227 protein-coding genes, 4 pseudogenes and 3 riboswitches (2 of these 234 only partly in view) are annotated in these 230,686 nt (G+C 35.9%); of the genes and pseudogenes, 132 read left to right on the top strand and 99 right to left on the bottom strand.

Annotated features, from left to right (window positions below; genetic code table 11):
- A protein-coding gene (locus tag FSZ17_RS11740; RefSeq protein ID WP_057770576.1) for a cupredoxin domain-containing protein crosses the window boundary here: on the bottom strand, nucleotides 1-194 show its beginning. Its footprint begins 259 nt before the window's first position; only the first 194 of its 453 coding nucleotides appear in the window; the start codon lies at nucleotides 192-194; its stop codon lies off the left edge, out of view.
- A gap of 206 nt (nucleotides 195-400) precedes the next feature.
- On the opposite strand from FSZ17_RS11740, the gene FSZ17_RS11735 reads away from it, so the two are divergent.
- Nucleotides 401-1,330, top strand: coding sequence for a glycine-rich domain-containing protein (locus FSZ17_RS11735; RefSeq protein ID WP_057770574.1), 930 nt, complete (start codon nucleotides 401-403; stop codon nucleotides 1,328-1,330).
- Nucleotides 1,331-1,557: 227 nt separating this feature from the next.
- On the top strand, nucleotides 1,558-2,703 hold the full coding sequence (locus tag FSZ17_RS11730; protein ID WP_057770571.1) for a D-alanyl-D-alanine carboxypeptidase family protein: 1,146 nt from the start codon (nucleotides 1,558-1,560) through the stop codon (nucleotides 2,701-2,703).
- A gap of 24 nt (nucleotides 2,704-2,727) precedes the next feature.
- Here FSZ17_RS11730 and modB read toward each other — a convergent pair whose 3' ends face one another.
- A complete protein-coding gene (modB, locus tag FSZ17_RS11725; RefSeq protein WP_057770569.1) occupies nucleotides 2,728-3,387 on the bottom strand; it encodes a molybdate ABC transporter permease subunit in 660 nt (219 codons plus the stop codon).
- 5 nt (nucleotides 3,388-3,392) lie between these two features.
- Complete coding sequence (gene modA / locus FSZ17_RS11720) at nucleotides 3,393-4,223, bottom strand: molybdate ABC transporter substrate-binding protein (protein ID WP_057770567.1); 831 nt, start codon at nucleotides 4,221-4,223, stop codon at nucleotides 3,393-3,395.
- Between the two features lie 118 nt (nucleotides 4,224-4,341).
- On the opposite strand from modA, the gene FSZ17_RS11715 reads away from it, so the two are divergent.
- Complete coding sequence (locus FSZ17_RS11715) at nucleotides 4,342-5,268, top strand: substrate-binding domain-containing protein (RefSeq protein WP_146846448.1); 927 nt, start codon at nucleotides 4,342-4,344, stop codon at nucleotides 5,266-5,268.
- A gap of 687 nt (nucleotides 5,269-5,955) precedes the next feature.
- Here the strand turns inward: FSZ17_RS11715 and FSZ17_RS11710 are convergent.
- Entirely contained in the window at nucleotides 5,956-6,201 is a 246-nt protein-coding gene (locus FSZ17_RS11710; protein ID WP_057770563.1) for a YkuS family protein, read from the bottom strand.
- Nucleotides 6,202-6,314: 113 nt separating this feature from the next.
- Here FSZ17_RS11710 and FSZ17_RS11705 point away from each other — a divergent pair, with 113 nt between their 5' ends.
- Entirely contained in the window at nucleotides 6,315-6,452 is a 138-nt protein-coding gene (locus FSZ17_RS11705; RefSeq protein WP_082625204.1) for a YuzL family protein, read from the top strand.
- Nucleotides 6,453-6,521: 69 nt separating this feature from the next.
- Here the strand turns inward: FSZ17_RS11705 and FSZ17_RS11700 are convergent, their stop codons facing one another.
- Nucleotides 6,522-8,141 (bottom strand): ABC-F family ATP-binding cassette domain-containing protein, encoded by a 1,620-nt coding sequence (locus tag FSZ17_RS11700; protein ID WP_057770561.1) that lies wholly within the window; start codon nucleotides 8,139-8,141, stop codon nucleotides 6,522-6,524.
- 300 nt (nucleotides 8,142-8,441) lie between these two features.
- Between FSZ17_RS11700 and FSZ17_RS23920 the strand changes: the two genes are divergently transcribed.
- Complete coding sequence (locus FSZ17_RS23920; RefSeq protein WP_267128879.1) at nucleotides 8,442-8,576, top strand: hypothetical protein; 135 nt, start codon at nucleotides 8,442-8,444, stop codon at nucleotides 8,574-8,576.
- 91 nt (nucleotides 8,577-8,667) lie between these two features.
- Here the strand turns inward: FSZ17_RS23920 and FSZ17_RS11695 are convergent, their stop codons facing one another.
- Nucleotides 8,668-9,267 (bottom strand): SCO family protein, encoded by a 600-nt coding sequence (locus FSZ17_RS11695; protein WP_057770559.1) that lies wholly within the window; start codon nucleotides 9,265-9,267, stop codon nucleotides 8,668-8,670.
- Between the two features lie 163 nt (nucleotides 9,268-9,430).
- Complete coding sequence (locus FSZ17_RS11690) at nucleotides 9,431-10,915, bottom strand: aldehyde dehydrogenase family protein (RefSeq protein ID WP_057770557.1); 1,485 nt, start codon at nucleotides 10,913-10,915, stop codon at nucleotides 9,431-9,433.
- Between the two features lie 400 nt (nucleotides 10,916-11,315).
- Between FSZ17_RS11690 and FSZ17_RS11685 the strand changes: the two genes are divergently transcribed.
- From FSZ17_RS11685 to FSZ17_RS11640, 11 genes are all read left to right on the top strand, one after another.
- On the top strand, nucleotides 11,316-11,912 hold the full coding sequence (locus FSZ17_RS11685; RefSeq protein ID WP_057770555.1) for a 4Fe-4S dicluster domain-containing protein: 597 nt from the start codon (nucleotides 11,316-11,318) through the stop codon (nucleotides 11,910-11,912).
- Nucleotides 11,913-12,020: 108 nt separating this feature from the next.
- Nucleotides 12,021-14,561: a nitrate reductase catalytic subunit NapA gene (gene napA / locus FSZ17_RS11680; protein WP_057770553.1), complete on the top strand. Its 2,541-nt coding sequence runs from the start codon at nucleotides 12,021-12,023 to the stop codon at nucleotides 14,559-14,561.
- A 16-nt stretch (nucleotides 14,562-14,577) separates the two neighbouring features.
- Nucleotides 14,578-14,991 carry a nitrate reductase cytochrome c-type subunit gene (locus tag FSZ17_RS11675; RefSeq protein WP_057770550.1) on the top strand — a complete coding sequence of 138 codons (414 nt, stop codon included), beginning with the start codon at nucleotides 14,578-14,580 and terminating at the stop codon, nucleotides 14,989-14,991.
- 55 nt (nucleotides 14,992-15,046) lie between these two features.
- A complete protein-coding gene (locus FSZ17_RS11670; protein ID WP_057770548.1) occupies nucleotides 15,047-15,310 on the top strand; it encodes a chaperone NapD in 264 nt (87 codons plus the stop codon).
- Nucleotides 15,307-15,861: a 4Fe-4S dicluster domain-containing protein gene (locus FSZ17_RS11665; RefSeq protein ID WP_057770546.1), complete on the top strand. Its 555-nt coding sequence runs from the start codon at nucleotides 15,307-15,309 to the stop codon at nucleotides 15,859-15,861. The genes FSZ17_RS11670 and FSZ17_RS11665 overlap by 4 nt, the downstream gene beginning before the upstream one ends.
- A gap of 22 nt (nucleotides 15,862-15,883) precedes the next feature.
- A complete protein-coding gene (tatA, locus tag FSZ17_RS11660) occupies nucleotides 15,884-16,102 on the top strand; it encodes a twin-arginine translocase TatA/TatE family subunit (protein WP_057770544.1) in 219 nt (72 codons plus the stop codon).
- Nucleotides 16,103-16,150: 48 nt separating this feature from the next.
- A complete protein-coding gene (locus FSZ17_RS11655; protein WP_228460179.1) occupies nucleotides 16,151-16,774 on the top strand; it encodes a 4Fe-4S binding protein in 624 nt (207 codons plus the stop codon).
- The gene (locus FSZ17_RS23715; protein ID WP_057770540.1) at nucleotides 16,762-17,028 is read left to right on the top strand and encodes a 4Fe-4S binding protein; all 267 of its coding nucleotides are present in this window, start codon (nucleotides 16,762-16,764) and stop codon (nucleotides 17,026-17,028) included. Before FSZ17_RS11655 ends, FSZ17_RS23715 begins: the two co-directional genes overlap by 13 nt.
- A 172-nt stretch (nucleotides 17,029-17,200) precedes the next feature.
- Nucleotides 17,201-17,986: an ABC transporter ATP-binding protein gene (locus tag FSZ17_RS11650; RefSeq protein WP_057770538.1), complete on the top strand. Its 786-nt coding sequence runs from the start codon at nucleotides 17,201-17,203 to the stop codon at nucleotides 17,984-17,986.
- Complete coding sequence (locus FSZ17_RS11645; RefSeq protein ID WP_057770537.1) at nucleotides 17,983-19,683, top strand: putative ABC transporter permease subunit; 1,701 nt, start codon at nucleotides 17,983-17,985, stop codon at nucleotides 19,681-19,683. Before FSZ17_RS11650 ends, FSZ17_RS11645 begins: the two co-directional genes overlap by 4 nt.
- 127 nt (nucleotides 19,684-19,810) lie before the next feature.
- Nucleotides 19,811-20,992 (top strand): MFS transporter, encoded by a 1,182-nt coding sequence (locus FSZ17_RS11640; protein ID WP_057770535.1) that lies wholly within the window; start codon nucleotides 19,811-19,813, stop codon nucleotides 20,990-20,992.
- A gap of 253 nt (nucleotides 20,993-21,245) precedes the next feature.
- On the opposite strand, the gene FSZ17_RS23380 is transcribed toward FSZ17_RS11640, so the two are convergent.
- On the bottom strand, nucleotides 21,246-21,389 hold the full coding sequence (locus FSZ17_RS23380; RefSeq protein ID WP_156416229.1) for a hypothetical protein: 144 nt from the start codon (nucleotides 21,387-21,389) through the stop codon (nucleotides 21,246-21,248).
- A 68-nt stretch (nucleotides 21,390-21,457) separates the two neighbouring features.
- On the opposite strand from FSZ17_RS23380, the gene FSZ17_RS11635 reads away from it, so the two are divergent.
- Nucleotides 21,458-21,679: a cold-inducible protein YdjO-related protein gene (locus tag FSZ17_RS11635; protein WP_228460325.1), complete on the top strand. Its 222-nt coding sequence runs from the start codon at nucleotides 21,458-21,460 to the stop codon at nucleotides 21,677-21,679.
- A 96-nt stretch (nucleotides 21,680-21,775) separates the two neighbouring features.
- On the opposite strand, the gene FSZ17_RS23375 is transcribed toward FSZ17_RS11635, so the two are convergent.
- From FSZ17_RS23375 to yhfH, 3 genes are all read right to left on the bottom strand, one after another.
- Nucleotides 21,776-21,949 carry a hypothetical protein gene (locus FSZ17_RS23375; protein WP_156416228.1) on the bottom strand — a complete coding sequence of 58 codons (174 nt, stop codon included), beginning with the start codon at nucleotides 21,947-21,949 and terminating at the stop codon, nucleotides 21,776-21,778.
- A gap of 133 nt (nucleotides 21,950-22,082) precedes the next feature.
- Entirely contained in the window at nucleotides 22,083-23,897 is a 1,815-nt protein-coding gene (gene pepF / locus FSZ17_RS11630; RefSeq protein ID WP_057770533.1) for an oligoendopeptidase F, read from the bottom strand.
- 299 nt (nucleotides 23,898-24,196) lie between these two features.
- Entirely contained in the window at nucleotides 24,197-24,331 is a 135-nt protein-coding gene (gene yhfH, locus FSZ17_RS11625) for a protein YhfH (RefSeq protein ID WP_082625202.1), read from the bottom strand.
- Nucleotides 24,332-24,610: 279 nt separating this feature from the next.
- Between yhfH and FSZ17_RS11620 the strand changes: the two genes are divergently transcribed.
- The 5 genes from FSZ17_RS11620 to FSZ17_RS11600 all read left to right on the top strand — a co-directional run bounded on the left by FSZ17_RS11620 (nucleotide 24,611) and on the right by FSZ17_RS11600 (nucleotide 32,365).
- Nucleotides 24,611-26,740, top strand: a complete 2,130-nt coding sequence (locus FSZ17_RS11620; protein WP_228460324.1) for a PAS domain-containing protein — start codon at nucleotides 24,611-24,613, stop codon at nucleotides 26,738-26,740.
- A 594-nt stretch (nucleotides 26,741-27,334) separates the two neighbouring features.
- Nucleotides 27,335-27,916 (top strand): TerD family protein, encoded by a 582-nt coding sequence (locus FSZ17_RS11615; RefSeq protein ID WP_057770529.1) that lies wholly within the window; start codon nucleotides 27,335-27,337, stop codon nucleotides 27,914-27,916.
- Nucleotides 27,917-27,990: 74 nt separating this feature from the next.
- Entirely contained in the window at nucleotides 27,991-28,569 is a 579-nt protein-coding gene (locus FSZ17_RS11610; protein ID WP_057770527.1) for a TerD family protein, read from the top strand.
- A gap of 186 nt (nucleotides 28,570-28,755) precedes the next feature.
- Nucleotides 28,756-30,024: a glycosyl hydrolase family 18 protein gene (locus tag FSZ17_RS11605; protein WP_057770525.1), complete on the top strand. Its 1,269-nt coding sequence runs from the start codon at nucleotides 28,756-28,758 to the stop codon at nucleotides 30,022-30,024.
- Nucleotides 30,025-30,295: 271 nt separating this feature from the next.
- Nucleotides 30,296-32,365 carry a transglycosylase domain-containing protein gene (locus tag FSZ17_RS11600; RefSeq protein ID WP_057770523.1) on the top strand — a complete coding sequence of 690 codons (2,070 nt, stop codon included), beginning with the start codon at nucleotides 30,296-30,298 and terminating at the stop codon, nucleotides 32,363-32,365.
- Nucleotides 32,366-32,650: 285 nt separating this feature from the next.
- Here the strand turns inward: FSZ17_RS11600 and FSZ17_RS11595 are convergent, their stop codons facing one another.
- A complete protein-coding gene (locus tag FSZ17_RS11595; RefSeq protein ID WP_057770521.1) occupies nucleotides 32,651-33,127 on the bottom strand; it encodes a DUF2512 family protein in 477 nt (158 codons plus the stop codon).
- A gap of 228 nt (nucleotides 33,128-33,355) precedes the next feature.
- Between FSZ17_RS11595 and FSZ17_RS11590 the strand changes: the two genes are divergently transcribed.
- From FSZ17_RS11590 to dacB, 8 genes are all read left to right on the top strand, one after another.
- Entirely contained in the window at nucleotides 33,356-33,553 is a 198-nt protein-coding gene (locus tag FSZ17_RS11590) for a hypothetical protein (protein ID WP_146846648.1), read from the top strand.
- Between the two features lie 100 nt (nucleotides 33,554-33,653).
- Nucleotides 33,654-33,788 carry a hypothetical protein gene (locus FSZ17_RS23915; RefSeq protein WP_267128903.1) on the top strand — a complete coding sequence of 45 codons (135 nt, stop codon included), beginning with the start codon at nucleotides 33,654-33,656 and terminating at the stop codon, nucleotides 33,786-33,788.
- 73 nt (nucleotides 33,789-33,861) lie between these two features.
- Nucleotides 33,862-34,299, top strand: a complete 438-nt coding sequence (locus FSZ17_RS11585; RefSeq protein ID WP_057770517.1) for a peptidylprolyl isomerase — start codon at nucleotides 33,862-33,864, stop codon at nucleotides 34,297-34,299.
- 370 nt (nucleotides 34,300-34,669) lie between these two features.
- A complete protein-coding gene (locus tag FSZ17_RS11580; RefSeq protein WP_057770515.1) occupies nucleotides 34,670-34,861 on the top strand; it encodes a YbxH family protein in 192 nt (63 codons plus the stop codon).
- A gap of 83 nt (nucleotides 34,862-34,944) precedes the next feature.
- Nucleotides 34,945-35,466 carry a G/U mismatch-specific DNA glycosylase gene (gene mug / locus FSZ17_RS11575; RefSeq protein WP_146846444.1) on the top strand — a complete coding sequence of 174 codons (522 nt, stop codon included), beginning with the start codon at nucleotides 34,945-34,947 and terminating at the stop codon, nucleotides 35,464-35,466.
- A gap of 128 nt (nucleotides 35,467-35,594) precedes the next feature.
- Nucleotides 35,595-36,560, top strand: coding sequence for a S8 family peptidase (locus FSZ17_RS11570; RefSeq protein WP_057770514.1), 966 nt, complete (start codon nucleotides 35,595-35,597; stop codon nucleotides 36,558-36,560).
- Nucleotides 36,561-36,878: 318 nt separating this feature from the next.
- Complete coding sequence (locus tag FSZ17_RS11565) at nucleotides 36,879-37,196, top strand: MGMT family protein (protein WP_082625201.1); 318 nt, start codon at nucleotides 36,879-36,881, stop codon at nucleotides 37,194-37,196.
- 168 nt (nucleotides 37,197-37,364) lie between these two features.
- Entirely contained in the window at nucleotides 37,365-38,849 is a 1,485-nt protein-coding gene (dacB, locus tag FSZ17_RS11560; RefSeq protein ID WP_057770512.1) for a D-alanyl-D-alanine carboxypeptidase/D-alanyl-D-alanine endopeptidase, read from the top strand.
- Between the two features lie 103 nt (nucleotides 38,850-38,952).
- Here dacB and FSZ17_RS11555 read toward each other — a convergent pair whose 3' ends face one another.
- Nucleotides 38,953-39,486: a YceI family protein gene (locus tag FSZ17_RS11555; RefSeq protein WP_057770510.1), complete on the bottom strand. Its 534-nt coding sequence runs from the start codon at nucleotides 39,484-39,486 to the stop codon at nucleotides 38,953-38,955.
- 241 nt (nucleotides 39,487-39,727) lie between these two features.
- Here FSZ17_RS11555 and FSZ17_RS11550 point away from each other — a divergent pair, with 241 nt between their 5' ends.
- From FSZ17_RS11550 to FSZ17_RS11515, 9 genes are all read left to right on the top strand, one after another.
- Entirely contained in the window at nucleotides 39,728-42,295 is a 2,568-nt protein-coding gene (locus FSZ17_RS11550; RefSeq protein WP_057770508.1) for a DEAD/DEAH box helicase, read from the top strand.
- A gap of 82 nt (nucleotides 42,296-42,377) precedes the next feature.
- Nucleotides 42,378-43,016, top strand: coding sequence for a spore coat protein (locus tag FSZ17_RS11545; RefSeq protein ID WP_057770506.1), 639 nt, complete (start codon nucleotides 42,378-42,380; stop codon nucleotides 43,014-43,016).
- A gap of 427 nt (nucleotides 43,017-43,443) precedes the next feature.
- Nucleotides 43,444-43,629, top strand: a complete 186-nt coding sequence (locus tag FSZ17_RS23370; protein ID WP_057770504.1) for a hypothetical protein — start codon at nucleotides 43,444-43,446, stop codon at nucleotides 43,627-43,629.
- A 56-nt stretch (nucleotides 43,630-43,685) separates the two neighbouring features.
- A complete protein-coding gene (locus FSZ17_RS11540; protein ID WP_057770502.1) occupies nucleotides 43,686-44,519 on the top strand; it encodes an FAD binding domain-containing protein in 834 nt (277 codons plus the stop codon).
- A 24-nt stretch (nucleotides 44,520-44,543) separates the two neighbouring features.
- Entirely contained in the window at nucleotides 44,544-45,008 is a 465-nt protein-coding gene (locus tag FSZ17_RS11535) for a (2Fe-2S)-binding protein (RefSeq protein ID WP_057770721.1), read from the top strand.
- A 92-nt stretch (nucleotides 45,009-45,100) separates the two neighbouring features.
- On the top strand, nucleotides 45,101-45,610 hold the full coding sequence (locus tag FSZ17_RS11530; protein ID WP_082625200.1) for a DUF3189 family protein: 510 nt from the start codon (nucleotides 45,101-45,103) through the stop codon (nucleotides 45,608-45,610).
- A 434-nt stretch (nucleotides 45,611-46,044) separates the two neighbouring features.
- On the top strand, nucleotides 46,045-46,713 hold the full coding sequence (locus tag FSZ17_RS11525; protein ID WP_057770498.1) for an inositol monophosphatase family protein: 669 nt from the start codon (nucleotides 46,045-46,047) through the stop codon (nucleotides 46,711-46,713).
- Between the two features lie 433 nt (nucleotides 46,714-47,146).
- Nucleotides 47,147-47,743: a hypothetical protein gene (locus FSZ17_RS11520; RefSeq protein WP_057770496.1), complete on the top strand. Its 597-nt coding sequence runs from the start codon at nucleotides 47,147-47,149 to the stop codon at nucleotides 47,741-47,743.
- Nucleotides 47,744-48,028: 285 nt separating this feature from the next.
- Nucleotides 48,029-48,934, top strand: coding sequence for a DUF1002 domain-containing protein (locus tag FSZ17_RS11515; protein ID WP_057770719.1), 906 nt, complete (start codon nucleotides 48,029-48,031; stop codon nucleotides 48,932-48,934).
- A 285-nt stretch (nucleotides 48,935-49,219) separates the two neighbouring features.
- On the opposite strand, the gene FSZ17_RS11510 is transcribed toward FSZ17_RS11515, so the two are convergent.
- Nucleotides 49,220-49,576 (bottom strand): hypothetical protein, encoded by a 357-nt coding sequence (locus FSZ17_RS11510; protein ID WP_057770494.1) that lies wholly within the window; start codon nucleotides 49,574-49,576, stop codon nucleotides 49,220-49,222.
- A 145-nt stretch (nucleotides 49,577-49,721) separates the two neighbouring features.
- Between FSZ17_RS11510 and FSZ17_RS11505 the strand changes: the two genes are divergently transcribed.
- From FSZ17_RS11505 to FSZ17_RS11425, 17 genes are all read left to right on the top strand, one after another.
- A complete protein-coding gene (locus FSZ17_RS11505) occupies nucleotides 49,722-50,756 on the top strand; it encodes a Delta(5) desaturase DesA (protein ID WP_057770491.1) in 1,035 nt (344 codons plus the stop codon).
- 307 nt (nucleotides 50,757-51,063) lie between these two features.
- The gene (locus tag FSZ17_RS11500) at nucleotides 51,064-52,200 is read left to right on the top strand and encodes a sensor histidine kinase (RefSeq protein WP_057770488.1); all 1,137 of its coding nucleotides are present in this window, start codon (nucleotides 51,064-51,066) and stop codon (nucleotides 52,198-52,200) included.
- Nucleotides 52,197-52,796: a response regulator transcription factor gene (locus FSZ17_RS11495; RefSeq protein WP_057770485.1), complete on the top strand. Its 600-nt coding sequence runs from the start codon at nucleotides 52,197-52,199 to the stop codon at nucleotides 52,794-52,796. Before FSZ17_RS11500 ends, FSZ17_RS11495 begins: the two co-directional genes overlap by 4 nt.
- A gap of 250 nt (nucleotides 52,797-53,046) precedes the next feature.
- Nucleotides 53,047-54,114 (top strand): branched-chain amino acid aminotransferase, encoded by a 1,068-nt coding sequence (locus FSZ17_RS11490; protein ID WP_057770482.1) that lies wholly within the window; start codon nucleotides 53,047-53,049, stop codon nucleotides 54,112-54,114.
- A 113-nt stretch (nucleotides 54,115-54,227) separates the two neighbouring features.
- Nucleotides 54,228-54,333, top strand: a riboswitch (TPP riboswitch).
- A gap of 75 nt (nucleotides 54,334-54,408) precedes the next feature.
- A riboswitch (TPP riboswitch) is annotated at nucleotides 54,409-54,500 on the top strand.
- Between the two features lie 289 nt (nucleotides 54,501-54,789).
- A complete protein-coding gene (gene tenA, locus FSZ17_RS11485) occupies nucleotides 54,790-55,479 on the top strand; it encodes a thiaminase II (RefSeq protein WP_082625199.1) in 690 nt (229 codons plus the stop codon).
- 18 nt (nucleotides 55,480-55,497) lie between these two features.
- Nucleotides 55,498-56,244 (top strand): ABC transporter ATP-binding protein, encoded by a 747-nt coding sequence (locus FSZ17_RS11480; RefSeq protein ID WP_057770475.1) that lies wholly within the window; start codon nucleotides 55,498-55,500, stop codon nucleotides 56,242-56,244.
- Nucleotides 56,231-56,998, top strand: a complete 768-nt coding sequence (locus FSZ17_RS11475; protein WP_057770473.1) for an ABC transporter permease — start codon at nucleotides 56,231-56,233, stop codon at nucleotides 56,996-56,998. Before FSZ17_RS11480 ends, FSZ17_RS11475 begins: the two co-directional genes overlap by 14 nt.
- A 24-nt stretch (nucleotides 56,999-57,022) precedes the next feature.
- The gene (locus FSZ17_RS11470) at nucleotides 57,023-58,033 is read left to right on the top strand and encodes an ABC transporter substrate-binding protein (RefSeq protein ID WP_057770470.1); all 1,011 of its coding nucleotides are present in this window, start codon (nucleotides 57,023-57,025) and stop codon (nucleotides 58,031-58,033) included.
- Between the two features lie 30 nt (nucleotides 58,034-58,063).
- Nucleotides 58,064-58,585: an energy coupling factor transporter S component ThiW gene (gene thiW / locus FSZ17_RS11465; RefSeq protein WP_057770468.1), complete on the top strand. Its 522-nt coding sequence runs from the start codon at nucleotides 58,064-58,066 to the stop codon at nucleotides 58,583-58,585.
- A complete protein-coding gene (gene thiD, locus FSZ17_RS11460) occupies nucleotides 58,554-59,360 on the top strand; it encodes a bifunctional hydroxymethylpyrimidine kinase/phosphomethylpyrimidine kinase (RefSeq protein ID WP_057770465.1) in 807 nt (268 codons plus the stop codon). Before thiW ends, thiD begins: the two co-directional genes overlap by 32 nt.
- A 21-nt stretch (nucleotides 59,361-59,381) precedes the next feature.
- Entirely contained in the window at nucleotides 59,382-60,185 is an 804-nt protein-coding gene (gene thiM / locus FSZ17_RS11455; RefSeq protein WP_057770462.1) for a hydroxyethylthiazole kinase, read from the top strand.
- Entirely contained in the window at nucleotides 60,182-60,796 is a 615-nt protein-coding gene (gene thiE / locus FSZ17_RS11450; protein ID WP_057770459.1) for a thiamine phosphate synthase, read from the top strand. Before thiM ends, thiE begins: the two co-directional genes overlap by 4 nt.
- A 224-nt stretch (nucleotides 60,797-61,020) precedes the next feature.
- Entirely contained in the window at nucleotides 61,021-61,866 is an 846-nt protein-coding gene (locus tag FSZ17_RS11445; protein WP_057770456.1) for a 2OG-Fe(II) oxygenase, read from the top strand.
- Between the two features lie 134 nt (nucleotides 61,867-62,000).
- A complete protein-coding gene (locus FSZ17_RS11440; protein ID WP_057770453.1) occupies nucleotides 62,001-63,254 on the top strand; it encodes an ATP-binding protein in 1,254 nt (417 codons plus the stop codon).
- Between the two features lie 152 nt (nucleotides 63,255-63,406).
- Complete coding sequence (locus FSZ17_RS11435; RefSeq protein WP_057770448.1) at nucleotides 63,407-63,865, top strand: RidA family protein; 459 nt, start codon at nucleotides 63,407-63,409, stop codon at nucleotides 63,863-63,865.
- A gap of 15 nt (nucleotides 63,866-63,880) precedes the next feature.
- Nucleotides 63,881-64,840: a threonine ammonia-lyase gene (locus FSZ17_RS11430; protein WP_057770445.1), complete on the top strand. Its 960-nt coding sequence runs from the start codon at nucleotides 63,881-63,883 to the stop codon at nucleotides 64,838-64,840.
- 51 nt (nucleotides 64,841-64,891) lie between these two features.
- The gene (locus tag FSZ17_RS11425; RefSeq protein WP_057770443.1) at nucleotides 64,892-65,227 is read left to right on the top strand and encodes a rhodanese-like domain-containing protein; all 336 of its coding nucleotides are present in this window, start codon (nucleotides 64,892-64,894) and stop codon (nucleotides 65,225-65,227) included.
- 65 nt (nucleotides 65,228-65,292) lie between these two features.
- On the opposite strand, the gene FSZ17_RS11420 is transcribed toward FSZ17_RS11425, so the two are convergent.
- Both FSZ17_RS11420 and FSZ17_RS11415 read right to left on the bottom strand, forming a co-directional pair.
- Nucleotides 65,293-65,739: a CBO0543 family protein gene (locus tag FSZ17_RS11420; protein WP_057770440.1), complete on the bottom strand. Its 447-nt coding sequence runs from the start codon at nucleotides 65,737-65,739 to the stop codon at nucleotides 65,293-65,295.
- Nucleotides 65,666-66,811 (bottom strand): DUF2515 domain-containing protein, encoded by a 1,146-nt coding sequence (locus FSZ17_RS11415; protein WP_057770717.1) that lies wholly within the window; start codon nucleotides 66,809-66,811, stop codon nucleotides 65,666-65,668. Before FSZ17_RS11415 ends, FSZ17_RS11420 begins: the two co-directional genes overlap by 74 nt.
- A gap of 84 nt (nucleotides 66,812-66,895) precedes the next feature.
- On the opposite strand from FSZ17_RS11415, the gene shc reads away from it, so the two are divergent.
- The 7 genes from shc (at nucleotide 66,896) to FSZ17_RS11380 (ending at nucleotide 76,247) form a co-directional block, all read left to right on the top strand.
- Complete coding sequence (gene shc / locus FSZ17_RS11410; protein ID WP_407643435.1) at nucleotides 66,896-68,770, top strand: squalene--hopene cyclase; 1,875 nt, start codon at nucleotides 66,896-66,898, stop codon at nucleotides 68,768-68,770.
- Nucleotides 68,771-68,879: 109 nt separating this feature from the next.
- On the top strand, nucleotides 68,880-69,218 hold the full coding sequence (locus FSZ17_RS11405) for a YmaF family protein (protein WP_057770434.1): 339 nt from the start codon (nucleotides 68,880-68,882) through the stop codon (nucleotides 69,216-69,218).
- A gap of 272 nt (nucleotides 69,219-69,490) precedes the next feature.
- The gene (locus tag FSZ17_RS11400) at nucleotides 69,491-70,678 is read left to right on the top strand and encodes a CaiB/BaiF CoA transferase family protein (protein ID WP_057770431.1); all 1,188 of its coding nucleotides are present in this window, start codon (nucleotides 69,491-69,493) and stop codon (nucleotides 70,676-70,678) included.
- A gap of 48 nt (nucleotides 70,679-70,726) precedes the next feature.
- Nucleotides 70,727-71,941, top strand: coding sequence for an acyl-CoA dehydrogenase family protein (locus tag FSZ17_RS11395; RefSeq protein WP_057770429.1), 1,215 nt, complete (start codon nucleotides 70,727-70,729; stop codon nucleotides 71,939-71,941).
- 118 nt (nucleotides 71,942-72,059) lie between these two features.
- On the top strand, nucleotides 72,060-73,457 hold the full coding sequence (locus FSZ17_RS11390; RefSeq protein WP_057770426.1) for an APC family permease: 1,398 nt from the start codon (nucleotides 72,060-72,062) through the stop codon (nucleotides 73,455-73,457).
- 6 nt (nucleotides 73,458-73,463) lie between these two features.
- Nucleotides 73,464-74,783 (top strand): aminotransferase family protein, encoded by a 1,320-nt coding sequence (locus tag FSZ17_RS11385; protein WP_057770423.1) that lies wholly within the window; start codon nucleotides 73,464-73,466, stop codon nucleotides 74,781-74,783.
- Between the two features lie 12 nt (nucleotides 74,784-74,795).
- Nucleotides 74,796-76,247, top strand: coding sequence for an NAD-dependent succinate-semialdehyde dehydrogenase (locus FSZ17_RS11380; protein ID WP_146846442.1), 1,452 nt, complete (start codon nucleotides 74,796-74,798; stop codon nucleotides 76,245-76,247).
- 115 nt (nucleotides 76,248-76,362) lie between these two features.
- Here the strand turns inward: FSZ17_RS11380 and FSZ17_RS11375 are convergent, their stop codons facing one another.
- Nucleotides 76,363-76,671, bottom strand: a complete 309-nt coding sequence (locus tag FSZ17_RS11375) for a DUF3870 domain-containing protein (RefSeq protein WP_057770420.1) — start codon at nucleotides 76,669-76,671, stop codon at nucleotides 76,363-76,365.
- A gap of 171 nt (nucleotides 76,672-76,842) precedes the next feature.
- On the opposite strand from FSZ17_RS11375, the gene FSZ17_RS11370 reads away from it, so the two are divergent.
- The 8 genes from FSZ17_RS11370 to FSZ17_RS11335 all read left to right on the top strand — a co-directional run bounded on the left by FSZ17_RS11370 (nucleotide 76,843) and on the right by FSZ17_RS11335 (nucleotide 87,518).
- Nucleotides 76,843-78,870, top strand: a complete 2,028-nt coding sequence (locus FSZ17_RS11370; RefSeq protein ID WP_057770416.1) for a hydantoinase/oxoprolinase family protein — start codon at nucleotides 76,843-76,845, stop codon at nucleotides 78,868-78,870.
- Between the two features lie 17 nt (nucleotides 78,871-78,887).
- The gene (locus tag FSZ17_RS11365; RefSeq protein ID WP_057770413.1) at nucleotides 78,888-80,867 is read left to right on the top strand and encodes a hydantoinase B/oxoprolinase family protein; all 1,980 of its coding nucleotides are present in this window, start codon (nucleotides 78,888-78,890) and stop codon (nucleotides 80,865-80,867) included.
- A gap of 61 nt (nucleotides 80,868-80,928) precedes the next feature.
- A complete protein-coding gene (locus FSZ17_RS11360) occupies nucleotides 80,929-82,344 on the top strand; it encodes a purine-cytosine permease family protein (RefSeq protein ID WP_057770412.1) in 1,416 nt (471 codons plus the stop codon).
- 222 nt (nucleotides 82,345-82,566) lie between these two features.
- Nucleotides 82,567-83,475, top strand: coding sequence for a hypothetical protein (locus tag FSZ17_RS11355; RefSeq protein ID WP_057770409.1), 909 nt, complete (start codon nucleotides 82,567-82,569; stop codon nucleotides 83,473-83,475).
- Between the two features lie 15 nt (nucleotides 83,476-83,490).
- The gene (locus FSZ17_RS11350) at nucleotides 83,491-84,132 is read left to right on the top strand and encodes a hypothetical protein (RefSeq protein ID WP_057770406.1); all 642 of its coding nucleotides are present in this window, start codon (nucleotides 83,491-83,493) and stop codon (nucleotides 84,130-84,132) included.
- Between the two features lie 11 nt (nucleotides 84,133-84,143).
- Nucleotides 84,144-85,283 carry a DUF4350 domain-containing protein gene (locus tag FSZ17_RS11345; RefSeq protein WP_057770404.1) on the top strand — a complete coding sequence of 380 codons (1,140 nt, stop codon included), beginning with the start codon at nucleotides 84,144-84,146 and terminating at the stop codon, nucleotides 85,281-85,283.
- Nucleotides 85,280-86,209 carry an AAA family ATPase gene (locus tag FSZ17_RS11340; RefSeq protein WP_057770401.1) on the top strand — a complete coding sequence of 310 codons (930 nt, stop codon included), beginning with the start codon at nucleotides 85,280-85,282 and terminating at the stop codon, nucleotides 86,207-86,209. Before FSZ17_RS11345 ends, FSZ17_RS11340 begins: the two co-directional genes overlap by 4 nt.
- Before the next feature lie 7 nt (nucleotides 86,210-86,216).
- Nucleotides 86,217-87,518, top strand: a complete 1,302-nt coding sequence (locus FSZ17_RS11335; protein ID WP_057770398.1) for a DUF58 domain-containing protein — start codon at nucleotides 86,217-86,219, stop codon at nucleotides 87,516-87,518.
- Here the strand turns inward: FSZ17_RS11335 and FSZ17_RS11330 are convergent.
- Nucleotides 87,496-88,476, bottom strand: coding sequence for a stage II sporulation protein M (locus FSZ17_RS11330; protein WP_057770395.1), 981 nt, complete (start codon nucleotides 88,474-88,476; stop codon nucleotides 87,496-87,498). The genes FSZ17_RS11335 and FSZ17_RS11330 overlap by 23 nt on opposite strands.
- A 100-nt stretch (nucleotides 88,477-88,576) precedes the next feature.
- On the opposite strand from FSZ17_RS11330, the gene FSZ17_RS11325 reads away from it, so the two are divergent.
- Together FSZ17_RS11325 and FSZ17_RS11320 are read left to right on the top strand one after the other, a co-directional pair.
- A complete protein-coding gene (locus FSZ17_RS11325; RefSeq protein WP_057770392.1) occupies nucleotides 88,577-89,383 on the top strand; it encodes an RDD family protein in 807 nt (268 codons plus the stop codon).
- Nucleotides 89,384-89,854: 471 nt separating this feature from the next.
- Nucleotides 89,855-90,178 (top strand): DUF2834 domain-containing protein, encoded by a 324-nt coding sequence (locus FSZ17_RS11320; protein WP_057770390.1) that lies wholly within the window; start codon nucleotides 89,855-89,857, stop codon nucleotides 90,176-90,178.
- 209 nt (nucleotides 90,179-90,387) lie between these two features.
- Here FSZ17_RS11320 and FSZ17_RS11315 read toward each other — a convergent pair whose 3' ends face one another.
- Nucleotides 90,388-91,146 (bottom strand): hypothetical protein, encoded by a 759-nt coding sequence (locus FSZ17_RS11315; RefSeq protein ID WP_057770387.1) that lies wholly within the window; start codon nucleotides 91,144-91,146, stop codon nucleotides 90,388-90,390.
- Nucleotides 91,147-91,298: 152 nt separating this feature from the next.
- Between FSZ17_RS11315 and pepF (FSZ17_RS11310) the strand changes: the two genes are divergently transcribed.
- Nucleotides 91,299-93,086, top strand: coding sequence for an oligoendopeptidase F (gene pepF / locus FSZ17_RS11310; protein WP_057770384.1), 1,788 nt, complete (start codon nucleotides 91,299-91,301; stop codon nucleotides 93,084-93,086).
- Nucleotides 93,087-93,191: 105 nt separating this feature from the next.
- Here the strand turns inward: pepF (FSZ17_RS11310) and FSZ17_RS11305 are convergent, their stop codons facing one another.
- Complete coding sequence (locus tag FSZ17_RS11305; RefSeq protein WP_057770383.1) at nucleotides 93,192-93,989, bottom strand: alpha/beta fold hydrolase; 798 nt, start codon at nucleotides 93,987-93,989, stop codon at nucleotides 93,192-93,194.
- Between the two features lie 220 nt (nucleotides 93,990-94,209).
- Between FSZ17_RS11305 and FSZ17_RS11300 the strand changes: the two genes are divergently transcribed.
- Nucleotides 94,210-95,004 (top strand): HAD family hydrolase, encoded by a 795-nt coding sequence (locus tag FSZ17_RS11300; RefSeq protein ID WP_057770380.1) that lies wholly within the window; start codon nucleotides 94,210-94,212, stop codon nucleotides 95,002-95,004.
- 89 nt (nucleotides 95,005-95,093) lie between these two features.
- On the top strand, nucleotides 95,094-96,209 hold the full coding sequence (locus FSZ17_RS11295) for an NAD(P)/FAD-dependent oxidoreductase (protein WP_057770377.1): 1,116 nt from the start codon (nucleotides 95,094-95,096) through the stop codon (nucleotides 96,207-96,209).
- Nucleotides 96,210-96,312: 103 nt separating this feature from the next.
- Here FSZ17_RS11295 and FSZ17_RS11290 read toward each other — a convergent pair whose 3' ends face one another.
- Nucleotides 96,313-96,795 (bottom strand): SRPBCC family protein, encoded by a 483-nt coding sequence (locus tag FSZ17_RS11290; RefSeq protein WP_057770374.1) that lies wholly within the window; start codon nucleotides 96,793-96,795, stop codon nucleotides 96,313-96,315.
- A gap of 81 nt (nucleotides 96,796-96,876) precedes the next feature.
- Complete coding sequence (locus tag FSZ17_RS11285) at nucleotides 96,877-97,416, bottom strand: helix-turn-helix domain-containing protein (RefSeq protein ID WP_057770714.1); 540 nt, start codon at nucleotides 97,414-97,416, stop codon at nucleotides 96,877-96,879.
- 244 nt (nucleotides 97,417-97,660) lie between these two features.
- Here FSZ17_RS11285 and FSZ17_RS11280 point away from each other — a divergent pair, with 244 nt between their 5' ends.
- From FSZ17_RS11280 to FSZ17_RS11250, 6 genes are all read left to right on the top strand, one after another.
- Nucleotides 97,661-98,305: an alpha/beta hydrolase gene (locus FSZ17_RS11280; RefSeq protein WP_057770371.1), complete on the top strand. Its 645-nt coding sequence runs from the start codon at nucleotides 97,661-97,663 to the stop codon at nucleotides 98,303-98,305.
- Nucleotides 98,306-98,343: 38 nt separating this feature from the next.
- The gene (locus FSZ17_RS11275) at nucleotides 98,344-99,126 is read left to right on the top strand and encodes a dioxygenase family protein (RefSeq protein ID WP_057770368.1); all 783 of its coding nucleotides are present in this window, start codon (nucleotides 98,344-98,346) and stop codon (nucleotides 99,124-99,126) included.
- 339 nt (nucleotides 99,127-99,465) lie between these two features.
- Complete coding sequence (locus FSZ17_RS11265) at nucleotides 99,466-99,885, top strand: DoxX family protein (protein ID WP_057770366.1); 420 nt, start codon at nucleotides 99,466-99,468, stop codon at nucleotides 99,883-99,885.
- 95 nt (nucleotides 99,886-99,980) lie between these two features.
- Entirely contained in the window at nucleotides 99,981-100,190 is a 210-nt protein-coding gene (locus FSZ17_RS11260) for a tautomerase family protein (protein ID WP_057770362.1), read from the top strand.
- Nucleotides 100,177-100,956 carry a 2-keto-4-pentenoate hydratase gene (locus FSZ17_RS11255; protein ID WP_057770360.1) on the top strand — a complete coding sequence of 260 codons (780 nt, stop codon included), beginning with the start codon at nucleotides 100,177-100,179 and terminating at the stop codon, nucleotides 100,954-100,956. Before FSZ17_RS11260 ends, FSZ17_RS11255 begins: the two co-directional genes overlap by 14 nt.
- A gap of 117 nt (nucleotides 100,957-101,073) precedes the next feature.
- On the top strand, nucleotides 101,074-101,928 hold the full coding sequence (locus FSZ17_RS11250; RefSeq protein WP_057770357.1) for a hypothetical protein: 855 nt from the start codon (nucleotides 101,074-101,076) through the stop codon (nucleotides 101,926-101,928).
- Between the two features lie 32 nt (nucleotides 101,929-101,960).
- Here FSZ17_RS11250 and FSZ17_RS11245 read toward each other — a convergent pair whose 3' ends face one another.
- The 3 genes from FSZ17_RS11245 to FSZ17_RS11235 all read right to left on the bottom strand — a co-directional run bounded on the left by FSZ17_RS11245 (nucleotide 101,961) and on the right by FSZ17_RS11235 (nucleotide 104,677).
- Nucleotides 101,961-103,190, bottom strand: coding sequence for an amidohydrolase family protein (locus FSZ17_RS11245; protein ID WP_057770354.1), 1,230 nt, complete (start codon nucleotides 103,188-103,190; stop codon nucleotides 101,961-101,963).
- Between the two features lie 3 nt (nucleotides 103,191-103,193).
- Entirely contained in the window at nucleotides 103,194-104,291 is a 1,098-nt protein-coding gene (locus tag FSZ17_RS24175; protein WP_057770352.1) for a hypothetical protein, read from the bottom strand.
- 206 nt (nucleotides 104,292-104,497) lie between these two features.
- The gene (locus FSZ17_RS11235; protein ID WP_057770347.1) at nucleotides 104,498-104,677 is read right to left on the bottom strand and encodes a small acid-soluble spore protein H; all 180 of its coding nucleotides are present in this window, start codon (nucleotides 104,675-104,677) and stop codon (nucleotides 104,498-104,500) included.
- A 232-nt stretch (nucleotides 104,678-104,909) separates the two neighbouring features.
- On the opposite strand from FSZ17_RS11235, the gene FSZ17_RS23710 reads away from it, so the two are divergent.
- A complete protein-coding gene (locus FSZ17_RS23710) occupies nucleotides 104,910-105,362 on the top strand; it encodes a hypothetical protein (RefSeq protein WP_228460322.1) in 453 nt (150 codons plus the stop codon).
- A gap of 56 nt (nucleotides 105,363-105,418) precedes the next feature.
- On the opposite strand, the gene FSZ17_RS11225 is transcribed toward FSZ17_RS23710, so the two are convergent.
- Nucleotides 105,419-105,931 (bottom strand): undecaprenyl-diphosphatase, encoded by a 513-nt coding sequence (locus FSZ17_RS11225; RefSeq protein ID WP_057770345.1) that lies wholly within the window; start codon nucleotides 105,929-105,931, stop codon nucleotides 105,419-105,421.
- 248 nt (nucleotides 105,932-106,179) lie between these two features.
- Between FSZ17_RS11225 and FSZ17_RS11220 the strand changes: the two genes are divergently transcribed.
- The 4 genes from FSZ17_RS11220 to FSZ17_RS11205 all read left to right on the top strand — a co-directional run bounded on the left by FSZ17_RS11220 (nucleotide 106,180) and on the right by FSZ17_RS11205 (nucleotide 109,135).
- The gene (locus FSZ17_RS11220) at nucleotides 106,180-106,818 is read left to right on the top strand and encodes a class I SAM-dependent methyltransferase (protein ID WP_057770342.1); all 639 of its coding nucleotides are present in this window, start codon (nucleotides 106,180-106,182) and stop codon (nucleotides 106,816-106,818) included.
- Nucleotides 106,819-107,341: 523 nt separating this feature from the next.
- Nucleotides 107,342-107,656 (top strand): thioredoxin family protein, encoded by a 315-nt coding sequence (locus FSZ17_RS11215; RefSeq protein ID WP_057770339.1) that lies wholly within the window; start codon nucleotides 107,342-107,344, stop codon nucleotides 107,654-107,656.
- A gap of 305 nt (nucleotides 107,657-107,961) precedes the next feature.
- Nucleotides 107,962-108,573, top strand: coding sequence for a GNAT family N-acetyltransferase (locus FSZ17_RS11210; protein ID WP_322107605.1), 612 nt, complete (start codon nucleotides 107,962-107,964; stop codon nucleotides 108,571-108,573).
- Between the two features lie 115 nt (nucleotides 108,574-108,688).
- Nucleotides 108,689-109,135 (top strand): NUDIX hydrolase, encoded by a 447-nt coding sequence (locus tag FSZ17_RS11205; RefSeq protein WP_057770336.1) that lies wholly within the window; start codon nucleotides 108,689-108,691, stop codon nucleotides 109,133-109,135.
- A gap of 119 nt (nucleotides 109,136-109,254) precedes the next feature.
- On the opposite strand, the gene FSZ17_RS11200 is transcribed toward FSZ17_RS11205, so the two are convergent.
- Nucleotides 109,255-110,445, bottom strand: a complete 1,191-nt coding sequence (locus FSZ17_RS11200; RefSeq protein WP_057770332.1) for a coenzyme F420-0:L-glutamate ligase — start codon at nucleotides 110,443-110,445, stop codon at nucleotides 109,255-109,257.
- 112 nt (nucleotides 110,446-110,557) lie between these two features.
- Between FSZ17_RS11200 and FSZ17_RS11195 the strand changes: the two genes are divergently transcribed.
- The 9 genes from FSZ17_RS11195 (at nucleotide 110,558) to mprF (ending at nucleotide 121,141) form a co-directional block, all read left to right on the top strand.
- A complete protein-coding gene (locus FSZ17_RS11195; protein WP_057770328.1) occupies nucleotides 110,558-111,445 on the top strand; it encodes a LysR family transcriptional regulator in 888 nt (295 codons plus the stop codon).
- A gap of 124 nt (nucleotides 111,446-111,569) precedes the next feature.
- Complete coding sequence (locus tag FSZ17_RS11190; protein ID WP_146846440.1) at nucleotides 111,570-112,742, top strand: MFS transporter; 1,173 nt, start codon at nucleotides 111,570-111,572, stop codon at nucleotides 112,740-112,742.
- A gap of 285 nt (nucleotides 112,743-113,027) precedes the next feature.
- Nucleotides 113,028-113,861: a MerR family transcriptional regulator gene (locus FSZ17_RS11185; RefSeq protein WP_057770326.1), complete on the top strand. Its 834-nt coding sequence runs from the start codon at nucleotides 113,028-113,030 to the stop codon at nucleotides 113,859-113,861.
- Nucleotides 113,862-113,873: 12 nt separating this feature from the next.
- Nucleotides 113,874-114,263 (top strand): iron chaperone, encoded by a 390-nt coding sequence (locus FSZ17_RS11180; protein WP_057770323.1) that lies wholly within the window; start codon nucleotides 113,874-113,876, stop codon nucleotides 114,261-114,263.
- 199 nt (nucleotides 114,264-114,462) lie between these two features.
- Complete coding sequence (locus FSZ17_RS11175) at nucleotides 114,463-115,032, top strand: DinB family protein (RefSeq protein WP_057770320.1); 570 nt, start codon at nucleotides 114,463-114,465, stop codon at nucleotides 115,030-115,032.
- Between the two features lie 213 nt (nucleotides 115,033-115,245).
- Nucleotides 115,246-115,821 carry a YkoP family protein gene (locus FSZ17_RS11170; protein WP_057770313.1) on the top strand — a complete coding sequence of 192 codons (576 nt, stop codon included), beginning with the start codon at nucleotides 115,246-115,248 and terminating at the stop codon, nucleotides 115,819-115,821.
- Between the two features lie 56 nt (nucleotides 115,822-115,877).
- Nucleotides 115,878-116,042: a hypothetical protein gene (locus FSZ17_RS23365; protein ID WP_185150690.1), complete on the top strand. Its 165-nt coding sequence runs from the start codon at nucleotides 115,878-115,880 to the stop codon at nucleotides 116,040-116,042.
- Nucleotides 116,043-116,491: 449 nt separating this feature from the next.
- Nucleotides 116,492-118,300, top strand: coding sequence for a S9 family peptidase (locus FSZ17_RS11165; protein WP_057770310.1), 1,809 nt, complete (start codon nucleotides 116,492-116,494; stop codon nucleotides 118,298-118,300).
- Nucleotides 118,301-118,603: 303 nt separating this feature from the next.
- The gene (gene mprF, locus FSZ17_RS11160) at nucleotides 118,604-121,141 is read left to right on the top strand and encodes a bifunctional lysylphosphatidylglycerol flippase/synthetase MprF (protein WP_228460321.1); all 2,538 of its coding nucleotides are present in this window, start codon (nucleotides 118,604-118,606) and stop codon (nucleotides 121,139-121,141) included.
- 252 nt (nucleotides 121,142-121,393) lie between these two features.
- Here the strand turns inward: mprF and FSZ17_RS11155 are convergent, their stop codons facing one another.
- Together FSZ17_RS11155 and FSZ17_RS11150 are read right to left on the bottom strand one after the other, a co-directional pair.
- Nucleotides 121,394-122,701, bottom strand: coding sequence for a VTT domain-containing protein (locus tag FSZ17_RS11155; protein ID WP_057770307.1), 1,308 nt, complete (start codon nucleotides 122,699-122,701; stop codon nucleotides 121,394-121,396).
- Nucleotides 122,702-122,977: 276 nt separating this feature from the next.
- Nucleotides 122,978-123,934 carry a DUF1259 domain-containing protein gene (locus tag FSZ17_RS11150; protein ID WP_228460320.1) on the bottom strand — a complete coding sequence of 319 codons (957 nt, stop codon included), beginning with the start codon at nucleotides 123,932-123,934 and terminating at the stop codon, nucleotides 122,978-122,980.
- Between the two features lie 90 nt (nucleotides 123,935-124,024).
- Here FSZ17_RS11150 and FSZ17_RS11145 point away from each other — a divergent pair.
- The 14 genes and pseudogenes from FSZ17_RS11145 to FSZ17_RS11080 form a co-directional block, all read left to right on the top strand.
- Nucleotides 124,025-124,192: pseudogene (locus FSZ17_RS11145) on the top strand (ArsB/NhaD family transporter); the annotation flags it as partial.
- A gap of 22 nt (nucleotides 124,193-124,214) precedes the next feature.
- A pseudogene (locus FSZ17_RS11140) lies at nucleotides 124,215-124,404 on the top strand (arsenate reductase/protein-tyrosine-phosphatase family protein); the annotation flags it as partial.
- A 570-nt stretch (nucleotides 124,405-124,974) separates the two neighbouring features.
- Nucleotides 124,975-125,760, top strand: coding sequence for a TIGR00266 family protein (locus FSZ17_RS11135; RefSeq protein WP_057770304.1), 786 nt, complete (start codon nucleotides 124,975-124,977; stop codon nucleotides 125,758-125,760).
- 102 nt (nucleotides 125,761-125,862) lie between these two features.
- Nucleotides 125,863-126,072, top strand: a pseudogene (locus FSZ17_RS11130) (superoxide dismutase); the annotation flags it as partial.
- A 570-nt stretch (nucleotides 126,073-126,642) separates the two neighbouring features.
- Complete coding sequence (locus FSZ17_RS11125; protein ID WP_057770301.1) at nucleotides 126,643-129,039, top strand: DMSO/selenate family reductase complex A subunit; 2,397 nt, start codon at nucleotides 126,643-126,645, stop codon at nucleotides 129,037-129,039.
- 20 nt (nucleotides 129,040-129,059) lie between these two features.
- A complete protein-coding gene (locus tag FSZ17_RS11120) occupies nucleotides 129,060-129,629 on the top strand; it encodes a DMSO/selenate family reductase complex B subunit (protein WP_057770298.1) in 570 nt (189 codons plus the stop codon).
- A 14-nt stretch (nucleotides 129,630-129,643) separates the two neighbouring features.
- Nucleotides 129,644-130,429 (top strand): dimethyl sulfoxide reductase anchor subunit family protein, encoded by a 786-nt coding sequence (locus FSZ17_RS11115; protein WP_057770295.1) that lies wholly within the window; start codon nucleotides 129,644-129,646, stop codon nucleotides 130,427-130,429.
- Between the two features lie 152 nt (nucleotides 130,430-130,581).
- Entirely contained in the window at nucleotides 130,582-131,247 is a 666-nt protein-coding gene (locus FSZ17_RS11110; RefSeq protein WP_057770292.1) for a TorD/DmsD family molecular chaperone, read from the top strand.
- A 291-nt stretch (nucleotides 131,248-131,538) separates the two neighbouring features.
- Nucleotides 131,539-132,669 (top strand): hypothetical protein, encoded by a 1,131-nt coding sequence (locus tag FSZ17_RS11105; RefSeq protein WP_057770289.1) that lies wholly within the window; start codon nucleotides 131,539-131,541, stop codon nucleotides 132,667-132,669.
- A gap of 479 nt (nucleotides 132,670-133,148) precedes the next feature.
- Nucleotides 133,149-134,078: an ABC transporter ATP-binding protein gene (locus FSZ17_RS11100; protein WP_057770286.1), complete on the top strand. Its 930-nt coding sequence runs from the start codon at nucleotides 133,149-133,151 to the stop codon at nucleotides 134,076-134,078.
- Nucleotides 134,078-135,178: an ABC transporter permease gene (locus FSZ17_RS11095; RefSeq protein ID WP_057770704.1), complete on the top strand. Its 1,101-nt coding sequence runs from the start codon at nucleotides 134,078-134,080 to the stop codon at nucleotides 135,176-135,178. Before FSZ17_RS11100 ends, FSZ17_RS11095 begins: the two co-directional genes overlap by 1 nt.
- Nucleotides 135,179-135,231: 53 nt before the next feature.
- Nucleotides 135,232-135,666, top strand: coding sequence for a DUF6526 family protein (locus FSZ17_RS11090; RefSeq protein ID WP_057770283.1), 435 nt, complete (start codon nucleotides 135,232-135,234; stop codon nucleotides 135,664-135,666).
- Between the two features lie 217 nt (nucleotides 135,667-135,883).
- Complete coding sequence (locus FSZ17_RS11085; protein WP_057770281.1) at nucleotides 135,884-136,180, top strand: hypothetical protein; 297 nt, start codon at nucleotides 135,884-135,886, stop codon at nucleotides 136,178-136,180.
- 152 nt (nucleotides 136,181-136,332) lie between these two features.
- Nucleotides 136,333-136,932: a hypothetical protein gene (locus FSZ17_RS11080; RefSeq protein WP_057770279.1), complete on the top strand. Its 600-nt coding sequence runs from the start codon at nucleotides 136,333-136,335 to the stop codon at nucleotides 136,930-136,932.
- Between the two features lie 482 nt (nucleotides 136,933-137,414).
- On the opposite strand, the gene FSZ17_RS11075 is transcribed toward FSZ17_RS11080, so the two are convergent.
- Together FSZ17_RS11075 and FSZ17_RS11070 are read right to left on the bottom strand one after the other, a co-directional pair.
- Nucleotides 137,415-137,750, bottom strand: coding sequence for a tyrosine-type recombinase/integrase (locus FSZ17_RS11075; RefSeq protein WP_407643446.1), 336 nt, complete (start codon nucleotides 137,748-137,750; stop codon nucleotides 137,415-137,417).
- Between the two features lie 164 nt (nucleotides 137,751-137,914).
- Nucleotides 137,915-138,322: a site-specific integrase gene (locus tag FSZ17_RS11070; RefSeq protein WP_057770272.1), complete on the bottom strand. Its 408-nt coding sequence runs from the start codon at nucleotides 138,320-138,322 to the stop codon at nucleotides 137,915-137,917.
- Nucleotides 138,323-138,663: 341 nt separating this feature from the next.
- Between FSZ17_RS11070 and FSZ17_RS11065 the strand changes: the two genes are divergently transcribed.
- The gene (locus tag FSZ17_RS11065) at nucleotides 138,664-139,881 is read left to right on the top strand and encodes a tyrosine-type recombinase/integrase (RefSeq protein ID WP_057770269.1); all 1,218 of its coding nucleotides are present in this window, start codon (nucleotides 138,664-138,666) and stop codon (nucleotides 139,879-139,881) included.
- Between the two features lie 29 nt (nucleotides 139,882-139,910).
- Here FSZ17_RS11065 and FSZ17_RS23705 read toward each other — a convergent pair whose 3' ends face one another.
- The 26 genes from FSZ17_RS23705 to FSZ17_RS10945 form a co-directional block, all read right to left on the bottom strand.
- Nucleotides 139,911-140,513 carry a tyrosine-type recombinase/integrase gene (locus FSZ17_RS23705; RefSeq protein WP_228460319.1) on the bottom strand — a complete coding sequence of 201 codons (603 nt, stop codon included), beginning with the start codon at nucleotides 140,511-140,513 and terminating at the stop codon, nucleotides 139,911-139,913.
- A gap of 2 nt (nucleotides 140,514-140,515) precedes the next feature.
- The gene (locus tag FSZ17_RS23700) at nucleotides 140,516-140,860 is read right to left on the bottom strand and encodes a site-specific integrase (protein ID WP_228460318.1); all 345 of its coding nucleotides are present in this window, start codon (nucleotides 140,858-140,860) and stop codon (nucleotides 140,516-140,518) included.
- 542 nt (nucleotides 140,861-141,402) lie between these two features.
- Nucleotides 141,403-141,537 (bottom strand): hypothetical protein, encoded by a 135-nt coding sequence (locus FSZ17_RS23910; RefSeq protein ID WP_267128902.1) that lies wholly within the window; start codon nucleotides 141,535-141,537, stop codon nucleotides 141,403-141,405.
- 171 nt (nucleotides 141,538-141,708) lie between these two features.
- A complete protein-coding gene (locus tag FSZ17_RS11055; protein ID WP_057770266.1) occupies nucleotides 141,709-142,188 on the bottom strand; it encodes a staygreen family protein in 480 nt (159 codons plus the stop codon).
- 94 nt (nucleotides 142,189-142,282) lie between these two features.
- On the bottom strand, nucleotides 142,283-143,041 hold the full coding sequence (locus FSZ17_RS11050; RefSeq protein WP_057770264.1) for a YybI family spore inner coat protein: 759 nt from the start codon (nucleotides 143,039-143,041) through the stop codon (nucleotides 142,283-142,285).
- 158 nt (nucleotides 143,042-143,199) lie between these two features.
- A complete protein-coding gene (locus FSZ17_RS11045; protein WP_057770261.1) occupies nucleotides 143,200-144,642 on the bottom strand; it encodes an alanine/glycine:cation symporter family protein in 1,443 nt (480 codons plus the stop codon).
- A 256-nt stretch (nucleotides 144,643-144,898) separates the two neighbouring features.
- Nucleotides 144,899-147,346 carry a DNA topoisomerase IV subunit A gene (gene parC, locus FSZ17_RS11040; RefSeq protein WP_057770258.1) on the bottom strand — a complete coding sequence of 816 codons (2,448 nt, stop codon included), beginning with the start codon at nucleotides 147,344-147,346 and terminating at the stop codon, nucleotides 144,899-144,901.
- Nucleotides 147,346-149,322 (bottom strand): DNA topoisomerase IV subunit B, encoded by a 1,977-nt coding sequence (gene parE / locus FSZ17_RS11035; RefSeq protein ID WP_057770255.1) that lies wholly within the window; start codon nucleotides 149,320-149,322, stop codon nucleotides 147,346-147,348. Before parE ends, parC begins: the two co-directional genes overlap by 1 nt.
- A gap of 285 nt (nucleotides 149,323-149,607) precedes the next feature.
- Nucleotides 149,608-150,021 (bottom strand): CoA-binding protein, encoded by a 414-nt coding sequence (locus FSZ17_RS11030; RefSeq protein WP_057770250.1) that lies wholly within the window; start codon nucleotides 150,019-150,021, stop codon nucleotides 149,608-149,610.
- Nucleotides 150,022-150,133: 112 nt separating this feature from the next.
- On the bottom strand, nucleotides 150,134-151,471 hold the full coding sequence (locus FSZ17_RS11025; protein WP_057770247.1) for a 5'-deoxyadenosine deaminase: 1,338 nt from the start codon (nucleotides 151,469-151,471) through the stop codon (nucleotides 150,134-150,136).
- Entirely contained in the window at nucleotides 151,468-152,637 is a 1,170-nt protein-coding gene (locus FSZ17_RS11020) for a M20 family metallopeptidase (RefSeq protein WP_057770244.1), read from the bottom strand. Before FSZ17_RS11020 ends, FSZ17_RS11025 begins: the two co-directional genes overlap by 4 nt.
- The gene (locus FSZ17_RS11015; RefSeq protein ID WP_057770239.1) at nucleotides 152,638-153,261 is read right to left on the bottom strand and encodes a DUF1989 domain-containing protein; all 624 of its coding nucleotides are present in this window, start codon (nucleotides 153,259-153,261) and stop codon (nucleotides 152,638-152,640) included.
- 17 nt (nucleotides 153,262-153,278) lie between these two features.
- Nucleotides 153,279-153,962 (bottom strand): cyclase family protein, encoded by a 684-nt coding sequence (locus FSZ17_RS11010; RefSeq protein ID WP_057770236.1) that lies wholly within the window; start codon nucleotides 153,960-153,962, stop codon nucleotides 153,279-153,281.
- A 40-nt stretch (nucleotides 153,963-154,002) separates the two neighbouring features.
- Complete coding sequence (gene ade / locus FSZ17_RS11005) at nucleotides 154,003-155,826, bottom strand: adenine deaminase (protein WP_057770233.1); 1,824 nt, start codon at nucleotides 155,824-155,826, stop codon at nucleotides 154,003-154,005.
- 2 nt (nucleotides 155,827-155,828) lie between these two features.
- Entirely contained in the window at nucleotides 155,829-156,107 is a 279-nt protein-coding gene (locus FSZ17_RS11000; protein ID WP_057770230.1) for a EutN/CcmL family microcompartment protein, read from the bottom strand.
- Nucleotides 156,108-156,121: 14 nt separating this feature from the next.
- Entirely contained in the window at nucleotides 156,122-156,865 is a 744-nt protein-coding gene (locus FSZ17_RS10995) for a hypothetical protein (RefSeq protein WP_057770228.1), read from the bottom strand.
- A 2-nt stretch (nucleotides 156,866-156,867) separates the two neighbouring features.
- The gene (locus tag FSZ17_RS10990; protein WP_228460348.1) at nucleotides 156,868-157,155 is read right to left on the bottom strand and encodes a BMC domain-containing protein; all 288 of its coding nucleotides are present in this window, start codon (nucleotides 157,153-157,155) and stop codon (nucleotides 156,868-156,870) included.
- Nucleotides 157,156-157,171: 16 nt separating this feature from the next.
- Nucleotides 157,172-157,540 carry a BMC domain-containing protein gene (locus tag FSZ17_RS10985; protein ID WP_057770222.1) on the bottom strand — a complete coding sequence of 123 codons (369 nt, stop codon included), beginning with the start codon at nucleotides 157,538-157,540 and terminating at the stop codon, nucleotides 157,172-157,174.
- A 34-nt stretch (nucleotides 157,541-157,574) separates the two neighbouring features.
- Nucleotides 157,575-158,564: a hypothetical protein gene (locus tag FSZ17_RS10980; protein WP_082625197.1), complete on the bottom strand. Its 990-nt coding sequence runs from the start codon at nucleotides 158,562-158,564 to the stop codon at nucleotides 157,575-157,577.
- A gap of 16 nt (nucleotides 158,565-158,580) precedes the next feature.
- Nucleotides 158,581-158,844 (bottom strand): BMC domain-containing protein, encoded by a 264-nt coding sequence (locus tag FSZ17_RS10975; RefSeq protein ID WP_057770220.1) that lies wholly within the window; start codon nucleotides 158,842-158,844, stop codon nucleotides 158,581-158,583.
- Nucleotides 158,845-158,971: 127 nt separating this feature from the next.
- A complete protein-coding gene (locus tag FSZ17_RS10970) occupies nucleotides 158,972-160,309 on the bottom strand; it encodes a UbiD family decarboxylase (RefSeq protein WP_057770217.1) in 1,338 nt (445 codons plus the stop codon).
- Nucleotides 160,306-160,893: a UbiX family flavin prenyltransferase gene (locus tag FSZ17_RS10965; RefSeq protein ID WP_228460317.1), complete on the bottom strand. Its 588-nt coding sequence runs from the start codon at nucleotides 160,891-160,893 to the stop codon at nucleotides 160,306-160,308. The genes FSZ17_RS10970 and FSZ17_RS10965 overlap by 4 nt, the downstream gene beginning before the upstream one ends.
- Nucleotides 160,886-161,476, bottom strand: a complete 591-nt coding sequence (locus tag FSZ17_RS10960; protein WP_057770215.1) for a cysteine hydrolase family protein — start codon at nucleotides 161,474-161,476, stop codon at nucleotides 160,886-160,888. Before FSZ17_RS10960 ends, FSZ17_RS10965 begins: the two co-directional genes overlap by 8 nt.
- A gap of 32 nt (nucleotides 161,477-161,508) precedes the next feature.
- A complete protein-coding gene (allB, locus tag FSZ17_RS10955) occupies nucleotides 161,509-162,975 on the bottom strand; it encodes an allantoinase AllB (protein ID WP_057770212.1) in 1,467 nt (488 codons plus the stop codon).
- A 56-nt stretch (nucleotides 162,976-163,031) separates the two neighbouring features.
- Nucleotides 163,032-164,360 (bottom strand): nucleobase:cation symporter-2 family protein, encoded by a 1,329-nt coding sequence (locus tag FSZ17_RS10950; RefSeq protein ID WP_082625196.1) that lies wholly within the window; start codon nucleotides 164,358-164,360, stop codon nucleotides 163,032-163,034.
- A 246-nt stretch (nucleotides 164,361-164,606) separates the two neighbouring features.
- Nucleotides 164,607-164,957 carry a Na-translocating system protein MpsC family protein gene (locus FSZ17_RS10945; protein WP_057770209.1) on the bottom strand — a complete coding sequence of 117 codons (351 nt, stop codon included), beginning with the start codon at nucleotides 164,955-164,957 and terminating at the stop codon, nucleotides 164,607-164,609.
- A 135-nt stretch (nucleotides 164,958-165,092) separates the two neighbouring features.
- A riboswitch (purine riboswitch) is annotated at nucleotides 165,093-165,191 on the top strand.
- Nucleotides 165,192-165,509: 318 nt separating this feature from the next.
- On the opposite strand from FSZ17_RS10945, the gene FSZ17_RS10940 reads away from it, so the two are divergent.
- The 8 genes from FSZ17_RS10940 to ade (FSZ17_RS10905) all read left to right on the top strand — a co-directional run bounded on the left by FSZ17_RS10940 (nucleotide 165,510) and on the right by ade (FSZ17_RS10905) (nucleotide 174,168).
- Nucleotides 165,510-166,001 (top strand): (2Fe-2S)-binding protein, encoded by a 492-nt coding sequence (locus FSZ17_RS10940; protein ID WP_057770206.1) that lies wholly within the window; start codon nucleotides 165,510-165,512, stop codon nucleotides 165,999-166,001.
- Nucleotides 166,001-166,606 carry a nucleotidyltransferase family protein gene (locus FSZ17_RS10935; RefSeq protein ID WP_057770203.1) on the top strand — a complete coding sequence of 202 codons (606 nt, stop codon included), beginning with the start codon at nucleotides 166,001-166,003 and terminating at the stop codon, nucleotides 166,604-166,606. Before FSZ17_RS10940 ends, FSZ17_RS10935 begins: the two co-directional genes overlap by 1 nt.
- 42 nt (nucleotides 166,607-166,648) lie before the next feature.
- Complete coding sequence (locus FSZ17_RS10930) at nucleotides 166,649-167,524, top strand: FAD binding domain-containing protein (RefSeq protein ID WP_057770200.1); 876 nt, start codon at nucleotides 166,649-166,651, stop codon at nucleotides 167,522-167,524.
- A complete protein-coding gene (locus tag FSZ17_RS10925; RefSeq protein WP_057770197.1) occupies nucleotides 167,521-169,842 on the top strand; it encodes a xanthine dehydrogenase family protein molybdopterin-binding subunit in 2,322 nt (773 codons plus the stop codon). The genes FSZ17_RS10930 and FSZ17_RS10925 overlap by 4 nt, the downstream gene beginning before the upstream one ends.
- A 5-nt stretch (nucleotides 169,843-169,847) precedes the next feature.
- Entirely contained in the window at nucleotides 169,848-170,663 is an 816-nt protein-coding gene (locus tag FSZ17_RS10920) for an XdhC family protein (protein ID WP_228460316.1), read from the top strand.
- On the top strand, nucleotides 170,660-170,974 hold the full coding sequence (locus FSZ17_RS10915) for an XdhC family protein (protein WP_057770195.1): 315 nt from the start codon (nucleotides 170,660-170,662) through the stop codon (nucleotides 170,972-170,974). Before FSZ17_RS10920 ends, FSZ17_RS10915 begins: the two co-directional genes overlap by 4 nt.
- A gap of 62 nt (nucleotides 170,975-171,036) precedes the next feature.
- The gene (locus tag FSZ17_RS10910; protein ID WP_057770192.1) at nucleotides 171,037-172,404 is read left to right on the top strand and encodes an NCS2 family permease; all 1,368 of its coding nucleotides are present in this window, start codon (nucleotides 171,037-171,039) and stop codon (nucleotides 172,402-172,404) included.
- 24 nt (nucleotides 172,405-172,428) lie between these two features.
- Complete coding sequence (gene ade / locus FSZ17_RS10905; protein ID WP_057770189.1) at nucleotides 172,429-174,168, top strand: adenine deaminase; 1,740 nt, start codon at nucleotides 172,429-172,431, stop codon at nucleotides 174,166-174,168.
- Between the two features lie 118 nt (nucleotides 174,169-174,286).
- On the opposite strand, the gene FSZ17_RS10900 is transcribed toward ade (FSZ17_RS10905), so the two are convergent.
- Entirely contained in the window at nucleotides 174,287-176,008 is a 1,722-nt protein-coding gene (locus tag FSZ17_RS10900; protein ID WP_057770187.1) for a glycosyl hydrolase family 18 protein, read from the bottom strand.
- Between the two features lie 260 nt (nucleotides 176,009-176,268).
- Here FSZ17_RS10900 and plsY point away from each other — a divergent pair, with 260 nt between their 5' ends.
- From plsY to FSZ17_RS10870, 6 genes are all read left to right on the top strand, one after another.
- Complete coding sequence (plsY, locus tag FSZ17_RS10895; protein ID WP_057770185.1) at nucleotides 176,269-176,853, top strand: glycerol-3-phosphate 1-O-acyltransferase PlsY; 585 nt, start codon at nucleotides 176,269-176,271, stop codon at nucleotides 176,851-176,853.
- A 332-nt stretch (nucleotides 176,854-177,185) separates the two neighbouring features.
- Nucleotides 177,186-178,268 carry an ATP-binding protein gene (locus FSZ17_RS10890; protein ID WP_057770183.1) on the top strand — a complete coding sequence of 361 codons (1,083 nt, stop codon included), beginning with the start codon at nucleotides 177,186-177,188 and terminating at the stop codon, nucleotides 178,266-178,268.
- Between the two features lie 663 nt (nucleotides 178,269-178,931).
- On the top strand, nucleotides 178,932-180,083 hold the full coding sequence (locus FSZ17_RS10885; RefSeq protein ID WP_057770181.1) for a CapA family protein: 1,152 nt from the start codon (nucleotides 178,932-178,934) through the stop codon (nucleotides 180,081-180,083).
- A gap of 114 nt (nucleotides 180,084-180,197) precedes the next feature.
- Nucleotides 180,198-182,288, top strand: a complete 2,091-nt coding sequence (locus FSZ17_RS10880; protein WP_057770179.1) for a methyl-accepting chemotaxis protein — start codon at nucleotides 180,198-180,200, stop codon at nucleotides 182,286-182,288.
- Between the two features lie 140 nt (nucleotides 182,289-182,428).
- A complete protein-coding gene (locus FSZ17_RS10875; protein ID WP_057770178.1) occupies nucleotides 182,429-183,247 on the top strand; it encodes a CPBP family intramembrane glutamic endopeptidase in 819 nt (272 codons plus the stop codon).
- A 33-nt stretch (nucleotides 183,248-183,280) separates the two neighbouring features.
- Entirely contained in the window at nucleotides 183,281-183,574 is a 294-nt protein-coding gene (locus tag FSZ17_RS10870) for a HesB/YadR/YfhF family protein (protein WP_057770176.1), read from the top strand.
- Nucleotides 183,575-183,931: 357 nt separating this feature from the next.
- Here the strand turns inward: FSZ17_RS10870 and FSZ17_RS10865 are convergent, their stop codons facing one another.
- From FSZ17_RS10865 to acnA, 8 genes are all read right to left on the bottom strand, one after another.
- Nucleotides 183,932-184,366: an acyl-CoA thioesterase gene (locus FSZ17_RS10865; protein WP_057770174.1), complete on the bottom strand. Its 435-nt coding sequence runs from the start codon at nucleotides 184,364-184,366 to the stop codon at nucleotides 183,932-183,934.
- Complete coding sequence (locus FSZ17_RS10860; protein WP_057770172.1) at nucleotides 184,341-186,695, bottom strand: AAA family ATPase; 2,355 nt, start codon at nucleotides 186,693-186,695, stop codon at nucleotides 184,341-184,343. Before FSZ17_RS10860 ends, FSZ17_RS10865 begins: the two co-directional genes overlap by 26 nt.
- Before the next feature lie 133 nt (nucleotides 186,696-186,828).
- The gene (tlp, locus tag FSZ17_RS10855) at nucleotides 186,829-187,080 is read right to left on the bottom strand and encodes a small acid-soluble spore protein Tlp (RefSeq protein ID WP_057770170.1); all 252 of its coding nucleotides are present in this window, start codon (nucleotides 187,078-187,080) and stop codon (nucleotides 186,829-186,831) included.
- 156 nt (nucleotides 187,081-187,236) lie between these two features.
- Complete coding sequence (locus FSZ17_RS10850) at nucleotides 187,237-187,380, bottom strand: acid-soluble spore protein N (protein ID WP_057770168.1); 144 nt, start codon at nucleotides 187,378-187,380, stop codon at nucleotides 187,237-187,239.
- A gap of 63 nt (nucleotides 187,381-187,443) precedes the next feature.
- Nucleotides 187,444-187,575: an FbpB family small basic protein gene (locus FSZ17_RS10845; protein WP_057770166.1), complete on the bottom strand. Its 132-nt coding sequence runs from the start codon at nucleotides 187,573-187,575 to the stop codon at nucleotides 187,444-187,446.
- Nucleotides 187,576-187,760: 185 nt separating this feature from the next.
- Nucleotides 187,761-188,279 (bottom strand): peroxiredoxin family protein, encoded by a 519-nt coding sequence (locus tag FSZ17_RS10840; protein WP_057770164.1) that lies wholly within the window; start codon nucleotides 188,277-188,279, stop codon nucleotides 187,761-187,763.
- 107 nt (nucleotides 188,280-188,386) lie between these two features.
- A complete protein-coding gene (locus FSZ17_RS10835) occupies nucleotides 188,387-188,800 on the bottom strand; it encodes a hypothetical protein (RefSeq protein ID WP_057770162.1) in 414 nt (137 codons plus the stop codon).
- A gap of 136 nt (nucleotides 188,801-188,936) precedes the next feature.
- On the bottom strand, nucleotides 188,937-191,645 hold the full coding sequence (acnA, locus tag FSZ17_RS10830; RefSeq protein ID WP_057770159.1) for an aconitate hydratase AcnA: 2,709 nt from the start codon (nucleotides 191,643-191,645) through the stop codon (nucleotides 188,937-188,939).
- A gap of 364 nt (nucleotides 191,646-192,009) precedes the next feature.
- Between acnA and sspO the strand changes: the two genes are divergently transcribed.
- On the top strand, nucleotides 192,010-192,159 hold the full coding sequence (gene sspO / locus FSZ17_RS10825; RefSeq protein ID WP_057770157.1) for a small acid-soluble spore protein SspO: 150 nt from the start codon (nucleotides 192,010-192,012) through the stop codon (nucleotides 192,157-192,159).
- A gap of 273 nt (nucleotides 192,160-192,432) precedes the next feature.
- Here the strand turns inward: sspO and FSZ17_RS10820 are convergent, their stop codons facing one another.
- A complete protein-coding gene (locus tag FSZ17_RS10820) occupies nucleotides 192,433-192,693 on the bottom strand; it encodes a hypothetical protein (RefSeq protein WP_057770155.1) in 261 nt (86 codons plus the stop codon).
- A gap of 114 nt (nucleotides 192,694-192,807) precedes the next feature.
- Here FSZ17_RS10820 and FSZ17_RS10815 point away from each other — a divergent pair, with 114 nt between their 5' ends.
- Complete coding sequence (locus FSZ17_RS10815) at nucleotides 192,808-192,951, top strand: small acid-soluble spore protein P (RefSeq protein WP_082625194.1); 144 nt, start codon at nucleotides 192,808-192,810, stop codon at nucleotides 192,949-192,951.
- Nucleotides 192,952-193,030: 79 nt separating this feature from the next.
- Here FSZ17_RS10815 and selA read toward each other — a convergent pair whose 3' ends face one another.
- Both selA and FSZ17_RS24105 read right to left on the bottom strand, forming a co-directional pair.
- Complete coding sequence (gene selA, locus FSZ17_RS10810) at nucleotides 193,031-194,434, bottom strand: L-seryl-tRNA(Sec) selenium transferase (protein WP_057770152.1); 1,404 nt, start codon at nucleotides 194,432-194,434, stop codon at nucleotides 193,031-193,033.
- Between the two features lie 198 nt (nucleotides 194,435-194,632).
- Nucleotides 194,633-194,815, bottom strand: a pseudogene (locus FSZ17_RS24105) (Rdx family protein); the annotation flags it as partial.
- A 202-nt stretch (nucleotides 194,816-195,017) separates the two neighbouring features.
- Here FSZ17_RS24105 and selD point away from each other — a divergent pair.
- Together selD and FSZ17_RS10795 are read left to right on the top strand one after the other, a co-directional pair.
- Nucleotides 195,018-196,067 carry a selenide, water dikinase SelD gene (gene selD, locus FSZ17_RS10800; RefSeq protein WP_082625193.1) on the top strand — a complete coding sequence of 350 codons (1,050 nt, stop codon included), beginning with the start codon at nucleotides 195,018-195,020 and terminating at the stop codon, nucleotides 196,065-196,067.
- A gap of 26 nt (nucleotides 196,068-196,093) precedes the next feature.
- Nucleotides 196,094-196,843: an arylamine N-acetyltransferase family protein gene (locus FSZ17_RS10795; RefSeq protein ID WP_057770149.1), complete on the top strand. Its 750-nt coding sequence runs from the start codon at nucleotides 196,094-196,096 to the stop codon at nucleotides 196,841-196,843.
- Nucleotides 196,844-196,864: 21 nt separating this feature from the next.
- On the opposite strand, the gene FSZ17_RS10790 is transcribed toward FSZ17_RS10795, so the two are convergent.
- Nucleotides 196,865-197,803 (bottom strand): L-threonine 3-dehydrogenase, encoded by a 939-nt coding sequence (locus FSZ17_RS10790; protein WP_057770147.1) that lies wholly within the window; start codon nucleotides 197,801-197,803, stop codon nucleotides 196,865-196,867.
- Between the two features lie 25 nt (nucleotides 197,804-197,828).
- Entirely contained in the window at nucleotides 197,829-199,034 is a 1,206-nt protein-coding gene (locus FSZ17_RS10785) for a glycine C-acetyltransferase (protein ID WP_185150718.1), read from the bottom strand.
- Between the two features lie 420 nt (nucleotides 199,035-199,454).
- Here FSZ17_RS10785 and katA point away from each other — a divergent pair, with 420 nt between their 5' ends.
- From katA to FSZ17_RS10770, 3 genes are all read left to right on the top strand, one after another.
- Nucleotides 199,455-200,912 carry a catalase KatA gene (katA, locus tag FSZ17_RS10780; RefSeq protein ID WP_057770144.1) on the top strand — a complete coding sequence of 486 codons (1,458 nt, stop codon included), beginning with the start codon at nucleotides 199,455-199,457 and terminating at the stop codon, nucleotides 200,910-200,912.
- Nucleotides 200,913-201,113: 201 nt separating this feature from the next.
- A complete protein-coding gene (locus FSZ17_RS10775) occupies nucleotides 201,114-202,664 on the top strand; it encodes an ABC-F family ATP-binding cassette domain-containing protein (RefSeq protein WP_057770143.1) in 1,551 nt (516 codons plus the stop codon).
- Nucleotides 202,665-202,912: 248 nt separating this feature from the next.
- Nucleotides 202,913-203,764, top strand: a complete 852-nt coding sequence (locus FSZ17_RS10770) for a DegV family protein (RefSeq protein WP_057770141.1) — start codon at nucleotides 202,913-202,915, stop codon at nucleotides 203,762-203,764.
- 161 nt (nucleotides 203,765-203,925) lie between these two features.
- On the opposite strand, the gene FSZ17_RS10765 is transcribed toward FSZ17_RS10770, so the two are convergent.
- From FSZ17_RS10765 to sdaAA, 28 genes are all read right to left on the bottom strand, one after another.
- Entirely contained in the window at nucleotides 203,926-205,077 is a 1,152-nt protein-coding gene (locus tag FSZ17_RS10765) for a homogentisate 1,2-dioxygenase (RefSeq protein ID WP_057770139.1), read from the bottom strand.
- 9 nt (nucleotides 205,078-205,086) lie between these two features.
- Entirely contained in the window at nucleotides 205,087-206,001 is a 915-nt protein-coding gene (locus FSZ17_RS10760; RefSeq protein ID WP_057770137.1) for a fumarylacetoacetate hydrolase family protein, read from the bottom strand.
- A gap of 13 nt (nucleotides 206,002-206,014) precedes the next feature.
- The gene (locus FSZ17_RS10755; protein WP_057770135.1) at nucleotides 206,015-206,626 is read right to left on the bottom strand and encodes a flavin reductase family protein; all 612 of its coding nucleotides are present in this window, start codon (nucleotides 206,624-206,626) and stop codon (nucleotides 206,015-206,017) included.
- A complete protein-coding gene (hisC, locus tag FSZ17_RS10750) occupies nucleotides 206,601-207,722 on the bottom strand; it encodes a histidinol-phosphate transaminase (protein ID WP_057770133.1) in 1,122 nt (373 codons plus the stop codon). The genes FSZ17_RS10755 and hisC overlap by 26 nt, the downstream gene beginning before the upstream one ends.
- A gap of 92 nt (nucleotides 207,723-207,814) precedes the next feature.
- The gene (hppD, locus tag FSZ17_RS10745; RefSeq protein WP_057770131.1) at nucleotides 207,815-208,933 is read right to left on the bottom strand and encodes a 4-hydroxyphenylpyruvate dioxygenase; all 1,119 of its coding nucleotides are present in this window, start codon (nucleotides 208,931-208,933) and stop codon (nucleotides 207,815-207,817) included.
- Between the two features lie 136 nt (nucleotides 208,934-209,069).
- Complete coding sequence (gene lpdA, locus FSZ17_RS10740) at nucleotides 209,070-210,500, bottom strand: dihydrolipoyl dehydrogenase (protein WP_057770129.1); 1,431 nt, start codon at nucleotides 210,498-210,500, stop codon at nucleotides 209,070-209,072.
- The gene (locus FSZ17_RS10735) at nucleotides 210,501-211,667 is read right to left on the bottom strand and encodes a dihydrolipoamide acetyltransferase family protein (protein WP_057770127.1); all 1,167 of its coding nucleotides are present in this window, start codon (nucleotides 211,665-211,667) and stop codon (nucleotides 210,501-210,503) included. It abuts the gene before it with no gap.
- A gap of 10 nt (nucleotides 211,668-211,677) precedes the next feature.
- Nucleotides 211,678-212,673 (bottom strand): alpha-ketoacid dehydrogenase subunit beta, encoded by a 996-nt coding sequence (locus tag FSZ17_RS10730; RefSeq protein ID WP_057770124.1) that lies wholly within the window; start codon nucleotides 212,671-212,673, stop codon nucleotides 211,678-211,680.
- Entirely contained in the window at nucleotides 212,670-213,740 is a 1,071-nt protein-coding gene (pdhA, locus tag FSZ17_RS10725; protein WP_057770122.1) for a pyruvate dehydrogenase (acetyl-transferring) E1 component subunit alpha, read from the bottom strand. Before pdhA ends, FSZ17_RS10730 begins: the two co-directional genes overlap by 4 nt.
- 106 nt (nucleotides 213,741-213,846) lie before the next feature.
- On the bottom strand, nucleotides 213,847-214,953 hold the full coding sequence (locus tag FSZ17_RS10720; protein WP_057770120.1) for a Leu/Phe/Val dehydrogenase: 1,107 nt from the start codon (nucleotides 214,951-214,953) through the stop codon (nucleotides 213,847-213,849).
- A gap of 87 nt (nucleotides 214,954-215,040) precedes the next feature.
- On the bottom strand, nucleotides 215,041-215,427 hold the full coding sequence (locus FSZ17_RS10715) for a thioesterase family protein (RefSeq protein WP_057770118.1): 387 nt from the start codon (nucleotides 215,425-215,427) through the stop codon (nucleotides 215,041-215,043).
- A gap of 285 nt (nucleotides 215,428-215,712) precedes the next feature.
- Nucleotides 215,713-216,507, bottom strand: coding sequence for an ABC transporter ATP-binding protein (locus FSZ17_RS10710; protein ID WP_057770116.1), 795 nt, complete (start codon nucleotides 216,505-216,507; stop codon nucleotides 215,713-215,715).
- Nucleotides 216,482-217,513 carry an ABC transporter permease gene (locus FSZ17_RS10705; protein WP_057770114.1) on the bottom strand — a complete coding sequence of 344 codons (1,032 nt, stop codon included), beginning with the start codon at nucleotides 217,511-217,513 and terminating at the stop codon, nucleotides 216,482-216,484. Before FSZ17_RS10705 ends, FSZ17_RS10710 begins: the two co-directional genes overlap by 26 nt.
- Before the next feature lie 18 nt (nucleotides 217,514-217,531).
- Nucleotides 217,532-218,545 (bottom strand): ABC transporter substrate-binding protein, encoded by a 1,014-nt coding sequence (locus tag FSZ17_RS10700; protein ID WP_057770108.1) that lies wholly within the window; start codon nucleotides 218,543-218,545, stop codon nucleotides 217,532-217,534.
- A gap of 282 nt (nucleotides 218,546-218,827) precedes the next feature.
- Entirely contained in the window at nucleotides 218,828-219,775 is a 948-nt protein-coding gene (locus tag FSZ17_RS10695; RefSeq protein ID WP_057770103.1) for an NAD(P)H-dependent flavin oxidoreductase, read from the bottom strand.
- 47 nt (nucleotides 219,776-219,822) lie between these two features.
- On the bottom strand, nucleotides 219,823-220,698 hold the full coding sequence (gene paaX, locus FSZ17_RS10690; protein WP_057770101.1) for a phenylacetic acid degradation operon negative regulatory protein PaaX: 876 nt from the start codon (nucleotides 220,696-220,698) through the stop codon (nucleotides 219,823-219,825).
- 115 nt (nucleotides 220,699-220,813) lie between these two features.
- A complete protein-coding gene (locus FSZ17_RS10685; RefSeq protein WP_057770686.1) occupies nucleotides 220,814-222,013 on the bottom strand; it encodes an acetyl-CoA C-acyltransferase in 1,200 nt (399 codons plus the stop codon).
- Nucleotides 222,014-222,017: 4 nt separating this feature from the next.
- Nucleotides 222,018-222,842, bottom strand: a complete 825-nt coding sequence (locus tag FSZ17_RS10680) for a 3-hydroxyacyl-CoA dehydrogenase (protein ID WP_057770684.1) — start codon at nucleotides 222,840-222,842, stop codon at nucleotides 222,018-222,020.
- 131 nt (nucleotides 222,843-222,973) lie between these two features.
- On the bottom strand, nucleotides 222,974-223,747 hold the full coding sequence (locus tag FSZ17_RS10675; protein ID WP_057770099.1) for an enoyl-CoA hydratase-related protein: 774 nt from the start codon (nucleotides 223,745-223,747) through the stop codon (nucleotides 222,974-222,976).
- 17 nt (nucleotides 223,748-223,764) lie between these two features.
- Complete coding sequence (locus tag FSZ17_RS10670) at nucleotides 223,765-224,541, bottom strand: enoyl-CoA hydratase-related protein (RefSeq protein ID WP_057770097.1); 777 nt, start codon at nucleotides 224,539-224,541, stop codon at nucleotides 223,765-223,767.
- Nucleotides 224,534-224,842, bottom strand: coding sequence for an EthD family reductase (locus tag FSZ17_RS10665; RefSeq protein ID WP_057770095.1), 309 nt, complete (start codon nucleotides 224,840-224,842; stop codon nucleotides 224,534-224,536). Before FSZ17_RS10665 ends, FSZ17_RS10670 begins: the two co-directional genes overlap by 8 nt.
- Nucleotides 224,843-224,888: 46 nt before the next feature.
- Nucleotides 224,889-225,383 carry a 1,2-phenylacetyl-CoA epoxidase subunit PaaD gene (gene paaD, locus FSZ17_RS10660; RefSeq protein WP_057770093.1) on the bottom strand — a complete coding sequence of 165 codons (495 nt, stop codon included), beginning with the start codon at nucleotides 225,381-225,383 and terminating at the stop codon, nucleotides 224,889-224,891.
- 18 nt (nucleotides 225,384-225,401) lie between these two features.
- Nucleotides 225,402-226,217, bottom strand: a complete 816-nt coding sequence (paaC, locus tag FSZ17_RS10655) for a 1,2-phenylacetyl-CoA epoxidase subunit PaaC (RefSeq protein ID WP_057770087.1) — start codon at nucleotides 226,215-226,217, stop codon at nucleotides 225,402-225,404.
- Nucleotides 226,204-226,560 carry a 1,2-phenylacetyl-CoA epoxidase subunit PaaB gene (paaB, locus tag FSZ17_RS10650; RefSeq protein WP_057770084.1) on the bottom strand — a complete coding sequence of 119 codons (357 nt, stop codon included), beginning with the start codon at nucleotides 226,558-226,560 and terminating at the stop codon, nucleotides 226,204-226,206. The genes paaC and paaB overlap by 14 nt, the downstream gene beginning before the upstream one ends.
- 18 nt (nucleotides 226,561-226,578) lie before the next feature.
- Complete coding sequence (gene paaA, locus FSZ17_RS10645; protein WP_057770082.1) at nucleotides 226,579-227,538, bottom strand: 1,2-phenylacetyl-CoA epoxidase subunit PaaA; 960 nt, start codon at nucleotides 227,536-227,538, stop codon at nucleotides 226,579-226,581.
- Nucleotides 227,539-228,076: 538 nt separating this feature from the next.
- Nucleotides 228,077-229,309: an MFS transporter gene (locus tag FSZ17_RS10640; RefSeq protein WP_057770078.1), complete on the bottom strand. Its 1,233-nt coding sequence runs from the start codon at nucleotides 229,307-229,309 to the stop codon at nucleotides 228,077-228,079.
- A 330-nt stretch (nucleotides 229,310-229,639) separates the two neighbouring features.
- Nucleotides 229,640-230,008: a hypothetical protein gene (locus FSZ17_RS10635; RefSeq protein ID WP_057770076.1), complete on the bottom strand. Its 369-nt coding sequence runs from the start codon at nucleotides 230,006-230,008 to the stop codon at nucleotides 229,640-229,642.
- A gap of 209 nt (nucleotides 230,009-230,217) precedes the next feature.
- A protein-coding gene (sdaAA, locus tag FSZ17_RS10630; protein WP_057770683.1) for an L-serine ammonia-lyase, iron-sulfur-dependent, subunit alpha crosses the window boundary here: on the bottom strand, nucleotides 230,218-230,686 show its 3' portion. 407 nt of this gene lie beyond the right edge of the window; the window shows 469 of its 876 coding nt (coding positions 408-876); its start codon lies off the right edge, out of view; it ends in the stop codon at nucleotides 230,218-230,220.

Here is a 230,686-nt window from a genome sequence, read left to right as displayed (position 1 = left end):
TCTCTTCCATTCGGCAGTTTTGCTTTAAATTCTCCTGTAACCATATGAATCTCTCGAACTTCATCGTTAGACTCTTGGCTAAAAACTGTTACTGAATTATTTTTTGCTAATAACCAAATAGATGCTGATGCAATAGCTAAAAAGAGAACTAAGAACATGATGATGGCTCTTTTTTTCACTACAAGAAATGGCATTTATTTCTCTCCTTCCCTTGATATGTTTGTCCATTATTATAGATATGCCGATAGGGGGCGGGAACTTGTCTAAAATATTTACTTTTTTCTAGAAATGTTCATTCAATAATAATTGTTAGGAGTTTAGACTCAATTCATTTTGAATTACTGTAAAAATTATACATCATTTATATAATTAGGATAATGAATAGGGAGGGGGCTGGAAAATGGTAGGTTTAATCATATTTTTGATCATAATATTTTTTATTTTTTTACTAATAAAAAAGAGAAAGAAAAAAAATCTGAATTTAAGAGCAGAGGCTGTCCCATCATATCTTGGTATATTAATAGAAGAGGGGAAACCAATCGTTAAGCATTTGCATTCTTCTTTACATCGATCTTACAAGAAAAATGTAAAGGAACGAATGCTTCAAAACCATCCAAATTGGAAAGATCATGATTTTGAATGGAGATACTTAGAGTTAAAAAAATATTTTGTATTAAATAGTTTAATAAAATCGGTTCCTATGTTTAGTGAGGCTGTCGATGAGGTTTGGCATGAAATGCTAATGTTTACAAAGGATTATGAAAAATTCTCACAGAATTTTTATAAAGATTTTTTGCATCATACACCTAACTTGAATGTAACACCTATTCCTGGAGAAAGAGCATATTTTGACTGGGTTTATCTAAGCTTATTTCAGCCCAAGAAAAATAGTCAAATACTCTGGGGAGGATTCTTGAAATATCCTATCAAACAAGATATTCTTCAAAATTTTAAAAACCAGACAGAAGATGAACTGCTTAAAATGTATTTTCGAGATTCAGATGACTGGATAGATGTGAAAAAATACCTAATACAAAAAATGAAAACAGAAATTAATCAATCTGAAAATATGATTTATAATAAAAGACAATTTCCATTTACTAGATTAACTTCAGAGAGTGACTTACATCTTTTACTTCCTGCAGCAGTATTTTTCTCTATGTACGAAACAAACCAATTTGAACAACATATGAGTGAGCTAATTCCACAGCAGCTTACAAAATCTGCTGGTGGAAGCTCTTCATGTTCTGGGTTTGGTTGCATTGGCTCTGACAGCAATTCAGACGGTGGTTCCAGCTGCTCTAGCTGTGGAGGGGGATGCAGCAGTTAACAATGAAATAAGCAGAATTTGTTCACAATCGAAAAAAATACTGATATTATTCAATGAAAAAAGTATCTCAAAAGCTGATGATCAGGCTATATGAGATACTTTTTTTACTTTTACTATCCTGAAAATTTTTCATTTTTGTAACAATTTTAAGTCAATTATTTTTTTTTGCATTTTTTTTGGTACAATCATTATTGGACAAAATCTATAGGAAATTGGATGGATTTTTTATGAAAAAAATAATTTTATGTATACTAATTTTAAATCTTTTTACACTTACAATAAATGAAGTCCATGCCGAAGAAGTTTCAATTCCAGAGATTAAGAGTGAAGCTGCTATTCTTATGGACTCTAAAACTGGAGCCATTCTATACGAAAAAAATGCGAGAAATAAAATGTTTCCTGCAAGCTTAACAAAAATTGCTACAGCTATTTATGCCATTGAAACTGGTAATTTAGATGATGTTGTAACTGTTAGTAAGGAAGCAGTTAGTACAGACGGTACAAGTGTGTTTTTAGAAGAGGGAGAACAGGTTCCTTTAAAGAAGTTAATTCAAGGAATGCTCATTAATTCAGGAAATGACGCAGCGATGGCTATTGCAGAACACCTAGATGGTAGTTTAGATCGTTATGAAGAACAAATAAATCAGTATTTACAAGAGAAAGTAAACGTAGAAAATACACATTTTACAAATCCCCACGGATTATTTGATGAAGATCATTATACGACAGCTGAAGATCTAGCATTAATAACGAATTACGCACTCAAGAATGAAACGTTTAGAAACATTTATGGAACGAAAGAATTGAAATGGACCGGACAATCATGGGATACAACACTATTAACTCATCATCTCATGCTGAAAGGCGAGATTCCTTACGAGGCAGTAATCGGAGGAAAAACCGGCTATGTTCCAGAATCCAAATTTACCCTTGCAACAACAGCTAAGAAAGATGATCTAGAGCTGACTGCAATTGTTTTAAAAGGGGAAAATGATAAAGATATTTATGATGACACTAAGAATCTATTTGACTATGGTTTTAATCAGTTTAAGCATTCTCTCATAAGTAAATCTGATGAATTTATTACTAAAGGTAAAACATTTACAACAGGTTTGAAAGACGTAATGGTAACGGTGCCAAAAAGTTCATATGAGAAAAAAATAACTGCAGATGGAAAGTTGAATTTTACTAATGCTGAAGGTGAAATGGTTCAATCTATTCAACTAGTAGAAAATAACAAAATGCAGACTGTCTCTAATCATCAATTAATAAAAAATGATGAAAATAAGACGATGGGCATTTACGGAAAATTTGCATTTATTCTAATTATTCTGGGAGGGCTCGTTATAGCAAGTAAAAAAATAAAACGATAAGCGACATTATGTCTGCTTATCGTTTTATTTTTTTATGTACAACGATATCGATAATAGCATTGAAAATGATATGAGAATCATTGTTAATACAAGAGTCCAAGCTAGGTTCATATTACCAGATTCAATAGACATATAAATAGCTGTTGACATCGTTTGCGTTTTCCCAGGGATATTTCCAGCAAACATTAATGTAGCCCCAAATTCCCCCAATGCTCTGGCAAAGCTTAGGATCGCACCTGAAATAAGCGATTTATATGCAATTGGCATTGTGACAAAACAAAACACATGCCACTCACTAGCTCCATCTACTCTAGCAGCCTCTACAATTGCACGATCAACTTCGGAAAATCCTGTTTTTGCTGATTGATACATAAGTGGAAGAGAAACAATAGTAGATGCAATGACTGCTGCCCACCATGTAAACATGACTGGATGGTTAAAAATAGATTGAATCCATCTTCCCACAGGACTCATATTACCAAATATCACGATCAAAAGAAACCCGATTACAGTTGGAGGGAGGACAAGAGGAAGTAACAGAATTGTTTCTGCTACGACCTTGCCCCGAAAATTGCGATTCGCCATAAATTTTGCTAAAAGTGTTCCGATGACGAAAACAATAACTAATGATATTACAGATACTTTTAAAGAAAGTAGAACAGGTGCTAGAAATTGGTCAGTCATTTACATCATTCCAATACAGTAAAACCATATTTTTCAAAAATATCTTTTGAATCATCTTCTTGTAAAAATTGATAAAAAAGTTCTGCTTCATCCATATGTTTCGTTGCTTTAATTATTCCAACAGGGTATACGATAGGATCATGACTTTCTGGATCAGCTTCTGAAACTACAGTAACTTTATCTGATGTAAGTGCATCCGTTTTATAAACGAGGCCAGCAGCGACATTTCCTGTTTCTACATATGTTAACACTTGTCTTACATCTTTTGCAAAAACAATATTGTCTTGAACTTTATCCCAAAGTCCTAAATGTTCAAGTGTCTGTTTGCCGTAATTTCCAGCAGGTACAGCTTCAGGTGTTCCAAGGGCAAGTTTTCCGTCCCCGAGATCTGCAAGATTTTGAAATCCTTCTATCGAATTCTTCGCATCTTTTGGTATGATTAAAACAAGTGTATTTTTTAACATATCCATCCCTTGATTTTCAGCGATAATCCCTTGTGTGACAAGTTCATCATATTTGTCTTCAGCAGCCGAGAAAAACATATCAACTGGCGCTCCTTGGATGATTTGCTTCTGTAAAGCACCAGAGCCTCCAAAGTTGAATAAAAGCTTAATATTTTTATGTTCTTTTTCAAAAATTGGTTTTATTTCATTAAACGTATCTTCTAAACTAGCAGCGGCAGAGATCGTCAACTCAATAGTTTCTGATGACTCTGTCGATGATTCTTGCTGCTTATCCGTATTACTATCAGGCTGACTGGCTGGTTTGTCTGTTGAACAGCCTCCAAGTATAATCATACAAATAAGCGTAAAAATAATGGAAAATCTAGTTTTCATATTTTTCTCCCTTTCAAGTTATGATTATGTATAACTAATTCTAACTAATTATAACTAAATATAACTAGATATAATAGAAATATTTGTCACATAAATAAAAATAGAGAGGAAAGTTCACATGTCTGACAATAATATTTCGTATACGATAGAAGAAGTTGCTTCATTATTAAAGGTATCCAAATTAACTGTTTATGATTTAATTAAAAAAAATGAATTAACCTCATATCGAGTAGGCAGGCAAATGAGGGTCGATGCAAGTGACCTTGAAAGCTATAAGGAAGGAAAAAAGAATAAAGGAAGGCAGGTAGCGAATAGTGAAGCCATTGTTAATGATAGTCCAAGGACATTTGTTATAAGCGGACAGGATATTGCTCTAGATTTGCTTGCGAAACAGCTAGAAAAAGAGTCAGAAAACATTAGACCTCTTCGATTATATACCGGAAGCTTAAACAGCCTTATATCTATGTACAATAATCAATGCGACTTAGTAAGCCTCCATTTATTTGACGGGGATACAGGCACTTATAATATCCCTTATGTAAAAAAAATCTTAACTGGTTTCCCATTTATCGTCATTAACTTCCTATCAAGATGGGCAGGCCTATATGTACAAAAAGGAAATCCCAAAAATATTACTGGATGGAAGGACCTAAATCGTGAGGATGTCTCGATCATTAATCGTGAGAAGGGATCAGGTGCACGAGTGCTATTAGATGAACAGCTACGCATACAAGGTATGCGTTACAATGAGATAAATGGTTATCAGATAGAGGAAACAAGCCACTTATCAGTCGCTGCGGCTATAGGTGGGGATCGAGCTGACATCGGAGTAGGAATTGAAAAGGCAAGTAAAATAGTTGGTGTAGATTTTATCCCATTAATTAAGGAAAGGTATGATTTAATCCTGTTAAAAAATGAAACGAATGAAGATGTCATTCGAAAAATTAAAGAAATTTTATCTTCTGAAGAAATAAGGAATGAGCTTAGTTTGATGGGGGATTATGATTTATCAGAAACAGGAAAGGTAATCTTTGAAACATACTAACGAAATAAAGTGAAACTTCCATCAGTGGGGGTTTTCCGACGCACAGGACGTGCTAGTGCCGACGTTGCCATAGGACGTGGCGTTCTTAGTCGGCTTTCATCCCCCACTGATGGTTAGTTGAACCAATCACGCTCAAAACGCCACGTCCTGTGGCTTTCGCCTGACTAGGACATCGTGTCCGTCGTCGGGCCTTTACGGGCAGTTGATCCCCCATTACAGAGTTTCTTTGATTCTCTCGCAACCTTGTAATGGGGGTCTTACTGCCCGTTAATCTGCGATCAAAGGCATTGTCCCATAAGGTGTCTGGCATCCATCTAATATACAATATCTAGAATCCCACTCGTTTAATGATTCTCTATATTGTCGGTGATGCCTGACACCTTTGCTTTTGGGACAGTCCCTTTTATGGTTAATAAGAAATTTAAATTTAATTAGATTAATATAGAAAATTTGAAATTCCGATAAAATGTCTGCTAAAAATATCGCATAAGTAAATCTAAGGCATTCGCCGGAAAAGATTTGGCGAACGCCAAGTTTTTCTAACACGTTAAGAAAGTATAAATTGGCAGCGCAGAAGATGATTCGACGTAGTTGCCAATTTTAGGAATTAAGTGTAGGTGCAACTTCGCCTCTGTCTTCGCCTTTCCAAGGCTCGCCAATCGGCGAGTTTTCTTTATACTCGTTTATTTATTGCATCCGCTGCTCAACTTCTTGACAAACTTCATCTGCTGTTAATCCGCTGGCTTCAATAATGGGGGCTTTGGTTGAAACATCTTGCATTCCCATAAAATTCGAATCCACACCACTTACAACGCATGCAGAGCAGTTTTCTACATCCGCTGCAGATTTTAAATCAACAACATCATAACCTTTTTCGCGAAGTGCATCAGAAACATTTGTTAACGACTGTTCAACTGCAATTTTTTTCGTCATCCATTACACCTCCTCCATTGATAGAATGGCTTTTTAGCCATATTTTTATTCTGTGCTTTCCGTGAATAAATTATTGTGAGAAAAGGGACAGTAAAGATGGAGGTGAATTTTTTATGACAAAAAGAAAAAAAGATCCATCTAAAGCTGGATTAAGCTCTCCGGATGTGAAAGGGCAGGGTACAACGAATACAGAAACAGGGGGAAGGACTTCCTCATCGGCCCGCCATAAAAAGAAGAAACAGGATTACTAGCTTCTGATACATGACATGATACATAAAAAAGGAAAAAAATAGCAGGAAGGAGAACCCTTCCTGCGTAACTTATTTATACATTTCAGCAATTTGTTTTTGTAATTCAGCGTTCTCTAAATATTCATCATATGACATTTGTTTATCAATAAAGCCTTTTGGTGTAAGTTCAATTATTCGATTTGCAATGGTTTGAATAAACTGATGGTCATGGGAAGAAAAGATCATTGATCCTTTATAATTAATTAAACCATTGTTTAAAGCTGTGATGGATTCCAAATCTAAATGGTTTGTAGGCTCATCAAGCAAGAGGACGTTTGCCCCGCTTAACATCATTTTTGAAAGCATACAACGAACCTTTTCTCCACCTGAAAGAACACTTGCTTTCTTTAAAACTTCTTCACCAGAAAAGAGCATTCTTCCAAGGAAGCCTCTTAAGAAGCTCTCGCTTTGATCATTAGGGGAGAATTGGCGAAGCCAGTCAACAAGATTTAAATCACTGTTCTCAAAGTACTCCGTATTATCTTTTGGAAAATATGCTTGAGACGTTGTTATTCCCCATTTAAAAGATCCGCCGTCAGCTTCCATTTCACCCATTAATATTTTGAAAAGAGTTGTTTTCGCGATCTCATTTGTCCCAACAAATGCAATCTTATCGTCTTTATTCATAATGAAGCTTACATTATCAAGTACCTTAACACCATCAATTGTTTTGCTTATTCCTTCAACACGTAACAAATCATTTCCAATCTCACGCTCTGGAGAGAATCCTACATATGGATAACGTCTTGAAGATGGCTTAATGTCATCAAGTGAAATCTTATCAAGAAGCTTTTTACGTGAAGTTGCTTGTTTTGATTTCGATGCATTTGCACTAAATCGGGCAATAAATGCCTGTAGCTCTTTAATTTTTTCTTCTTTTTTCTTATTTGCATCTGAAGCCATACGAGAAGCAAGTTGGCTTGATTCGTACCAGAAATCATAGTTACCGACATAAATTTGAATTTTACCAAAATCCAAATCAGCGATATGAGTACAAACTTTATTTAAGAAATGACGATCATGGGATACAACAATTACTGTGTTTTCGAAGTTGATTAAAAACTCTTCCAGCCACGCGATTGCTTTAATATCCAAGTGGTTAGTCGGCTCATCTAAAAGAAGAACATCCGGTTTTCCAAACAATGCTTGAGCAAGCAAAACTTTCACTTTTTCAGAACCGGATATGTCAGCCATTTTCTTCGTATGAAGATCTTCCTCGATACCAAGTCCTTTAAGTAGAATAGCCGCTTCAGATTCTGCCTCCCAGCCATTAAGCTCAGCAAATTCACCTTCAAGCTCAGCAGCTTTCATCCCATCTTCATCTGAAAAATCAGCCTTCATATAGATGGCATCTTTTTCCTGCATGACCTCATATAAACGAGCATGACCCATAATAACGACTTTTAATACTTCGAAATCCTCGTATTCAAAGTGGTTTTGCTTTAATACTGCCATTCGTTCACCAGGACCTAAATGAACAGTTCCAGTCTGTGATTCAATTTCTCCTGATAAAATCTTTAAAAATGTTGATTTACCCGCACCATTTGCACCAATTAGACCGTAGCAATTGCCTGGTGTAAATTTAATATTAACGTCTTCAAAAAGTTTGCGATCACCATAACGAAGACCTACATTACTAACAGTTATCATTTATTTATATTCCTCCATAAAACATAATCTATAAAATTATACCACTTTCAGTTCGAAATCGCTATTTCCTAAAGAAATCTTGATCATTATTTAATAAAAAAATCAAATAAATACAGGAGATCATTCATAAAGATAGAATATTAATAAAGAAGTACTTTATGGAATTTAACTGATTAACATTTTTATTCTTGAAACAATAATTTTTAAAAAATTCAACAATATATTAAATAGTTGTTCATAGTTTTTTCATAATTTTCTTGTACAATTAAATCATTCAGGCAGGATAAAGGAGTTTTTATTGTGGCCAAAAAACAGCTCGTTGAATTAGTAAATCGATTAAAAAAAGCAGGGATTAATGTTAGCTTTACAAAGCCGAGATCAAAAATGCTGATCGCTTTTCCTCAAAACAAGAGCTTATCAACCAGCACAAATTAAGCTGAAAAATAAAAAATCGTTGAGCGATGATTCGTTCAACGATTTTTTTTTTTTCAGCTTATAGGAATGTTTAAGTTTATTAACGTACTAATTAAATTTCTGACATAATTTTTTTGAAAATATCATCTTTGTTAAAATCTTCTCCCATTGGGAATCTCTTAATAAACTTATTGTTTTCATCGAGTAAATAAACAAAAGTACTATGGACAAAGAAGCCATCGCCAGGGTCTCTGTACTGAAATTGAAAAGTTTCTGCTAGCTCACGAATTTCCTCTTGATCTTTCTTAATATTATTTGGATCTCCAGTGAGCATAGTCCAGTTTCCATCATCTTCAATTTCGAACGTATTCATATATTTAAGCATTTCTTCAGGTGTGTCTCGATAAGGGTCTATACTGATGGTTAAAAATTCAACTTCTTTCCCGAATACTCCCTCTTTTTCTAAATCATTCTTTAAAAGCTTCATTTTTTGCGTTGTCGTCGGACAAATATCAGGACAATGAGTATACATAAATTCAACTAGCTTTACTTTCTTATTCGATTTAGAAAAATCATATACCTCATTATTCATAGTTACAAGTGTGGTATCATCCGGTATCTTAGAAGTCATATCACGAACGATAAAAAATGAAATACCAGCAGAGATTCCTAAAAAAACAATAATTCCACATATTATATATACTTTTTTCATTATTTCCCCTCCCTATATAAGGATAATGAAAAAGTATGAAAAATCATATGGATAATATGTGAACTTATCACGCTCAAAATGCCACGTCTTGTGGCTTAGCGATCAAATAAGAAAAGCCAAAGGAAATAATAAATACTTCCTTTGACTAAAGATTAATCGTATTTTACTTCATTGAAATCCAGACGCTTTTCACTTCGGTATAGTTGTTAAGCGCATATGATCCCATTTCTCGACCAATTCCGGATTGCTTGTAGCCTCCAAAAGGAGATGCAGCATCAAAGGCATTGTAACAATTTACCCACACAGTACCGGCACGAAGCTTATTGGCAATATAATGAGCGTTTGCTATGTCACGAGTCCATACTCCAGCAGCTAGCCCATACTCGCTGCTATTTGCTCGATTAATGAGTTCATCGAGATCTTCATATGGTAAAGCAGAAATGACTGGACCGAAAATCTCTTCTTTTGCGATCGTCATGTCGTCATTAACATCAGCAAAAATAGTAGGGGAGACAAAGTACCCTTGTTCTTGAGGCTTCTCACCACCAACAACAAGCTGTGCACCTTCATTTAATCCTTTTTCAATAAAGCCTAAAACACGATTTTGCTGTTCAATTGATACAAGCGGCCCAATCTCTGTATCAGAATGAAGACCAGCACCTTGTTTAATCTTTTTCGCATGTGCAGCCATATCAGCAACGACATTATCAAATTGCTTCTTTTGAATAAAGACACGTGAACCAGCACAGCAAACTTGCCCCTGATTAAACATTACTCCATTTAAGGCACCTGGGATCGCTCTTGACAGATCTGCATCAGGAAGTATGATATTAGGGGATTTTCCGCCTAATTCGAGTGTTACACGCTTCAATGTTTTTGATGCTTTTTCCATTATCATTTTCCCAATTTCAGTTGAGCCAGTAAAGGCAATTTTGTCGACTAATGGATGATCAACAAGCGGCTGACCAGCAGTTTCACCAAAGCCAGGAACAATATTTACAACACCTGGAGGGAATCCGGCCTCTTGAATTAATTCAGCTAAAAATAGAGCGGATAGTGGAGTTTGCTCTGCCGGTTTTAAAACAACAGTACATCCTGTTGCAAGGGCTGCTCCTAATTTCCACATTGCCATAAGGAGAGGGAAGTTCCAAGGAATGATTTGTCCAACAACTCCGACAGCTTCATGACGAGTATAGTTAAAGAAAGGACCATTCACAGGTATCGTTTGTCCCACGATTTTTGTACTCCAGCCTGCATAATAGCGCATATGTTCAATAGCTAGAGGAATATCCGCATTCGTAGTTTCACGAATTGGCTTTCCATTATCCAAAGTTTCTAATTGAGCTAATTCAGCACTATTCGCTTCCATTAAATCAGCAAGTTTGTACATGAGACGGCTTCTTTTAGCAGATCCCATTTTAGACCATGGTCCTTCATCAAATGCCTTCCTTGCTGCACGAACTGCAAGATCAATATCTTCAGGACCGGCTTCGAAAACGTTAGCGAGAACCTCACCAGTGGCTGGATTATAAGTTTCAAATGTCTTCTGAGACTTGCTTTCAACAAATTCTCCATTAATATACAAATGTTTCTTACCATTTAGAAATTTTTCTACCTTCTCTTTTAAACTAACAGTTAATTGGCTCATAATACTCCTCCTTAAAAATTGTATTCTATGTATTTCATGTTGAAAATCATGAGAAGATTGTACGCATGTGAACGCTTACAATTCTATGTTAACACTATGAAAATTTGATAATCAACGAATAGTTGAACAAATATTCTGACATTAATCGACATTATTTCATCAGGTCGTAAATTTTAAACCTTTTAAATTTTGTCAGAAGAATGGCAAGAGTTTGAACTAAAAGCGAAATTCTTTTATGAATGAAGCGAAATGCTAGAATTGACGCGATTATTAGTATTTTTGAACATTCTGTGATCTGTGGAAAATATCACAGAACTACTTTTTGGTAAATAATACGATAAAGAAAAGATATTTAAAATACATAACGAAATGAGATGTTTAAATAAGGGAGGCCAATTCAATGAAGGGTACAGGATATATTAAATTGTTTATTGGTGGCCTTGCCGCTTATGAACTTCTTGGCATGATGAGAGCAGGAAATAAAACAGTACTGCGCCCTCCTGGAGCAGCTGATGAAGATGAATTTCTTGCCCTATGTGTAAGATGCGGAAAGTGTAATCAGTCCTGTCCCTATGACTCTATCAAGATGGGGAAAGAAAACTTAGGCTTCGGAATAGGCACTCCATATATAGAACCAAGGGATAATCCATGCAGACTTTGTGATGACTTTCCTTGCGTCAAAGTTTGTCCAACAGATGCATTATCAGGAATTAATAATGTATACGATGTTGAAATGGGTACAGCAGTAATTGATACAAAGGCATGCATAGCCTACCAAGGTATGAGGTGCGAGGTTTGCTATCGCGAATGTCCCTTAATAGACGAAGCTATTAAGCTAAATATATATGTGAAGCCCGATGACCCAACACATGCTGTATTCGCTCCCATTATTAATCCAGAAAAATGTGTAGGCTGCGGTATTTGTGAAGAGAGATGCGTTATTGATGATCCTGTCGCGATAAGAGTCAAACCACGAGAAATTAAAGGGTTATTTTAGAACAGGTTTTTAGTGGCAAAATCAAGTGATTGAATAAATCCAGCTCACATATTAGCCACTTTAAATATATAGATAAAGTTTCTTCATTTAAAGGGAGGAAAGTAAACTATGGAATTATCTAGAAGAACCTTACTAAAAGCAACCGCAATCTCCATGACAATGGCTGCTGCTGGTTGTAAAAAGAAAGAAGCGAAACCTGCTGGGACAGAAGTCGCTACAGCAGTAGAAAGTACGGAACCAGATGAGTGGAAATCAACCGTTTGCAGATTTTGCGGTACAGGCTGTGGCGTACTAGTTGAGATCAAGGATGGAAAAGTTGTTGCGACAAAAGGAGATCCGGATAATCGTTCAAGCAGAGGTCTTAACTGTATTAAAGGGTTTTATGTTGGAAAAATCTTATTCGGGAAAGATCGCTTAACAAAGCCACTTATCCGTGAAGACAAGTCGAAAAAGGGCACAATGGAAGGTTTTCGAGAAGCATCTTGGGAAGAAGCACTGGATCTTGTAGCGAAAAAATTGAAAGAAAATTATGAAAAGGATCCTAAGTCAATTGCATTTTGGGGTTCAGGCCAACAAACAATTATCGATGGCTATGTATCTGTTAAACTTTGGAAAGCTGGATTATTAAGCAATAATATTGATCCGAATGCCAGACTTTGCATGGCCAGTGCAGTTACCGGTTTCATGTCTACTTTCCAATCTGATGAACCAATGGGCTCTTATAAAGATTTAGATGAAGCAGATGTTTTTGTCACATGGGGTGCTAATATGGCTGAGATGCATCCTGTTCTGTTTTCACGTTTAACAGCTAGGAAGCTAGCAAATCCAAGCGTTAAACTCTACGACATAACCACTAGACATTCTCGGACTTCTGAAGTAGCAGATTCTGTATTAGTATTTAGACCGCAGTCAGATTTAGCAATCGCAAATGCTATTGCAAACTATCTCATTCAAAATAAAAAATACGATCAAAAATTCGTAGATGAACACCTCCAGTTCAGAGCAGGAACAGAGAATTTAGGTCATTCTTTTAAAGATGATTATGATGTAACGGATGGGAAAGATGCGGATAAAGTTTGGAATATCACCTTTGAAGAATATAAAAAGAGTGTAAGCACTTATACCTTTGAAAAAGCAGCTGAAATTTCCGGAGTTCCTACTGGTGACATTGAAGCACTGGCTAAAGAGTTTGGAGACCCTGAGAAAAAGATTATGTCACTATGGACAATGGGAATGAACCAACATACACGAGGAACATGGATCAATAACCTTGTATATAATATTCATTTATTAACAGGAAAAATCAGCAAGCCTGGAAACGGACCATTCTCATTGACAGGTCAGCCAAGTGCATGTGGAACAGCAAGGGAAGTAGGGGTGTTCTCACACAGACTTCCATCGGATATGGTTGTAGGTAACCCAGAACACAGAAAATATACGGAAATGATTTGGAATTTGCCCCCTGGATATCTTGATCCAATTGAGAAACCAGGATTCCATACCGTAAAAATGTTTAGAGAGCTAGGAAAAGGAAATGTAAAATTCCTTTGGAGCATGTCAAATAACTGGGGTCAAACAATGCCAAAGTTAAACAGGTTCAGAGGGAATGATGCCGATGGAAAAGGAGTTCTAGACGGATTTATCGTCGTATCCGAAGTATACCCAACAAGATCAACAGAATTAGCGGATGTTGTTTTCCCAGCAGCTATGTGGGTTGAACGCGAAGGTCAATTTGGCAATGCTGAAAGACGTACCTCTGTCTTCGAAAAATGCACAGAGCCTCCTGGTGAAGCGAAATGGGATATTTGGACACTTGTCCAAGTTGCAAAACGGGTGCTTGATGGCAGGAAGATTGGGAATAAACCTGCTTTTGATGTGTTGTTTGGAAACATATGGGATTATGATAAAAACGACTTGTTAGAAGATGGCCATGAAGTAAACAGCCGTCTCTGGGCAGAATATCGCTCTTTCACAAACCCACACGAGAGTGAAAACAAAGAAATTCAGGAGCTGGGTAAAAAGCTGAAAATGAAAGCAAAGCAAATGGCTCCATATGAGGAATATTTCAAACAGCACGGAATATGCTGGCCAGTCCGCGAAGTAAATGGAAAATGGGTGGAGACAAACTGGCGTTATGTTCACGGAAAACAGGAAGAAGGATTTGACCAATATGGTGTTGAGGAATTTGGAAAGGTAGGAAAATACAAAGATATTGATTTCTATAAATCTGATGATCATCGACCAAGCGTCATTTTTCGTCCGTTTGAAGATGCTGCTGAGATACCTGATGCAGAATATCCTTTCTGGCTTTGTACTGGACGTGTACTCGAGCACTGGCACAGCGGTTCAATGACTAGGCGTGTGCCCGAACTTCACCGCGCTGTACCAGAAGCATTCTGTGAAATACATCCAAAGGACGCAGAAACGATGGGGATTCAAAACGGAGATATGGTAAAAGTAGTTTCGAGACGTGGAGAAGTTCAAGTGAAGGCCACTACAAAAGGGAGAGGAAATCCTCCTCAGGGACTTGTATATGTACCTTTCTTTGCTGAAGAAACATTAATTAATCTTGTTACATTAGATTGCTATTGTCCGATTTCTAAGCAGCCTGATTATAAAAAATGTGCAGTTAAAATCGTGAAAGCATAAGGATTGAGGTGGAATTATGAGAAGCAAAGAGATTTTATTTGTTGTTGCGTTCATACTAGTCGTTTCGGTCGCAATTGGCTCTACAAAATTATATTCAACACAAACAACAGATACTGATGTAAAAAGTGCAGATACGAAGGAAATTGTAACTGTTCCTCAACTAACTGAGGAAGGCAGAGAGGCTTCTGCAACGATGGTCTTACTAGGTGCTCCGCCGATGCAGCCAGCTGATCATATTGATCGCTGGAATCCAGAACTTCATCATGAAAGCTGTATGACCTGTCATGCTGTTCCAGAAACAGGGGCTCCAACTCCACCACCAAACCATTTTTATGATGAGGATACGAAAGGAACAATATTTAGAGATAATTGTCAGCAATGCCACGCCACACAAAATGATAGTAAATCAGCGTTTAATGACAAAGAATAATAAATTTACAGCATAAGGGAATTCTCAAAATTCAAAGGAAAGCTGGGGGATTAGCATGGTAATATCAGGTATTTATATTGAAACGATTCCAGGAGAAGCATATAAAGCGGCAGAAGCTTTACGAGAAATTGATGGAGTTGAAGTACATCATATTGAAGATGATTTCAAGATCGTTCTGACAATAGAAGCAGAAACCATTAGCAAAAGCTTTGAAATTGCTGAAACGTTTAAACCAATTAATGGCATTCTTACAATATGTTTGGCTTATAGTAATTTTGAAGAGGAACCTGCTTATCAAGAAGCAGTTGGCAACAAATGAATGGAAAAGTAAACAGAAGGCAGTTTCTCTCCATTAATTTGGGAGCAACTGTTGGTTTTTTAGGTAATTTTATCGGAACACAGATTGAGCAGGAAAGAGATTTTTTCAGACCACCCGGCGCACGTAATGAACTAGAGTTTTTAACTTCATGCAGCAGATGTGGAAAATGCAAAGATATCTGTCCAGAGAAAGTTATTAGTCTATTCACTATAACTGATGGAGCCAAGCTTATAAATACCCCTTTTTTGAATCCGAATGAGAACCCGTGTACATTTTGCCGAAAATGTGTAGATGTATGCCCAACTGATGCACTAAGTATAACATGTTTTTTAGAAGATCCATCAATTGGAAAGGCCGCGATTCTTGATAAAAGCTGCATTTCATTCAAAGAGGTTATGTGCGATTACTGTTTTCGTTCATGTCCAGTAAATGGTGCCATTGAATTAATTGAGGGAAAACCAATGATTAGCGATGATCACTGTACGGGGTGTGGAATTTGTGTTACAAACTGCATCTCAGAACATAAAGGAATTCACATTCTAACAATATAAGTCTGAAAAGAGGTTAATCAATATGTTTACAAATATCGGCATTCCAGGTTTAATCCTAATCCTTATATTAGCTTTGATTATTTTTGGTCCAAGCAAGCTACCTGAACTAGGCAGGGCAGTTGGTAATACACTAAAGGAATTTAAATCATCAACAAGAGAGCTAGTTGCTGAAACCGATCAAGAAATCAAATCTGTTAAACATGAAATCGAAGAAGCAAATAAAACTATTATTAAAGATTAATATAAAATCCTTAATTCTTGAGAAAATCCTATTAAGTTAGGAATGAGCATGATGATTAAAAAGGTTATATCAACAAGAAAATGGACAAAGGTCCGAAGAATTGTTCAGTTCTCAATCATCTCTCTTTTTCTCTCACCGTTATTTATTGTTGCAGTAGAGGGAGATAATTTTTTCTTCGGATCACTCGGGTCATCCACATTTTTTGGAATTGTACTGTCAGACCCTTATGCTGCCTTACAAGTAACGTTAGCATCAAAAAAGATGAATTTAGCCTATTTATCAGGAGCATTGATTATTTTCCTTTTCTACTTTGTTTTAAAAGGAAGAGTATTTTGCAGCTGGGTCTGTCCAGTAAATACACTATTAGAGTTCACTGAGAAATTAAGAAAATATTTCAAGGCTCCAGACAAGATTTACAATCGACATTTAAAAAAATATCTTGCAGCTGCTATATTACTCTTATCTTTTCTAGTTGGGGTTCCAGTGTTTGAATTATTTTCACCTATTGGATTCACAATGAGGAATGCACTCTTTACATTTGGGTTTGGCATTTGGATTATTGCGGCTATCATTCTATTCGAACTGCTTATTTCAAAACGGGGGTGGTGTCGTTACTTTTGCCCTTTAGGTGGATTCTATCAATCATTGGAAAAGCAGGAATGTTTAAAGTGAAATTTAATCATGATGCATGTGTAGGGTGCGATAAGTGCCGTTCGGTCTGCTTTGCAGATCCAGTTATTTTAGAACCAGGTATTTTTAGGGAGAGTAAATATGTTGTGGCTGGTGATTGCAGTCTCTGTGGCGCATGTGTAGATCATTGCCCATTCGATGCACTGAAAATTACGGCTCAAATGCCGCTTTCACTCAAAAAAGAAAATAGCAAAATTGATAAGGAATGTGTAGATAAGGAAGGAATTGCTAATTGATATCAAATCAAATAATTAAATATATATTTTGTGGCAAAATCATATCGGTTTTGCCTTTTTTAGTTTTTCTTATACTCATCATCTATTAAAATGAAATTAAGGAACCTTTTTCCAGCTAATCCGTAATATATATGATATTGTAAAATTACTAGATTTGATTGGGGTGTTTATATTGGAAAAACCTCTTTCCATTACAGTGAGAAATCTTTCAAAAAGCTATGGATCCTTTCATGCAGTAAAAAATGTCAATTTGGAAATTAAAAAAGGAGAGCTTTTTTGTTTTTTAGGGCCAAATGGAGCTGGGAAAACAACTACAATTAAAATGATGACAGGTCTCCTTGAACCCGGAATGGGAGAAATTAGAATCGCTGGAACAGAGATTTGGAAGTCACCAATTGAAGCAAAAAAGAAAATGGCCTATATTCCAGACCATCCAATTCTCTATCCGAAGCTTTCCGGGAGAGAGTTTTTAAGATTCATTGGAAGTGTATTTCAAATCGAACAGGATGTATTTGAAGAAAGGATGGAAAGATATCTTTCCCTTTTCGAGCTATCTAGTAGAGCAGATGAACTTATTGAATCCTATTCACATGGAATGAAGCAAAAGATTAATTTATGTGGGGCGTTCATTCGCCATCCTGATGTATTATTTTTGGATGAGCCAACAGTTGGTCTTGATCCAAAAGGAGCAAAAACATTAAAAAACTTATTACAGTCTATGTGCCGCCAAGGGATGACAGTATTTATGTCTACTCATATACTTGAAATTGCAGAACAAATGTGTGATAGGGTGGGCATAATAAAAAATGGTGAAATCATTGCCATTGGAACAATGGATGAATTGAGACAGAAGGAAGGTAAGACACAATCTTCACTTGAAGATTTATTCTTAGAATTAACCGGGGATACTGATACTTTTCAAGAACTAACCGACGATGATGAGAAGGTGGAGAAATGACGAAGAAATTACTCCTTCTTTTCTGGAAAATGGGGAAAAATCAGTTTCTTACTGCACCGGACAGTACAAAAATTGCCGTAGTGCTTTCTACAATAGCTGCTATCTTTGTCACCGTTATTCTCAGTATTGGGGTAGGCGCAATGGCAGCGATAATGCCAAGAGAGGCTTTTTCTAACTTGTTTGCCTTTACATTCTCAGGTCTTTTAGCATTTAATATTTTATTTGGTGTCCCACAGGTGTTTAAAAACCTATATGGTACGAATGATTTAGCTTTTTTATTTACTTTGCCGATAAAAACAAGAAGTATCTACTGGGTGAAGTTTCTGCAAAGCTTTGTTGGCATTCCAGGGCTTCTATGGATATTTTCACTGATATTATTGACTGTTTTTGGGGTTGTAAGTAAGGCTAGCTTTGTTTATTTCCCTGTTGCATGTATCACTTCCTTAATGATTACATTAATTGGGATGAGTATTGCTTATTTAATAAATTTGCTTCTAATCCAAATAATTCCTGTACATAGGGCAAAGGAATTAATGACTGCTATGAGTGCTATTGCAGGTTTAATTGTTTATGTACTATTTCAGCTTCCAAATTTAGTGAGTAAAAATGCGATTGAAGGGGAAGTTCTTGGTGAAATGCCGCAAATGCCAAAATGGATTCCAATGGAATGGGGCGGCAGAAGCTTAAATGAAGCTTCATTAGGGTCATCTGAATTTATTCTTCCGTTACTTATGCTATTAGTCCTTGTCATACTCATGCTATCTTTATCATCAGCTTTAGTTGAAAAAGGATTTAGAACAGGCTGGATAAAATTGAATGAAGGCAATCGCCCTAAGAAAAAGCGGAAAAGGGGAAAAACAGCCGTTAAAATCCACCATCCTATTATTGCAATTGGCATTAAAGAATGGAGAGCCATACACAGAGATATGCGTGAATGGGTAATGTTCCTGCCATTTCTTTTCTTTATGTTCTTTCCAGTTATTTCTATGATCAACGACAAGGATAGCCTGAATTTTATCATTAATCACCCAGATGTTTCTTGGTTAATGGCTCAAGGGATCTTCTTGTTTATGTTTACATTTCTCACAGGTGGATTTGCTTCCTCCTCCATTGGTCGAGAAGCATATTCCATTCATCTATTGCGTATATTACCACTATCCGGCTGGACTATAGCGTTGGGTAAATTTTGGATAAATTGGCTTATTCCTATATTGTTTTTATCTCTATTAGAAATAGTTGGAGGGATCCTACTAAATTGGAGTCCTATCCAAATCGTATTTGGAATATCTGTCATTGCAATCATGTCTTTAGGCATTGCAGGGATAGGGCTTTGGATAGGTTCGGTCGGCGCAAAATATAATCCTAATAATCCGCAGAATAGGCTGGAAACAGGGGTATCATTTTTGCTAATGTTTCTTTCATTTGGCTATTTACTAATTGCTGCATTACCTTCCTTTTTAGTTCTTATACCTACCGATGCTATCGTTTTATTTCAACAAAGGGAAAGCCCGACTGGAATCTTTGGACTGCTCGTATCTCTCCTTAAATGGAAAGCTGAAAATCAAACATTACTAATGAGCATCTCAGTTTTGTTTACTTTGATTATATCAATGGGTGTCACGCTAATAACATTAAAACTTACTGCTAGAAAAATAGATAAAGGTTTAACAATAAATTTTATCTCAAATAAAAATTAATAATTGGGCCTCCAGAAACGCTGGAGGTTTTTTTTAACCCTATTTATGAAATTTAGTGTATCGAAAGGCTTCCAAATAGTGCTACAATATTATTTGCTTAATTGAAAGAATAGAAGGAGATACTTCAATGGATAAACATATAAAAAGAAATATTTTGACAATGCAAGGCTTTTACTTATTAACCTTTTTTGGTGTTGGAAGCTTATATCCTTTACTAAGTGTATATTTAAGTGAAGTTGAACATTTAAACGGGGTTCAAATTGGTACGATTATGTCTATTAATCCAATTGTCATGATATTTTTTCAGCCACTATGGGGAATGGTTTCAGACAAAATGAATGCTCCCATAAAAATTCTTACTATAACAACTTTCATTGCGGGAATTTTCGCCTTGGGCTACACCTTTTTTAATGGATATGTGTGGCTGTTTATCATCGCAATCGCGGTTGCTATTTTCCAAAGTGCCATTATCCCAATATCAGATAGTTTATCGATCAAGTATACAAGTAAGGTAAAAATGAATTATGGCAATATACGATTATTCGGTTCACTTGGGTTTGGAATCGCAGTATTTGTAATGGGAAGGCTTTCCGAATGGAATCCTAAAGTAATATTTTATTCTTTTTTTGTTTCGTTATTATTAGCAAGTTTTCTTGCTATAAAAATGCCCACTGAAAATTCTTCTAGGAACCAAAATCTTCTTTCGGGGGTAAAAGAAATCCTTGTTCATAAAAAGTTTCTCATTTTCCTTGCTATTACATTCCTTGTTTTCGGACCTAATCTTGCAAATAATAATTATTTTGGTCTTTTTATAGAAGATAGAGGAGGCACCTATACAGGAATTGGGATTGCCTTTTTAATTGCTGTTTTGTCGGAAATTCCTTTTATGAGAGTGGCAGGTAATTGGATTCATCGCTTTGGATTATTACAAGTTGCGACTTTTGCTGGTGCAGTTTCTTTAGTTAGATGGCTTTTATATTTTACAGAACCAAGTCTTTGGTTAATATATTCTACGGCTATTATTCAAGGTTTTTCAATCGGTCTTTTCATACCGGCGGGTCTTCAATATATACGAGATATTACACCAGTACATATTACCGCGACTGCTATAACATTATATTCTGCTTTTGGTAATGGGGTCGGAAATTGGTTCTGTACGTTCATCGGTGGAATCATCTATGAAAAATTTAACATTTATACTGTATATTTGTTTTTTAGTTTATTAAGCGTAATTGGCTTATTTTTGTGTTTTTGGTTATTGAAGGATGAAAAGGAAAGTGCAGTAACACCTTCAACCGCTAAACTGTGAAAATGAATTAAAATTTAAAAATAAGAAAACTGCATTTACTTGCATGATTATTAGTAAAACTAAGGCATTCGCCAAGTCCTTTTTGGCGAATGCCTTAGTTTTACTATGCGATCTTATTAGCAGATATTTAATTGAACACACACTTTACTTTAGTACGTTAATAACCTTAAACTTTCCAATTAGCTAAAGAAAAGAAATCGGCATTCTTACCGATTTCTTTTTTGAGTTCTATGAAATAGTCGGGATATATTAGTCAGTCCTTGTTCTTATTTGCTCGACTAGCTAACAGCATTTTCACCTCGTTATAGGATAAACCGGATTGACTATTGAGTAGTTTTACCTTCTCAATATCAGTTCCAACCACCGTAAATCTTTTCATCGTTCGATTTTTATCCAATTTATTCCCTCCAAACATCATTTATTTATACCTTAGAAAACAGTTCATTAAGGATAAATTTCCCTAAGATGACCATACTAAGGAAAAAGGGGGCGTTTGCTATTTTTTTCAATAGAAAAGGTCAAGATGATAAACCTGAAGTTGTTATGCTTAATACAGAAGTCTATGCGTGCAGCCATGAAAGCTGCAATGGCTGGATGCGAAAAGAATTTGCTTCTGCCGATTTAAAATGTCCTTTATGTGGAAATGAAACAAATGTCGAAGTACGGGAATTACCACAAATTGAGTAGAACTTAACCTATTATCTGATAAAACTATTTTCGAAAAGGGTTGTCCAATAAGGTGTCTGGCACCTTTGCTTTTGGGACAACCCCTTTTAAGATTCATTATAAATTTTCATTTTGCTGTCCAAGCTCTTTTTCACTAATAAGGACATTGGCAGTTTCAATTGCACGATGTTCATTTAGTGATTCACCAGGATCGTTATTATGATTTGGAAATTTTTGCGCTTTATTCGCATGAGCTAAAGATATTCTTTGATTTTCTAATGATTTTTTCATTTTATCCCTCCTTAATAAAGCACATTATACAAAGCTTTATCCATAACTTTTCATATAAAGGTATTTATTATTCATTTTTCAATATAAAGATATAACTGCAAAAAATCTCCCCAAAAATGGAGAGATCTTTTGATTATTCATAGCTTTTTTCAAGTTCGTTAACTAAAGTGCCTACATAAGATACTGCCTTACGAATGGCATCTGGCTTTGACATATCTATTCCTGCGTGTTTTAAAAGATCTAATGGTTTTTTTGTACCGCCAAATTTAAGAACATCAAGCCAACGGTCAATGGCTGGCTGACCTTCTTCATTAATCATTTGCATCATTGCAGTCGAAGCAGTTAAGCCTGCAGAATATGTGTAAGGATAAAGTCCCATATAATAGTGAGGCTGGCGCATCCAAGTAAGTGAAGCAAATTCATCTAGCTCGACGGCATCTCCCCAGAAGGATGAAAGAGTATCCATCTTTTGCTCACATAATGTCTTTGCAGTTAGCGGAGTACCTTGTTCTGCAAGAGTATATATTCTCCGTTGGAATTCACCTTCAAGTAAGTGGGTAACGAAATTATGGTAGTAAGTTCCTAGAAGCTGAAGAATGACCCATCGTTTCATTCTTTTATCCTCTGTACCGTTCATTAAATATTGACCAAGGAGTAATTCATTCATTGTTGACGGTGCTTCGACAAAATAAGTGGAAGGACGAGTGTTCATGATCCGCTGATTCTTATTAGCAAGATAGAAATGGCCTGCATGCCCAAGCTCATGAGCGAGTACGAATGCACCACGCATTGTATCTGTCCAAGTAATTAATATAAATGGATGTGAGCCATATGGACTTGCACAGAATGCACCAGTTGCTTTACCGATATTATCTGCTCGATCAACCCATCTTTCTGTTAGCCCTTTTTTCATTATTTCTGAATATTCCGGTCCCATGATCTTTAATGCTTCTAATATTACACTACTTGCTTCAGTATACGTAGTTTGCGGGTTAAATTCAGAATCCAATGGTGCTTTTAAGTCACAGAATAGCATTTTATCCAGTCCTAAAACTTTCTTCTTTAACTGTGCAAATCTGCGCATATGAGGTGCAAGTTCCTTTTGAATGATATCTAGCTGATTATAATACATTTCTTTTGTTACATATTGTGCTTCTAAAAGCATATCTGTTACTGACTCATATTTACGAAGCTTTGCTAATGAAACTTGTTTTTTAACCTCAGTTGAATATACAGCTGCAAATGTATTTTTATATTGTGTTAATGATTCTGAAAAAGTTTGGTATGCATTTCTTCTAATCGTTTTATCTGGAGAAAACTCATAACGATCCTCGAAAAGAGCGAATGAGTTTGGCAACTCATTGTCATTCTCATCAACAAAATTAGAAAATTGCATATCAGCAAGCTTTCCAGCCTGATAAATCGAATATGGAGCCCCATGTATTTCTCCAAGTGCTGCTAAAGCTTCCTCTGTTTCGGGAGAGAGCTGATGCTTTTTTGTCTTTAATAAATCCATCAATTGAATAGAAAAAGGCTCAAATCTATTATCATCAGCAATATATTCTTCAACTGTGCCATCTGGCATAGCAAGTATTTCTGAATCAATAAATGATAATGAAGCTCCCGCTTTTGCTCTTAGCGATGCCATTATAGAAGAATTAGCTTGATTAACTGGATTGGTTCCATCTTCTGATTGAAGCAAATTAGCATATGTACCTGTTTGTATTAACCTGATCATTATTTTTTCTTGAGCTGAAAGACATTTATATAAAATGTCTGCACCTGTATGGAGCTGACCTTTATATAATTTAAATGTTTCAATTTCAGTTTCTATCTCTTTTATTTCTTGTTTCCATTCACCTTCATTTGAAAATAAATCCTTAAGATTCCACGTAGCATCTTCTTGAACTTCTGAACGTAAAAGTCTAATGGCAGCTGTTGTAACCAAATGAATTCCTCCTTAATTCGCATTGCTAAATTTTGTATTTCTAAAAATTATACAGGATAGACTATAAATTGGATATATTTTTCAAAAAAATGAAAAAATAAAATAGACATTTTTTAAAATTTCTCCTTTTTGTAAAAGTGTAATATGGAAGTTAGATTCTTATCTTGGAGATGAACTTTTTGGAAAGATATTTGTAAAAGGAGATAAGAAAAAAAACGGCATCCAAAAGGGTGCCGTTTTAAATGTAATTTAGTATGTTATTTCAATTGGAAAAATCTATTAAAAAACCTGTTTATAAATTATTCAACCTTCTTAGATAGACATCGGTCACATTCCATTAAATAGGACTCCACATGATCCTTCATGTTTTGACCGCATTCTTGACAAATTTTCCGTGGCAGTGTTTTTATTGCTTCAATTGAACTTTTCAACAATTTTCCCACTCCTTTTTATAATACAGAATATATTTATCCACCTTGTTATATAACAGTATACACAATTATTCGTAAAATGTGTAGTATGTTTTCTGAAAATTTTTATTATATATCACTTTTTCGCCTGACAGATAGTAATGTTTACACTATAAAGAGATTTTTTTGATTTTCACTTCCAACAGATGAAGGATTGGATTACAATCATAAAAGATATTACAAATACCCTAAGAGAGAAAGAGGGGAATAATCATTTTTGGCATGTTAAAGTTGATTAATCCAATGCTAATATTTATCGCGATGATTCTAACATTTATCGCTTCCTATACAGGTTTAGATTTATTTACTCTTGTCCGATCATCAGAACGAAATAGGAGATTTCTATTCTGGGGAGGAACATTTTCTCTTGGAGTCGGAATATGGATTATGAATTTTATAGGGATGTTGGCAATTAATATTAATGGATCTGGCAATTTTCATATTCCTTTTACCATATTATCACTCATATTAGGGATATTCTTTACGGGGTTAGCCTTTTATGGAGTTATTGATCAGGAGCTAAAACGTAATCAACTTTGGATTAGCAGTTTTTTTATGACTATTGCAGTACTGTCAACCCATATTACTGGTTTGTTTGCAATGAAGACGAGCATTCATTTCAATCCAACACTATTTATTTTGGCAACGCTGATCATTTTCGGTACGTTTATTATCTCCCTGTGGATGTTATTCCACTCAAAAACTCTTTCAAAATTTAATGAATTTTGGATAAAACCAATAAGTTCACTCCTTATTACTGGGGCTATTATAGAAGGGTATTTATTGCTTTTACGCACTTCCAGTGACTTTTATGGAGCAAGTTTTGAAAACGAAGTCGCTTCATCAAGGTCGTTTCTCATATATTTAGTCTTGTTTGTATCTATTCTTTTTTTAAGCGGACTTGTCGGCTCAAGAACAGTTGTTGGAAAAAGACTAGCTGATAGCGACACTTATTTAAAGGATATTGAAACAGCGCTAGATGTATCTGCCATCGTCACAATTACAAATTCAGACGGTATCATTACGTATGTAAATGATAAGTTCGTTGAAATATCAAAGTATGAGAAAGACGAAATCATTGGAAAAACGCATCAAATTTTAAATTCTAACTATCATTCTAAAGAATTTTTTAGAAACCTATGGAATACAGTTTCAAGCGGGAACATTTGGTCTGGAGAAATTCGCAATCGGTCGAAGGATGGAAGATATTATTGGGTTGAATCAACGATTGTTCCATTCTTAAATAATGATGGGAAACCTTATCAATTCGTTTCAATTAGAACAGATATAACAGCCCTAAAAACAACAGAAGCGCATTTGAAGGCCACAATTAAAGAAGTAGGAGATATTAAATTTGCTTTAGACCAATCCTCAATAGTTGCATTCACAAATGAATATGGCGAGATTACGAATGTGAATGACAAGTTTTGTCAAATTTCAAAATTTGGCAGGGATGAGCTTATTGGTCAAACCCATTCATTGCTAAATTCAGGATATCATTCTAAAGAATTTTTCAAAAATCTCTGGATAACGATTAGGAAGGGGAATGTCTGGAAGGGGGAAATTCGGAATCGTGCAAAGGATGGTACCTTTTATTGGGTCGATACAACGATCATTCCTTTTTTAGATGAATACGGGAAACCTTATCAATACTTAGCTATTCGAAATGACATAACAGAAAAGAAAAAAAACGAACAGATCTTACACAGACAGGATAAGCTAGCCGCAGTTGGCCAGCTGGCTGCTGGAGTGGCTCATGAAATTCGAAATCCGCTTACTTCAATAAGAGGATATACAGAATTCCTGCAAATGGACGAAACTAATAATGAGCGCTTAGAATATTTTGATATTATTCTAGATGAAATAAGTCGACTTAATAATATTGTTGAAGATTTTATGATGCTTGCTAAACCGAAAGCGGTCCTCCTTGAAGAAAAAAACGTAGTTCCAATTTTGAAAAATGTGCTTTCTTTGTTTGAGCTTGAAGCAAGTAAGAAAAATGTTGACTTTCAGTTTGAACCTAAAGTTGACGAGATATTAGTAAATTGTGATGAAAATCGTCTTAAACAGGTTTTTATCAATTTTATTAAAAATGCTATTGATGCGATGCCAGCTGGGGGAGAACTCATAGTAAATACTATCGTTTTGAACAATCAAGTATATATTTCAATAGAAGATACTGGTATAGGAATTCCACCCGAAAAGCTTAAAAATATAGGTGAACCTTTTTATACAACAAAGAAAAACGGAAATGGACTTGGGCTAATGGTTAGCTTTCATATCATTGAAAGCCACAATGGAAAAGTTAATATTGAAAGTGAGCTTAATAAGGGTACAAAATTTATCATCGAATTGCCTGTCATTTTGGATTAATACTACTTTTTTAATTAGAAAAACTTGGCGTTCACCAAGTCTTTTTGGTGAATGCCTTAGTTTTTCTTACACGTTAAGAAAGTATAAATTGTCAACGCAGAAGATGATCCGACGCAGTTGCCAATTTTAGGAATTAAGTATAAGTGCAACTACGCCTCTGTCTTCGCCTTTCCAAGGCTCGCCAATCGGCGAGTTTTCTTTATGCGATCTTATTAGCAGGTATTTAATCGATAATACACTTCACTTTAGTACGTTAATAAACTTAAACTTTCCTGTTAGCGAACAAGAGGAAGGAGCATATGTCTCCTTCCTTTTTAATATCACAATCTATCAAGACCTTTCAAATGTTTCACCTTATGATTTTACTTTATTTTTACATTACTGGTAAATATATATTAAAATAAGGTGGTCAGGGGTATATTTCTTTAGTAGAATATAAATAAATAATATAGGCTTATTAGTTTACGCTTTCCTAATGGAAGGGTTACACTATGATAGAAAGAAAACTTTATTAAATTAAAAACAGTTTTTACATTGGATGATCCTTCCTGTTGAAATAGGAAGATCTAATAAAAAATGAAGGGATGATTGTTAATGGCTATTTCTTTATCAAAAGGGCAAAAGGTTGATTTAACAAAAACAAACCCTGGATTATCAAAAGTAATAGTAGGACTTGGATGGGATACCAATAAATATGACGGGGGCCAGGCTTTTGATTTAGATGCTAGTATTTTTCTATTAGACACATCTGGAAAATGCGCTTCCGATAAAGATTTTATTTTCTATAATCAGCTTGAAGGCGGAAATGGGTCAGTCGTACATACAGGTGATAACCGTACAGGTGAAGGGGACGGCGATGATGAGCAAGTAAAAGTGAACTTAAATGCTGTTCCTGCTGGTATTGAGAAAATTTCTTTCGTCATTACCATTCATGATGGTGAAAATCGAGGACAAAATTTTGGTCAAGTTTCCAACGCTTTTGTTAGAATTGTAAATGAAGAAACAAATGAAGAAGTCATCCGTTATGATTTAGGAGAAGACTTTTCAATTGAAACAGCGATCATTGTCGGCGAATTATACAGACATAATGGTGAATGGAAATTCTCTGCTGTTGGTTCTGGTTATCAAGGTGGATTAGCACGTATTGCTACGGATTTTGGTTTACAAGTCGGATAATAGTGAAAAGCAGGAAAGGCAAAATTATTTTCTAGCTTTACAATTGAATAAACATTTATATGGGAGGATTTTCAATGGGAATTCAATTGGCAAAGGGACAAAGAATTGACTTAACAAAAACAAACCCAGGTTTAACAAAGGTAATCATTGGACTTGGCTGGGATACGAATAAATATCAAGGCAGACATGATTTTGACTTAGATGCCTCAGCTTTTTTAGTAGATGCAAATAGCAGATGCCAGAATGATCATGATTTTATTTTTTATAATAATCTTCAACATCCAAGCGGAGCGATTGTACATTCCGGAGATAACCGCACAGGTGAAGGGGATGGAGACGATGAACAGCTAGTCGTTGACTTTACAAAAATACCTTCGTATGTTGATCGTATTGGAATAACTGTTACAATCCATGATTCAGACATGCGTCAACAAAACTTTGGTCAAGTATCAAACGCATTTGTTCGCTTATTGGATAATTCTAATCAACAAGAATTACTTCGTTTTGATCTAGGTGAAGATTTTTCAATCGAAACTGCTGTTGTCGTTTGTGAACTTTATCGTCATGGCAATGATTGGAAATTCAATGCTATTGGCAGCGGTTTTTCAGGTGGATTAGCTGCATTATGTCGTAATTACGGTTTGCAAGTTTAAAGAGTCATCTTAAAAAGCACGATAGAGCACTCAAAATGAACTGTCCTCCGATTGTTAGCATTTGTCTATCAATCGGAGGACAGTTCATTACTTGAGTGCTTTTTTCATTCATTTGTTTATGTACTATTTAATGATGAATACCCCATAAAATAAATTAAGGTTTATTAGAGGGAGGTGTGAGGACAGATGTCGATACACATCGTCCAAGAAGGGGATTCTTTATGGGCTATATCTCAGCTTTACGGAGTGCCGACCCAATCAATCATAAATGTAAATAGATTAATTCCAAATAGTATGATCATACCTGGTTTAGCTCTCTATATCCCTGATCAAACATTGCCCATAAGATCAAAAATAATATTACCTGGTGATTCTATTTGGAAAATTGCCCAGCAGTACAATACGAATGTAAATTTAATCCTCTTAGCCAATCCATCCATAAATCCAAATAACCTATACATTGGTCAAAAAATAAATATTCCTTCATCTCAAAAGCTAACAATGCAAACATTAGGTTTCATCATTCCATTTAATCCAAATTCATTTATCTCTGTATTAAAGCAAATTGCACATAATTTAACATATTTAGCGGTAGTTTCTTACTCATTTACAAAAGAAGGGTTCGCGTATTTAACATTAGATGATACCCAAATTATTGCAGAAAGTAAACGTTTAAAGGTCATTCCACTTTTAATGATAAGGAATTATGCAGATCAAAAATTTAGTCCGCAACTGATTGGCCAAGTGCTTGAAAATCCAATTTACAGGCAAAACTTAATTAAAAGTATCATGAATTTTATTAAGAAAAAAGGATATCGAGGGGTTAGTATTGACTTTGAATTTATCCCCCCACCACAGAGAAATAATTTCTCGAAATTTCTTCATGAATTAAAACAAGCTTTAGGCTCATTCATTCTCCATGTCAATGTCCATGCAAAAACTGAAGATATTCCAACGAATCGTATAATCGGTGCGTATGATTATAAGGCTATTAGCGATGCTGCAGATATCGTAGCAGTAATGACGATTGATTATGGGTATCCAACTGGTCCGCCAAATCCTGTAGCACCAATTTGGTGGATGGAGGAGGTGATTCGCTACTCCATCCGTTTAATTAAACCACAGAAGCTGCAAATGGCACTTCCTTTATATGGATATGACTGGAGAAATATTGACAATAGTACGAATGCAATTTCACTTCTTGGTGCACAAAATCTGGCCATTTCAAAGGGGGCTGTTATCAATTATGATTTACATGCTGCTACACCTTGGTATAATTATTGGATTGAGCAGGAAAAGCATACCGTTTGGTTTGACGATATTCGCAGCTATTCTGAGAAATATAAACTAATTGATCAATATCATCTTTTAGGTACAACTTACTGGCAGTTAAGTTTGCCCTTTCCACAGAATTGGGCATATGTTGAACAAAATTTTAATATCACAAAAAGATAGACATTTTTCTAAATCGGAAAAATATGCTTCAATTAAAAAAGGATGCCAATTACGGCATCCTTTACGTATTGCGGCGATTAACTGCACGCCACATTCGTGCATTCCAATTTGGATTGTTAATCGACTTACGCAATTAGCTCATCGCATATATAAATATAATATGTTTCAAGCAAAAGGTCAAGATATAAGTATAAGTGAAACTTTTAACAATATTTTACGTTTATATTATAATAAAAGAGAAACTTTTAATAGCAGCAAGTAAGGAGATAAAATGAAAAGACTACAACCTATATGGGAAAGTATAAAACGTTTTTGGAGAAATAAGCATATAACAAAAATATTAATGTTGATCGTTCTAACATTTTTATTATTAACCATCCTATTTTTCGCTTTTTTAGCAGCAACAGCGAATGTGGAATCATTGCAGGAAGGATTAAAGCAATCCACAATTATTTATGATAAAGACGGAGAAGTTGCCAGCAAATTAGCTACGAATCGGTCTGAGGGAATCATTATTGAGGAATTGCCTGATTATGTAGGAAATGCCGTGATAGCCATTGAGGATGAACGCTTTTACAAGCATAATGGCTTTGATATTAAAGGAATGGCACGTGCTTTTTTCAAAAATTTGTTTGCAGGCAGAATTACTGGTGGAGGAAGTACCATCACCCAGCAACTTGCTAAAAATGCATTACTTTCACCAGAACAGACTTATAAAAGAAAGATAGAGGAATTATTTTTAGCAGTAGAAATTGAAAAGTATTACACAAAAGATGAGATTCTCCAAATGTACTTAAATCAAGTGTATTTTGGGAGTGGTGCATGGGGAATTGAACAAGCTTCTAATAAGTATTTCAATAAAAGTGCAAAGGAATTAACGATAAGTGAATCTGCTCTTCTTGCAGGCTTATTGAAATCACCATCTTCACTTGATCCTTATAAAAATTATGATGGTGCCATGGAGCGTCGGAATGTGGTGCTTGGCAAAATGAAAGAACATTCCATGATCACTGAATCTGAATACAAAGAGGCCATTTCTGAAAAAATTCAACTAGAAGAAGGAAAAGGACGCTTTGTAGAGAGAAAATATCCCTATTATGTAGATGCAGTACTTGATGAGGCTATTAATAAATACGGCTTAACTCAAGAAGAAATATTTACAAGAGGATACCGAATTTATACAGAAATGGATCAAAATATTCAAGCTGGACTTGAACAAGTATATGAGCAGGATTACTTATTTCCTCGTGGTAAAAATGGGGTCCTCGTTCAAAGTGGATCTGTTCTTATAGATCCTGACTCAGGCGGAGTCAGGGGACTTGTTGGCGGACGCGGAGAACATGTATTCCGTGGTTTTAATCGCGCCACTCATTTAAAAGCCCAACCTGGTTCGACTCTAAAGCCACTGGCTGTCTATACACCAGCACTTGAGGAAGGCTATAATGCAAACTCTATGCTAAAGGATGAACCCATGTCTTTTGGAAAATATAAACCTGAAAATGCTTCAAAGAAGTTTTCAGGTGAAGTGCCAATGTATAAAGCCATTGAGGATTCCCTAAATGTTCCAGCAGTCTGGCTGCTAGATCAAATCGGACTAGATAAGGGAATTGATTCATTGAAGCGATTTGGAATCCCATTAGAAAAAGAGGATGAATATTTGGGCATTGCATTAGGAGGTATGCATAAAGGCATTTCACCATTACAACTCGCTGAAGCCTATACAGTCTTTCCTAATGAAGGGAAAAAGAAGGATGCCCATCTAATTACGAAAATAGTTGGTCCTACTGGCAACATTATTGCTGAAAGAAAGAAGGAAACAGTTAAAGTAACTACCAAATCGGTTGCGAACCAAATGACGTCAATGCTTCTTAATGTTGTAGAATCTGGAACAGGACAAGCTACAAAAATCAATGGAGTTCAACTTGCTGGAAAGACTGGTTCCACCCAGCTTCCTTATAAAGATATTAACGGAACGAAGGATCAGTGGTTTGTAGGATACACGCCAAACCTAGTCGGTGCTGTTTGGGTTGGATACGATAAAACCGATCGAGAGCATTATTTATCAAGCAGCAGTTCAGAAACGGTTGTACCTTTATTTAAAGCAATTATGGAGAATACACTTCCATATATTGAGCCTGCTGAATTCTCAACAAAATCAATGAATGAAAAGCTTACCCAACAAGATAAACAAGAAGAAATTGAGAAAACGATTAAAGAAGGTACTGATAAGATAAAACAAGAATTGCCAAAGTGGAAAGAAAAACTATCTGAAGGTAAAACTGAACTTGAACAATTTGGTGAATTTCTTAAAGAGAAATGGAATACACTGCTTAACCAGTAGAAGAATTGGAGATATCCAATTCTTTTTTTGTTATCCTGCCGTCTCGTTAAAAGAAAGCTTAGAATTGGACGCAGAGAGGTCGAGTCTGGTGCTTGTAGACGAAGACCACGGAAGGTGTGACGAACATTGAAAGACAGCACCGAAAAATCTCTCGGGGGACAAGTTAAAAGAAAAAAATAAGAAGTTATTAATTAAAAGAAGTGTAGATAGGGAACGCAAGGGAGATTATAAATTTTTATCCAATTTTACACAAAAATACCCAATAGTGTAATTGGGTATACTTTTTTACTCATTTGATTTTTGTTTTTCTATGTCTTTATTATCATCTGATATTAATTCAGAAGGGTAAAACTCTTCAGCTGTTTCAGTATGATATTGCAAAAATGTATCTTGCAGTTCATTGTCTTCATCTCCATAAACAACATAGATAACAAAATACTTATGAAAAAAGGATTCAAAAAAGGCAATTCCAGCAGAAGAAATAAGTGACATAGTAAATAAGTTATTATAATTACCTGTGGTTAAACTTACACTTAATATCCAAATAACTGCCATTGCTATACCGAAATCAGTAACGGTAGCTACAGCATTGCTGGTTCTTGGTAAGATCATCAAATCACCGATAATATACGATAAAATACTGAGAGTTATTGTAATTGTTAAAACATTAACAACTGTGATGTTATATAAAAAGCCTAGAATGAAAAATAAGAAAATAAAGTTTGAAGTAATTTTTATTATGAAAGCAATGACATGATTCATTAACTCACCTCCATTTTTTTATTGTGTATAGTAGATGAAAAAATATTCACCTAATATAATACATTGAAGTTTAAAATGAGATCTAATTTAGGTGATTTAGAAATGTTATAATGAGCGAAAAAGCGAAAGCTAGCGCATGCTATTATTAAGCTATCAAACTGCTAGCAAATTAATAGCTTTCTGATAGAATAGAAATAAATGCTATTTTGGAGGCTGTTAAAGATGACATTGGACAAAGAAAAAAGAATTCAGCTTAATATTCGAATTGCACAAGAAACATCACAAAAATTAGATGAAATCGTTAGCTATTATCAGAAAAACACAAAGCTTGGCAGAGTGTATAAAGCAGATGTATTAACAGATATTATTGAAAAATCTTATGATATTATGAAAAAACAAATGCAAATGCAAAAGAAGTTTTATTGAATAAATTAATACCGAAATATTTAAATTGGGTAATTTTTCTTAGTAGAATATTGTCAATATTGTTAGATTTAGATAATATTTTATTAAGGATGGTGATATTATGCGAACTAGAATCCGTAAGCGAGGTATGACCCTTGAAGATGTAAAGTTTGGATTAACAACTATTTTTTTGCATGTATCATTTTATGGCTTAATTGTTTTTATTTTACTGTTATTTATTGAAATATTTAGTTAAAGACCGAGTTACTTTTAATTCTAATGTAATTCATGTATGATTAAGAATGATTTTTATTGAAGGAGATGATTGTATGGCGAAAAAAGGATACATATTAATGCAAAATGGTGAAAAGGTGGAGTTTGAACTATATCCTGAAGCTGCTCCGGGAACAGTTGCTAACTTTGCGAAGCTTATTAACGAAGGTTACTATAACGGGCTTACTTTTCACCGTGTAATTCCTGGCTTTGTAAGCCAAGGTGGATGTCCACACGGTACAGGTACAGGTGGTCCTGGTTACACAATTAATTGCGAAACTGAAGGCAACCCACATAAACATGAGGTAGGTTCTTTATCGATGGCTCACGCTGGACGCAATACTGGCGGCAGCCAATTCTTTATCGTTCATCAACCACAACCACATTTAAATGGTGTTCATACAGTATTCGGAAAAGTAACATCTGGTATGGATACTGTTTTAGCAATGAAAAATGGAGTTGTAATGGAGAAAGTTGAAATTACAGAAGAATAATGAAGGATGGAAAAGAGCCCAACTGGCTCTTTTTCTTTATTTGGCTAATAAGAAAGTTTAAGTTTATTAACGTTCTTAAGTAAAGTGTGTGTTCAATTAAGTATCTGCTAATAAGATCGCATAAAGAAAACTCGCCGATTGGCGAGCCTTGGAAAGGCGAAGACAGAGGCGTAGTTGCACTTATACTTAATCCCTAAAATTGGAAACTGCGTCGGATCATCTTCTGCGTTGACAATTTATACTTTCTTAACGTGTAAGAAAAACTAAGGCATTCGCCAAAAAGGACTTGGTGAATGCCAATTTTTTCTAATGTGATAAAATCAAGCACCAGGACTATACTAAAAGAAAAATGTAAATGGAGTTGACTAAAATGGGGGCAATAGAAAGAAATGGCTATCGATTCAAGCCTGAGTTTAGTGTAATTAATCAAGATGGGGTGATCCATGTTTATCAAAATGGCGCATTCATTGAAGAAATCCAATTTCAGTTTTCAGGTGAATTTCCAGAACATGATTTAATCGAAGAGCTTGTCAATCACTATTGCTATGAACACGGGATTTGAATTTCTTACGCTAAAAAAACCTCTCTCCTAAAATAATGCTTATATTATTTGCAAATCTATCTACAGTCATGGAGGTGCATTCCTTGAAACCAATAAGGGATCATATAAAAGAAGATCTTAATATTTTATTTGTTGGCTTTAATCCAAGTATTCGATCTTCAGAGACAGGGCATCATTTTGCTAACCCTAATAATCGTTTTTGGAAAATACTTTATGAATCTGGATTGACTCCAAGAAAATTTGATTCAACAGAAGATAATCAATTACTAGATTTGGGTTATGGTTTGACAAATATTGTCTCTAGACCTACGAAGGCTGCCGATGAAATTACGAAAGAGGAATATGAAGCAGGGAGAAAGGAACTCATACGAAAAATAAGCATCTATAAACCAAAGATCATTTGTTTTGTTGGGAAAGGAGTTTACCAAGAATACAGTAAGAAAAAATCAATTCCTTGGGGAAAGCAAGAGAAGTCAATCATATCTGGCACAATCGATTTTGTCGCTCCCTCCTCTAGCGGACTAGTGAGAATGCAAATGAAGGATATTATACAGATTTATTCAGAATTACCAGTACTAATAACAAAAAGCTGTCATGATATATAGTTAAAACTACATACTATTAATCTATAAAAAATAGTACAATTGCAACTTTAAAAAATAATTCAGAATAATTAAAATAATGTAACCACCAAGAATCCGCTTCAATTTTAATCTCTTAAGGAGGGAAAGATATGGAGCAAAATGTTCGTGTTATTCCATTCAAGGTCATTGATCAAACAGATGTGGCAAATCAAGTTCCGAAAGGCGTAGAACTGATTCAAGCACCAAAGATTTGGAAAGATACGAAGGGAAAAGGTGTTACAGTAGCAGTATTAGATACGGGCTGCGATATAAGTCACCCAGATTTAAAAGAAAGTATCATAGGTGGCCGGAATTTTACAAGCGATGATAAAGGTAACCCAGAATTATTCATGGATTATAACGGTCATGGAACACATGTAGCCGGAACTATTGCTGCAAGGGAGAATAACTTAGGTGTCGTTGGAGTTGCACCAGAAGCTAGCCTGCTTATTGTCAAGGTTCTTAATAAAAATGGCTCCGGACAATATAGTTGGATCATTAATGGAATCAATTTTGCTATTGAACAAAAAGTTGATATTATTTCCATGTCTCTTGGGGGTCCAAATGATGTTCCAGCACTTTATGAGGCGATCAAAAAGGCTGTAGACAATAATATTCTCGTTGTTTGCGCAGCAGGTAATGAAGGTGATGGGAATGACTCAACAGACGAATTTGCCTTTCCTGGTTCCTATAATGATGTAATTAGCGTAGCCTCCATTAATCTAGAACGTCGCTCATCTGAATTTAGTAATTCAAACAATGAAATCGATGTTGTTGCTCCTGGTGAAGAAATCCTCTCTACCTATTTGAATGGTAAGTATGCCACTTTAAGTGGCACTTCAATGGCTGCACCTCATGTTACAGGTGCACTTGCCTTAATTAAAAGTTTATCCATACAACAATTTGATCGTCAGCTCTCTGAACCAGAGCTTTATGCACAATTAATTAAAAGAACCGTACCTCTTGGTTATTCATCGAAACTAGAAGGAAATGGACTTGTCTACATGACGGTTCCAGAGCATTTGGCTAATATCTTTGATCAAGAAATAAAATCGATGATCCTAAAGGTGAATTAATATGTTTAGCATGCAAGTCGTTTTATTCAAATTATTTTAAAGAATACTCCTTAATCAGAACCCGAGGGGATTGTCCAAAAGGATAATTCCCTTTTTATTTCTAAATATAAAAATTAAAAAGGCTTCTCTAGGCAGATTTTTCGACCTATAAGAAAGCCTTTGTTTTATGTTTCTATCATTTTGAAAACTATCCTCGTAATTGCTCTAGTTCGAACTAATAAAAATAAGTTTCGTAATTTCTAGTTTTTATCCAAATCTCAAATGACAGTATTATATGCTATTATTTAGGGAAGAAATCAAATAAAGGGAGTTTGTCAATTGGAGACTTTCACACAAAGAGCCATCTTCATAATTAAAAATATCCCTAAGGGAAAGGTTATGACCTATGGCCAAATAGCAAAACTTGCAGGCAGTCCGAGAGGAGCAAGACAAGTAGTAAGGGTCCTTCATTCTATGAGTAAAAAACACCGATTGCCCTGGCATCGAGTAATAAACTCAAAAGGAGAAATTGGACTAAAAGATGATGAATATTTTTCTATCCAAAAGCTATCATTGGAAAGTGAAGGGGTAGAATTCAAGCTAAATGGGACAATTGATTTAAATCGCTTTTTGTATAAACCAGATACAAGATATTAGTTTGATACACTGTTTCATTTTACCTACATATTCCTCAATTACTTTATTCTTTTTTGTACTTTTTTGTATGAAAAACACTTCTTTTTCCTCATCTTGAAAATAGAGGGAATTCACCTTTCAAAGAAGAAATGGACTTATGAACATATTTAAGAAAGGTGGCTAATGCTTATGAAAAAAGCAATGAAATTTAGTTTTAGTTTTTTATTGATTTTCATGCTAATGCTCGTTCCTCAAATAAATTCAGAGGGACCAGCCGTTCAAGCAGTAGAAGAAGGAGGAGAACTGGTTCAGGAACTGAATCAGCTACTAAACAATGATCCTGACTTATATGGGGCACTCGCAGGTGTCAGTGTAAGATCTGCAGAAACAGGGGAACTGCTCTATGATCATATCGGTGACATTCGTTTAAGACCCGCATCTAATATGAAGCTATTAACCGCCGCAGCTGCGTTAGCTACCTTGGGTGAAGATTACAAATTTACAACAGAGATTCTAACTGATGGTTCTGTGAAAGGGAAAACGCTGCAAGGGAATCTTTATTTAAAAGGGAAGGGTGACCCTACTCTTTTAAAAGCTGATTTTGACAATTTCGCTAAGGAAATTAAGGCTTTAGGAATAAAAAATATCCAAGGAGATTTAATTGCGGACGACACATGGTATGATGACATCCGTTATTCCACGGATTTATCCTGGAGCGATGAATCCTACTATTATGGCGCCCAAGTTTCTGCCTTAACTGCCTCTCCAAATGAAGACTATGATGCTGGTACGGTTATTGTTGAAGTAAACCCTAGTAAAAATGCTGGCGAAGCACCTTTAGTTACTCTAGAACCAAAAACAGATTATGTAAAAATTATTAATAACGCAAAAACAGTTGCAAAAGATGGTACAAAAAATATTACAATTGAGCGACAGCATGGAAATAATTCAATTGTTATTAATGGAACAATTCCATTAGAATCAAGCAGAGCAAGGGAATGGATGGCTGTCTGGGAACCGACAGGCTATGCACTCGATCTCTTTAATAAATCCCTACAAGAACAAGGGATTGAGATAAAAGGAAAGATGAGTACTCAAGAAGCTCCTCAAACAGCTAGCGTATTAACCTCCCATCAATCTATGCCCTTATCTGAATTACTAATTCCCTTTATGAAACTGAGCAATAATGGACACGCTGAAACTTTAATCAAAGAAATGGGGAAAGTCGTAAAAGGAAAAGGAAGCTGGGACGAAGGTCTTCAGGTACTAGAAGAAGAATTAACAAAACTTGGTGTGAATATAGATTCACTAGTATTACGAGATGGTTCAGGCATCTCCCATGTGAATTTGATTCCAGCCAACGAATTATCCAAGCTTCTTTTTGAAATTCAAAACGAAGAATGGTATAACTCCTATTTGAATTCATTACCGGTTGCTGGAGCAACAGACAGAATGGTCGGCGGCACATTACGGAATCGAATGATAAACTCACCAGCTCAAAATAAGGTAAGAGCGAAAACAGGGTCTATCTCAACAGTGAGCTCATTGTCTGGTTATGTTGATACAAATAGCGGGGAAAGACTAATTTTTTCAATTGTATTAAATAATTTAGTAAATGGATCGAAAGGTAAAGTAATTGAAGATAAGATTGCTGTAATTTTGGCAGAGCAATAGGTTAAACCTAAGATCCTTACAATTTATTTGCTTAGCATTGGCAAAAAGGCGGCTCTGAGGAATTCAAATTCCTCAGAGCCGCCTAAACTATTTAATAATATTATTACTCAGCTTTCGCAGCTTGAACATCTAGAGAAATCTTTACTTTATCCCCTACTAGGACACCACCAGTTTCAAGAGCGGAGTTCCAAGTTAGCCCATATTCACTGCGCTTAATCACTCCTTCAACGGTGAAACCCGCTTTTTCATTCCCCCACGGATCTTTACCTGATCCTTCGTAAGTCACTTCAAATGTTTCTACCTTCGTTACACCATGAAGAGATAGTTCTCCAGTTACATCATATTCTCCATCACCTTTACTTACAATTTTAGATGATTGGAATGTCATTGTTGGATAACTTTCCACATTAAAGAAATCTCCTGAACGAAGGTGATTATCGCGATCTTCATTACGAGTATCAATACTTGATAAATCAACTGTAAATTGAATATTTGCAGTCGTTAAATCCGTAGGATCTGCATCAATGACTGCATCGAATCGATTAAAAGTACCTTTAACATTTGCAATCATCATATGTTTAATTGAGAAATCAACACTGCTGTGTACCGGATCAATTGCCCATTTCGTATTTGTCATTTTATTATCCTCCATTTTGTTTGAATTCATTTATTTTGAATTCGAGATTATTTAATTCTAGATAAATAATAAGACCGATTTATCATTTTGTCAACAATATTTTCTAAAAATAAAGTCAAACTTCAATTGAGCTAATCAGTAAAGAATTTAGTTCTATCAACGTTATTATTAATGATTTCTCAATGCAAGTGTTACAATAAATAATGATTCTGGAAATATATAAGCTAGAGGGTGTCTGGACATGAACCAATTGAAAATAACTTATCGAAATGCAGTGGAGTCAACAAAATCAAAGATTATAGATGATTTATCCAAGTTTCTAGGTATGAAAGAATGTATTCCTTCTTTTGAAGAGTATATTAAAAATAGAGGTAATTATGTTAATCAAATCTGGATAAACGTTTGGTTAAATAAATCAACAAGTATTTCCAGAATAGAGAAAAAGATGTTTTTAAAAAATATGGGCTATGAAACAGAGCATATTGATCGTAAAGTTCTTGATCATCTATTTCGAACTGAAATGCGTACATACATGCCATTCGATGCTAAAGAATGGCTGAACGGTATTTGGAATACGAATAATTTTAATTTGGAGCTTCGATATAAGGAAGCGAGAGAGAAGTTTCTGCAAAAGAAAGAAGAAGATCGTATTCAAACAGCACTGCAAAACCTTCAAGATGAATTAGGTGAAGAAATTATTTCCTTGATTGAGAAAAATGAGGATCTGCTTTATCTATATGTTAGGCACTTCGTATCTTTTCAATTTCAAAAAGATCTTAACACGAAACAGAGATATCAATTAGTAGACACATTTGCACTCGAAGAAAAGTTAAATGTGTTAGGTAGATTTGAACCAGACTTGTATCAAACTTTATCTGATTTTTTTGATGAGCTAACAGGGGACATCCGTAAAACGAGAAACAGGAAACGAACATCTTTTGAATATGAAACTTATTATTACCATTATGAAGATCTGGTAAGCGATTATCTTTCAGATATCCTCCCATCAATAATAATCAAGCAAATACCTGCAAGCTATTACAATAACGAGCAAAGCAGCTTATCAAAGGAAACTGTTAAAGCCTTAATGGAGGAAATCATAATTTATGAATGTGAGTATTTAGCAAACAGCTTTATTCAAAATTTACAACATGAATTCATTACAGATTTATTAAAATTAGCCAAAATCCCTTTCGATCCAGAAAAACATAATGAAATTTTACTCAATGATCTTTCGGAAAGAGAGAGGATAAGGGCAGAAGAGCTTGCTGAAGTTGAACGTAAAAAAGAAGAAGAAAAACGGATGATTGATGATATTTTCGGGCAAGAATATCAGCCATCTGTAGAACGAAATATTCGATATGTTCTACATATCGGTGAAACAAACACAGGAAAAACTCACCGTGCGCTTGAAAAAATGAAGGCTGCACAAAGCGGATTATATCTCGCTCCACTTAGACTGCTTGCTCTCGAAGTATACGATAAACTTAATGAAGAAGGTACTTTATGTTCATTAAAAACAGGGGAAGAGGAAAAGCTTATTCCAGAAGCTCGTCATGTATCAAGCACAGTGGAAATGTTTCATGAGAAGGATTTTTATGATTGTATTGTAATAGACGAATCACAAATGATTACTGATAAAGATCGTGGATTTTCCTGGTATAAAGCTATAACAAAAGCAAATGCCGCTGAGGTACACATTATAGGAAGTCAAAATGCAAAAGAAATGATCCTGCAGCTACTCGGAGAATCAAATATTGAATTGAATGAGTACCACCGAGACATTCCATTAGAAGTCGAAAAGAGAGAATTCAAATTTAGCCGAGTTGAAAAAGGAGACGCACTCATTTGTTTTTCTAGAAAGCGCGTTCTTGAAACAGCCTCAAGACTAGAAAATTCTGGGCATTCCGTTAGTATGATTTATGGCAGCATGCCACCAGAAACTAGGAAAAAGCAAGTTCATCGGTTTATTAAAGGCGAGACATCGATCATAGTAGCAACAGACGCTATCGGTATGGGGCTTAATCTTCCAATCCGTCGCGTAGTTTTTCTTGAAAATGAAAAATTTGATGGAGAGAAAAGAAGGGTGCTCACATCTCAAGAGGTCAAACAAATTGCTGGACGTGCGGGCCGTAAAGGGATCTATAATGTCGGAAAAGTAGCATTCACTTCCAACATCAATAGGATGTGGAACCTTCTCATTTCTGAGGATAAGCCTATACGAACATTCGCAGTTGCCCCAACGAGTATAGTTTTCGAACGTTTTCAAAACTATTATCGAGATCTCGAAAAATTTTTTGAACTGTGGGAGAAATTTGAAAGTCCAAAGGGCACAAAAAAAGCAGCCCTTTTGGAAGAGAGAATCCTATATGAAAAGATTCGCGGAACAGATATAGAAGCTAAGTTTTCCATTAACGATCTATATTCATTTTTGCATCTCCCTTTTTCTAAAAAGGAACCAGATCTTATTTGGCAGTGGGAAAAAACGATGTATGCCCTTATTCATAACACCGAATTACCTGAACCCCAAATAAAGAAACGAAATTTAGAGGAATTGGAACTTACTTATAAGGCAATTGGACTTCATTTATTGTTTTTATATCGTCTAGATCGGAGAACAGAGGCAATTTATTGGGAGCGAATCCGTGAAGAGATTAGTGACCAAGTCCATACCAGATTAAAAACAGACGTCAAAAAATTAGCAAAAAAATGCCGCAGCTGTGGAAAACAGCTTCATTGGGACCATAAGTTTCAAATTTGTGATCCTTGCTTTGAAAGAAAATACCAAAAAAGCTATTTCAAATATTAAAAGGCCAGAAACTTAAATAGGAATAATTAATAATTTTTTTCACAAAATAAGGGGTGATTTTTAATATTAAGGAGGTATTTTTATGATGAATCAGCAAGGTCAAATGCATCAAAATATGCATACTGGTATGGTACCACCTCAACAAAATCACGGTGGTCATGAAGTATTTGATGTTCATGAAGTTCTTTCAGGAACGATTGGTACGTTAAACTTGTACACTATGCTACGTCCAAGTGTGAAGGATCAAGAGCTGCAAACCATTCTTGACCGCCAATATCAATTCATTCAATCGGAATATAATACGACGGTAGATTGTTTTAAATCCGGTCAAGATCCGTCTGTACCTACACAAAGCTATAAAATGACACAAGATAATGATTTTGTATACGGAATGCAACCATCTCAGCCAAAGAAACCACTGCAATCAACTTCTGAAATTACGGACGAATGTATATCTGGCTTAATGCTTGGTTCAATAAAGGGTGCAGCAGGCTCTAAGGCCATGGCTGCACTTGAGGTGACAAATCCTGTAGTAAGACGTGTAATCGCTGATTCTATACCAAACTGCATAGAAATGGCGTATGAATTGTCAATCTACCAAAATAAACATCATTACTATCAAGTACCACAGCTTGCTCAGCAGGATATGCAGCAGCTATTAAATGCCTATGCACCAGCACAAATGAACGGGCAAATGCCAAATCAAAACCAGACACATTAAAATGAGCAGGCACTTTAATTAATAATTTTGAAGACTCCGATATGAATCGGGGTCTTTTTTGTGACTGCAGGCACTCGCTTTCCGCGGGCGGTCCGGGAGCCTCCTCGTCGCTATCGCTCCTGCGGGGTCTCCCTTTGACTCGCTTCTCCCGCAGGACGTTGAATAATCTTCCTCGAATAAACACCGCACGAGGGAAATGCGAATGCATTTTCGAGGATCTCGTGCCTTCCGCTTCAATCAACAACAAAATAGCAATTTCCACACTGAACTTTAACACGACCTTATAAAGAATTCATAATTGAGCTTTGCTTTATTACAGAGGAATAACATTTTTTCTCTATTTGATTCATAAATTTAATACCGTGGTATAGAACATCGTAATAACTCTTCAGCAAGTTATCGGGTTATGAAGAGGATGAATTCCATAATGGAAACGATAGGGAAAGGTTATTATCGAAAGGAATCTTATGAAAAAGTGACTGGTAAAGCAAAGTATACGAATGATTTTGAAACGAGAGGTATACTTCACGCAAAAATGCTTGAGCACGGATTACTTGGAATGCCAGCCGCCCTAGGAAATAGTCTATCAACATCACTTTCTGTTTCCTATTAACTATTTGCCAATCATTCCAGAATTACTTTGGAGGATTAATGAAGGAGGTGTTCCCGATGTTAACAACTGATATTGAATACTATCAGCCAAACAGCTTGAATGAAGCCATTGATTTATTTTTTCAATTAAAGCATGCAAATAAGCAGCCTCTTTATTATTGCGGAGGGACAGAAATCATTACACTTCATAGATTAAACCTAATACGCACAGGAGCAATTATTGATATAAAAAATATTCCTGAATGTAAGATCTTCGAATTAAATGATCATTTTTTAATAGCTGGAGCAGCCATTCCATTAACTTTTCTAGAAGAAATAAATTATTTTCCTCTACTAAGAAAGACTTCAAGAGGGATAGCAGATCACACTGCACGTAATAAGATTACTTTAGGAGGAAATATTTGTAGTCAAATCTTTTATCGTGAAGCATTATTACCTTTTCTTTTAGCGGATAGCTATGTAATTTTGGCTGGTTTAGACGGGGTGAAAAGCCTCCCAATTCATACGGTTTTTAATCAAACACTTAACCTTGTTGAAGGACAATTTCTAGTACAATTACATACAGAGAGAAGTTATTTATCATTACCGCATTACACTATTAAAAAGAGGCAGCAATGGGATACAGGATATCCATTGATAACGTTTGCCGCTCTTAAAAAGGATGGTCAATTAAGAATTGCTTTTAGCGGATTATGCCCCTTCCCATTTCGCTCATTAGAGGTTGAAAAAGAGTTAAATAATCGGCAATTGCTTATTGATGAAAGAATCATGAATGCTATTAAATATTTGCCAAGCCCAATCCTAAATGATGTTGAAGGCTCTAAAGAGTATCGATTATTTGTTTTAAGAAATACATTGAAGGATATTTTAATAGAATTGGAGGCGGAATAAGTGGCTTTTTTACCTTTAAATAATATCAGTGTCAGTCTTGATATTAATGATGAAATTTATCAAACGGAAATAAGGCCATTTAGCACTCTATTAAGTATTCTCCGTCTTGAGTTAGGGTTGACTGGTTCAAAACCAGGCTGTCTAAATGGAGATTGTGGTGCATGTACAATTATTATGGATGGACTTCCATATAAATCTTGCATAATACTAGCTGTAGAAGCGGCAGGACGGAAAATAACAACCATCGAAGGGCTAAAAAATGCACCAATACAAACTGCATTTATTGAAAACTTCGCATTTCAATGCGGATATTGTACACCTGGATTTATTATGAATTGCCATGCCTTGATTTCAAAATATCAAAATCCTTCAAAGGAGACAATAAAGGAATGGCTGGAATCGAATATTTGCAGATGCACAAGTTATGAGGAAATCGAAAAAGCAGTTTTATCAGTCATTCATAACGGAGTGGAATCAAGAAAAGAGTAAGTTAACATACGCTGGATGTTTGAATAATTTTCATATTAACAGGAGATTATAATAATATTCATAATTTAGCTTTTAATAAAAGGATGATCCTGTTGATTTATATATATAATGATTTCGGTGGAACTCATACAACAGCACTAGCTGCGTCTTATCATTTACAAATTCTTCCTGAAAATAGAATACTTACGAAGGAAGAAATATTAAATGTACCGTATTTTAATAAGCTAAATAAATCCGACGCTGGAAAGTTTATTTTTCATGGAACTGACGAAGGTGGAAATTCGGTATATACTTTAGGAAGAAGATCGTCTAAGCTTGTTGTGCCAACATTAAAAAACCTTTGCAATTTATTTGAGGATAAATTTCAAATAGATGAAAAAATTATTTTTTCAAACACTTCACCAACTGTTCCTTTTGCTATGACAATGGGGGGATTTTTTTCAAGAGGATTAAAAATCGACTTTATCGGAGTTCCCTTATTAGTTTCTGGTGCTAAGAAATCCTGCTTAAATGTACATAAGCTTGTTGAAAGGACAAAACAAATCGGAAACACCACTAATTCGAATGTAACTGTCATTGAAAATAAAAACTTTCAGGCGTAAAAGAACAATTTACAGGATGAAAACAGACGATTCGATTTAAAGACTTATTAATAATAAGAGTAAAGATAGTAAGGATTGATTATCCCTACTATCTTTTTTTATCTTTAAGTATAAATTAAAAATATATGGTAACAATTGATAATTTATGATGGTTTTAGAACATAAGTTCCAAAATAGACTTTCTTCTTGTTGGAGGAGGACGTAGCCTCGGTGCGAGGACAGCACTCCGCAGAACGAAAGTTCGAGGAGCTTGACTTTAAGTAAAAAATACATCGATATGATACAAGCTAGAGCTGAACGAGAAGTTTCCTCTAATTGATTTGTTTAAGTTAAAAGGTTTTCATCAATAATTGTTGAATAATTCATCTTGAACAGGTTTTATAGTATCTCTGGATTGTCATGGAATGACTTTTACTCTTGGGGAGGATTAATAATTGATAGATTTAAACAAATTAGATGAATGGTCTAACTTTGCTGAAAAAATGGTTCATGCTGCTGGTAAAAAGGTCGTTGAACTAAAAAGGGAATCCCTAATTGAAATGACGTATAAGAAGGCTGGAGAACTAGTAACATCAGCAGACCTAGCTTCTGACCAAATCATTCGTGGTGCAATTGAAAAATGTTATCCTGAACATCGTATTCTATCCGAAGAAAATATCACAAAAGAAAGTGAAAAAGAAACCTTTAAAGGTCCTCTTTGGATTGTTGATCCATTAGACGGTACTGTCAACTATTCAAAAAATCTTCCACACTTTGCAATCTCTTTAGCATTTGCCATTGATGGAGTCGTTTTGGTGGGAGTTGTTCACTCTCCAGAACTGAATCTTACTTTTATTGGGATTCGAGGTAAGGGTGCATTTTGTAACGGGGAAAAAATTGGGGTTAACAGAGTAAAAACATTATCGAATTCAGTAATTGGCACTGGTTTTCCACATGATAAAAACCAGTTAAAAAATGCAATTACAAGAGTAAATATTCTTGCCACTCATTGCCGAGATATTCGACGTTTTGCCTCACCAACTTTAGATATATGTTATGTAGCATCCGGATTACTTGATGCACATACTGAAAGTTTAGCCCCTTGGGATGTAGCTGCTGCTTGACTAATCGCACGTGAGGCAGGAGCAAAAATTGGACATGTTGGAAAAGTCTCAGAAAATACTCCTTTGGAATTGTACGGTGAAGAAATTGTTTATGCTACCCCCGGTATCTTTGAAGATCTCCTAACCTTATTACGAAAGAAATAATATTATACTTACCTTATTCAACTAAAGCATGCTTTAGTTGAATAAGAAATTTTGAAAAAAGCCTGTATCAATGATTACTTGGTAATCTAAGATACAGGCTTTAACTATCGCTAACTTATTGTATATATATATTTAAACCGAATTGTCTTTTTTTATTTGCTATTTCTACGAAAAACAAGCAAAATAAAAGAAAAAAATCAAATTAATGTTAATGAGTTATAGAAGGTAGGTAAAAAAAAGCGAAATCTGCAAAGAAAAGACGATCAACTGTTAAATAAGGAGAGGTAAAATGCTAAAGAAAAAACTTCACGAATATTTTTCAAATGAAATAGCAAATTCCAAATTAATCGAGTCTTATAAAGAAGAAATTGCCTATGCAAAAAAGCATAAGCTTCTCGAAGAGGATTTTACAATAATAGAAAAAGAGGAAAGCTTACGTTTTACTGATGCGTATATTGAACGGTATGATAAAGAATCGGAAGAATTGCTTGCTGAAGAATCTTCTAATTTTTTGGATCAGCCCATTTCTTATCTAAAAAACCAAATAAAAGAATTTATTTACATAGAATCTAAGTGGTTCGATCTCATTGGAGCCGATTCTGTTTGTATAGAAGTAGATGATGTTTTCGGAACTTATGAGGTCATGTTAGGCTTAAAGCTGCAAAAGAAGTATGAAAGCAAGTTAAAAGCAAAAATTAATGAGGGATTAAAAGGGGAAGTTAAATACAGTCTACTATTTAGCCAGGCAGATGGCTTATGGGAATTAAATCTTGCCTTGAATGGTGTAGAGGGATTTAATGAAAAATTGTCAATTAATGAAGCTTGTAGATTAATTTATCTTTATCTATTTAAGCTTTTGGAAGCTGTAGAAGAAGACATGCAATAAGAATTATTCCCGATAGTATAACAAACTTTAACAGACCTACGAAAGGTCTGTTTTCTTTTATCTATAGGTTTAATGTGCTTATGATAGATTATTTATTAGCTACGACAATGACAAAAGATAAACTAATCATTCGCCAGAAAAACTCGACGCTCAACAGTAAAGATGCTAAATATAGGACGATATAAGAAAAATGTGATAAAATTTCTGAAAGTGCAATATGCATTATGTAAAATTGTTTTTTCATGACAATTTATTTTTAATTGGAGAGTGTAAATTTTGAAACAATTGATGAAATGGATAGCAGTTGTGTTTACTTTGATTCTAACTTTGAATTTTGGAACAAATGCCAATGCGTCGAATGGGGATAGTAATGAAGAAGGCATTAATGAAAAATTTGGTATGCCTATCGTTGTGTATGGTGAAAAATTATCAGCAAGTCAAAAGGAAGAAGTGCGTAAATTATTAGGGGTAAAGGATACAAGCAAAGTAACGGAGATAACCGTTAACGGAGACGATCTTGTGAAGTATATTAATGGTGACCGTCGTGCAAATATGTATTCATCGGCAAAAATTACAAGAAAAGAAGCAGGAGAAGGACTTGTTGTTCGACAAGTTACACCTGAAAATATTACCGAAGTGACAGATGAAATGTATGCCAATGCACTCCTAACCGCTGGAATTCAGGATGCTGTTGTTGAAGTCGCCTCACCAGTAAAAGTCTCGGGCCATTCTGCCTTAGTCGGAATATATAAAGCATATGATGAAGGAAATGGAGAAGGGCTAAATACTGAGCATACAGAGGTAGCGAATGAGGAGCTTAGCTTGGCAACTCAATTAGCTGAAAAAGAAGGCATGAATCAAGATAAAGTAACCGAACTCTTAACCGAAATCAAGAAGGAAATCGCAGCTCAAGATCCTGCTACAAAGGAAGAAATTGAACAAATCATTAATGAACAATTACAAACGCTTGAAATTAAATTAAGTGATCAAGATCGTCAGCTCCTAATTGATCTATTTGAAAAAATGCGCTCACTAAACATCAACTTTGATAATGTACAATCTCAGCTTGAAGACATTTCAAAAGATATAAAGCAGCGCATTGATGAAGCCGTTGGTGATAAAGGCTTTTTACAAGCTATTGGTGACTTTTTTAAAAATTTATTTGAAAGTATAAAAAGTTTATTCTCATAAGAATTCGGCCCCCATGATACATGGGGTTTTTTTATTGGCCATGTTAAAGCTCAGTGTTGAAATTGCTATTTTGTTATTGATTGGAGCGGAAGGCGCGAGATCCTCGAAAATGCATTCGCATTTTCCTCGTGCGGTTTTTATTCGAGGAAGATTATTCAACGTCCTGCGGGAGAAGCGAGTCAAAGGGAGACCCCGCAGGAGCACTCTTCGACGAGGAGGCTCCCGGACCGCCCGCGATCGCTAAGTCTCTGCAGCGGAAATCAACTGGGAAGTTTAAGTAACCTTTTATATAAGCTCTGGGAATTTAATAGGTATGTATAAGCTATATTGATCCCGATAAGAACGATAAGCTACAATTTGCTTGTTTTCAAACTGTACATCAAGCTGTAGAATATAATCACTTTTAGTTTCTAAATGATAAAATATACCGTCCACTTTCAGATCGTAAAAATAATAAGTTCTGCCTAAAAGCTCTTTCTTCATTACCTTTGTATCGGAATGATTGCGGACGTATTCTGCAATTTGAATAACAGTTGCTGACGAGGTTCCCGTTAATGTATAAAATCTTTCTTTCAATTGTGCAGAGGTGGAACTTATAGCTGATTTTGTTTTATGCACAAGTTTGTCCATAAATTTGTTCATCTTTTTATGCCTCCAATATTTTATCTTTAATATTTTTATTGCCATACATGACATTTATCATGGTTTGAACATGACACGTATGCCTTCAAATGTCTTTTTCAATTCTTTATGATAAAAGAAAAAGTAGAGGAAGGATACCTTTAATATGACCAAAGAAAAGCAACTTCATTTAAGAAAGCAAATGGCGCCATATGAAAAGTCAAACACAAACTCTAGTATCATGCAAATTCTAAACACTATTGTACCCTTTATTATTTTATGGTTTTTAGCATATAAAAGCTTATCCATTTCTTATTTTTTAACAATTGGAATAAGTGTTATTGCTGCTGGTTTATTAGTCCGAATTTTTATCATCTTTCATGACTGTTGCCACTATTCCTTTTTCAAAAACCGAAAAGCAAATAAAATCCTTGGTACGATAACTGGGATTATCACCATTTTCCCGTTTAGCCAATGGCAGCATGAACATTCTGTACACCATGCGACAAGCAGTAATCTTGATAAGCGTGGCGTAGGAGATATATGGATGCTTACAGTTGAAGAATATATTTCTGCTTCTATTTGGAAACGCATTGGTTACCGACTCTACCGAAACCCTATTATCATGTTTGGTCTTGGCCCGATTTATCAATTCGTGATAAAAAATCGATTCAATAGAAAAAATGCCAGAATGAATGAACGGCTAAATACGTATATTACAAATGTTTCAATAGTTGCTTTATATAGCTTGCTTTGCATGACAATAGGATGGGAATCATTTCTTCTAGTGCAAGCTCCAATCTTTTTGATCTCTGGCTCTGCAGGTATATGGCTATTCTACGTTCAGCATACTTTTGAAGATTCATATTTCGAAGAAGATCAAAATTGGGAATATGTAAAAGCTGCTGTAGAAGGGAGCTCATTTTATAAGCTTCCAAAACCGCTGCAATGGATGACTGGAAGCATAGGTTATCACCATGTACACCATTTAAGCCCAAAAGTTCCTAACTATAAGCTAGAAGATGCACATAATAATACGCAGCCATTGCATAATGTGCCAACAATAACATTGAAAACAAGCTTACAATCACTAAAATTCCGACTATGGGACGAACATAATAAACAATTTGTTGCTTATAAAGAAGCTATTACGATCATGAAAAACCGGAAAGAAAAGCAACTTGTATCTAAATTCAATTAATTTACATTTATGAATGGCAAGGCTTAGCGAAAAGAAGCTCCTTGCCATTTTTTAACGCAGATTAACGGGCTGTACCACCCAATGATTGAAGTTTCACTTTATCGCAGATTAACGGGCAGTAAGACCCCCACTTCAATGATTCGAGTAAAACAATGACGAGTAAGTTGGGGTCAACTGCCCGTAAAGGCCCGATAAGTTCAACTAACAATCAGTGGGGGATGAGGAAAACCCCCACTGATTGAAGTTTCACTTTATGATAAAATAGCATTACAGAATGAATGGCAATTTTCAAATTAAAGAGGTACTTATGTTGAAAAAATATATTTCTTTTTTAAAAAGTTCAGGGATAACTCCATACATTTGGAGTGTTATTAGCATTTTGCCTTTCTATTTTATTTTTCAATCTTCTTCTACCATTGATATCATCATCGGAATTATACTTACCATACTTTTTTTTATCACATTACGTCTTGCATTCATTTCAAAAAAATGGCCTGTTTATTTATGGGCGTGTGTCCTAATTAGTATTTCTATAACAATGACGATTCTTTTTCAATTTGTGTATTTCGCCTTTTATATTGCCTACTATAATGGAAATATTAAAAACAGGATTGCTTTTTTTACTATTTATATTATTCATTTAGTATCTACAACCATTTCAATAAACTATAATCTCGTCATCAGGGATGAGCTATTTTTATCGCAATTGCCTTTTATCATTATTATTTGGATAAGTGTAATCCTTCTTCCTTTCAATATATATAATAAGAAAAAGCAGGAGAAGCTCGAAGCTCAGCTGGAATATGCTAATAAGAGAATTGCAGATCTTGTAAAACAAGAGGAACGTCAACGAATTGCAAGGGACCTCCATGATACTCTAGGTCAAAAATTATCACTTATAGGACTAAAAAGTGATTTAGCTCGCAAGCTCGTATATAAAGATCCTGAACATGCACGTAATGAAATGAAGGATGTACAACAAACCGCAAGGACCGCGTTAAATGAAGTACGAAATATGGTTTCGCAAATGCGAGGAATTCGTTTGAAAGAGGAAATCGTTCGTATTAAGCAATTACTAGAAGCTGCACAAATAAATCTAATCTGTCCTGAAGAAATAAAATTAGCAAATGTATCAATCTTTCTGGAAAATATTCTAAGCATGTGTATGAAAGAAGCAGTAACGAATATCGTAAAGCATAGTAAAGCTACAACATGCCTAATAAAAATAGAACAAACATTAAATGAAATTTGTATAACAATACAGGATAATGGAATTGGGATTCAAAATGATTACAGCCAAGCAAAAGGACATGGACTATTAGGGATTAAAGAGCGTCTTGAATTTGTGAACGGCAGTCTTGAAATTACTGTAAAAAACGGCACTACTATCATCATGAAAGTACCAAGCGTCATAAAACAGACAGATAAGGAGGAGATAAAATGATTCGAATTGTTATAGCAGAAGACCAACGAATGATGTTAGGAGCATTAGGTTCTCTGCTTAATCTTGAAGAGGATATGGAAGTAGTTGGACAGGCAAGCACAGGTGAAGAAGCAATTTCACTAGTCAAAAAATATCAGCCTGATATTTGTATTATGGATATCGAAATGCCAGAAAAAACTGGCCTTGAAGCTGCTGAAGAACTTAAAATAACAAACTGCAAAGTAATCATCTTAACAACCTTTGCACGAACTGGTTATTTCCAAAGAGCGTTAAAAGCAGGAGTTAGAGGTTATTTATTAAAGGATAGCCCTAGTGAAGAGTTGGCTAGTTCAATCAGATTTGTCATGTCTGGCAGAAGAATATTCGCTCCGGAATTAATGGATGATGTGTACAGTGAAGAAAACCCATTGACTGAACGAGAAAAAGAAGTACTTGAACTCGTTGCAGATGGGAAAAATACGAAAGAGATCGCCGATGAGTTAAGTATTAAGACTGGCACTGTGAGAAACTATATTTCTCAAATCATGGACAAGCTTGAAGTAAAGAATAGAATTGAAGCCGTTACTCAATCAAAAGAAAAAGGCTGGTTTAAGTAAGCGGTATAAATTGAAACGGAAAACCTTAAGTTCACCTGGAATTATAAATAGAGAAGGAAGAATTGTTATATAATTTAAAAAATATACAAAAACCTCTCGACAAATGCCTATTAATTGTCGGATAATTGTAATTACAATCACGAGATGAAATTATTTGAAAATATTAATTATCCTTTTTATAAGAAATTTTTTTTAGTGATTGGATTAACAATTTAAAGCGACAAAGTATATGAAGGCAGGGAGAAGTAGGATGAACGACTATCAAATTGAAATGAACCTAAGTCAATCAAGAAAACAAAAACCAGCATTTGACAATCTTCAGTTTGGAAGGAACTTCACAGATCATATGTTTATTATGGATTATACGGAAGGAAAAGGCTGGCATGATCCGCGAATTGTTCCTTATCAACCTATTACTTTAGATCCTTCAGCAACAATATTCCATTACGGGCAAACTGTTTTTGAAGGGCTAAAGGCATATCAAACAAAAGATGAGCAAATCCTTCTATTTAGACCTAATAAAAATATGGAAAGATTAAATCGATCAAGCGCTCGCTTGTGTATGCCACAAATTGATGAAGAGCTTGCTCTTTATGGTTTAAAACAATTAATTAATGTTGAAAGAGATTGGGTTCCAAATTTAGAAGGAACATCTCTTTATATTCGTCCTTTCATTATTTCAACAGAAGCACATTTAGGAGTTTCACCTTCATTAACTTATCAATTTATCATTATCTTATGCCCAGTTGGAGCATATTATAAAGAAGGCATTAACCCAGTAAAAATCGCAGTTGAAACGGAATATGTACGTGCGGTTAGAGGCGGAACTGGAAATGCGAAAACGGCAGGTAATTATGCATCTAGCTTAAAAGCTCAGGAAGTTGCGGGCAAATCAGGATATTCACAAGTATTATGGCTAGATGGAAAAGAGAATAAGTATATTGAAGAAGTTGGAAGCATGAACGTATTCTTTAAGATTGATGGAGAAGTTATAACGCCAGAACTTAATGGAAGTATTTTAGATGGAATAACCCGTGATTCAATTATCCTACTATTAAAGCATTGGAATATTCCAGTTAAAGAAAGAAAAATTTCAATTGAAGAAATCTATCAAGCAAGTAAAGAAGGAAAATTAGAAGAAGCTTTCGGAACAGGCACGGCAGCTGTCATTTCACCTATTGGAGAATTATTCTGGAAAGAGAAGCTTCTTGTTAATAACGGAGAAACTGGTTCATTATCAAAAAAATTATATGAGACCTTAACAGGCATACAAAATGGCTCACTAGTCGATCCATTTGGCTGGCGTGTATTAGTATAGAGAGCTGTTCGATACAGCTCTTTTTATATGGAGATTTTTTAAAAAAATTTTTACCTTCCTAATTTTTTTCCTTGCAATAATAATATTTCATGCTATGCTATTTATGAAGTTAATAAGTACACTAGGGGTGTCTGCATAAGACTGAGATGGAACAATCGTTCTTAACCCTTTGAACCTGATCTAGTTTATACTGGCGTAGGGAAGTGGCGTTTGGATAAAATATTCGTATGTTTATTTATCCCCACTCTTACGTTTTTGAGTGGGGATTTTTTGTTTTTTACAAATTCTATAGATTTAATCTACTAGGGGCGCCTTTAATGGCTGAGATAGAACCCTTTGAACCTGATCTAGTTCATACTAGCGTAGGGAAGTAGGTTAATTGAAAGATATATTTACTTCTTTCTTTAACCGCTTTCCAAAATGAAAGCGGTTTTCTTTTTTTTCTTCTGCATTTACTAAAGATGCAGTTTATCGCAGATTAACGGGCAGTAAGACCCCCACTTCAAGGTTGCCAGAGAATTAAAGAAACCTAAGTGGGGGATCAACTGCCCGTAAAGGCCCGATTGGTTCAACTAACCATCAGTGGGGGATGAAAGAAAACCCCCACTGATGGTTAGTTGAACTTTATTCCAGCTAGGCAAAATAAAAAACAATTTTTTCAGGAGGAGAATTAAAATGGAAAATGTTAAAACAAAGAAATTCACTGAAAGGCTATTTGAAAATGTAAAGCCAATATGGGAGAAAAATCATCAGCATCCATTTGTACAAGAACTTGGAAAGGGGACGTTAGATGAAGAAAAATTCATTCATTATATGAAGCAAGACTACGTTTATTTAATTGACTATTCAAAGCTTTTTGCGGTAGGAGTAATGAAAGCTCATGATTTAAATATGATGGGGAGTTTCGCACAAACCCTTCATGAGACACTTCATTTTGAAATGGAATTACATCGCCAATTTGCAGCAGAATTCGGAATTACCCGTGAAGAACTTGAAGCAACAAAACCTACACCTGTCAATTTAGCCTATACAAGATATATGTTAAATGTTGCCCAGAATGGCAGTTTAGCAGAGCTTGTATCCTGTTTACTTCCTTGTGCATGGGATTATTGGGAAATCGGCAAATTACTCAGAAAGCAATATGGAGAACATCTCTCAACAAATCGTTATGCTAAATGGATTGAAACATATGATTCGGAAGCATTTGGAGAAGGTGCAAAATGGTTAATTCAGCTGATGGATGAGCTTGCGGAAGGAAAACCTGAGCGTGAACTTACTATCCTTGAGGAGCACTTTCAAATGGCTTCAAAATATGAATACTTATTTTGGGATATGAACTATTACAAACAAGATTGGCCGATCTAAAAACAAGTTGGTGAAAAGATGACACTCGTGTTAAAAAATGTTTCCTATACATTTAGGAATGAAGCAAATCAAAAAAATAAAGTCATTTCTGATTTAAACTTGGAAGTGAGAAGTGGAGAATTTGTTTCATTAATTGGAAAAAGCGGCACAGGGAAAAGTACGATTTTAAAATTAATTACAGGCCTGCTTAAACAAGATGAAGGAGAAATCCTAATCAATGGAAAAGCAATCACACTTGGGGATGTTGGCTACATGCCACAGCGTGATCTGCTGCTCCCATGGAGAACAATTATAGAGAATATTATGATTGCATCGGAGATTCAAAAGAACTTGCAAATTACGAAAGAAGAAGCGCGAGACTGGCTTGACCGAGTAGGATTACTTGCTTATGAGAATGCGCTTCCGAATCAGTTATCAGGCGGAATGAGGCAGAGGGCGGCATTTTTGCGCGCTCTATTATCGGGAAAGGATTTGTTATTGCTTGATGAACCATTTGGTGCACTAGATGCACTAACAAAAAAAGAAATGCAATCATGGCTATTGTCTATTTGGCAAGAATTAAATAAAACGATTTTATTTATCACACATGATTTAGAGGAAGCATGTTTCTTAAGTGATCGGATTCTTTTATTACATCTGGATAAAACACTTGATGATATTCCTGTAAATCTGTCTCGGCCACGCCACCCTGAAATGCTGCACGAAATGGAGCTTATTACTTTAAGACATAATCTGGAGAAAAGGATTGCCCATGAAACAATTTAAACAATGGCTGCAAACATACAGTCTATTTCTCATTTTTTCCCTAATTATTTTTATTTTACTGGAATATCTCGTTCGATCAGAGCTCATTCCTGCCTTTATCATTCCGGCGCCGACGAGTGTAATAACTTCAATTATAGAAAATTGGAAGCCGTTATTTTTAGAGCATTTGCCCGCAACCTTGCTTGAATTTTTAATTGGTTTTGTCTTAGCAGTTGTTGGTGGAGTGGGATTAGCAGTGGGTATGTTTTTTTCAAAATTAGTAGAAAAAACTCTATATCCTGCGGTCTTAATATCACAGATGATCCCTATCATTGCGCTGTCGCCAATTTTTGTTCTCTGGTTTGGTTATACAATTTGGAGCAAGGTTGCTGTGACTATACTAATTTCTTTTTTTCCAATCGTTGTTGGTACATATGATGGACTTAAATCAAGTGATAAGGAATATATCGAATTATTACGTTCGATGGGGGCAACCCGCTGGCATATCTTCAAAAAACTCAATATTCCAATGGCAATGTCCTCTTTTTTCTCAGGGTTAAAGCTTGCAATTGTATATGCCTTAGTCGGAGCGACAATTGGCGAATGGTTAGGAGCAAGTGAAGGGCTTGGATATTACAGCCGTCGAATGTCAGGTAATCTAAATTCTGAGGGAGTATTTGCAGCAATTACCATACTTACTTTGCTTGGCATACTTTTGTTTGCAATCATTTCTTTTATAGAAAAACGAATTTTAAAATGGAAATATACAGATTAATTCACAGATGGAGTTGGACAAAAAATGAAAAAAATATGGATGAATCGTTTATTGATTGTAGTAATTGCTATCATGCTTGTTGGCTGTTCCGGAAAAACCGAGAGCAACAAAGATGAGAATAAAAAGGAGCTTGAAGATATAAGCATCATGCTTGATTGGTATCCGAATGCGGTTCATTCAGCAATATATGTTGCAAAGGAAAAAGGCTATTTTGAAGATGAAGGCCTAAACGTCAAGATTGAAATGCCTGCTGATACAAATGATCCTTTAAAGCTTGCAGCTACTGGTAAAGTAGATTTAGCGATTAGCTATCAGAACCAGCTATTAGTTTCAAGAGCAGAGGACATTCCTGTAGTCTCCATTGCGACACTTGTACGACATTCACTAGATGCAATTATGTATAAAGAAGAAAGTGGAATTAAATCACCTAAAGATTTAGAAGGAAAAAAAGTCGGCTACCCTTCAGCCTCTGTAAGTGAAGCAGTTGTTGCATCAATGGTGAAAAACGATGGCGGTGACATGAGCAAGGTAAAGATGACAGATGTTGGATGGGATTTAATGCCATCCTTAGCTACAGATAATGTAGATGCACTTATCGGTGCCTATATCAATCATGAGCAAGTACTTTTGAAAAAAGAAGGCTACAATATCGAAACTCTTAGTCTCTCAGATTATGGAGTGCCAGATAATTATGAGTTAGTTCTAGTAACAGGCGAAAAAACATTAGCAAAGAAAAAAGAATCCTTTGAAAAGTTTTGGCGTGCAGTAACAAAAGGCCATGAAACTGTAAAAAAAGATCCTGCAGCTGGACTTCAAATATTACTAGATCACGAAAATGAAAGCTTCCCATTAGATAAAGAAGTCGAAGAAGAAAGCTTACAAGTATTACTGCCATTAATGGAGGATCCAAAAATTCCATTTGGGTATCAGGAAGAAGCCGTATGGCAGGATGTTGCAGATTGGCTGTACGATTCGAAAGTAATTCAAGAAAAAGTTGATCCAAAGGATGCATTTATTAATATTGTTTCAAAGTAATTTTGGGAAATATGGAGGGAGATGAGATCTATGCAAAAAACTAAAAAGCTCACATTAACCGCAATCATAGCAGCGATCACCACTGTTTCAAGCAGCTTTGTTTATATTCCTATTGGTTTTGCAAAAATCTTCCCTATTCAGCATTTTGCTAATGTGTTATCTGCCGTGTTACTTGGGCCTTGGTATGCAGTTATTCAAGCATTTATTTCTTCAACATTAAGAAATATGCTTGGAACTGGCAGTCTGTTTGCATATCCAGGAAGTATGATCGGGGCATTTTTAGCAGCAATCCTTTATTCAAAAACAAGGAAAATTGGCTTTGCTGCTACAGGCGAAGTGATTGGAACAGGGATTTTAGGTGCACTAGCCACTTATCCTATTGCAGTTCTTATACTAGGACAGGATGCTACATTATTTGGATTTATCCCTGCTTTTACATTGAGTTCATTTACTGGAGCTATCATGGGATATGGATTATTAAAGGTTTTAGTTAGAAATAAAGCAATAGGAGGTATGATACATGAAAACAGCACTTACAATCGCGGGTTCTGATTCTGGTGGAGGGGCAGGAATTCAAGCTGATCTAAAAGTATTTGCTGCCCAAGGCGTATTTGGTATGTCAGTCATTACTGCAATAACTGCACAAAACACGGTCGAAGTGCGCTCTGTTCAGAATATCGAACTCTCTATCATTAAGGACCAAATCGAAGCTGTTTTCGATGATATTCCAGTTGATTCTGTAAAAATCGGAATGCTTTCTTCCGCAGAAACAGTTGAAGTTGTTGCAAATTCTTTAAAAAAATATAAACCAAACTTTATCGTACTAGACCCTGTAATGGTTTCAAAAGGCGGGCATCATTTGCTGCAAGAGGAAGCAATTGCCGCACTGAAAGAACAAATGATACCACTTGCGACGGTTATTACACCTAATATTCCGGAAGCCGAAGTATTAACTGGCATCCGTATTCAATCCGAGCAGGATCAGTTGGATGTGTGCAGGGCTATTAAAGTACTAGGGGCAAAAACGGTGCTATTAAAAGGCGGGCATCATAGTGGAGACCCAAATGATTTATTTTTCGATGGAACAGATTTTCATTGGATAAAAGGTGAACGAATTCATACAAAAAATACACATGGAACAGGATGTACACTTTCATCAGCGATTGCTGCTAATTTAGCAAAAGGAGTTTCTCTAAAAGATTCCATTGAAATTTCGAAAAGCTATATTACAACTGCAATCAAGCACAGTCTTAATCTTGGCCATGGTCACGGACCGACAAATCATTTTTATGAACTCTATGAAAAAGCAAATCTAGTAAAAGCCTAATCACTCCTGGAGGATTCAACTATGCATGAATTGGTAATAAAAGATTTATTGAATAAGATGAAAATACAAAATCCCCTCGTACACCATATTACGAACAATGTCACAATAAATGATTGTGCAAATGTCACTTTAGCCATTGGCGGTTCACCCGTCATGGCCACAAGTATCGATGAAGTGGCAGATATGGTTAATCTTGCTAACGCACTTGTCATTAATTTTGGAACGATTGATGATCAAACATTTGATGCTATGATTCTAGCAGGCAAAGCTGCCAATGAAAAAGGTATTCCTGTCATTTTTGACCCAGTCGGTGTCGGTGCTACACCATTTCGGACAAAAAAGGCTCAAGAACTTCTTAATAAAGTGAGTGTATCCATTGTAAGAGGAAATGCCACAGAAGTATATGCACTTATAGGTGGAGATGCACAAACAAGAGGGGTTGATGCTGGAAAAATACCTTTATCCAATGAAAAACTAGCATTAAAAGCATCTAAGGATCTTAAAGCAATTACAGTAATTAGCGGGAAATTAGATGTTATATCAAACGGAGAAGAAACTAAAAGTATAGAAAATGGAGATATCTGGTTAACTCGAATTACGGGTACTGGATGTATGACGACTTCCCTCATTGGCTGTTTTGCTAGTATTACAAATGACTTTTTTTCAGCTGCTATCGCAGGAATGTCAGTTATGAGCTTGTCAGGGGAACGAGCAAAAACAAGACTTAATCAAAATGACGGAATTGGAACATACCGTGTAATGCTGATGGATGAAATCTCGCTCATTACTGCAGAGATTTGGGAAGAAGGGGTGCGTTTTGCATGAAAGCAAACTACAGATTATATTTAGTAACAGAAGAATCCGTTCCTGTCGAAGAACTTCTTTTTAAAGTTGAAGAAGCAGTAAAAGGCGGTGTAACTCTTGTTCAGTTACGTGAGAAATTGAGCTCCGGCAATCTTTTTTATGAAAAAGCGAAAAGGCTGAAGAAATTACTAGCTCAGTATCATGTTCCGCTTATCATAAACGATCGAGTCGATGTGGCTCTAGCAATTGATGCAGATGGTGTTCACATCGGCCAGAATGATATCCCGTTATCTGTAGTAAAAGAAATTGTTCCTGATTCAATGATAGTTGGTGTATCAGTATCAACTGTTGAAGAGGCAAGAGAAGCTGAAAAAAACGGTGCTGATTATCTTGGAGTGGGGGCCATGTTTCCAACCCGATCTAAAAGTGATGCTGAAGAGCTTCCGAGTGGTATGCTAGATTCAATATTAGAAAACGTATCCATTCCTATTGTTGCTATTGGAGGGATACAGTTAAATAATTTAGCAGAGATTCGTGATAAAAATATCGCTGGGATTGCGGTTGTATCAGGAATTATGAAAGCAGATGACCCTTTTATTGCAGCAAAGGCATTTCGCAATTCTTTTCAATAATTAATAAGAGGCAACTTAGTTAATAAACTTTCAACTCCAGATTTATTTAGATAATAAAATAACTTCATAAGATATTTTTTAGGTTAACCAGTATTCCACTGGTTAACCTTTTTTCATATTTTCTCATAATGATAGTTTTGTGAAAGATAAGATATTACCGCAATTTTTAAAAAAGTAATATAATTATTACAAACAAGTAATTTTGAATAGTAAGGAGATTAAATATGCAAAAAATTAGCAGCATCTCAAATGAACTTAAAGACTGGATTTTGAATACATTAAAAAGTGGTGTCAATCCTGAATCAATTGTCCAAGGGATGATAAAAAAGGGATTTGATCAAGCCTTTGCCTATTCAACAATTATACGAATATTAAATAATCAAGCTGTTAATACAGTCGATAGAGAACATGCCACTTATTTATATGAAACTCTTGAAATTGCAAATAAGGGGAATATTATTAGCACTAGTGAACGTGAAATAAAGGTTTTATTAAAAATTGATAAGCCGTATATACTTTATCTTGATAATGTTTTGAGTCACGACGAGTGTAATCAACTCATTGAGCTATCAAAAAATCGGTTGGAACCTTCACAAATTATCGATACATATTCTGGTGAGAGAAAGCTAGCAGCAGGAAGAACAAGTAAAGGTGCTTATTATAAGTTAAATGAAAACAATTTTATTTCTAAAATTGAAAATAGGATCGCAGAAATAACCAATCATCCAATCGTTAATGGAGAAGGGCTTCAAGTCTTAAATTATGAGTTAGGGGAGGAGTATAAGGCCCATTTCGATTATTTTCCTTCCGGTCAAATACAATTAGAAAATGGTGGTCAGAGAATTGCGACATTTTTAATGTATTTGAATGATGTAGAAGAAGGAGGCGAAACGATTTTTCCAAAAATCGGTTTGTCAATCGTACCTAAAAAGGGGACAGCTCTCTATTTCCATTACGGAAATAGCAAAGGGCAAGTGGATCGTCTTTCACTTCATAGCAGTGTACCTGTTACAAAAGGAGAAAAATGGGTCTCAACAAAGTGGATTCGAGAAGGAATGATTTTACAATAATATATTAAGCTATAGGAATCCTTATTTGGATTCCTATTTAATTTTTATATAATTCTTTATTATATTAATATTGCCAATAAATGGTCAGCACTTTAAAATAGGAACATGGTTCTATATAAAACAGGGAGTGTGCCATGTTGGAAATGTTTAAGGGCTTAATCATAAATCTACTATTTATCCTTATCTTAATATTACTTATCAATATGCTTTTATGGAATAAGCATAAAACCTTTCGATATTCTATTCAGCAAATCTATTGGTTCATCATTGCGGCTGTTCAAATCATTCTATGCCTTCTCTTTTCTGTTCCAACAGGTGATGGTTTTCTTTATGATTTACGATTCATTCCTTTTCTATTAGGTGGGTTTTATGGGGGGAAAAGAGTAACTTTTAGCTTGGCAATTTTTCTGCTTCTTATTCGCTTTTTTATAGGAGGGGATGGATTTTGGGTTACATTATTTTCTACTACTAGTGCTGCCATTATAATCATTATTCTAATTCCCCATTATTTCAAAAAGTCATTTCATATGAAAATTGTCATTGTTACAATATTCTCCTTCTGTTATTCAATCGTGGGTTATTTAGTTCCTTCATTTATTTTTGGGTTCCACGATTTCAAAGCATTTGTTATTTACTCAGTTATGTTAACAGCGTCGACATTTTTTGTTTCATATTTATTAGAGATTCTAAGAGAAAAATACATCCTTCATCTTGAAGCGATGAAATTAGAAAAAATGGAAATCGTTAGTCATCTTGCAGCAAGTATTAGTCATGAAGTTCGAAATCCATTGACTGCTGTTATTGGTTTTTTGCAATTGATAGCTGAAAATACTAAAACAACTGAAGATAATAAAGCCTATGCAAAATACGCAATTGAGGAAGCAACTCGAGCATCTGAAATCATTAATGATTACTTGACATTTGCCAAACCACACCCAGAGGAAGAATGTAAAATGAGCATTGAACAAGAAATCAAAAAGAGCATAGACATACTTAGGCCGCTTCTCCTAAAACAAAATGTAGAAACAAATGTATCTTTCCAGCATACTGGATTAATTAAAGGTGATCCGCATAAGTTTCACCAAGTACTATTAAATATTATTAAAAATAGTATTGAGGCAATGCCAAACGGGGGAAGTGTATTGATAAACACGTCAGAAGAAAATAGGAACATTTACATTTCAATAGCCGATACTGGTCACGGAATGTCAGCTGAACATGTAGCAAGACTTGGTGAACCATATTTTTCATTGAAAGGGCAAAAAGGAACTGGTCTAGGCATGATGGTTGTTTATAAAATTGTTGAAAGTATGAATGGTTCAGTAGAGGTTGAAAGTGAATACCAAACAGGAACGACCATTACATTAATATTTCCGAAAATTCCTTAAAAAGTTCAACAGACATTTAGTTCTATTAATATTTGAATAACTTCGGATAAATCCTGTTTACATGGAATTGTTCCTTTTTAGAGGGTATTTATCGAGCTATCTCGAACATAGATAATGAAAAATTTGATAGATTAAAGGAGATTAGTATACAAATGATAGAACAACGCTTGATAGAACTTAAACTTACATTACCTGATGCAACTCCACCCTTATTCCACTATGCTCCTGTAACTGTGCATAATAGAATCGCGTATATTAGCGGTCAAGTCCCTAGAATAGATGGTATAGTTCCGTATACAGGAAAGGTTGGCGACGAGGTAACAATTGAGCAGGCACAGGAATTAGCAAAGATTTGCGTTTTAAAAGGCTTGAGTTGCTTAAAGGAAGCAATTGGCACTTTAGATATGGTGGAGCAGGTGTTAAAGATAACTGGATACGTTCAATCTGCAGCGGGATTCACACAACAATCTATTGTTATGGATGGGGCTTCCGAATTATTAACCGACATTTTTGGTGAAAAGGGACGTCATGCCCGAACTGCGATTGGAGTGGCTGAGCTTCCAAGCAATACACCAGTTGAAATTGATTTTATTATTGGGCTAAGTGAATAAGGAGGGAGCAGAAAAATGATTTCATTAAAGGATGTGCAAGCTGCCAGAGAGCGGATTGCAGACATTACATATGTAACACCGATATTAAAATCGAATCAGCTTTCAGAAATTTGTGGAAATCAGATTTTATTAAAATCTGAGCATTTACAAAAAACAGGTTCATTTAAAATAAGAGGAGCAGCGAATAAAGTCATTCAATCTGTTCAAGAGGGAGCAAAATACGTAACTGCCGCTTCCTCTGGTAATCACGGACAAGCGGTCGCCTATATTGCTGACAAATATGACGTTCCTGCAACGATTGTAGTTCCAGAGGATGTAAGTTTTTGCAAAGAAAACGCCATTAAGGGTTACAACGGGCAAATAGAAAAATGCGGAACAACATCAGCTGAGCGAATACCGAGAGCAAAAGAGATTGCCATCAAGGAAAGCGGTGTGTATATTCCGCCATATGACGATCCTTTCATTATGGCAGGACAAGGCACAATTGGATTGGAAATTTTAGAACAAATCGAGGAAGTAGATGCAGTTATTGTTCCAATTGGAGGCGGAGGTCTCATTTCAGGCATTTTATCGGCAATTAAAGAAAGTAATCCAAAAATAAAAATTATTGGAGTGGAACCTGACACGGCCAATGATACATTTATTTCCTTCCAAAACAAAGAAATCATTTCGATTCCTGGTACAGTAACGATTGCAGATGGTTTAAGAACGAATCAGCCTGGTGACCTAACATTTCCAGTATTAATGAAATACTTGGATGATATCGTTCTTGTCAGTGAAGATGAAATCCGCAATGCGTTTAGTTTTGTGATGGAACGGATGAAGCAACTAATTGAACCGTCCAGCGCCACAACAATTGCTGCAGCTATGTTTAATAAATTACCTTTTCAAGGAAAAAAAGTGGCTACCGTTATTTCTGGTGGAAATGTAGATTTAGAAAAAATATCTAAATATATTGTTGATACACAATTATGATATGATGATAATAATGATAATGATACTTATGAAATAAAGGTGGCTTAAGTGATGAATTCAATTACTCCAAAGGAACTTGCTGAAAAAATAAAAAAGAATGAAGAAGTATATATCTTAGACGTAAGAGCAGAAGAAAAATACAATAACTATCATATTAATGAAGAAAATATTAATAGTATTAATTTAGAAAAATCTTTAATTTTTGCATTAGAAGAAGGAAATAACCAACCTCTTCCTTCCTTACCAATTAATAAAGAGATTATTGTTACATGCACAACAGGCAACTCTGCAAAAAAATGCTCTGCCATTTTGGCCGAAAATAACTATCATGTTACCTTATTAGAAGGCGGAATTACTGCTTGGAAAGAATTTAAAGATGGAAATTAATTAATTCAAAGCGATCCTATAAAGATCGCTTTTTTTATATCAAAATAGTGAAATAATTGATTATTTTACCATCGGTTATAAAATTTATAAATGATAGAAATAATTGATAAATATATGATATATCCAAAAAATGAGAAAATATGCTTCCAAGATTCATGATGATAAAAAAAACCAAATGATTCTGCTGCTTTTTCTATTGAAGACATCATTAAACTTAGAATGATAATGAATACAATTTTTTGCCATAAATTAATTTTACTGCAAACAAAAAGAAACGTAATAATAAAAAGGGGGAGTGCAATTAATGTAAATGCTATATTGATAGAAAAAACTTCAGGCATTGGCCTTATAGGAAAGGAGTATAAGCCTTTTCCTACAAAAAAAAGGTCTAGATAGGTAGCCGCTATTATTGCAAGCAGGAGAATTGGAAGAGTTGTTTTATTCACGATACGAAAGTACTTTTTTTGTAATGGCTGCAAATTCGAGCCTTTCGAGGGTTTTACAATATTCATTTTCAATCTCTCCATCTATTTTTTCAGTTGATTTCTTTAAATAATAGATTACTTGCCATTTATTGTACCAGTCTCCTAACTCTGCAGACTCATGTTCAGTATCTTTCCATGCAAATTCCAATCTTGGACTATATATTCTAGAAGCACCTGGAATTAGCTTACATGATTTTATTTTTGGCTTCAAAATCTTCTCAGGTACACCTTCCTCAATTGTATTAAAAAACTGTGGCCAATAATCCTTTCTTGATCCTGTATGTGGATTTTCAAACGCCCACTTTTCAACCATTTGTAATCGATACTGTTCACCATAAAGAATATCATACAGCCTTTTTCCAAATAATATCCGCTCATGTAAGCTTTCAAAATGTTGAAGTGTCTGTCCAATTAGTTTTAACTTCCCATTTTTATAATAAGGGAAGAGAACATGATTCATTGACAGAAAATCTTGAATCTTGAACTCCAATGTATTGAAGACATTCTTCTTAAATAATGGATTTTGTAAAACTCTTGATTCCAAATAGCTTTGTTCATTAATGACAAGGGCTATTGTAAGAATATATTTGTCCTGTTCACTTAAAAAATGACTCCAAATGGTTTCCATAAAAGTTGATACATTGAGATATGGCAATAAATAAAAAAGATTTTTCCCGCAAATTAGGCTTTCTTCATAAAGCATAAATTGCGGGAATGCATCTTGAAAAATCAACCAATTTCCACGCTCTAAAAATGCAAAAAATGATATTTTTTCTTTTTTTGACAATAATCTTGTTAGCATGCCACCTTTTAAATCAGTCATATTCCAGCCGCCATTTCGCGAAACCATATGACCCAAAAATGCCCAGTGTATCTCAGGATGATGCAAATAAAAATCAAGATAGGCCTTTGTTCTTGTCACATTATTTATATTTAATTGACTCGTCCGAAATTTGATATGACTTATAAGCTTTTCTTCTTCATGTGATAATTTAGCTTTAAAGGAAGATGGTCTAGACTTTCTCTTTAACTCTTTCTTGATTTTTATTAGAGACTCAGAAAGTGGGGGATCTTGTTGAAGAAAGAGCTTACTAAAGATATTAATCACCTCTTAATGAATTGCCTTCTATATTCGTGAATATGTATTTTGTAAAGTTAATTATATTGGGAGAGGATGAGTGTAGTGAAAAATGACATCTCAGAAGGCATTGATGAGATTATTGATTTATTAAAGAAAGACCAGACTCCCAACGGAGCATGGACGTATCCCTTTGAAACAGGAATTTCTACTGACAGTTATATGATCATTTTATTAAGGTCATTAGAAATAAATGATGAAAAATTGATTTATCAACTAACGGAGAGAATTTTAAGCAAGCAAGAAAAAGATGGGGCATGGAAGCTTTTTCATGATGGAGAAGGAAATATTTCAATCACTTTGGAAGCGTATTATGCACTGCTTTATTCTGGTTATTATCAAAAAAATGATGAAAGACTTAGAGCAGCAAGGCAATTTATTCTTAATAAAGGCGGGATTGAAAAATCTCATATGTTTACAAAAATCATGCTTGCCATTACGGGGCAGATTAAATGGCCGCCGTTTTTTCCGATACCATTAGAATTGATCTTACTTCCGCTTTCATTTCCAATAAATTTTTATAGCTTCCCAGAGTACGGGAGAGTAAACATGGCGCCAATTATGTTATTAGCAGATCGAAAATTTCGTCTCAAAACTAAAAATAGCCCTAATTTATCGGAACTAAAAGTAAGGGAGGATAGTGAATTTGATCGAGAATCTGTTGAATGGAGATCACTGTATTCTTCAATAAAGAATGGCATTGATCGTTTAATGGGACTACCCAGCCATATCCACAAGCTTGCCACGGACCAGACTAAACATTATATGCTAACCCGCATTGAAAAGGATGGAACCTTATATGGTTATTTTAGCTCTACATTTTTGATGATTTTCGCGCTTTTATCTCTCGGTTATTCAAAAACACATCCAATCATAATAAATGCTGTCAAAGGTCTTATGGACATGAAATGTGAAATCAATGGACTGCCTCATATGCAATATACAACTGCTACGGTGTGGAATACATCTTTAATTAACTATGCATTACAGGAGGCAGGACTGCCTCCTTCAGATCCAATGGTGAAAAAGGCTAACCAATACTTATTAAAACGGCAGCATTACAAATATGGCGACTGGATCATTCATAATCCAAAAGCATTTCCCGGAGGATGGGGATTTGCAGACATTAACACTCTTCACCCTGATGTAGATGATACAACGGCATCACTTAGATCTATTGCAAGAAGTGTTCAGCATGCCCCAAGCTTCTTTCAGTCCTGGGAAAGAGGAGTTCAATGGGTTCTTTCCATGCAAAATAAGGATGGAGGCTGGCCAGCATTTGAAAAAGATACAGATAGTAAATGGATCAAGCTTATTCCAATAGAAAAAGCTAACTACATTCTAAGTGATCCTTCTACGGCTGATTTAACAGGAAGAACACTTGAATTTCTAGGTAATTATACGAATCTACTAAAAGAGCACCCTTCAATCAAATTAGCTGTACATTGGTTAATGAAAGATCAAAAAAATGATGGTTCATGGTATGGACGTTGGGGAAATTGTTATATTTATGGCACGTGGGCAGCGATTACCGGGCTTATGGCAACAGGTTTACTTCCGGCGCATCATACCATTTCTAAAGCTGTTAAGTGGATGAAGGAAATTCAAAACCATGACGGCGGCTGGGGAGAATCATGCAAAAGTGATGAAAAAGGAAAGTACATTCCATTAAATACAAGTACTTTAACTGATACTGCATGGGCAGTTGATACCCTTATTTCGGTATCCGATCAGCCGACAAAAGAGATAAATTCAGGGATTAAATTCATATTAAACAATATCAATATAGAGGACTGGACATCCGAATATCCAAAAGGCCAAGGAATGGCAGGGGATTTTTATATCCACTACCACAGCTATCGCTACATTTTCCCATTGTTGACGCTTGCTCATTATAAAAATACTTACTTGGTAGAATAGAATGGAATTGACTTTCGATTAGTAGAATCCAATTAAAAAGTAAAAACATATTTTCACTTTTTAAAAATATTATGAGTAATGAAGTTGTAGTAAAGAAGGGGTGGAGGTATTGGCTAAGGTAGGAAAAGATGATTTTGTAAACGGGTTTGTACCACACCATAATCATGGCTCCGTTGATTATACGTTTGTGGAAGACGGGCATGTTCATCAGTGCTTAGATGTCACTTCTCCGGCAATACAGACTCAGGATGGTAACCATATTCATTATACAGAGGGATATGTGATCTTTGAAAATGGGCATACCCATCATTATAAGGCTTATTCAGGTCCAGCTATTCCAGTTGGAAATGGCATGCATGTTCATTATTATGATTTTTATACAACAGAAGATGATGGTCATCGACACCGTGTTAAAGGTGTTGATCAGCCAGCTCCAGGAAATAAATAGAATTTCAAAAAACATAAAATAGAATGATTAAAAATCTCTTGCAAAATTCAGAAAATTAAGATAAGATTAAAATAATTTCTTCACCCTATCTGCTTAATCAGCAGAAGGATAGAGAAGAAACTACTTTAAATCCTTTCATTTGACTGATAAGATTCCACGTCCATCCTTTGCCGGATGGTTATAATGGATCATCTAGCCAGTCCTTACCACATTCACGTGATAGGGCTGGCTTTTGTGTTTTTAGGAACTTTATTTGCAAGGAGGTGTAGAACATGAAGGCTGCTTTAGATGGTATTAAAGTAGTAGATTTAACAAGGGTTCTTGCTGGTCCATACTGTACGATGATTTTGGCAGATCTTGGAGCAGACGTGATTAAAGTGGAAGCTCCTGGAGGCAGTGATGAAACAAGAAGCTGGGGACCACCATTTCAAAATGGAGTAAGTGCTTATTATTTATGTGCCAATCGAAATAAACGAAGCATAACTGTAAATTTAAAAACAGAAGAAGGCAGAGAAATCATTCGTAAGTTAACAAAAGAAGCAGATGTTCTTATCCATAATTTTAAAACAGGATCGATGGAAAAATGGATGCTTGATTACGACACAATGAAGACAATCAATCCAAAATTAGTGTATTGTTCCATAACAGGTTTTGGAGAAACAGGACCAGATCGTCACTTGCCTGGATATGATTATATCATCCAAGGGTTGAGCGGACTTATGAGTATCACAGGTTACGAAGAAAGCGGTCCTATTAAAATTGGTGTAGCAATGGTAGATATACTTACCGGGTTGTATTCAGCCATTGCTATTGAAGCTGCTTTATATGAAAGAGAGAAATCGGGACAAGGTCAGAAAATTGATATGTCCCTATTGGATACTGCTGTTAGCTCTCTTGCAAATGTGGCAAGTAATTATCTTATATCCGGAAACGTACCAAAAAGACTTGGAAATGATCACCCAAATATTGTTCCTTATTCGACTTTTAAGACAATGGATGGGGAAATGATTATTGCTGTTGGGAATAACCGCCAGTTTTCCACCTTGTGTGAAATTATTGGAATTCCAGAAGTAGGTTATCTAGAAAAATATAAAACAAATGATGCAAGAGTAAAAAACAGTAAGGAACTTACTAGAATTATTGAAAATCAACTGCAATTAAAACCAGCTGATCATTGGATAACCCTTTTTACCCAAAATCAAATTCCTTGTGGACCTATCCAAACAATGGATCAAGTTTTTACCCATCCTCAAATTATTGCACGTGAGATGGTTGTTAATTTTACTCATCCTGAAGCAGGAAAAGTAAAACTAGTTGGTTCTCCAATAAAACTATCTAGAACAAAAGTGAAAATGGAACGGCATCCGCCCTTGGCTGGAGAACATACAAGTGAAGTACTTCAGCAAGCTGGATTTTCAAAAGATGAAATTGTGAAACTAATGGAGGAAAAGATTGTTTAAGAGTTAATAGTATTAAAACTTAAATAATACCTATGAAGGAGGATCTATATGAATTTTGATTATACAGAAGAACAAGATATGTTAAGAAAAATGGTAAGGAGTTTTGTAGACAAGGAAATTATTCCTTATATGCAAGAGTGGGATGTGAATGGACAGTTTGATCCTATAATAATTGATCGTTTAGGAAAATTAAATCTAATGGGAGTTTGTATTCCTGAAAAATATGGCGGTAGCGGCATGGATTATAATTCTTTAGCAATAGTATGCGAAGAGCTTGAAAGAGGTGATACCGCATTTCGTACGGCTGTATCCGTACATACAGGATTAAATAGTTTAACCATTTTGCAATGGGGAACTGAAGAACAAAAATTGAAATATCTCGTACCACAAGCAAAAGGAGAAAAAATTGGTGCATTTGGTTTAACAGAGCCAGGTGCAGGTTCGGACGTGGCTGCCCTTACAACTACAGCTGTAAAAGATGGAGACGATTACATTATTAATGGTTCTAAAACATGGATCTCCTTATGTGACATTGCGGATCATTTTCTCGTATTTGCGTATACCGATAAAACAAAAAAACATCATGGAATTTCTGCCTTTATTGTAGAACGAACAACACCAGGTTTTTCATCTCGTGCAATTAAAGGAAAGCTCGGAATTCGCTCTGGAAACACAGGTGAATTGTTTTTTGACCAAGTAAGAGTTCCAAAAGAGAATTTACTTGGAAAAGAAGGTGAAGGCTTTAAAATCGCCATGTCAGCACTTGATAACGGACGCTTCACGGTTGCTGCAGGAGCAGTTGGATTGATCATGGCAAGTATAGAAGAAAGTGTCAAGTATTGCCATGAAAGAAAAACATTTGGTAAAGATATTGGGAAGCACCAGCTTGTACAACAAATGATTGCGAATATGGAAGCTGGCCTCCAAATGAGCCGTTTATTAGTGTACAGGGCTGGAGAACTGAAAAATCAGGGTAAACGCAATACTAGAGAAACATCTTTAGCAAAATGGCAGGCATGTGATTTTGCTAATAAAGCCGCCGATGACGCAGTGCAGATTCATGGAGCATATGGATACTCAAGTGAGTACCCAGTAGAACGCTTCCTAAGGAATTCTAAAGCTCCTGTTATTTACGAGGGAACTCGCGAAATCCACACGATCATGCAGGCTGAATATGTACTAGGTTTCAGAAATGATAAACCGTTGAATCAACCATTGCCTGCTTGGCCGTTTGAACAAAATAAAGATATGGTAAATAGCTAAATATTATTAAATTACTTCCATCAGAGACTTACGTAAATTTCCCTCACTTTGTTTAAAAAAAAGTGAGGGAATAACTAAAGTTTTAAGTGCATTTAAGTCTTAATGTAGGAGGGAATGGATGTCACAGAAAGGTGAGTTTTCAAGAGTATTGTCACGTGCCGATGTTATTGTCTTAGCCTTTGGAGCAATGATTGGGTGGGGTTGGGTCGTACTTTCCGGAGATTGGATATTGAAAGCAGGCTCTGCTGGCTCGATTATTGCATTTATTATCGGAGGGATCATGGTTACTTTTGTAGGATTGGTCTACTCAGAATTGACAACTGCTTTGCCAAAAACAGGTGGAGCACATCATTTTGCTCGAGAAGCTCTAGGGCCTAAAGCAGCCTTTATTGTATCTTGGTCCATCTTGCTCGGATACATTTCAGTAGTTGCTTTCGAAGCTGTAGCTTTGCCAACAGTCATTGAATATATTTTTCCAAATTATCAGGTTGGATATATGTGGACGATTGCCGGTTGGGATGTTTATTTTTCTTGGGTTGCAGTTGGTATGATAGGTTCAATTATTGTTACTTGGATTAATTGGATTGGTGTGAAACAAGCAGCTTTTCTTCAACTGATATTGACTATTCTTTTAGCTTTAGTTGGTCTAAGTTTAATTTTTGGATCTGCTTTTGGCGGAGAAATAAGTAATCTATCACCACTTTTCACTGGAGGAATGGCTGGCATCATGGCAGTGATGATTATGACACCGTTTATGTTTGTGGGCTTTGATGTCATTCCACAAATGGCGGAAGAAATGAACATTCCCAAAAAAACTGTAGGAAGTGTTTTACTTTTATCGGTGTTCTTAGCTATATTTTGGTATGTTTTTATCATATTAGGTGTGTCGCTTTCATTAAATGACGGCCAGCTTCAAGTTTCTAGTCTACCAACCGCTGATGCAATGGGAGCGGTGTTCAGCTCTGCAGTATTCTCAAAAATATTAATACTTGGAGGAATCGCAGGAATATTAACCAGCTGGAATGCTTTTATCATTGGTGGGAGCCGTGTTATGTACGCGATGGCTCAGGACGGGATGCTTCCAAAATGGTTTAGTCACTTGCATCCAAAATATAAAACGCCGAGTAATGCCATCTTTATCATCGGTTTACTTGCAACTTTAAGTCCTCTTCTCGGTCGTCCCGCCTTAGTATGGCTCGTGGACGCTGGTGGTCTTTCAATTGTAATCGCTTACTTTATTGTTTCTGTTTCATTTGTTGTTCTTCGGAAAACGCAGCCAGAATTAGAACGTCCATTTCGAGCTGGAGAAAGCAATTTGATTGGTGTTTTAGCTACGATCTTAAGTGTAGGCTTCATAATTTTGTATATGCCAGGCATGCCTGCATCACTAATATGGCCTTATGAATGGATTATTTTTGGTGTTTGGTGGATTTTTGGGCTAGTCTTCTTCATTCGGATAACAAATTTAAAAGACATAAAAACAAATCCCATTACAGAACAAACTTTTAAGGAGTGATGAAAAGTGGTTAAAACCGAAATAAAGGAAACATTAATTGACTTAGATAAGAAACACTTTATCCATCCAACTTCTTCTTTGAAACAGCAGCAAGAAACAGGTGCACCTTTTATTTTCACAGAAGGAAAAGGGGTCTATTTAACTGATATAAGTGGGAAAAAAGTTTTGGAAGGCATGGCTTCTTTATGGAATGTAAATGTAGGCTACGGTCGGAAGGAACTGGCCGAAGCTGCACGAGAGCAAATGGAAAAGCTAGCCTTCACAAACTCCTTTTCTTCAATGGGCAACGAGCCAGCGATACGCCTTGCAGCAAAACTAGCAGAGCTTACTCCAGGTGATTTAAATGCTGTTTTCTTTACATCAAGCGGGTCTGAATCTAACGATACCGCTTACAAACTTGCACGATATTATTGGAAGATCCAAGGTTCTCCAGAAAAAACAAAAATTATTTCAAGGAAGAAAGGCTACCATGGAGTAAATATTGGGGCGACTAGCGCGACAGGTATTACTCCTTTTCAAGAAATGACGTCTTCATTGGCTCCAGATTTTCTTCATGTAGATACGTTTTCAACTGAATCTCTTCGCAAATGTATTGAAATAGAAGGTCCAGATAAGATTGCAGCATTTATTGCTGAGCCTGTACAAGGTGCAGGTGGAGTGAATATAGCTCCTGACGGATATTTTCAAGAAATCAGAAAAATATGCGACGAAAATAATATTTTATTTATTGCAGATGAAGTCATTACTGGGTTTGGAAGAACAGGAAAAATGTTTGCTTGTGAACATTATGGCATTGTTCCTGATATCATGCTCCTAGCAAAAGGAATAACAAGCGGTTACATTCCACTAGGCGCTGTAGTTGTTACTGACCGAATCCACAAAGATCTAATTAAATATTCAGAAGGCGTTCTCCTTCATGGATATACATACAGTGGTCATGCAACTGCTTGTGCTGTAGCTTTAAAAAATATTGAAATTATCGAGAAAGAAAGCTTAATAGAGAATTCCCGTTTAATGGGTAAAGAATTACTAGATGGATTCTATAAAATACAAAAAGAAATTGATATTGTGGGCGAGGTTCGGACTCTGGGCTTAATTGGGGCAGTTGAAATAATAAATCCAGTGACAAATACTAGATTCCCTGCCCATATTGCTCCAAAAGTAAGCGCTGAAGCAGCAAAAAGAGGATTAATTATTAGAACCGTTGTTTTTGAAGGTATGGATACTCTCGTCTTTTCTCCACCTCTTGTTATTAATCAAAAAGAGATTGAGGAGCTCCTATCTATATTGCGTGAAGCACTATTAGCCGTACAAAACAGTTTGTAAGGAGGAGCCAATGTGCTGATAACTGAACAAAAGGAAAAAGGAATCTATATTAATGGAAAATGGCGGGATGCAATCGACGGGAAAACAAGGACAGTCTTAAATCCAGCAACTCTGGATATTTTGACAGAGGTTACTTACGGAGGCAAGCATGAAGCAATGGATTCCATTGCCGCAGCACAAGCTGCGTTTCCTTCATGGGCAAAAAAAACAGCAAGGGAACGTTCGGCCTTTTTATACAAAGGCTTTGAAAAAATGATCGAGAAAAAAGAGGAATTAGCTAAAATCCTAACATCTGAGCAAGGGAAGCCATTATCTGAAGCCAGGGCAGAAATTGAGTCTGCAGCTAGCTACTTATTATGGTACGCGGAGGAAGGGAACCGAATCTATGGAGAAATCATCCCCTCCTCAAAAGCTAATAAACGATTACTTGTTGTACCACAGCCAATAGGGGTAATTGCTGCCATTACTCCATGGAACTTCCCTGCATCAATGGTTACAAGGAAACTTGCTCCTGCACTTGCTGCAGGATGTACAGTTATCCTAAAACCAGCATCTCAGACCCCTCTAACAGCTATTGCAATTGTAAAAATTTTCGAAGAGATTGGACTCCCAGAAGGCGTATTAAATTTAGTTACTGGTAATGCAAAAGAAATTGCAGATACATTGACTGAAGATCCAAATGTGCGATTAATTACATTTACAGGTTCAACGGAAGTTGGAAGAGAATTAATGAAAAAGAGCTCCCAGCACATAAAAAAACTGTCATTGGAACTAGGAGGGCATGCCCCTATCGTTGTAATGGATGACGCAGATTTAGATTTAGCGGTTAATTTAACTCTAGCCAGTAAATTTAGAAATTCCGGCCAGACTTGTATTTGTTCAAATAGAATTTATGTACAAAATAAGATTGCAATGGAATTTGTAAAAAGGCTAACTGAGAAAGTGAAAGAAATGAAAATAGGCAATGGAGTAGACAATGATACGAATATGGGACCTTTAATTGATCAAGATGCTCTAGAGAAAGTAAAAGACCATGTAGAAGATGCACTTAAGAGTGGAGCAACTATAGTTGTAGGTGGCAGGGAGTGGAACGGCCCAATACAAGGTTATTTCTATCAGCCAACAATATTAACGGATGTCACTAATCAAATGAAGGTCATGAATGAGGAAACATTTGGCCCAGTCCTTCCCATTCAATACTTTGAGAATGATGATGAAGTAATTGAACAAGCCAATCATATTCAATATGGTCTTGCAGCCTATGTCATGACAGAAAGTACGAACCGCGCATTTAAAATGATGGAAGCGCTTGAATATGGAATTATTGGAATAAATGATGTCTTTCCTGGAACAGCAGAAGCTCCTTTTGGCGGAATGAAGGAATCCGGTTTCGGAAAAGAAGGAGGGAGAGAGGGAATTAAGGAATTCGTAGAAATGAAATATGTATCTATTGGAATTTCATAACAAGAGTAGCATGTATCATCCTGCACTATTAAAACTCTTTCCTTATGACTAACTAGTTTTTTAACAGAGTATGGGGGCAATCAATTAGAGTGCCCCCAAGTTTATCTTAAAAATTTTATTGAAAATGAACTTCATATTGTTTATGGAGATCCTTTAATGCGGCAATTAATGCGTTATTCGCCTTTCCCAAGTAGCCTTTTCTTAGTAATTCTTGAGGCTTATCAATACCATCTCTTAAACTATGGCCTTTTAATAGCATCGTAATATAATCTCTGCCGTGTTCAGTAGCTAATGTGCAGGAAGCATCTACTATAACCCCATATTTCTTATCAATTTCTGCCGTGATCGTCAATGTTTCAAAAACATTCGTGGCTGCCATTCCAGAAGGTAATTTAGCATGACCAGCAATAAAGATTGTATTCATTATATCTCCCCTAATATTTTTTATATCTTTAGAATAATACAAAAACATATTCATGTTAACTAGTACTGCTCCAAAAATATAGAAAAATGTCTAAATTATATTCTGAATATTAATAATATTAAATAAATAATAAAATGACTAAATACCAATGATAGTAGGAGGTAAATCACTATGAGACAGTCAAGACTTGCAATCGATGTAGGCGGAACATTTACAGATGTATTCATCTTTGATGAAAGTACGGGGGAAATTTTTGTTACGAAAACGTCTTCCACACCATCAAATCCTGAACGGGGAATACTTGATGGGATTGAAAAAGCGCAATTAAAAGGAGAAAACATAAAAATGTTTTCACATGGAACCACTGTAGGTACCAATGCTCTAATAGAGAGGAAGCTGCCTAAGACAGCATTGATTACAACGAAAGGATTTCGAGATGTTCCAGAGATTCGCCGGGGAACAAAATTAGATTTATGGGATGCTTATAAAGATACAGCAAAACCATATATTCAAAGACGAGACCGGTTTGAAGTAAACGAAAGAATAGATTATAACGGAAATGTTTTGATAAATATTGATGAAGAAGAAGTCCGTCAGCTTGCAAGGAAATTAAACAAGCGGGGAACAGAATCGATTGCCGTTTGTTTTATGAATGCCTATGTAAATGGCGAGAATGAAAAAAGGGTAAAGGAGATTCTTCAGGAGGAGCTACCAGATGTATATGTCTGTATTTCAAATGAAGTTTTACCAGAAATATTTGAGCATGAACGCATGAGTACTACCATTATTAATGCAGTATTAGGCCCTATTATTAGTAAATATATTTACACATTAGAAGGAGAAATGGAACAAAAAGGATATAACGATGATATACTCGTTCTTCATTCTGGTGGCGGGGTCATGACCTCTGGTACTGTCCCACGTTTTGCTGCAAGAGTTGCCAGTTCTGGTATTGCTGCAGGAGCAATAGCTAGTAAACATATCGCCAAGCTATGCGGTTTTAACAACGCTATTGGACTAGATATGGGAGGGACCAGTACAGATATATCTCTCATGTATGATGGCGATATTAGAATCACGAAAGATTGGTATATCGAATATGGGTACCCAATTGGTTTTCCAAGTATAGAAATACTGACCATCGGAGCTGGTGGAGGGAGCTTAGCCTGGAAGGATGATGGTGGCTCGCTACGTAATGGGCCGCAAAGTGCAGGAGCTACCCCTGGTCCAGCCTGTTATCTAAGAGGAGGTGAGGAGCCTACGAACTCGGATGCAAATTTAGTCCTTGGACGACTTGGTAACAATCTTTTAGACGGGACAATGAAGCTAGATAAGGAGAAAGCAATAGAAGCTGTTGGCAAAATTGCTAAAGAGTTTAATTTTTCAACAGTCGAAGCGGCTAATGCCATTATTGAAGTTGCAAACGCAAATATGTGTGATGCACTACGATTGATTTCCGTGAGACGGGGCTATGATCCAAGAGAATTTGCTCTTGTTGCTTTTGGTGGAGCAGGTCCGTTACACGGAGCTCATTTAGCAAAGGAAATGGAAATTCCAACAGTTATTGTTCCTCCTCATCCTGGAGTAGCTGCAGCAATGGGGTGCTTACTTGTAGATGTACGTCATGATATTTCAAAAACATATGTTAAGAATTTTAGTCATGTCACAATAGATGAACTAGAATTAGAGTTTTCTAAAATGGAAAAAGAGGCAAAAGAGTTGTTAGAAGAAGAAGGAGTGGCCAAGGAAAACTCGACACTTATGAGCTTTTTAGATATGAGATATAGCGGACAGTGGAGATCATTAGCCATACCTATCAATTTGAAAGCGCATTCATTAGTAGATGCCTTAGAAGCATTCCATTTGGAACATGAACGTGAATTTGCTTATTCGGATCGGAAACAATCAGTCGAGATTTACGGCTTACGATTGACTGCATTGGGAACTGTCCCAAAGCCGGAATTTCCAAAGTACGGTCCATCAGGCAGTCTTGAAGATGCTCTCAAGGAAGTAAGAGATGTTTATTTTGAAGATAAATTTGTTGCAACAAAAGTTTTTGAAAGAGAAAAAATTCCAGTATTCTCAGAAATTCAAGGACCAGCAATCGTTGATCAGCTTGATGCAACAACAGTTATACCACCAGACTTCACTGCATTTGTTGATGAATATAGAAATTTGATTCTCACTTTAAATAAATAATAAAGAGGTGAAAGGCAATGAGTATTAATCAAGTTTCTGAACAGACTCATGGAAATCGTTTAGATCCCGTTACTTTTGAAGTATTAAAAAATGGCTTTGTCAACCTAGTTGACCAAATGGCAGAACAAATTTTAAGGACTTGTTATTCATTTGTTATTTATAATCGTGATTTTAGCTGCGCACTTTGTGATGCTGAAGGAAATACTGTCATGCAAGGTACACAAGACATTTCGGTTCATGTAGGAACATTGCATTTAACAGCTAAGGCTGTTTTAGAGGATTTTAAAGATGACATTCATCCTGGTGATGTGTTCTTAGTGAACGATCCATATCGCGGAGGGACTCATTTTAATGATACACGTGTTGTACTGCCAGTGTTTTATGATGGAAAATTAATTGCGTTAATGCAGACGAATGGGCACTGGGCAGATATGGGCGGATCCACTCCAGGGTCTTTTGATATAAATGCAAAAGAACACTATGGTGAAGGGGTTCGAATTCCACCTGTACGAATTTATAGTAAAGGGATTTATTTAAAAGATGTCGTCAACGTCCTAGCATCTAATATGCGTATTCCTGAAGAGAGAAGTGGTGACTTACGAGCACAAGTAGAGGCTGCAAAAGTAGGGCAAACTCAATTGCTTGAAATCGTGAACAAATACGGCATTGAAACTACACTAATCGCATTTGCAGAAGTACAAGATTATGTTGAACGATTAGCCAAAGTCAAAATTTCCTCTTTACCAAAAGGTACTTGGCAGACAGTTGATTATATCGACATGGACCCAGAACTAGGTGATGGTCTAATTCCCATTCATGTGAAGATGACCATTTCCGAAGACGAAATTTTGTATGATCTAAGTGGATCACATCAATATATAAGCTGTTTTTTAAATTCAGGTTTTGGCGGTTCTTTATCTGCAACGTATGCAGGAACAAAAACCTTTTTCCCAGAAATCCCATTAAACTCAGGTTTTTATCGAGTGGTCAGAGTAGAATTGCCTGAAAATTCTGTCGTAAATGCTCCTGCTCCAATCGCTGTGACCGGGTTCTGTTCTGGTGCCTATGAGAAGATAATGAATGCTTGTTTTGAATTATGGTCAAATATCATGCCTGAAAGAGCGATTGCTTGTTCCTTCAATTTAGAGTACTTATTAATTGGCGGGAACGATCAAAGGACTATTAATAATAGCTACTTTATGTGGTATGACTGGATGGCTGGAGGCCACGGCGGCCGTTTTGACCGTGATGGGGCAAATGCCACATCTCCCGTGTTTGGCGTCGGATTGAGCGTACAGCCATGTGAAGGACAAGAAAGACTTTCTCCTGTTATTACAACGAAACATCAAATCATTACAGATTCTGCAGGACCTGGAAAATACCGAGGCGGCTGTGGTGTTGAAAAAGGGGGAGTGCTCTCAAAAATTAATAACTCAGTCATGTCTTATTGCTGTGACCGTTCCCGTTCGGTAACATGGGGGATTTTAGGAGGATTGCCATCCTATCCACATGGGGCCTGGCTAAATCCAGGTAAGGAGGATGAACAATATTTAGGAGCTATTTTTTCTAATGTTAAAGTGAAATGCGGAGACTCGTTTGTCAGACCATCTGCTGGTGGGGGAGGGTTAGGTGATCCTCTAGAAAGAGATCCAAAAGCTCTGTTAGAAGATGTGATCGATGAGTATGTCTCAATCGAAAGAGCAAGAAAGGACTATGGTGTAATTATAAAAGAAATAGATCGAGATATTGATTTATTTGAAATTGATTACGAAGAAACAAAGAATGAGAGGGAGAATATAAGAAATCATCGGAAACAATGGTTAGAGAAAGATCCATTGAAAGTTGAAGAGATGTTTCGAAATAAAGAGATTGATAAGTTAGATGTCATTCGTCAATATGGAGTAATTATGGATTATTCCACAAATAAAGCATTATTGAATTCTACTGAACAATTTAGGGAATCTATGAAAAAACGTTCATTAAAATATTGGAATTAACATAAAAGTCAAGGGCTTTCTGGCCCTTGTTCCTAAAAAAATTAAGTAAGGGGTGGAATGAATGGCTGAAATTTCTAAACCGACTGCTGATATTGTTGAAGGGAATAATAAAGAAGAAAAGAAAGATGATTTTGCATTAGAGAAGGTTCCTTTAGAAGGTAGGACAATGGGATGGAAAAGTATTACGAATGTAACACTTGGAGTGGCAACCGCCATGCTCTTTATTCAAATGGGGAGTTTAATGGCAGTAAACTTCGGAGCTGTCAATGCTTTGCTTGCGGAAATTTATGCAACTGTTGTTGCAGGTGCACTAGGCATAGGAATTTGTTATTTCGCTGCTAAATCAGGCTTAAATGTCAACTTATTGGCAAGAGGTGGAGGATTCGGCTATTTAGGTGCTTCCATAACCTCCCTTATTTATGCACTGAATTTTATTATGTACTGTGCAATTGAAGGAGCTATCATGGCATTTGCCGTTCACGAATATATACCCTTCATTCCAATATGGGTTTTCATGGTGACATTCGGTCTTCTTGTAATACCACTTAACTGGTTTGGAATTAAACAGTTAGATAAATTGCAAAAATGGTCTATGCCAATTTTTATTGTGTTGTTAGGTGCCGGATTTATATTAGCCTTTAATATGACACCTAAAATTGCCGGTAATGTTTGGACATTTTTGCCCGAAGGTGCCCAAGTCGGGGGAGCGGGCCTCCTTGCTTGTATAGGGATAATGAACGGATTAGTCGGAATTATGGCTCTGCTTGTATCAGACTATGCAAGATTTATTAAAAAAGAAGAATTTAAAATCGGAGTATTTGCCGTTGGATTTATCCCTCAGCTCGTATGTTTTTTAATAATGGGGATCATCGGTATATGGTTCGGAGTTCGAATGGCAGAAGAAAATCCAGGGATATACTTTGTTCAAATTCTTGGCATCGGGGGAGCAATTTTTACAATTCTAACTCAATTAAGGATTAATATAACGAACCTTTATAGCGGATCACTATCATTAGCTAATTTTTTTGAAAATATATTTAAATTTAAGCCAGGTAGAACCTTTTGGGTTGTGTTTACATCCGTTGCAGCCATCATATTAATGCTAGGTGGAGTAATGGACCATTTGGGTAGCTTACTAACCTTTCAAGGAGTATTTCTACTATCCTGGGGAGCAATTTTAGTTAGTGATGCCTTCGTAGTAAAGAAAGTTTTAAGAATAGGTCCCAATTACTTTGAGCATCGTCAAGAATATTTATACGCTTGGAATCCAGTAGGCGTTGTATCATTAATTATTTCAAGCATTGTTGGTTCGTTTGCTGCTTTTGGATTTTTTGGTGTCTTCCTACAAAATGTAGCAGCTTTTTTTGCAGCAATCTTAGCTTTCATACTTACCATCGTTTTAGCTATAACAACTAAGGGTAAGTATTACAGTAAAAAAGAAGCTAACGATGTTTCAACTAACGAAATGATTGTATAAAAAAATTCATTAACTAATGCTTACTATTGCATGATTTGTTAAATATGAAAAAAATAAACATAAACTCTATTTTATTTAGGACTTGACCCTCACTGCAAGAAATCGTTCATCATTGGGGGTTAGGCCCTATTTTTACGTTTTTTTACAACTTTTTACTCAAAGTTGATCAGAAGAATGATAAAATAAATGTTATTATTAATCAATAAAAGGAGGTTTAAAAAATTGGACACAAAGTTTAATAAGCCAAAGAGTTTTAGTGAAATATTGGATCATACCTTTAGTTTAAGTAAAAATCGTTTTAAAGATTTCTTTATGATTTTACTTATTTTAATAGGACCAGTTTATTTGATTCAAGCCATCATCCAGCTGCTATCAGGTGTTAGCTTTTTTAGGGAGCTTGGAAGCGGAAATGTTTGGTATGAACAAATTCTATCAGGCTATGCTGAATCAGAAATGGCGACAAGCATTGGTGCTAATTTAGGAATCATATTTATTGGACTATTCGGATTAATTTTATTTCCTGTTGCTGAGGCTGCAATCTTATTCGCATTAAATCATATTAGAAAAAATGAAGAATACACAGTTGGCTCTGTTATAAAAGAAGCATTTTCGAGATTTTGGCCAATCATTGGAAGCAGTATTTTATTTGGATTAATAGTATTTGGTTTTATATTTATACCAGTTATGATTATTAGTTTTTTAGGTGTCATATTCGGGTTCTTGCATCCAGCAATTGGTATCATCATGGCGATTGTTTTATTTCTAGGATTTTCAGTTGGTATTGGATATTTATTAACGCGCTGGAGTTTTTATTTTGGTTCTGTAGTCATTGATAGAGATGCACCAGGGTTTACGAGAAGCTGGAGACTTACAAATAAACGAACTTGGATCTTAATGGGGCTTTATATTCTTTTCTTTTTAATTATTTCTACCATTAGTTTTACGTTAGAGATGACCTTTAGTGTTTTATTAGGAAAAAGTGTGCTACTGTCAATGATTGTGAACTTAGCTACCCTATTTACAACAATGATCCTATCAGTTGGATATGGTGTTATGTATTTTGATTTGAAAATTAGAAATGATGCAGACGATATTAAAGATATGATTGCGGAGTTCAAAGAACCTATTTAAGCTAGGTGAAAATTCATGATAAATTCAAGCAATGCAAGAGATGAGATTCAGAAAATCTTAAATGACAAAGAATATAAAGTTTATTACAACGAATCAAAAAATGCACTTGAGCTTTGGTGGGAAAATGCGAAAGAATGGTTAGCAGATCAGCTAGCAAAATTATTTCCGTCCATTACACCATCAAATGGGACGGCGGGATTCATTCTCATAATCCTCATTGTTGCTGTCATTGCTTTATTAGGACTCATCGTGTTCTTTCTCGTACGAAATCAATACAGAAACCGCTTGCTCCGAGAAAAAAAGCCTTTGCAATCGATGAAGGAAATGGATTGGTCGTATCAAATGCATCTAATGGAAGCAAATAAACTAGAAGCTTTGGAAGAGTATACGCAATCAACTCGCCATTTGTTTTTAGCGTTACTCCTCTATTTTCACGATAAGGGCTGGCTGGAAGCAAGAATATGGAAAACAAATTGGGAGTATTATGATGAATTGCGAAAGGAAAATCAAAAATGGGCTAATCAATTTTTCATTCTTGCCCTTTTATTTGATGAGGCCGCATATGGTGAAAGAGAAATTAAAAAAGAAGATTATTTGGCATTTCGAACAGAAGCAATGAAATGGCTTAATTCAGCAATTGATAGTACGGAAGGATAGGGGGAATGGCCATGCAAAATGCAAAATCAAATAGAAGAGCTTGGCTATGGTTCATTGTCCTTCTAATCCTTTTTATGATCATTGGTTTCTTTGCCTTTTCTCCAGAGCCAAAGCAATATCCAAATTATGTATCTGACTCTCCTTCACCAACTGGAGTTAAAGCACTCTATACATATTTAGATGATAATATGCAAGCGAAGAGGTGGTCACATGAACCTAAGCTATTGCCAAAAATGGGCAAAAAACAAACGCTCATCATGACAGAACCTTTTTTTGTTCCTAAACATGAAGAAATGGAAGCCTTTAAAAAATTTATTGAAGCAGGAAATACAGTTCTATTATTGAAAAAAAATCCTAAAGGAATGTTTGATATAAAAACATTTCCAATTGAAGAGGAACCTTCTTCAGATCAGGTTTTTGAAATACATAATAGTGAAAATACTTCTTATAAAGCTGAAATAAGTTCTCCCTTTCGCCTGAAAACAGAACCTGAGGATATCATATTATTAAAAGATAAAGCTGGTCCTGTTGCAGTAAAAAGAAATATTGGTAATGGAGATTTGATAGTAGCCGTAACACCTGAATGGATGATGAATGGAAAACTATTAAACAATGATCATCTTACTCTCGTCATCTCCCTTTTAAATGAAGGAAATGCCAATAGTATATTATTTGATGAATTTACTCATGGCGGACAAAATGCTTCAACCATTTCAGCACTGTATCCTAAGTGGTTCCTGCTATTAATGCTTCAAGGAGCGATAATATTATTCCTTTGGCTTTGGTATTCCGGAAAGCGTTTCGGACCTATTTACATTCCAAGAATAGAGTCTGTTCGATTTAGTGATGAGGGGCTTAGAGCGTTAGCTTCTTGGTATATGAAAGGACGCCGTTATCACGACTCATTGCTCATCCAAGCTGATTATGTAAAGCTGCTTTTACAAGAACGCTGGGGCATCCCTTATTACAAGCAATGGACTGATTTGGCTAGTTATCTTGAGAAGAAATGCAATCGAATGTCTTCAACGGAAGTTCAAGACTATATTATTGGAATTGAAAGCATACTTCGGAAAGAAAAAATTAATAAACAAGAATACTTACTATGGTCTAAAAAAATTGATCAGTTAAGAAAAGAGGTGGAAGAAGGATGAGGTCAGAGTTAACATCCTTATTAGAAAAGTTTGATAAACGGATAATTGGTCAAAATATGAACCTTCGATTATTGATATCTGCTATTTTAGCTGGGGGACATGTTCTTCTTGAAGGAGTCCCCGGCACTGGAAAAACACAAATGGTTAGAACACTATCTAGTCTTCTAGGTGGAAGCTTTAACCGCATTCAATTTACGCCAGATTTACTTCCGAGTGATATTACTGGCAGTGTCATCTACAATATGAAGGACAATATATTTCAAACACAGAAGGGTCCTGTTTTTACGAATATTTTATTAGCAGATGAAATCAATCGTACACCTGCAAAAACGCAAGCTGCTCTTCTGGAAGCGATGGAGGAAAAACAAGTAACCATTCAAGGTGAAACTTATCCATTGGATGATGTCTTTTTTGTTGTTGCAACGCAAAATCCAATTGAATTTGAAGGTACATATCCATTACCTGAAGCTCAACAGGATCGTTTCTTATTTAAATTGCAAATTGATTTTCCAACCTTTGATGAAGAGAAAAATGTACTAAAGCAAGTAATAGAAAATAGTTTTGACTTCAATCAGGTTTCATCCATCCTCGATTTAAATACATTTATTTCGATTAGAAATGAAATTAAGAGTATCACAATTGGGGAAGGCGTTCTGGACTATATCATGCAAATTGTACGAAAAACACGTGATTCAGAATCCATTCGATTTGGAGCAAGCACAAGAGCTGCCATTTCAATAGGCAAGGCAGCACAAGCATGGGCTTATTTGTCCGGAAGGGATTATGTAACGCCAGATGATGTGAAAATGACGGCAAAACCAGCGTTAAGACATCGTATTCAACTATCTCCACATATAGAATTGGAGGGAGCAACCGTTGACCAAATCATTGAAGAGCTTGTGGGCTCGGTTCCTGTTCCAAGATAGGGGGATAGTGCCAACGAAACGGTTACTATTCATTTTCTCTATAGTAACCATTCTATTAATAGTTGGGACTGCTTTAGAAATCTCATGGAAATTGATATTGCTAGTAAATGGTTTTGTATTATTAGCTAGTTTATTAGATTTATTTTTTTCACCGAAAAAAAAGCAAATTTCCCTAAAACGTATTTTTCCTGAAGAAATGGAAAGAGGACTACCCTATCATGTGAACATTGAAGTGAAAAACATGTCTGCATACCCCGTCTCCTTTCGATTAACAGATGGGGTTCCACAAACATTTATCAGACCATTTCCACTTCATGGGAAAGCAATAAATGATTCGATTACACACGCTATGTATGAAACTAGAGCGACAGAGAGAGGAAAATACGAGATAAATAAGCTCTATTTTCGCTATTCGAGCTTACTCGGACTTTGGGAAAAGCAAATTACTTTTGAATCACAGATGTCCGTTAAAGTCATTCCCGATCTAACTGAAACAAAGAATTATTTAGAAAATGCGCAAGCATTTTTATTATATGAAGGGGTAAAAATCCGTAAACAGCAAAGTGGGATTGGAGATTTCGCTAAAATTCGAAACTATGTTGTTGGGGATGATCCCCGTAAAATTAACTGGCGGCAGACAGCTAAGCTGCGTGAAGTCATGACGAATGAATATGAGCCAGAGCATGGAAAGTATATAACGATTTTAATTGATTGTGGAAGAATGATGGGGGCCGAACTGAAAAAGGGAAATCGCCTAGAGAAATCAATTGAGGCTGCATTAACCGTTACAGCTGCAGCATTAAAAAAAGGGGATTATGTATCCGTCTTGGCATTTTCCAAGGATGTAAAAGTCTTTGTTCCGCCCGCAAAAGGGATGGCTCATATGCAGACCATTTTGCAAGCCATTTATAATATCAACGTAGATGCTGTTGAATCGAATTACGCGGCTGTATTCCATTATTTAGGGATCATGCAGAAGAAAAGAAGTCTTCTATTATTATTTAGTGATGTAAGTACCTTTTTACATGAGGAGAGTACACTCATTTATTTAAAGCGCATAAGGCAAAAGCATTTATTTTTAATGATTGGAATTGAGGATGAAACACTTCTAAAGAGGATAAAGGAGTTCCCAACTAATATCCAGGATACAATGGTGAAGAGTATGGCCCAGCAGCAAATGCTTATTAAGAAGAAGGAAAAAACAAAATGGGAAAAACTAGGCCTCCTGATGATCGAGGCCCGTGAAGAAAAACTTGCTATCGCAGCTGTGTCACACTATATCGACATTATGAATCGAAATCTCTTATAGCCTGATTTTTCATCAATTTTAATCTACCAATAGCGATATAAAGTATAAGTCCGATGACCGTTAAAAAGGCAACTGCATACTTTGCTTCCAATGAAATTGCAGCAGGCGTGATAAAGCCTTCAATGATTCCCGCAATAACAAATAATGGAATCGTACCAAGCAATAATTGAACTGAACGCTTTGCTTGCTGCTTTAATTGAAAACCTCTTGTGAAATTACCAGGAACAAAAAGCTTATAACCCATTAACAGTCCTGCACCGCCTGCTATAAAAATAGCTGTAAGCTCGATCATTCCATGGGGAACAATATAAGCCCAAAAATCATAGGTTTTACCGTAATGCCAAAATAGAGCGGCTAGTGCGCCAACTATGATGCCATTATAAATTAATAAATAAACAGTCAAAAGTCCAAATGTAACACCCCCAGCAAAAGCTAATATCGCTACTTGGATGTTGTTCGTCATAATGCTTGCAGACATTAGGGAGGAATCTACATTACCATCGTTGCTGCCAAGCTGTTCAGGATCAACCCCTTGAGCCATTTCCGCCGGGAGAATGGAGTAAATATGCAGCGGATCATTGACAACTGAAAAAAAGCTACCCGCTGCTCCAAGGGTAAAGAGGAGCAGGGCGACTATAATAAACTTCCATTGTTCTAATAATAAACCAATAAATTTTGTGCTAAAAAAATAACGAATTTGATTAACACTTGTCATTTGATCCTTATACAAAAGATTATGTGATTTCGATACAAGAGAATTTAAATATAGCGTTACTTCTTCTTTTGGAAAGTATGTTTGACTGTATGAAAGGTTCTGGGCAGCTTTTTGGTATAGTCGATGAAATTGATTAATATCAGTTCCAGAAAAGTTGTTTCTTTTCTTTTGGAGAACTCCTGATAATAATTCAAGCTGTTTCCATTCGTCTCGGTGTTGCTTAACAAATTGCTTAACATTCATATAAACACCTCTGTAATTTTGCTATTCTCCTTATTATAGTAACTTTGTAGAAAAATAGAAACAGCCAGGGGGAAATTCACCTAGGAAATGAGGGAAAACATTGAATCAAAATCATGACGAAGTTGGCATAAAAACTCCTGAATATGTATCACTTCAGTTTCAGCTTGCTGGACTAGGGAGTAGATCGGCTGCTTTTATAATCGACCAGCTAATATTAATGATTGTAAATATTTTGATCATCGTCTTACTTTTTTTCATTTTAATTGGTCAGCAAGACTTTATGTTATGGGCTAGTATGAATTCTGTCTCGTTTGCCATTGCGATTATTTTATTATTCATCCTTAATTGGGGTTATTTCTTTGCTTTTGAATATTTTTCAGGAGGAAGAACAATTGGAAAGAAGGTAATCGGCATAAGAGTAATTCAGGAGAACGGACACAGCATTACACTCTTATCAAGCTTTATCCGAAATTTTCTCCGCATCATCGATTCTTTGCCAGTTTATTATTTCCTTGGCCTAATCATGATCTTTTTCCATTCAAAGCATAAGAGAATTGGAGATCTTGTCGCAGGGACGATCGTTGTTCATGAAAGAAAGACGAAAAAGAATAAGCTAACAGCCATCGAAAAGGAAATCGAAAAACGCGGACTGACGAAAGATGACGTTGATATTGATGAGTGGGCATTGAAATCCTTTGATACGAAGGAATGGAATCTTATAAAAACCTATACGAACCGATTTATGCAATTACCTTATGATGAAAGAAACCAATTAACAATAAAAGTCGCTGAAATTATGCTGCCGAAAACAGGAATAGTAATGTCAGGAAAAAATTATCAAAATCTAGAAGATATACTTCTAGTACTTTATTTGAAACTAAAGGATGAATGGGAATATGAATTGTAAAGAGATGTAAATTTAAAATAAAGATTGATAATTTATAATAAAGTTTGATTAAAATCCCGTACTAAATTTTTCTTTTTATATTTTTGTAGATGTTATAAAAAAATCCAGTATGTTATTTCATTAAAGGGCCATTATATGTAGTATGATTTTTGACCGTATTCAACGTAAACAACGATAGGACTTTACTTGGAGGGGTGGGGGTGGGAATGATAGGCTTGTATGCCAGATGAAACAACGACTACTACCTTTCAAGACCAATCATGCCCACAGAGGCTCCAAGTCAAGTCATTAAACGCTTTTCTATGGTTACATATAAACAATGATAAAGGGTGCACCATATCAATGATTTGAAACGGATACTATATAAAAGCACCTGATTGTTTAGTATAGGAATCTTCAATAATATATTTTTTTTGAACGTTAGTTATAGTAATTTAATAGTAACTTTGTTAAAAAGGGGGAAATTATCCAGTGAAAAAATTATATTTAATATTAGGGCTAATTGGTACTGTTTTTCCGTATTATTTTTTTATTCAGTTCCTAAGGGATAATGGACTTGATTTAGGTTTATTAATGGAATTATTATTTACTAACACGATATCGTCCTTTTTTGCAGTTGATTTTTTAATATCATGTGTTGTTTTCTTGGTATTTATGTTCAATGAATCACGAAAGTATAACATTAAAGAAAAATGGATTTGTCTTTTATCTCTTTTTACAGTTGGATTATCTTTAGCACTACCTTTATTTTTGTTTTTTAGACATTCTTATATTAAGAGTAAAGATGAAGTATAAATTAGAAAATAACCATGTTCCAGCTAAGATAAGTAAAATGTTTATTCAAATATCAGTCTTTAATAGCATAAGGATCACTGAAATGATCAAACTTTTTTTCAAATCACGCTTTTTCTTTTTGTTCATTTATCAAGGTTATAAGTAGCAATTTGATCAAACTTTATTTCAAAGCCACAAGAGAAAAGGCTAATGAACGAAAATCTCGTTCTTTAGCCTTTTTTAATTTTTGATGGATTATTTATTTTATATAAAACGGGAGCATCGACGATATATTCTTCCTCCACATCTTTACCTTTAGCTAATTTCTTTTTTACAATTTTTCCATCGAATTCTAGTTCATCACCTGTCGAAAGCTCAAATTTCTTCAATGTTTTAGAGTGAGAGCACCATGCAAGACCCACTTCAATTGGTTCATCCTGCTGTATAATCACTTTTTCCAAAACAATGACTTCATCATTTTCTTCATTAAAATTATTCCAACTTAAAGAAAATTGCTTTACGGTTGCAGAAAAATGTACTTTTTCTTCTGGAAGTGTCAATTTTTCTGGTTTTTCTTTCTTTTCCTTCTTCTTTACTGGCTCATTCGACTTTTCTTCCTTAGGAGATTTTAATGTTTGATTGTCATATTGATCAGATGAGACCGAGACATCTAAAGCGTCAGTATATTCACCCTTTCCAAAGCTGGCAGCCTGCATTTCTTTTAGGTAAGCTGGATGGATGCAGCTTAAGTTCCCATCTTGAAATTCAATAATAATTGTATTAAGTACCTCATTTTTACCGTAAACCTCATAACCTTTAATTATTACTAAGTATTGGAGATTTTTTTCCTTATAGAAGAATTGCTTTTTAGAAGATAATCCCCATTCTTTTAGTTTTTCTGCATAATGTGATTCGTCAACAAAATTTTCATAATCTCCCTTCGGTGGAAGATAAGAAATACTTATTAATTCAGGTGAAACTGAACCCATGTTAATTCATCCTTTCTTAGTTATTCATGCCATTAGAATAGCATTAACCTGCGATTAATCATTAATTATCTCAGTTTTTAAAGTGCAAGTTATACAATAAACTATAATATAATTAGTATAACTTACTAAAACCTTTAAAGGGAGTCCTGTAAATGAAGACATATACGAGCAGAAATGAAGTACCGGAATTAGAAAAATGGAATTTAGCTGATATTTATCCTGATATTAGTAATTGGGAAGAGGATTATGAGCAAATTGAAGGACTAGCTAAGGAATTAAAAGGATTTGACGGGGAAATTCATGACGGCCAAGCATTATATCAATTTCTAAAACTAAAAGAAAATTTATCTTATATGCTCAATAAAGTTTTTGCATATGCCATGCTGAAGGTTGATGAGGATACAAGGGAAACAAAATCTCAAGCATTAATGGATCGAGCAAAGCAGCTAAGTGTGAAGGTTAGTGCTTCTACTTCCTATTTCATGCCATATTTACTAAGTTTAGATGAGGAAACATTGAAGGAATACATAGGAGCAATTGAAGGATTAGAATATTTTGCAGAGGATTTATGGGAGTCATTCAGGTACAAGAAGCATGTATTAAGCAAGGAGCAAGAAGAGGTTTTATCAAATTTAGGTGAGGCTTTATCTGCTCCAAGTCATACATTTGGAATGATCAATAATGCTGATATCAAATTCGGGGAAGTCACTGGTGAAGATGGGAAAAAAATTGAACTGACACGAGGAATGTATTCTAAACTAATGGAGGATGAAGATCGTGAAAAGCGGAGGGAGGCTTATAAAGCATATTATAAACCCTATATGCAATTAAAAAACTCCATTGCTTCTACACTTTCAGCCACTATAAAAAATAATGTAACAATGGCAAGGCTTCGTCATTATCCATCCGCGTTAGAAAAAGCATTATTTGGTGACCAGGTTCCAAAAGAGGTCTATGAAAACCTTATACTTACGACAAAAAAGAATATTACTCCAATGCATCAATACACACAGATTCGCAAGAAAATGCTCAGTTTAGATGAATTAAGGCAATATGATTTAAGTGTACCTCTCGTAAAAGGCATAAAACCCGTGATAACGTATGAAGAAGCCTACGATACAATGATAAAGGCTTTAGCACCACTTGGAGAAGAATATATAAAAATTCTAAAAGAATTTAAAGATGCACGATATATTGATGTCAGGGAAACACCTGGTAAGCGATCAGGGGCCTATAATCTAGGCGTGTACGGTATTCATCCTTTCATCCTCTTAAACCATCATGACGATTTAGATAGTTTATTCACGCTTGTTCATGAATGCGGTCATGGCGTTCATAGCAAATTGAGCGCTCAGCATCAGCCGCAAATTACTGCAAGATATAGCATATTTGTTGCAGAGGTTGCATCAACCGTTAATGAAGTGCTTTTAATAAACTATTTATTAAATATTGAAACAGATCCAGAAATACGTAAGTATCTACTTAATCATTTCATTGATCAATTTAAGGGAACCTTCTATACACAAATAATGTTTGCCGAGTTTGAGAAATTAACACATGAAATGGCGGAAAAGGGACTGCCATTAAATGTCGATGTGTTTAATCAAACATACGAAGCACTTTTTAAGGAATACAACGGTGAAGAAATTATTTTCGATGACGAATTGAAATATGGCTGGTCGAGGATTCCTCACTTTTATCGTCCTTTTTATGTTTACAAATATGCAACAGGATTTGCTTCAGCCATCCATCTCGCAACGAAAATCCTTGAAGGGGATCAAGATACTCTAAATTCTTATTTAGAGTTTTTAAAAAGCGGAAGTTCAGATTATCCACTCGAATTATTGAAAAAAACCGGTGTAGATTTAACAACGCCTCTTCCGATTGAAAATGCAATTAAACGCTTTGCTGAACTAGTTGATGAATTTTCGAATTTTTAAATATAACTGAGCCCATTAATTAATAAATGAAGGACTTGCCACGTAAGGTGTCAGGCATCCACATATTGTTCGTGGTGCCTGACACCATTGCTTTTGGGACAACTCCTAAATTAGGTAAGTATCTACATTATTTTTCCTATTTTGGTCATTGCAAAATTGCTTGATCATTTCATTTAACTCATTAGCAGCTTTTGTCGGGATTTGATGTGATGTATTTGTAAATTTTAATTCATTATTAGGTAATTTCTCACTAAGCAGCATTGCGTATTGATGAAATGATTTATCCTTCTTGCCAAAAACTAATAAAATCGGATGATTTATGCGGTTAAGCTGATCGGTACAATTATACTGCAAACTGTATCTATAATACTGTTCGATATTCCGAATATCTCCTAGTCGAGCTTCAGCAACCATCTTTTTAAAAATTTTAATTCTATCTGCATTTCCAAAAGATATCGCCCATGTCAAAACTTTTTTTGCTCCTGCATTTGCCAGTTTAACTCCTAAAGAAATCTTTTTCCGCAAATTATCATCATTTACATAAGGCATGCCACTGATGATTATCCCGCCTAATGCTCTATCCGGAAAAGTCAGTAAGAATTCAAGTGTAATTGATCCTCCAGTGGAATATCCGCATATGAATGCTTTCTTTATTTCCAAATGATCCAATAGCTGTTTCAAATCTTCAGCAATTAGCTTATACGTTATCGGTCTCTGTGAATATTGACTTTTTCCATGACCGCGAATATCAAAAGTAATGACTTGATAATGCTGTGATAAATCTTCCATTTGATAAAGAAAATTAATAGATGTAAGTAAAGGAGGATGAATGAAAACGATTGGTGTTCCTTTTCCTTGCACATTATAGTGTATACTGCATCCATCAACGTTTAAAATTGGCATTTTTTTTACCACCTTTATGTTATGTCTAAAAGGCAAAATCTTGTATTTTTTCTATCAATGTATTTTACGAAGGTTTTACCTTATTATTTTCGATTTTTTATGAAATAATTACCTAATAAACATGCTTGCCATTTTATTTAAAAATTTCAAGAATGATATTTTTCAAGGATTAGTCGTGATAAACTAGTATTAAAAATTACCAAAAAAAGCGAGGCACAAAATGATAAAAGCTATTTTTTTCGATTTAGATGATACTCTACTTTGGGATCAAAAAAGTGTAAAGGAAGCCTTCGTAGCTACTTGTAAATTAGCAGAAGAGCGCTATGGATTAGACCCTTATCAGTTTGAAGAAGCCGTTCGAGAAGAAGCAAGAAATCTATACTCTTCTTATGAAACTTATCCTTTTACACAAATGATAGGGATCAATCCGTTTGAAGGATTATGGGGCAATTTTTTGGATGATCATGATGAATTTAGAATAATGAAGGAAATCGTTCCTAATTATCGTAGAGAGGCTTGGACATTAGCACTTAAAAAATTCGGTGTGGATGATCCAGACTTTGGACATGAATTAGCAGAAAGGTTCCCACAAGAACGCCGAAACACCCCGTTTGTGTATGAAGAAACATTTCATGTTTTAGACACTTTAAAAGATAACCATAAACTCCTTTTATTAACAAATGGTTCACCCGATTTACAACATACAAAATTAACGATCACACCAGAAATTGCTCCATATTTTGACCATATCGTTATTTCTGGCGATTTTGGAAGAGGGAAGCCAGATCCATCTATTTTTGAACATGCATTATCTCTCATGTCTTTGAAGAAAGAAGAAGTGATCATGGTAGGAGATAACTTAATGACAGATATTCTTGGTGCAAATAGAGCTGGAATAATATCTGTGTGGATTAATCGTCATAATAAAGAAAAAAGTGAAGTTATTCCTTCGTATGAGATTAAGCATTTGGAGGAGCTCTATCCATTATTAGAAGAGCTAAAGAGAATGGTATAATAAATTAATCAAAATTTCGTATCAGAAAAGTCTCAACTAAATTAATCTAGGTGCGAATTTTTAAATAAGTAATGAATAAGGTGTTAAAGATGCAAACATTTATTGTCATTGGCGCAGGTATATTAGGTGCTTCAACTGCCTTTCATCTTGCTAAATCAGGAGCGAAGGTTTATTTGATAGATCGAAATGAACCCGGCCAAGCTACTGATGCAGCTGCAGGTATTATTTGTCCATGGCTGACACAACGACGTAATAAAGCATGGTACAAACTTGCTAAAGAAGGGGCAAAATATTATTCGACTTTGATTCGGTTATTAGAAGAAGATGGTGAAACCAATACCGGCTATAAAAAAGTTGGTGCCATTAGTATTCATACAGATGAAATGAAATTAGACAAAATGGAGGAACGTGCATATAAACGTAAAGAAGATGCACCCGAAATAGGAGAAATTTCTCGTTTGTCAGCATCTTCAGTAAAAGAGTTATTTCCTCCATCGGCAGATCATTTTTCTGCTGTTCATATTAGCGGGGCAGCTCGTGTTAATGGAAGAGCGTTACGTCAATCTCTTGTTAAAGCTGCTCAGAAGAATGGTGCTGTCATTATTCAAGGAAATGCTGAATTATTATTTCATGATGGGAAAGTGCAAGGTGCAAAAGTAGAGGGCGAGACTTACCTTGCTGATCAAATAATTGTCACTGCAGGCGCTTGGGCAAATGAATTATTACAGCCACTTGGGGTAAATTTCCTCGTATCATCGCAAAGAGGTCAAATTGTACATCTTCGTTTGACTAATACGGATACAAGCAATTGGCCTGTAATTATGCCACCAAATAATCAATACATACTGGCTTTAGAAGATGGCAGAATTGTAATAGGAACCACACATGAAGATGATAAAGGATTTAACCGAATTGTAACAGCTGGTGGGTTACATGAAATATTCGATAAAGCTTTATCTATTGCACCAGATCTCTATGATTGTGAAGTAGTTGAAACAAGAGTAGGATTTCGGCCATTCACACCTGGATTTCTACCTGTGATTGGTCCATTGCCTGGCTTTGAAGGAATATTAGTTGCTAATGGCCTAGGTGCATCTGGGTTAACCATTGGACCTTATTTAGGATTAGAATTAGCAAAGCTTGCTCTTGGAAAGTCTGTTGATATTGATCTTTCTCTCTACGATGTTGATGGAGCGATAGAATGAACGAAGTAATCTTATTGGTTTAAAAAGAAAGGAGATTGGGTCTGCTCCAACTCCTTTCTACAACAAATATAATTAATATGGCTTGTCCTACAAGTAATTTATACTAATTTTCATTTACTTCCTCAATAGCCTGAATGTATTTATCATGCCATTTTTTCCATTCGGATTCTCTAGAATGAAAGGCTCTTCCATCGAGAAGCGCTTTAATAACCTCTAAGCATACATGCCATCCAGCGAGATCTTTAGGAGTATGATCAGTCATTTTATTTATTTTTTCCTTTAAGATTAGGCGACAGCCCTCTGACACTGGATATAATTCGAAACGGACACAATCTTCTCCCCACGTATACTGTAATACGGAAAACATTTTGAGTTCAGTAATTTCCAACTCCTCAAATGTACCATCCTGCATGTCAAACTTAATGATTCCACCCTCACGGAGTTCTTCCACACTAAGTTCTGAAAACCATTTTGATAGCATCTCATTGTTTGTTAGCATAGACCATACTTTTTCAACAGAATGATGGAGCTGGCGTTCAAAATGGGCGAGATAAAAATGATCCATTTTTTTTATTTCTGCTAACATCATAATCCTCCTATTTCATTTAGAACTTACAACTATTTAATAATCTTAAATAGTTGTGGATTATACCAATATGATTAAAGATTACAATACGTCATGAAGTTCAGAATCTGAGTGAATCGCTATCAAAACAACAGCTTTTCCATCCCCAATATTTTTAACAAAATGTGGTACACAAGCATTCCAACTAAAAGAATCACCCTCCTCAATAATAACAGAGTCTTCACCTTGTTCAGCAAGGAGTTTTCCCTCTAATACTAGATGACATTCTTCTCCTTCATGCACATTTGGTTCGCCCATCGATGCTCCGGGAGGAAATTCTACAATCATCATTCTTAATCCGCCTTTAGAAGTTAAATGCTCAATCTTTAAATTATTATAGGAAGAATTGGTTCTTGCGTTTTTTCTAACTACACGCATATGTTGCTGCTTTTCTAACAATAAATAAGGCAAAGGAACCCCTAAAAAGCCACTAATGGTTTGTAAAGTACTAATAGAAGGGGAAGTGTTATTGTTTTCGACATTGCTAATAAATCCCTTTGAAAGTCCTGTTGCTTCACACATTTGTGCAATTGTGATCATTTTCCTTTTTCGTATCGCACGAATTTTTGCTCCAATATCCAGTTTAACCACCTCAAATGTTTCTTATTAGATAACTTTATTATATATTAGCTAATTTATTATTGACAATTGATATCAACTATTGTTATCTTATAAACAACAAATATTCATAATAAGAAACAAAATGAATTGATTTATTTTTTTGCTCATTAGTTTTCTTATATGAATTTTTTATTCCTATAAATATAAATGCGATTAATATAAGTATACAATCTGTCAATTAAATAAAAGAAAGGATGATGAAAAATTGAATTCACCTATGATTTACGAGCTTCGCAGACCTGCAAAAGTCAACCCAAATCAAACATATCCAGCTTTATTTATGATGCATGGGATAGGGAGTAATGAACAAAATATGTTGTCATTAGTAGATGGGTTGGAAGAGCACTTTTTTATTTTCAGTATTCGTGGTCATCTTCCTCAACCTCCAGGCTATTGTTTTTTTACAATTCAAGGCTATGGTAAACCACATCGAGAAATATTTGATACTGGCGTTAGTAAGCTTACAAGCTTTATTGAATATGCTGCTGATCAGTACCCAATAGATTCTAGCCGTTTGTACTTACTTGGATTTAGTCAAGGAGCTATCCTTGCTAAAACACTAGGCTTAATATTAGGGAATCGTATTAAAGGAATTGTTGCACTTAGTGGATACATCCCTGCATTCGTCAAGGAAGAGTACAGCATCAAACCAGTTGACCAGCTCTCCGTTTTCATTTCTCATGGAGAATTTGATAACATTCTTCCATATGAGTGGGGTGTAGAAAGTACTGAATTTTACCGTGAGTTAGGCACAATAGTAACTTTCCAATCGTATCAGGAAGGCCATACTATTTCTTTAAAAAATCAACAAGATTTTACGAAGTGGTTACTTGATGATTTGGAGAAGTAACGGAGGATTGTTCATTTTATAAGAGAGGAGTAAAAAATATGTTACCGTCTTTTTTTATTGCACACGGAGCTCCATTACTTGCAATTGAAAATAATACGTATACGCAGTTTTTAAATACTTTAGGCTCCACTTTGCCTAGACCAAAAGCAGTTGTTTTATTTTCTGCTCACTGGGAATCATCTACCCAAAAAGTAAGTGATGTTAATGAGTATAAAACCATCTATGATTTTGGAGGCTTTCCTGAAAGTTTGTACCGTATTCAATATCCAGCTAGAGGGGACAGTGAGATAGCTAAAGAAATAAAAGAACTTTTTACTATGCATGGTATTCCATTCGAAGTTGAAACAAATCGTGGCTTAGACCATGGAGCTTGGGTCGTACTAAGGATGCTTTATCCGAATGCGGATATACCAGTCATTTCAATGTCTGTGGACCCGAATCTCAAACCAGAGGAGCAATATAAAATCGGTCAATCTTTATCTGAGTTAAGAGAAAAAGATATATTGATTATTGGAAGCGGGGGAACAGTTCATAACCTAAGAGCCTTAAAAATGGTAGAAGATGATAGCTTAGTCGATCAATGGGCACTTGGCTTTGATGAATGGCTAGCCATACGCTTAAAAAATTGGGATGTAGAATCACTTTTTAAGTATGATACTTTAGCACCAACAGCAAACCTAGCAGTGCCACCATATGGGAATGAACACTTTATACCAATTTTCTATGCAATGGGTGCAGTTGATAACGAAAAAACGGCAAAATTACTGCACCGCAGCTACCGATATGGAAACCTTAGCCACAGTGTTTGGCAATTTGGGTGAGAATACACAAATAGGTTATTCAAGAAATTTTCAGAAAAGTTATTGTTTATTTATAGAAAAGTCTGTGATAAATCTCAGTGTTGATAATGCAATTTTGTTGTTGATTGGAGCGGAAGGTGCGAGATCCTCGAAAATGCATTCGCATTTCCTTCGTGCGGTGGTTATTCGGGGAAGATTATTCAATGTCCTGCGGGAGAAGCGAGTCAAAGGGAGACCCCGCAGGAGCGATAGCGACGAGGAGGCTTCCAGACCGCCCGCGGAAAGCGAGTGCCTGCAGCGGAAATCAACAAGGAAGTTTAACATCATAAAAAAAGAAATTATTATTCGGAGGTATTAAAAATGAAGAAATATGAAGTAGGTACATTAATATTACGTGTATTTTTAGGAATTACTTTCTTTATCCATGGATTAGTTAAATTTCAAGGTGGAATCGAAAATATCGTAGGCTGGTTTGAAAGTATTGGTTTACCAGGCTTTATGGCTTATGGAGTAGCTCTAATTGAATTGGTTGGTGGAATTGCATTAGTGATTGGTTTAGGCAGCAGAATTGTGTCAGCTTTATTCGCTCTTGTAATGATCGGAGCAATCTTAAAAGTAAAATTAGCTGTTGGTTTTTTAGGTAATGGTCAAATGGCAGGATATGAATTAGATTTAGCTTTCTTAGCAATTTCCATTTTTATTGCCATGAATGGCAGTAAACTATTTGCTCTAGATCAAATTCTTTTCAAAGCGAAAGAGCAAAAGACTACAACAGCTTAATTCAGAGAGAGAGAAAGAATAATTTTTTTTCAACCTTTATGCATTACTTCAACTCGAGGTAGTGCATTATTTTTATGAACTAGGAGGAAAGATTAATGCCGATTATTCAAATTTCAATGCTTGAGGGAAGAGAACAAAAAACAATAGAACAGTGCATCCGCAATGTCGCACAAACCGTCCACGAATCACTTAGTGTCCCATTATCTAGTATTCGTGTAGTTGTATATGAAGTACCTAAAAATCATTTTGCAGTGGGAGATAAGTTAAAAACCGATACTGGAGGAAGTTTGAGTGCTAAACTATAAAGAGCTAGCAGAATTTTTAGTGAAAGCAGAAAAAAATAAGATGGCTGTTCCACGTATAACAGAAAAAAATCCAGAATTTGATATTTCAATGGGTTATCAAGTGCAGCAAGAACTTGTTAAAATAAAAAAGAATCAAGGTCATGAAATATTCGCCTTCAAAATGGGCCTCACTAGTATGGCAAAAATGACCCAAATGAATATAACTGAACTTATCTATGGATATATATTTGACTATATGAATATTCCAGATCAAGGTGAAATATCAATAGATGAACTAATCCATCCGAAAGTAGAGGCTGAAATTGCCTTTATTCTTAGTGAGGATCTCCAAGGTCCAGATATAACGGTAGATCAAGTGATGGAAAAAACAGAATGGATTTTACCCGCTTTAGAAATTATAGATAGTCGGTATCAGAATTTTAAATTCAAGCTCCCTGACGTTATTGCAGATAACACTTCGGCATCTAGAGTGGTTTTGGGAAACAGAAAATTCCGACCTCAAGAATTTAAGATTGATTCGATTGGTGTTACATTGATGATTAATGATGAATTAAGAGCAAATGGAGTAAGTGCGGCAGTTTTAGACAACCCGGCTAATTCTGTCGCTATATTAGCAAATATGCTTTATACGAATGGAAAAAGAAAGATTCCTAAAGGCTCGATGATCTTAACTGGCGGAATAACAGAGGCTATTTTGTTAAACAAATGGGACATCGTTACTTCAAAATTTGATCATATGGGTGAAATTTCATTTCGAGTAAGATAATAATAAGAGTAGCAATATCTAAAAAATTAATCTTAACAGCATTATAAGAACACTCTCTAAATTGGAGTCGTATTATATTTTACATTATATATAGAGCGATAAGGAGGGAATATCAACTTGAAGCAAGTAGCCGTCGCCATAATCCACGGGATGGGAAATCAAAAGGAAAACTATGCTGAAAAGATGGCAGCTAGCCTTCAGCAAATGGTGAAAGACAAAGCACATTATTTATTGGAGGATTCAAGTAATCCACTCGTTATTGAACCCGTCTATTGGGCAAAAGTATTTGAAGACCGAGAAAATGACTTATACAAGCGTTTAGTTGTAGATAATAACCTGCAATACAAATGGCTTCGAAGATTCATCATTCATTATTTGGCAGATGTGATTGGTTATCAACCAGTAGAAACAACTAAACATAATTATCATCTTGTCCATAGGAAAGTGGCAGATTCTCTAGAAAGACTTGCCGAAAAAGCTGGTCCTGATGCACCATTATGCTTGATTTCCCATAGTCTTGGTACAGTAATTGCCAGCAATTTTTTCTACGATTTGCAGATGAATCAAAGGAATGTTGAGCTTTCCCTTGATGATTTATCACCTCTAGAGAAAGGAGACTCTTTGGCACTATTTTATTCAATGGGTACGACTTTACCGTTGTGGAGCCTCCGCTATGACAAGTTTGATAGACCTATTCATATTCCATCCCACAAAATTGAAGAATACTACCCAGGACTAAAAGGAGAGTGGATTAATTTTTATGACCGGGATGATCTTTTAGGTTATCCTCTAAAGGGAGTAAGTCCTGAGTATGAAAGAGCAGTGACCGAGGATAGGGAAATTAATGCAGGGGGCATGCTTGTAAACTGGAATCCATTCTCACACTCCGCATATTTAACAGATAAAGATGTGCTTAAGCCAATTGCAGATGGCTTGTTTCGAGTATGGAAGCACATAAACAATATAAAGTAATAGAAACCTATTACGATAGAAGTGAATGAATCCTATTTATTATTTGTTCTATCTATCACTTTTACGCCTCTAAAATATACTTGTTTTAGCTTTTCAATTTCAGTAATTTCTAAACCTGGAATACCGTCAGAGACGAGAAAGTTAGCATCCATTCCTTTATCTAATCTTCCAATGCAATCTTCTTTTCCTAATACATTTGCTGGGTTTGCTGTGATTAATGCTAAAATATCATTTTCATCATATTGATTCTTTTTTAAGAGCTTCATGGCTGGTTGAGCAATTAACATTAACACATCTGGACCCTTTAATTTATCGTCTTGAAATGGCAGCCATGAAGTTCCTTTGTACGGAGGCAGATAGGAGTCTGTCGAAATAGATACAGAAATATCATTTTCAACTAACTTTAATATTTCTTCAGGAGAATTTGGCCCTAAATGAGTTCCTCCTAATGGTGTGGCAACAATTTTCGTATGTTGTTTAGCTGCCTCTTTGATTAATTCATCAGAAATACCATGTGCATGGTGTAAGACATCTACTCTTGCTTCTAAAGCCATTTTAATTCCATTTTCACCAGCAACGTGAGCACCTATTTGTTTTCCTAATTGATGATATATGTCTACTATTTGTTTTAATTCTTCTAACGTATAGATGATTTCACCCGCTCTAGGCACTTCTATTTTTGTAAAGTTTGCTGGTGTAGCATTGATAAATATATTTTCGCCCGGATAGTCACTTGCTTGAGCGATCTTTTTCACTAAAACAGGATCAATTAAATCGTTTTTATTGACCTTGCTTGACTTTGTAATTGAAGTGAAGTGAGCTAAATGTTCGAAACCGATGGATATGCTTGTAGTCGCAAATGAAATATCTAATGGTAAATCAATAACCGCATGACGATAATCCTCTATGGAAAAATTGCAGAGAGGATGGCCGCATATTTGTTCACCAATGGCCGTAATTCCTGCTGATAATGTCTGGAAAAGGATTGCCTTTCCGCCTAATAAGTGAGTTTCTGGTGTTACGGGATATAGGGAGGAAGGTGCAAATTCCAGTAAATGCGTATGACAATCGATAAGGGAAGGTGTAATGACGGAATCAGAACAATCAATTAATGGTATAGAAGGATATCTTTTTCGTAGTATCTTCCTGTCCCCAATTTCAGAGATTTTTCCTTTTTCAATTATCATTGCACCATTTTCAATCGAACCCAATTTACTTACAGTAACGATTTTCTTACCCTGAATCATATAAATACTACTCATTATTTATCCCACCAAAAATGGAGTTAAAAAGTACCCTAAAATACAAGCTGTAACAAATCGGAGAATCATTCCAACAATCGCAGCTTCTAATACTTCTTTTTCATTAAGATCTGATGTTTCAGCCCATGTAACTGGTATTTGACCAAAAATGACAGATAGTGGAAGGCCAGAATTGGCTAAAACAAAGGACCCAACAATTAAACGCGGGTCGATTGTGCTAGCTAGTTCAGCAAGCTGAGCAACTGCAAGTGTAGGAGCTGCGAGTATTGATACAATCCCGGTAGCTGGTTCAATACTTAAAAATGTGAGAACGGAAGCTAAACTGGATTCGATAACACTCCATAAACCAATGAATTTTAATGCCCCTATGAAGAAAAAGACAGCGGTAACGGCTGGAATAATAATTAAAAAGAGTAATTCGGCACCTTCTTTTGCAGAACTAAAAATAGTCTGAAGGAACCTTGTTTTAGGTGTAAAACGAGGTAATTCATCTAATTCTACTTTGACGGTATCCCTATAAATAGTTTTAGATAATAAGAAAGGAACGACGATGATTGGAAGAAAGATAGCTAGGATTATGAGCGGGAAGGCATTAATGCTGAATACAGAAAGTGCGATAATTCCTAAAACGAAGGTTGCGAAGGATTGAGGAGATTGAATCATAGTGGCTACAGCTATTTTTTGTTCTGCTTTTGTTGCTTTTGCTTTAACTAAGATGGGGCCTGAAATTTTTCCAGCTGCGTTAATATCGCCGAGAATATTATAAACACTTGGTATGATAACAGATGGATTTATTTTAAGCCACTTCATAATGGGTACAAAAATTCGAATTAAGCCGTCTGTAAATCCTAACCTTTCTAAAATACGCCCAACAATTACACTCACAATTATTGCAATCCCAACTTCACTCGTTAAGAATATATCAACAACAATTGGTTTTACTTCTTTAATAATGGTATCAAACAATTTGGATAGAGAATCAGGTGCAAATAAAAAGAGTAATAATGATGAAATGACTAAAAATATTCCAATCACTTCAAATGGATGCCATTTTGATCTTGAGTCCAATGCTTGAGAGTTAGACTTTTGCCCATTCTCCATAAATAAGACCTCCTGACATTTTTATTTATCTTATGTCTGGATAATAGATGGGTGTTTGTCTATATATTCCTAATTAATTAAAAGATCAGCCACTTTCAGGTATTTATTGCCTAGTGAAATAGCTGATCTTTTCTATATTAATGCATTCCTTTTTAGTGAAATTTCAAATGGTATTATTCATTTCGTGAAAAAGTACTTAACAAAACTTAATGTTCTTTTAAAAGAGATAGAGAAACCTCTTGTTCATGGTTTGGTTCATCAAGGGGGTAAATTCTTGCTGTTTCATTATTATCATCTACTTTTTGAATATAAATTGGTACTCCATTGTATGTTACATTAGCCATTACTGGAGATGCAGCAATCTCTTGTGCACGTTGTGAATTCATTAAATAGACCTCCTAAATTTAAATACAATTATAATGTTTACTTCAAACTCCTTAAATATTCTTTATCCGAAAGTGATGAACTCTAAAAAAAGAATATGTAAAATAAGGCAACTGCCTCAATGGACGTTGCCTTTCATGTTTTATGGTTATTTTTTCACTAAAATTGGTACAGCAGCCCAAGATTAATATGTTCCACTCAGCTGTTCACTATCAGAAGGAAAAGACACCTCCATTGAACGCAAAGATTCCTTTGCTTGCATTAAGTATGCTTCTTATTGTCCTTTATCAGAAGTTTACACCAAATCAAAGCATTACCAGCATTATCATTCATCTTAAAGAACATATTAGAAATGGAGAGCGGTCAATTTTGCTTTTCAAAACTCTTAAGAGGATGTGCATTAAATTGAATAAATGGATAAAAATTCTATTAAGTACAAGAATATTACAAAATATGTTTGGCAGAAGACGAAATAATCGAGGAATGATTTGGGCATCTTTGTTAGGGTTAGGAGTTAGCGCTGCAGCAATTGGATTAAGCAGGAATCGTAATAGAAATATGATGAATCCACTGCAAAATATCATGAATAATTTGCAAACTCCCTTAAATCGCCAAGTCCCAAACGCTGCATTAACAGAGTTTGCAAAAGAAATAATACCTGATAAAAACTCCTTAACCAACAAATAAATTTCTAATAAAATGTAAATGCCCACTTAATGTGGGCATTTTAATACATAAAAATATTAACGTGCAAAGTAATTTACACAGCGATTCGTTTTTTCAAAAATAATGCTCGTTAATGTACCAATAAAGGCACTTCCAATAATATCAGAAGGATAATGATGCCCTACCCATATACGTGAAAATCCGGTCACAATAGATAAAATCCACAAAATTGAACCGATGACACGATGATAAAGAAAAATAGAGGTAGAGACAGCAAAAACAAGCAGGGTATGTTTGCTTGGAAATGATGAATCCATTTTTGAGGGAATAAGAATCCCAATTCTCCGCTTTACAAAAGGTCTTGATTTATAATAAAACAGTTTAATCAATATGTTAATAAACATAGTAATACCCGCGGAAATGACCGCATTACGAGTCATTATTTTATTAGTCCTATTTCTGAACCATATAAAAATCAGAACAAAAATAAACACATAGCGAATTCTTTTAGATATCAAAATCATTAGTATATCAATTGGTGAACAACGGCCAGAAAGCTGATTGATAGCCTTAAATATCTTGTAGTCCATAAAAAGTATCTCCTTAAGTAATCGATACTGATAAATTTCCCACCTTCTCAAAAAATATGTAAGCTTAAGCTCGAGATCTCTGTTTTCACACTTAAAAGAAAAAGCCCGCAGAGCAAAAAATTTATTCCTTCTCAATGAGCTTGAGTGTCTTTAAACTGCCTTATTTTCAAATATATTTAGAACTATTTCACATTTAATTCATATTATACACATAAGAATTATAAACTTTATTATTAAAGGTGATAATAATGGGCAGAGAATTCCTTGAGTTATTTGAGAAATGGGCAGATTCTTATGATGATACAGTAGCAGGAACTGATATTGAATATAGGGAAGTTTTTAAAGGGTATCAATCAATACTCGATCATGTTGCAGATCATTCATGCGGTCATGTTTTAGAATTTGGTTCGGGAACTGGAAACTTAACAGAGAAACTTATTAGTAAGGGGCTTAAGGTTACAGCTATTGAACCTTCACTTGCCATGAGGGAGATTTCACTTGAAAAATTAAAAGGGAAAGCTAACATTTTAGATGGGGACTTTTTAGCTTTCCCAATTATTAGCCCGATAGATACAATCGTAAGTACTTATGCGTTTCACCATTTAACAGATGTGGAGAAAGCAAAAGCGATTGCTAAATATGGAAAATTATTAAAGACTGGTGGAAAAATTATCTTTGCAGACACGATGTACCCTTCAAATGCTGAGTATGTAAAGGCGATAGAGGATGCAAAGTCAGTAAATTTCCTTGCATTGGCTAAGGATTTGCAAACGGAATATTACCCAACTATTCCTTTTTTACAAAATATACTTGAGGAGAATGGTTTTTTTGTAACATTTCAGCGTTGTAATGATTTTGTGTGGATAATGGATTCGGTGAAATTATAAAATGGATTTCAATCTTTCACACGGAAGAATATGATCAATCAAAATAAACTAGATTCTGCTAACGAAACTCCCCAAAAATACTCAATCGTTATTAGCTAGGATAGAAGGTTGTAATCTTATTAATACGCTGTGTTAAATCTCAGTGTTGAAAATACTCTTCTGTTGTTGATTGGAGCGGAAGGCACGAGACTCCTGCGGGAGAGCGAGTCAAAGGGAGACCCCGCAGGAGCGATAGCGACGAGGAGGCTTCTGGACCGCCCGCGGAAAGCGAGTGCCTGCAGCGGAAATCAACAGGGAAGTTTAACATAGCCTATTAATAAAAAACGAAAATGGTATCCAACTATTACATCTCTAAATTGAATGCTTTATCTTACTTGCTAGCATTAAAGTTAGTATGTTAAACTCTTTGTACCATTCAATTGGTACAAAGGGTTTATTAAATAAAGGACACTACATAAAAGATCATTACTGCAAACATGTTTGCAAATGAGTTGGAAAATGAGTAACAACAGGAGGAGAAATCATGATACAAGTCAAAACAGAAAAAGAATATAGTGAATTAATTAGTCAAGATGAACTAGCAGTTGGTGTTTTCACGACAACTTGGTGCCCGGATTGCAAACGTTTAGATATGTTTATTGATGAAATTATAGCAGAACATAAAGACAAACAATGGTTTATGATTGACCGTGATGAGTTCCCGGAAATTTCTGAGAAACAAAATGTAATGGGAATTCCATCTTTATTAGTATTTAAAAAAGGGGAAAAGCTTGCTCATTTGCATAGTGCGAACGCCAAAACGGCAGAAGCAGTAAGTGAATTCTTAAACAACTTATAAAATAAGTTCTGCAGTGCTGCAGGTTGCATTTTCAGACCGTTGAGAAATATCTTCTCAACGGTCTTTTTCTGTTTATGAACAAGGTGCTAATTAAAGGTAAAATACTAGCACTTGTAGAAATAGTCAAATACAGATAAAAAGAGGGGGGTTCTTTTTTGTCTAATATTCAAATGTTAGAGCTTGATAATGAAATACTGGAAGGAATGGGAAGCTATTGTCTTAGGAGTAGAAAAAAGTCAAATGGGTAAGTAAACAAAAATATATGGTTAAACGATAGATTTAAAGAAGGATTAAAATATGTACAATTGATTGAAAATAAAAGACAAGTGGGGTTTATTGAATATACCTCAGCAGAATTTTCTTCTAGAGCTGTTTACGCTGACGATTATTTAGTCATCCATTGTTTATGGGTCAGTGATATTGGAAAAGGATACGGGACTAAACTTATTAATAAATGTCTTCAAGAAACTAGCACTCAATCAAAAAAAGGTGTAGTCGTTGTGACAAATTCTGAAACTTCTTGGACACCAAGCAAGGAAATCTTTCTTAATAATAATTTTATATTAGTTGATACAGCACCTCATAACTTTGAGTTACTTGTTAATAAATTTGATTCTGATCATTTATCTCCTTACTTTCCTACTGATTGGGATGAAAGGGTTACGAAATATAAAAACTTAACCATTCTACGTTCCTTCCAATGTCCTTATGTAGAAATTGCAACTGAAAATATTCTGGCAGCAGCAAATAAACTAGGAATTGATGTTGATATAATTGACTTCAAGAATAGAGAAGAATTAATGAAATTATCTCCAACTCCTTATGGTATTTATTCCGTCATCTATAAAGGTCAACTCATTACATTTCATCGATTGACCGTGCATTCGGTCATAAAAAGGTTAAGAGAGCTTATATAACTATTTTTTTACTTCTATGAGTATATTAGGATTAAGTAATCACGCTCTATTATTATGTGAAAAGAATGCAAATGTTTACATGATACGATCAGTAAAATAAATTAGGTGAAAATTTATGAAGTACGATTTTTATGAGATTGGAAGTGTAAGTAGCAAAGAACTTAAGTTTGCTGTCATTTGTGCGCAATATCAAGACAAATGGGTATTTGTAAGGCACAAAGAACGAAAATCTTGGGAGATTCCGGGAGGCCATCGAGAATCAGGAGAAAATATTATTGATACAGCTAAACGAGAGTTATTTGAAGAAACAGGTGCAAAAGAATTTGAAGTTGAGCCAATATGTGACTATTCAATGGATGATTCCTTCAATAAACGGTTTGGAAGGTTATTTTTTGCGAAGATATTTGAAATTGGTCAATTACCAAATTCGGAAATTGATGAAATAAAACTATTTGATAAACTCCCTAAAAAACTTACATATTTTGAAGTTCAACCTCAACTATTCGAAAAGACAATGGCATTCTTAAGTCATCGAGAGCAAATTCGGATGATCCAGAAGTGATAGAGAAGGGAAAAGAAAATAAATTTTCATACATAAAAGCACTAAAAAAGCGGAAAGCCCTTATTAAACTAAGGATTTTCCGCTTTTTCCATTACTATCTTTTAAACACAATATGATTATTATTTTGTATAGTTATCAAAATAGCCTTGTATAAAAACGATCGGGGTTCCTTTATCGCCACTTCCTGATGTTAAATCAGATAGGGATCCAATTAGGTCTGTAAGTCGTCTAGGGGTAGTCCCTTGGGATTCCATCGAACCTACAAGATCTGAATCTTTATTAGCAATATATTGTGAAATAGCTTGTTTCAATTCTTCCCCTCTTAAATCAGCGAAGTTATTATCAGCAAGATATTTTAGCTTTATTTCATTCGGTGTTCCGTTAAGACCTGACGTGTATGCAGGTGATACAACAGGATCTGCAAGCTCCCATATTTTTCCTACTGGATCTTTGAAAGCTCCGTCTCCATAGACCATAACTTCAACATTTTTTCCAGTTTTCTCATTAAGTATTTGCTGTATTTTGTCAACAATTGGTTGACAATTACGTGGGAAAAGTTTAATGCTATCTTCTGTTGCTTTATTTGAGCCAAGGAGACCATAATCTTCATTAAATCCACTGCCAGAAATCGACTCTGCTAATATATTATCGAGGCTATAGATTTTTTCTCCACCATTTGCTTTTAAGATACGCTTCGTTCTAAAACGTGTATGTATATCGCATGTAAGAACACTTTTTGTATAATTTAAAATGGTTTTTGCATTGTTAGAGAAGATGACTTCACATTCAACACCGAATTCTTCAACAAGTGATTTATAATAATCAATGTAATCGACACCCGTAAAGGTATGCTTATTATATCCGAAATGCTCACGGAATTCTTTTTCTGTTAAAACATCAGTCCAAGGATTAATTCCTTTTTCATCAAGTCTGTCAATATCAACTAAGTGGTTCCCAACTTCATCAGAAGGATAGCTAAGCATTAAAACAATTTTTTTAGCACCTTTTGCAATACCACGAAGACAGATTGAAAAACGATTTCGGCTTAAGATTGGGAAAATAACACCGATCGTATCGTCTCCAAATTTAGAACGCACATCTTCAGCAATATGATCTATCGTTGCATAATTACCTTGAGCACGAGCGACGATTGATTCTGTTACAGTAACAATGTCTTGATCATTAATAGTAAATCCTTCAGCTTCCGAAGCTTTTAAAACACTATCTACAACAATCTGTTCGATGCTATCGCCTTGATTGATAATGGGACAACGAAGACCTCTTACAACAGTTCCAACTACTCTTTCCAAAATAACCGCTCCTAAAATTTATTTTTAAAAACTATCTACTTGAAATATACACCAATTTATTGATATAAGTAAAATTAATATATCTAATGATAGGTATAAGGAGTGATTATATATGGTGAGTAAATTAGACTTATATAAAGTATTTTGCATCGTCGGTAAAGCGAATAGTTTTTCAAAGGCAGCAAAGGAGCTTCACATGACACAGCCCGCTGTTAGTCAAGCGATTATGCAATTAGAAAGAGAATTAGATACACATCTATTTAAGCGAACGCCAAGAGGAGTATCTTTTACAAATGAAGGCAGTCTCCTATTTAAATACGTTCATTCAGCCATTAATCTAATTGATGCAGGAGAAGAAAAGATTTTAGAATTTAAAAATTTAACAACTGGAGAATTAAACGTTGGTGTAGGCGACACGATTTCTAGGTATTTTTTACTTCCTTATTTAGAAGATTTCCGGAATAAATATCCGAATATTAAGATTAAGGTTTTAAATGGCACAACCTTAGAGCTTTGTTCCTTCTTAAAATCAGGAGAGGTTGACCTTGCCATTTGTAATTTACCGATTGACGATTCTTCAATAGTCCAAAGACCCTGCTTAGACATCGAAGATACGTTTGTTTATGGGGAGAAGTATAAGAAACCATTTTCTAAACCAGTTAGCCTACATGAATTAGTTAAATTCCCATTAATTTTTCTTGAGCCAAAATCAAATTCACGGAAATATGTAGATGAGCAATTATCCTTGCAAGGAATCAAGATTTCTCCAGAATTTGAGTTAGGCTCGCATAACTTATTACTGGAGTTTGCAAAAATAAACTTAGGAGTTGCTTGTGTGACAAAAGAATTTTCGCTAGAGTACTTAAATAAAGGAGTACTCCGTGAAGTACAACTTATAGAAAAAATCCCAAAGAGGAGTATAGGAATTTGTTATTTAAAAAGTGTACATCTATCGCACACATCAACAAAATTTGTAGAAATCATCGATAATAAAATTTAAGTTATTTATCATAATAAGTTCATATAAAGCCATGAGTTTAAACATAAAGTATATTTGTTGACTCTCCTCTTAGGGGAGACTTTATATTATTGTTTATACGTTTTTCAATAAAAGGGGAGTCAATATGCAAAAACAGAATATAACGTTAGCTATACTATTAATGAATTTATTCATTGCCTTTTTAGGGATCGGACTTGTTATTCCGGTAACACCTACAATCATGAATGAATTGAATATATCTGGATCGGTTGTCGGCTATATGGTTGCAGCTTTCGCTATTACACAGTTAATAGTGTCCCCAATTTCAGGCCGTTGGGTAGACCAATTCGGACGTAAAAGAATGATCGTTATTGGCTTATTCGTTTTTAGTATTTCAGAGTTTTTATTCGGTAGCGGAAAAAATGTTGAGGTACTCTTTATATCACGAGTTCTTGGTGGTGTGAGTGCAGCATTTATTATGCCAGCTGTAACTGCATTTATTGCAGACATTACAACAATCAAAACTCGATCAAAAGCACTAGGATACATGTCTGCATCCATTTCCACAGGTTACATTATAGGACCTGGTATTGGCGGTTTCTTAGCAGATATTAGTACTCGCTTACCATTTTTCTTTGCGGCTGCTTTTGGGTTGCTTGCTGCCGTTTTATCTATCATCACACTTCGCGAGCCAGAGCGAAATCCTGAAAATAAAAAAGTGGAAGGGCAGAAAACAGGGTTTAAACGAATTTTTGCACCGATGTATTTCATAGCCTTTATGATTATTTTCATCTCATCATTTGGCTTAGCTTCATTTGAATCGTTATTCGCTTTATTTGTCGATCATAAGTTCGGGTTTACTCCAAAGGACATTGCCATCATCATTACAGGTGGTGCCATTGTAGGGGCCTTAGTACAAGTTGCATTATTCGATCGCTTAACGAAAAGTGTCGGGGAAATCCGCTTAATTCGTTATAGCTTGATTTTCTCGACGATACTTGTGTTTCTACTAACAATGATGAAATCATACTTCATGATTTTACTTATCACCATTTTAGTATTCGTTGGATTTGACTTAATGCGACCAGCGGTGACAACATATTTATCTAAAATCGCAAGCGATGAACAAGGATTCGTTGGAGGCATGAACTCGATGTTTACAAGCATCGGTAACGTATTTGGTCCAATTATTGGTGGGATATTATTCGATATCGACCTAAATTACCCATTCTATTTTGCAACAGTCGTTTTAGCGATCGGTATTGGATTGACACTAACTTGGAAAAAACCAGCAAATATTAAAGTCAGTACACAATAAAGTGAAACTTCCATCAGTGGGGGTTTTTCTTCATCCCCCACTGATGGTTAGTTGAACCAATCACGCTCAAAACGCCACGTCCTGTGGCTTTCGCCTGACTAGGACATCGTGTCCGTCGTCGGGCATTTACGGGCAGTTGATCCCCCGCTAACTCTTCTTTGCATACGCGAATCCTTGAAGTGGGGGTCTTACTGCCCGTTAATCTGCGATAAATATCAGGCGTATTCTTTGGTCCCTGCAAAGAATACGCTTATTTATTATACTTAGTGTAAGGAAGTGATAGAAATGAAGGAAACACTTTATACAATCGGTGAAGTATCAAAATTAGCGAATGTCTCGATTAAATCCCTTCGTTATTACGATAAAATCAACTTGTTTAAACCGGCTTATGTCGATCCAGATACAAACTATCGTTATTATAAAGATACGCAACTATACCATCTGAATCTTATTAAATCACTAAAATATATTGGAACACCTTTAGAAGAAATGAAAAAAACGCAGAAGTTAAGGACGGATGAGTTTTTGGTCTTTTTAACGGAGCAAGAAATGCAAGTAAGGCAAAAATTAGACTATTTATTAGAAATTGAACAAACTATTGCGAATGTCAAAAAGCAAATTCAAAAGCTAAAGAAATATCCTGCCCTGGGTGAAGTATTTCTTTTGGAAGAAGAAGAAATACGTATTATACAGACAAGGGCAGAAGGAATTTCGCCTAAAAGTGTTTTAAATGCTTCTTACAGTAAATTGAAGAAAATTGTCGAGTCGACAGATGGATTCATAAACAATGGTCATGGTGGAACTTTCACATATCAGCCTTATACACATATTGATGAAATTTCTTACCGACATATATTTACACCTGTATTATCAAATAAACAGATTTCATCGCTTGCACCAAATATGGAAGTTACAACAATCCCACAAGGTAAATACGCATGCATTGCGTATATATATTCACCTGAACATGATTTTCTGAACATACAAAAGCTGATTGATTATATTTCAGTCCATCAGTTAACGGCAATCAGTGATGTATATGAATTATTTTCGATTCATCATTCTCCGAATCAACAAGAAGAATTTTTGATCGAAATGAAAATTAGAGTGCTTGAATGAAAGGAGTAAATCATGGAAGAAAAAAACAGTGTGTTTAAAACAATTGATGAATACATTTTACAATTCCCTGCAGAAATTCAGGAAATACTCAAAGCGTTAAGAAAAGTGATTAAAGAGTCAGCACCAGATGCAGAAGAAAAGATAAGTTATCGAATGCCTACTTTTGTTTTACATGGAAATCTAGTGCATTTCGCCGCCTATAAAAATCATATAGGTTTTTATCCAGCTCCAAGTGGTATCAATGCTTTTAAATATGAATTATCAGAATATAAAGGAGCAAAAGGTTCTGTTCAGTTTCCTATAGACAAAAAGCTGCCTTATGAATTAATAAGCGAGATCGTTAAATACAGGGTTGCTGAGAATATAAAGAAAGCAGAAAGCAAAATGAAAAAGAAGAAATAATCTCATTACAATTCCAGTTAAGAATCATTACCTAAGCAACTGCTTTTTAGTTCAAAAAAATATAATAAATTGAAACAAGTTCCTGGAAAAAATATATAATTGATCTATTAGAATGAATAGGAGAAGGAATATATGAGTCTGGATGAAATAATCTGAGCTCGTTATACTCAAATGTGACTCAAACGGAGGATTCTAATAGATGAAATCTGAAAGTATATCAAAACATTTTCAAACATTATCTCAGCAAAGATCTCTATTCACGCATGAAATTCAATTTCTATCACAAGAAAAACTATGGAATCGTAAAGAAGATGGAAAATGGTCTATTGGAGAGCATCTATATCACTTATATTTAATAACTAGAATGCTTAAAGTCGCGACTAAATTTTCTTTAGTACTTATTCCATTTGCCAAAATGAAAAGAAACAAACCATTTTCAACTGAAATACATGATATTTATGCTGAATATAAAGAAAAAAAAGGAAGAGGGATGAAAGCTCCTTCGATTTTAATACCACCTAAAAAAATACGCTATTCTATGGACATGAAAGAATTAGAACAATTGCTGCTGAACGAGACAAATAATTTAAAAGCATTAGTTAAAAATATTGAAGAAGATATTGCAGGACACATTGTGTTTTTTGATCCAATAGCTAAGTATCCTAACCTAATTCAGGCAATTCAGCTACTAGCTATACACGAGAAGCACCATTTTACAATTATTGAAAATAACTATAAAACGATGCTTGAATTTAGTATGAAAATATAGATATACCTTGTGAATCAACTGCCTACCTTTATTATTCAATATATCGTAGACGACAGCCTATTTGAGCCCCTTGAGATTGAACACTTTAAAAAGTGAACTTCTCAAGGGGCTTTTTTATATTCCTTTTTCAGCGTAAAATTTCCATAAATAATATGATATCCTCAGATAAAAAATAAAATGAAAAGCAAACCAGAAGAAGGGGAGGCAGAGAGCATGAGAGGATATGTTCTTTCGATTTGGAGTTTATTCGACCCCATTTACTATTTCTTCACACGGCTTACAATACTTCCATGTGAAGGAACTAAAAATAATATTTTTAGAATTAGACTGACAAAATATAAAGGGAGAAAAATTGTCCTTTCTGATGGAACTACAATAAACAAAAATGATACTTTGGTGAAAATTCACATTCACAATGTCAGGCTATTGAAAGAATTAAAAGGTATAAACAGTGAATTGAAAAAAGCGAAAATGATCTATCGCTTCGTTCAAGAATCTTTACCAGGTGTAGAGCTTTACATACGGAACTGTAGACATTCCTGCGAGATAAAAGGAATCATAGGTATTACTATGTTAAATAAAGCGTGTGAACGGCTGGGCTTTGAGGTCATCAATATCTCTAATCCCATGTATAAATGGTTTAAATGGATAGCATTTTTACCGATAGAAATTCTCTCTAGCCAAAATACTTCTTGGCATATCATTAAAAATCGCACACCAAATTATTTATTTATGTCAACACATAAATTATCGAACATGTATAAGAATTATATACGCAATGGTGAATAAACCGACGAACACCTTCTTATACTATGATCGATACGAATTGTTAGGAGGAATAATGAATGAATGAACAAAATAAATCCATTGATCAAGGAAGAAATAGTATGAAACGCGGAGTTGAAGCAGCAGGGGATGCAGCAAAAAATGCAATTGATACGATTGAAGATGCTGGAAAAGCAGCAGTTGACCGGATCTCGGACAGTATTAAAGATGTTACTGCTAGATAATTGGTTTTTATTTACCATTAAAAAAGTAAGAAAAGCATTGAATTAGGATGAAAGGATCGTTTGAGAGCGGTCCTTTTTATTATGAAGCAGGTAGAGCTTTATCTTAGAAATTGGTTTGAAAACACGTCTAAAAAACCTAGTGGTTAATTTATATACAACAATAATATGAAACTTTCTTCTTTTTAATACCAGTAAGTTATATATTGTTTTTTATAGGATTTATTTCAGTTTTGTTTATGTCAATGATTCGATGTTCAAAAAGAAAAACATAGCTAAATAATCTAGATTCAAAGACCAGGTCATTTCAGGGAACCTGGTCTTTTATTACACCAACCTTCTTACACAATAAGCATGATACTCATTCTGTCTAAATATAATGAATTGGTATATCAAAAAATAATTCTATTATAGAAGACTTTTTTTGGAACTAGATGATGGGGGGTAATGAAATGGATGAAATTAGTCTAGATCCTTATGTGCAAGTTCGTACGATGAAAAGTCTTGAATACGAACCGAACGGAAAAAAGATAAGCTTTATTTCTGATATAACTGGATTACCACAGGTTTGGGATTATTATCGAGAAAATAGGCTGCTTGCCCAATCCTCCTTTACAAAGGAAGGAATCACCTTCATAAAATATGTAACTGGTACATCGGATCGGATTATCGGAATGGATGTTTCTGGGAATGAAAGGGAGCAACTGTACTTATTAAAGAAAAATGGAGAGCTGATTGCCCTGACAAACTCCCCAGAACATGTTCATTTATATGGAGGAAGCTCTCCGGATGGAAAATGGATTGCTTGGTCGAGTAATCGACGAAATCCAGCATTTTTTGATATTTATATTCAGAATCTTGAGACCCTTGAAATTCGCCTTGTTTTTGCTCAAAATGGGATGTTTACTGTTGTGACATGGTTTCCCGATGGGAAATCATTATTGGTTAGAAAAACAAACTCTCCCCTTGATCATGATTTAGGTGTGTTATCACTTTTAACTGGCTCCATGGACTGGATAACAGAACATTCAGGAGAAGCAAGCTTTAAAAATATCCATTTGAATAAGAGAGGAGATCAAATATTTCTATTATCAAATAAAGACCATGAATTTTTTGCGCTAGCATGTATTCATTTACCCACTAAACAATTCAATTGGCTAGCGAGGGGAAAGTGGGATTTTGAAGGCTTAGCTATAAATAATGAGAAAAATAAATTAGCATTCACCATCAATGAGGGGGGAATATCAAAAGGGATTTTATTAAACTTAGATACATGTACTCTTTATACATGGGAAACACCAATGGGAGTAATGACTAATCTCAAATTTTCACCTACAAATAAAAAACTCCTCTTTATATTGAACGGGCCAGCACATCCATCTGATATATGGGAGCTTGACCTTGAATCCCTGAATGCAAAACGTCTATCATATTTTTCTCAAATCCCCATTCTTGAAGGAAAATTAATTGAGCCTTCACTTATATTCTATCGTTCTTTTGACAACCTTCAGATCCCCGCCTTTTACTATAAGCCAAAACATGCAGCTGAGAAAATGCCTGTTGTCATATTTATCCATGGTGGACCTGAAACTCAAAGTCGTCCCGTTTACAACCCTCTTTTGCAATATTTTCTAAACCTCGGTTATGCAATAATAACTCCAAATATTCGCGGCAGTACAGGATACGGAAAAACGTATACTCATTTAGATGATGTTCGCAAGCGGATGGATGCTGTGAAAGATCTTATTTCTTTAGTGGAATGGCTAAAAGGTGATAAAGATGTTGATGTTGAAAAGATAGCGGTTATGGGAGGAAGCTATGGTGGATTCATGGTCCTTTCCGCCATCAGTCACTATCCAAATTTATGGGCGGCTGCTGTCGATATCGTCGGAATATCAAGCTTGCGAACATTCTTAAAAACAACAAGTCCTTGGAGGAAGGAGTTTAGAGAGTATGAATATGGAACGATTGAAAAGGATGGTGATTTTTTTGACCAAATCGATCCATTGAATTATGCCGATAAAATCTCCTCTCCACTTATGGTAATCCATGGAGTTAATGACCCGCGCGTCCCAATTGAAGAATCCGAGCAGATCGTGAATAAACTTAAGGAACGAAATCATCCTGTTACATTTATTCGTTTCGAAGAGGAGGGGCATTCGTTAGTAAAACAAAAAAGTAAAAAATATGCCTATTCTAAGATTGCCGACTTTCTTGAAAAATACATTGGAAAAAATCAGTTCATTAATGTTGATGAATGATTTTTTAAAATAAATTGATTAAAAATATCTTAACAGCGTGATATAGGGCATTTGACATGCTGTTAAGATATTTTATGTAAAAAGTTAAAAACATGATTCCACGGGTTTGAATAAATTACACGCTTTCTAGTAGGTATGTATATTACTCTTTATAGAAACAAATAATGTTTCGTAAGATAATTTATTCTAACTATAGGACTTGATAGATTAAATTCCAATGTGAAGTAACATATATTTGCTTTTGGTAGATCATACGCCGGTATATAAACCTACGATAAAGGAAAGAAAAAATAGGGGATGAATATGCAAAAAATAATAAACGTAAAAATGATATTTCAATTCCTAAAAATAATTTTTCCACTCATTTTATTAATTCTGGCAGTCATTGAAATTAAAAAATTCACAGGGGACATAAATGTAGATTTGCTCCGCCATGAAGTAAGCCAAATTCATTATTTAAAACTAGCCATCGTTCTATTGATTACGATGGCAGCAATTATTCCAATGTTTTTTTATGATTTGGTAATTGTTAAAAAATTAGAGATCACTGTACCGACAATAAAACTGATCAAGCAGTCTTTAATTATTAACTCCTTTTCAAATCTAATTGGGTTTGCCGGATTAATCGGAGTGATGCTTAGAACTTACTTATATCAAACACATGAAATGGACAAGCGCAGACTGCTGAAGACAATTGCAAACGTATCATTATTCTATTTAACAGGCATTTCTTTGCTTTCATTAGTTATACTTGCAGGTTACAGAGATTTCCCTCTTTTATTAAGCAAAAAATGGATTTATTTAGCCGTGATAGGAGTGGGGATGTATCTACCGCTCCTATTAATCATTTCTTCCATTAAAAAAAATAAAGGTTCAGACACATCCATAAATTTACGAACTAAGTTCCAACTTATTTTGATTTCTTTCATGGAATGGACAGCTATCTTCCTAGCTATCTGGATATTGGCCATGGTGATAAAAATACCTCTTCACTTTAATGAAATCTTTCCTATTTTTATTGCTGCGTCATGTGCCGGAATTGTAAGTATGATCCCTGGAGGCCTTGGATCATTTGACCTCGTTTTTATTTGGGGATCACAGCACTTTGGGATACAGGATGAAAAGATCCTTTTCTTGCTGATTTTATATCGAATTGGCTATTTATTTATTCCATTTTTAATTGGATTTGTATTATTTGTAAAGGAATTCTGGGAAAAATGGAATAAATCATGGGATAATCTGCCGAATGTGCTTCTACAGAATGCAAGTCATGTGCTAATAACAATATTAGTATTTTTTTCTGGGCTAATCTTACTTCTTTCGGCATCTGTGCCAGGAATCGTGAAAAGGTTGAAATTTGTCGAAGATCTTTTATCATTCCCCATTATTAGCTTATCCCACCAGCTTACCGTTGCGGCTGGATTTCTCTTGCTTGGTCTATCAAGAGGAATTGAATATAAAGTGAAGCGGGCTTATCATCTGACCATCGCGGTATTATTCTTTGCTGCTTTATTTTCACTTTTCAAAGGATTTGACTATGAGGAAGCAATCGTAATGCTGGTTGTTGCCTTTCTCCTTCGAATGTCCAAGTCCCGATTTTATCGAGAAAGTTATGTTTTGACATGGAGTAAAACCATTTTTGACATAATAATGATCATTCTCATTACTTCCATGTATGTGATTATCGGATACATTAATTTACCTACAGCAAAAATCAATATACCGATAAAGTTTATCCCTTATGTTATTACTGATTATCGTGATTTATTTTACAGTGCTTTTATTGGACTGAACATCGCCTTATTCGTACTTATCATTGGAAATGTCTTTAAAAAGCCACGAAATAGGTTTATGGAAAGATCTAATAGCCAGGAAGAAAAAATACGCGAACATATAAAAAAATATAATGGAAATGTGCTAACCCATTTAATTTTCCTGCATGATAAATTTATTTTCTGGAATAACAAGAATAACGTCCTGTTTTCCTTTCAAAAATACGCGGACAAGCTCGTAATTCTTGGAGAACCAATTGGAGAAAAATCCGATTTTCGACATGCAATAGAAGAGTTTCAGCAAATATCAGATCTTCATGGGTATACACCAGTATTTTATGAAGTAAGCAATAAAATGCTTCCTTATCTACATGAAAGCGGTTTTGCTTTCTTTAAGCTTGGCGAAGAGGCATTAGTTGATTTAGAGCAATTCTCCCTATCAGGTAAAAAAATGAAAGGGGAAAGAGCTGTTAAAAATAAGTTTGAACGAGAGAATTATATTTTTGAAATTATTAAGCCGCCTTTTAGTCATGAGTTACTGAATGAACTAAAAGAAATATCAGATGATTGGCTTCAGGGTAGAAGGGAAAAAGGATATTCGTTAGGTTTTTTTGATGAAAATTATCTGAATAAGGCTGAAATTGCCATCTTGAAAGAAAAAGGAACAAAGATCATCGCCTTTACAAGCCTGATGCCAGTTTATGATCATAAAGAAACGATTTCTGTGGATTTAATGCGCTTTATACCAGATTCTCCTTCAGGAACGATGGATTTTATCTTACTGTCATTATTTGAATGGGCAAAGGAAGAAAGATTTAAAAACTTTAATTTAGGAATGGCACCACTTTCTAACGTAGGGCATTCCAAGTTTGCATTTTTGAGCGAAAAAATAGCCGAACAAATCTATCTGCACGGCCATTTTTTCTATCAATTTCAAGGCTTGAGAAAATTCAAAGAAAAATATGCAAATTCATGGGAATCTAAGTATTTGGCTTATCGTAGAAAATCTTCACTTCCTTTTACGATGACACAAGTGACACTTTTGATAGGGAAAAAAAGAAAAAAATGATACGTACTCTATATGAATTGTTTAACTGGAACATTTCTTTAATAATGTACTGTTGAAAATGTTAGAGTAGTGTGGTTTCCTGAAAATTCTAGAGTTATTCTGGGTTAGATAACACTTTTCAGAAATGAGGGCAACACTTCTAGCAGCGATAAATGGTTAATGACATAACGAAAAGGGCTTTCTAAAGAAAGCCCTTTTCGTTATGTTTGAACTGCTAAATCAATTCTTAACAATCATTTTTCTAATCAATTGTTACTTTATATATTTCAATCTGTTGAGCCTGTTTGTGAATCGGAAAATTTCCATTACTAAAATGTTTAGACTTAACCAAACTCCGCCAAAAGCGTAGCCAGCTACAACATCACTTGGTAATTGTTGCATCAAGTAAATGCGGCTTAATCCAATGAGAATGATAATAATAAAAATTAATATAGAAACAAACGTTTGCATCCATGCATTTTTAGAGTATCGCACGAAAAGATAGGCGAAAAAACCATATAGAAATAAAGCAGTTATCGATTGTTCACTAGGAAATGAGTACAAAATCTGTTTTGTTAACCGAGGATGGACAGGTTGCAAATGATAAAAAATACGTCTGATTCCTTCTTCAAAATATTCTCCTCCAATTACTACAAAGAGCAAAAAGGAAATTTCTAGAATTCGATCTTTCGACTTTAACAAAATCCATAAGTAGGTTAAGACAATTAAGGAGATGGTTACCTTAATGGAAGCAAATAAACCAAAAGAACTCATCCAAGGTTTCCAGCTTTCATCAAATATTAGAGTAACTAATGTGATTACAATCGTATCAAATTGTTTAAATTCATTGTTTAAGTAATTTTCAGTTAAACTGATTACGAAAATGACAAAAATTAAGAATAAAACAGCTATGACTGCAATTAAAAGTCTAAGCCTTCTGAGAGAGTGAATTCGTTGAACTCCTCTTCCTAGTCCAACCATAATCGTTTCTTTAATTTTTACTCTATATTTTCTCAGAATATAGATAAAAACGAACAGACAAATGAAAGTAACACTTCCGACAAAAAAGTATTTCTTTAGCGAAGTATGGAACTGCTCCCACTGAGGACCTAATAATTTTCCAAGAAAAATAAATGTCCCTGTCCAAATAAAGGCACCAATATAGGCATAAATAGCATATGCACGAAACGATATTTGAGTAATACCCGAAAAATAACCTGTAAAATGTCTAACTCCTGGTATGTAAAATGCAACCACTATTAGTTTATTGCCATATTTTTCAAACCAATTAGACATTTTCTCTAGTCGATCCGGCCCCATATGAATTCGATGACCATGTTTATGAAAAAAAGGAGCTCCCAATTTATAGCCTACCAAATAAGAGATAGTCATACCTGTACAACTCCCTAAACCTGCTGCTACACTACTTAGTATCCAACTTAACTTCCCTTGAAACACAAGTACACCCGCATAACCCATCAGGAACTCCCCAGGGAGCGGAAAAGCAATAAGTTCTAACATAAGAGATAAAAATAGAATCACATATCCATGATTTTCAATCAAGTTCGTTAAAGATTGCATTTTTTTCCTCCTATGTTAGGTTTGAATCGAATCTCTATTATTTCCATCTATTTCTCTTTTTATAATTTTTGTTTAATATGTATTTGACATTATCTTGTCTAGTTACACAAGTACATGTGAAGGCTTTTTACAAAAATAGAAAAAGAATCGAAATAAATATTTATTCATTTAGAGAAATAGAGGAGAACGAAGCTGCATTCTTTAATTATGCTATTAATAAAAATAAGCTGACTTACTTAAAATAAAGGAAGTCAGCTTATTTTTAGCATGTTTTTGTTATTTACTATTAGTTTGGTCAATCGCTTCACGAATCCCTTTTGCTAATTTGAGCGCATCATCATTTGCCCAAAAGTGGATGAAAAAGAGACGTGGTTCTTCAAACAACATATGATTATGCAATGCGTCAACTTCAATACCATATTTGCGTAAAGTCTGTATCACTGGATTAACTTCTTTAGCAGTTAAGACAAAATCTCCTGTAATTGCCGCGTTTCCTTCGCCTGTGGGTTGAAAGTTTATAGCTGTAGACGTTCCCATTGAAGGAGGGATGGTCATTCCGTTTTCCTTGATTTGTTCAGCACGAGGGAACCCAACCTTGTAAATTCCATTACTTATCAATCCTTCTTTACCGATAAAATCATCAAGTTGCTCTTTATCTAACAGAAATGCTCCTTTAACCGATGGTTGATCTGGCTTAATAGGGGTACTCGATTGATCGATTCCTGCTCGAAGTGCTTTCGCTAAAGCTACTCCACTTCCATATCCTTCGATATGCATATACATTATTTTGGGAGATTCTCTCATCAAATGATTGTGTAAAGCAGTTATTTTTATACCACCACGGATCAGCTCAGTCATAACTAAATTGACTTCTTCCTGCGTTAGAACTAAGTCTCCCATAACCATTACCTTATCATTCATTTCTTTAAATGCTAACCAAGAACTTAGTGCGAAGGCAGGATTTAACTGAATACTGTTAATCGATACATGTAGATCTGTTCGAGGTAGGCTGAAGTAAAGCACGTCTCCTTTTTTTATTTCTCCACTTTTACCAATCACCTGTTCAACGGATTCCCAATTCGTTTTTTTTCCAACCATGGCAGGGGTATCCGGATTGTAACTTTGGTTTTTTATCTGTGTTTTATTCGTATAAGAGGTAAAAGAACATGCTCCAGTAGCTAATATCAGCAAGATCAATACTAATCCAATTATGATTTTATTTTTTTTGATCATTAATTACTTCATCCTTTTCACTATCGAGTCTAGCATCATTATAGGTAATTAAAGGAGGAGACTATACATGAATTCAGATAAAGATTCATGATTACGCCAATCGGTTCTCTTGCAACTTTATTATGGCTGCATGTCTTATCCCAAAAAGGGGTTAAGATTTCATGGGGAACTTACTTTAAAACAGGTATTGTTCTAACTATCCCAACACTATTTATTACTTTAGTCGGCCTATACATATGGTTGTTAATCATTCACTAATTAGTAGAGGAAGAAATATTTTATGACCAGAAAAACAATTTATTTTTTATGTACTGGTAATTCTTGTAGAAGCCAAATGGCAGAGGGGTGGGCGAAGCACTTACATGCTGATGAGTGGGAATGTGTACAGTGATGGGATTGAGGCGCATGGATTAAACCTAAATGCTGTACAAGCCAAGAAGGAGGTTGAAATTGACATTTCAAATCAAACATTAGTTAGTTCATTATATTTAATCTTGGGAAAACTAATTCAGAAGAATTCCCCAATATAACTCATATAAAGGGTGATTTTGAACAATTAGATGAATACAATGATAAATTCAACCATTTTTCTCTAGAAGCAGTTGTTATTCCTATAGTCATGCATGGTATGAATGACTATTTACCGCCTTTATTTAACCAAGAAATATTCTTAGTAACTGAGCAAGCAAATATTTTATATTTCTTTACCATATCCTATATTTTATTCTTTTATCATTCTCATTTTAAACAGAGGGAGGGAGTTAAATGTAAAATTAAAATAAGGTTTTAGTCGAGAATTACATAATGTGTGGATCTATGTCGGTATCTTACTCAATTTAGTTACTTTAGTATTTTTAAAAAATGGATGAATCTCCGAAATTAATCAATGTTACAGTGTTAAGGTAACAAAATTAAAAAAGGTGTAGTTCCTTAGATTTATCTAAAAGGGCCATGTTAATATATAATTAAATGTAGGAGAACTACGGATTAATTAAAATTTGTAGTCCTCATTTTTATTTTAGAGCGGGAGCTGATTAATAGTGATGAATCACGAAATCGATTATAAGTTGTATGGGGATGATATGCAATTTGTAGAAGTGGAATTGGATCCTAACGAAACCGTAGTCGCAGAAGCTGGAAGTCTAATGATGATGGATGCTGATATCAAAATGGAAACGGTATTTGGAGATAGCTCTTCTTCTAATGGTGGAGTAATTGGGAAATTACTCGGAGCGGGTAAAAGAGTTATAACAGGTGAAAGCCTATTTATGACTACGTTCACGAATGTAGGAACCGGTAAGAAACATGTCTCATTTGCATCTCCATATCCAGGGAAGATCATTCCAATGAATTTAAAAGAATTAGACGGTAAACTGATATGTCAAAAAGATTCGTTTTTAGCTGCAGCTAAGGGTGTTTCTGTTGGTGTTGAGTTCCAACGAAAGTTAAGTGTAGGATTTTTCGGAGGCGAGGGTTTCATCATGCAGAAACTCGAAGGCGACGGAATGGCTTTCATTCATGCTGGGGGAACCATTCATAAGGTGGATTTAGCAACTGGAGAGAAATTAATGGTAGATACAGGATGCCTTGTTGCTATGACAAGTGGTGTTCATTACAATATCGAAATGGTGAAAGGCGTCAAAACAGCATTATTCGGTGGAGAAGGTCTATTTTTTGCTTCTCTTCAAGGTCCTGGTACAGTATGGGTACAATCTTTACCTTTCAGTCGCTTAGCAAGTAAGGTATTTGCTGCAGCGCCGCAAAGAGGTGGCTCCGTTGATGAAGGTGGAATCGGAAGAGTGTTTGATCTGTTTAGTGATAAATAAGTAACTTAGAAAAATGTACCCACTCCTGCAGTCTATAGCGAGTGGGTACTTTATTTTATGAGTGAAACATTTGGATTGCAGTTGAAAAGCTGTTGAGTTTTTTTGGCTACTAATGGACAACTTACTGTTACTAGCACACCTAATCAAGATAGCCCACTAATGGAAGGTAAACAGCCAATTCTTGGTCTTGATGTTTGGGAACATGCCTATTACCTTAATTATCAAAACAAGCGTCCTGATTATATTTCTGCATTCTTTAATCTAATTAACTGGGATGAAGTAAACAAGTTATATCAGGTTGCACAGGCTTAATTTAATTATTAATTCTCCAGAACACCTTCCTATATTTCAAGCATTTCTTGAATCAAGGAGGTGTTTTTTTAAATAAGGACAATTCACGATAATACCTTCCACATGCGATCTTATTTTCTCTCAGATTTCATCAAGAATCCCCATCGTTCTTTAATCTCTATTAGCATGTACGTTTGAAGAAAACCCCCACTGATGGCAGTTTCACTCAATTAACCAAAATTAGTTTTCCGTTTCCATTATTAAATCTCTCCAACATATTTAAATATTTATAATTATTTCAAAGTATTGTTTTTGCAAATCTGTTTTTGTACATACACACAAAAAAAGATTTGTATATTTGTACGCCAGTACAAAATTATGTGATTAATGTGGTGCTATAATTATGGAGAAAGATTGAGAATGATTTCACAAACTATTATATTAAACTAATATTTTTTCGTTGATTCTGTCGTGATTTGTGAATGGACGTTGAATCGTGTGAAGGATTCTTGCTGTTTCTTAAAGTGATTAAGTGTTTGGCAAAAAAAGTGCTGGACAACAAACTACTCTCGATAAGAGGAGGTTATAAAAATGAAAAAAGAAAAATCAGGTGGTCTATTAAATCAAAAGATTGGGAGAAGATCATTTCTAAAATGGTCAGGTGCTGTTGCTGCACCGGCTGTATTAGGTACTAGTATTGGATTCACGAAATTGAAAGAAGCTGATACAGTACTTGCGGAGTCAAAGGATTCAACAGAAAAAATATACTACACTTCAAACGGGAATAACTGTGGTGGCCGTTGTGTAATAAAAGCCCATGTGAAAAACGGACAAGTAGTAAGAATTAGCACGCAAATAAAAGAAGAAGAAAATGGCCAACCTGCTTTAAAAGCTTGCGTACGTGGCCGTAATTATCGAAACATGACCTATCATCCAGACCGCTTAAAATATCCAATGAAGCGTGTAGGTAAACGTGGAGAAGGAAAATTTGAACGTATTTCTTGGGATGAAGCAATTGATACGATTGCATCTGAAATGAAGCGTATTACTAAAAAATATGGTCCAGCATCTCGTTACTCTGTTTATGGTTGGGGTAACGGATACGGAGTAACTTCAGATATCTCTAGTGTGAATAAACTTCTTGCTTTAACAGGTGGATATTTGAATTACCGTGGAAACTACAGCTCATTCCAAACAGGAACAGCAACACCAACGATATACGGAACAGGGAGTTCTGGAAATTCATATTCGTCACTAGCCTATTCTAAAGTAATTATTTTAATGGCGCATAACCCAGGTGCAACCGTTTTTGGTACAACTATGCGTACATATTTAATGAAGGCTCGCGAAAATGGCGCCAAGATTATTGTCGTTGATCCACGCTACTCTGAATCAGCCAAAGGTTTAGCGGATGAATGGATTCCGATCAAGCCAACAACTGACACAGCACTAATGGATGCGATGGCATATGTAATTTATACAGAAGGATTGCATGATCAAGCATTTTTAGATAAATATTGTATCGGCTTTGATGAAAAAACTTTACCAGAAGGTATTGATGCAAAAGAGAGCATTAAAGCCTATCTTCTTGGAGAAAAAGATGGAATTAAAAAAACACCTGAATGGGCGGAAAAAATTACAGGTATGGATCGTAATACAATTAAGTATTTAGCTCGTTTATATGCAACAAATAAACCAGGTGCCTTAATGCTTGGTAACGGTGGTCAACGTCATGCCTATGGAGAGCAGCATCCTAGAGGAGGAGCATTGCTCGCTTGCATGACTGGTAATGTAGGCGTACTTGGGGGCTGGGCATCTGCAAAAGGTGATTGTGCTGGCAGACCATCTGGTTGGCAATCTAGATTCTCAAGTGCTACAAATCCAGTTGAAGCATCTATTTCATGCTTTACGTTTACCGATGCGATTTTTCGTGGAACAGAAATGACAGCAGAAGATGGTTTACAAGGTGCTGATAAATTAGATACGAATATTAAATTGATCTTCAATTTCTCAGGTAACGCCTTATTAAACCAGCATTCTGATATTAATAGAACGAAGGAAATTTTAGCAGATGAAAGTAAAGCTGAATTCATCGTTGTAAACGATATTTTTATGACCCCAAGTGCTAAATATGCAGATATTCTATTGCCAGGAACCACTTTCTTAGAACGAAATGATATATTAAATCCCTGGTCTGATGAAGGCTATGTAACAGTTCAACAAAAGGTTCTTGAGCCTTTATATGAATGTCGTGATGAATATGAGGTTTGTGCTGCAATTGCGAAGAAATTAGGAGTGTATGACAAATTTACAGAAGGAAAAACTCGTCGTGAGTGGATGGATGATTATGTTGAAGCAGTCCGTGAATCAGTCGATCCTAACTTCCCATCGTTTGATGAATTATGTAAAAAAGGCGTTCACTTCTTCCCAATGGATGACATTACAATAGCTTTTGAAGATTTTGTAAAAGATCCAAAAGTTAATCCGTTAAGCACACCAACTGGAAAAATAGAATTATTCTCGAAAACCGTTTGGGATATGAATCAACATGATGAAATTCCAGCCATTCCAAAATACATTGCAGCTTGGGAAGGACCTGAGGATCCATTAATTGAAAAATATCCGTTGCAGCTTATTGGTTGGCACTTTGTCCGTCGATGCCATTCCATCCATGATAATCAACCTTGGTTAGAGGAAGCAGAAAAGCAAGTAATGTGGATGAATCCGATTGATGCAAAAAAGCGGAATATTAAGGATTCAGACAAGGTCAAAGTTTTCAATGATCGTGGAACTATCTTTATTCCTGTTCATGTAACCAATAAAATTGTTCCTGGAGTAATTGCTGTCCCACAAGGAGCATGGCATTCTGCTGATAAGAATGGAAATGATGTCAGAGGAAGCTTGAATGTGTTAACAAACTCAAGACCAACAGCTTGGGCGAAGGCAAATCCACAACACACAAACTTAGCGGAAGTTGAAAAGGCGTAACAGATAAGGAGTGAAACGATATGGGACAAGTTGGTTTTTATATCAATCAGGCAAAATGTACAGGTTGTAAAGCATGTCAAATTGCCTGCAAAGATAAAAATGATAATAAAGTAGGTATTCTTTTCAGACGTGTATACGAATTTGAAGAAGGTATATCGACAAAAGTAAATGGAGTTTTCAAGACTTCTTTGCAAAGTGCTTCACTTTCAATTTCTTGTAACCATTGCGATAATCCAAAATGTGTTCAAGGCTGTCCTACAGGTGCCATGCATAAACGTGAAAGTGATGGAGTGGTTCTAGTTGATCATGAAAAATGTGTAGGCTGTAAATACTGTACTTGGAATTGTCCTTACGGTGCTCCTCAATTTAATGATGACTTAGGTATGATGACAAAATGTGATACATGCTTAGATTTACGTGAAAAAGGAGAAAATCCAGCATGTGTAGATGCCTGTCCATTTAATGCATTAGAATTTGGTGAAATCAGTGAGCTACGTGCAGCTTATGGAACGATCAATGAAGTGAGCGGTTTACCGAGCGCAAAATTCACGAATCCGAATATTGTCATCACACCAAATATTAAAGAGTAAGGAGTGAGCCTACTATGCATGAATGGCCATTATTGATCTTCACATTATTAGTTCATACTGCTATTGGTGGTACAATAGCAGTGACGATATATATAATATCAATGAAGAAGAATGCAGTTGAGGCATTCCAAACGATTAAATTGTCGTTAGTCGCGCTGAGTATTATCTCTCTAATTGGATTGGGAGCTTCTTTCCTTCATTTAGGTAAAATATCACATGCTTTTTATACGATTTCAAGTTTAGGTTCTTCTTGGTTTAGTCGTGAAATCCTGTTTGTAAGTTTATTTATTTTCTTATTAGTTTTGACACTTTCTTTATCGATTATGACAAAGAAAGTGAATATGCTTTTGCTATCATTAGCAGCCGTCGTTGGTTTTGCAACGCTTTATGTGATGTCTTCCATTTATGCGACAACAATGATTGAAGCATGGAACGGTGTCGGAACATATGCCGCTTTCTATGCAGCTGCACTCGTAATCGGAGCATCAATTGCATTAGCTTTACTAAACAAACAAACTTCTAATTCAATGATGGCTTTATTCGCAGTCGCGGTAATTGGTTTAGCAATCAAGCTTGTAGTGCTTCCAGTTCATTTTGGAAGCTTAACAGAAGCTTTGAGTTCTACTGAGAACAGCCTACTCTATAGTCAATTAGTTCTAGGAGTTCTTGGAGTAATTATTTTAGGATATGTTGTATTCGTTCGTAAAACTTATCATATGGCTTTAGTATGGTCAGCCTTTCTTCTCGTTTTTATCGGTGAATTTTTAGGACGTTATCTGTTTTTTATGAATGCCATATAATAATTTGAACTATTCATCAGTGGAGGTTGATTAACCTCTACTGGTGTATTCTAATCAAGTAAAAGTTGAAGTTCTGAAGTAGGGAACGGTTCTATTGAGCAGACATGAATTTAAGAGAAATACTAGATTAATAATGAAGAGATGTGAAAAAAATGACTTCGACAATGGTAAGTAAAAAAGAAGAATTAAGCCAAATACTAGAATCAAGTGTCAACACGTATAAAGTATTGTTTTTCTTGTTTTCTGAACCTCTAAATGAGGATTTATATGACCAAGTGAAAAATTCAGGAATGATGAACGGCTTAAGTGAAGTATTCGAAGAAGGTCAAATTCTTGAGGACTATTTTGAATCGTTAGAGTCAGTTAATTTTGACGAAATAACCAACGAGTATCGCCGTTTATTTATTGGTCCGAATATGATTAATGCCCCGTTATGGGAGTCTTTTTATACAGATGAAAAGAACCTATTATTTAGTAAAAGCACCTTCCAAATTCGTGACTTATTATTAAAATCTGGCCGTGAATATATATTGAAGAATAATGAGCCTGAAGATCATTTATTAGTAGAATTAGAATTTGCAATCTATCTAATAAATGAAAATCTCCGTACGTATGAAGAAACAGGCGAATTTAATAAGACATTATTAGAAGATCATTTGAACTTATTAACTAACCATCTATGCGTTTGGGTTCCTCAATTAGGAGAGAGGATCAGAAAGCACAGTACAACTCCGTTATATGTTGGTTCCTCATATTTCCTTGAGTCCTTTCTAAAATTTGATGAAGAAACCGTTCGCGAACTCCTTGAATTGCTATAAGAAGTAAAAGGAGTCACCGAGCTGGGTTTTAATTATTCCCACGGACAACACCCCCTCGCTTCCTATATATATTACTAATTGAATCGATGCTATCGTTTGATTTTTAGAGTTGCTGCGGCAGCTCTTTTTTATTTGAACTAAAGTCGGAGCTTGTGAATTTGCATGAATTTTATAATAGAGAGTAAAGGATTTAATACTGTTGGTTCTGTATTTTTAAATAATTGTGTTAAAATTAGAAATAATTAAAATTCACCAAAGGGAGTCTAATGGTAAAAAAATGATTTTATAAATTTGCTTTACTCGATTTGTGGTATACAACTACAAATTAATGAAGCTGAATTTAAAAAACAAAAAAAAATCTTAAGTGAATTAGATTATGAAAAGAAATTATTATTGAAGCAGCACAAAATTTTAAACTCTAAGAGAAAAGAATTAGCATTCTTAAGTACTACATCTGATCGGATTCAGTTTAAAAATAATCTAGATAAAGTTGAAAAAGTAAGTGAGGTTATCACAGAGTTAAATAAAGAAAGAAATAGAAACTTATCTAGAAAGATGAAATGTGAAACAGCTATAAAGGAAATAAAATCTCTGAATAGAGAATTAGATACAGGAGAAATTGTTTGTTTATCATGTGGTTCTGTACATATAGGGTATAAAACATCTAGTAGAAAAGAATATGCATTCGATATAACTACTAAAGAAATTCGAAAAGATATAATAAATTCAATTGAGTATAAAATAGTAGATTACGAAGAAGAAATTGAACGGATTAACTTATTATTAAACGAACAACAAAAAATTTTGAAAGAACTGTTATCGTTTGAGGAAGTTTCATTAGAATCATTGTTGGTTTATAAAGAAGAATTATTTAATGCCGAAGATGCAGATAAAAGGGTTACTGAACTAGATATAAAAATAACTGAGATTAAATCAATTCTTACTAACTTTGAAATAACAAAAGAATCTATAGAATCAACAGAAAAAGAGATATTAGATAACATTTTAGAATTAATGAATTCTGTATATAAAGAACTGGAACCAGAAGGTACTTTAAACTTCGATAGTTTATTTACTAAAAAAACTGAAACATATTCAGGAAGTGAACAAACAATATTCTATCTTTTAAAAATGTATGTATTTCAAATTATAACAAAACATAATAATCCAATAGTAGTTGATTCGTTCCGTTCTGAAGATTTGACTAGCGAAAAAGAAAAGAAATTTTTAGAGCTTTTTAATAAGCTAGATAACCAAATAATTTTTACTACTACATTAAAAGATGAAGAAGTTGGAAAATATGATAGAGAAGAATTTGATTATATTAATCATTTAGATTATTCGAGTCATACTCCTAGTAATATTTTAAAGAGACAATACGCTGATTCTTTTAATCTATTGTTAAAAGAATTTATTCAATAATAGATTATTAAACGATAAAAGGCACGTTTAAGTGCCTTTTACCAGTTCACTAAATACCTCACTAAATACCATATTTATATGATAATTATTTTTATCTCTAAGTTCTTTAATAACATGAATGTATACTTGTTAGTAATATTAATATTTTTATGTCCTAAAAATTTCAGATACAAAAGCAATATCTATTCCTTTAAAAATTGGCTGTGTTAAAGCTTAATGTTGATAATTGCACTTGTTGATTGGAGCGTTAGCGACGAAGAGGCTCCCGACCGCCCGCGGAAAGCGAGTGCCTGCAGCGGAAATCAACAGCTACATTTAAAACAGCCAAAAATAATAAAGATGGAGTTGATTTCGAGATCAACTCCTTTTGCTTTGACAGAAATGTAACGATGATCAATTGATAAATATTGACAAAAGCAGTTCCGGAATTCTAAATTTAACCATATATAATTGGGTAGAAAAGATCTGGAGTGTGGGAGATGAATTCTGAGAAAGAGATCATTAAAGTTCAGAACCTTGTGAAAAAATATGGTGATTTTACAGCGGTAAACGGGATCGAGTTTCAAGTGAAGAAAGGAGAAGTTTTCGGCTTGCTTGGTCCGAATGGTGCTGGCAAAACAACGACATTAGAAATGTTGGTTGGGCTTAGGAAACCAGATGATGGAACGGCGTTTATTGATGGATTTGATATCACTCGTGAATTAAATAAGATAAAAGAAGTGATCGGTGTTCAGCTCCAATCCACATCCCTTTTTGAGCTACTAACAGTGAAAGAAATATTACACTTATATGCCAGTTTCTACAATAATCAAGTGTCTATTCCTGCATTAATCGAAGATATGCTTCTGACCGATAAATCGAAGAATCGCATCAAAAGTTTATCAGGCGGACAAAAACAGAGATTAGCGATTGCATTAGCACTTGTACACGATCCAAAGATTATTTTTTTGGATGAGCCGACAACAGGACTTGATCCCCAGGCTAGAAGAACACTATGGGATATTATTATTCGCCTAAAAGAAAGAGGAAAAACGATTGTTTTAACGACTCATTATATGGACGAAGCACATGTCTTATGTGACCGAATTGCCATTATGGATCAAGGTCAGCTCATTGCCTTAGACACCCCTTCTTTGCTTGTTAAAAACCTGCAATCAGATAGTGCGGTAGAGTTTCGTTTTCAAGATGAATCCCTTGAAGTGGATTTAAAGGGAATCGAAGGAGTCAAGCAAGTTGGAAATCATAAAGACACTTATGTCCTTTACACTGATGATTTGCAAACCACCTTAACGCGCTTGATTCAGACGGCCTCCGACAAAAACCTCAAATTAGTAGATCTGCAGACACGTACAGCTACCCTAGAAGATGTGTTTATACACATGACAGGAAGGAGGTTACGTGAAGGATGATGAGAGCATACAGGCAATTAACTCTATCGCAATTACGCATTTTTCTTCGTAATCGCCAAGTCTTATTTTGGACGTTAGCCTTTCCAATTTTTCTCATGATCATGTTAGGCTCATTTTTAGGAAACGGAAATGGAATGTCTGTATCGATTGGGGTAGTGGATCAAGATCAATCTAATCAGTCGAAACAATTAATAGATATCTTAATTCAAAACGAAGCCATACAGTTGGAAAAAGAAAATAATAAAGAAGAGGCATTTAAGCAATTAAAAAAAGGTGATCTTCATGTCGTCGTTGTCATTCCAGAAGGATACGAATCTTTTTTGAACAATAAACCAATAGATTCACAGCCCTTCACTCTACCTGTTTACTTTAATGAAACCAATTTTGCAGTTTCTCAAGTCGGTATCCAGTTAGTAAATGGGGCAGTAGATGGAATTAGTAAAGCAAGGGTTGATTATGTTCCAGTCGTTGTTACCGATGCGAAGGGAATAGAAGCGCTAAACTTAAAATATATTGATTTCTTAGTTCCTGGGATCGTCGCGATGATGATTATGAGCAACAACATGAATGGGGTCGCAGGGCAAATTGCCGCTTGGAGAGAACGCGGGATTTTAAGAAGAATGCAAGGAACTACATTAAAAGCATCAACCTTTATTGCTGCACAAATTACCGCAAGATTAGTATTAAATGGTTTGCAAGCACTCATTGTTTTAGGTGTTGCCCATCTCATTTTTGACATTGAAGTTCGAGGATCGTGGCTTACTTTGATCAGCTTTGTCATCCTAGGAACGTTAGCATTTATGGCAATTGGATTCATCATTGCAGGCATTGCAAAAACACCGGAAAGTGCTGCACCTATTGCCGGATTTCTTTCCTTTCCAATGCTGTTCTTAGGAGGCGTATTTTTTCCGATTAAAGACATGCCGGAATTTCTTCAGCCGATTGTTCAAACCTTACCGATTGCACATTTAAGCCACGCACTTCGAGAAACGATGAATGTCGGAGCATCGTTTATAAGTTTAGGGACAGAGGCACTGATTCTAGGCGGCTGGCTCATAGGAGCATTTATTGTTGCTAGCTATACGTTTAAATGGGAATAGGGAAAAGGAAAATCGAATAAAGTGAATAACAGGAAGATAAAAAGGAGGAAGAAATGAATAAACAAGATTATAAAACACATACACGAATGCATCCGATTTATCATTATGTTTTAACGGTATTAGTATTAGGTACTTTAGTAGCTGCCATTGTTCAAATGGTTCGATCCATAAATGAAGGAGCAAACATTCTACAAGCAATGATTCTATTTTTACTCATGATCATTATTGTCATAATCGCAGCTCTTGTGAGATTTTATCCATTAAAAGCTCAAGATCGTGCCATACGCGCGGAGGAAAACCTACGTCATTATGTATTAACTGGGGAATTATTAGACCGGAAACTAAGTATGGCGCAAGTGGTAGCTTTACGTTTTGCAGATGATAATGAATTTCCCGGACTTAGTAAAAAAACTGCTGCGGAAAATTTAAAGCCGGATGAGATAAAGAAAGCAATCGTAAATTGGCGAGCTGATATGAATAGAGTTTAATTGATTGTAGAACACGTCAAGTAGAATAAATAAGGCCAAACCCATGATCATCACCTAGACAATAAGCCCGCTCTGTCCACACAGGAGCGGGTTTAACAATTCCTATCATTCATCATGAATATATTAACCTAAACTTAGCTAATCACCGTTAATAAGGAGCTGACAATCGTATTGATCAATAGTATTGATCAATACAAGATATCTCAAAGAGTTAAAAATGATCATAGAGAGTCTAGGAGTGGATTTAGATCGAAACATCACATATAAAGGTTATTATTTATCCATTAGAGAGTTTATCATTTCCATCTGCATTCGTGATAAAGACATGATGTTCTTGATAAACCTGAAGCACATAAGACATAAAGCAACCATGATATGGTATCTAAATAGAGCTATTACTCAAACCATTAAAGAAACGTTAAAAGAGAACCCTAAATACGCGGAATTCTATAAGAATAAACTTAAGAAAGAGAAAAGAACTGAAGCTTTCGGAATCAACGGAGAATCGATTTAAGAGTTGTTTCGGAGAATATGCCGGAGTTCTATTTCCGAACAGGAGCGGGTACTAAGGTGGTTTTTCGATGACACCTAAAAGGTAAACATCTCCCAAATATAGAATACTGTAAATATAGAACAGTTAAGCTATAAAAAGGGAGAAATTAACATTTGACCATTCATCTAATTAGCTATCGACCGATCATTCATAACAAAAAAGGAAGCAATGTAGCACAATCAAATAGCATACCTAATTATGTAGATAATAGCATTAGACGTGAACCTGATTTCGAAAAATCTTTCCCGGGCATTTCTTCATTATGCAGAAACGGACAGGTTGCTCCTCACTTGAAGGTAGGGGATACAGTTGTCTATATGAGGATAAATGGTAGAAATTATCAAACGTTAAAAGAACATAACAGATGTTTGGTTGCTGTAATGGAGGTTATCCATGTATTTCAAGATCATAAAATCGCAGCTGCCTGTTATCAGCAAAGCGGAATTGTTACTCCCTATAATTGCATCAATAAAAATAATCCACCTTTAGATAGCCAATATACAGCTATGGATTCAAAGGAAGTTAGGTATGCTGAAGCAGAATACATAAAGCGTTCTCGTCAAAATAGTCAATATGTAGTTTGTAAGCCCTTTGCAGGTTATCCTGAATTAAGTTCTCCTTCCTATCTTTTCGATAAAGATTTAAATCCAATATTAATGCCCAAAAAGAAACTTTTTCTTAGAGGAAGAAGGAAAATCCCACAAAAAAATTAACTGACATCATCAATGCCGATTATACATATTAAAAAGAACCAGCTCCTGTAACGTACATAAAGCTCATTTTAAGCCTTTTACAAGAACTGAATAGAAAAAGGCTTTAGAAGGGGAAAAAGACTCAATAAAAGAGATCAGAAGAAGGATAGAGGAAAAGTAACAGAAGAACCTCACAGGCGAATTTCGGAACAGAGGAGCGGGTGAGAAGGTTTTTTGTTAATTGTTCGTGTTTAATGATTTGAGTCGAGTGTCCAGTCCGTGTGAAAGACGCACTTCTTGTAATTAAACACGAAAGTTACTCTGTAATTTCCACTTGATTATTCGTTTATTCATCTATACAAATCAGACTACAGTTTAGTAGAGATATTTTGAAGCGGCATGCTATATTCAAATCCAAAGCGCCTCATCTATACATAGGGGGCTCACACATAAGTTGACGGTAATCCCTTGAATACAAAGCCAACTTGGACCCCTGAAGCATATTAAATTAATAAAATTGTATATTTCTCTACGATATTTTGAACTGTTCTAACTGATAGAGGGGAGTTATAACCACCATACTTGGCAATATAAACATATTCACTAGGATCGTCAGAACCTAAATAACGTTGCTCACGGATAGATAAATACTCTATTAAATCATTCATACTTTCAGGGAAAACCGCTACAATATCCTCTTTATTATCTTTTCGGATAACTTTAATTTCATTAGTTGAAAAATCGATATCCCTCAGACGAAGATTCGCCAACTCATTAACACGGATACCCGAAGACAAAAATAGCGATATTATTGAATAATCACGTTCATTATCGCGCAGAAAGAAGACCCGTTTCCTTGAATTTTCCGGCAGTATTTTTTCATATTCATATTTACTAAAATCTAAAAGGTTAATATCTTGATCGTGGTGCAGTATTATAGACTATATCATTTTAGCCCGTGAGTTTAACGCTCCTTTTTCCTTATAAACTTTGATTTTTTGCATCACATTTCTATGGAAAAAGGTTCCCCGATATATTTATCTATTAGATAAGGGTATTTATCCTTTTTATTTTTTGTAATCTCTGTTTCGCTCGTTAGATATTTAAATAAAAAGCGAAGGGTGGAGATCCTACGACTTACAGAGACTTCCTCAGGTTTTTTTGTTTCATTTTCGGTAACCTTAATATCTTTTCTTCTAATGTGTTTAAAGAAATTTTTAGCTTCTTCCAAAGATAAACTTTCTAATTCCGTCATTTTTACATCTTTAATATCAGTATCAGCAACTCCCCCCCCAGATATAAGCCATTCGAAGAAGGTTTTATAATCCAAAACATAGTTTAAAAGGATAGTAGGAGAGCGATGTTCAAGCTTATCTTCAACAAATTCTTCAATATAAGGGGGCAAAATCAATAGGAGTTCGAGTAAGTACTTGTTATAGATAGACGATATTCGTTAAGTTAGGTGGAAGAGAAGCTATTCGGGATCTTGGAGAAGGGCGCACCAAAGGAAAGGTAGTCATTTGTGTGAAAATTACTTTAATAAAAAGAAATTTCAAATGAAATTTCTTTTCCCTGATAGTTGCCGTTACAATGATTAAATCATAAAATGATAAACAACTAATATTTTAAAACATTCTATGCATCTTCGCTGGAAGAACCAGGGCGATGGATTAGTGAACCCCACTATCCGTTTGCTCTTTTTTATTTGGTAATTAGCTTAATGTATAACGATTCAAAAAGGGAAACCCGTAAATGACAAAACAAGATACTAATCCAAAAGCCATAAAAAATGAAAACGAAAGTCTTACTAATGATTATGCACACCCACCCCAGGATATAGAAGATTTAATTCATCCTTCTTCGCTTGTAATAGACGCTTTTAACCATATGAAAGAATATAAAGATTGGTCCTTATCTACTATAGATGATTATGTACAAGATGTGCAGCACTATAGTTCATTTTGCTACAACATCAAGAAAGAGCCCATTCTTTCTATGGCTAGATTACATATCGTGAATCAATGGATCCAACAACAAAAAGAAGCGGGGGTAGCGGTGGCAACGATACAGCGGAGGCTAGCCAGCCTTTCTTCCATTTACAAATTTTATAAAGAATTAGGAAAAGTCGCTGTAAATTCGTTTAAAATTGCGGAATTACCTATTGGATTAAAAGGGCATCATTCACGGGATCTTGGCATAGAAGAACTAATAAAAGTATATAGTTGCCTATATCAAATGAAAGAAGATGGATTCGATGTAGGAATCACCGTTCACGTCATGCTAACGACAGGTTTACGTAATAAGGCACTCACAGAGCTAAAAGTAAAAGATGTAGACTTTAAAGAGCAAGTGATTCACTATAATATAGGGATATTCAATTCTAAACATAAAATACAGGTATTTCCCGTCCCGCCTAAACTTCTTACACGACTAAAGGAACAAATCAGGTCATACCAATTACAACCGGAAGACACGTTACTTGTTGGGCTAAAAGGATATCCATTACGTGCCAAACAGTTAAATCGCATTACCGACAAAATATTTCAATACTTGGATTGGTCGGGGGATTTGCATGTCACTCCTCATGGGTTTAGAGCATCCATAGCAACCATTTTACATGAACGAGATGTAAGTCGTGACGACATTAAATTATTACTTGGTCATAGTGATAAGATCGATAACCTGCATTTTTATTTGCGTCGTCATCGAAAAGAACTAAATCGTTTACGTCATGAATTGACTTTAATTGAACAAGAAATAGAAGAGGGTGTAGAACTGCTTAAAGGAAGGGAAGGGAAAAACATAGCAAATAAGGAAGATGCTGAAGTTGTTGTCCTACATAACCCGGTAAAAGAAGCTCCATCCAATCATTCAAATATGATTTCACAGGAAGAATTTCTCCGAATTATGAAGGTCAATAAAACAGCTGCAATGGCATTACTTGAGCAAAATCTTGTTACTTTTGAATAAAAAAGCTACCCCCCTAGGTAGCTTTTCCCTTATGAAAACCGAAACGAATCAATGGCTTTCTTTTTCGATTCAAAATCAATATGCGTGTAAACCTGTGTAGTAGCCATGGATTCATGTCCTAGAAGTTCTTGTAACGTTCTTAAATCCACCTTTTCTTGAGGCATATATGAGACGTTCCCATATTCGTCTACTTTCTCTGCTTTTACTTGCTGGACTAACAAGGTAGCAAACGTATGCCGCAGATGATGCAGTGAAAAGCGGTGGGGAGGGAGGCCTGATTTTTTCAGGATCTCCTTAAAAATAACATGAAGTCCACTTGGATTGAGCACCTTACCATTCTTATTTAAGAATACAGGCTCCTGTGGATGTATCTGGTATTCCTTTAAAAACTCTTTGTATTTCTTTAACAAAGGCAGCATCATGGAATGAAGCGGGAGCAGACGCTCTTTTTTTCCTTTACCCAAAATGAGAACCGTCCCATTATAGAAATCGATTTGTTCCCAAGTGAGATCCACCAGTTCCTGTCGCCGCATGCCGGTTGTTGCCAGCAGCTTAAACATCGTTTCATTTCGAAGAGCAAGAGGATGAGGATCCTGCTCAAGGAACGAAAACAGCTTTTTTAGTTCTTCCATATTCATATAAACCGGAAGCTTGGAATCCGATTTTGAGCCTTAATTCCGGCCATAAAATCGGCTGTCATCAGCTGTTCTTTTAAACAATAGTTGCTGAACGACTTTAAGCTGGAAATTCGGCGCTGCATGGTTCGCGGCTTACTTTTATAATTCAACATCTGATCCTGAACAAAACGCCGTACAATCGATGCATTCAGATCCGAAAGATCTGTAGAACGTTTATGTTTTTCAAGGAAATAACGAAATACCGTTAAGTCATATTCATAGCTTCGAATCGTGTTTGATGAATAATTTTGTTCGACTTCTAGATACAGTAAAAAATCATCCATTGCTTGCTGGTAGTGCATGTGTACGGCCTCCAAATGTTTTATTATTTGGACGTACCCAATAATTATGATCCCGAGCCTAATGGTTATGGAGACAGCAGAGGAAGTTATCAAGACTGTCCCAAGTTGCGGAGGAGAACTTCATGATAATGTTTATTATGTGAAATTGAGAAGGCAGTTATCGTTCTGTTAAGGGTTTTTTCTAGTTTACATAATATATATTATAGGAAGTCGTAAATCGCAAAACAAAACTTATCTCAATTAGAAAGTATACTTAAGTTAGTGAGACAATATATAAAAATTTATGTTTTTATTTCTTAATTTTATTTATCATTCAGTTTATGTATTTAACCTTATGTATTTAACCATTTATCGTAGTCGTACTTGGATAAATGGTTTAATACATGATTATTGATAAATCATCATATTTTCTCGGCTAGCAATGTTAACAAAAATAATAATTGTAATCGTTCAATAATTATTTACTCACCTATAACCCTTTCTTGATTACATTTAGTTAACATAATATTTTTATAAACTACTTCACTACTTATTTGCTATTTTTATTCACTATTTTGCGTAGAATTAAAGAATATTTCTGCATCGTCTTTCTTCTTATCTTGTATTTTCTTGCTATCTCCCATTTGATCATCTGATTCGTAACTCTTTTTAAATGAAGGATTACTATCTTTTTTCACTACTTCCTACCTCCTTTATCATTTATAATGTGGTTATATCCAGCAAATATGTATTATTTCTCTTGAATTATTGGAAATAACTCGGTAAATGTTAAATCTCCAATGTAAAAAAAACACAGGATATAGTTCCTGTGTCGTCATGTTTTCAAACTAAATAAGTAAAAGTCTTTATTACGTCTCAATTAGTTGAGGCGCAGAACTTAAATACTGGCGAGGCGTTCCGAAGTAAATCATTTTATTATACTCTTCGAAATTTGATTCAAATTGAATGTATATGGGGGAATCCAAAAGCCATGGGTAATTTGAGAAAAATATACGGTCACCAAATATGATCCCTGATAATGCTTGTTTTACTTCTCGCTCGAAAATCATAAAGCGTATTTTCGCATAATGCTTATCAAAATCTTGATCACTTATAAAAATTTTTCCACTTAAAACATACTCTCCTAGCTGCGGAATCCATTCTGCAAGGACTTCATCTCTGAATGAAAAATTTTGTGGATTAGGATTATAATGATAACCAATACTTAAAAACCACTCACCTGTAGATTTAGATTGTGCCAATGTATATTTTCTGCCATCTACAGGCCTAAATTCAGTTGTTGGCGGTAAATACATTACACTAACTGTTGATGGATCTAATTTATTCATGATAAGCGACCCCTCCGCATTAAGTTAGGAACACCACTTACCATATTTTATGTATTAGGCAATAAAATGTGACAATCGCCTATTTTCCTCTTTTTTATTTTTTAGATTCCATTATTTTCGAATACTTCAATGCCCACTTTCCGTTTTCGAATAGCCAGATCGTTTCTACTTGGGCAATTCTATCCGAATGATATACTCCACTTATTGCTTGGATTCCCTTTAATCCATAAGTTTTACCTTCAACATGAACGGGCTTCAATGTAGAATAAGCATCTACCATTAATTCTGTCGGCTCACTTAATTTTCCATTTTGATAAAGTCCTAACATTTCGTAGTTTTTAGTTCGACTCTTTAAGTCAAATGTATAGGATTCACCTATATCTTGAATGGTGATACTTGCCTTATAACTATCTAAAAATTGGCTCATAATAACGAGGGGATCTGGGACAGTTAAATCCAATAATTTATTATTCTTTAAAGTGTATAAATAGTGATTGGTAATACGACCCCTGCTGCCAGTTTCTACACTTATATATACATCTTTAGTTCGATCATGATTTAAATCTACAAACTTAGCTTTCGGTTTTAAACCGCCATCAATATTCACTGTAAATGATTGATTATTTGATGCTACAACCTCCATTTGGAACTCTCTAAAAAAATCGGATTCCTCCTCATAAGGAATTCCTTTTATAACAATCGTATCTTTTTTTCCATCGCCAGTTAAATCAACTTTATCTTTGGAAATCGTTACTTTTTTATTTGAAGCTTTATCACCAGCGTACGCTCCTGTAAAAGCTGACATTGAAATTAAAAAGAATGCTGTCAAAGCTAAGACTATCTCTTTTTTCACTTATGATACCCTCCCTAGACACATCTGTTATTTATTTTGTCCATTTTTGGGAAATAAATGTATCGTTTCCAAGATTTTTTAAAACTTTATTCTATTGGATCTAATTCTTTATACTAAAAAACCCCTTGTCTAAAAATAGACAAGAGGTTACGAAATTATCATATTTTCTTTTTATTTAGAGCTTCTTCTTTTGTTTCCCAGCACTCAATTCCATCTAAGCCCGGAATTGAATCCGCATAAAATACTGGATCTTTTCCTTCTTTACGCTGAGCTTTATAATCTTTTAACGCAGCAATTGCAACTTTTCCTAGCATAACGATAGCCACAAGGTTTATTAGAGCCATTATTCCCATGAATAAATCAGCAAGGCTCCATACAGTTGCTAAATCAACTACAGCTCCAAAAATAACCATACCAACAACAGCTAGACGATAAATAAATAATGCTGTTGGACTGTTTTTGATAAATTCAATATTCGTTTCACCATAATAGTAGTTACCAATGACAGAAGTGAAAGCAAACAAAAAGATTGCCACAGCAAGGAAAGTTGGTCCCCATGAACCGACATGTTCTGTCAGTGCAGCTTGTGTTAATTGGATACCGGTTAAATCTGATGTTGAAAAATCACTATATAAGAGGATGATAAATGCAGTAGCCGAACAAATTAGAAGCGTGTCTACGAACACACCTAAGGTTTGAATCAAACCTTGTTTTACAGGATGTGTAACAGAAGCGGTTGCTGCTGCGTTTGGTGCACTCCCCATACCAGCTTCATTCGAAAAGAGCCCTCTCTTTATCCCCATCATAATGGCTGCACCAAATGTACCTCCGATAGCTTGTTCGATACCAAATGCGCTTTTTACAATCATGGAAATTAAATGTGGGATCTCTGTAATATTCATTATTACGACAATAATCGCAACAATAAGGTAAATGACTGCCATAATTGGCACAACCACCTGTGAAACATTTGCAATTCGCTTTACTCCACCAAAAATGATAATCGCTGTCATAATAGCAAGCACTATCCCAATTGTAAGACGACTTGTTCCAAAAGCTTCATTAAAGGCTAATGCAATCGTATTAGATTGAACTGAATTAAATACGAGACCAAAGCAGAATGTAATGATAATGGCGAATATGATCCCCATCCAGCGTTTCTTCAAGCCTTTTTCCATATAATAAGCTGGCCCTCCACGGAAACCATCCTTATCCTTCACCTTGTATATTTGTGCAAGCGTACTCTCTACGAAACTAGATGCTGCACCTAAACAGGCGATAAGCCACATCCAAAAAACAGCTCCAGGCCCTCCTGTTGCAATTGCTGTAGCCACTCCAGCTATATTTCCTGTTCCAACACGTGATGCAGCACTTATGCAGAATGCTTGAAATGAAGATATTCCTCTCTTACCGTCAGCGGAAACAAGCGATTTATCCCCCAGTATCCGAAACATTTCTCCGAAGTAACGAAATTGAACAAAATTACTCTTCAAACTAAAATATAAACCTAATAAAATTAATACTGCAATTAATATATAAGTCCATACAATTTCATTAAGAAATCCTACCCCAGATTCTAAGCTTTTTAAAAAAAGATCCATAATTACCCCCTTGATGTATTATTTCTTTGGTGACAAGCATTTGTTTGTTCTGAAAAAACATCACTTTTAATAATCTATCAAATTAATAATTAGTAGACAAGTTAACTTTAGAATTTTTTACTTTACAATATATTGAAATAATGAAGATGTATCAAAAAAGTAAGTCCTTTATTAATACAGAAAAACTGTTAAATTCACGATTAAGGGGCATTCTTATAAGTCGAAAACACGACTAATAAGAATGCCCCATTACTTGTCACACTTCAGTATTATTTTTTTCTTCAGACACTTCGCTTTTCCAAGCAATTAATGCTTTTCCACTTTCTGATTCATCAAAAACGAAAGATCCATTAGAATATCGATCATTAAATCGAATATTTAAAACTTTAATTGATTCAATCAAACCTTTTTCAGTTTCGATAAAAATGTCGTCATTTTCTCTTGCAATAAGAGAAGCGATAATTCTGTGAGGATTAGATTTTAATTCTCTTAACATGACAACACCCCGTTTTGCTCGGGAGGAGCGTTCAAATTCCGATAGCTTCATCTTTTTAACTGCGCCTCTTTGGGTGACTATTACAACTGATTGTTCATTTTGATTATCAATTAACCGGCCTCCAGTAACGAAGTCGCCGTTTTTTAGATTGATTCCCTTAACTCCAGCAGCTCTCGTACCAACAATATTCACTTCTTCCTCATGGAACCAAAGTGCATATCCATTATACGTGGATAAAAACAATTCTTTCGTCCCATCTGTTTTGTGAACATCGATGACTTCATCATTATCTTTAACATTTATTGCAACAAGTGGCTTTGAGTAGCGCTGTACTTGATAGAGCGAAAGCTCCGTTTTCTTAACCATTCCGCTCTTGGTTACAAATAGTAAAAATGAGTCGGAATCAAAATCTTTAACAGGAATAGCTTTAATAATGGACTCTTCACCATCAATCGGAATGATATTGGCGATATGCTGTCCTAGATCCTTCCATCGTATATCTGGAAGTAAATGGACAGGGCAATACAAATAATTCCCTTTATTTGTAAATAACAATAATACATCGGTTGTGTTCATATCTAATTGTGCAAGTAAACGGTCGGAATCCTTCATGCCAAAATCCTGCCCATTTGAAGCAGCAAAAGAACGTTGACTTGTTCTCTTAACATAACCTTCCTTTGTTACTGTTACGATTACATCCTCACTTGCGATAAGGACTTCAAGATTAATTTTAATTTCTTCAATCTCGTCTTCAATTACTGTGCGACGATCATCGGCAAAACGCTTTTTCACATCTTTTAGCTCTTTTTGAATAACAGCGTAAAGCTTTTTCTCACTCTCTAAAATGGAGGTAAATTCATCAACCTTCTTAGCCAACTCTTCTGCTTCTGCTTGAAGTGCCGTAATATCCGTATTCGTCAAACGGTATAGCTGTAAAGAAACAATCGCTTCTGCCTGCGGTTCAGTGAAGGTAAACTTAGCTATTAAATTATCTTTCGCATCACGTTTATCTTTCGAAGCACGAATTGCAGCAATAACTTCATCGAGGATGGAAAGAGCCTTCATTAGTCCTTCGACAATATGCTGGCGTGCTTGCGCTTTTTCTAAGTCGAATGATGTTCTTCTTATAACAACTTCTTTTCGATGCTGGATATATGCATCAAGCAGTTCTCTTAACCCCATGAGTTTAGGATGTCTATTATAAATAGCCACCATATTAAAGTTATAAGTGACCTGTAAATCACTATTTTTGTATAAATAATGGAGGACACCCTCTGGATCTGCATCTTTTTTTAGTTCTACGACAATCCGTAATCCTGTCCGATCCGTCTCATCACGAACTTCTGAAATCCCTTCAACTTTGCGGTCAAGTCTAAATTCATCGATCTTCTTTACAAGATTTGCCTTATTCACTTCATACGGTATTTCGGTAACGACAATCTGCTTTTTCCCGCCTCGTAAATCTTCAATCTCCGCTTTTCCACGGACAATTATTTTTCCTTTGCCAGTTTCATAGGCCTTCTTAATACCCTCAACCCCTTGAATAATACCACCGGTCGGAAAATCAGGTCCTTTTATATATTTCATCAGGTCATCTACAGAACATTCTGGATGATCCATACGATGAATAACACCATCAATCACCTCATTCAGGTGATGGGGTGGAATCTCTGTCGCATAGCCTGCTGAAATTCCTGTTGACCCATTTACTAAAAGATTTGGATACATAGCGGGCAAAACGGTCGGTTCATTCGATGTATCATCAAAGTTCGGGACAAAATCTACTGTTCTTTTTTCAATATCCTTAAGTAATTCAGATGAAATTGGTGAAAGTCTTGCTTCTGTGTAACGCATTGCAGCTGGAGGATCCCCATCGATGCTCCCGTTATTCCCATGCATTTCAACGAGAAGATTACGAACCTTCCATTCCTGGCTCATCCGAACCATAGCATCGTAAACGGAAGTATCCCCATGCGGGTGATAGTTACCGATTACATTACCAACTGTTTTCGCTGATTTCCTAAAGCCTTTATCATGTGTATTGCCTTCAACATGCATCGCATATAAAATCCTGCGCTGAACAGGCTTCAGCCCGTCTCTAGCATCAGGTAATGCACGTTCCTGAATAATATATTTACTATAGCGGCCAAATCGATCGCCTAGAACATCTTCAAGAGGGAGGTCGCGAAATTTCTCAACTGATGACATTAGTCAATCTCCTCCTCTAATACTGATATATTTTCATTTTCAAGTATGCTGGCATCCTCTTCAAGTCCAAATGCCACATTTGTTTCAATCCACTTCCTGCGCGGTTCTACTTTATCACCCATAAGGGTAGTAACTCGGCGTTCCGCTCTTGCAGCATCATCAATTCTAACTCGAATCAATGTCCGAGTTTCAGGATCCATTGTTGTTTCCCAAAGCTGATCAGCATTCATTTCACCAAGTCCTTTGTAACGCTGCAGCATATACCCTTTTCCAACCTTTTTGATGGCGTCTTGTAGATCATCTTCGCTCCATGCGTACTCTATGATTTCTTTTTTACCAGTTCCTCTGCTTACTTTATATAATGGAGGAAGAGCGATAAAGATTTTTCCTGCATCCAACAGCGGCTTCATATAACGATAGAAAAAGGTAAGAAGGAGGACTTGGATATGTGCTCCGTCCGTATCAGCATCTGTCATAATAATAACCTTGTCATAATTGACATCCTCTAGGTTAAAATCAGCACCGACTCCAGCACCAACAGCATGGATAATCGTATTGATTTCTTCATTTTTAAAGATATCCTGAAGCTTAGCCTTCTCCGTATTAATTACTTTACCACGCAGTGGGAGAACAGCTTGGAAGCGTCGATCACGACCTTGCTTGGCAGAACCGCCCGCAGAGTCTCCTTCCACTAAATATAATTCATTCTTCTGTGGATTTCGTGATTGCGCAGGTGTTAATTTTCCTGAAAGAACAGCATCAGCACGTTTTCTTTTCTTTCCGCTCCTTGCATCTTCGCGGGCTTTACGTGCCGCTTCCCTTGCCTGATATGCTTTTATTGCCTTTTTAATTAACAAGGAACTAACGTTCGGGTTCTCTTCAAGGAAATAGGATAAATGCTCAGAAACTACCGCATCTACTGCTGAACGGGCTTCACTCGTTCCTAGCTTTCCTTTCGTTTGGCCCTCAAACTGAAGCAAGTCTTCTGGAACACGAACAGAAATTATCGCCGTGAATCCTTCTCGAATATCAGAACCATCAAGATTTTTATCCTTTTCTCTCAGAAGATTAACCTTTCTTGCATACTCATTAAAAATTCGAGTCATGGCCGTTTTCGATCCGGCTTCATGTGTACCGCCATCTTTTGTTCGAACATTATTGACAAAAGAAAGAACATTCTCAGAATATCCATCATTAAATTGGAAGGCAAAATCCACTTCTATGCCATTTTGCTCTCCTTCAAAGCTTACAACCGGATGAAGAATATCCTTTTCCTCATTTAAATATTCAACAAATGCTTCTATGCCATTTTCATAATGAAATAGTTCCTGAACGCCATTTCGTTCATCAACGATTTCTATTTTCATTCCTTTTAAAAGGAAAGCTGATTCCCGAAGACGCTCACATAATGTTTCATAGTTATATGTCGTTGTCGAAAAAATCGACACATCTGGCTTAAAATGAATGGTTGTACCTGTTTGATTCGTTTTTCCTATTTTCTCAAGAGTCGTAACGGGTTTTCCACCATCTTCGAAACGCTGTTCATACACAAAACCATCCCGTTTGATCTTAACGATAAGCCATTCGGAAAGAGCATTAACAACAGATGCCCCTACGCCATGAAGTCCACCACTTGTTTTATAGCCGCCTTGTCCAAATTTTCCACCTGCATGTAAAACGGTTAAAATGACTTCTGGAGTAGGTTTCCCCATACGATGCATGCCCGTTGGCATACCCCGTCCTTTATCTACTACACTAATTGAATTATCTTTATGTATTTTGACAATAATATGATCCCCGTAACCTGCTAATGCTTCGTCAACAGCGTTATCGACAATTTCATATACAAGATGGTGAAGACCCCTTGCATCAGTACTTCCAATGTACATTCCCGGGCGTTTTCTAACTGCCTCGAGCCCTTCTAGTACTTGTATGGCATCATCATTATAGTCAAAAGCTTCCTGATTTCTTGCCACTAACATACCCCTTTCAATTACTGCAACAAAAGTATTGCTAATTATGTTAATACAATCATAAACGTATTCGTCTAAAAAAGGTTTTTATCCTTTTATTTTGTAGATCACGCAATTACAGAACGAATGTTCGTTGTGTGTATTTTACCATATTTTTAATAAGCGTCTATGCTTTATTGTATCTATTTATTTTCATTTGGCAAATGGCTTTTTTTCTATATCGGCTGATTTAGCGGTTTTTTTAGAAAAGAAAAAACATGAGACCTATAAAGATCTCATGTCATCACTTTATTTTGTTAGTGCATGTTCTACCTTAATACAACGGTCCATGACCACTGTAAAATCCTTGTCCTTCAAGAAGTTATAAGCATCTTCGCTAATACAGCCAAGCTGAGACCAAAAGACATCGGCATCGATTTCAGCAAACTCCTTTGCCACTTCTAACAGATGCTCTGAACGTCGGAAAACGTTCACAATATCGACATGACCTTCAATTTCCTTCAAGCTCTTGACAGCTTTTACACCCAGCACTTCGTCTACAGTTGGATTAACTGGAATGATTTCGTAACCTGCGTCCTGCATCGCTTTAGATACCATATTAGAAGTTCTTTCAGGATTTCCGCTTAACCCAACAACCGCAACCCGTTTTGCTTTTTTTAAAATGACGCCGAGTTCATCCCGACTAGGAATTTCAATTGTCATACATGGACCCTCCAAAATTTATGATTACATAACATATTCCCATATTACCGAATATTGATATGTTTTACTAATGAATGAGAAAAAATGATTTTGGAAGGGGATATTTTTCATTTCAATACATAATTGATTCTAGTCTTTTGGTCAAACGTTTGATTGATTTATTTGATTCCTTTAATATGATATCCTTGTCTATCGTGTTCATCCTTCTATTTTCCATTAAAATTTTCCCATTTACAATGGTTGATTCCACATCTGCTCTTGTTGCAGAATAAACAATTCTTGAGATGGGATCAATATCAAAGGAAGGATATATATGAAAATCATTTAAATTTAAAATGGCAAGATCCGCTTTTTTTCCAAGCTCAATGCTGCCTATTTCATTTTCCATTCCTACTGCTTTTGCACCACCAATGGTTGCCATTCGAAAAACCGTTCTAGCATTCATAGCTGTTGGTCCATGAGCAGGCTTCTGAATGATGGCTGCAAGTCTCATTTCATTGAACATATCAAGGTTATTATTACAAGGGGCTCCGTCCGCACCAAGGCTAACATAGGAATGCGAATCAAGAAGGGATGGGACTTCAGCGATACCGGAAGCGAGCTTTAGATTCGAACCAGGACAGTGGCTAACCTTAACACCCCGTTCCTTAATGATTCTCTTTTCTTCTTCGTTCAGCCATACACAATGGGCAAGAATCAACCTCTCATTTGCTAGGCCGATACTATCTAAATAAACAACATTCCTCATACCATGTTCACGCTCTACTATCAATATTTCATTCGCATTTTCAGAGGCATGCGTATGGACTCTTACATGATATTTGGCTGAAAGGTCTCTTACATTTATTAATAATTCCTCCGTGCATGAGACAACAAACCTTGGACAAAATGCATATTGGATTCTGCCGCCGTCATGATAATGCCATTTTTCAAGTAAATCAACGCTTTTCTGAATGGATTCCTTTGTATTTTCTCTTAAAAGAACCGGGACTTCGTCTCCTTTATCCATCATGACTTTTCCGGCTAAAGCACGGATCCCGCTTTCGGCAATTGCTTTAAAAGCAGAGTCAGTATGATGAACGGTTTCCATATCAACAACGGTGGTAGTCCCGCTTTGTAATAACTCTCCAATGCCTAGCATGGCAGAATAATAAATAGATTCCTCGTCATGAGATGCTTCAAGCGGCCAAATTTTTTGCTTCAGCCAATCCATTAATTCCAAATCATCAGCCTGTCCTCTGAACAATGTTTGGCAAAGGTGAATATGTGTCTGGATAAATCCTGGAATTACTGTTCGGCCAGTTGCATCGATTACTTTGCTTGCAAAATGAGAAAGGTTTTTTCCGATTTCAACAATACGATCATCTTCAATATAGATATCCCCTTTTAAAATCTCTTCCTTTTCATTCATCGTTATGATTTCGGCATTTTTTATTAGAATACTTCTCATTTGAATCCTCCGCGAAATGGATTAGGCTCTGCTATCATTTTTTCATCAAAAGATAAAATCAAAGCTTTATAAAAATCGATAGAGCGTCTATAAGAGGAAATACTAACCCATTCATTTGGCTGATGAGCCAATTTCTCATCTCCAGGTCCATATATTAACGTCGGTATTTCACTTCTAGGATTGAGAACTGCTGCATCCGTATAGTAAGAAACACCTGAGCAGTTTGAGTCTATTTCATTTTTGATGGCTAAGGCACATTGAATGATGTTCGATGAAGCTGGGGTTAAAATAGGTGGACGATCTAATATCATTGAAATACTAAATTTATAGATTTCATTTTTTCCAACTAGACTTTCTAATCTTTTATTTAGCTCATCAACTAAGGTCTGATGAGTTTGCGGAGGTATTGTCCGAATATCCACTCGAATTGTACATCTATCAGGAATGACATTTGTTTGAATACCGCCTTCTATCATTGTTACAGCAAGACTGCTCTTCCCGAGAGGCTGCTTCTCCATTTGCCAATCAACTTTTATAGATTCCAAAATATTAATGATACTTACCATATGGTCCACAGCATTTATACCGTGGTCAGGCATAGAACCGTGAGCAGTTTTTCCGTAAGTTGTAATTTCGAGCCATAGAGCTCCTTTATGTCCGACTACTACCTTTTCATTTGTAGGTTCGCCTATGACAAGTGCATCAATTACTCTCGCTTCGTTTCCTTCAAGAAAGACCCTAGCACCACAGCTATCCACTTCTTCACCAGCAGTTGCCAAAAAAGTAATCGTAGCAGGAGGTGTTTTCTTTTCTATAAACAAGGATTCAAGAGCAAGATACATGGCCGCTAGGCCGCTTTTCATGTCAGAAGCTCCTCTTCCATATATCTTATCTTCAACGATTTCACCTGAATAAGGATGATAATCCCATTCGGTCTTACCCGGTGAAACCGTATCCATATGCCCACATAGGATTAAGTGTTTTTCTCCATGTCCCTTAAGTGTGATTTCCAAATTACTTCGGTTTTCTTCAAGATATGTTATTTTAAATGGCAAACCTATTTTCTTGCATCTTTCAATAAAAACTTCCGTTACTTTATGCTCGTTTCCAGGGGGATTTGAACTATTAGTGCGGAGTAAACTTTGAAGAAATTGAATCTCATCCATTTATTCCGCCTCCACAATTTGCATTATTAATGAAGTTACCTTCCATCCGTTCACGGGAGCCATATCTTGTGAACAAGTTGTGCAAGCAATAACTACATCATCCAAAGCCTTTAATCTTACATAATCACCTGGTTTTGAAAGCGGTTCTTCGATTACATAATCACCCGAATCATCTACCACATTATTCATAAAAAGATTAATTGGATCCGGAATGACAGCAGGTTGAATTTTGTACTTTTTTAGAGCTGTTTCAAGATTATCGTGGCAATTTGGATGATCCTCTTTATCGAAATCAATTTTATAACGGTAATAATCACATGCTGGGAAGAAGATATCATGAACTCCCACCGTATCTTCTAAAAGCTGCATAAGGGGGCGGCGCCGATTACTATAGAGGAGATCTCCTTTTTTTAAACGGATGCTGCTTAAAGAAGCTCTCATATGGACAGGGGAAACATGTTCTGTAGGATCGGAATGACTAAAGCAGATAAAATCACCAACCTGCTTACCTTCCAAATCGATGATGATGAGCTCTTCTCCTTTTCTTAAAAAAGCACTCCTCCCTTCATAAGGAGGAATAATGATTTCTTCACGGATTTTTTCTCTATTAAAAACATTTCTCATGAAATCACCCACCAATTTTATTCAATGAAAACAGCGACTGCACGGATAGGGGAACCCGTTCCTTTTCGAATCCGAAGCGGTAGACCGAAGTATAAAAAACGCATACCTGCGATTTGGTCAAGATTACAAAGATTCTCAGTGTTTGTCATGCCATATTCTCTGCATATTAAATGCCCTGAGTAATTAGGGTCATCTGGATGATCAATTGCAGGTGCATCTATTCCAATATTGACGACACCCAATTCAGCCAGCCACTTTGCTGCATGATAATCAAGACCTGTATAGGTTGTAAGCCAATTCTCCGTCCCGTATGAGCGGTTGTAATGCCCAGTGTAGAGCAGAACAATGTCTCCTTTTTCAATAAATTGCCCTGACCCCGCTAATGACTCTTCAAGATCGCGACTACTAATAGAGCGGTCTGGAGAAACATGTGATAGATCCAGACATACTGCAGGGCCATAAAAATATTCTAAAGGCATCTCATCAATGTATTTCCCATTAGGATCATATTCATATGTAGCATCGCTATGGGTTGGACCATGCTCATTTATAATTAAATTGTTGGTAGCAAAAGGAAAACCAATCTTTTTTTCTGATTCTTCATGTGTAATATTGGTAAAAATCATTGTTGATGGATGAAGAGGGAAGACTGGCATCCCATGATAGATTTCCTGAGTTAAATCTACTAATTTGACTCCCATGATTTCCCTCCAAAATTAAGTTTTTCAAAGGGCATGACCCTTAAACAATCGTCGGTATGATTTCAAATTTATCAACATCAATCAAGCCCATATCCGTAATTTTCCACTTAGGACTTGTAACAAGTGACCAAAAGGACAAATGCATGAACGGTACTTCTATTCCGCATCCAAGCTCATTCTTTGCAAGCTTAGATAACTCATCAACCTTTTCACTTAATTCCTTGCCTGATAATTCATCTGTCATTAATCCTCCAATTCGGAGCGGCAAGTCGCCAACTACTTTGCTATCTTTGATCATAGCAATTCCGCCACCCATTGCGATTACTCGATTGATAGCCGTCACTATATCCTCATAATTCGTACCAGTTGCGATAATATTATGTGTATCGTGGGCAACACTTTCAGCGATAGCACCGAATTTCAGATCAAAGCCGTGTAAAAAGGTTTTTCCAATTTTCCCTGTTCTTCCGTGACGTTCCACTACAAGAAGCGGCAATACATCCTGCTGTATGCAAGGCTGTACAGTTCCATCTTTCACATTAAGCGTATATTCACTTCCACCTGTTAGGTTCTGAAAAGGAATTGCTTCGATTGCTCGTACTCTTGCCTTTGTTCCATTTGCTTTAGTTCCATTTGCTTTAATAACAATATCTTCTTTATTAACAGCTTTACGTTTTATCGATTTTTTCACTGTTTCTGGATAAATATAAGAGGAAATCTCAATAGTAAGCTCTCCTTTTTCGGCCGCTTTTTTTCCTCCAAGATAGACTTGATCAATTGTCATATTCATTAAATCACTTATTACAACAACATCCGCACGCTTTCCAGGAGCAATAACACCCACATCTTTAAAACCAAAATGAGTCGCTGGGTTAATCGTTGCCATTTGAATGGCTTCGACTGGGTCAATCCCCTCATGAATAGTACGTCGAACAATATCATTCATATGGCCATACTTCAGAAGATCAGCTGGAACCATATCATCTGAAACAAGAATCGCCCTTCTTGAATCCAATCCATCTTCCGTAATCGCTCTAATGCATTCAGCCATATTCCTTTGTGATGAGCCTTCCCTCATGAATACACTAACGCCATAACGAAGCTTTTCTACCGTCTCTTCCTTTGTTGTCGTTTCATGACAGGATACATGTGTGCCTCCGCTAATAATATGCGCAGCAAGCTCTTTTCCAAATAAACCAGGGGCATTACCTTCAACCGTTTTCCCAATACTGTTCGCATAAGAAACGGCTGCAACAAGATCATCAATCAATTCTGGGGCATGCTGATAAACAGGCTGGATATTGCTAAAGCTTTGAATCTCACCGATTCCTTGAACATATGGGTCATTTAATAATTCCTTCATGTCCTTAGCTGAAACATCAAATCCTGATGTTTCAAGACCAGGTGCGTCAGGCACTGCACAAGGAACAGTGAATAAGATTCGATTTGGAAGAGTCTTGGCTTCCTCAATCATCGCTTTCATTCCTTGAACACCGAGAACATTTCCTATCTCATGTGGATCACCGATTAATGTTGTCGTTCCAGTTGGAATAGATAGCTTTGAAAATTCTGTACAAGTAAGCATCGCACTTTCAAAATGCATATGTGAATCAATAAAACCAGGACATATAAATTTTCCACGTACCTCTTCTATAATCGTTTTAGGACCAATTAAATCTTTTGCATCACCGACCATTAAAATATATTGGCCTTTTATCGCTACATCCGCTTCATAGATTTCACGGGTAATCACATTGATAAAATATCCTCCTCTTAGAACAATGTCCGCATAGAGGTTTGGATTCAACAAAACATCTATTAATTTCCTATATTGTATTGCTTCTTTAATTTTTAGAGCGTCCATTGTTACCCTCCCAACGTCGTTCCCTCTAAACTATCAATAATTCCTATAATTGCAGCATCAATGGGCGCATCTTTGTTCCTGATAGCTCTTGAAGCCATACTTCCAGTTACATATATTACCCTTTCACCAATTCCAGCTCCAACAGTATCAACGGCAATAATGGGGTTTGGCAGAACTTGTCCGTCTAGTCCAATCGGTTGTGTAATTAATAGCTTCGTACCTACTAGATTTTCATCCTTTCTCGTTGCAGTAATCCGACCAACCACTATTCCCATTTGCATAAAAGACCGTCCCCTTATTCTGTAATTAATGATATTTTCAACTCTCTTGCCAAATCCTTGGCAAGTGGTGTTAAAATTGTCTCATTCGAAATAAATAAAAATGATTGATTGTTTTGATGGACATATCGAATCGTTTTCTCCGTAATAATTGATTTTTTATATGCTTTTTCAAAAGTAAAGTCTATTTTTTCATTTGTATCAATTAATTTAATCCCCAATGACTTTAACCCTTGCAATTGCTCTTGAAGTTTTCTTTTTAAAATCTGTGGTCCTTTATCCATGCCCTTCATTCGCCAAATTGGATGATAGGGGTCTGCTCCTAATCTCAATCCGATTACTTTTTTTCCGGATAATATTGCCTTTAAAATGATTCGAACCAATAGTCTTCGATCATTATATGAAAGAATATCTGAAACGAGTGAGAATGAGAGGATTGGTAAAAAAATAATATCCACCTGATTAATGATCATTTCAGATAATTCTCTTTGCAGAATCCAATCATCGTTTCCAATTAAATTCACAAGCTCTTGTAATGAAAAATGTGAGAACAGTTCATCTTCTGCAGAAATTCGCAGCATCATTTGAGCATTCGATAAATCTCTCAAATAAGATAGTCCTGGTTCCATTCCAATCAAATGAGAGGTGATAAGAGCCAGGACATATGGTTTTCTCTTATTGATTCGCCTTCCACTGCCATTTCGATTACACAGTTCATACAGAGTGTTTTCCGTCAGCGCACTCTGCCTTTCAATGCCCATCACTATTCACCACTGTTTTTGGATAATAACACTCTCTCAACTTCACTATGTGGTCTAGGAATTACATGGACGGATACTAGCTCCCCAACGCGGCTAGCTGCATCTGCTCCTGCATCGGTTGCCGCTTTCACAGCACCCACATCACCTCTTACCATAACTGTTACTAATCCGAAGCCTACCTTCTCATATCCGCAAATTTCAACATTTGCTGCCTTAACCATTGCATCTGCCGCTTCAACTGCCCCGACTAAACCCTTTGTTTCTACTAAACCTAAAGCTTCACCCATGATTTTTCCTCCCCATTTACTATTCATTTGAATGATCCGTATCTTCTAAGTTACCTTCTGTTGTTAAGTCATTTTCATCCTTAATTATAGATTTCTTCTCAAGCTTAAAATTCGGAAGTAGCTTATTGGCCACTTCGTTATGAGCTCTCGGGATGACATGTGAAGAAATAACCTTTCCTACTCGATCTGCAGCGCTCTTTCCAGCATCAACTGCAGATTTAACAGCCGCTACATCCCCACTTAAATGGATGGTCACACCGAGGTAGCCGCTCACACCAATTACCTTTTCAATACCTACAATCTCAACATTAGCTGCTTTAACGGCAGCATCTGCAGCCGAAACAGCTGTTAAATAGCCAACTGTTTCAATTAACCCTAATGCATGCAAATGAATTGCCTCCTATCAAATTGACTTAAAGAAACTACATTAATCTTTCAGCCTGGTTCTTCAATTCTTCTGATACTTGTGAAATAATTTCGTAATTTCCATATAGAAGTAAGTATTTTTTTTCTATTGAATAATCAAAAGTTGTACCCGGTGATTTTTTTAATAAACGGTCTAAGAGGAGGATTGCTGAATAATAATCAATACCTTCAATAACTGCAGCTCCATCAACATGTGTTTTTAAACCGAGCTGCTTTGTCAGCCATGGGCCTGGAGAGTTAGCCTTGAAGACTTGAATTGGTTTGAATGAATTTTGTGAAAGCCTTTGAAACAGCATTTTCACTGCTTGCGTAAGTATTTTTGTCTGATCTTCATATAACTCAAGAACAAAGTCTTGTTTGCTATTCTTATCCCATGTCAAGCAATATTTAATCGAAGAAAATTCTCTTAAAATATCATTTAATAAAAATAGCTGGCCAACAGAACATTTTTCCGCAACAATAACACCAATTGAATTAGACTTTAACGAACGCTGAAAGGATGGATGAAGATTTGGATGAAGGCCTGAAAATACCCACGCTTTCACACCTTCCCTTGATTGGCCAATAAACTGACTTTCTTCATTAAATAAATTTCGATTTACTGTGATATTGGCTTGGTGATGTGTGTTTATAGGGTTATTTCCTTGAACAAGCGATAGGGCTTGTAATTTCGAAAGTGAGCCCTCGACACTGTTTCTAGGTGATTGAGAGTTTGGTTGACTAATGAATCCAGCTTTAGGAGAGTGATTTTCTGTTTGATTAGGAGAATCCACTGAAATACCTGATAGTCTTTTTTGTAGATTCTTTTGTTGATAATTTGGACGACTTATTCCTTGTATTGTCTGATTTTGTTTACTTTCTGCTGTTTTATTTATGATTGATTTCGTATATAAAAACTTGGTTTCACTTCCAAACAGAGGATTTTCCTTAGGTTTTTGCGTTGGCTTTAATACTTCTTTCACAACACTTTTCATAAATTCAGACAAAAATAATCACTTCCTATTAAAGAATCTTAGCAAGTTCTGAATGTGGACGAGGAATGACATTAAAAGAGACAAGTTCTCCACCAGTCCTGCTATGTGCTGTCTTTCCAACTTCAACTGCAGCAGTTACCGCTGCAACATCACCCTCTACAATGACGGTAACAAGACCAGATCCAACTCTTTTTAAATCAACAAGACTTACATTCGCTGCCTTTGCCATCGAATCAAGTGCCTCAATGGCTGCTGTTAGTCCTCTCGTTTCAATCATACCGATTGCTTTCATTAATCATCCCTCCCTTTACAATGTCAGATAGATGTATAAAAGGATTATAATATTGTTTTATCCCAAACTATCCACTCCACAAGGACGATTGTCTACGAATGGTGCCTGACACCTTATAGATGACATATTAGAGATAGTCATCTATATTAATTTTTATTGGTATAGATGTTCTTTTAAACATTTCTTCCATTCCTAATGGATAGGTCGCATCAATCCCCATTTTGTCGGACACTCCTCTTAGATTATGAGATGATTCAAGAGGGGAGCCTTTAGCACCAGGAACTATGAAGACATCAGTGGCTGCCTGCACCCTTGTTGCGATCGCCCATTCTACATCATCTGAATTAAAGATATCTACGTCATCATTAACGACTACTACATGCTTTAGATCTTTATCACTTGCAAAAGCGGCAAGTGCAGCTTGCTTTCCATCCCCTTCAGATTTCTTCTCGATTTGAATGACTGCATGATAGCGCGCGACACCTCCCATAGGAATATGTACACCTTTTATACTTGGAACAACCTGTCTTACAGTACTTAATAGTGTCGCTTCACGAACAAGGGCCATTGGGAGTTTCTCTTCGAAGCTTGAAGGGAAAATCGTTTGATTAATTGCATTATTCCGGTAGGTAACTGCAGAAATTTCAACTACTGGCTGTGGTGAACGGAAGCCATAATAGCCTGCTAATTCCCCAAACGGTCCTTCCATTTCACGCTCGTGAGGAAGCATTTGTCCTTCAAATACAATTTCTGCTTCAGCCAGAACATCTAAATCAACTGTTTTACAGCGAACAACATCTAGGGATTGTCCAAGTAATGCCCCTGCGACATTTAGCTTATCTGTGTGATAGAGGTGAGTGCTAATCTGAGAACTTAATACGATTGCTGGGACAACACCGAACATTACTGCCACTTCCATAGGTTCTCCAAGTTTTTCAAAATGAGAATATTGTTCCAATAATTCGGGTGAAGTAATTAAGATATTCGTTCGATTTCCTCCCAGGTATTGCATTCTCCTTATGGAGGTGTACCTTTTATTCCCTGATAAATCCTTCACAACTAGAATGCCAGAAACATAATAAGCCCCGGAGTCCTTTTCATGATAAGTTGGTATTGGGAATAGATCAGCCAAATCAAAATCTCCTGTTACTAAATTCTCCTGAACAGGACCTGTTTCTTTTAAAGTTGTTTGAATAGGATTCACAATAGATTCAATTATTTTTGGAATAAGTTCTGAGGTATGTACCCCAATACTGTCAGCAACCAGATCACGGTCTCCGCCAAGTCCTGCTGCCATTGATGATTGATACCCTTTAATTTTTTCAAAAAGGAATGGCTGTCTGCCTTGTTTAGAATTAATAACAGCACCTAATTCATAGCGGGGATCTACTTCTTTCTTTATACGATATAATAGACCTCTATTTTCCCAGTCATCTAATAATGCTCTCATAGTTACTGGAATCATGTCTTTTCTCCCCACCTTTCAAGCAGCCGATGATCAATATTCAGCATGTCTAAAATACGTGCAACCATAAAATTAGCTAGCTCCCAAATTTCTGTTGGTTTATGATAAAATCCAGGAGATGCAGGCATAATGCAAGCACCAGTCTCAGCAAGTGCAGTCATATTACGTAAATGAATTAAGTTAAAAGGTGCTTCTCTCGGAACAATAATAAAGGTTCGTTTTTCTTTCAAAACAACACTTGCCGCTCTGCTTAGCAAAGTATCTCCGACTCCATTTGCAATCGCACCAAGTGTATTCATTGAGCACGGGACAATCACCATCCCATCCGTTAAGTATGATCCGCTTGCAATGGAAGCAAACAGGTTTTTATTGCTATGAATAGTGGCATATTCCTTGAGCTCATCCATCTTCTTGTTACACTCAAATTGCATTACTTTTTCTCCCATCTCCGTTACAATTAAGTGTGTTTCAATTCCTAATTGATGGAGAGCACGGACCAATGCATAAGCATACAATGATCCGCTTGCTCCGGTTATTCCCACTAAAATACGCTTTTTTCTTTCTTCTTGTCTAAAGCTAGACAACCTGTTGGTCTTGGGAGAATTTTAATTTTGCTGCTTCTTTATATTCTTCAGTCGTCATAATATCTCCAAAAATATCAATATCTCTTAATCCTGATCGATGCATGTCATCATCCTGAGAGGCCGTTCCATCAGAAATACAGATAATATGATAGCCGTGATAAAGAGCATCTGAAGCTGTGCTTCGTACACACACATTCGTCCAGACACCCGTCAAAACGACAGTATCAATCTCTTCCTCTCTTAAAAAGAGATCAAAGTCTGTGTAGCTAAAAGCACTATGTCTCCTCTTTTGAACAACATAGTCTCCCTTATCTTCTTCAGGCAGTAACTCAGGAATAAATTGTGATCCCCACGTTCCCTTTACTGCATGAACCGGCCTTACACGGAAATCCCGATCATTTTTACGATGTGCTTCTTGGACATGAACAACTTGAATATTTTGATCATGTGCGAAATCTATTAGCTCCCTAATTTTTGGAACAATCTTTTCGCCATTTTCACAGCGTAATGCAGCATTCTCTCCAATAAAATCATTCAGCATGTCAATAATGACGACACAATGCTTTTTTCCTTTTAGTTCCATGATTCAATCACCCTCTCTATCTATTCATAAACCTATAAATTTTGTGTTACCGCTTCTTTCGTTTCGATTTTGACAGTTTCATATTTTTCATATTTTAGTGTTCGCTCTAGGCGTTGAATGCTTTGACGACGTACATACTCTCCATATCCTGCTTCCCCTACAATACCGCCGCCATCCTCATCATAGATCATGTTTCCACGGATAATGGTTTGAACTGGTTTTCCTTTTAATTTCAATCCATGTAAAGGATTATATTTTGCCATTGATTCTGTTTTTTGCTCATCTATTACATATTCCTTTTCTAGATCAATGACTGTGAAATCAGCATCGGCACCAATTTCCATTGAGCCTTTTTTCGGATAAATGCCATAATGAATAGCTGCGTTTCGGCTCGTTACCTCGACGAAACGAGAGAGTGATAATCGCCCTTTATTAAGACCTTCACTTACAAGAATCGGAACCATTGTTTCAACACCCGGAATACCAGGGAAAGTATTCCAAATGTTAGAGCCAGAGTATTCTTTTTCAGTTGCAATTTCATATGGAGCATGGTCTGTACCGACAAAATCAATTGTTCCATCAGCAAGCGCTTGCCAATGAGACTCGTTATCTTCTTTGCCGCGTAATGGCGGAGCAATTTTTGCAAATGATCCCCGTTCTGACATAGAGTCTTGTGCATTTAAAACAAGGTAGTGAGGACATGTTTCAGCTGTAACCTTCACACCTCGTTTTTTAGCGGCCTTAACGAGCTCTACCCCTTCTTTTGTACTCATATGGACAACATGTACACGTGCATCCGTTGCCTCGGCGAAGCTAAGGATTAATTCAATTGCCACTTTCTCAGCTAGACTTGAGCGTGCTTCTGCCCATGCAGGACCATCTAGCCGTCCTTCCTTCTCTAATTTTTTGGAATTAAACGTACAAATATCATAGTTTTCTGCATGTACACCTATAGGCAGTCCTGTTTTAGCAACATTTTTAAAGATTTCTAGCATTTCGGCATCCGAAACTCTTGGGAAAGTAGGTACAGAAGGTGTCATATAAACCTTAAATGCAACTACCCCTTCTTCAATTTGAGGGTAAATATTATCAATCCAGCCTTCACGTGCATCTTCCCCTGTCATTCCACCCCAGAAACAATAATCAACATAAGCTTGTTCACGAATTGGACCAATTTTCTTGTGAAAACTATCACCATCTCGAACTGAAGGCTTACTGCAGCATGGCATATCAATAATTGTCGTTAACCCACCAGCGGCTGCGGAACGACTTCCTGTTGCAAAGGTTTCCCGATGCGTAAAACCTGGATCCATGAAATGAGTATGAGGATCAATACACCCAGGAACAACGAGCTTTCCACCTACATCAATCACCTGTGCAGCGTTTAAAATGCTAATATCGTTGCAGTAACCTGCGATTTTTCCGTCTTTTACCAGTATATTCGTTAATACTTGACGATCTCCTTGAGGAATATTTGCGTTTTTAAGAATTAAATCCATAGTTCTTCTCCCTTTATTATTTATTTCTGCTTCTATTCATTTAACAGAGCAGATTATTAAATGACATCCACCGAATGATCACTTTTCAGCTGATTGACTTGCTCACTTTCAGATATATTTAAATCTTTATAGTTAAAGACCAAATTTAATAAAATTGCTGTCAAACTTCCTAATACAATTCCGTTTTCTACTAATAAGCGGATACTAGTCGGGAGGGATCCAAATATTGCAGGAACAACTGCTGATCCAAGTCCAATTCCGATTGAGCAGGCTATGATTAATAGGTTTTCATTTTTACTAAAATCCACCGCTGAAAGCATTCTTACACCGGAGGAAATAACCATTCCAAACATCGGAATCATCGCTCCCCCTAAAACGGCCATTGGAATAATCGTTGTTAGAGCAGCGATCTTAGGCAAAAGACCTAAAATCATTAAAATGACCCCTGCAGAAATGACAACATTTCTCGTTTTTACTTTTGTCAAAACTACTAAACCCACATTTTGCGAGAAAGAGGTGTATGGGAATGCATTAAAAATTCCACCTACTATAACTGCAAGTCCTTCAGCACGTAATCCTTTTTTAATATCACTAGATTCTAGCTTTCGATCACAAACATCACCTAATGCTAAAAAAACACCAGTCGACTCTATCATGCTCACAATGGCTACAAGGGTCATGGTAAGGATGGCAGAGAAGCTAAAGGTTGGAAATCCAAAATAAAAAGGCTGAACGATATGAAACCATGAGGCATTGGATACATCATCAAAACTAACCATCCCCATAAAATATGCCACAACCGTGCCTGCGATTAAGGAAAGTAAGACAGATATGGCTTTCATATACCCCTTAAAGAAACGGTTTATTATTATAATAAGGGCAAGAGTTAATATGGCTAAAAGTAGATTTTGCGTACTTCCAAAGTCTGGAGATCCCAGACCTCCTGCTGCATTATTCATTGCAACCGGAATTAAGGAAACTCCGATGATGGATACAACTGAACCAGTTACCACAGGTGGAAAGAATCGCATGATTTTACTCATAAACTGGGATAGGATCATAACAATTATTCCTGATACAATAATGGCCCCGTATATAGATGTGATTCCTTCTAATTTCCCAATTGCAATCATTGGTCCTACTGCCGTAAAGGTACACCCTAATATGACAGGCAATTTTATTCCAAAATGCTTTCCGCCAATAACCTGCAATAATGTGGCTATCCCACAGGTGAATAAATCGATTGAAATTAAATAGGCTAGTTGCTGAGCGTTTAAACCAATTGCAGGCCCGACGATTAATGGAACAATTACAGCACCCGCATACATTGCCAAAACATGCTGAAATCCTAAAGTTCCAACTTTTACAGGATTTAGCTTTTCCAAGTTCAGCCCCCCATTTTAAAAAAGTAATCTCCTAAACAGATAAGAATAAATCTTTTATCACCTCCGATTTTCAAAAGGGAAAAAATATATAAAAAACCGCAGTAATAGAAGACATCCAATAATAAGATGACCTATTACTGCGGTTTCATAAAACTTTCGATAAACAAAAGCTAAAGGAACCGCTTTCAAGATTGGTTTAAGATAGATACGCACTGCGCAGCTTTCCCAAACAAAATTGAATGCATATTATTCTTCAAAGTAAATGATTGTACAAGCTTCTTCACTTAGGGGATCATAATCCTTTAAAATTGTTTTTACTTTCAGATGAAGAGTTTCTTCAATCTGCACTTTGAATAACGATTTAAATTCAACAATTAATGCTGAATCAACCGAAATGGTAAGGAGCTGAAAATTCTTGCTTAGCATTTTTAATGCCTGTACACGCTTATGCTGTGCAAAAATAATGACTCTATCATCAAAGGTTTCAATTCTCTGTTTTTTAACACCGACCCCGTATATCTCCTGATTGACTCGATTATACAGATGAGCAAGATCTTTTTTAAAAGTATGGTGGAATTTTATTGAAATAGTAGACATATTTGCCTCCTGTTAGTCACTATATTAAACAAAACCATTTTTAATGTCAATTATATTTTCTGAAAATTTGAACTTGACAAAATATTGGTGCGAGCTTTACACTACAAATCAATTCAAGCTATTAATCAAGTTGAATTTATATCAAATATTTCTTTTCGTATAACCTCAATAATTGGTTTGAGGGTATCTACTAGGGACCGTAAATTCCTGACTACGAAAGGGTTTTCTTGTGATAAAGTGAAACTTCCATCAGTGGGGGATTTTCGACGAACAGGACGTGCTAGTGCCGACGTTGCCACAGGACGTGGCGTTCTTAGTCGGCTTTCATCCCCCACTATATCACTAGAGCCCTTTTGTATGGGAATTTTTATTTTTTCCTCAACGAATCTGTAAATTTGTTAAACGATTCCACCCTCATAATACTTCACAATAATGTTTACAAATGAAAAACATCGACCCTTTACTTTACCATTACTATTCCAGACTAATAATAAATTAGTAAATTTTGTATGAATGATTTATTAATAACATTTCAATTCAAGGAGGTAAACAATGCGAACATTTCATTTAAAAGTGAATGGTTCAAGTAGTACAGTCCTATGCCATCCTACTAAAACTTTACTAGATGTATTAAGGGAAGACCTTCAGTTAACTGCCAGTAAAGAGTGCTGTGGAAAAGGTGAATGTGGATCATGCTCTGTTCTGCTAAACGGTGAGGCAGCATGTTCTTGTTTATTACTTATTAGTCAGGTTAATAATCAGGAAATTATTACATGTGAAGGAGTTGGATTGACTTCAAACATGGATATTATTCAAGAATCCTTTGTAGCTGAAGGTGCTACTCAATGCGGTTATTGTACACCTGGAATTATAGTATCCGCGAAAGCATTCCTTAATGGGATTGATTATGTTCCCGCTGAAGATGAAATAAAAACTGCTCTTGGAGGCAATCTATGCCGCTGTACAGGTTATACAAAAATAATAAAAGCAATTAGAACTGCCGCTGAAAAAGAATTAGGCATAAAAGGGATATTAACAAATTAATGATTGGGACTGCCATTCTTCTTGCAGCTGGACAGTCTAAACGCATGCAGCCGCTAACTCATAAAGGTCTCCTGTCTTGGGAGGGAAAGACCTTATTTGAGCATCAACTGCAAATGCTGCTGCAATCTTCACTTTCGGACATTATTGTTATTCTAGGGCATGAGGCGGAACTCTTTTTACATATAGCAAATAAATATCCAGTGAAAACAATATATAATGAGAATTTCAAAAAAGGAAAATGTTCTTCTATAATTTGTGGACTCCAAGCAGCTAACAAAGATTCTAAGATGATTCTAGTTTCTTCAGTAGATCAGCCAGTCGATTATAAAATCATTAATCAACTTGTTCTTTCGATGAAAGATACAGACCAGCCTATTTCTATTCCTATTAATAAAGGAAAGAGAGGGCATCCGATTCTTTTTTCCAGAAAAATTATTAGTGATCTTCTCTTAATAAATGAAAAAACACAAGGTCTAAGAAATATTATTCGAAAATATGAAAATCAAATTATTGAGGTTCCTATTGATAGTATCTTAATTGGACTAAATATAAACACGCCCGAAGATTATCAAAATGCTATGAAGATAAATCTGTGCGGTAATTAACGATACTAGATAGACTTAATTTTTTGGATAGGAGGATTGTTCATGCTTGTCTCTGAAATTGAGGTTGTCACCCCTGCCACATTAGAAGAATGTCTTTCAATAATAGCCAATGAGGAGAAGGTTTTGAAGTTAATAGCAGGCGGTACTGATGCCGTAGTTCGAATGAAAGAAGGAAAATGGAGACCCAGTACATGGGTAAATATAAAAGGATTAAGAGAATTACGTTACATTATCGAAAAAGACGGTGCAATCCATATTGGTCCCTTAACAACACATACCGATATCATCAGCTCCTCCCTCCTGCAAAAAAAAGCAAATGTTCTTGTTGAAGCATCACGAGAAGTTGGAGCCATTCAGATGCAAAATGTAGGTACGATTGGCGGCAATATTGGAACAGCTTCCCCAGCTGGAGATACACTTCCAGCATTGTATGTACTTAACACCCTTTTAGAACTTAGTACAAATAAATCAAAACGCATTGTTCCTATTGAGGAATTTTTCACAGGACCAGGAAGAACTATTTTGAAAAAAAATGAAATGATTACGAATATTATTGTTCAACCTCAGGGCGAAAATGAAATTGGGATCTTTCAAAAGCTTGGTCCACGTAAGGCACAATCCATTTCAATTGTGAATGTAGCCATTTCATTATTGATGGCGAAGGACCGTCAAGTATTAAGTGGAAAAATTGCATTTGGCTCCGTTGCACCAACGATTATCCGGGCAAAAAAATGTGAATCCATCCTCACTCTTCATCCCCTTACAGATGAAATGATTCAGAACATCGCAAAGGTGGCTTGGAAAGAAGTGATGCCAATTACTGACGTTAGAGCTACAGCAGAGTACAGACGTGATATGGCGAGTTCACTCTTAGAGCGAGGCCTCTACCGACTAATGAGGAGATGGGAAAGCAAATGAAACAGTTAAATACAACGAAAAATGAACAATCCTTAAATTGGGTTGGAAAGCGAGTTAAAAGAATTGACGGTCCAGAAAAAGTGACTGGTGAATTAAAATATATGACTGATCTCCATTTTGACAATATGGTCTGGGGAAAGGTATTGCGAGCTAAATATCCTCACGCAAAAATTAAATCCATTCATACATTAAATGCAGAAAAACTTCCAGGTGTAGTCTGTGTTCTTACTCATAAGGATATACCAGGTTTTAATGGATTTGGGATTGTAATTCCTGACCAGCCTATATTATGTTCGAATATTGTTCGTTGCACTGGTGATGCTATTTGCTTAGTTGCTGCTGAATCGGAAGAAATAGCTGAACGGGCTCTTGAATTAATTGATGTTGAATATGAGTTGCTAGAAGTTGTGACGGATGCCGAAAAAGCGATGACAGCTTCAGCACCCCAGCTCCATCCAGATGGAAATATTCATAGCCATGTCAAAATAAAGAATGGAAATACAGAAGAAGCTTTTATAGAAGCGGATATTATTGTTGAAAATACATTTTATTCACCACGTCAAATGCACGCTTTTATTGAAACAGAAGGCGGCTGGGGCGTCATGGATGCTGACGGATTCATCACCATCCACTGTCCAGGGCAATATGCACATCGTGATCGTATGCAAATCGCTCGTGCTCTTGCCTATAATCCTGAACGAATTCGAGTGATATCCAGTCCAATTGGTGGTGCATTTGGCGGCAAGGATGAAATTACAGTGCAAATATATCTTGCCCTTCTCGCCATGCATACAAATGGACGGCCGGTTAAAATCCATTTAAGCCGTGAAGAATCCGTGATTGCAGGAATAAAAAGACATCCTTTCAAGGTTCATATGAAAACGGCAGCAAAAAAAGACGGAACATTAATTGCAAATGAAGTGCGAGCCGTTGCAGATACTGGTGCATATGCATCCCTTGGAGGTGCAGTTATTGCTCTTGCAATTGAGCATAGCTGTGGACCATATAAAATTCCCAACGTAAACCTTGAAGGCTTTTGTGTTTATACAAATAATGGCATCTCAGGTGCATTTAGAGGTTTTGGTGTAAACCAAGTTTGTATGGGAATCGAAACTCATTTGGACATGATTGCCGAACAGCTAAATATGGATAAAGTTGAAATCCGAAAGAAAAACGTATACCACCAAGGCGAGATTTCTAGCTTAGGACATATTGTCAAGTCAAGCGTTGGTACATATAAAACGCTAGAGCTTGCCGAAAATTGCGATCTTTGGAAAAATCGAAGCCAATATAAATCAGAAGTAAGCGAGCCTTGGAAAAAAAGAGGAGTAGCTTTAGCAACTTCCTTTCACGGAATTGGAATGGGAATCGGATTACCAGACTATGGAGCTGCTTCAATTGAAATTCTTCCAGATGGAAAATTCCTAGTTGCTGTTGGTTGTGAAGAAATTGGTGGAGGAAATAGCACCGCCTATGCACAGGTTGCTGCCGAAATCTTAAATTGCGATATAAACAACATAAAAGTTGTACAGGGAGATACATCCCGCACTTTAGACGGCGGTACGGTTACAGCATCACGTTCAACCTATACAGGAGGAAGAGCTGTAGCAACTGCAGCCCCCAATATGGTAAAGCTTCTTACAAATACTGCTGCTGAATTATTAAATGTCCCTCCATCTAAAATAGAAGTTCTGCCAAATTGCTTAAATGCAAATGGAAAAGCAGTAAACTACCAAACCATACATCAATACCTGTTTGAGCATCATCGAAGCACGAGAGTCGAGGGTCACTTTATCCTTCCAAAAGAAAGAGTAGAAATCGAAGGATCTGGAGGAGCCCCCCACCACCTTTATGGCTATTTAACCCATGTTGTCATGGTTGAAATAGATACACTTACTGGAGAAACAGATGTACTTCGAGTCGTTTCCATTCCTGATGCAGGTAAGGTCATAAATCCTCAAGGACTAGAAGGCCAAGCCGAAGGTGGAGCAGTAATGGGAATTGGGTACACCCTTTATGAGGATGTTGTCATCGAAAACGGTTACCATAAAACACGAAATTTTACCGACTATATTATTCCAACCATACGGGAAACGCCATTAATTGAAACCTTCCCAGTTGAGGATACACCCGAGGATTCTGGTCCTTTTGGAGCAAAAGGAATTGGTGAAGTGGTCATGATTCCAATTATTGCAGCCATCGTGTCGGCTATATACGATGCAACTGGAGTAAGAATCTACCATTTGCCAGCTACACCAGAAAGAATCTTTAACGCATTAAAAGAATTAAAAAAACAAAATGTCCACACTTCTAGGTGAATGAAATGATAAAGCAAAGCTTATTTAATAAAATAACTCAATCACTTGAGAAGCGTGAGGAAATTATTTTAATTACTTTTACAGAACATTCAGAGCAAAGTTTAATTGGCGAAAAGGCTCTCGTATGGCCAAATGGGGATTTCTATACCGAAGCTCCTCTCTCCCCTACCATTCAGAGCAAAATCTTCCAAAGCTGCGAAAGACTCATAACAAGAAAACGATCCGGCACCTTTTCATTTCAATGGAATGAAACCAATATCGAATGTTTCGCTGAATATTTCCCCGTCCCACTTCATTTAATTGTTGCAGGAGCTGGTCATGTATGTGAACCAGTTGCACATGTGGGAAAAATGCTTGGATTCTTCGTCACGGTTATTGATGATCGCCCCGATTATGCCAATAGAGACCGTTTTCCGGATGTTGACGAGGTTATCTGTGAATCTTACATGCAATATTTTAAAGACCTCAATTTAAGCGATCAAACCTATGTCCTCCTTCTCACACGCGGACATAAATATGATGTTTTAAGTTTACAAGAGTTGCTTAAGCGTGAGGAAAAAGCTGCATACATTGGAATGATTGGGAGTAGAAGGCGTATTTCCGGAGTGTTCGAAGAGCTGAAAAAAGATTTTCCTATGGAAAGCTTTGATCACCTCTATACACCGGTTGGCCTTGACATTGGAGCGGAAACACCCTCAGAAATCGCAGTAAGTATTATGGCAGAAATTCTAAAAATCAAAAATCAAAAATCAGGCCAGTCTTTAAGCACTCGAATTAGAGATTTTGCGAAAATGGGATTTCATGAGGGGGCTACAACTTGAAGCAGCTTCAGTTTTTGTATAGAACGATGGAAATCCAGAAAGGAGGTGAGGTTGCAGCACTGGCAACGATTATTCGTACAAAAGGCTCTACTCCAAGAAAAACAGGCAGCAAAATGATCGTCTTTTCAAATGGAACAATAGAAGGAACGATTGGAGGTGGCTGTGGAGAAGCTGAAGTCATTCGTAAAGCTCTTGAGGTGATTCAAACGAAGAGACCTGCGAAACACATCGTGGATCTTACGAATGGTCTCTTTTATGAGGATGGTGGGATTTGCGGAGGTATAATGGATATTTTTATTGAACCGCTATAAGTTTCACTTTATTTATCATTGTTGATCAGTTTGGCCAATAATAAGTTAAGGAGTGATCTTTCATGTCCATGATTGAAAAGGGTTTAGGATCCAACCTCCCACCTTCTTCGAAAAATTCACTTTTAGAAAGAATGTTTAAACTAACTGAGCGCAACACAAATGTTCGTACAGAAATACTTGCAGGTGTCACTTCATTCTTAACTATGAGCTATATTATTTTTGTCAATCCCGCAATATTGGCTGATGCTGGCATACCAAAAGAAGCTGCGCTGGCTGCTACAATTTATGCGAGTGTATTCTGTACCATCCTTATGGCACTTTGGGCTAATTATCCAGTAGCAGTAGCTCCAGGCATGGGATTAAATGCCTTTTTTGCCTACACAGTTGTACTCGGCCACGGGCTTACATGGCAAACTGCTCTAGGAGCCGTTTTTATTTCAGGGATTGTATTTTTAATATTAACCATTACTGGAATACGCCAAAAAATTGTTGATGGAGTTCCAAGTGTCTTGAAATCGGCTATTGGAGTTGGTATCGGATTATTTATTGCCTTTATCGGCTTTTCAAATGCTAAGTTGATTGTAGCAAATGAAGCTACCTTTGTAGCATTAGGCGATGTAACAAGCCTCGGGCCACTTCTAGCGCTTCTGGGCTTAATCGTAGCAGCTTTTTTAATGGCTAAAAAGATTAAAGGTGCTCTTCTAATCAGCATTCTTGCCACAAGCATCATTGCAATGATTACTGGTTTCATTGCATTCCCGAAATCGGTTAGTGATATTGTTTCCTTCAACCTGCCTAGTTTAGCAGATACCTTCTTAGCGATGGATATTAAAGGTGCAATTGCCTATGGAATTATCTCAGTTATTTTCTCCTTCACCATCGTTGAATTATTCGATAATTTAGCCACACTTATTGGGTTAACAAAGAAGGCAGGATTAGTAGATCAAAATGGTAAAATTCAAAATTTGGATCGTGCCCTCCAAGCAGATGCAATCGGAACCATGGCCAGTGCAACACTCGGAAGTACAGCATTAAATGCCTATGTAGAAAATGCAACAGGTATTCAAGAAGGCGGAAGAACCGGCTTAACGGCACTTACAGTGGGCGTGTTGTTCCTTTTGGCACTCGTTTTCGCGCCGTTAATTGTCTTCGTCCCTTCCGTCGCGACCGCACCAATTTTAATTCTTGTTGGGGCCTTAATGATTAGCGAAGTTAAAAATATAAGTTTTGATGATTTTACAGATGTCATTCCGGTTTTCTTAACGATCATCTTAATGCCGCTAACGTATAGTATTGCAACAGGCTTGGCTTTCGGATTTATTTCATATACACTTCTCAAGCTTCTCACTGGAAAAACAAAAGAAATCCATTGGATTATGTATATTGTAAGTATCGCTTTCATCATTAACTTTATTATGGGCGGTCATTAAACCGATTTGAAAGAGGGATCATGATTGATGCTTTCTAAAGAAATGCTAAAAAAAAGAATAGATGTAGCAGCGAAAAGAATCCCAGCAGATCTTGTAGTAAAAAACGGAAAAATTATTAATGTTTTTACAAGAGAAATATTAACTGACAGTATTGCCATTGTAGATGGATATTTTGCTGGGATAGGAGATTTTGAAGGATATGAAACGATTGATGCAGCAGGTAAATATATCGTGCCAGGCTTTATCGATGGGCATGTTCATATTGAATCTGCAATGGTCACACCTTCTGAATTTTCAAATGTAGTTCTTCCTCACGGTGTAACAACGATCATTGCAGATCCACATGAAATCGCTAATGTTTCTGGTTCTGATGGAATCGAATATATGCTCAATGCATCTGAAGGAATTCCTCTAGATGTCCTATTTATGCTGCCATCCTGTGTCCCTGCGACACATTTTGAAAACTCGGGCGCAACACTTGATCACACAGATTTGTCACCATTTTATTCCCATCCAAGAGTGATTGGCCTTGGTGAAGTCATGGATTACCCCTCTATTTTATATAAAGATGAAAAAATGCTGAGTAAGTTATTAGATGCTGAATTAAAAGGAAAATGTATAGACGGGCATGCTTCTGGAATAGACGCAGACGGCATTAATGTTTACATGGCCGCTGGAATCCGAACAGACCATGAGTGTGTATCTTCCCAAGAAGCATTAGATCGACTTCGTAGAGGGATGTACGTAATGCTAAGGGAAGGATCCGCTGCAAAGGATTTAGTATCTTTATTGAAAGCTGTCAATGAAAACAATGCACGCCGCTGCTTATTTGTTACTGATGATAAGCATTTAGATGAACTCGTTAATGAAGGAAGCATTAATTATAATGTAAAGGCAGCTATTAAAGAAGGTTTGGACCCGCTGCTAGCTATTCAAATGGCTACCCTAAATGCAGCTGAATGTTTCGGTTTAAAAACAAAAGGTGCTATTGCCCCTGGATACGAAGCAGATTTTCTTCTATTAAACGAGCTTGATTCAATTGATATTGAACAGGTTTTTAAAAGTGGAAAGCTTGTCGCTAAAAATGGAACTGTGATCAATACATCCCAATCAAAAATCACGCCCTTTCCATCTATTATTGATAGCGTGAATATTAGCCCTATATCTAAAAATGATTTAAATATTAAAGTTAGTGAAGGAAAAAAAGCAAATATTATTAAAATCATCCCTAATATGATTATCACGAAGCATCTAATTGAAGAAGTAAAAAATGTAAACGGTTTTTTTCAACCTAATACAATTGACGATCATCTAAAAATAGCTGTTCTTGAACGCCATCATAATACAGGCAATATAGGGCTGGGGATAATAAAAGGTTTGGAAATGAAAAGTGGTGCCATCGCATCAACTGTTTCACATGATTCACATAATATTGTTGCTGCGGGTACAAATGATGATGATCTTATTACAGCAATCTCTTTAACAGCTGAGATGAAAGGTGGTCTTGTGATCGTTGAAGACGGACAATTGCTCGCCTCCCTCCCTCTTCCGATTTCAGGCTTAATGTCAAATATGGATTCGCAATACATCTATGAAAGAATAGAGGAACTAAATCAATCCTTAATAAAAATTGGCTGTACAATGGAATTCAATCCTTTTGTAACACTTTCATTCTTAGCCCTACCGGTAATTCCAGAGATAAAACTTACAGATATTGGGTTGTTTAATGTGAAGTTGTTTAAACATATTGAAGTTGAAGTTTAAAGGAATTTTAATATTTTGAAATTCGAAAGGTCGGTTACTTGCACGAATAGGTAACCGCCTTTTATTTTTAAAAAAATGGCTAAGAAAGGTTTTCCTAGCCATTTATGTTTATACTCACTTATTTTTTTGTTATTTGTTCATTCTGGAGCGATAATGCAGCCCATGCAGATTCATCCGCAAAATACCTGGACCAGCTAGCTACGCCAGCCAATTCATATTTCTGTGCTAACTCTGAACGTTTTCTTAAAGATAGCTCATCCTCAAGCCAGATTTTATAAGTTGCTTGCTTTTCTTCTGAATAAAGCTCAGCATAATTTTGTCCGCTTGCCTCATCATAAACAGGAGTTAACTCATTATCCTTCAGCCATTGCTTTACCTTTCCCATCGAAAGCGCCTTAGAGGAAACTTCACCAGTATTCTTTTCCTCCCACAACCTAGCATATAATGGAACACCTAAAATTAATCGGTCATTAGGAACAACTTCAAGCAGTCTTTTCAAGTTGTCTTCTACCCAAGGTAAGCTAGCTACACTACCTGCTTTCGGAGACGTGCCCCAATGCTCGTCATATGCCATAACAACCATATAGTCAACAAGGCTTGCAAGCTTATCCCGTTCATAAAAAGCAGACCAATTTCCACTGCTAGAAATAAAGGTAGTATCCATTGAAACTATGAGACCTGCTTCATGAAAGTATGGTACCGCTTCCCGTACAAATTGTGTAATCAGTGGACCATCTTCCGTATTTACATTTTCAATATCAAGATTAATTCCATTTAAATGGTACATTTGACTAAAATGAAGGAGCTGGCGAATCATATTTTGTCTAGTCTCAAAATTTTTAAATGCTTCATGGGTTAAAGCAGGATCAAAAGCATTGGAAAATAGCCCCCACACTTGGTAGCCTTGCTTTTGTGCCCAATTTACATAATCAAGAGAGCCTATATTTTTTATTGCTCCATTTGTATCACCTAGTTCAAACCATGTAGGGGAAACAACATTGACACCTGGCATCAGTGGTATTTTAGCAGTGTCAGGGTTTTTGGTGTACACAGCTTCCCATGTAAGCTGGATAGGATCTTCAATTTTTGGCAAGACAACCTCTTCTTTTTCTTGATGGACGGCTATTTTTTCAATGTCTCCTTCTGTGACGAGGTCTTTTTTCAAATATCCCGCCACACCATTTTCTTTTCTAATAAAATAGTAATCTTCCTTCTCGGCTTCGATATAAAGTTTTTCACCATTTTTAACTTGAGCAGTATATGGGGTTTGTAAGCTTGGATCCTTTCTTAATCGGAGTTTCTCTTCATTAACATCCTTTTCAGTAATTTTTGCATGGTGCATTTCCTGACCATCTTTTTTGATCCAAATGGCATTTGTTTCAGGTAAAATCGAATATTCTATTGGGTAATATGCGAGTAATGGCTCAATAGCCAAATACATTTCATTATTCTCCATTTTAAAAGCTGAAAAATGCAATTGGACCGGCTCTTCATTCACATAATATGTGAGTGATTCCGATGGCATTTGAACTACTTTATTTTTTGTAGTAATAATAATGGATTCCGATTTCTCATCAAACATAATTGAATCATCTAGAAATTCCTTAATAAAGGAAATTGGCATATAAACACTATTTCCTTCAATAATAGCATTTCCTACCTGCTTCCCTTCGAATAAAATTGGATTTTCACCTTTGAAGTAAGATTCTTTTACAGATGATGCAAATGGATATAACAATAGTAAAATACTAGAAATTATTAAGAAAAAAGCAAACAATATACCCGCTATTATCCATTTCTTTGCTAGCGGCTTTTGTTTGTGATATTCAACACGTGCCATTCACTTTCCTCCTTGAAACTATCGTAACGAAAAAATCAGTTAATGGGAAGGAGTTTTCACGGATTTGATCTTCCTAAATTCACCATCTCCTTTTAACAAACGAAATTAAATGAAGAAAAGTTTCAATACAAATGATTTTTATTAAAAAATACATATATTTATTTTTTTAAAGATGTATTTTTCAGGATTGGACATGGCGTGTATAATAATGGACATGATACAATAAGAGATACGCAGATAATGTTGAAGGAGAATTTTTCATGGTAGTGAACGGAATAATTATTGTCTTAGCTTATTTAATTGGCTCTATCCCATCTGGATTAATCGTAGGTAAAGTCTTTCACGGGATAGATATACGCCAGCATGGCAGCGGAAACTTAGGAGGAACAAATACATTTCGGACATTAGGTGTTAAAGCGGGATTGATTGTTACAATTGCGGATATTTTAAAAGGTACGCTAGCAGTATTGCTTCCATTACTCTTCGGTTCTGAATTACATCCATTAATTGTAGGTATTTTCGCTGTTGTTGGACATATGTACCCATTATTTGCTGGGTTTAAAGGCGGAAAAGCAGTTGCTACATCTGGCGGTGTTCTTTTAGGCTACGCTTACCCGATGTTTATTATTATTTTTTTAGCGTTCTTTGTTTGTTTATACTTAACAAAATATGTATCCCTTTCGTCAATACTTGCCGGAATTGTAGCTGTTATTTATTCCTTAGTCATTGGGGATATTCCCCTTATAATTGTTGTTTCAATTCTTGCCTTTTTTGTAATCTATAGGCATCGAGCAAATATTAAACGGATAATAAACAAAACGGAGCCGAAAATAAAATGGCTATAATCATAATGTAAATAATCAATAAACAAAAGCAGCAGTATACGAAAATACGCTGCTTTTTTTTGTTCACATTCCCTCTTTTATTCTGTCATATCCTCCAATCCATCCGAAAACTTCTAATTGATTCTACGTTCGAATTAAAAGATGCTATTGTTCGTTATTGATAACCATCATTTTTTTGGTATGATAATAGTAGGAAAGTCTTACATTTTTTATATTGATTCAATTTTTATACATAACAAAACATAAAATGAGCTTTTTCGTCATAGATTAGATTGTAAACAAATTCCCGGACTTTGTTTCTCTTATACGAATCTAATATGAGGTGGTTAGTTTTGAACTTGTCAGGAGCATTATTAGAAAATCTGCCTTTTCCCTATTTTTTTATTGACCATCAATTCCGGATCTTAGCAGCATCCAAACATTTCGGAACTATTTGTCATGAAAAGATTTTCACTTTGTTAATGGACAAAAATGAGATTGAAAGATTTGAATCGGACCTATTTTTGAAAAATACTGTTGATGTATATTTGAATATTAACAACAAGAGGAACTTATATCGAATATATAAAATGGAGGACGAGGATAACAATTTTCACCTATTTTGCTATCCAGTTGAAAAAGAAATCGACCCATCTATAAATGAATCTAAATTAACTCCCCTTCATTTCATTGAGCAAATGATTGATAATGAAAAAATCATAGATAATGCGAAACAAGAAGTTCATGAAGCATCCATTCATTCAGAATATATTACAAACATTAGCAAGCTAGCTGCTGGGATAGCTCATGAAATTAGAAATCCGCTAACTACTGTAAAAGGTTTCATTCAGCTATTAAAACCATACTTAATCGAAATTGGCAAAGAGCAATATGCAGAGATTGCCCTTGAGGAAATTAATCGGGCAAATGATCTTATCTTTGAATTTTTGAATTCCACAAAGCCTCAGGAAAATAAGAAATCCGAAATCTCATTAAATAAAATTGTGAAAGATATTGCTATTCTTTATGAAAGTGAAGGCTTGCTCAAGAATATTCAAATTAATGTCAAATTATCAGATCAATCCCCTATCGTTTTGGCTAACGGAAAGCAATTGAAACAGGTTTTGGTCAATATTATAAAGAATGCGATTGAAGCAATATCTATTAAGAGAAATAATGAATATGGACTAATACAACTTTCTGTTGAAGTTAATGATGCTTCTGTCTATATTATCATTGAAGATAATGGCTGTGGAATGACGGAAGAAACAATGAAACATTTATTTATACCGTTTTATTCCACAAAAGAAACTGGTACAGGTATCGGTCTTCCCATTTGCAAGAAAATCCTCGAGGATCACGATGGCAATATGTATATTACCAGCACGCAAGGAAAAGGAACCATTTTCAAATTAGAATTACCATTATTTTCGTAAAGAAAACTCGCCGATTGGCGAGCCTTGGAAAGGCGAAGACAGAGGCGAAGTTGCACTTATCGCGCTCATACACGCCACATCGTGTGGCATTCGCCTGACTAGGACATCCTGTCCGTCGTACTTAATTCCTAAAATTGGCAACTACGTCGAATCATCTTCTGCGCTGGCAATTTATACTTTCTTAACGTGTAAGAAAAGCGGCTCCAAAAGGATGCCGCTTTTTCAAATTTTTAATAATTTAAATCTTCCAATACCAAAGATATCTTTGACATAATCAAGTTTTGTATGATCAAAGTAAACATAATCCTTCTCGTGAATTAAAAGATTTATTCCTTCTATTTCAAATTCTTTATCTTCACTTAATGGCTGCTCTTCCAGAGACAGCTTTAATTGTGGCCCCCCTCAGCCAATTCCCATTGATAAGCGAATATACAGCTTCTCCGATAGATCCTTCTGTTCGTTACTGATCGCTTCTGCAAGAATAGTTGCTGCGCTCCCAGTCAACTTTATCATCCAATCACCTCATTAATATTATTTTACAATATTATACACTACCTCAAAAAATCTTTCGAACGAAATGCTTTTACAATATTTTGGGTTTTTATCGAATAATTCGCAATCTTGTATTATAGTATATATAAACTTTAAGTTAAGGAGATTAATATGAAGAATCGGTCAATTTATTTTTCCATTCTTTTTTGTATGGCATTAATTTTTTTCTCCTCTTATCTACTTTTTAATATGTACCAAAAAAACAATCACAAAAAAATGATCAATTTTCAAGTTCAATCTCACGAGGCAAGGCAGGCTTTTGTTAGTCCAAAATATTTTAGCGAAACGATTACTCTAGGAGCCATTGGAGATATTCTAATTCATGATTGGGTGTATAACGATGCAAAAACGAGAACTGGTTATGATTTCAATCCAATGTTGCAACACATTAAAAATGTATTACAAGAACCGGATTTACTGTTAGCTAATCAAGAAACGATTCTTGGAGGTACAGAAATTGGTATTTCTAGTTACCCGCTATTCAATAGCCCCCAAGAGGTTGGGGATGCTTTACTTGAAGCAGGTATTGATATTGTATCTACTGCAAACAATCATTCACTGGATAAAGGGGAAAAAGGCCTGATTCGTTCAATAAATTATATGGATAAGATTGGCCTCCCACATGTAGGCACTTTTACAACGAAAGAGGATCAGCAATCATTAGTCATTCTAAACAAAAATGGAATAAAAATAGCTTATTTGTCTTATACATACGGAACAAACGGGATTCCCACCCCAAAGGGAAAAGATTATCTTGTAAACTTAATTGATAAACAAGCAATGAAAGAAGAAATACACCGTGCAAAAAACGCAGCAGACGTAGTTGTTATGAGTCTTCATTGGGGAAATGAATATCAGCGATTTCCAACAGCAGAACAAAAGGAATTGGCTCAGTTTTTAACTAATGAAGGAATAGATATTTTGTTCGGCCACCACCCTCATGTTTTACAGCCTATGGAATGGATGAAATCACCTAATGGTCATGAAGCACTCATCGTTTATTCCTTAGGTAATTTTCTATCCGGCCAATATCGAGATTATAAGGACATTGGGGGGATGGCAACCATTGAAGTGACAAAAATCATTGATGAGGAAGGGGTAAAAATTAAATTAAATAATCCAGATTTTTTCCCTACCTACGTATCAAATCAAAAGCTAAAGAACTATCGGGTTGTCCCGCTTAATGACGCTTCAAAATTTGGCTTGCAAGATGCAATGAATAAATATAAAGATATTCAGCAGCATATGTTAGGAAATATTTAAAAAGGTTTGAATATGTTAATTTCTCTGAAAATGTAATATAAATGTCATATTTAATAGCTAGGCCTTTTTTCCCTTATATTATAATACTAGTAGTAAGGGGTTTGGGGGGATTCTATGTCATTAAAGACAAAATTAATTGTAGGTGTATTATCTACAATGATACTGATTATTTCAGTTTGTACTGGATTTACCTTTATTTCTGTTAATCTATATTCGGATAATGGAAGAGATTTAACAAGTGGGCTTGCATCAGATGCCCAAAGAGATGTAAGCGGATTCGCTGAACATTATGCAGGCACTTTGACCTATCATGAAACTAAAAATGTAAAATCATCAATTAAACAAATTATTTCAGGAGCAAAGAGTGATTTGGCAATTATCGCTAGCTTTGATGAGGTTTTTTCAAATAATCCTGAGGAAATTACAGCCTTATTTGAAAAAATTGCTAAACAAAATGAACTGATTACAAATATGTATATTGGCACTGAAAATAAGGAGTTCATTATTTATCCAAATGATTATCCATTACCAGCTGGCTATGACCCTACAACAAGGCCATGGTATTCTCCACTTCAAGATGCAGAGAAAGACTCATACTTTATAACAGATGCCTATCTTGACGCTGGTACTGATACTTATATGATTACTGTAAGTATGCCTTTGTACAAAAATAATGAACTGTACGGAGTACTGGGAGTTGATCTTTCGCTTGAGAAATTAACCGCTTCTATAGCAGATACAAAAGTTGGAAACTCAGGTTATGTCATATTAACAGATAAAGAAGGAGCATTACTCGCCTATAAAGATCATGAACTTGTGTTAAAAAATGAAAACATCTCTTCTCTGCCGATATTTAAAGAAAAAAAAGATGGAAATATTTATTTAGACATCAATCAAGTAACTTATGTTAGTGATAAAGAGGAAGAAACTGGATGGCAAATTTTCTCCGTTATTTCTCAGGAAGAAATAAAATCATTTTCTAATCAAATTTCACAAAATATGAGTAAGAGAATTGCATCAGCTGAAAATGAACTTCAAGCAATTTTTTCAAAGCTATTATCCATCCAAATTATTATTATCATTGTGTTACTAATTGTTTCTATTATTATCAGCTTTTTCTTTGCCAGATTTTTCATTGGACCTATTAAAAAGCTTTCTGAATTTTTGAAGGTAGTCGCGAATGGTGATTTATCTAAAAAAATGGATGTAAAATCAAAAGATGAGATAGGAGATCTCTTTAATTCTGTGAATCACTTAATCGATAGCTTAAGAGATATGGCTGTTAAAATGAATCGCTTAATCGTTCAGGTAGAAAATGACTCAAGGATCCTTAACGATCAATCAAATGTATCCTCCAACGTTACTAAAACAGTGAGTTCTGCAATGGACGAAGTAGCTTGTGGGTCTGATCAGCTAGCTTCGGAAATGGTTAATATATCTTCACATATTGATAACAATGACCTCGCTGTCCGCTCAATGTCTGATCGCATAAGTAAAATTGTTGGACATGCAAGAGAAACAAAAACGGTGACTTCTGAAGGACAGGTTGCAATGGAAAATATGAATAATAAAATGAATCGCATTGTCAATCAATCAGTGGAATCTGCTGCTATCATGAAGGAGCTCGATTTAAAACTTCAAACAATTAATGATATTACAGCCTTGATCCATGATATAGCTGAACAAACGAACCTTCTCTCTCTCAACGCGTCAATTGAAGCAGCGAGGGCTGGCGAGCAAGGAAGAGGCTTTGCAGTTGTAGCAAATGAGGTAAAGAAACTCGCTGAACAAAGCCGGGAATCTGTTGAAAAAATCTCTGTCCTAATCACTGAAATTCAATTAGATTCTTCAAAAGCATTAGAAAATATTGAAAATGGAAAAGAATTTGCCGTTGAAGGAGCAGAAATGGTTGTAAACACTGCTAGTGGCTTTAGAAGTATGTTTGGATTAATGGATAGCCTTGCAACAGATATTGATGAAATTGCTAATGCTAGTGAAATACTTGCAGAAAGTAGCCAATCCATCTCATCTTCCGTTGATAGTGTTGTATCCATTTCTCAACAAACATCGGCTGGAGTTGAAGAAGTAACAAGTATTACCGAAGAGCAGAAGCAATCCGTTCACGAGGTGGAAAAAATCTCTGAAAATCTACGCAAATTATCTTATGAGTTACGAGACTCTATTGAACACTTTAAGATTGAATAATAATACCTTTAATTCATTATTGGAATGAGCTATCGTAAACGAAAGCTCATTCTTTTTTATTCCAGCTATTTTTCATTTGTAAAGAATTTTCAATTGGAAAATGATAAAATATAGTGAGGAAAATGGAAAGGATGAACCAATTGACTACAATTGATCGGCAAGCTAAGGTACTGCCATTTTTACAGCTCTTCATTTTTTTAATTATTATTATCTTTACGCAATATAAGCAATTTACACTTGCTTTCACAATAATTATTGGATTTGTTATATTTATGACAGTAACATCTAAACAAAATCGAGTTTTTATTTGGGTGATTACCGCTTACATACTTGGTTACTTATTTTATTTATATGGAGATAGATTTATAGAAGAATTCCCCTTCCCCATTAGTATTTTAATGATCATGAATCGCTGTCTGCTTTTTTTTCCAATCATTTTCATGGTCTACGTTATAAAAAAATTTGATGTAGTACTAAATCATTATTGGGTTAAACCTAATTGGAAGGCAACAATTTCATTTCCGTTTATATGGAGTGGTTTTCATTCTGTTTCAGTAAAAGTATTTTTAATGATTGCAATATGTATTAATTTCGCAGTTTTTATTCCTTTTATTCATTTTTCAAACATTGAATTAGCTTCTCCCTCCTTTCTATTTTTTCTATTTATTTTTTCATTTGTAAATGCAATACTGGAAGAAATATTGTGGAGAGGGATATTGTTAACAAGAATGAGTGATTTAGCAGGGGAAAAAGCAGCTGTTATATTTTCAGGGATCACTTTTGGAATCTCACATATTGCACTCGGGTTTTCATGGGGTGTTTGCCTTCTATTTGCACTTGGAGGGATATTCTATGCTGGGATAACAGTTCGCTCAGGAAGCATTCTCCCTGCAATTATTTGGCATATTATCTTTAATTTTTTGATGATATTAAGCGGTATAATTCCGTATATCGACTAAACCACCTATCATTCTCAAAAGGAGGAGTTTCAATTGAAAATACATATTAGTGAGGATGCAGCAGCTTGGTTTGTAGAAGAAATGCTCTTAAAAGAGGGAGATTTCGTACGTTTTTTTGCACGATATGGCGGCTGTAGCACTGTTCAGAAAGGCTTTTCATTAGGAATATCAACCGATGCACCTATTGATGCTGGTGCTGAGACAATTAAAAACGGAATCACTTATTTTATAGAAGAAAAAGATCTATGGTATTTTGATAATCATGATTTGTCTGTGGAGTTTAATGAAATTGAAAATGAACCTTCTTATAAAGTGAAACTTCAATAAGTGGGGGTCTTACAGCCAGTTAATCTGAGATAAAGTGAAACTTCCATCAGTGGGGGTTTTTCGACGCACAGGACGTGCTAGTGCCGACGTTGCCACAGGACGTGGCGTTCTTAGTCGGCCTTCATCCCCCACTTATTGTTATTTGAACCAATCACGCTCAAAACGCCTCGTCCTGTGGCTTTCGCCTGACTAGGACATCGTGTCCGTCGTCGGGCATTTATGGGCAGTTGATCCCCCACTTACTCTTCTTTGTATACGCGAATCCTTGAAGTGGGGGTCTTACTGCCCGTTAATCTGCGAAAAATTAACAAAATAATGGAGATAGCATAAGTTGAATGCTATCTCCTCTTCTCATTTCTAATAAGCTTCTGCTGGTTGCTTTTTTGCTTTTTCATATGCTTCATGCCATACTGGGTAATATTTTTTTATAGAAATCGGTCTAAAGGTTTCCTTTTTTACACAAACATGCTTTGAAAATCCTGTGACAGCTAATTCATCTTTCTCTGTATATATTTCATAACCATAACTAGTTCGTAAACCATCGTATTCCTCAATCCACGTTTTTACAATTGCTTTTTCACCATAATGAAGAGGTTTTTTATACGAGGCTTGAATATCAAGTACAGGCGAAATAATTCCGTCTTTTTCCATTTCAGCATAATTAAAGCCTAAGTCCTTAATGATTTGTGTTCTTCCTAATTCCATCCATACTAAATAGTTTGCATGATAAACAACACCCATTTGGTCCGTTTCCGCATATCTCACTTCAATTTCCTTCGTTGATACTAACATTATGATTCCCCTCTCTAATTCTTGTTAATGCCGTTTCAAAATCTAATTTCTCTAAATATGAAACATGCTTTAAATGCTTACAATCCTTCTCCTCTGAAATAAGCCGCAATGCTTGTGATTGGATTGCTTCATCCGTTAAATTTGTAGCAAAGCGGCCATTTCCGTTAATTTGAATTACACTTAACGCTTCCTTTAAATATTTAAGCGCCTCTTGTGTTAATTCATATTGATAGTCTGAAGCATATTTAATAATGATTTCCAGAAGTTCATCAATAGAATAATCACTAAAATGGAAAAACTTCTTATATCTCGATTTCAAACCTGGGTTACTATGTAACAATACTCTCATTTCATCTGGATAACCAGCTAATATGATGACTAAATTTTCATTATGCTTAGTCATTTCATCAACAAGCGTATCAACGACTTCCTTGCCAAAATCCCCTTGAGATGATGATAGTAAGGAATAGGCTTCATCAATAAAGAGCACACCACCAAGCGCCTCTTTTATTTTCTTTTTTGTCTTGATTGCAGTTTGACCAACATAACCAGCGACAAAATCAGCTCTGCTTGCAACAATTAAATGGCCCCTCTTCAGAAATCCATATTCCTTTAAGAGCTCCGCATATATTTTGGCAACGGTTGTTTTGCCAGTCCCTGGATTACCAGTAAATACAGAATGGAGCTGGACAGGGACGATAGGAAGCCCCTTTTCTCTTCTTATTTGCTGCATCTTCACAAATGCCAATAACATATTTACTTCATTTTTTACAGATTCAAGTCCGATTAAATTTGCAAGCTGCACCTTTGGATTATTCCCTTTGTCTTGAATAATATTTTCAAAGTCCTTTTTCTCTAGTAATGTAAAGTCTAAAATATGGTTTTCCTTTCTAGAGCTTGACCCTTTTTTAAAAATCGCATCAAGTACAATATATCTAACTGACCGAGCATTTCCAAAAGTGTCATCTACCCGATCTCTCTCTATCCGTTTTTCAAGCTCTTTTTTTGCATCCTCAGTCATAATGTAGTCATTGTCTATGGCGAGCTTTTCTCCAATTTGAATTAATTCTGTATTCGAATAATCCGGCAAATGAATATGATTTGAATTTGGGAAACGACTTCGAAGTCCAGGGTTTATATCTAAAAATTGACGCATTTCTTCAGGATACCCAGCTAATATAAGCGCAAATTTCCCAACGTACTCAGAGCTAGTCATGTAAGACACTAAAGTATCGATGGCTACTTGACCATAATCATTTCCAGTCTGCCCCTCTCTTTTTAAACTATAAGCCTCATCAATAAATAATACTCCGCCAAGAGCTTTTTCAACCAATGCCTTTACATTTTCTTCAGTTTGTCCAACATATGCACCAACAAGCTGTGATCGATCAACTTCCACTACCTCTTCACGGGGAAGAACTCCAAGCTCATGATATATTTTTGCAAGCAACCGCGCTAAGCTCGTTTTTCCAGTACCGGGATTTCCCGTTAAAATCATATGTAAGCTCAATTCATCTTTTAATTGATAACCAAGTGCCTTACGTTCCTTTTGATATTTTAAAAAACGGTACAAAAGATTTACACGCTCTTTTACTTCCTCTAGGCCAATCATCTCTTGAAGCTCTTCAAGGGGGCTAACACCATTTTCTTCATTGTCTATATTTGTAAGGAATAATTGGTGCCAATCCTCCTTCCATCCTTCTATCCGATCAATTATTAATTTCATTTCACTATAAAAGGAAGAATTATAAAATACACCTGCAATTGATTGATAATATTCCTCTGTTGCTTTTATAAGCAAGACCGTATCTTCCAAAGAAAGCTTTAATATCTCTGTCATTTTCTCATAAGATTGAAGCAAATGAGCATCCTTTGTTTTTAATTTTAATTTGTGAAGCTCATCTATTTCCTCTTCTGCTAGCTCAATAAATTCCCTGCAAACTTCAAGAATATCCTCTGCTGTTTTCATTTTTGCTTGTTTGTTGTCAGTTTCTCTTAAAGTAGGAAATGAGAGAATAGTAAAGATACTTTCCTTTTTACTCCATTCGAATTGAGTTAAATACTCAGCAGCTTTTTGGTTGTCAGGATTTAATTTAATAGCCTTATTTAACCATACTAACCCAAGTGAGTCTTGCTTCGATTTTCCAATTCTCGACAGAGCAATAAGTGTTAAAATTTCGGAGATGATCTCATTGTCTTCTTCTTCATCTAGAGAGCTTAAGAAGGATAAAACTTCATTTTCCTTTTCTATGTATCCGAATTGACGAAGCTCATTTTTCCAAAGAGTTATTCTTTCCGTCATTACTTTTCTTTGTCTTTGTTTTTCCATCGAAATATCACTTCTTCTATTCAATTTCCAATACTAATCATATCATATTTCCTTCAATGGAAAAAAAGAAGAGCTTAAAAAGACCTGATAACAGAATCAGGTCTTCTATGTCTACAGAAGTATTCCACGCTCTCTATTGATAATTATTTTCTTTAAAGCCATTTTGACGTGCTTGACTTTCATCTTGAATTTCTTCCTTCATTGCCTGAATGCTTTCCTTACGACGTTCGTTTTTCGCTGCAATCTTTGCACGTTCCTCTCCATCAGCAAACTGCATTGTCTCATTGGCATCATTTATATTTTCCATCGTATTTTCTACCATTGTTTGTAGTTTTTCAACATTATCACTTCTATCATCAGGCTTCGGTTTGTTGTTAAATGTCATTTTATTATTCCTCCTATTGATTAAGTGGTGATACAAATTTAGTTTGTGAATTCAAAGAAAAAATATCAACGGAAAAGTGTGGCGGCTATACTAAAACTTAACCAATAGTAATAACCCGCTGCATCTGAATAATGATGCAGCGGGCTTATGAAAGTGTTATTCACCTTTTGTTTGTATTACTTGAGGGGTTCCACCTGTATTACTCTGCATTTTCTTTCCATTATTACCTCCATAACCACGAGGTTGCGTACCTATGTGGTTAGGATTAAATTTCCTAGCGTCCCTTTTCGGGTTACTCATAAAAAATCCCTCCTCAATTAAAGTATGTGACTTTGAGGAGGGTTTTATTAATGGAAATGAATGTTATTCTGCTTTATGAAGCCGTTTTTCTTCTAATTTTTCTTCTATTTTCTCCATAGCAGACTGATCTTTTAATATCTGTCGCTTATTTTCTAAAACAAGTTCGGCGAATGAGCGTTTTCTAGGTTTTCTCATTACAATTTCACCTTCCTTTAATCCTATATTAACAGTTATTATGGACAAAAAACCTTTAAATTATTACAAATTTTCGAAAATTATATATTTCTTTTTTATATGTTTAACTTAACTGTTAGCATTATTAATACTGAGCTTTAATACAGCCATAAAAAAACACCAGCTTTTTTGTTGATGCTCAATGCTTATAATCCTGAATATTTTCTCATCGTTTCGATCGACATTGCACTTAAATGTTTGTGTGTGATGATTCCATCCTCATCAATAAAAAATGTTGTTGGGATGGTTAAGATTTTATAGGCTGTGTTCACTTTATCTTGATCATCGAGAAGAATTGTAAAATCAAGACCTAATTCTTTTGCAAATCCCGCAACATCATATTCAGGATCTATATTAATGGCTAAAATTGCATTATTATCGCCAGATTCTGTATAAAATTTCTGCATATCCGGCATTTCTGCTTTGCATGGAGGGCACCATGTAGCCCAGAAATTTAACATGACCTTCTGACCTTTATAATCTGACAGTTTAACTGTTTCACCTTTTAAATTTTTCAATTCAAAATCTGGAGCCTTTAAACCAACACTCAAACCTGTAAGACGATCATCATTTTTAGGCCTAGGTTCTTCCTTCTCCATTGCTTGAACGATCGCAACTGTCATTAACCCAAATAATACAATTCCGGCGAATATCTTCTTTATCATCTGTTCAACACCTTTTTTCGCAGATTAACGGGCTGTACCCTCTTCGAGAAGTCGAGTCAACAAAAACATTCCTTAGTGGGGGTTATCCTATTTAACCGTATTGTAACCTAGACGATAAGAAAAAATAAGGTTCTCGAAAGCCAAAAAGTAATGAAAAATGTGACAATACCGTAAACAATTGAACTTATCCAAACGTATAAAGACCATTTTCCTTTTTTATGTTTCCATACTATATAAATGAGTCCTAATACTAATCCAATTATGATCCCCTTTTTTCCTCCTGATGAGTAAAGAATTAATAGTGGATTTTTTAAGATTGAAGGTTGAAACAATACTATACTAAGTTTAAAGGTAATAAATCCAATTATGACAGCATTTATGACAGAATCCATGAAAAATGGTTGAAATTCTCGGTCTGTTTTCGTTTTATATTTCATCATGAAATATGCACTAATAAAAGAAATAATTAGCCATACCCATTCATATTTGATGATAAAAGGTCCTATAAATATCGCTTCCATTTTCCAGCCTCCGATTATCGGTTCTTTCTATACAATACAAAAGCTTACATGATTTGTAAAAATAAATATTTGTATCCACTAATAAAAAAAGACGTGTGATTTCATAATGAAACCACACGTCTATATTAATCATTTATTAATTTGCTAATTTCTCGCGAAGAACCATTTGTAGAATTCCACCGTGACGGTAGTAATCAATTTCTACTTCTGAGTCAAAACGTACAAGAACTTCAAATTCCTTCTTATTTCCGTTTTCATCAGTAGCTGTTACTTTAACAAGGTCTCGAGGTTTTACATTTTCATCGACTTGAACATCGATTGTTTCTTTACCTGTTAGACCAAGAGTTTCAGTACTTTCGCCTTCCTTAAATTGAAGAGGAAGAACTCCCATTAATACTAGGTTAGAACGGTGAATACGCTCATAGCTTTCTGCGATAACTGTTTTAATTCCTAAAAGGTTTGTACCTTTTGCAGCCCAGTCACGAGAAGAACCCATACCATAATCCTTACCTGCAAGTACGGCAAGTCCTGTTCCATCCGCTTTGTACTTCATACAAGCATCGTAAATCGACATTACATCGCCAGTTGGCCAGTAAGTTGTGAATCCGCCTTCTGTACCTGGTGCGATTTGGTTTCGAATACGAATATTTGCAAATGTACCACGCATCATAACCTCATGGTTACCACGACGAGATCCATAAGAGTTGAAATCGCGAACTTCAACACCATTTTCAAGTAAATATTTACCTGCTGGTGTATTTTTTCCAATTGCACCTGCTGGAGAGATATGGTCTGTTGTTACAGAGTCTCCAAATTTACCCACAACTCGTAAACCATCTAATGGTTTTACTTCATCTGGATCTGCTTTTAATCCTTCAAAGAATGGCGGGTTTTGAATATATGTTGATGTATCGTCAAATGTATAAAGTGGTTCATTGCTTGTTTGAATTTTATTCCAAAGAGCATTATCACCAAATACATTTTCATATTCTTTACGGAATAATTCAGGTGTAACAGTTTGCTTAACAACATCATTAATTTCAGCAGTTGAAGGCCAGATATCTTTAAAGAAGACATCGTTTCCTTCTTTATCTTTACCAATTGGATCATTTTTAAGATCGATATCAACAGTTCCTGCAAGTGCATACGCGACTACTAGCGGTGGAGAAGCTAAATAGTTTGCTTTCACAAGCGGATGAATACGGCCTTCAAAGTTACGGTTTCCAGATAGAACTGATGTAACTAGAAGATCGCTCTCTGCAATTGCTTTTTCTATTTCGTCTTTTAGTGGACCAGAGTTTCCGATACAAGTCGTACATCCATATCCAACAATATTAAAACCTAGTTGATCAAGATATGGTTGAAGACCTGAATCACGTAAATAGCCAGTTACAACCTTAGATCCCGGTGCTAATGACGTTTTTACAAACTTAGGAACTTCCATACCAAGTTCAACTGCTTTTTTTGCAACTAAACCTGCACCTACTAATACATATGGATTAGATGTATTTGTACAGCTCGTAATAGCTGCAATTGCCACAGCACCTGTTTTCATTTCAGTTGAATCGCCATTATTAAAGTTAACAGTAATCTCTTTGTTGATTTCTTTCTCATCTAGACCAAAGCCTTGGTTTCCTTGTGGAGCCGTAATTGATTTATTAAATTCCTTCTTCATTGCAGATAAAGGAATTAAGTCTTGTGGACGCTTAGGACCAGAAAGATTTGCTTCGATTTCAGCAAGATTTATATCAATAACATTTGTATATACTGGTTCTAATAAAGGATCGAAGAATAATCCATTTTCTTTACAATATGTTTCAACAATTTGGATTTGTTCTTCAGAACGACCTGTTAAACGCATATACTCTAATGATTCCGCATCAATTGGGAAGAAACCACAAGTTGCACCATACTCTGGAGCCATATTTGCAATTGTTGCACGATCCGCTAGTGGTAATGCAGTTACTCCTGAACCGAAGAATTCTACAAATTTACCAACAACACCGTGAGCACGAAGTACTTGAGTAACTTTTAATGCAAGGTCAGTAGCAGTAGCACCATCTGGAAGTTCCCCTGTTAGTTTAACCCCTACAACTTCAGGAACTGGGAAATATGAAGGCTGACCAAGCATTCCTGCTTCTGCTTCAATTCCTCCAACACCCCAACCTAATACACCAATACCATTGATCATTGTTGTATGTGAATCTGTTCCTACTAAAGAGTCTGGGAATGCTTCAAATTCTCCAGCTTCATTTTCAAGAGCATGAACAACATTTGCAAGGTATTCCAAGTTTACTTGGTGAACGATACCTGTTGCTGGCGGCACAGCGCGATAATTATCGAATGCTTTTTGCGCCCAGCTTAAGAATTGATAGCGCTCTGCATTACGTTCGAATTCAAGCTCCATATTTAAACCAAGAGCTTCAGCAGTTCCGAATTTATCGACTTGAACAGAGTGGTCAATGACAAGGTCAACCGGCTTAAGCGGATTGATTTTGTCTGGATCTCCACCCATATCAGCCATCGCTTTACGAAGTGATGCTAAGTCAACTACAGCAGGAACACCTGTGAAGTCTTGAAGGATTACACGTGAGGGCTTGAAAGGTACATCAACCTCTTTTACTTCATCAGTACCCCATTTTGCTAAGTTTTCAACATGTTCTTTCGTAATAACACGTCCGTCATATTGTCGAAGGACAGATTCTAATAATACTTTAATAGAATAAGGTAATTTAGATACATTGCCGACGCCAGAATTTTCTAAAGCGCCTAAGTGATAGTAATTGTAACGCTTCCCATTTAAATCAAAAGATTTACGGGAATTAAATACATCATTTTTCACCATGGGTAATTTCCCCCTTTTTAAAGATTATTCCGTGTAAGAGTTTAACAATTGTCGAAAAGATGCAATTTTCGTCCATCTTTACATTTCTAACAATTCTAATCTTAATACAACCTTCTATATAAGTAAATAACAAGAAAGTTATTGTTTTTGATAAGTTTTTCTTATATAAAAATCGATTTTATTTGATTTTATATTAATAAGATGTAAAACGAAAAGGATTTTCGATTTTAGTAAAGCTCATTTCTTATGAACTTTACTATGTTACAAAATTTTTTTCTTATTTAACATGTGTAGAAGGATTAAAATGAAGGTTTACATATTCCTGCAATTATTGCGAAAAAATAGTTGATGGAGGTGATTGACGATGGGTAAAAGAAAAGCGAATCATGTCATTCCAGGCATGAATGCAGCCAAAGGACAAGGTATGGGAGCTGGATTTAACGAAGAATTTTCAAACGAACCATTATCTGAAGCCCAGAAGCAGAATAATAAGAAACGAAAGAAAAATCAATAAAGAAAACTCGCCGAGTGGCGAGCTTTGGAAAGGAGATGACAGAGGCGTAGTTGCACTTATCGCGCTCATACATGCCACGTCCTGTGGCATTCGCACGAATAGGACATCCTGTCCGTCGTACTTAATTCCTAAAATTGGCAACTACGTCGAAACATCTTCTACGCTGACAATTTATACTTTCTTAATGTATAAAATAAAAGGAAGCGATTGGTTTTTCGCTTCCTCTTTTTTAGTTTATCGTGCTCGATCGTTATGATTAATTTTCAGGGAATATTATTGATATTCGTTTACTTCGGTCACCATTTTGCTTAAATCCTGCTGAAATTTTTTCAACTGGGCTTTTTGAGATTCTGAAGCAACTTCAAGTGCATTTTCAATTTGCTCGTAAGCTTCATTGACTTCTTGTTTTAAATGTTTTAGCTGATGACCATAAGTGGCTGAGTCCCTCACAATTTCGTAATATAACTCCTGAGCATCCTCCATCCCTTGTTGAGCAGCTTGGAATGCTTGCTGTTTATTCTTATTGTATGGCATCCCTTATTTCACTCCTTTATTATTTTGTACATTTAAATTGTGCATACAGCTAAAAAAATATTCCGTATAAATTTACAGCATCTCACCAAGCTATTGTTAGGAGGGATGAACAATATGAATAAAAATGATAGTAAAGATATGCGAAAAAATGCACCTAAAGGAGATAATCCAGGTCAACCAGAACCATTGAGCGGTTCAAAAAAAGTAAAAAATAGAAACCATACAAGGCAGAAAAATAACTCAAGTCACGATATGTAGAATAGAAAACTATAAATTAAAAAACTTATGGCTTCTAATTACAAATAATTAGAAGCCATTAGCGGATTTCTTATCATGATTAAGAAGTACAAAGTGCATCGATTATATACGTTTCTTCTTCCATTGTAACAGTTCTTAAATCGATAAGTACCTCTTCTTTTTGAATACGGACAACGATGGAAGGAGAAGTTTCTGTTCTTAATTTTTTTGCTAATTCCTCAGACGTCAACTTTTTATGCCTGATAACTGCAACAATGGATGGAAGTTTTACATCTGGCATTGTTCCTCCACCTACCTGCCCAGAGCTTTCACGAATTTCAACATCATATTGGCAAGAATTTGTTTGCAAGTTTTGAATAAAGACTTCAGTCCTTTGTTTCAATTCTTCTCTTGTTACCATCAGATCCCTTATAACTGGAATATTCTTTATCCCATCTTCACCCTTTGCATAATCAATTAAGGTTCCTTCAAGAGCAGCAAGAGTCATCTTATCCACTCTTAGTACACGTGCAAGTTGATGTTTCTTCAACGAATCAATCAACTCTTTCTTACCAGCAATTATTCCGGCTTGCGGTCCGCCTAATAGTTTGTCTCCGCTAAAAGAAACAAGGTCAGCCCCCATCCTTAATACTTCCTTTACCACTGACTCGTCACCTATACCTATTTGGCGAAAATCAAATAATGCTCCGCTGCCTAGATCCTCATAAAAAATAACATTCTTCTCTTTTGCCAATAATGCTAATTCTTCTGACTCCACCGACTTTGTAAAACCCACAACTTTAAAATTACTTGTGTGGACTTTTAATATCATTGATGTTTGTTCGTTAATTGCTTTTTCATAATCAGCTAAATGTGTTTTATTCGTAGTTCCAACCTCAACGAGATGAGCTCCGCTTTCTTCCATAATAGAAGAAATCCTGAAAGACCCTCCAATCTCAACAAGTTGTCCTCTTGATACAATTACATTCTGATTTTCAGCTAAGGCTTTAAGAATTAAATATACAGCAGCAGCATTATTGTTCACGACCATGGCTGCTTCTGCTCCCGTTAATTCTTTTACAAGTGCTTCAACATGACTATGTCTTGAACCTCTCACACCTTCATCTAGCATATACTCCAAATTCGAATAATGAAGAGCCGTATCTAGCATATGCTGTGCTGCGTTTTCACTTAATCGCGCACGGCCGAGATTCGTATGTAGGATTGTCCCAGTTGCATTGATTACCCTTTTAATCGTATAGCTATATTGATGATTGACCGAGGCTTCAAATTTTTGAAATAATGAATCAATAAACGCTTGACTTCCTGGTTCTGGTCCCATCCATTGGTCAACCAACATTTCATTACGAATATGATCAAGCACTAATTTCATTTGGTTTGTCATATATTTCGAATCAATCCCGTAATTCTTCATTAAAAGGAGAAATCGGTCATCCCTTTGTAGTTCATGTACGGGAGGTATATTTCTAAGTAAATGTTTCACTAATCATTCCTCCAATCATTGCCCATTCATTATACCATTATTCCCCTCTCCAAATTCGGTAAAATAATCTAAAAATAGTTTACATAATAATATTACAGTCAAATAAGTAAAAAACTACATTTATTTAATATTTTAGGAAAAATCCTAATGCAAAAAAGCCTCCTCCATTCAAATAATGGAAAAGGCTTAATATATAGGCTACGCCTGCATTTTTTCAATAATTTCATGGACTTTTGGAAATAATCCAGTTTCATTCTTTGAGTGAATCTTGTCTCCATTTACAGTTACTTCAAATACTCCACCCGAACTTGGGATTAGTTCCATCTTTTCAATTTTATGTCGAAAATGTGTGAAGAGCTCTTCTGCGAAACTCGCAGCTTTTGGTGCATAGTTTCACATCATACAAAATTCAATTTTCACTTCAAACTTTTCCATCAATAGACCTCCTTACAAAAAATTTACTAAATATTCGCATATTTTATAATGTTATTCTAGTATATTCTATCTTTTTTTGCAATAAATCCAATTCATTTTTATGATATTTTCAATGAATAAAGGTATACTTATTTGAGGAGGTGGTATCATGAGTGAGAATGAAAAAATCCGATTGACTTCCATGTCAACTAAAGCTGGCTGAGGATGCAAAATTGGTCCTGAGGACTTGACGCAAGTTTTGCGTTTATTACCAAAACAAGAACCTGTGCCAGAATTGCTTGTTGGCCACGAAACATCTGATGATGCAGGCGTTTATCAATTAACCGATTCGATCGCTTTAATCCAAACTGTAGATTATTTTACACCGATTGTTGATGACCCATATATGTTTGGTCAAATTGCTGCTGCCAATTCGCTTAGTGATGTTTACGCCATGGGTGGACAGCCAAAAACAGTGCTAAATATCGTAGGCTACCCAATTAAAAAGCTTGGTGCTGAAATACTTGCAGAAATACTACGAGGTGCCGGTGATAAGGTAAAGGAAGCTGGGGCTATTACTGTTGGAGGACATTCTATTGATGATCAGGAACCGAAATTCGGACTCTCTGTTACAGGTACTGTTCATCCACAACGAGTATTGAAAAATGTCGGGGCAAAGCCTGGTGATGCTCTTGTTATAACTAAGCCAATTGGTGTAGGAATTTTAACAACTGGTATTAAAAGGGGCGCTGTCACTCCAGAACAAGAGATAGCCGTAACTGAAACAATGGCAATGTTGAATAAAATAGCTGCTGAAATGTTAAATCCCTTTTCTCCACATGCTGTAACGGATGTAACTGGATTTGGACTGCTTGGTCATGGAAGCGAAATGGCTCGTGGCAGCGATGTTAGCTTTGAAATTATATTAGATCAAGTTCCAGTATTGGAAGGTACATATGAGCTAGCAGAAAAAGGTATAATTCCTGGTGGTTCTAAATCTAACCATAAGTGGCTTCATGAAGATGTGTCTTATGAAAATATTTCTATTGAAAATCAATATATTTTATGTGATGCCATTACTTCAGGCGGCTTATTAGTTGCTTTACCAGAAGATGAAGCAAAAAAATATATTGAAATATTACATGAATCTGGTCTAGCTCATGCATCAATGATAGGAAGAGTTCTTCCAAAATCTGAGAAGTTAATTTATGTGAAATAGAAAGAGCTTATTTAGAAGGTGATTCTATGAACGTAAAAGCATATTTACAGCGTATTTCAGTAGAAAAAGAAAGCGAACCCACTTTGGAATTTTTACAGAAGCTGCAAAAGCATCATATGGAGAATATTCCCTTTGAAAATTTGGATGTAACTCGAAACGTAGAAATCACCCTAAATTTGAGTCGTTTTTACAATAAAATAATCGGAGACCATAGGGGTGGCTTTTGCTATGAACTAAATGGACTATTTCAGCAGTTATTAACCAAGCTTGGCTTCAAATCACATTTAATATCCTGTACTGTAAAAAAACAAAATGGCTGGGCCAAAGAAAATACTCATGCAGCAATGATCGTTCATTTAGATCAGCCCTATCTTGTAGATGTTGGCTTTGGAGATTCCGTCCGCAAGCCTTTGCCATTAACAGGAAAAGAGCAGGAAGATGTAAGTGGAATTTACCGGATCAATTTGAATGAGAATCATTTATTTGACTTGCAGCGATTCGAAAATCAAGAATGGAAAACATTATATCGCTTTGCAAATGTTCCAAAAAAGTTAGAAGATTTTTCTGAAGGATGCTATTTTAATCAAACTTCACCTGAATCTTCTTTTACTCATGGTGATATTGCAACAATAGCAACAGAGAATGGAAGAATTACACTTTCAGGTCAAACGGTTACCAAAGCGAAAAATGGCGTAAAAACAAAATTGGAATTGACTGAGATAGAAAAGAAAAAATTTCTTGAAGATTTTTTTAGCATTAGAATAAAGGACAGCTAATTTTAGCTGTCCTTTTATCATTTATTTATTAAGCTTTTCTAACATATCGATAGTCATTTTCTTTAAATCAAATTCTGCTTTAAAGCCCCATTCTTCTTTAGCGGCAGTCGCATCGATTGAATTTGGCCAGCTATCAGCAATCTGTTGTCTTACAGGATCAACGTCATAGCTTATTTCAAAGCTAGGAATAGATTTACGAATTTCTGCAGCAATTTCTTCTGGATCAAAGCTCATTGCTGTTACATTAAATGAATTTCGATGGATTAATTTCGAACTATCTGCTTCCATTAAGTCAATAATGGCATTAAGTGCATCAGGCATATACATCATATCCATATAAGTTCCTTTATTAATGTATGAAGTATAACGTCCATTTTTTATGGCTTCATAGTAAATTTCAACTGCATAATCTGTCGTTCCGCCACCAGGAGGTGTTACATACGAAATAAGACCCGGAAATCTCAGACCCCTTGTATCAACACCAAATTTATGATAGTAATAATCCGCAAGCAATTCACCAGCTACTTTATTTACTCCATACATCGTTGTAGGTCTCTGAATGGTATCCTGTGGTGTTTGATCCTTTGGTGTTGAAGGGCCAAATGCGCCGATAGAGCTAGGAGTGAAAAATTGTGCTTTTAGTTCCCTTGCCGTTTCAAGAGCATTCATTAACCCACCCATATTTAAATTCCAAGCAAATACAGGATTTTTTTCAGCTGTTGCAGAAAGCAATGCGGCCATATGGATAATTGTATCTGCTTCATATTTCCTTGCTGTTTCAATCATCGTCTTTGTATCTGTTACATCCACCACTTCAAAAGGGCCCGATTGAGCAGCTTCAGAGTCATTTTTGCGAATATCCGTTGCAATGACATTATCAGTTCCATAAATATTTCTAAGTTTCATGGTCAATTCAGAGCCAATTTGCCCTAATGCACCTGTAATAAAAATCTTTTTCATCTAATTTTCCAATCCTTCCCCTTGATTAAATAATACCCAGCTCTCTTCCAACTTTTTCGTAGATCGCAATTGCTTGGTCAAGCATTTCCTTTGTATGTGCTGCGGAAGGCATATTTCTTACTCTACCAGTCCCTTTTGGAACAGTTGGGAATACAATTGATTTTGCATATACGCCCTCTTCATTTAATTTTTTACTGAATTCCTGTGTCTTGACTTCATCCCCGATAATACAAGGTGTAATTGGAGTTTCACTTTCACCAATATCAAACCCTAGCTTCTTCAAACCTGCTTTTAAATAATTGGCATTATCCCATAATTTTTCGTTCAACTCAGTGCTTTCCATTAATATCTCAATTGCTCTCATACTAGCAACAACATCTGCTGGAGTTAAGGATGTAGAGAAAAGAAACGGTCTGCTTCGTACTTTAAGCCAATCAATTAACTGTTGTTTACCAGCTACATATCCGCCGACAACTCCAATTGCTTTAGAAAGGGTTCCAATTTGAAAATCAATTTTATCAGATAGACCGAAGTGCTTAACTGTACCTGCTCCGTCACCTAATACGCCAGAACCATGGGCATCATCTACATATGTAATAAGATCAAATTCTTCAGCAATTTCCACAATCTCAGGAAGCTTCGCAATATCTCCATCCATTGAGAAAACTCCATCTGTAATGACCATAATTTTATTATATTGCCCAGACTCCTTCGCTTCTTTTGCCTTTTCTCTTAAATCGTCCATATCAGAATGGTTAACACGAATAATCTTTGCTTTAGATAGGCGGCAACCGTCGATAATTGAGGCATGATTCAATTCGTCTGATAGAATTGCATCATTTTTGTCCATAACAGCCGATATAGCAGCCATATTACAGTTGAAGCCAGACTGATAAGCTATCGCAGCTTCAGTATGTTTAAACTCAGCTAATTTTTCTTCTAGTTTTACGTGAATATCTAATGTTCCGTTGATTGTACGAACAGCCCCTGCACCAACGCCATATTTATGAATAGCTTCCGTTGCTGCCTCTTTTAGCCTAGTATCTGTAGCCAATCCCAAATAATTATTAGAAGAAAGATTAATTAATTCCCTGCCATTAAGTTTAATTATTGGGCCGTTTGGGCTTTCTAATGGGTCAATGACATTATATAAACCCTTCCCTTTTAAATCTTCGAGATTTTCATTTAAGAATGCATCCAATGTTTTACTTGTCATAATTAATCCTCCAATTTGATAAATTTCTTCCAAATTGTCACCCCCTGAAATACAACTGTATTTACAAGAAGGACATGAATAACATTGATATATAAAGGATTCTTACGTATTACTTTATCATATTTTTCATATTTGTACATATATAGCGGACAGTTTTCTGAAAATTTTTCTAAAAAATGTTTTATCGTAGTTTACCCATTTTGGTTCATAAAAAATATGAATGAATTTCATGAAGTTATGACTTAATTCACTATTTTTTACTTTTAGTTCTTTTGTCCACATTTAAAAATATAGATATATTAGTGTTATTTTTTTCAAACTATTGATACTTATTTTTTATTTAGAATAATTTTTAATAAGTATTGATTTTTTATTGAGAAGTGTTATCATTTTAATCAAGTATTATTTTAATAAATATAATGAGGTGAATGATTGATGACAACAAACAATAAACTAACAACAAGCTGGGGTGCTCCTGTTGGAGACAACCAAAACTCAATGACAGCTGGCTCACGTGGTCCAACTTTAATTCAAGACGTGCATCTACTTGAGAAATTAGCTCATTTCAATCGCGAACGAGTACCTGAGCGCGTTGTTCATGCGAAAGGCGCTGGAGCACACGGTTATTTCGAAGTAACAAATGATCTTACAAAATATACGAAAGCTGACTTTTTATCTGAAGTGGGAAAACGCACACCTATGTTTATACGTTTCTCTACAGTTGCAGGTGAGCTTGGTTCAGCAGATACTGTTCGTGACCCTCGTGGGTTCGCAGTGAAGTTTTATACGGAGGAAGGAAATTATGATTTAGTAGGCAACAACACACCTATTTTCTTCATTCGTGATGCGATTAAATTCCCTGATTTTATTCATACTCAAAAGAGAGATCCTAAGACCCATCTGAAGAATCCTACAGCTGTTTGGGATTTCTGGTCTTTATCACCTGAATCATTACACCAAGTAACATACTTAATGGGCGATCGCGGAATTCCAGCTACATTAAGACATATGAATGGATACGGAAGCCATACATTTAAATGGACAAACAAAGACGGCAATGGTGTTTGGGTAAAATATCACTTTATTACAGATCAAGGTGTTAAAAATATGGATGTCAATCTTGCGGCTAAGCTTGCTGGAGAAAACCCAGATTATCATACCGAGGATTTATTTAATGCTATCGAAAATGGGGAACATCCATCATGGACATTAAAGGTTCAAATCATGCCGCTAGAGGATGCGAATATGTATCGATTTGATCCATTTGATGTAACGAAAGTATGGTCACATAAAGACTATCCATTAATTGAAGTCGGTAAAATGGTATTGAATAGAAATCCAGAAAACTATTTCGCTGAAGTCGAGCAGGCAACATTCTCACCTGGAACACTTGTCCCTGGAATCGATGTTTCACCAGATAAAATGCTTCAAGGCCGCCTATTTGCATACCATGATGCACACCGTTACCGTGTCGGTGCCAATCATCAAGCACTTCCTATCAACCGTCCAAAAAATGAAGTTAATAACTATCAACGAGATGGACAAATGCGTTTTGATAGCAATGGCGGGGGTTCCGTTTACTACGAGCCAAACAGCTTTGGAGGACCAACTGAAATGCCTGAACATAAACAAGCTGCATATCAAGTATCTGGTATAGCAGAAAGCGTTGCTTATGATCACAATGATCACTATACTCAAGCAGGTGACCTATACCGCTTAATGTCTCAAGAAGAACGTGCTCGCCTTGTCGATAATATCGTCGGTGCCATGAAACCAGTAGAAAGAGATGATATAAAGCTTCGCCAAATACAACACTTCTTTAAAGCTGACTCAGAATACGGGACAAAAGTGGCAGAGGGTCTTGGTTTGGCAGTGCAAGAGGAAGTTAAATAATAGAATCAAATGATCATGAAGGGTATCCGTTTAAACGGGTACCCTTTCGTTTTTACTTTTACTAGAATTTATAACATTGATTCACATATTATTTATCTATACATTTTCCAACAATATACCTTAGGAAAATCTAGTTTTATGCGAAAAAATCTTGTATGATGTAAAAATGGATTACTTTTGAAAAAGTGAGGATTTTATAATATGAGTTTATTAAATGTAGAAAATTTAAGCCATACATTTGGTGACCGAACATTGTTTAAAGATGTATCTTTCAGGCTGCTTGCAGAGGATCATGTAGGACTTGTCGGAGCGAACGGTGTTGGGAAATCGACGTTAATGAATATTATTACGGGACAGCTAATTCATGATTCTGGCCGTGTCGAATGGACCCCTTCTGTTTATTATGGGTATCTTGATCAGCATACCGTCTTGACACCAGGAAAAACGATGAGAGATGCCCTCAAAGATGCGTTTCTTCCACTTTTTGAACAAGAAAAGGCTTTAAACGAAGTAACGGCAAAAATGGCAGACGCAACACCAGAAGAATTAGAAGATTTACTTGATGAAATGGGGAAAATCCAGGATCGCCTTGATGCAGGTGGCTTCTATTCACTAGATATTAAAATTGAAGAAGCTGCACGAGGACTTGGATTAGATGCAATCGGCTTAGACCGTGATGTTTCTGCACTAAGCGGCGGCCAGCGTACGAAAGTATTATTAGCAAAGCTACTTCTCGAACAGCCACAAATTTTACTATTGGATGAGCCGACAAACTATTTAGATGTCGAGCATATTCGCTGGTTAACAAACTACTTGAAAGAATACCCGTATGCATTCATTCTTATTTCTCATGATACAGAATTTATGAATCAGGTTTCTAACACGATCTTCCATTTGGAATTTTCAAAGCTGACACGCTATACTGCAAGCTATGAAAAATTTCTTGAATTAGCTGAAATCAATAAAAACCAGCATATAAATGCCTATGAAAAGCAAAAAGAATTCATAAAAAAGCAGGAAGATTTCATAGCGAAAAATAAAGCTCGCTATTCAACAACAGGCCGGGCAAAAAGCCGCCAGAAGCAGCTCGATCGTATGGAAAGAATTGACCGTCCAGAAACAGCCATGAAACCAACGTTTGAATTCAAAGAATCTCGTGGCAGCAGCCGCTATGTTTTTGAAGGAAATGATTTCGAAATCGGTTATACCCATGCGCTGTTACCTAAAATGTCAATATCAATTGAACGCGGAGAAAAAATTGCGATTGTTGGATGTAACGGTGTCGGGAAATCCACTCTCCTAAAGACAATGCTTGGAAAAATCAATCCAATCAGCGGTAAAGTCGAACGAGGAGACTTCCTCTTCCCTTCTTATTTTGAACAAGAAGTAAAAGCAGGAAATATAACACCGATCGATGATGTTTGGAATGAGTTCCCTTCCATGGATCAGCATCAGGTGCGAGCTGCACTTGCTAGATGCGGTCTGAAAAATGAGCATATTTCACGCCCACTAAATCAATTAAGCGGTGGAGAACAAGCTAAAGTTCGCTTATGTAAACTATTGATGAATGAAAGCAACTGGATATTATTTGATGAACCGACCAATCACCTTGATGTTGTAGCAAAGGAAGAACTTAAGCGTGCGTTAAAAGCATATAAGGGTACCATTGTTTTAGTTTGTCACGAACCAGATTTTTATGAGGACTGGATAACAAAGATTTGGAATGTCGAAGAATGGTCTCAACAACTGTAATCTAATTTTTTTCATATACTAAGGAGTTGTCCCAACAACTCCTTTTTTGATTGGAAATTTTACGAACGTATTAAATGTGACCAATATATGAACTTTGATTAAAACTCGTGCAAACGGTTCCAATAGTGTATAATGGAAAAGCCCGGAAGATAAAAAAATTTATCTTTATTGATAAGAGAAAGCAGAGCTTTTCTTTTATTGGCAAACCTTTTTAGCGGGTAAATATTTATAAAGGACTAACTAAATTGATGACTGAAAAGAAGATTGCCTGGATTACTGACAGTACTGCCTATATTACAGATGAATTTAAAAAACATCCTGATGTGTATGTTATTCCATTGTCCATTACATTTGGTGATGAAACATTTGAAGATGGAATAGATTTGAATACAGATCAATTATATAACCGAATTGTTACATCAAAGGAAATTCCTAAAACCTCACAGCCATCTGCAGGTCGATTTGCCGAGCTTTTTGAACAATTAAAAGGAAAATATGATTCTGCTGTCGCTGTACATATCTCTGGTAAATTAAGCGGGACGATTAACAGCTGTCTATCTGGTGCTAAACTCGCAGATTTCCCAGTTGAAGCAGTCGATTCCAATTCAATGTCCTATGCGATTACAACTCTAATAAAAAAAGGCATGGATCTAGCTAAAAAAGGATTGCCTAGTAATGAAATTGCTCAATTCCTTCAGGACGATGCAGCCAAATCAGAGAATTATATATTATTAGGAAGTCTGGATCAATTTTACAAAGGCGGAAGAATGTCAGGAACCTCTTATTTACTTGGAAGTCTTTTAAAAATAAAACCGATTATTAGAATTAACAATAATGGTGAGTTTGAGCTTTTTGATAAAGTACGTTCTGAGAAAAAGGCAGTTAAGCGTATGTTAGAATTGCTAGGGGAAGCATATAAAAAGCATTCCATATCTCAAGTGCAAATTTTACATGGAAATGTTCATGATAAAGCAAAGGAGCTTGGAACCGAGATTAAAGCCCTTTTTCCTAAACTTGATATTTTTATCGGTGAAATTAGTTCTACTATCGCCGTACACGCTGGAGAAGGTACACTGGCTACGATATGGCATAATGAGTAGTAATCCATTTATTTAAAGAAGTTATTTCGATATTTTATTATAATTGCCTGTGGGGTTTGTATCAGAATTTTGACTCGTTCTTAGGTCAATTTCTGATTGCTTACTCCACAGGCATTTTTGGTAATCAACATTATTCTTAAACAAACATAACTAAAAAAAATTTACACCCACGTAAACATATAATTTTCGTCCTCGATTTCTTTTGCCTGCTTTACGACTTTCAACGGTCTAAACGTATCAATCATAACCGCGAGCTCAAGTGTTTCCTTTTTCCCTATGCTAGCTTCTGTCGTTCCCGGATGTGGACCATGTGGAATACCGCTCGGATGAAGGGTGATGGACTCTTTATTAATCCCCTTCCTGCTCATAAAATTCCCTTCAGCATAATAAAGAAGTTCATCGCTATTCACATTGCTATGATAATATGGAGCAGGAATCGCTTCTGGATGATAGTCGAATAGTCGTGGTACGAAAGAGCAAACTACGAAATTATGACCTTCGAATGTTTGATGAACTGGAGGCGGCTGATGAACTCTCCCTGTGATCGGCTCAAAATCCTTTATATTGAAAACCCATGGATATAAGTAGCCATCCCAACCTATCACATCTAAAGGGTGATGATTTAGCACATGAGAATGCAGATATCCCCTCGTTTTGGTTATGACCTTAAATTCACCCTTTTCATCAAAGGTTTCTAATTTCTCGGGCCCGCGAATATCTCTTTCACAAAATGGGCTATGCTCTAATAATTGTCCATATTCATTCCGATATCTTTTAGGAGTGGTTAATTGGCTAAATGATTCAATAAATAATACTTTTGAAATTTCACTTTCACCCGGAATCACCCTGTATATTGTACCGATCGGGATAATCACATAATCCCCAGGATGATACGTAATAGTACCGAACATTGTTTCGATTTTGCCAGTTCCGTAATGAATGTAAAGCATTTCATCGCCATCACCATTACGATAATAGCTTTCCATGGCTTCATTTATATTCATTGTTCCAATTAATAAATCATCATTGCCTAATAAATAATTTCTAGCATTCAATGCATCGCCTTTTTTCTCAATTTTGTCTGTCATAAGATGACGATGCTTTAGGCTATCTTGATCTTCGTATTCTGGTAGGTATTTACCTATCAATTGGCTTTGAGACACTTCGGTTGGCATATAATGATGATATAAAATCGATTGTGTCCCAGAAAACCCCTTCGTTCCCATCACTTGCTCACGATAGAGTGAACCATCCTCTTTTTTAAACATCGTATGACGCTTATGAGGAATTTCCCCCATTTTCCGGTAAAACATTTTTCCACCTCACTTGCTGTTAATCATATTTACTAATTTTCCGAGCGCTGTTATTTCTAATTCTATCTCATCACTAGGCTCAAGCCAGGGATGAACATCTGTGCCAAGCTCTAAAATACATCCGCTCCCTACCGTTCCTGAACCAATTATTTCACCAGGATATAATGTAACTCCATCTGAAGCACACTCAATCATTTCTCCGAATGAATAGTATAGATCCTTCATATTCCCTTCAGATAAAAGGACGCCATTGACCTTCGCCGTCATCGTTAAATCATACCCATTCTCAATCCGGTAATCTTCTAATTCATCTTTTGTTATGATATAAGGTCCTATGGATGTTGAAAAATCCTTGCCTTTTGCAGGACCAAGTCCTACTTTCATTTCTTTTCTTTGTAAATCCCTTGCACTCCAGTCATTTAAAATACAGTAACCGAAAATATAATCTTCCGCGTTTTCTGCCTTAATATTCTTGCCTTCCTTTCCAAGGATACAGGCAATCTCCAATTCATAATCAAGCCATTGACAATTTTCAGGCCTATCTATCTTTTCATTAGGTCCTTTTATGGCTAAATGGTTTGAAAAATAAAATACTGGGATTTCATACCATTCTGGAATCATTTCTAAACCGCGATTTTCTCTAGCTGTTTTCACATGCTCTTCAAAAGCATAAAAATCTCTAAAGCTTTTCGGGTTCGGCAGCGGCGCTTTAAGTAAAACATCTTTGAGAGGATAGACTTTCTTTTCATTTAATTGAGATGATGATATAAAATTCATGAAAAATGAATGATTTTCTATAAATGAAAGCAAATCTTTTGGCAGTACTCCATTTGAGGCTTCATGCATATCAATAACATATTGTTCATTCACGATCCATCCTGCTCGAATCGACCCGTCCTTCTTTTGAAAAGTTACGAATTTCATAGCATCACCTTAGTCACATTTTTCGCACTAATTCAAAGACTTCTGCCATTGCCTTTGTATACATATGTCCTGCCATGCGTCCTACTGGTTTTAGCTTTTCAGTAAGTATTCTCCCATTCTCATAAAGCTCATCAGCAACATGAACATGTTCAACTTTGCCGATGACAAGGCTTCCTGCGCCAACATGATCTCCAAAATGAAGGACCTCGTGCAGACTACATTCAAGGTGAACTTTCGATTCCTTAATTCTTGGAGGTTTTACAAAGGAACTTTCTTCCTTTGTTAGCCCTGCGATCTCTAGCTCATCAATATCAGCTGAATACTCAGCTGCACAAATATTCATTTTTTCTGTTAAATCCTCACTGACTATATTAATAACAAATTCTTTTGTTGCTTCAATATTAAGAAGTGTATCCTTTTTATGGCCATCCGTCCCTCTTCTCATCGGTGAAAAACAAATCAGCATTGGATCCGCACAAATTGCAGTAAAGAAACTAAATGGCGCTGCATTCGTAACGCCAGCTGCGTCTAATGTCGTAACAAATGCAATTGGACGAGGTAAAATTGAACCAGCCAAAAGCTTATATGCGTCTCTCCATTCAAGATTTCCTGGCGTTATTTCCATTTTCCACCGCTCTTTCACTAATAATTTGACTGATTACTTCAAGAAAGGCTTTATTATCTTCTCGTGTGCCAAGTGTGATTCTAAATGCATCTGTATATCCATGATATTTCAATTCCCGAACAAGGAAACCATTCGAGATTAATTTCTCAACAACTGGGAATTGACAATAAATAAATACAAAATTTGTTTGTGAGGGATAATAATTTAAACCATTTTTTTCTAAAAACTCACAGACAAAAATTCTTTCTTTATCATTTTTATCTGCACAATCAAGAATAAAATCCTTGTTTTCAAGTGCGGTAACAGCTGCAGTCTGTGCTAATTGATTTACGTTAAAAACGTCTTTTACTTTATGAAGCTCATGCACAATATTAGAATTCATGATTCCATAACCAACACGCAGTCCAGCCAGCCCATATATTTTTGAAAAGGTTCGTAATATGACTAGATTGGAATGTTTATCAATAAGTGGAACTGATTGTAAGTAACCATTGCTCGTTACATACTCGTAGTAAGCCTCATCTAAAACAATCAATATATTCTCTGGAACTTTTTCTATGAAATGATAAAGCTCTTGCTTTTCCACAATTGTTCCAGTTGGGTTATTTGGATTACAAATAAATATCATTTTTGTACGTGGCGTTATTTTTTCATACATGGCTGGAAGATCATGAACCCCATTAGCTAGAGGAACTTTGACTGATATTCCGCCTTCTATTACGATATTTGCTTCATATCTCGGGAAGGTCATATCAGCTAGTACTGCTTCATCCCCTGGATTTATAAATGCTCTTGTTAAAAGTCTTATAAGTTCTTCAGAGCCATTCCCTATAATTAATTGTTCTGCATTAAGGTTATAAAAGGCGGATAGTTTTTGGATTAATAAGGATGTCTTGCCATCAGGATACAAAAATAACTTTTGCATATTTTGAATGATGGACTCCCTAACATTTGGAGAACACCCATAAATATTTTCATTATCAGACATTTTTCGAATCGTTTTGAGATGGTATTGATTCATTAGTTCCTCTGGTGTAAACCCAAGCGGGTAGGAAGTCATCTCTTCGATTGCACGTTTTGTTTGGATTTTTACCATGTTAACACCTCTAGTTTAACTGCGATTACGTTGTTTACCTGAGCTATCTTTAAAGAGTAAGGACATTTGCCCATCCTTTTCTTCTATCGATCTTAGAGATTTCCTCGTCTTTCTTGTTCTCGTTCAATCGATTCAAATAAGGCCTTGAAATTACCTTCTCCAAATCCTCTCGCACCTTTACGCTGAATGACCTCAATAAATAATGTTGGACGATCAACAACTGGCTTTGTGAAGATTTGCAGCAAATAGCCTTCATCATCGCGATCTACTAATATACTTAATTCTTTTAGTTTTTCGATTTCTTCATCAATTTTTCCAACACGGTATGTTAACGCTTCACCATAATATGCGGCAGGAGTATTCAGAAATTCTACTCCATTCTTGCGAAGAATGCTGACCGTACTTACGATATCCTCTGTTAAAAGTGCAAGATGCTGAACACCAGGACCATTATAGAAGTCAAGATACTCTTCAATTTGTGATTTCCGTTTTCCCTCTGCTGGCTCATTAATAGGGAATTTTATTCTTCCGCCATTATGCATAACTTTAGACATTAATGCTGAATATTCCGTGCTTATATCCTTATCTGTGAAATGTGTCATTTCCTTAAAGCCCATTACATTTGCATAATAACTAACCCATTCTTCCATACTTTCAACATTTCCAACGACATGATCAATCCCGATAAAGCCCGCGTCCTCAAATGGTACATTCATTTCTAACGGTTCATACCCGGGCATAAAAATACCTTTATAGTTATTTCTTTCAACTAATGTGTGAATCGTATCGCCATATGTTCCAATTACTGCCTTCTTTACAGTTCCATGCTCATCCTTGATTTCAAATGGAGGTACAATTTCAATTGCTCCCCTAGAAACTGCTTCATTATATGCTTTCTCTACATCATCAACTGTTAAAGCTACATCCTTTACGCCATCTCCATGCTTTTTCACAAAGGAAGCAACCCTGCTGCTTTCCGTTAAAGATCCCGTTATGACAAGGCGAATTTTTCTTTGCTGAAGTACATATGAAACCGTCTCCCGATTACCAGTTTCTAAACCTGAATAGGCCACAGGTTTAAATCCAAATGCAGAGCAAAAATAATGGCATGATTGTTTAGCATTTCCTGAATAAATCTCTAAATAATCAACTTCTTTTACCGGAAAAAAATCCTCGGCCTTTTGTTGCTTAGCTTGAGTATTTTCTTGCATTCTTTTTTCCTCCTAAATTACAAAATTATTAATATTCAGAATTAATATTATATTAATAGTTGAAATGTTTTCAAGAATACAAGTTAAAGCTACAATGCACTTCTGCAGTAAAGTATTGAAAAGCTTCCTCTTTATTTTAAACTTGAATTCCTTTTTTAAATTTAGGCGAAAGATGTATTGCCTGATTTTTTATCGCTTCAACCGCTTCTAATATTCCCTCGTTCATGCTTGGATGGGGATAGGTTGGAAAAAGTAAATCTTCGTCACGCGAAGCCATTTCCAAGGATAAGATTCCGCTGGATATTAGTTCAATCGCGCCGTCTCCTATTATGTGCATTCCAATTAGCATTTGATTTTCTTTATCGAAAATAAGCTTAATAAATCCTTCTTTTTTTCCGATGATGGCTGAGAAACCATTGCTAGATAAGGGAAATTGGCCTATATCGATGGAATATCCTTGACTTATGGCTTCTTCTTCAGTTAGTCCAACAGACGCGATTGGGGGTCTTGTGTGTACTACTATTGGTAAAAATCGAAAATCAGCTTCAGCTGGGATCCCTGCAATGATTTCTGCTGCCGTTTTCCCCTGCTTTATTGCCTTTACTGCTAAATTAGGACCCTCCGTTATATCACCTACCGCAAAAATGTTCGAGATTGACGTTCGACATTGATCATTAACTCTTATAAACCCTTCCTTTGTTGTTTCTACCCCAATTCGAGTAATACCTAAATGATTCGAATTTGGAGTTTCTAGGTTAGAAATAAATAAATGTGAAGCTGATATTTTTTCTATGCCTGTCTTATTTTGTAGGATAATAGAAACCTTTTCCTCTTCAGCATATGCTTCATTAATTTTGGTGCTCCTCATGATCTGGATACGATACTTTTTTAATAGTCTCTTTAACTCACGATTTATCGAGGAGTCAAAATCAAACTCATCATGCTTTAATATGATCATCACTTCGGAGCCGAAAGCATTGTAAGCCATTGCCATTTCTAGAGCAATATAATCATGTCCATATACGACTAGCTTTTCAGGTACAATATTTATGTTTGTGATGGACCTAGAATCAAATATCCGATTATTATCGATTATGATTCCTTCAGGTTGTTTCGTTGAGCAACCAGCTGCAATGATGGCATGTTTAAATCGAAATACTTCAAACTGATCCCCATTTTCTACACCAATCCGCTCCTCCGAAAGAAAGAAGGCAGAACCATGGAGTAACTCAATTTTATTTGCCTTAATTAATGAAGTGACACCCTCCCGAAGGTTAGCAATTGTTTTTATTTTATAGGTTAGTAGTGTCTCTATATTAAAATGAATGCCTTTCCTTTCGATTCCTAACTCCGCATCGTCATGAGAAGTAACATATTTTTCTGCTCCATAGGTCAATACCTTCGAAGGTATGCAGCCATAATTAAGACATACACCTCCAAGCTGATCCTTTTCAATGAGTGTAACTTTCATTCCAAGCTGTGAGGCGCGAATAGCTGCATTGTAACCACCAGGACCTCCGCCAATAATAATGAGATCACGTTCATGTGCAAGTTCCCCGACAACCATTTACACCAACTCCAGCAATAGCAATTTTGGGTTTTGTATGAATTGTGCGAATCGATTTGTAAATTTGACAGCTGTTGCTCCGTCAGCAACCCTGTGGTCAAAGGACATTGAAATATTCATGATTGAGCGAATGACAATCTCATCCTCATCCGTGACGACTGGCATTTTTTTTGTTTTATGGAAGGAAACAAGTGCTACTTCAGGATGTTGAATGATCGGGGTTGCACCGAAGCTTCCGCCTAATGGACCTACATTGCTCATTGTAAACGTTCCTCCTGAAATTTCTTTTACACTTAATTTATTATCTAATGCTTTTTCTGTAAGCTCCTTCATTTCATGATGAATATTTTGAATTGATTTTTTCTCTATATGACGAATAACTGGTACAATTAGACCTTCCTCTGTATCAACCGCAATACCAAAATGATGTTCTTTAATGAGATATATTTCTTCCTTATCTTCATCAAGTCGTGCGTTGAATATCGGAAATTCTTTTAAACAAACTGATAATGCCTTTAGGAAAAATGCAGTTGCTGATATATTTTGATTCATTTTCTTTAACTCTGTTCGAAATTGAATAAGCTCGGTTACATCCACTTCTTCAAAATGAGTGCAATGAGGGATCGTAAATGAGGACTGAACCATTTTCTTTGCTATTTGCTTTCTTCTGCCTCTAAATGGAATGATGTCATTTCTTGATGGGGAAATTTCTGAAGGTGTTTTGTTTTCTGCTATATTTGTTGAAATAATCTCTTTTGTTGGAAGCTGCTTGGCAGCAATAAACCGATAAATATCATCATCCGTAATTCTCCCTGCAGGTCCGGATCCTTGAACCTTTTCTAGATCAATACCGTTTTCTCTTGCAATTTTTCTTGTGAAGGGAGATGCTAGTATTCGTTGCTTTTGAACTTTGTCTTTATATCTGTCTCCTATTCCTAATTCTTCCATAATCAATAGAGTAGTTCCGACAGCAACCGTCTGTCCCTCAGCAACTTTAAACTCTTTTATTATCCCTGATCGAGGAGCTGGAATTTCCGCGGTCATTTTATCTGTTTGTACTTCTAACAACGGTTCATCTGCTCGAACTTTATCGCCAGGCTTAACGAAAAAGCAGTTAATGTCAGCCTCGGACATCCCTTCCCCAATATCGTGAAGTTTAACCTCCATTGCTTCCCTCCTAAAAAGACATGACTTTCTTAATCGCATGAATGATACGTGCTTCTGATGGTAAATAATGATCTTCAAATCCGAAATATGGTACTGGCACATCAAAACCTGTAACTCTCTCTACTGGGGCTTTTTGAAATAAAAACGATGTATCATTAATAATGGATAGAACATCGTTCCCCACCCCACCAGTTGCATGTGCTTCATGAACAATAACCGTTCTTCCAGTTTTCTGGACGGAGTCAGCTATTATCTCGTTATCTATTGGATATAATGTTCTTAAGTCAATTACATCACAATATACCCCCTTTTCCTTCATTTCTTGAGCAGCATTTAGTACAATTGGAACCATAGCTCCCCAAGTTATGATGGATACATCGTCACCTTCAAGCAGTTTTTTTCCTTTCCCTATTTCAACTACATACTTACCTTCAGGCACTTCCGCTTTTATCGAACGATAGCATCTCATTGGTTCCATAAATAAAACTGGATCAGGATCTTCTATTGCAGCAATAAGCAAACCTTTTGCATCATAGGGGCTTGATGGACAAACCACTTTTATTCCCGGCATATGGGTAAAAATCGCTTCTGTACTATCACAATGAATTTCGGGAGCTCTAACCCCTGCGCCGTATGGAGCGCGAATGACCATTGGTACAGTATAATGACCCATTGTGCGCATTCGAAGACGAGTAGCGTGTGTCATAATTTGCTCATAAGCAGGGTAAATAAAACCCATGAACTGAATTTCTATTACAGGAATAAATCCATTTACCGCAAGTCCTATCCCGGCACCAACAAACCCAGCTTCACTAAGAGGTGTATCTATGACTCGACCCTCTCCATATTTTTCTTGCAGTCCATCCGTTGCCCGAAAAACACCACCATTTTTCCCGATATCCTCTCCTAAAAGCAACACTTCTGATTTCTCTTCCATCATCGTATCAAGAGCATCGGTAATCGCTTGAACAAGCGTGATGGTTCTCGTCTTTATCGCCGTATTCACTTAGCTTCACCTCCTATTAATCTAAGATATTCTTCTTTTTGCTGGTTAATTTGCCATGTCGGCTCCGCAAATACATAATCAAAAATATCTGCTGGATTCGCTTTTGGAAATGCTTCCATTTCAGCAATTGCTAATTCGATCTCTTGAATAGCGTCTGTTTCGATTTGACGAATCCATTTTTCTTCATATAGGCCTTCATTTTTTAGCCATCTTTCAATACGGAGCAGCGGATCTGTTTCTTCTCTTCGATTATTGCTTTCAATTTGGTCACGGTATTTGGATGGGTCATCTGCAGTCGTATGTGCTCCGTATCTCCATGTTACGGCTTCAATCAAGGTTGGCCCATCACCGTTTCTTGCTCTTTCTAAAGCCTTTAAAGTCTCAAAATAAACAATGAAAACATCATTTCCATCCAGGCGAACACTTGGTATATCATAGGCTAAAGCTTTTTGGGCAATTGTTTTCGTATTCATTTGTTTTTCAATCGGGACTGAAATGGCATATTGATTATTTTGATTAAAAAACACAACAGGTGCCTTAATCACACTAGCAAAATTAAGACCCTCATGAAAATCACCTTCTGATGTTGCGCCATCACCAAAATAAGCAATAGCTGCATGGTTAGAGCCTTTTATCTTCTCGGCCAAAGCAGCACCAACTGCATGAGGAATTTGGGTCGCTATCGGAATCCCTGGCGGAAAAATCCTTTTCCCATTTGGAGGTACACAGCCTTCATTACGACCATTCCAAAATAGCAGGATGTTTCTTAACGAGTGCCCAAATACAAATGCTGCCCCATGATCACGATAAGTCGGAAACATCCAATCCGCTGGTTCTAAAGCAAGCGCACTCCCAACTTGCGCTGCCTCTTGTCCTTCAAAAGGAGCGTATGTGCCAATTCTGCCCTGACGCTGCAAACTTACAGCTTTTCGGTCAAAAAGACGAATTCTTAAAAGCTGCTTATAAAACTTTTTCACAAAGTCTTCTGAGATATTATCTTTATACATAGGTGATACGATTTGTCCATTACAATCCATGATTTGCAGGATAGGAAATTGACTTTCCATTTCTCTCACCCTTTGCTAAATAATTTATTTGATCATCTTGAAATAATAATTCGTTAACTAGCAATTATCTTTTTCACATTATCAATGTTGTTATTCTGGTGAAAAATTATGTCCTCACTGCCCATTTAGGTCGCTTCATATGTGAAAAAAAGCTATTTCTTCGAGATCTGGCCTCAATCCTTTTTTCACAAAATTCATTAGCAGCCTCAATCGTTGTAATACCTGAAGTATTAGCAAACTCATAAATGTGAAGCAGTGAATTATAGATTGCTTTCGTTTTTTGCAGAACTCTCTCCTTATTCGGCGTATAAAGCTCATCAGCAACTTGAATTAGTCCTCCTGAGTTAACAATATAATCAGGAGCAAATAATATACCTTTTTCCTTAAGAATTTGGCCATGACGGAGCTTTAAAAGCTGATTATTCGCTGAACCTACTACAGCTTTTACCGTTAATTGTTCAATTGTTTGATCATTAATAATTCCACCCATTGCACAAGGTACGAAAACATCTGCATTAGCCTGATAAATTTCTTCACTGCTTAATACTTTTACACCAGCCCCAAGTATTTTAGCCTTTGATAAAAGCCTTTCGATTGCTTTCTGATTAATATCTGTTACATAAAGATCCGCGCCTTCTTCTAAAAGCCTTTCCGCTACTTTAAAACCAACTTTCCCCAAACCTTGAATGGAATAGCATTTATTTCCTAAATCATCTGATCCTGACAAGGCTTGATTGGTAGCCTGAAGCCCGTAAATGACACCTTGAGCTGTAGGTACAGAGGAATCTCCACTCCCTCCATAAACCTCATCAACACCGACGATGCAATTCGTCTCCCTTAACGAATGAACGAAATCCTCTGGTGTTGTTCCCATATCTGTTCCAGTATAAAACCTTCCGTTTAAGGACTCGACGAACTGCCCAAAAGCTCGGAATAGCTCCGGGGTTTTATCTCTTGCTGGATCACCAATGATAACCGCTTTTCCTCCTCCAAAATCAACATCAGCTGCAGCACATTTATACGTCATTCCTTTAGATAGTCGAAGAACGTCCTCAAGTGCTTCCTCCTCACTTGCATATGGGAGCATTCTACAGCCCCCAAGTGCTGGTCCGAGTCTTGTACTATGAATGGCAATGATTGCTTTTAATCCTGTAGATTCATCATTGCAAAAAACAACTTGCTCATGTTCTCTTATTTTTGAAAACAAACTCATCACTTAATTCCTCCTAAATCTATTGATAACGCTTTCAAAAAATGAATTCTTAAGGCGGGTGAACCTTTAATCTCAAAGGCAAAAAAACTACTGTTCAAGCATTCTCGCAATTTTACATTTAGGAAGAATAACTTGCTTTACTTCCCCGATACCAATGATCTTCTCACTTTTTATTACTGTTACATTTGTCATTATATGATTATCTTTCATTTCAGATAGGACTGCTGAAATCTTAAGCTTCGATCCTTCAGGTGCTGGTGCCAGATGTTTGGCAGAAACAGCCATTCCCATACCTTCTTCATGTTCTTCTAAAAAGGGCAAGATAATCTGCCTTGAAGCCCATTCCATATGGTAAATCATTGAAACTGTTGAATACGTACGATGAACGATATTTCCTTCAAATTTTGCAAACATATCAGGAGTGACCTCTACCATAAATTCAACCGTATAACCTTCTTTTAATCCTGATATCATTAAATCCCTCCAATTCATCAACTGGATCATTAGATAAAATTTAATAAGCTTGTAGATAAAAAAAGATGTTATCCCTAAATATGTATGACGTTAATTTAACGATATAATACCATTTCGTATAATCAATAGTCAATAAATTGTAAAAACTTTAAAAATTTTAAAATATGAGAATTTAATAGTGGTTTATTTTTAACAATCCACTCCTTGTTTACATTTTATGTAATAACCAAAAAAAGGATTAACTAGCTGAAAAAGACTAATTAATCCTTTAATACTTATATGCAATTACGATAGCAAAGCACGATCACTTGCCATTTGTGATCCTCTAATTCTTTGAAACTCACTTAATAATTGTTCAATCGTTAAGTTACCCTTTTGGTCCTCATCTACTTGTAAAATAATTTGTCCTTTATCCATCATGATTAGCCTATTTCCAAGATCAAGGGCTTGCTGCATATTATGAGTGACCATTAATGTTGTTAATTTGTACTTTGCTACTATTTCCTTTGTCAAATTCGTAATGAGCTCTGCTCGGGCAGGATCAAGTGCAGCTGTATGCTCATCCAGTAAAAGAATGGAAGGCTCAGTAAATGTGGCCATTAACAGGGAGAGCGCTTGCCTTTCACCACCTGATAATAAACCCACCTTAGCTGTTAGCCGGTTTTCTAATCCAAGATGAAGTGTTTCAAGGACGCTATGGAAAAATTCCTTTCTACTTTTTGTAACAGCTTTTCTTAATGTTCGCTTTTTATTTCTCGAATAGGCCATCGCTAAATTCTCTTCAATGGTCATGCTCGGAGCTGTACCTGCCATCGGATCTTGGAATACTCGTCCAATTAGCCTGGCCCGTTTAAATTCGGATAATAGTGTAACATTTTGATTATCAATTGTAACCGTGCCAACGTCAGGAAACATCACTCCTGAAATAATATTCATTAGTGTAGATTTCCCAGCACCATTACTGCCAATAACTGTTACAAAATCACCTTCATTCATAGTTAAGCTAATACGGTCAAGAGCAATTTTTTCATCAGGCGTTCCTTCATTAAACACTTTATGGACTTGGCTTAATTTCAGCATCAGCCTCACCCTTTCTCTCGTCAGGCAAACTATTGAATGCTATAAATTCAGCTTGCTTCCTCGCCTTACGTTTCTTTTCTTTCGTCGAATCAATGATTTTTGGAGTGACCAGGGCTAAAATAACAATAGTCGCTGTAATAAGCTTCATATCTCCCGGTTCAAGGAAGTCTACACGTAGTGCAAGTGTAACGACAATTCTATAAATGATTGCTCCTCCAATAACTGCTAACGTCGTTCTGGCAATGGTTTTCGTTCCAAATAATGCTTCACCAATTATGACTGAGGCAAGACCGATAATAATCATGCCAATCCCCATACCTACATCCGCAAATCCACCCTGTTGAGCAATCAAAGCACCTGAAAATGCGACCATTGCGTTTGAAATCCCCAGGCCAAGAATGACGGTGACATTCGTATTAGCCGATAAGCTGCGAATCATACGTTTATTATCACCAGTTGCTCTAATGGCCAATCCAATTTCGGTTTTTAGAAATTGATCTGTTAGGAATTTTATTGTAAAGGTAACAATCAGCATGACAATAAGGATTCCCCAAGTCCTTGGCAAGCTATCACCTAGACCTACTGTTGAAAGTATTGAATTAAATATTGAATCAAAACCGGTTTTGTCCCATGCATCTCTAATATTAGTCATAGCCGTTTCACTATTTAATAAAGGAACATTCGATTTACCCATTATTCTCAGATTGATTGAATATAAAGCGATCATCATTAATATTCCCGAGAGGAGAGCGTTAATCTTTCCGAACGTATGAAGAACGCCAGTAAGACAGCCTGCCGCAAAACCCGCAATAAGCGCAAGAATTGTTGCGATAAATGGGTTCATACCGTTAACGATCATCGTTGCTGCAACTGCTGCACCAGTTACAAAGCTCCCATCAACCGTTAAATCAGGAAAATCTAATACTCGAAAAGATAGGTAAACTCCGAGTGCCATTATGGCATAGATTATCCCAGCTTCAAACGCTCCAAATATTGCAGTGAACATCAAGAATCACACCCTTTATTATTCGCCATCAAAAAATTCTGCAATTTTCTCCCACTCCTGTTTCACCTCAAGGCCTTGTTCTTCTGCTGCTTTTTTATTAATCATTAATGTTAAGCTGCTTGGTAGCTCTACCGGGATCTCAGAAGGTTTTTTATTTCCTTTTAAGATTTCTGCAGCCATTTTTCCAGTTTGATAACCAAGATCATAATAACTAAAACCACTGGCTGCAACTGCTCCACGTTTCATGGAGTCAAGTTCACCAACGAAAAGAGGTAGCTTTTTACTATTTGCAACAAAAATAACAGATTCTAATGCCGAAACAACTGTATTATCAGTCGGTACATAAATTGCATCTACACGCCCAACTAGAGACTCTGTTGCCTGTTTAACTTCTGCAGACGTTGAAACAGAGGCTTCAACAATTTTAGCACCTTTTGCTTCTGCAAGTTTCTTCACTTCTTCAACCTGAACTTCGGAGTTTTGCTCACCAGCATTATAAATGATCCCGATCGTTTTTGCTCCAGCCTCTTCAATAATAAAGTTTATCGTTTTGGCAGTACCTTCAGGATGGTTATCAGTTGTTCCGGTAATATTGTCACCCGGTTTATCAAATGCATCAACAAGTCCTGCACCGACAGGGTCTGTGACTGAAGTAAACAAGATTGGAATATCCTTTGTTGCATTTAAAGCACTTACTGCACTTGGTGTAGCATTAGCGAAAATTAGATCAACCTTATCCCCAACGAAGTTATTAGCGATCGTTTGAGTATTATTCATATCTGCTTGTGCATTTTGGAAATCAAACTCGACATTCTCTCCATCTTTAAACCCTTCATCCTCCAAAGCCTTTTTAAATCCTTCCGTTGCTGCATCTAAAGATGGATGAGCGACAAACTGGGTAATTCCAATTGTGTATTTTTCCTTGGCTCCTTCACCCGATCCAGAATTTTTGACCGTCTCTTTCCCACAGCCACTTAACAAGAGCAAACCAGCCACAAACGCAAAAGATATTGACTTTAAATTCATTTTCATTTTGAAACCCCCTTTTAATAAAAAATATTAAACACTACCAAAAATAGCAGTGTGGACTGCCTATGTAATGAACTTAATGAATATTATTCAATAACATTTGTTTACAGTGAATTTATATGATAAATACTGTCGGTACCGTAATTATATCGTTATATTACCACCAGTTCACAATAATAGTCAATAATATTCAAAAAATTTAATATATTTAGATTAGTATATTATTTATATGATTTCAAGAAGAAAAGCATACAAAATCATACTGTATGCTTTTAAAAATAACCATTATAAAATTTTTATCGCAGTCGAAAGCTGATGCTTCGCCTCATCCATCATCCGTTCCATCAATTCATGCACAGTAGGTATATCTTGTATTAGACCGCTTATTTGTCCGCCATTCATAAATCCATCCATGCCATTGCCATTAAGTGCACCAATAATATGAAATTCTTCAGAAGTTAAGGCATTAAAATGCTCTTGATTCGTTCCTTTTTTTTCGATTTGTAAAAGCTTCTGTGCATATTCTGTATCCATCACTCTTCGAATTTTTCCAACTGCGCGCCCAATGATTACAGTATCATGATCAGTTGCACCTACTATTTTTTTCTTATATTCTTGATGAAAAGGAGCTTCTTTTGTCGCAATAAATCTTGTTCCCATTTGAACACCACTTGCCCCAAGTGCAAGCATGGCAGCAAGGCCTTTTCCATCACCAATGCCACCAGCTGCAACAACAGGTATATGAACCTCTCTAATGATTTGTGGTATTAATGCAAGAGTAGTAATCTCAAGCGAAGAGTTGATACCTGCAGCTTCGTATCCCTCTGCAACTATGACATCAACACCTGCAGACTCCGCTTTTTTTGCTTGTCGTACAGATGCAGAAACCGATATGATCTTTACTCCATGCTCATGGAGCTTAGGTACATAAGGCACAGGATTGCCTGCTGATAGTGATACAATAGGGATGCTATACTTTATTACAAGCGAAAGAATTTCCTTTACATACGGGGAAACACTAAGTGCAATATTTATCGCAAATGGCTTATTTGTTCTCTTTTTTGTCTCCTGAATGATTTCCTCTACTTTATTCGGTCCCATTGTTCCTGTACCGATTGTTCCTAATCCTCCAGCTTCTGAAACAGCCGCAGTTAATATCGCATTGCTTATATTTCCCATTCCACCTTGGATAACAGGATATTTTATCCCCAATAAACTTGTAAGGTTATTCAACCAAATCCCCTCTTCGTGAAAATAATGTTTTATATTTGAAGATTCCCTTATTCAACAATATACGGATGATCTAATACATTATAATCTTTAGCCTTATACATCATCTCATTACCCTCTTTAAAAATACTTTCAAAAAATCGTGAAGCAGGTTCAGCCAGCTCTTTGTAATAATCGCTAAAAAGGGCTGACGCATGGCTTCCCAACCACTTTTCTGGAAGCAATTCCTCTGGTAATCCTGGGTCAACAAAAAGAAACTTCCTATATTCATGAACGAGCTTCGTTCTTTCTACAAAACACTCAGCATCACTCATTTGACCTTTTTGTATTTTATTTTTATCAATAATGTACTTTTGACTATACTCAGATATAAACTCTTGATACTTTCCGTTTATCTCCTCAAGGTTCCAGCTTTTTTCGACTAAGCGAATATTTTCATGCGGACCCGCATACTTCGAAATAAAAAAGTCTACATAATTGTGAATATCGTATTTTTCAATTAGATCAAATACTTGTTTTTCAAGATTATTGGCTGATATCCAACAGCTATTAGAGAGGGAACCAAATCCGCTCCATACAAGCTCTTTCCTGAGCTCATCCCTCACATTGCGAATTTCCTCTGGGATCGTATACATTAATATTCTCCACTGTCCATCCCATTTCTCAGGCATCAATTTAAAAATTCGTTTTGCTGCCTCATCAATCCTCTTTTGACCTCTAGTGGTTAATGAATAGTAGCTTTTATTGCCTATTTTCTCAGACTGTACCCAGCCTTGTTTATTCATTCTCGAAATTGCCGCTCTTACTGATTGGTCATTATGACCAAATTCACTAAGTAACCGGATCAAGCTTCCAATCCAAATTTTACTTCCATAATGGGAAATATAATCTCCATATAATGTAAATATCATTGATCTCGTATTCAACTACTTCATTCCTCATTTCATTTATACAGTCAGTCGAAAATCTCACGTTATACAATTATTCTACTATATAAAACGAAATATTCATATTTTTTGATTAATAAATAACGGCAACCAATTATACTTGTTCAATAATCGTAGAAATGCCTTGTCCTACACCAACACACATTGTGGCTAAACCATATTTCGAGTTTCTTCTCTTCATTTCATGCAATAATGTTGTCAAAATACGAGCACCGCTCGCTCCAAGTGGGTGACCAAAAGCAATGGCTCCTCCATTGACATTCACTTTTTTCGGATCCATTTCAAGCATTTTCATACATCCAATTGATTGTGAGGCAAAAGCTTCATTAAGTTCTATTAAGTCTATATCCTCTATTGTAAGACCTGCTCTCTTAAGAGCCTTCCGAGTTGAAAAAACTGGCCCTATTCCCATTATCGAAGGTGTTAAGCCTGCGGTTGCAGAAACGATATATTTAGCAAGCGGTCTCAAGCCCAAAGCTTTAGCTTTATCCGCAGACATTAATAGCAATGCTGAAGCCCCATCATTTACACCTGAAGCATTGCCTGCAGTGACAGATCCTCCATTGAAAATTGGCTTTAATTGTGCAAGTTTTTCTAATGTTGTTTCTGGACGAGGATGCTCGTCTTCATCGATGAGTGAGATCTTTCCTTTTCGGTCAGTATCGGTGACAGGGATTATCTCATCCTTAAATATTCCAACTTCAATCGCCCTTTTTGCTTTTATTTGACTCTCAAATGCAAATCGATCTTGTTCCTCTCGAGATATCCCATATTTAATTGCGACATTTTCAGCTGTTTCAGGCATACTTTCCGCACCATACATTTGTTTTAGCCTTTCGTTAGTAAAACGCCATCCGATCGTAGTGTCATATAATTCCATATTCCCCCGCGGATAATCCGCGTCTGGTTTTGCCATTACAAAAGGAGAACGAGTCATACTTTCTGTTCCGCCGGCAATATAAATTTCTCCTTCTCCTGCAATAATTGCTCTTGCTGCATAATTAACTGCGTCCAGCCCTGAACCGCATAATCGATTTATCGAGGTACCAGCAACCTCTACGGGTAACCCTGCAAGAAGGGCGGACATACGTGCTACATTACGATTATCCTCTCCTGCTTGGTTGGCATTACCTAGGATGACCTCCTCTATTTCAATTAGATTAATAGATGGATTTCTTTCAAGTAATGCTTTAATGACGATCGCTCCTAAATCATCGGGCCGAACGTTTTTTAATACTCCTTTATACCGCCCAATTGGCGTTCTAACTGCATCTACTATTACCGCCTCTTTCACCGCTTTACTCACCTCCGTTGGAATAATCATAAACACCCCGTCCAGTTTTTCTGCCGAGTCTACCTGCTATTACGTATTGCTCTAAGAGCGGAGCTGGACGGTATTTTTCTCCCAATTTTGAATGGAGATATTTCAAATTATTTAGTCTTGTATCTAGACCGACTAAGTCCCCTAATTCAAATGGCCCCATAGGATAATTGAGTCCTAGCTTAATGGCTTTGTCTATTTCTTCTGGTGTTGCAACACCTTCTTGCAGCATATAAAAGGCTTCATTTCCAACAAGAGCACTTATTCTACTCGTTACAAATCCAGGAAATTCATTGATAACAACTGTCTCTTTCCCCATTTTCTGTGCAACTAATTTTATTGATTGTACCGTTTCATCACTCGTTTCAAGTCCTCTTATTATTTCTACAAGCGGCATTTTATGAACAGGATTAAAAAAGTGCATGGCTATTACTCTATCCGGTCTCTTTGTATATGAGCCGATTTCTGTTGGACTCATTGTTGAAGTATTGGTTGCAAAAAGGCAGCTTTCTTTCGCATGCTGATCCATCACTTCAAAAATATTTTTCTTTATGTCCATCACCTCAGGTACAGCTTCAATGACAAGATCAGCTTCCAATACATGCTTTGATAAGCTAACTGAGAATTCGATCCTTTCCTTTGCTTCTGCCGCTAACTCAGGACTTAATTTCCCTAAAGAAACTCCTTTTTCAAAAATGGATTGAATTTCTTTTTCTGCCTTTTTCAATTGGCTTTCATTTATATCAATTAAGGTTGTCATAAAGCCGCCTAATGCGCTCACATAGGCAATTCCTCTCCCCATAACACCTGAACCAATTACGACGATATTATTCACCCATTACCACCTCACAAAAAATTTAAAAACAAATAGACGAGCACTTGAAATTAATGTGCTCGTAAATCAAAAACGTTCATTACTTTTTAAATGGCAAATTATTTCCCTAAGAAAACGGGTTTTCTCTTTTCCATAAAAGACTTTACGCCTTCAATATGATCAGATGTGAGACCAGCAATCCTTTGGGCTTGTGCATCTTTTTCAAGACTTTCTTCAAGCGTTAAATTCCAACTGGATTTTAAATTTTTCTTTATTAATCCAATTGCTACGGTTGGCATTGAAGCAAGCCGCTCGGCAAATAGAGCAACTTCTTCTGTCCACCGTTCAAGTGGAATGACCTTCGTAGCAAGACCCAAATTTTCCGCGTCATGTGCAGAAATCTTATCTCCGAGGACAGCAAGCTCAAGTGCTTTCGCATAGCCAATGAGCTTAGGCAAATAATATAAATTTCCCGCATCTGGCACTAATCCAACATGTATAAACGCTTCTATGAAACTTGCTTTTTCAGATAAAAGACGGAAATCACAAGCAAGAGCGAGGCTCATTCCTGCTCCAGCTGCCACTCCATTAACTGCCGCAATGACTGGCTTTTCACATTTGTAGAGCTCCAACACCATTGGATTATAATGTTTTCGAAGTACCTCTCCATGATTCATATCTTCAAGGACACCATCTAAATCCTGACCTGAGCAAAATGCACGCCCCTCACCCGTGATAACAAGACAACGCACCTCAGGATCTTTATTTGCTTTCTTAATAGATTGCTGAACCTCTCTGTTTACTTGTTCTGTAAAGGCGTTTAATTTTTCAGGCCTGTTTAAAGTAATCCAGGCAACAGATTTTCGGATTTCGTATTTTATTGTTTCATACACGGGATATGCACACCCCCTTATTTTCCTTTAAAAATAGGCTTTCTTTTTTCTTGAAAAGCTTTCATACCTTCTTTTTGATCTTCGGAAGAAAATAATAGATAGAAATTTTTCCGTTCAAAATGCATTCCTTCTTCTATTGGAGTATCCACTGCTTTATTTACTGATTCCTTTATTAAACGAATAGATAAAGGTGCTTGCCCTGCAATATAGGTTGCTATTTTTATTGTTTCTTCTTGAAGAATTTCCTTAGCAAACAATTGATTAACGATCCCGAATTGGTGAGCTTCTTTTGCAGAAATTCTTTTTCCAGTAAAAAGCCATTCCATTGCCTTCGTTTTTCCGACAAGCTTTGTTAACCGCTGGGTTCCGCCTGCTCCAGGCATCACACCAAGACTCACCTCCGGAAAGCCGAATTCTGCATCATCAGATGCGTAAAGCAAATCGCAGCATAGGGCAAGTTCGAAGCCACCACCAAGTGCAAATCCTTGAACAGCACCAATGATTGGCTTCTTTAACATAGCTAACCGGTCCCAATCCTTAAATTGATTGCGAAGCTCAAAATCGATTGCATGATCATTTGCCATTTCATCGATATCTGCTCCTGCCGCAAACGCCCTTCCATTTCCAGATAGATGTATTGCTCGAATGCGATCATCTACTTCAAACTCTTCCATTGCAGATAAAATCTCAGATACCATCTGGCGATTGATCGCATTAAGTACTTTAGGCCTGTTCAGAACAATGATTCCTAGCTGCCCTTCAGTGTAAGCATTTATAAATTGGAAGTTACTCATCTAATTCCTCACCGATCATTAGTGTGATTAAATCTCCCGCAAACTTCATCGCGTCTTTGCCAGAAGCTTTTCCCTCGTCTGTTCTCATCGCTGTTTGTAATGCCTCATGACTGTCATAATACATTTCACACATTAAATAATATTTCCCTTCTCCTCCCATAGGACTTCCAACAATCTTTGTTACTTCCATTTTACGAAGACCCGGTATTTTCGCTGTAAGAGGAGCATGTGTTTCAAAATAATGCTTATCAAATTCCTCTTTATTTTCAGGGTGTTTGTATAATGCGATTAATTTAACCATTTTATAACTTCCTTTCTATATAGATTGATAGATTTATATGATGGTCTTACATTGTGGAAACTGGCTTCATTGCTTCAAATGGATTTTTGCAGGATTTACAGTATAGAATACTGCGGCAAGCAGTAGGACCAAAGAGGTTTTCTAGTGTAGTATAGGTAGAATCACAATATGGACAATCAACATGCCATTCTCCAGTCTCAGGCATAAGTTTCGGAGGTGGTGCAATTCCGAACTTTTTTAAATTTTCTCTTCCCTCTTCTGTCACTCTGTCAGTAGTCCAAGGTGGATGATAAATAAACTGAACCTTTATAAAATCTATACCCATAAAACATTTAAGCTCGTTAACGACATTATTGCGAATAATTTCTAAAGCTGGACAACCCATGAAAGTTGGCAGCAAGTCGATGCATATTAAATGATCATTAACTGTTACTTTCTCAACCATCCCTAAGTCAACAATCGAAATTGTATCAATTTCTGGATCTTTGACTCGATGAAGGGCATCCAATATGTTGGACACTGTTATTTCAATCTGCTCCATGTTTATCATTCCTTTTTCCTACCATGCTGCGGCAGGGTTTACACGATATACCTCAGAAAGAATGCTCAATGCTGAATCTAAATCTTCTGTATGCTCCCCTTTACGCCCATTCCCATTTTTTATTCCAAAATTGGCAGGCATTGATAAATTGATAGAATCAAAGACAGGCTCCAATACTAGAATCCATTTCTTCTTTAAGATTTCCTCAGGCTCAATCAAACCTGATTTAGACATCTCCTGTCCTAAAGGTCCGAGTGATAAGACTCCACCAAAATCATCAAACACTCGATTTATGGCAGCCTCCATTCTCTTCCTTGCTTCATCACCAGCCTGCATCAACTGTACAAACCACGTTCTCCAATGAAGAAGATGATAATATAGTTCTAAATTGACATTAATTGCGATTTGAGCAAGTGGTTCATATGATGAATTTTTTAAAGAATCCATTCGTATTTTCTTCATCTGCACATAAAAATAATTCCTAACAACCGCAAATGCCCAATCATATTGAGGTTTTTTTAAATAGTGGCCTGGACCATTGACCATCTCCAGTAAGATAGCATTTCTCCGATATTTTGCTTTGCGAGAATGTGCTAAGTCATCAACTTTTCCTTCCCCAAGATCCTCAAGTAGCTGATAAAACATAGAAGCATGCCCCATTGTATCTTGGCTAATGGATGAAAAGGCAACATCTTCTTCAATATGAGGAGCAAGGCCAAGCCATTCAGACCCACGGTAAGCAAGTATGAAATCATCATCAGCAAGCTGATATAGAAGGTCCGTTAATGCTGATTTATATGCGGAATCCATTTGCTGTATATCAATCTTGCTCATTTTTTTTGACACCTCCCCATGAAAGAATTTCCTTTTCATCAAGTATTCCTTGTTCATACTGGCGCCATTTTTTTCTTAAATAGCCATAACCTTTCGTATTGCGATAATCTTTATTATCCAAACGCTTTAAAGATTGTTTTTCCTCTGGAGATAATTTGCGAATATCTGAACGCTTAATAACCCATATATCAGCAACTGGCTCACGCCTCATAAAGTTTTCCTGTGCCATAATAAGGGCAAGGTCACGATTCGGAGCGAGCAAGGAAAATTGATATTGTATGGGCGACGTGTCAGTCCTTTTACTGAAAACCTCGAATTCCTGGTAAAAACCTTCACTGCTCAAAAAGCTTCCTCCAATCTGCTATTTAGCTATATTTAGTGCATTTCGCACCCACTGATTTTCATGATAAGTTGTTTTACGAAGCTCTAGTCTCTCTCTTGATTTTGGGCCATTATTCCTTATGATTTCTTTAAAACGGCTCCAGTCGGGCTGTTTATATATCCATTGCTTCTTTTCTTGATTAAAATGCATCGTCTCATCTGGAATTGTTAGCCCAAGTGATAGAACTCTCGGGATATATTTTGTAAAAAAGTCCTGTCTAAGCTCTTCATTTGTTTTTGTCCGAATACGATACTTAATCGTTGTATCCTGTTTTGAAGTCCCGGTTGTCGTTGCATCTGCAGGTCCGAAAAACATTAGCAGGGCCTCCCACCACCTATTGATGGCATCCTGAACCATTATTCTTTGTTCCGACGTTCCTTCTGCCAGAGCTATGATTATTGACTCCCCATGCTGGGCATGAAAAACCTCTTCTGCACAAATTCTTTTTAAAGCACGTGCATACGGCCCGTATGAAGCATCAAGCATATTAGTCTGTGAAATAATGGCAGCTCCGTCTACAAGCCAGCCAATTAATCCCGCATCTCCCCATGTAGGAGCTTCCATATGAAAGACATTATGGAACTTAAGACGCCCGCTAAATAAATCTTGCATTATATCTTCTCGTGTTCTTCCAAGAGGCTTCATCAAATCTTCTGCAACCCTAAGCAATAATTGTCCATGGCCCATTTCATCCTGTACCTTAGCCATAATTCCAAGCTTTCTTCTTAAACTAGGTGCTTTTGGCACCCACTCTTTTTCTGGAAGTGCTCCCATTATTTCACTAATACCATGCATTGAAATGAGCTTTATTAATGTTTCACGATAGTCATCCGGCATCCAGTCGTCTGCCTCAATTTTTTCACCCGCAGCAATTCTCTCAATAAAATGCTCATATCTTTCCTCATCGGTTAACGACTCATTAAAAATTGTTTCTGACAATGTATACACCTCCACTTGATTTTGGCATCAAAAAATGCGACCTTCTTACAAGAATTTATCATTATAGAATACTATCGAAACTATATAACGTAATTTTGTCGTTATATATAATATGTGTCATATATTTAACACAAAGATACCGTGTAAAAAGTAAAAAGTCAATTAGTTTTCTGAAAATTTTTTATTTTTAAGCTATGATTATTAAATGGTAATAAAACAATATAATTTAATGGCTATGTTGAAGCTCAGTGTTGATAAAGCTATTTTGTTGTTGATTGGTGCGGAAGGCGCGAGATCCTCGAAAATGCATACGCATTTCCTTCGTGCGTTGTTTATTCGGGGAAGTTTATTCAACGTCCTGCGGGAGAAGGAGTCATAGGGAGACCCCGCAGGAGCGCTCTTCGACGAGGAGGCTTCCGGACCGCCCGCGATCGCTAAGTGCCTGCAGCGAAAATCAACAGAGAAGTTTAACATAATTAAAAAGACACCAGGAATCTGGCGTCTTTCTAACATCCGTATTTATGAAATTAATGAATTTTTAAATACTTTGATTTGAGTTGATTCTTTTCAAGTATATAAACATAAAAAAGAATAATATCGCACTTGAGCCCCTCAAAATAGTAGAAATAATCATTGCCGTATTAATATTGGTATACTCTAAAAGAAAGACACCAAATTGTGGTGCTATAAAAGCAACTAATGCTAACAAAATATTATAATTAGAAATACATAGACTACGGTTTTCTTCTTTCGTTACTTCCAATAGGTGATTAAATAAAAGCAATACCGTTCCCGATACAAACAATCCTGATGAAGCATTCACAATAACAAGATAAACTAAATTTGTTGATAGAATCGTTAAGAAAGGTGTGCTGGCCATTCCGAGTGAAACAAGTATAAGCATTTTTGCATTACTATGCTTGTCTGCCATTCTTCCCCACCAACTAAAACTGGCTATCTGAGCAATTTGATTGGAAACAGTAATTAAACTAATCCAAAAGGCTGTTGCACCTGCATACTTTATTTGATAAATGCTAAACAGTGACCATGCCATCTGCCATCCAAAATTAAAAAATAAACTACACACCAAAAAGTAAACAAATGGCTTATATTTAAAAACATGTAAACCCAATTGAAATTTCTTCTTATTTATTTCTCTATTTTTCCTGCGTTCTATATGTTTCATTAAATAATAAAATTCTACTAATCCAAATAAAAATGCAATAACAAATAATATTTGAAATGGAAGTGGATCACTTTTATCAAATTGCTGCAAAAGAAGCCCTATCAAAAAGGTAGCAATCATGCCAACGATCGTCATGATTTTATTCCGCTCACTAAAAAATCCACTTCTTCTTTGATCAGGTATAAGATCTCCGATCAAGGATTGCCAGCTTAAGTTCGCAAAAGAACCAGGCAGGTTCATTAATCCAACTAGCAGAACAAATGCCCAGCTCCGATATTCAGCAGGTAAAAAAATAACAAGAAACATGGCGATTAAAAACATACGGGCAAACAAAAAGGAATAAGCAGTAAATTTCTTTTTTTCTTCAAGTCTACTTAATACTATCGATCCTATTAACATTGCAAACATTCCAACAAATTGAGGCAAAGAGCTAATTAATCCTACTTGATAATTCGTTGCTCCAAGCACACTTATAGCAAACAGAGGAAAATAATTATTGCTAATATTTAAAATAATGGTGGTAGCTATTCCATTTCGAATGCTTAGCTTTTCATTAACTTTCGTAATACTAAATGACTGTCCCATTCGTGTCCTCTTCCTTTAAAGTTAACCATCTATTTCGAATATCTAAATAAATTCTTTAGTTATCATAATCCTAATTGAACTTGGATGCAATAGCTTTTCTAGTTATATATAAATGATTTTTTAAAACAAGGATATGTTAACTTCCCTGTTGATTTCCGCTGCAGACACTTAGCGATCGCGGGCGATCCGGAAGCCTCCTCGTCGCAATCGCGCCTTCTGCTCCAATCAACTACAAAATAGCATTTTCAACACTGAGATTTAACACAGCCAAAAAAAGAAGCCTCATGTATTAAAGGCTTCTTAAGTATTTTCTTAGCTATACGATGAATATCAACTTACTTTATTATTTTTTCCACCCAGCATTAAAATAGCCTCTTCATTCTTAGCAATCTTCGTTAATTGGGCATCAAGGCGCTGATTAATTACATGGAGCTCTTCATTAAATATTTTGATTGACGTTCCTTTTAAGAACTGAAAAAAGTCATTTAGTTCGTGTCTTTGATAGGATTCCACTTTTTCAACAATTTCCTTTATGTCAGTTAAGTCGATTTGGTTAACCTCTACTCTATGTTCAATGCTGTCAACTTTCTCCAAACGATCCAGTCTTCGCTCTAATATTTTTATATTTTGATTAATCTCATCTACTTGGATTTTAATATCATTAATGCCTTCTAGTATTTTCGTTAATATCTCCTCCATATTTATCGCTCCTTATTTTTATTATCTTCATAGTATCACCGTAAACCATTTTGAATCTGTGGATAATTATTTACAATTTTTCTTTTTCAAAAAGTATGTCGCAAATGTGAATATTGTTTTTCCAAATAAAAAAACCTGGATTGAACATTCCAGGTTAATCATTGGTATTCGATATGAAGTGCTTGGCGAATGCCGAGTTTTTATACAAATTATTTCTTTTCACCAAATATTTCTGCTTCTAAACGCCTTCCTGTTGGAGTTGCAGCTAGACCGCCTTCTGCTGTCTCTCTTAATGCTGACGGCATAGACTGTCCTATTAAAAACATCGCATGAATGACTTCATCACAAGGAATTCGGCTTGTGATTCCTGCTAGAGCCATATCCGCTGCTGTCATTGCATTGGAAGCACCCATTGCATTTCTCTTCACACAAGGAACTTCCACTAGACCAGCAACTGGGTCACATACGAGACCAAGCATATTTTTCAATGTAATCGCCATCGCTTCGGCTGCTTGTCTTGGCGTTCCGCCAGCAAGTTCAACAATTGAAGCTGCTGCCATTCCACTTGCAGAACCAACCTCTGCTTGACATCCTCCTGCTGCTCCTGAAATAGAAGCATTGTTTGCAACAACAAACCCAAATGCTGCAGATGTAAATAAGAATTCAATCATTTCCATT

The organism is Cytobacillus dafuensis, assembly GCF_007995155.1.
Lineage (GTDB): Bacteria > Bacillota > Bacilli > Bacillales > Cytobacillaceae > Cytobacillus > Cytobacillus dafuensis.
Note: the sequence above shows the minus strand (reverse complement) of the source record. Positions and strands in the feature narration are given on the sequence as shown.

Coding starts and splice junctions, on each gene's coding strand:
- FSZ17_RS23370 (WP_057770504.1), top strand. CDS start 43,444: ATGGAAACGATAGGGAAAGGTTATTATCGAAAGGAATCTTATGAAAAA.
- FSZ17_RS11265 (WP_057770366.1), top strand. CDS start 99,466: ATGAAGAAATATGAAGTAGGTACATTAATATTACGTGTATTTTTAGGA.
- sspO (WP_057770157.1), top strand. CDS start 192,010: ATGGGTAAAAGAAAAGCGAATCATGTCATTCCAGGCATGAATGCAGCC.
- FSZ17_RS11115 (WP_057770295.1), top strand. CDS start 129,644: ATGCATGAATGGCCATTATTGATCTTCACATTATTAGTTCATACTGCT.
- FSZ17_RS10790 (WP_057770147.1), bottom strand. CDS start 197,803: ATGAAAAAGATTTTTATTACAGGTGCATTAGGGCAAATTGGCTCTGAA.
- FSZ17_RS23700 (WP_228460318.1), bottom strand. CDS start 140,860: ATGCACTACCAGCAAGCAATGGATGATTTTTTACTGTATCTAGAAGTC.
- FSZ17_RS11505 (WP_057770491.1), top strand. CDS start 49,722: ATGACCAAAGAAAAGCAACTTCATTTAAGAAAGCAAATGGCGCCATAT.
- FSZ17_RS10715 (WP_057770118.1), bottom strand. CDS start 215,427: ATGATATCAGGATTAAAAGAAGGTTATACGGTTGAATTTATGGTAGAG.
- FSZ17_RS10865 (WP_057770174.1), bottom strand. CDS start 184,366: ATGTTAGTATCAACGAAGGAAATTGAAGTGAGATATGCGGAAACGGAC.
- FSZ17_RS11495 (WP_057770485.1), top strand. CDS start 52,197: ATGATTCGAATTGTTATAGCAGAAGACCAACGAATGATGTTAGGAGCA.
- FSZ17_RS11520 (WP_057770496.1), top strand. CDS start 47,147: ATGCTAAAGAAAAAACTTCACGAATATTTTTCAAATGAAATAGCAAAT.
- FSZ17_RS11100 (WP_057770286.1), top strand. CDS start 133,149: ATGAATTCTGAGAAAGAGATCATTAAAGTTCAGAACCTTGTGAAAAAA.
- FSZ17_RS10765 (WP_057770139.1), bottom strand. CDS start 205,077: ATGTTTTACCGGAAAATGGGGGAAATTCCTCATAAGCGTCATACGATG.
- FSZ17_RS11620 (WP_228460324.1), top strand. CDS start 24,611: ATGCTAATATTTATCGCGATGATTCTAACATTTATCGCTTCCTATACA.
- FSZ17_RS11400 (WP_057770431.1), top strand. CDS start 69,491: ATGAAGGCTGCTTTAGATGGTATTAAAGTAGTAGATTTAACAAGGGTT.
- FSZ17_RS10845 (WP_057770166.1), bottom strand. CDS start 187,575: ATGAGAAAACCTAGAAAACGCTCATTCGCCGAACTTGTTTTAGAAAAT.
- FSZ17_RS11440 (WP_057770453.1), top strand. CDS start 62,001: ATGTTGGAAATGTTTAAGGGCTTAATCATAAATCTACTATTTATCCTT.
- FSZ17_RS11615 (WP_057770529.1), top strand. CDS start 27,335: ATGGCTATTTCTTTATCAAAAGGGCAAAAGGTTGATTTAACAAAAACA.
- FSZ17_RS10860 (WP_057770172.1), bottom strand. CDS start 186,695: ATGGAAAAACAAAGACAAAGAAAAGTAATGACGGAAAGAATAACTCTT.
- FSZ17_RS11545 (WP_057770506.1), top strand. CDS start 42,378: ATGATGAATCAGCAAGGTCAAATGCATCAAAATATGCATACTGGTATG.
- FSZ17_RS11045 (WP_057770261.1), bottom strand. CDS start 144,642: ATGGATCTTTTTTTAAAAAGCTTAGAATCTGGGGTAGGATTTCTTAAT.
- FSZ17_RS10665 (WP_057770095.1), bottom strand. CDS start 224,842: ATGGTTAAATTAATCGCATTATACAAACACCCTGAAAATAAAGAGGAA.
- FSZ17_RS11635 (WP_228460325.1), top strand. CDS start 21,458: ATGACCATACTAAGGAAAAAGGGGGCGTTTGCTATTTTTTTCAATAGA.
- FSZ17_RS10700 (WP_057770108.1), bottom strand. CDS start 218,545: ATGAAAATGAATTTAAAGTCAATATCTTTTGCGTTTGTGGCTGGTTTG.
- FSZ17_RS11395 (WP_057770429.1), top strand. CDS start 70,727: ATGAATTTTGATTATACAGAAGAACAAGATATGTTAAGAAAAATGGTA.
- FSZ17_RS23915 (WP_267128903.1), top strand. CDS start 33,654: ATGCGAACTAGAATCCGTAAGCGAGGTATGACCCTTGAAGATGTAAAG.
- FSZ17_RS11420 (WP_057770440.1), bottom strand. CDS start 65,739: ATGAATATTGTAAAACCCTCGAAAGGCTCGAATTTGCAGCCATTACAA.
- FSZ17_RS11570 (WP_057770514.1), top strand. CDS start 35,595: ATGGAGCAAAATGTTCGTGTTATTCCATTCAAGGTCATTGATCAAACA.
- FSZ17_RS10885 (WP_057770181.1), top strand. CDS start 178,932: ATGAAGAATCGGTCAATTTATTTTTCCATTCTTTTTTGTATGGCATTA.
- FSZ17_RS11600 (WP_057770523.1), top strand. CDS start 30,296: ATGAAAAGACTACAACCTATATGGGAAAGTATAAAACGTTTTTGGAGA.
- FSZ17_RS10960 (WP_057770215.1), bottom strand. CDS start 161,476: ATGGAACTAAAAGGAAAAAAGCATTGTGTCGTCATTATTGACATGCTG.
- katA (WP_057770144.1), top strand. CDS start 199,455: ATGACAACAAACAATAAACTAACAACAAGCTGGGGTGCTCCTGTTGGA.
- thiW (WP_057770468.1), top strand. CDS start 58,064: ATGCAAAAAACTAAAAAGCTCACATTAACCGCAATCATAGCAGCGATC.
- FSZ17_RS11430 (WP_057770445.1), top strand. CDS start 63,881: ATGATTTCATTAAAGGATGTGCAAGCTGCCAGAGAGCGGATTGCAGAC.
- FSZ17_RS10775 (WP_057770143.1), top strand. CDS start 201,114: ATGAGTTTATTAAATGTAGAAAATTTAAGCCATACATTTGGTGACCGA.
- FSZ17_RS10945 (WP_057770209.1), bottom strand. CDS start 164,957: ATGTCTACTATTTCAATAAAATTCCACCATACTTTTAAAAAAGATCTT.
- FSZ17_RS10840 (WP_057770164.1), bottom strand. CDS start 188,279: ATGATAAAGAAGATATTCGCCGGAATTGTATTATTTGGGTTAATGACA.
- FSZ17_RS11685 (WP_057770555.1), top strand. CDS start 11,316: ATGAAGGGTACAGGATATATTAAATTGTTTATTGGTGGCCTTGCCGCT.
- FSZ17_RS10635 (WP_057770076.1), bottom strand. CDS start 230,008: ATGGAGGAGATATTAACGAAAATACTAGAAGGCATTAATGATATTAAA.
- FSZ17_RS11700 (WP_057770561.1), bottom strand. CDS start 8,141: ATGATAACTGTTAGTAATGTAGGTCTTCGTTATGGTGATCGCAAACTT.
- FSZ17_RS11470 (WP_057770470.1), top strand. CDS start 57,023: ATGAAAAAAATATGGATGAATCGTTTATTGATTGTAGTAATTGCTATC.
- FSZ17_RS10935 (WP_057770203.1), top strand. CDS start 166,001: ATGATTGGGACTGCCATTCTTCTTGCAGCTGGACAGTCTAAACGCATG.
- tatA (WP_057770544.1), top strand. CDS start 15,884: ATGTTTACAAATATCGGCATTCCAGGTTTAATCCTAATCCTTATATTA.
- FSZ17_RS10770 (WP_057770141.1), top strand. CDS start 202,913: ATGACTGAAAAGAAGATTGCCTGGATTACTGACAGTACTGCCTATATT.
- pdhA (WP_057770122.1), bottom strand. CDS start 213,740: ATGGAAAGTCAATTTCCTATCCTGCAAATCATGGATTGTAATGGACAA.
- FSZ17_RS11665 (WP_057770546.1), top strand. CDS start 15,307: ATGAATGGAAAAGTAAACAGAAGGCAGTTTCTCTCCATTAATTTGGGA.
- FSZ17_RS23375 (WP_156416228.1), bottom strand. CDS start 21,949: ATGAAAAAATCATTAGAAAATCAAAGAATATCTTTAGCTCATGCGAAT.
- FSZ17_RS10910 (WP_057770192.1), top strand. CDS start 171,037: ATGTCCATGATTGAAAAGGGTTTAGGATCCAACCTCCCACCTTCTTCG.
- FSZ17_RS11120 (WP_057770298.1), top strand. CDS start 129,060: ATGGGACAAGTTGGTTTTTATATCAATCAGGCAAAATGTACAGGTTGT.
- FSZ17_RS11475 (WP_057770473.1), top strand. CDS start 56,231: ATGAAACAATTTAAACAATGGCTGCAAACATACAGTCTATTTCTCATT.
- pepF (WP_057770384.1), top strand. CDS start 91,299: ATGAAGACATATACGAGCAGAAATGAAGTACCGGAATTAGAAAAATGG.
- FSZ17_RS11695 (WP_057770559.1), bottom strand. CDS start 9,267: ATGAAAAAAGTATATATAATATGTGGAATTATTGTTTTTTTAGGAATC.
- FSZ17_RS11295 (WP_057770377.1), top strand. CDS start 95,094: ATGCAAACATTTATTGTCATTGGCGCAGGTATATTAGGTGCTTCAACT.
- FSZ17_RS11190 (WP_146846440.1), top strand. CDS start 111,570: ATGCAAAAACAGAATATAACGTTAGCTATACTATTAATGAATTTATTC.
- FSZ17_RS10815 (WP_082625194.1), top strand. CDS start 192,808: ATGAATAAAAATGATAGTAAAGATATGCGAAAAAATGCACCTAAAGGA.
- FSZ17_RS11225 (WP_057770345.1), bottom strand. CDS start 105,931: ATGGACTACAAGATATTTAAGGCTATCAATCAGCTTTCTGGCCGTTGT.
- FSZ17_RS11350 (WP_057770406.1), top strand. CDS start 83,491: ATGATAAATTCAAGCAATGCAAGAGATGAGATTCAGAAAATCTTAAAT.
- FSZ17_RS11370 (WP_057770416.1), top strand. CDS start 76,843: ATGAGACAGTCAAGACTTGCAATCGATGTAGGCGGAACATTTACAGAT.
- FSZ17_RS11480 (WP_057770475.1), top strand. CDS start 55,498: ATGACACTCGTGTTAAAAAATGTTTCCTATACATTTAGGAATGAAGCA.
- FSZ17_RS11585 (WP_057770517.1), top strand. CDS start 33,862: ATGGCGAAAAAAGGATACATATTAATGCAAAATGGTGAAAAGGTGGAG.
- tenA (WP_082625199.1), top strand. CDS start 54,790: ATGGAAAATGTTAAAACAAAGAAATTCACTGAAAGGCTATTTGAAAAT.
- lpdA (WP_057770129.1), bottom strand. CDS start 210,500: ATGGTTGTCGGGGAACTTGCACATGAACGTGATCTCATTATTATTGGC.
- FSZ17_RS11195 (WP_057770328.1), top strand. CDS start 110,558: ATGGTGAGTAAATTAGACTTATATAAAGTATTTTGCATCGTCGGTAAA.
- FSZ17_RS10900 (WP_057770187.1), bottom strand. CDS start 176,008: ATGGCACGTGTTGAATATCACAAACAAAAGCCGCTAGCAAAGAAATGG.
- FSZ17_RS10820 (WP_057770155.1), bottom strand. CDS start 192,693: ATGCCATACAATAAGAATAAACAGCAAGCATTCCAAGCTGCTCAACAA.
- FSZ17_RS11065 (WP_057770269.1), top strand. CDS start 138,664: ATGACAAAACAAGATACTAATCCAAAAGCCATAAAAAATGAAAACGAA.
- FSZ17_RS10975 (WP_057770220.1), bottom strand. CDS start 158,844: ATGAAAGCAATCGGTATGATTGAAACGAGAGGACTAACAGCAGCCATT.
- thiD (WP_057770465.1), top strand. CDS start 58,554: ATGAAAACAGCACTTACAATCGCGGGTTCTGATTCTGGTGGAGGGGCA.
- plsY (WP_057770185.1), top strand. CDS start 176,269: ATGGTAGTGAACGGAATAATTATTGTCTTAGCTTATTTAATTGGCTCT.
- FSZ17_RS10735 (WP_057770127.1), bottom strand. CDS start 211,667: ATGGAGGTTAAACTTCACGATATTGGGGAAGGGATGTCCGAGGCTGAC.
- FSZ17_RS11675 (WP_057770550.1), top strand. CDS start 14,578: ATGAGAAGCAAAGAGATTTTATTTGTTGTTGCGTTCATACTAGTCGTT.
- FSZ17_RS10795 (WP_057770149.1), top strand. CDS start 196,094: ATGAACGTAAAAGCATATTTACAGCGTATTTCAGTAGAAAAAGAAAGC.
- FSZ17_RS11290 (WP_057770374.1), bottom strand. CDS start 96,795: ATGTTAGCAGAAATAAAAAAAATGGATCATTTTTATCTCGCCCATTTT.
- FSZ17_RS11220 (WP_057770342.1), top strand. CDS start 106,180: ATGGGCAGAGAATTCCTTGAGTTATTTGAGAAATGGGCAGATTCTTAT.
- FSZ17_RS11085 (WP_057770281.1), top strand. CDS start 135,884: ATGATCATAGAGAGTCTAGGAGTGGATTTAGATCGAAACATCACATAT.
- FSZ17_RS11305 (WP_057770383.1), bottom strand. CDS start 93,989: ATGCCAATTTTAAACGTTGATGGATGCAGTATACACTATAATGTGCAA.
- FSZ17_RS11655 (WP_228460179.1), top strand. CDS start 16,151: ATGATGATTAAAAAGGTTATATCAACAAGAAAATGGACAAAGGTCCGA.
- paaD (WP_057770093.1), bottom strand. CDS start 225,383: ATGGAGCAGATTGAAATAACAGTGTCCAACATATTGGATGCCCTTCAT.
- FSZ17_RS11550 (WP_057770508.1), top strand. CDS start 39,728: ATGAACCAATTGAAAATAACTTATCGAAATGCAGTGGAGTCAACAAAA.
- FSZ17_RS10705 (WP_057770114.1), bottom strand. CDS start 217,513: ATGTTCACTGCAATATTTGGAGCGTTTGAAGCTGGGATAATCTATGCC.
- FSZ17_RS11690 (WP_057770557.1), bottom strand. CDS start 10,915: ATGAGCCAATTAACTGTTAGTTTAAAAGAGAAGGTAGAAAAATTTCTA.
- FSZ17_RS11715 (WP_146846448.1), top strand. CDS start 4,342: ATGTCTGACAATAATATTTCGTATACGATAGAAGAAGTTGCTTCATTA.
- FSZ17_RS11670 (WP_057770548.1), top strand. CDS start 15,047: ATGGTAATATCAGGTATTTATATTGAAACGATTCCAGGAGAAGCATAT.
- FSZ17_RS11490 (WP_057770482.1), top strand. CDS start 53,047: ATGAACGACTATCAAATTGAAATGAACCTAAGTCAATCAAGAAAACAA.
- FSZ17_RS11275 (WP_057770368.1), top strand. CDS start 98,344: ATGTTACCGTCTTTTTTTATTGCACACGGAGCTCCATTACTTGCAATT.
- FSZ17_RS10925 (WP_057770197.1), top strand. CDS start 167,521: ATGAAACAGTTAAATACAACGAAAAATGAACAATCCTTAAATTGGGTT.
- hisC (WP_057770133.1), bottom strand. CDS start 207,722: ATGGTAAAAATCCAAACAAAACGTGCAATCGAAGAGATGACTTCCTAC.
- FSZ17_RS10755 (WP_057770135.1), bottom strand. CDS start 206,626: ATGGAAATAACGCCAGGAAATCTTGAATGGAGAGACGCATATAAGCTT.
- FSZ17_RS10850 (WP_057770168.1), bottom strand. CDS start 187,380: ATGAGTAACCCGAAAAGGGACGCTAGGAAATTTAATCCTAACCACATA.
- modA (WP_057770567.1), bottom strand. CDS start 4,223: ATGAAAACTAGATTTTCCATTATTTTTACGCTTATTTGTATGATTATA.
- FSZ17_RS11610 (WP_057770527.1), top strand. CDS start 27,991: ATGGGAATTCAATTGGCAAAGGGACAAAGAATTGACTTAACAAAAACA.
- FSZ17_RS10680 (WP_057770684.1), bottom strand. CDS start 222,842: ATGGGGAGAGGAATTGCCTATGTGAGCGCATTAGGCGGCTTTATGACA.
- FSZ17_RS11030 (WP_057770250.1), bottom strand. CDS start 150,021: ATGACAATTGAAATTCCTAGTCGGGATGAACTCGGCGTCATTTTAAAA.
- FSZ17_RS11315 (WP_057770387.1), bottom strand. CDS start 91,146: ATGGGTTCAGTTTCACCTGAATTAATAAGTATTTCTTATCTTCCACCG.
- hppD (WP_057770131.1), bottom strand. CDS start 208,933: ATGCAAGAAAATACTCAAGCTAAGCAACAAAAGGCCGAGGATTTTTTT.
- FSZ17_RS11445 (WP_057770456.1), top strand. CDS start 61,021: ATGCAAAAAATTAGCAGCATCTCAAATGAACTTAAAGACTGGATTTTG.
- paaC (WP_057770087.1), bottom strand. CDS start 226,217: ATGAGCAAGATTGATATACAGCAAATGGATTCCGCATATAAATCAGCA.
- FSZ17_RS11710 (WP_057770563.1), bottom strand. CDS start 6,201: ATGACGAAAAAAATTGCAGTTGAACAGTCGTTAACAAATGTTTCTGAT.
- parC (WP_057770258.1), bottom strand. CDS start 147,346: ATGTCATCAGTTGAGAAATTTCGCGACCTCCCTCTTGAAGATGTTCTA.
- FSZ17_RS11090 (WP_057770283.1), top strand. CDS start 135,232: ATGAATAAACAAGATTATAAAACACATACACGAATGCATCCGATTTAT.
- FSZ17_RS11095 (WP_057770704.1), top strand. CDS start 134,078: ATGAGAGCATACAGGCAATTAACTCTATCGCAATTACGCATTTTTCTT.
- FSZ17_RS11730 (WP_057770571.1), top strand. CDS start 1,558: ATGAAAAAAATAATTTTATGTATACTAATTTTAAATCTTTTTACACTT.
- FSZ17_RS10930 (WP_057770200.1), top strand. CDS start 166,649: ATGCTTGTCTCTGAAATTGAGGTTGTCACCCCTGCCACATTAGAAGAA.
- FSZ17_RS10995 (WP_057770228.1), bottom strand. CDS start 156,865: ATGGGCATTGAAAGGCAGAGTGCGCTGACGGAAAACACTCTGTATGAA.
- modB (WP_057770569.1), bottom strand. CDS start 3,387: ATGACTGACCAATTTCTAGCACCTGTTCTACTTTCTTTAAAAGTATCT.
- FSZ17_RS11205 (WP_057770336.1), top strand. CDS start 108,689: ATGAAGTACGATTTTTATGAGATTGGAAGTGTAAGTAGCAAAGAACTT.
- FSZ17_RS10835 (WP_057770162.1), bottom strand. CDS start 188,800: ATGGAAGCGATATTTATAGGACCTTTTATCATCAAATATGAATGGGTA.
- FSZ17_RS11330 (WP_057770395.1), bottom strand. CDS start 88,476: ATGAATGTTAAGCAATTTGTTAAGCAACACCGAGACGAATGGAAACAG.
- FSZ17_RS10970 (WP_057770217.1), bottom strand. CDS start 160,309: ATGATTCCAGTAACTATGAGAGCATTATTAGATGACTGGGAAAATAGA.
- FSZ17_RS11735 (WP_057770574.1), top strand. CDS start 401: ATGGTAGGTTTAATCATATTTTTGATCATAATATTTTTTATTTTTTTA.
- FSZ17_RS11360 (WP_057770412.1), top strand. CDS start 80,929: ATGGCTGAAATTTCTAAACCGACTGCTGATATTGTTGAAGGGAATAAT.
- allB (WP_057770212.1), bottom strand. CDS start 162,975: ATGGATTTAATTCTTAAAAACGCAAATATTCCTCAAGGAGATCGTCAA.
- FSZ17_RS11245 (WP_057770354.1), bottom strand. CDS start 103,190: ATGAGTAGTATTTATATGATTCAGGGTAAGAAAATCGTTACTGTAAGT.
- FSZ17_RS11150 (WP_228460320.1), bottom strand. CDS start 123,934: ATGATCAAAAAAAATAAAATCATAATTGGATTAGTATTGATCTTGCTG.
- FSZ17_RS11340 (WP_057770401.1), top strand. CDS start 85,280: ATGAGGTCAGAGTTAACATCCTTATTAGAAAAGTTTGATAAACGGATA.
- FSZ17_RS11435 (WP_057770448.1), top strand. CDS start 63,407: ATGATAGAACAACGCTTGATAGAACTTAAACTTACATTACCTGATGCA.
- FSZ17_RS11215 (WP_057770339.1), top strand. CDS start 107,342: ATGATACAAGTCAAAACAGAAAAAGAATATAGTGAATTAATTAGTCAA.
- FSZ17_RS10880 (WP_057770179.1), top strand. CDS start 180,198: ATGTCATTAAAGACAAAATTAATTGTAGGTGTATTATCTACAATGATA.
- FSZ17_RS11170 (WP_057770313.1), top strand. CDS start 115,246: ATGAGAGGATATGTTCTTTCGATTTGGAGTTTATTCGACCCCATTTAC.
- FSZ17_RS11300 (WP_057770380.1), top strand. CDS start 94,210: ATGATAAAAGCTATTTTTTTCGATTTAGATGATACTCTACTTTGGGAT.
- FSZ17_RS11345 (WP_057770404.1), top strand. CDS start 84,144: ATGCAAAATGCAAAATCAAATAGAAGAGCTTGGCTATGGTTCATTGTC.
- FSZ17_RS11185 (WP_057770326.1), top strand. CDS start 113,028: ATGAAGGAAACACTTTATACAATCGGTGAAGTATCAAAATTAGCGAAT.
- FSZ17_RS11640 (WP_057770535.1), top strand. CDS start 19,811: ATGGATAAACATATAAAAAGAAATATTTTGACAATGCAAGGCTTTTAC.
- FSZ17_RS10760 (WP_057770137.1), bottom strand. CDS start 206,001: ATGAAATTCGTAACTTTTCAAAAGAAGGACGGGTCGATTCGAGCAGGA.
- tlp (WP_057770170.1), bottom strand. CDS start 187,080: ATGACATTTAACAACAAACCGAAGCCTGATGATAGAAGTGATAATGTT.
- napA (WP_057770553.1), top strand. CDS start 12,021: ATGGAATTATCTAGAAGAACCTTACTAAAAGCAACCGCAATCTCCATG.
- FSZ17_RS11365 (WP_057770413.1), top strand. CDS start 78,888: ATGAGTATTAATCAAGTTTCTGAACAGACTCATGGAAATCGTTTAGAT.
- thiE (WP_057770459.1), top strand. CDS start 60,182: ATGAAAGCAAACTACAGATTATATTTAGTAACAGAAGAATCCGTTCCT.
- FSZ17_RS11055 (WP_057770266.1), bottom strand. CDS start 142,188: ATGAATAAATTAGATCCATCAACAGTTAGTGTAATGTATTTACCGCCA.
- FSZ17_RS10710 (WP_057770116.1), bottom strand. CDS start 216,507: ATGCTGAAATTAAGCCAAGTCCATAAAGTGTTTAATGAAGGAACGCCT.
- FSZ17_RS11175 (WP_057770320.1), top strand. CDS start 114,463: ATGAAATCTGAAAGTATATCAAAACATTTTCAAACATTATCTCAGCAA.
- FSZ17_RS11390 (WP_057770426.1), top strand. CDS start 72,060: ATGTCACAGAAAGGTGAGTTTTCAAGAGTATTGTCACGTGCCGATGTT.
- FSZ17_RS11000 (WP_057770230.1), bottom strand. CDS start 156,107: ATGCAAATGGGAATAGTGGTTGGTCGGATTACTGCAACGAGAAAGGAT.
- FSZ17_RS11110 (WP_057770292.1), top strand. CDS start 130,582: ATGACTTCGACAATGGTAAGTAAAAAAGAAGAATTAAGCCAAATACTA.
- FSZ17_RS11015 (WP_057770239.1), bottom strand. CDS start 153,261: ATGAGAAATGTTTTTAATAGAGAAAAAATCCGTGAAGAAATCATTATT.
- FSZ17_RS10670 (WP_057770097.1), bottom strand. CDS start 224,541: ATGAGTAACTTCCAATTTATAAATGCTTACACTGAAGGGCAGCTAGGA.
- FSZ17_RS11605 (WP_057770525.1), top strand. CDS start 28,756: ATGTCGATACACATCGTCCAAGAAGGGGATTCTTTATGGGCTATATCT.
- FSZ17_RS24175 (WP_057770352.1), bottom strand. CDS start 104,291: ATGGAGAATGGGCAAAAGTCTAACTCTCAAGCATTGGACTCAAGATCA.
- FSZ17_RS10940 (WP_057770206.1), top strand. CDS start 165,510: ATGCGAACATTTCATTTAAAAGTGAATGGTTCAAGTAGTACAGTCCTA.
- FSZ17_RS11260 (WP_057770362.1), top strand. CDS start 99,981: ATGCCGATTATTCAAATTTCAATGCTTGAGGGAAGAGAACAAAAAACA.
- FSZ17_RS23365 (WP_185150690.1), top strand. CDS start 115,878: ATGAATGAACAAAATAAATCCATTGATCAAGGAAGAAATAGTATGAAA.
- FSZ17_RS11375 (WP_057770420.1), bottom strand. CDS start 76,671: ATGAATACAATCTTTATTGCTGGTCATGCTAAATTACCTTCTGGAATG.
- mprF (WP_228460321.1), top strand. CDS start 118,604: ATGCAAAAAATAATAAACGTAAAAATGATATTTCAATTCCTAAAAATA.
- FSZ17_RS11165 (WP_057770310.1), top strand. CDS start 116,492: ATGGATGAAATTAGTCTAGATCCTTATGTGCAAGTTCGTACGATGAAA.
- FSZ17_RS11500 (WP_057770488.1), top strand. CDS start 51,064: ATGTTGAAAAAATATATTTCTTTTTTAAAAAGTTCAGGGATAACTCCA.
- FSZ17_RS11010 (WP_057770236.1), bottom strand. CDS start 153,962: ATGGGAGTCAAATTAGTAGATTTAACTCAGGAAATCTATCATGGGATG.
- FSZ17_RS10640 (WP_057770078.1), bottom strand. CDS start 229,309: ATGGGACAGTCATTTAGTATTACGAAAGTTAATGAAAAGCTAAGCATT.
- FSZ17_RS11580 (WP_057770515.1), top strand. CDS start 34,670: ATGGGGGCAATAGAAAGAAATGGCTATCGATTCAAGCCTGAGTTTAGT.
- FSZ17_RS11155 (WP_057770307.1), bottom strand. CDS start 122,701: ATGCAATCTTTAACGAACTTGATTGAAAATCATGGATATGTGATTCTA.
- acnA (WP_057770159.1), bottom strand. CDS start 191,645: ATGGTGAAAAATGATGTATTTAATTCCCGTAAATCTTTTGATTTAAAT.
- FSZ17_RS11235 (WP_057770347.1), bottom strand. CDS start 104,677: ATGAATTCACAACGTGCACAAGAGATTGCTGCATCTCCAGTAATGGCT.
- FSZ17_RS11645 (WP_057770537.1), top strand. CDS start 17,983: ATGACGAAGAAATTACTCCTTCTTTTCTGGAAAATGGGGAAAAATCAG.
- FSZ17_RS11510 (WP_057770494.1), bottom strand. CDS start 49,576: ATGAACAAATTTATGGACAAACTTGTGCATAAAACAAAATCAGCTATA.
- FSZ17_RS11705 (WP_082625204.1), top strand. CDS start 6,315: ATGACAAAAAGAAAAAAAGATCCATCTAAAGCTGGATTAAGCTCTCCG.
- FSZ17_RS23715 (WP_057770540.1), top strand. CDS start 16,762: ATGTTTAAAGTGAAATTTAATCATGATGCATGTGTAGGGTGCGATAAG.
- ade (WP_057770233.1), bottom strand. CDS start 155,826: ATGGACGCTCTAAAAATTAAAGAAGCAATACAATATAGGAAATTAATA.
- FSZ17_RS23705 (WP_228460319.1), bottom strand. CDS start 140,513: ATGGAAGAACTAAAAAAGCTGTTTTCGTTCCTTGAGCAGGATCCTCAT.
- FSZ17_RS10920 (WP_228460316.1), top strand. CDS start 169,848: ATGATAAAGCAAAGCTTATTTAATAAAATAACTCAATCACTTGAGAAG.
- FSZ17_RS11180 (WP_057770323.1), top strand. CDS start 113,874: ATGGAAGAAAAAAACAGTGTGTTTAAAACAATTGATGAATACATTTTA.
- FSZ17_RS11425 (WP_057770443.1), top strand. CDS start 64,892: ATGAATTCAATTACTCCAAAGGAACTTGCTGAAAAAATAAAAAAGAAT.
- dacB (WP_057770512.1), top strand. CDS start 37,365: ATGAAAAAAGCAATGAAATTTAGTTTTAGTTTTTTATTGATTTTCATG.
- FSZ17_RS10720 (WP_057770120.1), bottom strand. CDS start 214,953: ATGAGTTTGTTTTCAAAAATAAGAGAACATGAGCAAGTTGTTTTTTGC.
- FSZ17_RS11025 (WP_057770247.1), bottom strand. CDS start 151,471: ATGAGAAGTATTCTAATAAAAAATGCCGAAATCATAACGATGAATGAA.
- FSZ17_RS11125 (WP_057770301.1), top strand. CDS start 126,643: ATGAAAAAAGAAAAATCAGGTGGTCTATTAAATCAAAAGATTGGGAGA.
- FSZ17_RS11540 (WP_057770502.1), top strand. CDS start 43,686: ATGTTAACAACTGATATTGAATACTATCAGCCAAACAGCTTGAATGAA.
- FSZ17_RS11555 (WP_057770510.1), bottom strand. CDS start 39,486: ATGACAAATACGAAATGGGCAATTGATCCGGTACACAGCAGTGTTGAT.
- thiM (WP_057770462.1), top strand. CDS start 59,382: ATGCATGAATTGGTAATAAAAGATTTATTGAATAAGATGAAAATACAA.
- FSZ17_RS11595 (WP_057770521.1), bottom strand. CDS start 33,127: ATGAATCATGTCATTGCTTTCATAATAAAAATTACTTCAAACTTTATT.
- FSZ17_RS11020 (WP_057770244.1), bottom strand. CDS start 152,637: ATGGATGAGATTCAATTTCTTCAAAGTTTACTCCGCACTAATAGTTCA.